Origin of the sequence: Cohnella sp. CFH 77786, from assembly GCF_019400745.1 — a bacterium.
Classification (GTDB): Bacteria; Bacillota; Bacilli; order Paenibacillales; family Paenibacillaceae; genus Cohnella.
On sequence record NZ_WJIB01000005.1, the window covers coordinates 57,143 to 287,828 of the forward strand.

A 230,686-nucleotide genomic window follows, 5' to 3' on the forward strand; every position below is an offset into this window, starting at 1 on the left:
TTTCCTTCGGGATCAGCCCCTTCGGCGTCTGGCGCAACCGGGACGACGATCCGACCGGGTCGGATACGCGGGCCGGCATCACGGCTTATGACGACATGTACGCCGACGTCCGAACGTGGATTCGAGGCAATTGGATTGACTATGTCATGCCGCAGATTTATTGGAGCATCGGATACTCCCCCGCCCGTTACGAAACGCTCGTGGAATGGTGGGCCCGCGAGGTCGACGGCAGCAAGGTGAAGCTGTATATCGGCCATGCGCCTTACAAGCTGGGGACAGAGGAGGCTGGCTGGCAGAGCGCGGACGAGATCGTGGCCCAGCTGAAATACAATGAAGCGTTCCCGCAAGTGAGGGGAGACGTCTTCTTCAGCGCGAAGGACCTACGGCGCAATCCGCTGAATGTCGTGCCTGCGCTCCGCGCGTATTACAAGGAATCTTGAAGCAGAACGGAATTCCGCATTCAGGCCGGGATTCCGTTCTTTTTCCGTCCGAGGCCGAACATGATACAATGGAAAAGCGCGCTTCATGCGGCGAAAGGAGGCCGGGTTGTGACCGAAACTTTGAAACCCGATTTGAATCGGGCCTACATTCTGGAAGTACTGCGAACTCTTCTGGCCATTCCGAGTCCGAGCGGTTATTGCCATGACATCATGAGCCGGGTTTCCGAGGAAGCCGCGAGGCTGGGCTTCTCCCTGGAAACAACGCCGAAGGGCAACGGGATCCTGACGATTCCCGGCACCGGCTCCGCCGGCGATCCGGCGAAAGGAACCATCGGTTTGACCGCTCACGTCGATACGCTGGGCGCGATGGTTCGCGCGGTCAAACCGGACGGCAAGATCCGGTTCACCCCGATCGGCGGCTACGCCATGCAGACAGTGGAAGGGGAGTATTGTCTCATCCATACCCGAGATGGGAGGAAGTACGAGGGGACGGTCCTGTCGACCAAACCTTCCGTTCACGTCTATCCCGATGCCCGCGACTGGAAACGGGAAGAAGCCAACATGGAAATCCGGATCGACGAGCCGGTGAAGTCCAAGGAAGATACCGAGAAGCTCGGCATCGCCGTCGGCGACTTTATTTCCTGGGACCCTAGAACGCGGATGCTGGATAACGGATGGATCAAATCCCGCCATCTCGACGACAAAGCGAGCGTCGCCGCCTTGTTCGGTTTGCTGGAATGGCTGGCGAGAGCGGACAGAACGCCGGTGCGTCCGGTGAAAATCATCTTCTCCACCTACGAAGAAGTGGGTCACGGTAGCTCCCATATTCCCCCGGACATCATGGAGATGATCGCGGTCGATATGGGCGCCATTGGAGACGACCTGTCCGCGACCGAACGGGACGTGTCCATTTGCGCCAAAGACTCTACGGGACCGTACGATTACGAGATGACCTCGAAGCTGATCGAACTGGCCAAGCGGGAAGGTATTCCTTACGCCGTCGATATTTACCCGCATTACGGATCGGACGCGTCCGCCGCGCTCCATGGAGGCAGCAACATCCGGGCCGCTCTGGTCGGTCCCGGCGTTCATGCCTCGCACGGTATGGAGCGAACGCATGCGGACGCGATCGTGGGTACCGCCGCGCTGCTTCTCGCGTACATCTTGGAAAGTTGATCGGCGAGGACGGCGGAAATGGTGTTCGATACTTATGACCGATTAGACGTCCCGCACGGGGAGGAAGCGATGCGGATCTACCGCGCATCGTTCCCGCAGTCAGGCCGGAAACCGGATGCCGTCATTCAAGCCATGTTCGACCGGCGGATGGCGTACCTGCATACGGAGAGCATCGAAGACCGAGTGACGGCAATGGCTATCACCGGCGTCATTCCGCAGGCGAACGTACTGCTGATCGATTACTTGGCGGTGGCGGGGGAGGTTCGCGGCCGCGGAATCGGCAGGCGGCTCGTGCAGCATATCGCCGGTTGGGCACGGGAAGAGAAGCGGCTGGCAGGCATCATTCTGGAAGCGGAAGCGGATCCCGGAGAGGAGAACGAAGAACGCTTCCGTTTCTGGCAGCGCTGCGGCTTCACCTCGACCGAATACGTACACAAGTATATCTGGGTTCCGGAGACGTACCGCGCGCTGTACATGGCCTTCGATCCCGAGTGGCGAGTGTCGGACCGGGGAGAGACGATGTTCCGCTGGATCGGGAATTATCACAGAAAAGCGTTCGCGAGGTGAGAAAAGCATGAAGAAGAATCGAAGGGGACGACCGGAGGCGACAGCTGCGCAGTCCCCGGAGAAGCCGGCGACCTTGCGCGATATGCTGGACGCGGAGACGCTTTCCAAGCTGAAGGCGGCTTCCCAAGCCATGCAAGAGGAAGAAGCCCGCGAGCGGGAACGGAAGCGGGTTGAAGCCGAGAAGGCGCGTCTCGCCGAGCAGAAGCGGCTGGAAAACGATTTCGCCTACCTGCTTGACAACAGCCGCCAGGATTGGAAAAATTTCAAGTAGCCTAAGCGAAATAGATTCTAGGAGGGACTCTCATGGAGATTATTTATCATGGCCATTCCTGCGTCCAAATCGTCACGAACGGCAAATCGCTCCTCATTGATCCGTTTCTGAGAGGCAATCCGATCGCGGTCACGAAACCGGAAGACATCCGAGCCGACTACATCCTGCTCACCCATGCCCATACGGATCATATCCTGGACTGCGAGCCGATCGCGCGCGCGAACGATGCGACCGTCGTGGCCACCTTCGAGCTGGCCATGTACATGTCCGGGAAGAAGCTCAAAACGATCGACATGAACATCGGAGGTACGGTCGATCTCGGTTTCGCCAAAGCGAAAATGATCCAGGCATTCCACAGCTCCGGCATTTTCCTGGAGGAAGGGAAGATCATTTACGGCGGCATGCCGGCGGGCTTCATCATCGAGGCTGAAGGGTTGACCATGCTGCATGCGGGGGATACGGCGCTGTTCTCCGACATGAGAATGATCGGAGACCGGCACCGGATCGACGTCGCCTTTCTTCCGATCGGAGACCATTACACGATGGGACCCGACGATGCCCTTCAGGCCGCGGAATGGTTCGGCGCCAAGCTGGTCATTCCGATCCACTACAACTCGTTCGCGCCGATCCGCCAGGACGCGGAACGCTTCGTCCTCAGGCTCGAAGCCCAAGGCCGTCAAGGCAAGGTGCTGGCGCCGGGAGAATCGCTGCAAATCACGGTCGGGTAACGCCGCTAGGGCGTCCCGGTTTTTTTCTTGCATTCGGGCCTCCCAAACGGGTTGAGATTTTCGCGGGACCGAGCGATACTAGACAAAAAACGCGGAGGGAACGATAGCGAAATGAGAGGAACGGGCGGGATTCCGAAGGAGATTATCAAACACAACAGGCAATACCCGATATACATCGGCGATACGGCAGGCGTAACGTCCAGCTATCAGAAGCTGCATTGGCACGACGTGCTGGAAATCAATCTGATTAAACGGGGGACAGGCTACTATATCATCAACGGCCAGAGGATCGAATTTCGGCAGGGAGACATTCTGCTGATCAATTCCAACGATCTTCATTGCGCTTACGAATCGGAGAATCTGGTCATGCTCGTCATCACCTTCGACAAGGCCTGGCTCCTCGGCAATCTCCGCTACGACCCGGAAATTCTCAGCCCGTTCCACGAGATGGGAGTCCGCTTCGCGAATCTGCTCGACCGTACGCATCCAACCATGCCGGCGCTCCGTTCCATTCTCCTCCAACTGCAGGAGGAACACGCCGGTGAAAGCAGATCCTATGCCTCCATGGTATACGCCCAGCTGCTTCTGTTCCTGGCCCATGTCAATCGCGATTTTCGCATCCAAGAGCGCAAGAAGCCGAGGGAGACGATGAGCTCCGTGCAACTGGATAAAGTGCGGTCCGCGGTACAAGCCATGGAAGAGCGCTATTCGCACCCGTGGACGCTGGAGGAGCTCGCTTCGCTCGTCTTCTTGAGCCCGTCCAGATTCAGCGAAATTTTCCGCCGGGGAGTCGGCATGGCGCCGATGGAGTACCTCATCCGTATCAGGCTGGAGCAGGCCATGTCGCTTCTCGAAACCACGAATCAGAAAATTACGGAGGTCGCGCTGGAATGCGGTTTTCGAAGCTTGTCCAACTTTAATCGGCTGTACAAGCAGCATATCGGAGTCCCTCCGAGAAGGACCAAGGCAAACATTTTCAAACATTAGTAAGATAGCGTAAGTTTTCCGTCGTTTTGGCGGAGAAAACCCCGATTGTTACCGGTAGAATGCAAGAAGAAAGAGGGCATTTTACATGGTGATAACAATTCGGGAGGTCGGACGTATGCCGCAAAAATCCGCTACATCTATTGAACGGCAGCCATCCGGAAAGCCCGGCAACGTCCGGAGATGGCTCCGGCAGTGGGATATTCAGCTCATGGTTCTTCCCGCCATGCTCTTCATTCTCGTCTTCCACTACATCCCCATGTACGGCGTTATGACCGCGTTTCAAGACTACAGCCTCTTCAAAGGGTTTGTGCACAGCCCTTGGGTCGGATTCAAGCACTTCGAGATGTTTTTCGGCGCTCCCGTCTTCGGCACGGTCATGCGCAACACTCTGGTGATCAGCTTGCTGAAATTGATCGTCGGATTCCCCGCCCCGATTGTTCTCGCCCTCTTGCTGAACGAGGTTCGGAACCGCGCCTTCAAGCGGACGATCCAGACCGTCAGCTACTTGCCCCATTTCCTGTCCTGGGTCATCGTGTCCGGATTCGCGGTCTCCATGCTCTCCACGGACAACGGAAGCGTGAACATCCTTCTGGAAAAACTCCGTCTGATCGACGAACCGATCCGTTTCCTGTCGATGCCCGAATATTTCTGGGCGATTCTCGTCACGACGGGCGTGTGGAAAGAGATCGGCTTTGCTTCCATCGTGTATCTGGCCGCCATCGCAGGCGTCGATCCGCATCTGTATGAAGCCGCTTCCATGGACGGAGCCAGCCGATTCAAACAGATGTACAAGATCACGCTTCCCTCCATGATGCCGGTGATCGCCGTTTTCTTCATCCTCGCCGTCGGAAATCTGCTGAACGCGGGCTTCGAGGATATTCTCCTGCTCGGTTCCAATCCGATTCTTCGCGATGTGAGCGACGTGCTGGATACGTACGTGTACCGGATCGGAATCGAGAACTCGCGCTATTCTTACGCGACGGCCGCGGGTCTGTTCAAAGCTGCGCTTAGCGTCGCGCTGCTCGCCGGCGCCAACTATATCGCCCGCAGATCGGGGAACAGCCTGTGGTAACGGAAGAGAGGGGTTCTGCGCATGAAACGGTCGGCTAGCGACAAGACGTTGTCCATTTTCATCTACGCCGTGCTTGGCATTCTCGGGTTTGCGGCTTTCTATCCGTTCTGGAACGCGGCCGTCATCTCCTTCAATTCCGGCGCGGATACGATGAAAGGCGGAATCACGTTCTGGCCCCGGTCATTCTCGCTGGAGAATTACGAGGTCGTCTTCCGGGACGAACGTCTGGTGAACGGTTTCGTCATCTCCGTGCTGCGGACGGCGGTCGGAACGATCGGCTCCATCCTGGCGACTTCCGTCTTTGCATACGGGATGACCAGGCGGGAATTGATCGGCAAGAAGTTCTATATGATCGCCTGCATCGTCACGATGTATTTCAGCGGCGGTCTCGTTCCGAGCTACCTGCTGATTCGGGAGCTGGGACTGATGGATACGTTCTGGGTAATGGTCATACCCGGGATGGTCAGCGTTTGGAACATGATCGTGTTCCGCGCGTTTTTCCAAGGCATGCCTTCCGGCCTAGAGGAGTCCGCGAAGATCGACGGCAGCTCGAATTGGGGCGTGCTGTTCCGGATCATTCTCCCCTTGTCCGGTCCCGTCATCGCCACGCTGTCGCTTTTCACCGCCGTCTACCACTGGAACGATTGGTTCGCGCCGAGCATCTATATCTCGAATGTCGATTTATTGCCCATCCAGACGAAGCTTCAGCAGATCTTAAGCTCGAACATCATGAACGAACAGATGGCCCGGATGGATTCGTCGGCGAGCAGCCATCTGAACCGGATGAGGTCGGTGACGACCCAGTCACTGTCGATGGCGACCATGATGGTGGCGACCGTTCCGATTCTGTGCGTGTATCCGTTCGTCCAGAAATACTTCGTCAAAGGCGTATTGGTCGGCTCGTTGAAGGAATAAGCGTTTCTGCCTGCGGGTTTAAGCGAGAGCTAAACCATAGATGAACATGGGGAAGGGAGTCAGAGCGATGAAATCGGGAAAGAAGAGCGTTCCATGGGTGTTGACGGCGTTGTTGGCCGCGGTGGTCGTATTGACCGCCTGTTCGAAAAACGAAAATTCGTCCGCCGCTTCGGACAGTCCGGCCGGCCAATCGGCAGGCGGCGAACCGGCGTCCTCCGGCACGGCTTACGAGCTGGGGAAGGAGCCGCTGGAATTTTCCTTCTACGGCCATTACGACTGGTACACGATGCCGAATTGGGGAGAAGACTTAGCGACGAAGTGGATCAAGGAGAACAAGAAGGCGAACGTCGTACCGGTCAGCTCCGGAGGCAACGCCAAGCAGAAGCTGAGCACGATGATCGTGTCCGGCGAGCTGCCCGACGTGATCTGGATGGAGCGCGGTCCCGACGTGGAGAAGCTGCGGTCGGAGGGCCAGCTCGCCGCGTTCGACGATTACCTGGATAAATACCCGAATTTGAAAAAATGGGCGGGCGAATCGACGCTGGACATGCTTCGTTCTCCCGACGGCAAGCTGTACCAATTCCCGAACTGGTACACCACTCAACCGAACGGGAATGCGGGTTATCTGGTCAACAAGAAAATCTATGAGGAACTCGGCTCTCCGAGTCTTGCGACGACGGACGATTTGTATGCCTACCTCAAGCAAGTGAAAGAGAAATATCCCGGCGTCATTCCGCTCGAGTCCGGTCAAGGCGCGGAGGCCGTCGATATTCTGACCTCCGCCTTCGCGGAGAACCGTCCGCCTCTTTTCAGTTCGGCGAGTATGATGGCCGTACCTTCGGGCGACAAACTGACGTCTGTGTTCACCGATCCCGCCTTCCGCGAAGCGCTGCAGTACGCCAATAAGCTTTACCGGGAGAAGCTTTTGACGCAGGATGCATTCAGCCAGAAGCTCGAACAGGTCGAACAGAAAATCGTGACGGGCAAAATCGCGGTCTATGCGGCTTCCAGCCCGACGGAATTCGGCTCCAAAGGCAATGCGGCGATGAAGGCGAACGATCCGAACGCGGGATACATCATGGTGTGGCCGGTTCATAAGCCCGGACTCGACAAGAACAAGATCTTCCCGGGCGATTACAAGCAGCTCGGCTGGAACGTCAGCGTCATTACCAAGTCGGCCAAAAATCCCGAAGCGATTTTCGCTTTCCTGGACTGGTTGACCGGGCCGGAAGGACAGCGGATCATCATGTGGGGACCTGAAGGGCTGTATTGGGAAGGCACCGACGGCGACGGCGCTCCGCTCTTTACCGACAAGTTCGTCAGCGATGCGAACGGACGGGACGAATTGATGAACGCGACCGTCAACTTCCAATGGAACGGCAATACCGTCTATGTGGACAATTCGAAGACCAAGTTCGAATCGAAGCTTCCTCCCGAGAAGCGCAACTGGGAGACTCGGTGGCAGCAAGAGATCACCTGGAAGACGCAATTCAACGCGACGGAATTCGTCAATCTGGATCCGGCCGGAGACTCCGAGGAAGGCATTATCGCCCAAGAGGTGAGAGAGCTGTACGAAAAGGCGAAGGCGCAGGCGGTGATCGGGGCAAAGTCGGAAGACGAGGTGCTTGCGATTCTCGATCAGGCCGAGAAGGACGCGCAGAAAGCCGGCTATGATCGGCTTCTCCAATTCAAGACGGCGAAATGGCAGGAAAACCGCGGCAAATTGAAATAATCCATTTGCGGCATACAAGCTGGGAGCGAATGAACTTGAATTATTATTTGGGCGTTGACGGAGGAGGCAGCAAGACGTTGGCCATCGTGTCGGATTCGGCCGGGCGTGTGCTCGGCCGCGGCATCAGCGGATGCGGCAATCATCAACTGGGCGCCGAAGCCGCGAGACGGAATATCCGGGAAGCGGTGGATGAGGCTTTGGCTCGGGCGAAACTTGGGAGAACGGAGATCGCGCATGCGGTGTTCGGCTTGGCCGGGGCGGACCGGGAGGCGGACTTTCGGGTGTTGCGTCCGATGATCGCGGACATCGGCTTCGGCTCCTGCGGTATCGTTTGCGACACGGTGATCGGCTTGAGGGCCGGAACGCGGCAACCGGACGGAGTCGTGGTCATTTGCGGCAGCGGAACGAATTGCTACGGCGTCAACAAACGCGGCGAGCATTATCAATGCGGCGGCTTCGGGTACGCGTTCGGGGATTTCGGCGGCGGCTCCGATCTTGCCGTGGAAGTATTCCGGTCGGTTATCCGTTCGTGGGAAGGAAGAGGAAGAGAGACGCTGCTGACGGAAGCGACGCTTCGGGCACTCGGCTATCCGGACGTGCGGCGGATGTTCGACGACTTCCTGGACGAAGGGAAAAGAATTCCGCCGGGGCTTGTCAAGCTTCTGTTCGAGGTCGCGGGCGAAGACGAGGTCGCCAGAGAGATCTTGCGGCGCCAAGGGACCGAACTCGGACTCGCGGCGAGCGCGGTCATCCGCAAACTCGGCATGGAAGCCGACCAGTTCGATCTCGTCATGGTGGGAAGCGTGCTGACAAGGGGCAACAGCGAATACGTGGCTCCTTACATCGAGCAGGAGGTCGCCCGCAGGGCCCCGGGGTGCTCTCTGCGCTTGCTCACGATGGAGCCTGCGGCGGGAGCGCTGCTGCTGGCGATGGAACAAGCCGGCGCGAGCGTGGGACCGACTCTATACGAGAACCTGGAATTCCATCTCTCGGTGAAGGAGACCAAACCGGCATGAGCCCACGATTGAAAATCGCCGTCATCGGCGGAGGATCTTCCTATACGCCGGAGCTGATCGAAGGCTTCATCCGCCATTACGGGACGCTGCCCGTGACGGAGATCGTGCTGGCGGATATCGAGGAAGGCTTCCGCAAGCTGTCCATCGTCGGGGAATTGGCCCGCCGGATGGTCGCCAAGTCCGGATTGCCGATCGAGGTCAAACTGACATTGGATCGCCGAGCCGCACTGGAAGGGGCGGATTACGTCTCGACGCAGATGCGGGTCGGCCTGCTCGAAGCTCGCGGCTGGGACGAGACGATCCCCCTGAAATACGGCATGATCGGGCAGGAGACAACGGGACCCGGCGGGATGATGAAGGGGCTGCGCACGATCCCCGTTCTGCTTGAGATTTGCCGGGAGATGGAGGAGCTTTGTCCGGAAGCGTGGCTGCTGAACTTTACGAACCCCGCAGGGATGGTTACGGAGGCCATTCACAAGCATTCCCGCATCCGATCGATCGGGTTGTGCAACTCGCCGATCGCGGCATACAAGTGGCTGTCCGCCTTGTATTCCGTACCGGTCGAGCGGATCGAATGCGAATTCGTGGGCCTGAACCATCTGCATTGGATCAGCCGCGTTACCGTGGACGGGGAACCTAAGCTGGCCGAGCTGCTCGGCGGCGGGGACGGCTATTCCGCGAACAACGTTCCGCAGTACGAATGGAACGCTGGTCTGATCCGGGGGCTCGGTGCCATTCCCTCCTACTATTTGAAATATTACTATCTGCATCGCGAGATTCTCGAAGAGCAGTTGGCTGCAGCCGCCCGGGGCGAGACGCGTGCGGAGACGGTCAAACGGCTGGAGGACGAACTGTTCGAAATTTACCGCGATCCCGATCTGTCGGAAAAGCCGAAGCAGCTGGAACAACGAGGGGGGGCCTATTATTCGGAGGCGGCCGTTCGGCTTATGAACTCCCTCTATAACGATACCGGCGACATCCAGACGCTGAATGCGGCCAATCAGGGCATTCTCGATTTCCTCCCGGACGATGCCTGCATCGAGGTGAACTGCAGGGTCACCCGGCAAGGTCCGATCCCTCTGCCTGTCGCGACGGTGCCGCCGTCCGTGAAGGGACTCATCCATGCGGTCAAAATCTACGAACAGCTGACGATCGAAGCGGCCGTAAACGGGGATAAAGAGCGGGCATTGCTGGCGCTGGCGCATCATCCGCTCGTTACGTCCATCAACGACGCGGAGAAAATGCTGGATGAAATGCTGGAGCGCAACCGGCGCTATTTGCCGCGGTTCTTCGCCTGAACGGAGCCTGGCGGTCGGTGAAGAGACGACGGCCCAAATCGATACCGGTCCGAATGATAAAGCCTGAAGGCACCCGATCGAACATCCGGGTGTCTTCAGGCTTTTGACTAACGTTCAAGCGTCTGGCCGTCGGTATAGGATGCCGCGGGCGTCACGCCAGCAGCCCCGGGCTTCAAATAAAGCAGCAGGCCGATGATCACCAGAATGCCTCCGGCGATTTGGAAGCCGGTGACCATTTCGCGGAACAGCACCATGGCCAGAAGGCTGGCGCCGACGGGTTCGGCGAACACGCTCATGGAGATCGTGGTGGCGCTGACGTAGGTCAGCAGCCAGTTGAACACCATGTGTCCGAACACCGTCGGCACGATCGCGAGCAAGAGGAATATGAGCCATTCCTTGCCGGGGTATCCGGCGACCCGGACGCCGGCGGACAGATTGTACACCGCGAAAAACAGAAACGTGACCGCGAACACGATCAGGCTGTACAAGTAGGACGACACGCGGGTTAAAATCCGTTTGGCGAGCAGCATGTTACCGGCGATGGCCAGCGTGGAGAAGAAGGAGAGGGCGTCTCCAACGAACGCGGAACGCGAGATGCCGAGATCGCCCGAGCCGACGAAGACGACGCCCGCGATCGCAACTACGAGACCGAGCACGGCGGCTTTGGCCGGCTTATCACGGAAAAAAGCGAAGGCTCCGATCATGACCAGCACGGGCTCCAGCGACAAGATAATCGTCGAGCTCGCGATCGACGTATAGTCGATGGATTCCATCCAGAGCAGGAAATGCAGCCCCAGAAAGATGCCCGCGAAACCAAGAAGCATCCAGTCCTTACCGGAAATCCTCAGAATGCCGGGGAACTGCTTCGTTCCGAACGGAAGCATGAGGAGCAGCGTAAACAGCATGCGGTACATGCCCTGAACGGACGCCGGCGCCTCCGAGTACCGGACGAGAATCGGCGCGAAAGAAATGGCGATCATGCCGACGAGAAGCGGAATGATGGGTGCGATGGGCGGCGATGGCGGGAAAGGGTTGCCGGTTGATCGTTTCTTTGTCGTCATTTTTCCGGAGCCAGACCTCTCATGATGTAGTCGATCGTCGCCTGACGCTCCCGCTCGTCGTCCCATACGGCGCCTTCTTCCATGCCGTAGAAGGTCCGAATCATGATGTAGCCCGCGATCGAGGATACCGCCAATCGAATGACGGTCGATGTCGGGAGATCGATGATCTGTCCTTTTTCCTTGAAGCGGTCGACGACTTTCTCTACGCGTTCTTTGACTTGCGAGAAGATGATCTTCCGGAACTGTTCCCGTAGATCGGGGTGGAACGGGAGCTCCTGGAGCAAGATTTTCATGAGGCTTTTGTTTTTATCCAGAAAATCGAGCCGGTTTTCGATCATCGCGGCGATGAATTGGTCGAACGATTCGTATTCCGTCTTCAGGACGTCCTTGAATTCACGCAGCACGAACGGAGCGATCAATCTGAGCATGGCTGGGGCCACGATGGACAGCAGCAGGTCCTTCTTCGTCTTGTAATGGCGGAAAATCGTCCCTTCGGCAACGCCAGCCCGCGACGCGATTTCGCTCGTCGAAGTGGCGGAATACCCTTTTTCGGCGAAGATTTCGATCGCCGCTTCGAAGATCCGGCTTTGCTTTTCCGTCATGCTGTTCCCGGAAGCGCCGTTCAGCAGTTCTTCCATCCAAGGTTCCAAAGGTTCGTTCATTCGTCACACTCCTACAAACTTTCCGCCGGTCAGATCGCGCGTTGTTTTCTGAGCGCAACGACGTTCAGCAACGCAAACGCGACGGAGAAACCGAGCAGCACGTATACATCCGTTTCAATATCGTCGAATCCTTCGCCGCGCAGCATGATGCCTCGCATGGCGTCGGCACCGTAATACAGCGGCATGATATAGCTCAACTTCTGCAGCCAAGGATCCATGGCTTCCAGATTGAACAATCCCGAGAAAAAGACTTGCGGGACGATAACAAGGGGAATGAACTGAATAATCTGGAATTCGCTCCCCGCGAAGGACGACAGCAGCGTGCCCAAGGTGAGCGCCGTAAGCGTAAGCAGAAGGTTCATCAACAGGACAAGCCAAATGGAGCCATCCATATAGAGGCCGAGCACGTCGATGGAGAACCACGCGATCAGCGAAGCTTGCAGCAAGGTGAACAGCCCAAATCCGAGCAGATAGCCCGCGACAACCTCCGAGCGGCGGATCGGCGTGGCCAGCAGCCTTTCCAGCGTTCCCGTCGTCCGCTCGCGCAGGAACGCGACGCCGGCAAGCAGGAACACGAAGAAGAAAGAGAAGAAGCCGATAAGCACCGGGCCGAACGAATCGAAAGAGGACAAATCCTCGTTACCGTGCAGATACGAAACGGCAGGCTGTATCGTCAGCATATCGGCCTGGATCGATTTTTGCAAGACCAGCATGACCGCCTTGTTCATCGAAGGGTCGCTGCCTTCGAGCAGAATGGAAGGTTTTCCGCCTTCCAAGGAGAATACGGCGTCCAGCTTGCCGTCCCGCAAAGCTTGTTCCGCTTCTTCTCTGTTCGCGTATGAAGTCACGTGCGCGCCGTCCGGATCGATTCGATCCGTCATCGGAGCGGGAATGCCTACAGTGCCGATATCCGGCTTCACCTGCTGGCCGTTAAACACGAAATGCATGAGCGTCAGGACGAGCAGGGGGGCGAGGAACAGCAGTGCCAGCGTTCTCTTGTCGCGGACGAACTGGCTGATGATGCGGGTCGCGAGAGCTCGGGTTCTCAAGCGCGGACACCTCCCCCGAGGACGATAAACGCTTCTTCGATCGAATCGGCACCGCTTCGGTCCTTGAGCCCTTGCGGCGAGTCGACCGCGTGCAGTCTTCCGTCTCTGATGAGGCCGATCCGGTCGCATTTGTCCGCTTCGTCCATGACGTGGGTCGTCAAGATGATCGTTGTCCCCCGGTCGCGAAGGGCCGTAAGCTCTTTCCAGATCGACTGCCGCAGGACGGGATCGATGCCGACCGTCGGCTCGTCGAGGATGAGCAGCTCCGGCTCGTGCAGCAGCGAGATCGCCAGCGAGAGTCGGCGCTTCATTCCGCCGGAGTAGGCGGCAACGGGTTTGTTCAGATGGTCGAGCAAGTCGACGACCGACATGGCCGCCTGAATCCGCTCCTTGCGGCGTGCGCCCGAGAGTCCGAACAGGGAGGCGAAGAAAAGAAGATTTTCTTTGGCGGTGAGCTCCTGATACAGCGCGTCGGATTGCGCCATGTAGCCAAACCGTTGAAGCATCGACAGCTTCGGCATTTTCTCTCCCAGCATGACCACTTCGCCCTCATCGGCTTTGTCGATGCCCGTGATTAGTTTGATTAACGTCGTTTTGCCCGAACCCGAAGGGCCGAGCAACCCGAATATTTCCCCGCGTCCAACGCGGAGCGCGATGCCGTCCAGCACCGTCCGCTTGCCGAACCGGCGCGTTATGCCTTGCAAATCGACAACCGGCTCAGGTGCGGACTTGATGTTCGTATGGGTCTGAACCACAGATTCCAACCTCCCATGAATGTGAGTAATCACTCATTTTGGATGACAATGCCATCTTAACATGACGAGGTCGATTTGTGAAGTGAGTAATCACTCATTTAGGCGAACGAGTTGACAGCAATCCTCCCTCAAGGTCTTTTTTCTTTCCCCACCCAGGCCAAGAACAAGAGCTGAACAACGGCCGCCGGCGTATATCGGCAGCCGTTGTTCAGCTATCGGGCAGGATAATGGAAATGATCTGTAGAAAAAACCAATAAATAAAAAGCGACAAAAGTAGGGTATGGCGGGTGGATTCCAGATCTCGCAGATGCTGTGGGGTCATCTGGCTACCTACCCTCTTTGGCGATGTTCAATCAGGGCGATTCAACCCGCGGTTGAATGAACGCGTGTGACAAATTCAACCAACTCTTGATAGGATGACGGTTGCGGAAATGCTATGCTGATTTCGACAGTGCGCACTGTACACTTTGTTAAATCGGAGGTGTAGGATGCTCGACTTACGCAAAGTTGGAGCTTATATTTCGAAGCTTCGCAAAGACCAGGATCTGACCCAATTGGAACTTGCCAATCTACTGAATGTAAGTCATCAAGCGGTTTCGAAATGGGAACGGGGCGACTCGCTGCCGGATATCGGAACGCTTCCGCAGTTAGCGAGGTTATTTGGCAAAACGGTAGACGACATTTTAAATGCAGGGGAAAGCGCAGAAAATCGGGAGCACCGGCACCTAGGAAGGATCGTTGAGGAGATCGCAGAGAACAGGACGGAACAAATTGCAGGGATGATCAATACCGGAGAGGTGGAGGTGGAAGAGCTTTTAGAAGTGGCGCCGTTTGTAAAGGAAAGCGCTCTGCATAAGGTTACTGAACGATTAGACAGCAGCGTCCTTAAGTTAGACGTGATCATGAGGTTGGCGCCGTTCCTCGGAACAGATACATTGGATGAACTGGTTCGTCAGGCAGAAGATGGCGAAATTGTGTGGAGTGCGATTACCGGACTCGCTCCGTTCGTCAGCAGTGACACATTAATCCGACTGGTAGATAAATCGATTGACGGTTCCTTGGAAGTGAACCTTCTTGTTGGAATTGCCCCGTTTCTTGGAAGAGAACATGTGGATCGGTTGGTACAACAAGCCGAAGAGGGTAGCTTAAGCTGGAATGTCGTTAATGGACTGGCACCTTTTATTAGCAGGGAGACATTAAGCCGTCTGGTAGACCGGGTTGCAGACGGCACTATCGATGCAAACCGGATCGTAAGCCTCGCACCTTTCCTGGGGAGGGAGCAGGTGGATCGGTTGGTACGAGAAGCCGAGGAAGGCAGCTTGATATGGAATGCCGTGAATGGACTGGCCCCCTTTATTAGCCGAGAGACGTTAAGCCATTTGGTAGACCGGGTTGCAGATGGTACCATCTCTGCGAACCGGATCGTAAGCCTCGCACCATTTTTGGACAGGGAACATCTCGAGAAATTGATTGGTAGAGTCGAAGCCGAACATCTAAGCCCGGATCTGCTGGCAAGTCTTGCTCCTTTCGTCGATCAAGGGACATTGAGCAGAATGGTGACAAACTTATTAAATAAAGCAAAGTAAACACGTATATCGGAAATCGGCGATGCATAGACAGTCGGCGATCCCCAAAGCTACCGGCTTGAAATTCGGTAGCTTTTTGTTTGGAATTTCGGATGATTGTGAACCAGCAATACACAGAAACCTAAACCTTCCAAAGTTTTATAATTGTCACGACACCTAGACGGATGAATACATAGGTCATTTTCTGACAGCTTAACTCCGCGTTGGGTGCAGATTTGAAGAAAATATTCTCGCTAAACGAGATCCTGCAGAGACGGTTTGACGCTTCCCTAATAACGAGGGTTCGGAACCCAGTGAAAAAACTAATTGAACACAAATAAGCGCAATGATATAATCATAAGCGCAATTGAAAAATTATGATTTTGCTTCAACCGAAATCATCTCTTCTTTAATTATACTCCCGGAACTTTGATTTGTCAATGCGCTTTTTATCCCCCCAAAACCCTAATAAGGAGCGTGTTCAGGGAGAAATGGAACCGAAGGATTGGCGCCAAGAACGGGAGCGGCTGGAATGGGTCAGGAACAAGCTGCGGGCGAGAATCGCCGAACTGGAGCCGGAGGTTGCCGGACTGCGCGATCAGGCTGCGGACATCCGCAAGCGGTTTTGGGAAGAAGTTACGATCAATACAAGCACGGACGAAGAGTTCGAAGAAACCTTCTACACGATTAAGCAGCAATCCGCGGTGTTAGCCGAACGGGAACGCGGCCATAAGCTGTTGACTCAGCAATGGAAGATCATGAACCGTTTGCTCCCGTCTCCTTATTTCGGACGTATCGATTTTCACGAGGATGGCCTGGACTTCAGCGAGCAAATCTATATCGGCGTATCTTCCTTCGTCGACGAAGACGGATTGAGCTTTCTGATCTATGACTGGCGTACGCCGATCGCGAGCCTGTACTACGATTATTCCACTGGCCCGGCATCTTATGTCACGCCGGCCGGACGAATCGAAGGGACGATGGAGCTCAAACGGCAGTTTCAGATTCAGAACGGGGAAATCCGGGGCATGTTCGACGCGAGCGAAACGATCGGTGATGAATTGCTGCAGCAAGTGCTCGGCAAAGGCGCGGACTCGCAAATGAAGAGCATCGTGGCCACCATCCAGAAGGAACAAAACGCCATCATCCGCGATGACGGCAGCCGAATGCTTATCGTACAGGGGGCGGCCGGCAGCGGCAAGACTTCCGCGGCATTGCAGCGGGTGGCGTATTTGCTGTACAAACACCGCCAGACGATCAGGGCCGATCAGATCGTTCTATTCTCGCCGAATCCGATGTTTGCCGGTTACATCTCCACCGTGCTCCCGGAGCTCGGTGAAGAGAATATGCAGCAGACGACTTTTCAAGAATATGTCGACTATTGGCTAGGTTCCTCGTTACGGCCGGAGGATCCCTTTGAACAGATCGAATTTGTACTGACCGCACATGGAGCGCCGGGGTATGAGGCTCGTCTTCAGGGGATCGAGTATAAAACTTCCGAGGCTTTCCTGCAAGCCCTGCAGAACTATGGAATGTGGCTGGGACGGGAAGGCATGCGATTCAACGGGATTCGGTTTCGGGACCGCGATTTGATTACCGGGGAGCAAATGAGAGCGAAATTTTACGGTTTTGACCGTTCCCTGCCTTTGTTCAATCGTGTCGTTCTGTTGCAGGAATGGCTGTTGAAGGAACTGGCTTCGCTGGAACGCAGGGAACGGGAAGCGCCTTGGGTGCAGGATGAGTTGAGTTTTCTCGACATCGAGCAGTACGCGGAAGTCTTCGGATTGCTGCATAAAGAGAAGGAACTATTCGACCTCGCGGAACATTACGCCGCAGTTCGCGAGAAATTAAGCAACAAGCCCCGGGAAGACGAGGGCGACTTTGACTTCGCCCGGAAGGAGGAAGATCTGCTCCGCCGAAGGATCGTGAAAGAATATTATAAACCGCTCCGGAAAAGCGTGAAGAAATTCTCGTTCGTGGATGTCAAAGGCATCTATGGCCAATTGTTTGAGTGCGGAGCCGCTTATCGGCAGAGAACGAATGGGGCCGTCGTTCCCCCGCTGTGGCCTGAAATATGCAGGCAAACCCAGGAAGCGCTTCTCCGGAACGAGTTGTTCCACGAGGATGCGACCCCGTATTTGTATGTGAAAGAACTGATCGAAGGCGTCCGGACGAACACGGAAATCCGGTATGTCTTCGTGGATGAGGGCCAGGATTATTCGCCGTTTCAATTTGAATATCTCAAAAAGCTGTTTCCCCGGGCCCGGATGACCGTGCTCGGCGATTTCGGGCAAGCGATCTTCATGCAGGCTACCTCTTTGGACGCGCCTGATTCTCCGCTGGTCCGCCTATACGGCGAAGCCGAAACAAGCCTTGTCCGTCTTGTGCGCAGCTATCGTTCCACCAGGGAAATTGTCGAATTTACGAAATCGATGCTTCCTGGCGGGGAAGAAATCGTACCGTTCGAAAGGAGGGGGCCAAAGCCCCTTCTGATAAGACTGGATAGCGGGGAGAAGCGTGAGGCGCGAATGCTGGCAGACGTCGCGGCGCTTAAGGTCGAGGGTTTCGATTCCATCGCCGTTATTACGAAGACCGCAGCCGAAAGCCGGGAGGCCCATGAAAACTTACGGATTCATGGAGGCGAAGCACCGCGGCTCATCACGAAGGAGACGCTGGGTTTTGAAAAAGGAGTGATGGTCATTCCCGTTTATCTCGCCAAAGGTGTCGAGTTCGATGCCGTCTTGGTCTACGATGCCTCATCCGAAGCTTACGGCCGGGAGAGCGAACGCAAGCTTCTTTATACCGCGTGTACGCGGGCTATGCACCGGCTTCATCTTTACGCGACGGGCGATTGGTCGCCGTTCGTGCAGGCATTGCCTGCGCATTTGTACGAGAAGTCGCCAAATTGACGGATATTTGAATCAAACTCATGCCAGGATGAAAAAAGTTGAACTCCTTCGGGCAGTTAATACGTATACCTATTGCCGGCAAGTAAATAATTACTGCATTGGACTCAGCTGGCTATAACTCATGACTAGCGCTGTCGAAAGGAGAATTCATGTTGGAGTCATTGTGGTTGGAATATGCGTGGGCTTTACTGATTCTGATCGGTTTGGAAGGATTGCTGTCGGCTGACAATGCGCTCGTGCTTGCGGTCATCGCCAAACATTTACCGGACGACCAGAAGAAACGGGCGATCAATTATGGTATCATAATGGCCTTTGCCTTTCGTTTTGCAGCTCTATTTGCGATTTCCTTTATCGCGAATGTCTGGCAGGTGCAGGCGATCGGCGCAGCCTATCTTCTATACCTGGGTATAAAGCACATCATCCAAGCGCGGTTCGGGAAGAAGAATGAACATACCCACAAGGACCAAAAGCAAGAAGCGGCAGGGAAAGGCTTCTGGCCTACGGTGGGAAAGATTGCGCTGGCTGACCTCGCCTTTGCCATAGATTCCATTCTTGCCGCGGTAGCGCTTGCGCTCGGACTGCCGGATTCGCCGCTTGGCGAGTTCGGCGGCATGGACGGCGGACAATTTATCGTCGTGGTGCTTGGCGGGATTGCCGGCTTGGTTCTGATCAAATATGCAGCTTCCTGGTTTGTAAAGCTGCTTGGCCAACGCCCGGCGCTTGAGACAACGGCTTATGCAATCGTTGCCTGGGTTGGGGTAAAGCTTGCGGTCATTACGCTTGCCCATGAGGATATCGGGGTTTTGGATCCGCATTTTCCCCACAGCACGGTCTGGACTTCCGTCTTCTATGTTGTCCTGGTCGCGATAGCCCTTCTTGGATGGTTTGCGCCCGGCAACAAACCGTCCAGGGCCGAAGATCAACAATAGCCATGCTTCAATAGTACACCGAGAAAAAAGAGGGATCTCATCCCCTGGGAGAGAAACCTCTTTTTTTCGCGTTTGGACGATTTACCGCGAAAAATCCGTTGAAGCTGAGGATTGCCTTTATGTAAACGCTATTTTCGTCATTGGCTTTGAATATTCCGGGATTAAGCCTCTCATATCCCAATTGGCAAATCTGTCATGGGGGAGTATGATCATCCGGTAAGACCATTCACTCGCTGAATTTCCACATCGGAAAACGGGGGAACCAACGGCGGCGATGTCCGCCCGGGGTGAATCGGAGGCGCTTCGTACAGCGTCACCGTAGGGCGACTCTATACGCCCGAATCCGTCAGCTAACCTCGCAAGCGTGTTAGAGAGGAGAGACTGCACCGATTCATGCGGCCGCAGGGGATAACCTCTGCGGTTTTGTTGTGGTAAAAATCGGATTCGAGGAAAAACTACTTCAGCGGGCAGTAAGACGAAACAATTTCGGATGGTGAAAACGTGGTAACTCAAATCAAACGCTTTTTGCTTGGACGTCCCCTTAAATCCACGGAATTAGGGGAACAGAAACTTCGAAAAACCAAGGCTCTGGCCATCCTTTCTTCCGATGCTTTATCATCGGTTGCCTACGGTCCCGAACAGATTCTGATCGTGCTCATGACCGTCGGCGCTGCCGCATTCTGGTATTCGATCCCGATCGGGGTCGGCGTGCTGATCTTACTGGTGGCGCTCATCCTGTCGTATCGCCAAATCATCTTTGCTTATCCGCATGGAGGAGGCGCATATGTCGTCTCCAAAGAAAACCTGGGGCTGTACCCGGGGCTGATCGCCGGCGGCTCGCTTTTGGTGGATTATATTCTTACGGTCGCGGTAAGCGTGTCGGCGGGAACCGATGCGATCACTTCCGCTTTCCCGAGCCTGCATGAGCATAATGTGAGCATTGCCGTTACCTTTGTCATTTTGCTTACCATTTTGAATTTGCGGGGCGTGACGGAGTCCGCTTCCATATTGGCTTATCCGGTGTATTTATTCGTTTTGGCCCTATTCATCCTGATCGGGGTTGGCATTTACCGTACCATGACGGGGGCGGTGCCCCCGGATTTGCACACGCCTGTGGGAACGCCGATCGCGGGGATTACGTTGTTTCTACTGCTGCGGGCATTTGCCTCAGGAAGCTCGGCGCTGACGGGCGTGGAGGCGATTTCCAATGCGATCCCGAATTTCAAAGAGCCTTCGCCCCATAATGCCGCGAAGACGTTGATGGCGATGGGTTTCTTGCTGGCGCTCTTGTTTTCCGGCATCGTGTATCTGGCCTACGATTACGGTATCACGCCTCGCGCCGAAGTGACCGTCGTCTCGCAAATCGCGGAAACGACATTCGGCCGGCACTTCATGTACTTCTTCATTCAAGGCACGACCGCGATGATCCTGATCCTGGCGGCGAACACGGGATATTCGGCATTTCCGTTGCTTGCGGTGAATCTTGCCAAAGATAAATTCATTCCCAGAATGTTTACGGTAAGAGGCGACAGGCTCGGATATTCCAATGGCATTATCATGCTCGGCATCTTGTCGATCGTCCTCATTATCGCTTTCGGGGGTCAAACCGAGCATTTGATTCCGCTGTACGCCGTCGGCGTCTTTATCCCTTTCACGCTGTCGCAGACGGGGATGATCTTCAAGTGGGTCCGGCAGAAGCCGCCGGGTTGGCTGCCCAAACTGCTCATTAACGCCGCCGGCGCCTTGATTTGCTTCATCATTACGATCATGTTCTTTATCACGAAGTTCGAGCAGGTTTGGCCCGTCTTGATCTTCTTGCCGGCGATCATTATCCTGTTCCATCGCATTCGGAAACATTACGAAGCGGTCGGGGAACAGTTGAGACTGGCGACCTGCGAGCCTGCGATGCCGATCGAAGGCAATGTGATCATCCTTCCGGTCTCCGGAATCACGCACGTCGTCGAGCATTCGATCAACTACGCCAAGTCGCTTGCGGCGGATCAAATCATCGCGGTGTACGTTCCGTTCGAGAGAGAAGACGAAGCGCGGTTCGAAGAAAAGTGGAACAAGTGGATGCCGGACGTCCGGCTGGTGACCTTGCATTCACCTTATAGGAGCATTATTCAGCCGTTAAGCCGGTTCATCGATTCCGTGCAGCGCAAAGCCGTCGAATCGCATTATCAGGTGACGGTGATCATCCCGCAATTCATTCCGAAGAAGGGATGGCACAACTTCCTGCATAACCAGACCAGCTTCATGATCCACACCCATCTGTTGTTCCGGAAAGATGTCATCGTGACAACCGTACCGTATCATTTGAAGAAATAGCCTGACAACCGGACAAAAAAGCAACTTCCGTCTATCGGAAAGTTGCTTTTTTATATTTTTTTTACGCCTTTGCCGCCTTATTTTTACCCCGTTTTTACGGCGACTCGTATTAGAATCTGTTCTGTAGCAACGATCTCCTATCCGAACTTTAGGAGGCGCAATCCATGAAGGAGGCTGTTCCATGCTGGATCTTGGCATGATTCTGATGTTGGCGGGTCTGTTCGCTCTGCTGTACGGCTTTGCGGCCTGGTGCGATCGGGTCTCGAGCGAAACGGGGGGAGAGGGCAAATGATCGTCGTAACCGTCTTCGCGGTTCTCATTTTCGTTTATTTGATCTACGCCCTGGTGAATCCGGAAAAATTCTGATCCGGATCGGCTTGTTGGAATCGAGGAGGAAAATCGATGGGCATCCTGCAAATCCTGATTGTCCTGGCCGTTGTCGTGCTGCTCGTGAAACCGCTGGGCACCTACGTGTACCATGTGTTTTCGAACGAACCGAATCGGACGGACCGCATTTTCGGAGCGTTTGAACGGTTCATCTATAGGCTGATCGGGCTCAAAGACCGCTCCGGCATGACATGGAGAAAGTACGCGCTCACCTTACTACTGACCAACATCGTTCTTGTCGCCTTCGGATACGCGATTCTGAGGTTGCAGAAATTTATGCCGCTGAATCCGAACGGCATGGACAACATGGAACAGACACTTACTTTCAACACCATAATCAGCTTTATCACCAATACGAATCTGCAGGATTACAGCGGTGAAACGGGTCTCTCGTATTTTTCGCAGATGGCGGTCATCATGATGATGATGTTCACCTCTGCCGCGACCGGGTTTTCCGTGGCGATTGCGTTCGTGCGGGGCATTACCGGCAAAGGCCAAACGATCGGAAACTTCTTCGAAGATTTCGTCAAAGCGCATACGCGCATCTTTATTCCGTCGGCCGTACTGGTTACCTTGCTGCTGGTGGCGCTTCAAGTGCCGCAAACGCTGCATCCGACATTGACGGTGACAACTTTGGAGGGAACCACACAGCATATCGCGATCGGACCGGTGGCCGCATTGGAATCGATCAAGCACCTCGGGACGAACGGCGGCGGATTCTTCGGGGCCAACTCGGCGCATCCGTTCGAAAATCCGAGTCCGCTGACCAATGTCATCGAAATCTTGTCCATGTGGCTCTTGCCGGCTTCGTTGCCTTACACGTACGGCTTGTTCGCGAAAAACAGGAAACAAGGCTGGGTTGTTTTCAGCGCCATGATGACCTTGTTCCTCGTGTTCTTGACGACTGTATACTGGGCGGAGCTTCGCGGCAACCCGGCTCTTAGCGCGATGGGGATCGACGCTTCTCAAGGCAGCATGGAGGGCAAAGAAGTCCGCTTCGGCATCCCGCAATCCGCGCTGTTCACGGCCGTGACGACTGCGGCGACGACGGGGTCCGTCAACAACATGCACGATACGCTGACGCCGCTCGGAGGCTTGGTCCCGCTTGCGGAGATGATGCTGAACGTCGTATTCGGCGGCAAAGGCGTAGGGCTCGTCAATATGCTGATGTATGCCATCCTGGGCGTGTTCCTGTGCGGCTTGATGGTCGGCCGAACGCCCGAGTTCCTGGGACGCAAAATCGAGCCGCGCGAAATGAAGCTCGTGGCGGTGGCGATTTTGATTCATCCGCTCATCATTCTGGCTCCGACCGCCATCGCTTTCCTGACGGATCTCGGTCAAGGCTCCATTACGAATCCGGGACCTCACGGCATTTCCCAGGTCCTGTACCAATACACCTCATCCGCGGCAAACAACGGTTCGGGGTTTGAAGGCCTGGCGGATAACACGCCGTACTGGAACATCACGACGGGGATCGTGATGCTGCTGGGCCGGTATATCTCGATGATCGCCATGCTGGCCGTTGCCGGATCGCTCGTCCGCAAGCAGCTGGTTGCGGAGACGATCGGCACGTTCCGGACGGATAACACGCTGTTTTACGCCATCCTGATCGGTACGGTTCTGATCATCGGGGCGCTTACGTTCTTGCCGGCCATCGTTCTTGGACCGATCGCCGAACAACTCAAGCTGGGCTAATGACGAGGTGAACCGTATATGAGTAACCAACGCAAATCGATGCTGACATCCGCGATCGTCAACCGTGCGATTCGGGACAGCTTGATCAAACTCAATCCGATTGGCATGATGAAAAATCCCGTTATGTTCGTGACCTACGCCGGTACATTCGTCGTCCTGCTCATGATCCTCTTCCCGGGATACTTTAAGGCAACTGACGATTTCGGATTTAATATGACCGTATTCTTCATTCTCTTGTTCACCCTTCTGTTCGCCAACTTCGCGGAGGCGCTGGCGGAAGGCCGCGGGAAAGCGCAGGCGGATACGCTGAAAAAAACGAAGAAGGAAACGACGGCGAACAAAATGGTCGGAGGGGCCATCAAAGTCGTTCCATCGACAGAGCTGCGGAAAGGCGATACCGTCGTCGTCTCGCAAGGCGAAATGATTCCCGGTGACGGAGAAGTCATCGAGGGTCTGGCTTCCGTCGACGAATCGGCGATTACGGGCGAATCGGCGCCGGTCATCAAGGAGGCGGGCGGCGATTTCAGCTCCGTTACCGGCGGAACCCGCGTCGTGAGCGACCGGATCGTGGTTCGGATTTCCACCGACCCCGGAGAGTCGTTTCTCGACCGGATGATCTCGCTCGTGGAAGGCGCCAAACGCCAGAAGACGCCGAACGAGCTGGCGCTGAACACGCTGCTGACCAGCCTGACCCTCATCTTCCTGATCGTTGTCGTCACGCTCGGACCGATTGCCGGATATCTGAATGTCGAACTGAAGGTCCCGGTGTTGATTGCTCTTCTGGTCTGTCTCATTCCGACGACGATCGGCGGCCTCTTGTCCGCCATCGGGATTGCCGGGATGGACCGCGTCACGCAATTCAACGTGCTCGCCGTGTCCGGTAAAGCAGTCGAGGCGGCCGGCGACATCAATACGATGATTCTCGATAAAACCGGTACGATTACGTACGGGAACCGGATGGCGAGCGAGTTCATTCCGACAGGCGGCGTGAGCCTGGAGACGGTTGCCGAGTGGGCCGCGGTCAGCTCGGTTCATGACGAAACGCCCGAGGGCCGCTCGGTGATCGAGCTCATGAAAAAGCAATCCCTGAGATATGACGAATCGATTGCGGATGGCGCCGAATTCATCGAGTTTAAGGCGGAAACCCGGATGAGCGGCGTCGATTTGAAAGACGGGCGCAAGGTTCGCAAAGGCGCGGTCGATGCTGTAAAGAAATGGGTGGCCGCGCAAGGCGGAACGATCCCGGCCGATCTGGATGCCCGAAGCGATTCGATCGCCCGCGAAGGCGGGACGCCCCTCGCCGTCGCCGTCGGCAATCGCATTTTCGGCCTGATCTATCTGAAGGATACGGTAAAACCCGGCATGCGCGAACGGTTCGACCAACTGCGGCAGATGGGCATCAAAACGATCATGTGCACCGGAGACAATCCGCTGACCGCGGCTACGATCGCAAGGGAAGCCGGGGTCGACGATTTCATCGCCGAGAGCAAGCCGGAAGACAAAATCGCGGTGATCCGCCGCGAGCAGGCGGAAGGCAAGCTCGTCGCCATGACCGGGGACGGCACGAACGACGCTCCCGCGCTCGCGCAAGCGGATGTAGGGCTCGCGATGAACAGCGGAACGGTCGCCGCCAAGGAAGCGGCCAACATGGTCGATCTGGATTCCGACCCTTCCAAAATCATAGAGGTCGTATCCATCGGCAAGCAGCTGCTGATGACCCGCGGCGCGCTGACGACATTCAGCATCGCGAACGACATCGCCAAGTATTTCGCGATCATTCCGGCCATGTTCATCCTCGCAATCCCGGAGATGAAGGTGCTCAACGTAATGGGATTGGGATCGCCGGAATCGGCCATCCTGTCGGCTTTGATTTTCAACGCGATCATCATCCCGCTTCTCATTCCGATTGCGATGAAAGGCGTGGCTTACAAACCGATGAGCGCATCCCGGCTGCTCAGACGCAATCTCGTCATATACGGGCTGGGCGGCGTTATCGTTCCGTTCATCGGGATCAAGCTGATCGATCTGATCGTTCATCTCTGGATATAATCGGCCAAGGAGAGAGGAAGAAAGCCCATGAATAAAACCGCCAGCCTGCCTGAAGCCGTCGGCGGCGCCTCCTATGCGGGAATCGCCATCCGGGCGAGCGTCGTGTTCATCCTATTGTGCGGCATCGTGTACCCGCTTGTCTGCACAGGCCTTGCCCAGCTGCTCATGCCGGACCAAGCAAACGGCAGCTTGATCCGTAACGCATCCGGTCAAGTCGTGGGATCGGAGCTCATCGGACAGAAGTTCTCGGATCCGAAGTATTTCCAAGGACGCGTGTCCAGCATCGACTACAAGGCCGAGGCCTCCGGTTCGAACAACTACGGGCCGTCCAATCCGATACTGCTGGCACGGGTTCAAGCATCAATCGAAGCCTGGAAGAAAGACAATCCGGACGTTCCGATATCCGAGCTGCCCATCGCTCTCCTTACGAATTCCGGCTCCGGCCTTGATCCGCACATTACGCCGGAGTCCGCGGCCGTGCAAATTCCCCGAATCAGCCGTTTGACGGGGATCTCTGCGGATGAGCTGAGGAAGCTGGTCGACATGCACACGGAAGGACGTGACCTCGGCCTGTTCGGAGAACCGCGGGTCAACGTGCTGAAGTTGAATCTCGATGTGCAGACTTTGTTAAAATAAAGAGACTGTGCCCTGCGGATCCCCATGGAGCCGCAGGGTGTTCATGTGTCAAGGGGAGAGCTCGGCATGGGAGGGTTCAGACGGAAGACGCCCGAAGAATTGTTGTATTCAATCTATAAAATCCAGCGCGGCAGACTCAAAGTATACATTGGGGCCGTGAGCGGAACCGGCAAAACCTATCATATGCTGCGTGAAGGACAATCGCTGAAAGAGCAGGGCATCGACGTCGTCCTATGCGCCGTATCCACGATGCGGCGGCCGGAAACGGTGGAACAGACGGCCGGATTGGACCGGGTTCCAAGCATCCATTGGATGAAGGGAAGCGAGGAGAAAAAGGACCTGGACTTGGATGCGCTGCTCATGCGGAATCCGGAAGTCGTGCTGGTGGACGGACTCGCGCACCGGAATCGGCAAGGAGCCAAGCATCCGACGCGTTGGGATGACATCCAAGCCCTGCTTGGCCATGGGATCAGCGTCATCACGACGGTTAACGTCTATGAGTTGGAAGAAATGTCGGAGCTCGCCTATAAGCTGACCGGCATCAAACCGGAAGCGACGATTCCGGCCGATACGCTGGAGCTGGCGGACGAGGTCCGGCTGATCGACGTCAGTCCGGAGAAGATTCTCAAACGGCTCGAGGAGGGGAATCTCGGAGGCATCAAGGATCCGGGATTGTTCAAGCGCGGCAATGTCGGGAAGCTGCGCGAGCTTGCGCTGCGGCTCATGGCGGAAGACGTGAACGAATCGCTGGAGAAACACCGGGAAGAAGAGGGATTGCTCGGACCTTCGGGAGCGGCCGAACGCATCCTCGTCTCCGCCCAATACGTCTGGAACGGTTCGATTTACATCCGGCGCGGGCAGCAGATCGCCAAGCGGCTTGGCGGAGATATGAGGGTCGTCACGTTCGTTCGTCCAGGCAAGCCTCTGTCTGCCGATTCCGCGGCATTCAAGCGGTCGATCGTCAAACTGGCGGAGAAAGTCGGAGCGGAATTCGAAGAGCTGCCGGTTGCTTCCAGACGCCAAGTCCCGGCGATCCTCGTTCGATACGCGATGGAGAACAACGTGACCCGAATCATCCTGGGACATTCCAAGATGACTCCGCTTCAGGAATTCTGGAAGGGCTCCATCGTGAACGGCATCTTGAAGCGCATCAAGAACGTGGACGTGTTTTTCGTCGCGGACCGCGCCGACCATGAGGGGGAACGGGTGCTTCCGGCGATCATGAAGCAGCGTTCGGACGGATCCGCTTCATACCGCCGGTTAAGCGAGCAGGAAGTGGAGCAGAAAATCGGACGGATCAAGCGGGGAAGATTCAAGGTTTATATCGGCGCCTCGCCGGGTGTCGGGAAGACGTACATGATGCTGAGGGAAGGCAATGACCTGCTCGGAAAAAACATCGACGTTTGCATCGGTCTTCTCGAAACGCACGGAAGGAAAGAAACGATCGCGCAGGTGGGGGAACTTCAGACGGTCCCGCGCGCAGTCATCGATTATCGGGGCGTCATGCTCGAAGACATGGACGTTCCGGCGATCATCGCCCGGAGACCCGAGGTCGTGCTGATCGACGAATTGGCGCATACCAACGTTCCCGGCAGCAAGAACAAGAAGCGCTACGAAGACGTTCTGGAAATACTGGAAGCCGGCATTTCGGTGATTTCCACCTTGAACGTTCAGCATCTGGAGAGCCTCAACGACGCGGTGGAGCAAATCACGGGCGTCCGTGTCCGCGAAACGGTTCCCGACAGCATCCTCCATATGGCGGATGAAGTCGAGCTGATTGACGTAGCCCCTAAGACCCTTCAAGATAGAATGAGAGAAGGGAAGATCTATGCGCCGAACAAAGTGGACCAGGCGCTAGGCAACTTCTTCAAAACGGGTAATCTCATTGCTTTGCGCGAGCTTGCGCTGCGCGAAATCGCGGACGACGTGGACGAACGGTTGGAATCGTGGGAACGAAACGGTTCCCTGCGCGGTCCGTGGCGCAAGCGCGAGGTCATTTTCGTAGGCGTGACCGCAAGTCCCAATTCCGAGAGACTGATCCGGAGGGGCTTTCGGATCGCGCACCGTCTCAAGGCGGATTGGCATGTCTTATACGTTCATGCGGGAGAAACCCGCGGCAGCGATCTGGAGAATCGGCTAGCGGCTCTTCACGATTTGACCTTCCGCCTCGGGGGGAATTTCGCGGTCGAACGGGTCGCTTCGCGAAACCGCATTCCGGATGTCCTTCTGTCCAAAGCCAATGAATATCGAAGCACGCAGATGATCGTAGGCCAATCCAACAGAGGCTGGTGGAGCTCTCTGTTCCGGAAATCGGTCGTGCGGGCGGTGCTGCGACGCGGCCGGCATATGGATGTTCTTGTCGTCGCGGATTATGATCCGAATATGAAAAAAGCCGAAGACTGAAGAGGTGAATGGAGTGGTGCCGGGACGCGGGAGGAAGGGGAGGTTGACCCTGTTTCTCGGGGCTGCCGCAGGCGTCGGAAAAACGGTTGCGATGTTGAAGGCGGCGGCGGAGAAGAGGAAGGAAGGCGTTGACGTTTTGGTCGGATGCCTGGAAACGGAACTTTATCCGGAGACCGAGCGGCTGCGCGAGGAACTGAATTTGCCGGAATGGCCGAAAAAGGGCGCCGATATGGACTTCCAGGGGATCCTCAGGAGGCATCCCCAGCTCGTGATCGTCGATCGTCTCGAACAGGTGAATTCCCCTGCGGCCATGAAGCCGAAGCGTTACTTGGATGTGGAAGCCATCCTCTCCATGGGAATCGATGTCTACACCTCGATGAATATCCAGCATGTGGAGAGCTTGAACGACCTTGTCGCGCAAATCGTAGGCTGGCATGTGAAGGAGACGGTTCCCGACACCTTTCTGGAGCAAGCCGACCGCATTCAATTGATCGACCTTCCGACGGACGAGGTCATACGCCGGTACCATCACCGAATCCACGAAGAAGGCGAAGACGAAAAGAAGCGCAAATGGTTCCGTCCCGGCAACATCGATGCCTTGCGGGAAATGGCGTTCCGGTACGCCGCCCAGCGGCTCGACAGTCAGCTCGTGCAATATATGCAGGCCCAGAAAATCGCGGGTCCATGGCCGGTCGCCGAGAAAGTGATGGTGTGCGTAAGCAGCAGCCCCTTCTCCAGGCGGTTGATCCGGCTGGGCCGGCAAATGGCAGCAGGCTTGAAAGCCGATTGGATTGCCGTATACGTGGACTCCTCTCCATGGACGGCAGGCCGCAGGCAGGACGAGCTGGCCCGAAACCTGCAGCTCGCGGAAGAGCTCGGCGCCGAGGTGGTCTCCGTCACGGGCACGAATATCGCCGAAGAACTGCTGTCGATTGCAAGCAGCCGCAACGTGAAGCAAATCATTATCGGCAAACCGAACCGGTCCCGAATAAGCGAATGGTTTGGCGGCTCCGTCGTCGAGAAAGTGATCCGAAACAGCCGCGGCATCAGCGTCCATGTCATCCCGGGCAAGCCGAAATCGATTCCCGTCAAAAGCGCGGCATCCCGCCCGCTGAAGCCGATCTCATGGATGCCTTACATGGGGATCACTTTACTGGTCGCTTTATTAACGGTCCTGCTGCATGCCTTCGAGCTCGCGTTCGACTTGGTGAACATTGCCCTGATCTACTTATTGCCCGTATTGTTCAGCGCCATGTACGGGGGAATCAGACCGGCAGTCTATGCAGCGGTCATTGGCGTGCTTGCGTTCGATTTCTTCTTCGTTCCGCCGGTGTTGAGCTTTACCGTGGCTGACTTGCGGTATTTGGTCTCTTTCGCCGTTTACCTTGCCGTAGCCGCACTAACCGCAAGTCTTGCCGCCCGACTGAAGCAGCAATTGATCCATGCCAAGCTGAGGGAGGCCCACACCGCTTCGCTCTATGCTTTAAGCCGCCAAATGGGCGCCATCACGGACATCCGTTCCGTGCTGGAGAACGTGTCCCGCCAAGTATCGCAAACAATGGGAACCGAGGTCGTCATCTATTTGCCCAACGATAAGAAGGAATTGGAGCTGGCGATCCGCTCCTCGCCGAATTCCGACTGGGGCCGGGGACAATCGGAACGGGCCGTTGCGGGCTTGGTTTACGAGCATGGAGAAACAGCCGGGAAAGGCACTAGCACCTTGCGCGAGTCTCCCGGGTTTTACGTTCCGCTACGCACGGAGGATCGGGTCTATGGCGTTTTGGCGGTCAATCTGGATGGGGTGAATATGGTGCCTTCGCCGGAGAATCAACGACTGCTGGAAGCGCTGGGCGGCTTGGCGGCGAGCGCGATCTCCCGCGTGCAATTGGCCGAGGAAGCGAAGATCGCGCATCTGACCGCGGAATCGGAGAGGCTGCGTACCGCACTCCTGGATTCCGTCTCCCACGAGTTGCGAACTCCGCTTGCTACGATCATCGGTTCCGTGACCGGCCTCATCGACGCCGAAGGACTTTTTACCAAGGAAGAGCGGATGGATTTGCTGTCGACGATCCGAGACGGCGCTTTGCGCATGAATCGCCTGGTTACGAATTTGCTCGGAATGGTACAATTGGAAAGCGGCATGCTTCGTCTCCGCAAGGCATGGTGCGACGCGGGGGAGATCGTCGGGGCGGCTTTATCGCAGATGAAGGAATTTCAGCAGCATCGAATGATCAAGGTCTCTCTTCCGCCCGAGTTGCCGTTGATTCCCGGAGATGAGGCTTTGCTTGAGCAGGTTGTGGCGAACGTGATCAGCAATGCCATCAAGTACTCGCCGGATTTCAGCGAAATCCGGATTTCGGCAGAAGTCGCGGACAGCAGGATGGTCATCTCCGTTGCCGATCAAGGTGTCGGGCTGACGCCGGACGACCATGAACGCATTTTCCATAAATTTTATCGATCGCAAGCCACGAAACACGTGCCCGGAACGGGGTTGGGACTTGCGATCTGCAAGGGAATCGCCGAACTGCACGGAGGAACGATTACCGCGGAGCCGAATGAAGGCAGAGGTACGATTATTCGGCTCGCGCTTCCCCTTGGCGAAGAAAACAATCGGGGTATTCCGTCTCAAGAAGGAGAGTAATGATCGCATGTCAGACCGAGAGAGTGGCGCCCGCATTCTGATCGTCGATGACGAGCCGCAGATCCGGAAATTGTTGAAAGTGACCTTGCATGCGCACCGATACGAAATCCTGGAAGCCGGGTCAGGCGAAGAAGGCGTTTTGCAAGCTTCGACAATGCATCCCGATCTCATCCTGTTGGATTTAGGGCTTCCGGACATTCCCGGAATGGACGTTCTCGGGCGCGTACGGGAGTGGTCGGGCGTGCCGATTATCGTGCTCACGGCGAAAGATCGGGAAGAAGACAAGATCGCGGCGTTGGACGGCGGCGCCGACGATTATGTCACGAAGCCGTTCGGCATGGGGGAGCTGGTCGCCAGGATCCGCGTTGCGCTGCGTCATGTGGCGAAATCCGAAAACGAGCCCGTTCTCCAGTTCGGGGAACTCATGATCGATTTGGCCGGGCGGGCCGTAACATTGAACGGTGAACGGGTGAAACTCACACCAACGGAGTACGATCTCTTGAAGGTGCTCTCGTCGAACGCCGGGAAAGTCGTTACGCAACGGCAATTGCTTCAGCAAGTTTGGGGCGGCCATCACCATGAATCGGACAGCCATTATTTGCGCGTATATATCGGGCACCTGCGCAAGAAGCTTGAAGAGGACCCCGCGCGTCCAAGATTCATCTTGACGGAACCGGGGATCGGGTACAGGTTTCTTGCGGGCGACTGAGCGGTGACTCCGAATCCTCTTCAGGAACGTATAAGAGAGAGGAAGAGCTTTGCGCCGGATCAAAACGCATTCGGCAATATGCTGAAGGAGCCATCAGAGCATGATTCATTTTTTTCATTCCTCGTTCGATGCTTATAACGGAGTGGAAATCGCATTCGATGCCAAAACGTGCACGATCCACCTCTTAGAGAAAAACGATGGGCGGAGACGTCTGGCCGAAGGCATCGAGTTCGTGCAACAACAGATCACGCATCAGAGCCCGTTTTTTTCGAATCCGACATGCCAAGAGATTCGCTGGCTATTCTATCGTCCGGAAGGAATCGTCGAAGAATATCGCCAAGGGGAATGGATCGAACTGAACATGAGCCACAAGGAAATTTATTTGCCGTTTTCCAAGAAGATGATGATGCAAAAGGCTTGCAGCAAGATCAATGGGGGCATGTAGTTTTCCATTTCCTGCAACCTCCGCTGGAATGAAGGGCTCCTCCTTCCGAGAACGATGAATTAATTGACAATGAGAATCATTATCAAATAAAATGAGGGAGGTAGTGGATTTAAACGTAAGGATGTGACCGTATGGTTTCACCATTTCTGTTGGTTTCAGATGAGGCCGATTGTCCGTCTGCCTATATTTCATCCGTGAGTGCGAGCACCGACGGGATGTTCGCCGTTGCATCAGGTCAAGTGATTTTCCGTAAACGCGGTGACGGCAAATGGTCGAGAGAAGATCACGGGCTTCCGGAAGGAACCATGGTGAACAGGATGCAAATGTTCGAAGGAACGCTGTACGTATGCACGAACATGGGGTTATTTTACCATGATTCAAATCGGTGGCATCCGACGGATATTCGGATTCCATGTTATCAGGTCAAGAAACAAGGCGATTTTGTCGCCGCTGCGACGGAGTACGGTTTGTGGTGCAAAAACGGCAACCGTTGGGAGTGCGTCGCATACCCGAATACGATCGTCTATGAACTGCTCCTAACGCCTCAATATTACATCCTCGGCTTTCCTGACGGGATCTCTCTCTATGACCGTCTGACGGGCTCATGGGCGGAATTTCCACTCCAAAGCGCCGTTACCGTTCTGGAGGCGTATCGCGGTTTTCTTCTTGGCGTGACGCTGGAAGGAAAATTGGTGCAAGGGAATAAGAAGGGCGAAATCCACGAATTCGGTTTCGAAGGCCTGTCCATCTATTCGCTTAAGTTAACCGAAACCGGCGTATTCGTTTGTTCAAGCCGAGGATTGTACCGCTTGGAGACGATCGGGTCAACCTTGTTTTTGCGATCCATGCTCACCGGATATCCGGTGAGCGATCTGCATTGCAGCGGGGACTGCATGTATCTCGCAACCCTGTTTCAGGGATTGAAAAAGGTTGAGTTATTGTAAGGTGCACGGAGAACCGCCTGCAGGAACGGAGACCGGACAACACGGTCGCCTGCAGGCGGTTTCTGTTCATCAAGATATTAGAGTTACATGTGGATAGGAAATATTACAGCAAAGCCCACGAACCGGGTTATCCTATCAGAAGCGGTAAGACGAGAACCTCATGGCGTTGCGCAGGCTGACCCAGACGTCGGGACTTTCGCCGCCCATATACCAGTAAGCATAGCCGGCGATCGCCCGCTCTTCGCCCATCGCGGCTTTGGCGGAGAGCGACCGGCCGTCTTCCAGCCACAGCGAGTGCAGCTTGCCGAGATCCGTATACTCCGCGGTATATTGTCCGATTTGTCCGTTCCAGACTGTGTTGACGTTTCGGGTCATGATTTCGTCGTTCTGGCGGACCAGACTCCACTCCTCGGCGGTCACGGACGAAGAATCGCCTGCCGCCGCCCAGTCCCGCGTGTAGAACGGCATCGCCAAGATCGCCTTGGCGGCGGGAACTTGAGACAGCAAAGCATCCAGTCCCTTCGTAACCCAAGGCAACGAAGAGACGGAGCCGGCCGGGCCTCCGTTCCAATGCTCGTCGTAACCCATGAGGACGATATAGTCCGCGTTTTTCCCCAAAGCCGCGTAATCGTAGGCGTCCGTCCAGTCGGAATGCGTGTCCGGGGAGAGACTCACCGAGAGCGAAGCTGGAACGGCGTCGAGCGCCTTGGCCAGATCGGCGATAAATTGCGCAAACGTGCTGCGGTCCTGCGGATCTACGTTCTCGAAATCGATATTGAGCCCGTCGATTCCTTTATTTTTCACCTCGTTCGCTAGATAGGTCACGACCGCGTTCCGTTTGGCGGCATCCGACAGCATGTCATGCGTCGTTTGCCGGTTGGAACGGTTGCCGACCATCGCCCACACCTTCTTCCCGTGCTGATGGGCCCACGTCAGGAGAGAAGCGTCGACAGACGTATTCGACATCCCCGCCTTCCCGAGAAAATACCACCGGGGAGACAGCGTGTTTACGTTGGAAGAGAGAACCTCATTCTGAAACTGCTCGGTCGTCTGGCCGTACTGCCAGCCCAGCTGGATTTTCATGTCCGTCTTGGACCGGATTTGACTTGTCCAGCCGCTCCGCTGCAGGATATTGTCCATCATGACGGCGGCTTCCTGCCGGGTGACCGAAGCGGTTGGGCGGAACTTCGCGCCGTCTCCTCGCATCACGCCAAGCTCCTTCATCCGCAGCACCGCGGTGACCGCATACGATGCGATTTGGTCCTGGTCACCGTATCCCGTTTGCGAAGACCCGGATACAGGCAACTTTTGTTTGAGCGCCCGGCTTATCATGACCGAAGCGTCCTGGCGCGAAACGAGGCTTGCCGGCCCGAACTTGTCTTCGGCAGTGCCGGTCACGATTCCAAGCTGGGTCGCCGCTTGCACCCAAGGGTAATACCACTCGCCGACCGGTACGTCCGCGAATGCGGAAATCGCGGCGGGAACCGGTTCAAGCGCGAACAGTCGGTCCAGCATCGTCACCAGCTCCGCGCGGGTAATCGCTTTGGCGGGCTCGAACAATCCGTCTCCGGTTCCTTCGATCAAGTCCATATCGTATAAACGCACGATCGCGTCTTTCGCATAGCTCATGGAAATATCGGGAAAAGGAAGCTTCGTCGTCGCCGCAGTCGATCCGGAAGCCGCGAGAGACGGGGAAACGATAGAGAAATAGAGAGATAGGCAGGCCAGGAATGACGTAAAATTCCTCACCCGCGTTCGTCCGCGCGACATCCGCCTCACCTGCGCTTCCTCTTAGAGTCGTAGAACAACCCTATTCTACTGATGGAAGCGCTTCGATTCCTATGCCTAAAATGTTGGCAAGAGGAGGGGACGTCAGTTCACGGCCGGACAATGGCGAAGACGCTGCCGTAAGGTCCCGTGAACACGGGCTCTCCGAATTCCCGCACCCAATCGCGGTACAGTTTGCCGGACACCCCCGCGCGCGTGATGACGTATTCCGGTTTATCATCGCGGACGATTTCCGGCAAATATTCCCCGTACCCGTACATGGACCGCTGAAACGCGTTCCAACCGAGCGCCCCTTTCGATTCGTCGGTGACGAAAGGGTCCTGGCGCCCGTCGCACAAGACGTTCCCGCCCCGGAACATGACGTAGCCGGAAGCTCCGTACGGGGCCATCACTTTGGGGCGGTGTCCGGTTGCCGTCTGCTGCAGAAGATAATCCATTTCCTTCACAGGATACTGGGTCTCGTTCACGCGGGGCGGAAAAGCGCAGAAGTTGATCGCGATGTTGACCGACAACCCGATCGCCAGGCAGAGAAGCAGCGTCCGGTTGTCAAACCGAGCGCGCAGGTTGCGCAAATAAGCAATTTCCTCCGGCAAAGTGGCGGCGAAATAAGGGATGAACAGCCACATGAACAGATTCTGCTTGAAGCTGGACACGCCCAAATAGAGGATGCCTAGCATGAACAGATAACGGAACGGTTTGCGGTGCAGCGTGAAAGGGAGGATGGCCGCGAAAAACAGGAGAAGCAGCAAAATCGGAAAATGGACCGGCTTGGCGAACGGAATCGGTTGCCACTCGTTAATGAGCATGTTGAAATCGCCTTTGGTGACGGTAAGGATGTACAGGATGCTCTTCGGTCCGCCCGGATTCGCGAGACCCGCGAGCAGTACCGCCCCGAAAGCCGCCGCATGCCGTTTCGTCCATCGTTTCTCCCACAAGGTCTCCAGGATGGCCATCCCCGTGAAAGCCGCGATCACGAGCCAGACGCCCGCGTGAAAGTTGGCGACGGCCAGCGACAGGACGATCATCCCGATCGTTTGGAAGGTACGGGGTTTCATCTGGAAACCGCGCAAAAACACGACGAACCAGACGATCATCCACGCGGATACCATCTGGGGGCGCGTCGCGAAATAGTTGTAGTAAATCCAGCAAGCCGCCAGAAGGACGAGCGGCAGCAGAGCCGGATGGCGTTCGTGCAGGCCGATTTCCATGCGGGATACGCTTGTCAGCCGATCCATCCCCAAGATCAGAAGCAGCAGGCAGACGGCGGTCAGCAAGTAGGCGCCAGGCCATCCGAACGCCGAGTACAGCAGCGCGAGTACGATTTGAAAAGCGTATTCGTGCGGTACATAAGGCAGCTTGTCTCCGTAGAACGTATGGATCGCATGGTGAAGCACCGTCCGGTGGTCGACCATATAGCGGCCCAGCTCCAGGTGCCAAAACGTATCCGGATCGTTATAAGAGTAGCGGGGAAACATGAGAACGACGGCCAGGACGACCAGCATCCCTAATACGGCGGACAGCTTCGCGCTTTTCATCCGAAACCCCTTTTTCCCGAATCATCCTCGCTTTGACGTTACGGCTTAGGCTTTCCAAATGTCCAGCGCCTTTGCTTTCCGGCTCTCCCCGAGAGCGGGCAAACCGTAAAGATCCTCGATCGTCCGCAATACGCTAAAATGGTTGGATTTCTGCGCATACGTTCCTTGTTTCACCATCGGACCTACGAAAATGGTAGGGATTTTGTTCTTCGAGCCGTAATCGTCCTCATCCCAAGTCAAGAGGAACAATCCGTTATGCTTCTCTGCCCATTCCACGTAGGGGGACAGATTCTTCTTGAGCCAGTCGTCGGCTTGCTTGACGGTTCCGTCGTGAATGTCGTGGTCCAGGTTCGGCACCACGATGGAAACGGTCGGGAGCCGGGCGAAGTCTTGGGGAAAGCTGTCGAACGGCATATTCGCCGCGGACGGGACGTTGGTGAAGTTGACCCACGGATTGTGCTTCCGGGCATATTTGAAGGCAGAGTCGTACGATCCGTCGAAGCCGGTTTTCGGCAAGCTTTCCGAATATCCGCCGAACGTGTATCCCCGCTTGATCAATTCGGAGGCCAGATTGGGCGCGCCCGATTTTTTCTTCGGCCTTTTGTCGTCCTTGATCCCCTGGTTGGAGCCGGAAAACAAATCGTAATAATTGGGTTGGCTGGGATGTTCGACGGCATAATGATTAACTAAGTTGGCGCCTTTTTTCATCAATTCGTTCATGTAAGGCGCATCGGGATTGTGGTAAATTTGCTTAAACGAATGGTTTTCTTCGATCACGATCACGACTTTATCCGGCTTGGGCGTTGTTTTCGCGGAAACGGGAGCCGGAGCGGCTTGCGGAGCGTCAGGTGCCGTCAAGGCTTCTCCCCCTGCGGACGTGCAGGAAGCGAGGACGGACACCGTGATGGCCACCATGGAAACGATGCGTATGTAGATCTTCATATGCGGAACTTGCTCCTCGGGATCCGACGTGTGATGTTGCGCCCCATTATAGAACAAGCCTTGCGGCATGGCAATGGCGGGGAATCGTTTACACGGTTTTAAGCTTTCTTTCATCGCGGCTTAATGATTGTGGATTAGAATGCAAGGGGATGTCGAAGATTCAGGAACCTCCGGAACGACGTTCTCTGGGATCGAAACTTGGAAAGAAGGGGCCAGATGAAAAACAACCCACGCATTCTGATCGTTTACTCCACGTTCGGGGCTGGGCATCTCCAAGCGGCCGAGTCCATCCGGCAAGCCCTGTTCGCGCAAGGCGTGGTCCAAGTCGACATGATCGATCTGCTCGAAGAAGCCCATCCGTACTGGAACGCCTTTTCCCGGTACGCTTATTTGCGCAGCTCCGCCTATTTTCCCCGGATTTACGGCTGGAGTTACGATTTGACCAACCAGGCTCGTCCCGACCCGAATGTCAGCCGGTTGTTCCATTCCCTCGGCATGAAGAAGCTGAAGGAGATCGTGGAGCGGCTCAAACCGGATGCCGTCATTCATACGTTTCCTTATTTGGCCATGTCGGAATGGAGCGGCAAAGGCGGTTCGGGCATTCCGACGTTTACCGTTTTGACCGACTACGTGCTGCACAGCCGGTGGGTCCATCCGGATACGGACCGATACTTCGTGGCAACCGAACGGTTGAAACAATCGTTGATCGCGGCCGGGATTGAAGAGAACCGGATCTCCGTCACCGGCATCCCGATCCGCCGGGCGTTCGAACAACGGTTCGACCCCGAGGCATTGCGCGCCAAGCACGGGCTTGATTCCCGCAAGAAATACGCGCTGATCTCGGCCGGCGCTTTCGGCGTTCAGTCGCATGTGCGTAAGATGGTCCAAAGCGTATTGGATCATACAGAATGCGATATCATTCTCGTCTGCGGTAAAAACCGGAAGCTGCTGCGCCGCATGGAAGCGGCGTACGGCCTGGAAACGCGGGTTCGCATCATGGGATTCGCGGAGAGGATGGAGGAGTGGATGGCCGTCTCCTCGTGCATGCTTACGAAAGCGGGAGCGATCACGCTCACGGAAGCGCTGGCGCTGTCGCTGCCCGTCATCGTATATCGGCCGCTGCCGGGTCAGGAGAAAGGAAACGCCGGGGTATTGTCCGAGTTGGGCGCTCTCTATGCGGCCGACAACGCGGGGGAATTGGCGGGATGCCTGGCTAGGCTGGAAGAAGATCCGGCGAGAAGAAGAATGGTGAGGGCGATGCAAGCCTTGTACCGGAGAGGCGCCGCGGACCGGATTGCGGCGGAAGTCAGGGAAACCCTGGGCGCCGTCAGGATTCCCCGGGAGAGTCCGGCGATTCGTACAGCCGGATCAGACGAATGGCAGTGGCGGACCAATTGAAGCGGTTCAGGCAGTCTTGGCGGGCTTGAAGCTTCAGGACGCGCAGGAAAGCGGAATCGTTCGCGACGCGGACGATCGCCTCGGCGAACGATCGGGGATTGCGGTAGTCGCGGATCAGAATTCCGTTCCGGTTATGGATCACGATTTCGCCGATCCCTCCGATATCGGAAGCGATGACGGGCAACCCGGAAGATAAGGCTTCGACGTTCACGAGACCGAATGCTTCGTGTTCCTGGGAAGGGCAGACGAAGACGTCCGCTTTGCGGAAAACCCGGTGAATGCGGCTATGCGGAACGGTACCGAGGAAGTCCGCGGAAACGCCCTTTTGACGGGCCAAAGTCCGCATGCGAAGAACGTATCCGCCGTTTCGGGAGCCGCCTGCCACGATGACTTTGAGCGGTTTGCTTACGCGGTCCTGAGCGTGCTTGACGGCTTGGAGCAGCACCGGCAGTCCTTTGCGCGGGATCAACCGCCCGGCAAAAAGCAAGGTGAACGAACGGCCCGATTTTCCTTCGTCCGCGGGGGAGAAACGGGCCGTATCCACGCCCAGCCATACTTTGCGGATCTTATGGGCGACGCCGGGAAACCGAATGCCCAGCCGGCTCTTGAGGGAGGAACTGTTGGCGATAATGATATCGGCTGCCCGCAGTCCGGCTTCCGCGGCGGCGCGGTCGGCATAAGGAGGGCTGACGAAGGTCAGGGAATGCAGGAACAGGGAAACGAGAGCCGTCGGAAACATCTGCTTGATCGCGCGGACGAACCGCGGCCGGTTGTCGATCTGGATCACGTCGAATTCCTTGCCGGCCAGAAATCGGCGAACGCGTGCCAAATAGTTCGACGGGCTCCCCGCCTGCACGCGGTGAATGTGCACCCCTGAGACGACGGAATGATTGGGGTAGCGGGGATGGGAACGGCTGATGACCGTGACCGAGTGGCGCAGCTCCGCGAGCTTGGCGGCGACCGCCAGGATGGTGATTTCGACGGAACCGCCCAGGATCGGGGGAACGGGAATCTGTTCGGGCGCGACAATGGCGATGCGCATGAATCGTCACCTGCTTCAATTGTGGGAGATCACCACAATGTATGTCCGAGCGGGATTCGCAGTGAACCCAGTTTGCGCGCCGATAGCCTCTTCCGCTCATCCGATCGGCAAGAGGCATGCTTAAATTGAATCAGGGAGGCGTCGTCATCCGCGGCCTATGGCCGGCGAGCGGTCAAATACGAGGCGAAACCCGCCGTCAAATCCGTGACGCGCCGAAGCATATCCGAAGTGAGCAGATCCCGGCCGGGCACCGTATTGAAGTCCAGCAAATAGATGCCGCGCCTGCGGTCGACTGCTACGTCGATGCCGAGATGGCTGAGGGTCGGTCTGAACAGCGTCAAGTACCGGGCCGCTTCCAGTGCCGGCTTCACCAGCTCTTCCGCGGACGGAAGGGGCACCCCGCTGCGGCTCGCCCACCGGCTGAGCTCCAGCCAAGTGGTCTTGGACCCGCCCGCATGGCTGTTGGTCACGATGGAGCCCGGCTTGCCGAGCTTGGGCCGGATGCCCGCCGTATGCCAGTTGCCGTCGGAGCCCCGGTGCACGACGACGCGGAAATCGATTTTGCGGCCGTCCCGGCGGATCAAATCGAGTCCTTGCTGCGCAAGATAGTTCCGTTTTTTCAACAGCCGTCCGGCTATCCCCGTCAATTTCTCCAGCGTAACCTTCCCTTCGATTTTCGGAATCTCTCCGTGTTTCGACGAACGCACCTCGTACCGGCCGGGACCGGATTGCCGGATTTCGAGAATGCCCTTTCCCTGATAACCGAGAACGGGTTTCAAATAGACATTGCCCCAGCGGCCCAGCAGCCGGACGAGATCCGACGCCCGGTCGGCCGGTTCGCTTTCCGGTACGTAACGCGCAATGCGGGGGTGAAGGCTCAGCAGGCCGTGCAATTCGGCTTTGTCGAAAAACCGGGGGTTAAACGCAGGGATGCCAAGCTCTTCGAACTTGCGTTTGACCGCCTTGGCTCCAAGCCCGAGACCCCGGATTCCGACCGGATAGTTCTCGTACAAGACGTCCGGCAGGGGATGCCATTCCCTGCGCCAGCCGGACTGGCCGTCCTGCGAGCGGGAGGACCAGGCATGGACCCTGCGCCGCTTGAAATCCACGTCCTCCGAGCGGAAGAACAAGACCTGAAGGCCGTAACGTTTGCCCGCCGAATGAAACAGCCGCCAAGTAACCGCAGGACGGAAGGTAGGGGAAGGTCGTCCGGAACCCCGGGCGGGAAAAGACTTCTGCAGTATGCCGAACCGTTTCGTCATCCCATCACGCTCCCTTCTCCCACGATATGTTCCGGGCGGGCGATCGGATGGCCCAAATGTGCCGGGCTCGGGCCGATGTCGTTCCCTCATCTGTCCCTTTACATAAAGTTAATAAAAGGGTTCTGCAAAGGAGAACTGACGTTGACAGACCGCACGATCGAACGGCTGGCCAGATCGTTTCACGTACGCGTGGCGAGCTCCCGGAAGATCAAATCCGGGGTGCGGATGCTCGTTGCCCCGAATGGAAAGGCGTACGCGCTGAAACGGATGCGCTGTCCCGCCTCCAGGCTGCGTTGGATGGACCGGGCATTGCGAATGACGAGGCGCGGATTTCCCGCCATCGCCTGGCGCGACCCGAACGGGCGCGACGGACGTCTTCTCTCCGCACGGTTCGGCGGCCGGGGTGCCGCATACGTTCTTACTCCCTGGATCCGCGGCCGGGAGCCTTCGCCCCGCTCGGAACAAGATTTGCGGGCGTGCGCCGCGGCGCTCGCGCGATTTCATGCCGCGGGAAGCGAGGCGGCATTGTCGGAATCGGGCGGTTACAGCTTGCTGGGGAAATGGCCTTCCCTGCTGAAGGGCCGCAGCGCGCTTATCGCCAAATGGGTGCGGAGAGCGAAACGAGGGGAGCTTCGGGGCACGCTTGGAGACTGGCTTCGCCGGCATGGGGACGATTTGCTCCGGAGAGCGGAAGAGGCGCTCGCGCTCCTGAAACGCAGCCCCTACCGGGAGCTGTGCGAATCTTCTTCGGGAAGCCGTGCGCTCTGCCATGGGGACAGCGGGCCCAAAAATTTCGTGCTGACCCGCGAAGGTCCGTATCTGATCGATTTCGAAACGCTGCGGCTCGACCTGCGGGCTTACGATCTCTACCGCCTGATCCGGCTTGCATGCAAAAGCGGAGGATGGCGCTACGAAACGGCCAAAACCGTGCTTGACGGTTATCAAAGGGTCTCCAGGCTGAAGAGCTCCGAATTCGACATGATCAAGGTATGGCTTCTGTTTCCGAATAAGGCTTACAAAATCTTGTCGCGCCTTGACGGACCGAAGGTCCGGAATCCGCGCCGTTTTGCGGGAACGTTGCAAGCGGCCGCATCCTCCGAACGCGGGCTGACGTCTTTTCTCCAGGACTGGGACCGCGATACGACGAAGGGTTGAAAGCCATGAGAATTTGGGTTTTGACGAACGAATATGCGGGGGACGTCATCGGCGGTCTCGGCGTCGTGGCGACGAATCTGTCCAAGGCGCTGGCGCGCAGGGACGGCGTGCACGTCACGGTCATTTGCAAGGGGCCAAAGCGTTCCGTCACCGTGACGGAACGTCCTTCCCTTACGGTGATCCGGTTTCCCCGGGGGTCCCGATACCATTCGTACGCCAATCAAACCTTCCTCGCGGAACCTATTGCCGGATGGTTGAAACGTCGGGGCATTCCGAAACCGGACGTCATCCAAATCCACAGCCTGCAATGCGATAAGCTCGCCGAGTATTTCAAGTGGAGATACGGAACGCCCGTCATCTACACGTGCCATTCTACCGTGGCGGGGGATCATGGGCTGCGCGGCTGGGAGAAAATGGCTGCCCGCCAAGAGAGAGTGTTCCGGATCGCGGATGCCGTGACCGTTCCCAGCGAGTGGCAGAAATCGGTCATTCGGAGATTATATCCCGATTACTACCGTGAAATCCAGGTCATTCGCAACGGCGTTTCCGGAAGCTTCCGAAAGCGGAGGCGGCGGGTAAGCCGGTACCGTTTGCTCTACGTCGGGCGTTTGACGCGGAACAAAGGCATCGCGGAGCTGCTGCGCGCCGTAGCCTTGTTGAGGAGGAATCATCGCCGGGTAAGGCTGCATCTCGTCGGAGGAGGGTCCCGCTACTACTCCTTACGGTTCAAAAAGTTGGCCCGCCAATTGAGATTGACCCGGAGGGTTCGCTGGCTGGGCAAACGCCATCCGCTGTCGGTGCAAAGAACGTACCGCAACTACGGCGCGGTCGTGGTGCCGAGCAAGCACGAATCCTTCGGCTTGGTCGCGCTGGAGGCGATGGCCAGCGGCGTACCCCTTGTCGCCACCCGCAACGGGGGACTCGCGAGTTTCGTCCATGATGGCAACGCGCAGGTGATCGCCGGGGTTACGCCTTCCCTGATCGCGTCGGCCATTCGGCGGATGTGGAGCGATCCGGCGTTGACCGCCGGCAGGGCGGAACAGGCTGAGGCGACGGCACGGGCTTACCAATGGGCGGACATCTCCGGGCAGTATCACGAACTCTTTTACCGGTACCGAAGAGGGTGAGCGAATGTCGACGCATAGATGGACGTTGGAGCGGGATTGGAAGTCGAAACGGCAAGGACAGGTGTGGATCGTTCGGGATTCCTCGGGGAACCGCGGCTATTTCAAATTCGCCCGCAAGGACCAATGGTATTATTCGGGTCCGCTCGTCGCGAACGAATATATCGCCGCGGCCCTAGCCAAACAGCTGGGTTTTCCCGTGGCCGACCTGGAATGGGCGGAGGTTGACGGTCCCGAGCGCCGGTCCGAGCGAGGCGTCGTGTCGCGCGCGGCAGGCGCCTGGGAAGTGATCACCTGGAGAGAGGCGGACAGCCGGGTTCGCCAGGATCCCGCGAAGTACGTGAACCGGTTTGGACAACTCCGGCAGCTGATCGTGTTCGACGCCTGGATCGCGAATCTGGACCGCGCATCGGGGAAAAACCTCATTCTGTACCGAAACGGACCGCACGAGAAGTACGATTGGTATTTGATCGATCACGGGAATTCGCTTTACGGCTCGCCAAGAAAATGGAAGCGGGGCTCATGGAAATCCGCCTACTGGAGGAAGATTTGGCGTTACTATCATACGCCGAAGGGACTCCTTCGCGTTCAGTCGTCTTGGGCCGCGCTGAAACCGATGGTCCGCCGGATCGAAGGTCTGTCGTCCTCGCAGATCGAAGCGGCGTTGCGAAGCGTGCCGGCAGGATGTTTGCGCGGCCGCGACAGGCGCTTTACGAAACGATTTCTGCTAACCAGAAGAAATCAGCTGCGCGGCATGATCAAACGGTGGCTGGCTTACCCCGGGGTGAAGGAATCCCGGCTGTAACCGGTTTGCGGTGTCTGCCTCCCGGCCGACGGGGAATCGGCCGAGGAGGCTATTTTTATGCCATGGGCGCGTGAACCAGTAACAAGAGCGGAGCCGGATTCATAAATTATTTTGTCGATAGGCGCTTTCGTTAAGCGACGCAGCAATCGCCCGGCATCAATTATGAAAATGGAGGGTTAAACCCATGGATGAGTTTCAACAGGGACTTCAGAATCTGGACGTGTCCGCGTACCAGGCCGGTCCGGTCGTCCCTTCGGACGCGCAGGGCCAAGCGGTCGCGGGAGACCGGCTTTGCATCGGTTTGTGCATCGGTTTTGGCGTAGGCTTCTGCGCCGGTTTCTGCGGCTTCCGATGCGCGCCTTGCGCTCCGTGTGCGCCGTGTGCTCCCTGTGCGCCTTGTGCGGGATGCGCGGGATGCGCGGCGTGTGCGGGGTGTGCGGGGTGCGCCCGTTGCTTCCGCTGCGGCGGCTGCTTCCGCTGCCACCGCTGCTTCTGATCCGGAACCCGACACCATCCGTTCGTTTTCAGCGAGTTAAGCCCTGCGGCGCCGCGGCCCGCCAGGGCTTTTCTCTTTTCCGTCCGACATTCTCCGAACGGGAGTCGGACGAAGTCGGTTTTTCTTGGCATGATAGACAAATTCCTGCACATACCCATAGAAGGGAGGGAAAGGAGGAATGGCGCTTGAAGCCGTCCATGCGCCCTAAGGTGAAGGGAGACACGTTTTTTCTTCCCGACCCGGAAGGGATCGTGTATTTTCGCAACAATCAAGGCTCGTTCCGAATGGAGGGCAGCATGATCGACCGCTGGATCGAGCAGCTGATCCCGATGTTCGACGGCCAGCATACGCTGGAGGCGTTGACCGACGGCTTGCCGGAGGCCCACCGGAACAGGGTGTACGAAATCGCCGCCACTCTGATCCAGAACGGATTCGCGAGGGACGCCAGCGAAGACTTGCCGCACGGGTTGCCGGACGGCGTACTGGAGAGGTTCGCTTCGCAGATTGACTTCCTCGATGCCTTCGGAGGTTCCGGGGCGAACCGCTTCCAGCGGTACCGCGAGTCGGAGGTGCTCGCAGCCGGCAGCGGTCCGATGCTCGTGTCGCTCGTCTCGTCCTTGCTGGAGTCGGGTTTGTCCCGTTTCCGCATCGTGGCATGCGGCAGTACGCCGACGGACAGGCGTCGGATCGGAGAGCTTGCGGCATATGCCCGGTTGACCGATCCGGAAGTACGCATCGAGGAATGGGCTTATGGAGGGAACGTACCGTGGAGCGAAGTCGTCGGCCCGTTCGACCGGATTCTCTACGTTTCGTCCGAAGGCGGCATTCCCGAGCTTCAGGCGTTGCACCGGGTTTGCGTCGAACGCAAGAAGACGCTGCTTCCCGCCGTGTTCTTCGCGCAAGTCGGCATGGCGGGTCCGCTCGTGTCCCCGGAATCGGACGGGGACTGGGAGTCCGCCCGGCGACGCCTCCATCGTCACGAGATCGTGAAGGATCCGCTCGAGCATGCGCCGTCATCCGTTGCCGAGGCGATGCTGGCGAACCTGCTCGCGTTCGAGCTCTTCAAATCTCTGACCGGAACCGGCGTGCAGGAGCTTCGGGACCAGATCTTCCTGCTTAATCTTGAAACGTTGGAAGGAAGCCGTCACGCGATTGTTCCTCATCCCGCCCTGAAAGCCCGTTACATCGAACCGCTTCGGGAACGGCCATTAACCTTACCGATGGACAGGGAATCAGGAACCGTGGAGGCTGCCAAGTTGTTCTCCGGTTTCACCCGGCTCACCTCCCCGGTCGCGGGCGTTCTCCACTGTTGGGATGAGGGGGATTATCGCCAGCTTCCGCTCTCCGTGTGCAGGGTGCAAGCCGCGGATCCGTTGTCGGACGGTCCGGCAGAGCTGCTGCCGGAGATCGTATGCGGCGGCCTTACGCATGAACAGGCGAGGAGGGAGGCGGGGCTCGCGGGGATCGAAGCCTATGCGACGCGTTTATTTGAGCGGCAGCCGGTACGGATGGGCGTCGGCGCGGGGGCGTCCGTCGCGGAAGGAATCGCGAGGGGACTGCACCGGTGTTTGCAGGAGCGGCTGGGAGATCGGGTAAGGGCGCTTCCCCCGGAGGGGTTGACTGCCGAAGCAATCGGGGTGGAGGATGGGGACCTGGCTTATTATTTAAGATCGTTGACGATCTTGCGGGGGCAACCGGAGATACGCGCCGGACAAGAGATTCTAGGTTTCCCCGTCCGTTGGGTGCGAAGCGGACCGGTCTGGTACGGCGCGGCGGGCTTGAACCGCACGGAGGCGCTGCGGAGCGCGGCTGCTCTGGCGTTATTGTCCGCCCAAACCGGTTCCGACGGGCCAGCTTCGGCGATTCTGCAGCCGGTGATCCGAGAAGCGGAGGCGGAGCAGCTGTCCGCCGCCGAACACGCATTGAGGCGCCGCGGCATTCGGCTCGCCGTATACGACTTGGCGATTGAACCCTTTATGAATGATATTCTGGCCGGCGTATTCGGGGTCGTTTTGCGAGAGGAGGGGGTCCGGTGACGGCGACGGTTTCGATCATCGGGGAAGGTCGTTTGGCGGACCGGGTGAGCGACCGGCTGGGGACCGCGTACAAGCTCATCCGCCAGATCGACTTCCGGGACGGAGCACCCCAAGAAGCGGATTTGGCGCTCGTGCTCAGCGACGGTTGGGCCCCGGGGCTTCATGCGATAGCGGAGGAAACGTTCCGCCGCATGGATACGCCTTGGATTCGCGGGTTCGTATCGTTCGGCGAAGGCATCGCCGGTCCGCTCGTCCGTCCGGACGTACCCGGTTGTTCGCTGTGCGCGGACAGCCGCAAGGCGATGGCGGGGAGAGACCGCCGGGAAACGTGGCTCTTGAGGGAGCGGTTCACGGAACGGCAAACCTCGCCCCGGGACGTATGGGCTTCGAATCCGGGAATCCTCCAGCTTGCGCTGATCCTTGCGGAAGAGTCCGAGCGGCTGCTGAGGGGAGATCCCGTTCGGCTGGAGAACCGGATGTATTTATTGAATTTAACGACGTTAACCCTGACGCGACATTTCATTCTTCCCGACCCGCTGTGCCCGGTTTGCGGAAGATTGCCGGACGATTCCCCTGCAGACGCCCGGATCGCGCTGAGGGAAAGCCGCAAAACCGGAGCCGGAAGCTACCGGACCCGGCCGATGGAGCAATTGGAGAAAACGCTCGAGTCCGATTACCTGGATTACCGGACCGGGCTCTTGAACGTCAAAATGTACGATCTGCAATCTCCTTACGCCGACGCCAGCGTGAATTTGCCGCTTCCCCAGGGCGACGAAGGCACCGCGGGACGGACCCACCGGTATTCGGACAGCGTACTGACCGCGATCCTGGAAGGATTGGAACGGCATTGCGGCTTGCAGCCGCGGGGCAAACGGACTTCGGTCCGCGGCACTTATCGCCAGTTGGAGGAATTCGCCTTGTTTCCCGCCCGTGTCGGCTTGCATGCTGCCGAGCAATACGCGAGGCCGGACTTTCCGTTTCAAGCGTTCGATCCGGAGAGGAACATGAACTGGGTATGGGGCTATTCGTTTCTCGAAGAGCGGCCGATTCTCTTGCCGGAGCCTCTCGTTTATTACGGCACGGGCTGCGGACAAGGGTTCGTCTACGAGACGTCGAACGGCTGCGCGCTCGGCGGAAGCTTGGAAGAAGCGATTTTCTACGGCATCCTGGAGGTCGCGGAACGGGATTCGTTCCTTCTCGCTTGGTACGCGCGTTTGCCCTTGACGCCGCTGGATCCTCATTCGTCGGGAGACGCGGAGCTGTCGCTCATGGTCGACCGGTTGCGGGAGACGGCAGGTTTCGAGGTGCTGCTGTTCGACTCCACGATGGAGCACGGCATCCCATGCATTTGGTCCATGGCCAAGAACACGGGAAGCCGGGGCGTGAATCTGATCTGCGCGGCCGGGGCGCATCCCGATCCGGTTCGCGCAGCCAAGAGCTCGATTCATGAGCTGGCGGGCATGGTCCTGTCCCAGAACGAACGGTTCGAGGCGAATCGCGAAACGTATGCGCTCATGCTGGAAGATCCGTACCGGGTCAGGCAGATGGAGGATCATTCCATGCTGTACGCCTTGCCGGAAGCGGAAAGACGGTTCGATTTCCTGCTGAAATCCGGCAGGCGGACGCAGACCTTCGGGGAAACGTTCGCGCGCCCGGTCTGGCATCCCGATATGACCGAAGACCTGAAGGCGCTGATCTCCGTTTTCCGCCGGCTCGGGCTGGACGTCATCGCGGTCGACCAGACGTCGCCTGAAACGCTGCGGAACGGGTTGCATTGCGTCAAGGTGCTGATCCCGGGCATGCTCCCCATGACGTTCGGCTACCATTTGACACGTCTTCAAGGCTTGGATCGGGTCCTCCGGGTGCCGGCTGCGCTCGGTTTCGTCCCGGAGCCTTTGACGCTCGAAGAGCTCAATCCGCATCCGCATCCGTTTCCGTAAACTTGCGCCGGGGGCTGAGCCGATGGACATCGCCCGTTTTCTGCACGAGCTGCACTTCGAGACCGATAAAGCGAAACCGATCGACTGGGAGCCCGATTGGGAGGATGCTCCGCTTCCGTTCAAGCTTTACCGCCGTTTGCCGTATTATCCGCTGTCGCTGGACGTTCCGCTGACCTTCGCCGCGCTTCGCGGAATCGGCAAGCCCGGCGTGCGGGAGCTCGGCCATTTACTCTGGTATGCGTACGGCACGGCGACCGCAAGCCGGGCCGCTGTGATTCCGGGTCAACCGCCGAATCCGTACGGCTTGTCGGAATGGTACCGGCGGGTCGTTCCTTCGGGCGGAGGTTTGTATCCGAACGAGCTCTACGCTTACCTGAAGCTTCCGGAGCTTCCGGACGGCGTCTACCATTATGATGCCGCCCGCCACCGGCTTGTGCTGCTGAGGGAAGGGAACTACGATTCGTATGTGGAACGGGCGGTCGGCGGGCGTTTGGATGCGTCCGGCCATTTCGGCGTTCTCTTCGTCACGGCCTTCTTCTGGAAAAACTTCTTCAAATACCATGACTTCTCGTACCGTTTGCAAGGACTGGATGCCGGCGTCCTGATCGGTCAACTGCTGGAGGCGGGCAAAGGGTTCGGCTTCGGGGCTTCGGTCCACTATCAGTTCCTGGACCGGGCAGCCGGCCACCTGCTCGGGCTTCGGGAGAACGAGGAGAGCGTGTATGCGGTGATCCCGATGGCTTCAGAGCCGGAGCGGCAATCGGGCAGACGTACGGGTGCCGGCTCGTCGGTTCTCTTGGGCACATCCGAAGAGCTCATCCGGGAAATACCGCCCCTCTTCCATGAGCATTATGTCCGGTCGAAGCGCGTAAAAGCTTATCCTCGGCTGATCCGGATGAACGAAGCTTCCATGCAGCATTCGACCGCCGATTTTCGGATTTTCCGCCACCGGCGGGCGATCCCGAAAGGATTTCGCCGTATCCCTCTGCCCCGAGTCGAGGTCCCGGCGGCCGATGCGGCCGCGTTATCCCGCAAGCGCTATTCGCCGGAAACGGATTTCGTGCTGCGCCGGGTCGGGGGGCATGTGCTGGCGGGCATTTTGAGACAAACCGCGACGTCCTTCCGCTACGTAAGCGATTTGGACGAGGGAGAGGACGAAGCGCCGCCGCGGGTCTTCCTGTGCGGCTGTTTCCATGGTGTCGAAGGCGTCCGGGACGGTGCTTACCTGTACGACCACGCCGCTCACGCGCTCGCGGAAGCGCGGCCGGGAGACCAACGGGCGTGGCTGCAGTACGGATTGACTTTTCCTAACGTAAACCTGTACCAGGTTCCGATGGTGTTCCATGCGGCAGGGGACCGGTTGCACGCTTGGAGGGAATGGGGAGCGAGAGGCTACCGGATTCAGCAGATGGAGGCGGGCATACTCGTCCAGAAGTTACTGCTCGCGATTGCACGGACCGGCATGGCCGGCAGGCCGCTGCTCGGCTATGACGCGTACATGGCCGACGCGTTATTCCGGCTGTCCGAGCTCGGTCAGACGGCTCTCATCCAAATTCCGGCGGGTCCGTACCGGTACAGGCACCGTTACGAAGGAAGCTTGCACGGTTAGCGGAGGGCGGACGGGAGCGTCCGCGGCGATTTCGAACCGCGCGCCGGGAGCCGCGCGGTTCATCGCGGCGAGGGGGCTGTTAACCAGCTCGAGGGCAGCGATAAGCTTGCGGGACGAGCTTAACGTGTGGGCGCGGGGGCTCGAGGGCAGCGATAAGCTTGCGGGACGAACTTAACGTGTGGGCGCGGGGGCTCGAGGGCAGCGATAAGCTTGCGGGACGAGCTTAACGTGTGGGCGCCCCGCACTCTCGTCGGGCGCCACGGCGGTTTTCGCGCGTCATCCGGTTGGAGTATACTGGGAAGTGACTCGAATCGAATCGCTAGCGAAAGAGAGGCGGATCCGTATGGAACGAAGGTTGTACGGCAAGACCGGCATGTCGGTCAGCGTGCTCGGTTTCGGCGGAGCGGAAATCGGGTTTCAAGGCGCCAGCCCTGCGCAAGTGGACAAGCTGCTCGGCAGCGCTCTGGACGCCGGCCTGAACGTCATCGATACGGCAGAATGCTACCGGGACAGCGAGGAGCTGATCGGCCGGACGGCGGCTCACCGCTGAAGCGACTATTACCTGTTTACCAAATGCGGCCACGCATCCGGACTGGGCGGTACGGACTGGGATCCCGCCACGCTGGAAGCGAGCATCGACCGCAGTCTCAAGCGGCTCAAGACGGAGTACATCGACGTTATCCATTTGCACAGCTGCTCCGAGGAAATCCTTCGCCGCGGCGAGGTCATCGAGACGCTTCAGCGCGCCCGCGACAAAGGGAAAACACGCTTTATCGGCTACAGCGGGGATCATGACGCGGCCAAGTTTGCCGTGCGGACGGGGCTGTTCGACTCGCTGATGATCTCTTTGAATATCGCGGACCAGGAATCTCTGAATGAGATCGTTCCGGAGGCGGACCGGCGGGGAATGGGCGTCGTCGTCAAACGTCCGGTGGCGAACGTGGCTTGGCGACACCGGGAGCAGCCGGACCCGAACGCATATGAATATACGTATTGGAATCGGTTGCGCAAACTCGACTACGGCTTCCTGCAGATCGGGGGGCAGGAAGCGGTCGGACAAGCCCTGCGGTTCGCCTTAACGGCTCCGGGCGTGCATACCGCCATCGTCGGAACGGCGAATCCCGGCCGCTGGGCGGAGAATGCCAAGCTGCTGGAAGCGGGCCCGCTTCAGGAGGAGACGTATCACGCCATCCGCGATAGGTGGAAGAAGACGGCGGAGCCGGACTGGATCGGCCAAGAATAAGATCAGCTAAGCCACGATCATCGAGATAAGGGATGAGCGTAAGGTTTCTGGGCCTGCTCAATTTTTATTTCATGGCGTTAATCGTTATGAGTTTCGCGTCACCAAGAAGGAACAGGCATAGCAATATGTCGATCGGCAAGGTGCAAACGGGAGAGAACTTCATATCCGATGTGCGGCAAGAAGCCGTTTCCGGGCCATTCCCCGGAACGGCTTCTTGCCGTTCCCCCGCTTCGCGCATAACGCCCTCCGGCGGAGAGAAAATAGTTCCGTTGCTGACAAACGGAGGTGAGCCGGTTGGATCCGACGTTGCGGATGGCCGCGCACGAGACGATGGAAGTCCATGAAATGCTCAATTTCAAAACGCTGTGCTTAGCCCAGTCCAAGCTCATGCAAGGCCTCGTCTTCGACCGGGACTTGAAGCGGTTGATGCAGAAAGACGTGGAGATGACGATGAAGCACATCGGGCAGCTTCAAGGCTTGTACGCCAAAATCCGATTGCAATGACCAGGGGGTATAAGCGACATGAACGACGACTACTTGGATCCGATCAACTCGGTCGGCATGGCCGACATGGCGGACAGTTCTTTCTGCCTCGAATTTGCGATGCGCGCCAAGAACGGCGTACGCAACCTCGCGGCCGCCCTTACGGAGACGGCATCTCCGGACGTACGGCTTGTTTTGCGGGAGCAGCTGGCGGACGCGCTGGCCTTGCACGAGGAAATATCCAAGCTGATGGTCGAGAAGCATTGGCTTCACCCTTACGAGGTGGGCGAACAATTCCAGATGGATCTGAAGTCAGCGGAGACGACCGTTCGGATCGCCCGGATGAAGCTGTTCCCGGACGATACGGCAAGGCTCGGCATGTTCGCGACGCCGGATCAATGAAAGCGGGGACACGCCCATGAAAGCCGTAACGTATCAAGGGATCAAGAACGTGCAGGTGAAAGAGGTTGCGGATCCGAAAATCGAGAAGAAGGACGATATCATCGTCAGACTTACCGCTACGGCGATCTGCGGCTCGGATCTGCACTTGATTCACGGCATGATTCCGAACATGCCTCAGGATTTCATCATCGGTCACGAACCGGTCGGGGTCGTGGAAGAGGCCGGACCCGAAGTGACGAAGCTGAAGAAGGGCGACCGGGTCATCATTCCCTTCAACGTGGCCTGCGGCCGGTGCTGGTACTGCACCAACCACCTGGAGAGCCAATGCGACCATTCCAACCCTCATGGGGAAGCAGGCGGGTTTTTCGGGTATTCCGAATCGACGGGAGGTTACCCCGGCGGACAAGCGGAATACATGCGCGTTCCGTATGCGAACTTCACCCCGTTCAAAGTCCCGGAAAGCAACGAAGCGGAGGACGAGAAGCTGGCAGTCATCTCGGACGCGATGACCACCGCTTACTGGTCGGTCGACAATGCCGGCGTGAAGCCGGGAGACACCGTCATCGTGCTGGGATGCGGTCCCGTAGGCTTGTTCGCGCAGAAGTTCTGCTGGATGAAGGGGGCGAAACGGGTCATCGCCGTCGATTACGTGGAATACCGCCTGGAACGCGCGAGGAAGAGAAACCGCGTCGAAACGGTCAATTTCGAAAAAGAAGAGAACATCGGCAACCATTTGAAGGAGATCACCCAAGGGGGAGCGGACGTCGTCATCGATGCGGTCGGAATGGACGGAAAAATGACGCCCCTGGAATTCCTCGCCTCCGGACTTAAGCTTCACGGCGGGGCGATGGGTGCGATCGTGATCGCGACGCAAGCGGTGCGAAAAGGCGGAACGATCCAAATCACGGGCGTCTACGGAGGGAGATACAACGGTTTCCCCTTGGGCGACATTTTTCAAAGAAACGTGAACGTTAGGACCGGACAGGCGCCCGTGATTCACTATATGCCGCATATGTACGAGTTGGTGGCCTCCGGAAAAATCGATCCGATGGACATCGTCACGCATGTTATCCCGCTGTCCGATGCCAAACGGGGCTACGAAATTTTCGACGACAAATTGGACGATTGCGTAAAGGTGGTGCTGAAGCCATGACCGGAGGCGAAAAGGACGGCAGCATCATTCGCAGCCGGTTCGGCGTGCACGAAACGATGGAGCTGCATGAGGTTACGACGTTCAAAACCGTCAGCCTGACGAAATCGAAAACGATGCAGGTGCTGGTTACCGATCCGGAGCTGAAGGAGCTGATGCGGGAGGAAGCCGAGCTGTGCTCCAGGCAGCTTCGGGAACTGGACGGTTTGCTCAGCCAGGCGCTGCTGAGGAAGGAGGATCATACATGAATTCGATGATCGAGAAATTATTCGGGGTCCATACGCTCACCGATCAGGTTATCGCGACGGACCTGCTCCAGTCGGCGAAAAGCGGCGTCCTGTTGTACGCGGTCGCAGCGACGGAAGCGGTGACGCCGGAAGTAAAGGCAACGTTCGTACGCCAGCTGTTCGAAGCCGTCGACAGCCACGAGAAGATCGCGAATTACATGATGCGCAAAGGGTATTACCAGCCTTACGCGATTCGAGAGCAGATTTGGCTGGACCGGTCAAACGCCAGGACGGCGCTCGAAATCCCTTCGTAACCGGCGGCTAATCGCGGATTTTGTTCCGCCTTGGTCGGCTGACCCTCGCCTCCGCTCGGACAACCACGTATTGTGTGGTATGCGGGAGGTGCCGTTCGGATGAAGGTCATCGTACACACACTGTCGAAAGGTTCGAAATTCGAAACTCCCTATTATATCGCCATTGGCGATCAGCCCGGGAACGCCGTCATCGTGACGGCCGGCGTTCATGGCAATGAGCCCGCAAGCGTGCTCGCCGCTGGCAACGCCGTCGCGGATTTGCGCGGAGGCGTTCTGCAGATCGCCAGGGGAACGCTCATCATCGTCCCGCTCGTCAACCGGGAAGCATACCGGCGTAAGACGAGGGGCTACCCCGGCGTTCCCGATTTGAACCGGACCTTCCCCCGGCGCCCGGGAGATCCCGCAAGGCATCCGTTGTCGGATGCCTTGTTCCGTCTGGCCCGGGAGTACCGCGCCGCCTGGTATTTCGACCTGCACGAAGCCAACGGGCTGTCCCGGCTGAACCCCAAGGTGTTGGGCCAGACGCTGATCGCCAATCCGGGAAACTCGTCCATCCCCGCGGTTGAAAGAACGATCGCGAAAATCAACAGGTCGATCTCCCTGCCGAACCGGCACTATACGATGCGGCTCAGAGGACTGCCAGGCTCGGGCCGGCACGCGGCCCATCACCTGCTTCAGATCCGTGCCGTTACCGTCGAAACCTGCTGGAGCCTGCCGCTGGCACATCGAATTTCGTATCACGCCAACATTTTGCGGTTATTGCTGGGGGAGGCGGGGATATTGGAAGCTTCCGCTGCCGTTAAGCCATGACGGGATCGTGACGAATCGGCGCCCCATCTCCTTCATGGCGCGAACGAGCCGATGAAGGGGGGAATCGTCGTCGTAGGACGACGTCCCGTCTTGCCGTGTTTGAATATATGGGAACTCCAGAAACGGATGGAAGAAGAAGGAAGCCAAATCCGCGTCTCCGTAACGCTCAGCCTCCCGGATGATCCGGCCGACGTCCTGCTCCACGGCGGCTCCGCCAACATACCCTAGCGGCGTGGGGATATAGTACGTTTTTCCGACCCAAGATTTCGACACTCGCTCCGTTACCCTCCGGCTGCCCGGGGCGGCCGGATTGTCCTCATAGAGGATGCAGCTGCACGCCTCCAGAATTCTGCGTTGGGTGTCGGAGGCCGCATAATGCGGCGTTTCGAACCAGTCCGGGCGCAAGCCGGAGGACAGGAAGGCATGGAACGCCGCCCGGAATCTCCCATAGGCATAGGACCGCTGCCACGAATCGATATCGTTCAGGGACGCGGGAACATCGTCGGGAGGACAATGCTCCCGGCAACCCGGATAGGCGAATTCGTATCCTTCACCGCTAACGGAAGCGCCATATTGATGCGTGTAACCGTGCATGCCCAGGGACGCTCCCCTGGCGGACCAACCATGAAGGATTCGCACGAAGCGGGACGTTGCCGGATCGAAGGGCCGCTCGATCGTCCGGTCGATTCCGCGCGCGGGATCCATGAAGCGGGAGATGACGGCGACATGGAACGGCACGCGTTCGGCGAATAAATAGTCGGCGACGATCCTCAGTTTGAATTGATCTTCCCCGGTTTCGTACCGTCCCCCCGGCCCGACGTCCTCCAGACGGATCAAGGCTGCCCGCATCGAATTCTCCTTTCCCGGCCGAAGCGCCTTTTTTTCCATCTTATGACCGGATCCGTCCTCCCCATCACGCTTATTCGCACGTTCTCCTCAACGAATCCGCTTTTCGGAATACGATAGTGGAACAGGATTCGGGAGGAAATGCATGATGAACACGGTGAGATTGAGGGAAATCGCGAAGCCTTACGGCCTGCGGATTGCTCGCATCAGGTCCTGCGCATCCCTATACAAATCCCGCGCTGCATACCGGCTGTCCACCGATCAAGGCGCATGGGTGTTAAAGCCGTTTCAGGCGCGAAGGGGGATCGGCGGGTCCGCCATCCGTCAAATCCGGAGGGTCGAAACGTGCATCCGCCGGATCACCGAACAGGGGTATCCCCATTTGTCAAAATGGAGGACGACCGATTCCGGACGTTATTGGGTCATCGCGAAAGGGAGACCGTACTATGTGGCCGAGTGGGTCGAGGGCAGGCCCCTTGCGCCAACCCCGTCCGACTTCGCGGCGCTGGGCAAAGCGCTGGCCGGGCTTCATTCCCTGGAAACGGGAAGCGGCACCGGTGCGCGTCTCGATTCGACGTACCGGCAGATTCGCGGGTTTCAAGCGACGGATCGGTTGTTTCGCGGCTATGTGGCCCGAATCCGTGCCAAACGCGCATCGGAACGGCAGTGGTTCGACGCGCACGGCCGGGCAACGGCCGCTTTGTCCCGCCGCGCCTGGGAAATGCTGAAAGCGCCTGCCGTCCGTCAATTGTTGTCCGAAGAGAAGCCTCGCTTCATCCACGGTGACGTGACGATTCCCAACGTCATCGTCGCGCAGGACGGCGTCAAGCTGATCGACTGGGATTTCGCGAGATGCGGATCCGCTTCCTATGAACTGGCGAAAACGATGGCGAACACCGCCGATTTCGACCTTGTTCGTCTAGGCGCCCTTCTGCGGGGATATGAGGAGATTCGGCCGCTCAAGCCGGCAGAACGCCAACTGGTTGCCGCGTTGTTCCGAATGCCGAGGGAAATCTGGCAGGCGGCGAGGAATGCGGCTCTCGGGAAGAGGAATCCGATCTTTCCGATCGTGAAGCGGACTTGGACGAAACGGCTGGCAGCCGTGAAGTGGATGGACGAATGGGCGGGGCAGGATAACGGCGGCTCGTGATCGAATCGTTGAAGAAGAGCATTTCTGTTATCGTTTGAATCAACGAATCGGGTGGGATTTGAACCCTATGGGAGAAATCGACAAGCGGAACAAATTCGAGGAAGAGGTATTCACGTACCGAGAGACGAAGGAAGGCAAAGTATTCATCGACTGGCAAGGCAGAACGGTCACGACGCTCTCCGGCACACAAGCGGCCAAGTTCATCGCGAAAATCGGAAGAGCCGGCTTCAAGGAAGCGCAATTGCTCATGGCCAAGGCAACCGGGCATTTCAAACACGGAAATGAGAGATTGCGAAGAGAGGAGGAACGTATGATACCATGAGCCGGACCCGATTCGACGCGAAATCCTGTCCTTTGTGCGGCCAAGACAACGGGTGCGGCAATGAGGCGGGCAAACCGGAGGGCGATTGCTGGTGCACGCAAGCGACTTTCCCGAAGGAAATGCTGCAGCTCGTACCGGATGATCTGCGTGGCAAAGCATGCATTTGCCAGTCGTGCCTCCGCCGGTTTTCGGCCTCATCCTCCTAACCTCGGAGCCGGTCCGGAAAGGCGAAAAAGGGATTCTCCCGGTTGTCTCGACAGCCGAAGAATCCCTTTTTCCCCTTCCGATTTAGAGCACGAATACCCCGACGATGCCGCCCGCGATGCCGGCCAGGATGACCGACCCGAGCACGAGGGCCAGAATACGGCGAGGGAACGCCTTGGCGACCATGAGCAGCGAAGGCAGGCTGACCGCCGGAAGCGTAAGCAGCAGAGCCGCGACCGGACCGGCGCCGATGCCGGCCGACAGGAACGATTGCGCGATCGGGATTTCCGCGGCGGTCGGGATGACGAAGAGAGCGCCGCAGACGGCGAACAGGATGAGAATCGCGAGACCGGATCCTTCCGTCACCGGGAACATCCAGACCTTCATCGCTCCCAGCAGCAGAACGGCCGCCAAATACGCGGGCACCACCTGCAGCACCATGATGCCCAGGCTTTTCAACCACCGGATCCCGAAGGAGCCGGAATCGCCCTTCGACGGCTTCGGCTGCATGCCCTCCGGCGCGTTCACTTCCTTGCCTCTCATCAACCGATTGGCGAGGTAACCGATCCCGAACGTCATCAGGATGCCGAATCCGATCCGCAGCAGGGTGAATTTCCAGGACAGCACGAACGTCATGAAAATCAACGTCGCCGGATTCAGCAGCGGATTGCCGAGCCAGAAGGCGATCGCGGCGCCGGCCGATACGTTCCTGCGCCGAAGGCCCGCGGCAATGGGAGCGGCGCAGCACGAGCACATCATGCCGGGCAGGGAGACGATTCCTCCGATGAAGGTGCTTTTGAAGCGGTTGCTTCCCATCACGCGCTGCAGCCAGCGCACGGGGATCAGCACTTGTACGAGCGATCCCAAGAGAATGCCCAAAATCGCCGCTTTCCATACGGATTTGAAATACTTCGCCGCGTATTCCACGGCGTCGCTCCAAGTCGGAGATCCGGCATCGCCGGCCGGATCGCCCAGGATCGACGAGCCGATCGAATGGGTCGCGGCCGAAGACAGCGCCTTGTTGTAGTAAGGCCACCATTTGACATACATCAATCCCGCGGCCGCGATCAGGATGAAGACCAGGACCATCGCAACGGTTTTCGCGTTATATTTGGTTTCAGGCTGCAAGCTGAGCCCGCTCATTTGCGACATGATTTCGTTCCCTCCGATTCCCCTGATGGTTGTAACGTATAGCATTATAACATAGCCTATCCCGTGCGGGGACGGGAAAGTTTGCGCGTTTTCCCGAGAATCGTGTACGATTTAGAAAACGATCAGAGAAGGGAATGTCGAAGACATGGAAACCGCGGAAAACGTGAGCGGCAGGGAAAACGTCAAATTGACCTCGTTATCCAGCAAAGGAGGATGCGGCTGCAAAATCGGTCCGGCGGACCTGATGCAGGTCATCCGCAGCCTGCCTCCGGCCACGCCGGATCCGAACCTGCTCGTCGGACTCGAGACGAGCGACGACGCCGGCGTGTACAAGCTGACGGACGAGCTGGCGATCGTGCAAACCGTCGATTTTTTCACGCCGATCGTGGACGATGCCTATTCGTTCGGACAAATCGCGGCGGCGAACGCCATCAGCGACATTTACGCCATGGGCGCCAAGCCTTTAACGGTATTAAATATCGTTGCGTTTCCGATTTCGTCGTTGGACAAGCGCATTCTGGCCGAAATCCTGCGAGGCGCTTCGGATAAAGTGCAAGAAGCGGGGGCGACTTTGGTCGGCGGGCATTCCATCGACGACAAGGAGCCGAAGTTCGGCCTTGCGGTAACGGGGATCGTCCACCCGGACAAAGCCCGGACGAACGCGGGGGCGAAGCCGGGCGACAAGCTGATCCTCACGAAGCCGATCGGCGTCGGGATTCTGACGACTTCGATCAAGAAGAATCAGCTGACGGAAGAGGAGATCGCAAGGGTCACGCAAGTGATGGCTGCACTGAATAGAAAAGCCGCGGAAACGATGGAGCCGTTTGACGTGCATGCCTGCACCGACGTCACGGGTTTCGGGCTGATCGGCCACAGCCTGGAGATGGCCAAAGGAAGCGGCGCGGGAATCCGCATCCATCGCGGAAGCGTTCCGGTATTGCCGCGCGTGCGGGAGCTCGCCGAGCAAGGCTTCGTGCCGGGAGGTACGAAGAACAATTTCAACCACGTGCAAGATCACGTGACGTTTCCGGAAACGATGGATCAAACGGACCGCTACATTCTGTGCGACGCCGTCACTTCCGGCGGTCTGCTGATCTCCGTCTCGGGAGAACATGCCGATCGGCTGCTTTCCGAACTGCGGAATGCGGGCGTTGATGCCCATATCATCGGCGAAGTGACGGAAGACCACCCCGGCCGCATCGTCGTGGACTAAAGAGATCTAGAATCCACCTTAGAGGGAGACGGACATGTTTCAAGACGTATTGCCGGAAGATTTGCGAGAGATGCGCGCAAGCCGCGGACTCGTCCTCGTGGACGTTCGTTCTCCGTCCGAATTCGAGGAAGCCACCATTCCGGGCAGCCTGAACATTCCCTTGTTCGACGACGCGGAACGGGCGGAAATCGGCACCATATACAAGCAGGAGAGCCCGGATGCCGCCAAACAGAGAGGGCTGGAAATCGTCTCCGCCAAACTTCCCGCCTTCATCCGCAGCTTCGCGGATTTGCCCGGCAAGAAAGCCGTCTTCTGCTGGCGGGGCGGCATGCGGAGCAAGACGACCGCAACCGTGCTGTCGTTGATGGGCATACACGCCTACCGGATCGCCGGGGGATACCGCGCGTACCGCAGATGGGTCGTGGAAACCCTCGAAACGTACGAAATCCGGGTTCCGGTCTACGTTCTGCACGGGAATACCGGTACCGGCAAAACCTCGATTCTCCGTGCTTTGAAGCAGCAAGGGTATCCCGTGCTGGATCTCGAAGGGCTTGCAGCGCACAGGGGGTCGATTTTCGGGCAGATCGGACTCCGCGGCCATAACCAGAAAACGTTCGATTCCTTGCTGTTGGAGGAACTGATCCGTTACGAGGGGGCCTCGTACCTGATCATCGAGGCGGAAAGCCGGCGGATCGGCAAGGTGGTTCTGCCGGATTTCCTTATCCGCAAGAAAGAAGAGGGACCCCACATTTGGCTGGAGATCCCCATGGGAGAACGGGTGCGGTACATCCTGGAGGATTACCGCCCCTGGAAGCACCGCGAGGCCTGCATGGCCGCCTTTTCCCATATCAAGTCCCGCATTCATACGCCCATCGCCCGCGAAATCGAAGACTGCTTGAAGACGGAGCGTTATGAGATAGCCGTGGAAATGCTTCTGAAGCACTATTACGATCCTAGGTACGCCTACTCCTCGGAAGGGTATGAGTCAGAGCCGGGTACCGTCCTTCGGGCGCAAACGGTCGAGGAAGCCGTCCAAAACATGAAACGGCTGCTGCCCGACCCCAAGCGATGAAAAAATGGATGGCGCTGCTCGTCTACGTTCTGTTGGCGATCGCCTTGTGGATTTACCAAGAGCAATTGTACGCATGGCTTCGGCGGGATGCAGGCTCATGGAGCGGAGAGCTGCCCGTGATCGGCGCCGCTTTCCTGGTCGCGCTTATCCCGGCCATACCGTATGGAGCCGCGGCGGTCATGCTGGGGGCGAAATACGGAGCCGCGGCCGGAAGCTTGCTCAACGTCGGCGTGTCGGTGTCGGCGGCGGCCGTCTTGTTCCTGGTCGTGCGAAACGTGCTGACGGCCGAGCAGCGGCGGAAGGCCTCGGGAATGAAAGGCGTCCGGCGCTTGACGGATTGGTTCGAGAAGTCGCCGTTCTTTGCGGTGCTGTTGGCCCGCATGATACCGGTTGTGCCTGCGCAGGCCGTCAACATCTATGCCGCGCTAACGCGCATGAACGTGCTGCCCTATTTGGCGGCGACGCTGTTGGGCAAGCTGCCGTTCCTGCTGGCCGCCACCCTGCTGGGAGATCAACTGACGGCAGCTTCCGGTTGGCGGAACGCGATCGTCACGGCAGGGGCATATGCGGTTTTCCTCGCGCTTGCGGCAATGATCTACCGAGTGAAGCGAATAAGGAACGGGAAACGTGCCGCAATCCCAGACGGACAGGAGCGCGATTATGGATAGGACACCCGCATCGTTATCCGGTATAATTGTTTAAATACTTGAATCAAGCGGGGAGTGCCTCATGTTCGGAATCGATCATTACGGTTTGTTTTTGCTGTCCGGGGTTCTTCTCAATCTCACGCCCGGAACCGATACGTTGTATATTCTGAGCCGCACGGTCGCCCAAGGGAAAAAAGCGGGCATTCTGTCCGTTCTGGGGATTAGCTTCGGGGCGTTGTTTCATACGCTGTTTGCCGCATTCGGTCTTTCCGTCGTCCTCATGCAATCGGCGCTGGTTTTCAACGTCGTCAAATGGATCGGGGCAGCTTATCTCATCTGCCTCGGTATCCAAAGCATCCGCGCCAAAACCGGCCCGCTGGAACTTCAGCGCGTGGAGCCGATCATCGGACGGAAAATCTTCCTGCAGGGACTGCTGACGAACGTGCTGAATCCGAAAGTCGCGCTGTTCTTCTTGGCTTTTCTGCCGCAGTTCATCGATCCTGCGAATTCGGCGGGCATGCTGCCGTTTGTCCTGCTGGGACTGACCTTCTTCGCGACGGGAACGGCCTGGTGCCTGGTGCTGGTATGGGCATCGGAACTGATGTCGAGAAAATTAAGAAGGAGCAGCTTTTCCCGCTATCTGAGCAAAATGACGGGGTTCATTTTCATCGGCTTGGGCATTAGACTTCTGAGCGTGTCCCGAAATTAACGCGGCCGAGACGGTTTCGCGCCAGCCCGCTTCCAGAGCGGGCTTTTTTTTGTTATCATTCGAATTCCATCTTTTTCTTGACGTTCGGCGCACGCCCGTGATATTCTCTTCTCCTTCCGATTTTAAGCCGATGGGGAGGAAAGCCGATTGATTCAGTTGGAAGGGATCCGCAAAACGTTCAAGGTGGCCAAGCGGTCCGCCGGTTTGCGCCAAGCGCTGAAAGCGCTTTTCGTGCGCGAGTACAGCCAGGTGAATGCCCTGGAAGGCATCTCGTTCTCCATCAGGGAAGGAGAAATCGTCGGTTATATCGGCCCCAACGGCGCCGGGAAATCGACGACGATCAAGATCATGAGCGGCATTCTGCTGCCGGACGGGGGCACCTGTTCCATCTTGGGCTACACGCCATGGGAGGAGAGAGTGGCCTACGTCCGCAACATCGGGGTCGTGTTCGGTCAACGCACCCAGCTATGGTGGGACGTGCCGGTCCTCGATTCCTTCGAACTCCTCAAGGACATCTACCTCATCCCTCCGGGCGAATACCGGTCGAATCTGGCTTTGCTGACGGAGACGCTGGGGATCGGCGATCTCCTCCAGACGCCCGTCCGCCAGCTCAGCCTGGGACAGCGGATGCGGTGCGAAATCGCCGCTTCTCTGCTCCACGGCCCGCGCATCCTGTTTCTCGACGAGCCGACGATCGGGCTGGACGCCGTCAGCAAGCTCGCCGTCCGTCAATTCGTCAAAACGATCAACCGCGAGAAGGGCGTGACCGTCATTCTTACGACGCACGACATGAGCGACATCGAGGCGCTGGCGGATCGGATCCTGCTTATCGGCAAAGGACGTCTGCTCTACGACGGCAAGTTGGAGGAGCTGCGCGGACGTTTCGAATCGCTGCCGATGGACGATATCATCGTGCGACTCTATCGGGAGTTTCGCCTATGAGAGCCTATTGGTCTGCGGGCAAGCTCCGGTTCGTGGGCGGGCTGCAATACCGGTCCGCGGCGTTCGCGGGCATGGCCACGCAATTTTTCTGGGGCTTCATGTACATCATGATTTTCGTTGCTTTCTACAGCCATTCTTCCCGCGCAGGGACCCCTTCCATGACTTTGGGCGAGCTCATCTCCTATATATGGCTGCAACAAGCTTTTCTGGCCTTCATCGCGTTATGGTTCCGGGACAATGAAATCTTCCAACTCATCACAAGCGGCAATATCGCCTACGAACTTTGCAGGCCGTGCGGGCTCTACGAATATTGGTACGTCAAGCTGCTGGCGACGCGCCTGTCGAGCGCTCTGCTCCGATGCTTCCCGATCGTTCTGGTTGCCGCCTTCCTGCCCGAGCCGTACCGGATCGGTCCTCCGCCGTCCGCGGCCTCATTATTCCTCTTCATGGCCTCTTTGTTCATCGGACTGCTGGTTCTCGTCGCCATTTCGATGTTTATTTACATTTCCGTTTTCTGGACGATGTCGCCGGTCGGATCGCTGCTCATTTTCGGGGTATTGGGGGAATTCATGGCTGGCTTGGTCATCCCGATTCCGTTCATGCCCGGCTGGCTGCAGAATATCGTTTACGCGCTGCCGTTCCGCTGGACGGCGGATTTTCCGTTCCGCGTCTATTCCGGGCATATTCCGGCGGGCGAAGCGCTGCGCGGGCTCGGCATTCAAGCGGCGTGGCTGTTCGCCCTCGTCCTTATCGGCAAACGGATCATGACCAAAGCGCTGCGAAACGTCGTCATCCAAGGAGGCTGAGCCGTGAATCTCTATTTCCGGTACCTGACGATTCTGTTCAAGTCCCAGCTGCAGTACAGAACTTCGTTCTGGCTGCTGGCGGCCGGCCAGTTCTTCATTCCGTTCTTCGTTTTCGCGGGCGTATACTTCCTGTTCCAGCGATTCGGCGAGATCCGGGGTTGGACCTTCTACGAGGTGGCGCTCTGTTTCGGCGTCATTCACATGGCGTTCTCGCTTAGCGAATGTGTGGCGCGCGGGTTCGATTCGTTCTCCGCGCTCGTCGTCTCGGGCGACTTCGACCGGCTGCTTGTCCGTCCGCGCGGCACGGTCGTGCAGGTTCTCGGCTCCAAATTCGAGTTTTCCCGCGTGGGGCGTCTGGTTCAGAGCCTATTCGTGCTGATCTGGGCGGTTACGCAGGTTCAGGTCGAATGGAGCGCGGCGAAGGCGGTGACGCTGCTGCTTATGGTCGTTTGCGGCGTGATGATTTTTACGGGGATCTTCATTCTGGCGGCGACGATGTGTTTCTGGACGATTCAAGGGCTGGAGGCGGCGAACATCTTCACGGACGGGGGAAGGGAGATGGCCCAATATCCGCTGACGATCTACGAGAAGGGGATTCGGATCTTCTTCACGTTCGTCATTCCGTTCGGATGCGTGAACTATCTGCCGCTTCTTTACGTTCTGGATAAGCAAGAGGGGAGCGGCTTCCTCTACATGCTGATTCCCTTGGCGGGCGCGCTGTTCCTCCTGCCGTGCCTCTGGATTTGGAGAATCGGCGTCCGGCGCTACCGTTCGACAGGTTCCTAGCTTTTATTCATAAAATAGATTCATATATGCCGCCGAGGAATGGTAAAGTTCAAGTAGAGGGACTTTCCCGTGAATGCGGTCATCACGGCGGCGACCGCGGACCAGCTGGCGGCCATCATCCGCAAAGCCCGCAAGGCCGGGCAATCCTCCGCTACCGCTCGCTGGACGGGCGGAGCCGGCAAGCTGAGCTTGAAAACGCTGCTGAAGCTGCTGCCGGAATTGAAATCGGTGTCCATGACTTCGACGGCATTTCCGCTGGGGAATCGGGGCGATACGCACTTAAAGGTAACGTTTGAATAAAACTAACAGCATACCGGAGACGGAAGGCACCCATTCTCGATGGGTGTTTTCTTTTTTATCAACGATACATATTGTATTGATTCAGCCCAGCAAAAACTTTACAATGGATACAAATAGTATCTAAATATTGCCAAAAACGGAGGTTGTATCGTGAAACGCAGACGTGTTTGGCGGCGGATCGCACGAAAATGGTCGGTGGTCTTCGCCATTGTCCCAATGCTTCTCAGCTCTCTTCCGGCGGCGGCAAAAGCGCAGGATCTGGAACCGCGGATGAAAGAGCTGTCCGGACTGGAACGGCTTGTACTGAGCTTGCTGGGAAACAACGCAACTTACAGCAATATCACGTTCAAAGGCGAAGACGAGCAGGCCTTTTTTTTCAATAACGCCGCTGACGTTATCGGTATCGGGCAAGGCGTCATACTCAGTACCGGATACAATGAACACCTGTTTGGAATGAACCAGTATACCGATCAGGGAGTAGGCTATGGCGGAGCGGGAGATCCCGATCTTGACGCGGTAGCGGGAGTCCCAACGGAGGACGCGGCCGTCTTGGAGTTCGACTTCGTACCGTCGGTGGACGTGTTGAAGTTCCGCTACGTGTTCGCTTCCGACGAGTACAACGAAGACGTAAACAACGGGTTCAACGATGCTTTCGGGATATTTCTGAACGGTGCGAACGTTGCGCTCTTGGACGATGGAACGACTCCGGTTACGATCGACAACGTGAACAGAAACAAACACAGCCATCTCTACGTGGATAACGAGTATTACGAGAGCGAGGCTAAGTTTTCAACGGAAATGGACGGCTTTACCAAAGTGTTGACGATCGAAGCCAAAGTCAATAAAGGCGTAACGAACCATTTGAAACTGGCCATCGCCGATGCTGGCGACGACGTCGTGGACTCCAATGTTTTCATCGAGACCGAGTCGCTCCCTGCCGATCCGCCCGTCATCATTCAATTCAGCCAAGCGGAATACGCGGTGGAGGAGAGCGGGGAAGCGTTGATTACGGTAACTCGTTCTAAAGACGGCGGATTTCAAGACGTCAATTTTGCCACGTCCGACGGCACTGCCACGGCAGGTCAAGATTATAAATCCGTTAAGGGGTTCCTGGAGTTTGAGCCGGGCGAAACTTCCCAGACGTTCGCGATTCCGATTACCGACGATGCGTTGCCGGAAGGCGACGAGACCATACAGTTGACATTGAGCGATCCTTCAGCCGGCGCCGAACTCGGGACGTTGTACACGGCGACCTTGACGATTCATAACGATTTGCAATATCCGGCCGAATTGCAATTCAGCAAGGCGGAATACATGGAACCCGAGAACAACACGCAAATGGCGATTACGGTAACGCGTTCCAAGGGCACGCATGGCACGGTTAGCGTCGATTACGCCACGTCCGACGGTTCGGCAACGGCCGGTCAAGACTACGTTTCCTCATCGGGAACTTTAGTTTTCGCGCCTGGTGAAATCTACAAAATCTTCACGGTTCCGATTAAAGACGACATCCTACCGGAAGGCGACGAAACCGTGCTGCTGAAGCTAAGCAACCCGACCGGCGGCGCGGTCTTAGGGACGCAGCAGACGGCCAAGTTGACGATTAAGTACGATAGCGAAGAAGAACCTAATCCTACGTCTGACTATTACCCCATAGCGGTCGAGTTCGCCAATGATCATTACGTCGTGGACGAGGGAAGCGGCACCGTGACGTTGTCCGTCGTCCGTGAAGACGGCTCGTTTTGGGAATCCTATGTGGAATACTGCTTTTGCAACCAAACGGCCGTAAATGGGAAGGATTACTACGGCATCTCCGGTACCTTGAAATTCGATATTTACGAAAGGAGAAAGACGATTACGGTCAAAATCGTAGACGACGAAATTCCGGAATCGCTGGAAACGTTCGGCGTTTTCCTAAGAAAACCGGGCGGAGGTTGGACCATACTCGGCCCGAAAAGCAAGACCTGGATCAGCATCGTGGATAATGATTCCTCGCCATAATCCGTTTGCGATCCAAACCGAAGCCCGCTGGTAAGGCATCGGCTTCACTATGAACCGGCAGGTGATCCTTCTTGGAAAGAATTGTCTTCTTATTGCTCCTCATTTTCGCGATCGCGATTCCCTTGCCTGCGTTCGCCCAAGAGGAAGCAGCCGGTGGCAAACTAATCCGCGACCCGAAGCTGGAGGACGAAATCAGGCAAGCGCTGTCCATCCGCAACCGATCGGTCACGAAGGACGATTTGCTGAAGCTCAGGAAGCTGGCTTTGCCGAATGAGAGAATCCACAGTTTGGAAGGATTGGAATTCGCGGCTGGGCTGGAGGAGATCGATCTCAGCGGCAACCGGATCCGCGACGTCGCGCCGTTACGGTCTTTACAAAGGCTTCGCATTCTGGATTTGAGCGATAACCGTATCTCGGACATTCGTCCTTTAAGCGGACTCTCTTCCCTCATTCATTTGAATATGAGCTTGAACTCGGTGAAAGATCTGGCACCGCTCTCCGGATTGGCTAACTTGGTATACCTGCAAGCGAATTACAATCGAATTCGGGACCTTTCCCCGATCGGAGAGATGAAAAAACTCGAAAGCCTGTTTCTGTTCGGCAATCGTATCTCCGACCTGAAACCGCTGGGCAAGCGGATGAAAGCCAAGCAGAACAGGTTGCTTCGTCTGGACGTCCGGGGCAATCCGCTCGCGCAGACTATGCAACTTTGGATCGACTCCGCGAAGAAGGAGAAGCCGATCGATCTTTTTTTCGATCCGCCGCGGGCGCCGGCCATCGATTTTGATATCCCCATTCTGATCGACGGCGAGCTTCAACCGTTCAGCGGACAAGCCGTTATTCTCCAAAACCGGGCTTTCGTGCCCATGCGTGCCTTATTCGAAAAGCTTGGCTTCGATATCAAGTGGGAGAAAGGAGGAATCCTTGCAAGCAAAGCGGACACGGTCATCCGGCTGGAAGTCGGTTCTCCCAAGGCTTATGTCAATGGCAGCGAAAAGGAACTGGAAGCGGCCCCCGTTCAGCAAAACGGAACGGTGCTCGTTCCTCTTCGGTTCGTAGCCGAGAACGCGGGATCGCACCTAGTCTGGGAGCGAACCGCGCAGGCCGTCATCCTGACTACCGATCCGACGGCAACTCGGTTTCGCCACGGATTCGAGCTGGTGCGCGATTCCGGGGAGGACGATGCCGCACCTTTCAAGTTCGTATCCGCGTCCGGAGATCAACTCCTGCCGGACCGTTACATATCGGCGGAGCCGTTCCGGGACGGTTTGGCCGTCGTCAGAAGACGAGACGGCAACTGGGCGCTCGTCAACTTCAAGGGCGAATACGTGCTCTATTCTCCTTACAAGCTCACCGGGCTGTCGGAAGGCCTTGTTCTGTTCCGCGGCAAGGACGGCTGGGGGTATCTCGATACGTCCGGCGAAGTCGCGATCGAGGCGGATTATGAGCAAGCGAACCCGTTCCGGGAAGGGAAAGCCGATGTCATCTTCGATGGAACGTCCATGACGCTGACAAGATAAGCTGAAATACAGGAAGCGCCCTCGCTCGCGAGGGCGCTTTGTCGCAGCGGCGGCATATGCTTGTTCAATAACCCGCCAGCCTTAGCCGGTTGATCGCGTCCGCCAGGACGTCGATCGTACGATTCGACTCGGCAAGCGTATTGTAGACGCCGCCGATCTCGATCAGCGCGCTTGTCGGGGACAGGTTCTGGTTGTACCAGCCGTTCCCCGCGCTTCGGTCTTTGTAATAGATTCCCCTGGACATGCCCGGGTATTTGGCTTCGATCAGGCCTTGTAATTTCTTCGCGAAGGCATCGTTCTTCTTCCAGTCCGGATTTTCAAGCCCGATGACGAAATAGAGCCGGGCGTAGCTTACTCCCCCGATATTTACGGTTGTGGAAGCGCGGGAACTAGTATCCCGGTGAAGATCGAACACGTATTTGATTTGCGGATGGGCGGCCATTTCCCGTTTGACCGTTTGCTCCGAGTAAACGTACGATTTCCCATAGCTGAAGGCGCTGCCGTAGATCGATGGGTAATCGTCCGTCGTGTGGTAGACTTCCGCGCCTTGGCTGCGCAGGTTTTGCGCGAGGCGTTCCCCTAAGAGCTGGACATTCCGCGTGGCGTCAAACGCTTTGTCCGGATCCGTAACGCCCGGCAGCAACGAGAGGAACGATTCCCGGTTGTGGGAATGGTAAATCAGGACGCCGGACCCCTGGGCCGCCTGGCTCTGCGGGGCGGACATGTGCACGATCAGGCTGTTCCGGTCGCCGCTGTTCACGACTTGGTAAGCTGCCGGCTGTTTCAGGTCGGCAACGATTCGGATGGTGGAAGTAGCGCTGTCATATAAGGAGTATCTGACCGCGGACACCAAAGCATCGGTTGCGGGGACGTCCGGGAGCGTTCCCTCGGCGCCATCGTCGGCATCCGGAAACGCTTTCCCGAACGTTAGCCCGGGAATGTCGACGACGAGCCTGTCGGGATTCGATAGCATCGTAACGCTTGGCGTCACGGGACCTCCCGTTTTGACGACCAATTGGTTGTTCACGTAGAAGATTGCCCGCAGAATCGGATATTCCCCGCCCGGAATGGGCGGAACGGAAGGTTCCGTCGCCGGATCGCTGCCGGAGACCTGGATGTCGGAAGACCAGAGATTGATGGACCGCGTCGGCTTGTCCCAACGAACCAGAATGCCGAGCTGTTCGGCGATGAAGCGGAGAGGCAGCAGCATGGTGCTGCCTGCGATCATGGGGGGCTGCTCCAAGGAGACGGTGTTGCCGCTCACGAGGGCACGCGGCTGATTGACGGTTAAGGACAGCACGGTCTGTCCTCGGGTTATGGTGGCGGTACGGCTCTTGCGGTCCCAACCGACTTCGGCGCCGAGCGCCTCGGAGATGATCCGGGCCGGGACCATCGTTGTCTGTTTCACGATGCGGGGCGGCTCGGAGGGCTGCAGCTTACGGCCGTCCAGGAACAGTTGCAGCTGCTGCGATTGGGCGGCCTGGGCCGCCGGAAGCAATACGGAAAGGATCAAGAGTACGAACATCAGGAAAGAAACCGGTCTTTTCATTCTGCACCTCAATCTAGTTGTTATAGATTGAGACACGAAAGAGGGTCAAAAGTTTCTAAAGCTAGAGGATTTGTTCATCCAAATGAGAGAAATATCATGATGGGCCGGAATGCCAATTGAGGGACTTCCTGATGACCTCTTTCCCGAAGATTTTTTGCGATTGGCTTGGGAAGGAAAAATGTGGATGAAAAAGAAATAGATATAGAAGGGATTCCCGCAGGAGTGGAAGGAGAGGACGAAACGAAGATGAAATTCAACGTGTTCCCTTATGAACGGCCGGACGTGAAGAAGCTGGAACAGCTTTTCAAGGATCGGATCGCTTCCTTCGAGGCGGCTCAGAGCTACGAAGAGCAAAGCCGGGTCATGGCGTCGATCAACGAGTTGCGCAATGCTTTCGATACGAAAACCACGATCGTATCGGTTCGGCATTCCATCGACACCACCGACGAATTCTACAAAGCCGAGCAGGACTTCATGGATGAGGTGAAACCCGTCGTCCAAGAGTACGTGACGAATTTTTACCGGGTGCTGGCCCAGTCCCGTTTCCGGGCGGAATTGGAGCAGGAGTGGGGGAGCCAGCTGTTCCGGCTTGCCGAGCTGTCGCTCAAGACGTTCCGTCCGGAAATCATCGAGGACTTGCAGCAAGAGAACAAGCTGACGACGGAATACGCGATGCTCATCGCATCCGCCAAAATTCCGTTCGAAGGCGAAGAGCGGACGCTCGCCCAATTGACCCCGTTCGAGCAGTCGACGGATCGGGACGTGCGCAGAAGGGCCGCGGAAGCGCGATACAGGTTTATGGCCGACCATGAAGCGGATTTCGACCGGATTTACGACGAGCTCGTCAAGGTCCGGACGAATATCGCGAAGAAGCTGGGCTACGACAACTTCATTCAGCTCGGTTACGATCGAATGAGCCGCACGGATTACAATGAAGGGATGGTCCGGAATTTCCGCCGCCAGGTGCTGGAGCACATCGTCCCGGAGGCGACCAAGCTGAAAGAACGGCAGCGCAGCCGGATTTCGGTCGAGCGGCTCCGCTATTATGACGAAGGATTCAGCTTCCCATCGGGCAACGCGAAGCCCAAGGGAGGTCCCGAATGGATTATGAACAATGGGGCCAAGATGTACGAAGAGCTGTCGCCGGAAACGCACGAGTTCTACTCGTTCATGGTCGAGAACGGCTTGATGGACCTCGTCAGCAAGAAAGGCAAACAAAGCGGAGGCTACTGCACGTATTTCAGCGAATACGGGGCCCCGTTCATTTTCTCCAATTTCAACGGTACCTCGGGCGATATCGACGTGCTGACGCACGAAGTCGGCCATGCGTTCCAAGTGTACCAGAGCAGGGGCTTCAAGGTGCCGGAATACAGCTTTCCGACCTACGAAGCGTGCGAGATCCATTCGATGAGCATGGAGTTTTTCGCTTGGCCATGGATGGAGCTGTTCTTCCAAGACGAGGCGGAGAAATACCGGTTCGACCATCTCGCCCAGTCGCTGCTGATCATTCCCTACCTGGTCACGGTTGACGAGTTCCAGCATTACGTGTACGACAATCCGGACGCGACGCCGGAGGAGCGCAAGCAGGCCTGGCGGACCATCGAGCGCAAATATTTGCCCCACCGGGATTACGACGGCAACGATTACCTGGAGGGCGGCGGCTACTGGCATAGGCAGGGCCATATCTTCCACACGCCGTTCTATTACATCGATTATGCGTTGGCCCAGCTTTGCGCCTTTCAATTCTGGAAACGAATGAACGAGGACTGGAAGTCGTCATGGGCGGACTACCTTAAGCTGTGTCAAGCCGGCGGCAGCCGATCGTTCGTCGAGCTGGTGGAATACGCAGGCCTCCAATCCCCGTTCGCGGACGGATGCATCGAGTCGGTCGTGGGCGTGATCGAAACCTGGCTGGGCAAGGTAGACGACACTCGGCTCTAGCATAAGGCACTCCGTCGGCATCGCCGGAGGTATCGGAAGATTGCCGTATAAGTCCCGTATCGCAGCCATGGCGATCACGGGACTTCTGTATTGTTCCCGCCGCCTTCGGGGGAAAATGGGGATATAGGCGGTGAATACGCATGACGAAGACGGCGGTTCCCCCGGAATGGGACGTTTATTTGCTCGCGGGTGTCGGTTCATCGAGAAGCCTGTTCGCCGAATGCAAAGAAGAACTGAGACTGCGGTTCCGCGAAGCGGGAAGGGAGCCGGTCATCCGCGAACTGTTTCCCTATGGCGACCATACGATCCGGCTGTGGCGCCAAGTGGCGGAGGTGGGCGCCGATTTGGCGCGGCTTCGCGGCTTCTTGCGTTCGGGCGGCCGGGAAGCCGCCGCCGAAGTGCGGAAATGGTCATCCGGACGACCCGTTCTGTTCATCGGGCACAGCGGAGGCTGCGTAGCCTCGTATCATGCGGCGGCCCGCTTGATGGACGAGAGGGCGATCCCGGATTTCCGGATCGTGCAGGTCGGATCCCCGAAAGTGCCGATTCGTCCCGCTTACCGGGACAAAGTCAGCTATTTGGTCGCGGTGGACGAGAGAGGAACGTGCAGAGATCCGATTACGTGGTTGGGCAGCTGGAGCGGTTGGAGCCGGAACCGCCATGGCGTCTGGTATTGGAACCGGAAGAAGTACGCTCCGGGCCATATCGGCCAAATCATGATGATCGGCGGACACGAGCATTATTTTCGAAGCGACGGGAGTTACGTGCATCCGGAGCGGGGATCCAATTTGAAGCTGACGGTGAATTCGATCTGGGACAGGGTAGCGGAACAATCGGTCGAAGTCACGTGAGGGCCGGATACTTTCAAGCCTGTATGCTATGGAGGGAGGAAGAGCGGGCGGCTTACGTTTCGAAGAGGATCTCTCCCGTTCGTGTCAGGTCGTACCCTGCTATGGTGCCGAGCTCCTTGCGGAAGTTATCGGACCGCAGGATCTCAAGCAAAGCAGGAAGCCAAGGCTGAGTGTTCCGGTTTTTCAGCACGACGAGATCGTAGCGTTCCCGAATCAAGGGAATGAAGTCGAGTTGACCGACGATGAGGGCTGCTTTCTCGATCCCGACGCCGACGTCGGCTTCTCCTGAAGCCACTTTGGAAGCGACGCCCAGATGGTTCGTTTGCTCGAAGGCATACCCGTCAAGCTGCTCGGGCTTGATTCCGTGCAGCCGAAGCTGTTCGTCCAGCAGCACGCGGGCTCCGGAGCCCTTCTCGCGGTTGACGAGGCGCAGTCCCGGATTGCCTAAGTCCTCCCATGTGCGGATCCCCAGCGGATTGCCTTGGCGGACATACAAGCCCGCGTTCCGGGACAAGAGATTGACGACCAGGAAGGAGAAACCGACGAATAGCTTGCGAACGTAAGGCAGGTTGTATTCTCCGGTATCGCCGTCCAGCAGATGCGTGCTCACGATGTCGGATTCGCCGCGGTACATCGAGATCAAGCTGTCCATGCTGCCGACGTACGACCGCAGCGGGCGAAAGCCCGTGATCCGTTTCTCCATATGCTTAGTCAAAATATCGAGGCTGATGTCTTGTCCGGTAATGACGATGGGACGGATCCCGCCGACAGGCGTCTGAGGGAGAGCAGGAGCCGCGGGCAGATCGGACGGCGAGGAGTCGATCCGCACTTCGGTCCGCGGCGTTCCCCGGGTACGGCGTTTGTACGCCTCCAGGTCTTCCGCGTCCACGCGCAGCTGCTTGCCGACCCGGTAGGAGGGCAGTTCGCCGCGTTTGATCAGATCGTAAACGGTGAGCTTGGATATTTTGAGCAGCTTGGCGATTTCCTCCGCCGTGTAAGAGACCTCGCTCGACATGGACACCCTCCCGATGGTTGCGGCCGGCTTTTCTGTCCCCCATTGTATCACAAACGGTTGCGGTGAGCGTATAAGCATTGGTATAAAGCCCTTCCCGCCAGCAGTGTGACCGGTTGGAAGGGCTTAAGGCGATCAGCGGGGGCCTCTGGAGGACTCGAAACGAATTAACCCTCGAGAGGTTGGTTACTTTATTGGGGCTCATTTTCACGTCTGCTTCGTAAGTCTGTTGGAGAGGAGCAGCATCAGGAACGACAAGAGCAGCATCGAGCCGGACCAGGCCCAAGCCATTCGCATGCTCCCGCCGTCCGCAGCCACGTAGATGGCGGTCGGAATCGTCTGCGTTTTCCCAGGAATGTTGCCGGCCACCATAAGCGTCGCACCGAATTCGCCCAACCCGCGGCAGAAACCTAAGATATAGGCGGACGTAAGCGAACGGAAGGCGAGAGGCAGCGATACATACCGGAAAACCTGCCACTCGTTCGCCCCGATGGCCCTGGCGGCATCCTCGAGATCGCAGTCGACGCTTTCGAAGCCGGTTTTCATGGCACGGTAGGCGAGGGGGAATGCGACTACCGTCGCAGCGATCGCCGCGGCCCCCCACGTGAACAGAATCGGTCCGCCGAACAACGCTTCGTACGTTTCGCCGATCCAACTGCGCCGCCCGAGCAGAACGAGCAGAAGGAGGCCGACGACCGTAGGAGGGAGCACTAACGGCAGCAGCAGGAGCGTTTCGACGACGCTTTTTCCGAAAAAGCGCGCTCGGGCCATTTTCCAGGCGATGAACAGCGACAACAGGAATACCAGAACGCTTGCGGCCAGCGAGATCTCGACGGAAAGCGCGATCGGTTCGAAAAAAAGGTTCCAATCCATGCGGGTTATTCGGACAGCTTGAAGCCGTATTTCGTGAAGACGGCGCCGGCTTCCTTGGATTGGAGATAGACGAAGAAGGCTTTCGCTTCGGCAGGGTGCTTCGATTCCTTCACGATGCCGGCCGGGTAGACGATCGGCGAATGCACGCCAGGGATGATTTTCAGGGCGATTCTCGCTTTCTTGGTCGTCAGCGCGTCGGTCTTGTAGACGAATCCGGCGTCGGCGTTTCCGGTTTCGACGTACGTCAATACCTGGCGGACGTCCTTCGCGTACACGAGTTTGTCCTGCAGCACGTCCCAGACTTTGCGGGCGGTCAAAGTTTCTTTGGCATATTGTCCGGCGGGGACAGATTCCGGCTGTCCGATCGCGACGGTTTTGACCGCTTCGTCGGTGAGCTGCTTCACGGTCGTGAAGGTTAACTTGGAGTCGGCAGGAACGACCAACACCAATTCATTGAGCAGGATGGTCTTGTTCTCGCCGATGAGATCTTGTTTCGCAAGCGCGTCCACTTGCTTCTTGCCGGCGGAGAAGAAGAGATCGGCAGGGGCGCCTTGCTCGATCTGCTTCTGGAGCGTGCCGGACGAACCGTAATTGAACGTAACCTCGATGTCCGGATGTTGTTTTTCGTACAGTTTTCCGATTTCACCGAGGCTGTCTTTGAGGCTCGCGGCTGCGGAAACGAGAAGCTCCGTCTTCTTCTTGGCGGCCAGAGCAGGATGAATCGACGAGGACAGGACGATTAGCAGCAAAGCGAGGGAAAGCATCGATATCCAGCGTATGGTGTTCAACCGGAATGCCTCCTTATCATGATAGCTATAGGCTATGTAAGCTATCATAACATAGGAACGTATTGTTTAGTAGTGATTTGTTATATTTCGTTATAATTGATATGGGGTAGTTGTCTTGATTGTGCTGTTGAGAGGAGTGGGGTGTGAAGCGCGGGGGCTGTAACCGGGTTTTTGTGGGCTACAGCGAGTTGGCGGCAGTTTTGCGGCGCTGTAACCGGGTTTATCCGGGCTACAGGGTAGAAACGGGTGTTTTGCGACGCTGTAACCGGGTTTATCCGGGCTACGGCGTAGAGACGGGTGTTTTGCGACGATGTAACCGGGGTTTTCCGGGCTACGGCGTGGTTGCGATTGTTTTACGGCGTTCCAGCCGCATTTTATTCGCCTAAGCGAGCGCGCGAGAAATCACCGCCCGCGGCCGAAGGCGCGCCTGAGCAGACGGTATGCCCCATACAGGATCACGGCCCAGAACAGCAGGCCAACAATCGAGACCCCTCCGAAGCCGCCGTAACCGAACGGGTGGAACAGGCTGCCGAGCAAGCTCCCAGCCAGGAATCCCCCGAACAGTCCGCCGAAGAATCCTCCGGTTCGGCCCGACGGCGCGGCCGGCGCACGGTTAACCGGCTGGTTCACGGCCGGATTGCGGGCGCGGTTGCCGCCCGTGTATCCCATCCGCGGCGAACGGAAGCTCCCCCGTCCGGCCCGCAACGCCTCCGTTTTGGCGCCGGGATCTTCGTCGGGGATGACCGGGGCGATGACGGCAGCTGCCGCGTGGTGTGCCGGAATTGCGGGCGCAGTTAGCGCCAGAAGGCAAATCGCGAGTAACGTTCTCAAGGGTATGTGCATGGCATGGACCTCCGATTGGGGAAATGATATCGTAGGTAGTATTGGCGGCATCCCCGGGTTCGTATCCGGAGCAGGCCGAAACGGCGATTGAGGTGGATGGATTGGATAAGAAGAAGAGAGCGGGAGAGAAAGCGTCGGAGTTCGTCCAGGACGGAATGGTCGTCGGACTGGGCACCGGATCGACGGCTTATTGGGCGACTTTAAAAATCGGAGAAAGAGTAAAAAACGGCTTGAATATCCGTGCGATTCCCACCTCCGTGTCCACGGCGAAATTGGCGGCGGAGCTTGGAATTCCCCTCATCGGGTTCGGGGAAGCCGAGACGATCGATCTGACGATCGACGGAGCGGACGAAATCGATCCTGGCCTCAATCTCATCAAAGGAGGAGGAGGGGCGCTGCTTCGGGAGAAAATCGTGGCGCAGGCTTCCCGAGAAGTAATCATCGTCGCGGAGGATACGAAAAGGGTGGAAGTTCTTGGGGCATTCCAAGTGCCCGTCGAAATCGTGCCGTTCGGCTGGGAGGTCACGCTCCGGCGGGTGAACCGGCTAGGCGGGACCGCCGTGCTTCGGTCCGCTGGCGGACAACCGTTCGAGACCGATAACGGGAATTGGATCCTGGATTGCGATTTCGGCCGGATCCCGGATCCAGCCACTCTGCATCAGGCGTTGAAAATGACGACGGGTGCCGTGGAGACAGGGATATTCCCTAGGGGTGCGGACAGAGTGGTTATCGCGACGGAAGCGGGCGTGGAGCTGCTCCGCCGAGAAGGATAGCCCGGGCAAGAAGGGGGGGCAAAGTCGGCTTTCCATGGCATCCGTTAACGAACATCGTTCGTTTTCTATCGATAGACGTTGTTGTAAGTTCAACCCCAAGCAAAACCTCCACCCCCGGCTAGCGCCGCTTATGGGTGGAGGTTGCAAGACGCCTCGATGTTCAGATCACCTTAAATTCCTTTTCCAGCAAAATATTCTTCCAACTCGTATAACGGTCCCAAGCTTCTCCGGAATCCAGCAGCGCTTTCGCGGTGTACAGGCCTTGCTCAATCGATTCCGTCTTTTCGGCCAGCTTCAGTCGAACGGCCGCGTTCAGCAGCACCTGATGGACGAAGGCCAAGTTTCCTTGTCCGCGCAGGACCTCCTCCGTGACGCGAACCTGTTCCTCCTTGGTCCATTCCATTTCGGGAACCGGCGTCTCCAAGCCATAGACGTCGGGATCGATGACCTGCAGCTGCGCTTCTCCTCTCTCCACGAGATAGGTCCGCGTCGGGCGGTCGATGAACAGGTCCTCTGAGCCTTCCGCCCCCTGAACGATCATCGACCTCCGGTACTCGAGATTCGTGAGCAGCCGGCTCAACCGGTCGAAAACGGTGTTGTGGTACACGCCGAAAGCCAAGTAAGGGGAATGCGAATAATCGATCAGCTTCTCCGCCGTGTTCAGTACGGTTCTCATCCCGAGCTCTTCCCGGATCGGGCGAAGCTTGCGCAGAGGAGGGCACCATTCCTCGGCCTGGACGTACAGAATTCCGGTCCGTTCCGCCGCCCGCAGAGCGAGATCCCTGGACAGTCGATCAAGCGGAATGCCGGACGCCTGAATGACGTCCTCCAGCGTAACTCCCCACTTGGGCGGCAAGGAGGAGGTGCCGTGCAGCGTTACCGGGAGACCCGCGGAGGCCAGGACAAAGGCGACGGCGAAGGTGGCCATAAACGTTTTTTTCCGTCCGTCGTAGGGGCCTGCGCAATCGATCCCCCGCTGCACGGGGGTTCGGGATGCATATTTCCGGCAGACGACGGTGAACGCCTCCAATTCCTCGACGCTTTCCATCTTGATCCGTTCGGCGATGAAAAAAGCGCCGATCTGAGCCGGCGTCGCTTCCATCGTGAGAATTTGTTCCGCCGCTCGAAGCGATTCTTCGTATGTCAAATCCCGGGCGCCCCGTTTGCCCCGTCCGACTTCTTTGAGCAATTGGATCATCGGCGTTTCGTTCCTTTCTGTTTGGAATCCTGCAGAAGCTCGTATACCTTTACGATGGAAGTCGCGACATCCACCATGCGCTTGCGTTCGTTCATGGCCTGTTTGCGGAGCATTTCGTAAGCTTCCGCTTCCGAAATGTTCTTGATCTCGCACAAGATGCCTTTGGCCATATCGATCCATTTTCTCTCTTCGACCCTGGCTAAGAGCTGTTTGCGTTCCTCCAGCCATTGTTCCCTCTGATAAAATTGACGCGAGCCGAAATGAAGCGCCCAATGAACTTCGCGTTCGTTCATGGCGGGCGTCAGGATGCCGTCGATGACTACGTCGTCCTCGCAGGCGTCGAGCGACTGGGAGGCGGACGACGCGCCGCACCACCAGATCAGCGGCAATCGTTTCCATTGATGCAACGTGTTCGTCCATGTTTTGATTCGAGAGACGGGAAGATGAAGGATGGCCGCGTCGGCTGTCTCGACCCCCCGGAATGCTTGCTCTTCGTTGATGGCCATCGTCACTTGAAAGCCGATGGAGCGGAGGGTCGACTTGGGCATGGATTCGCCTGGCTCCGGCGCCGCCGCTTCTTGATGAATTACCAACAAAGAACGCATGATTGGCCGCTCCTTTCCGGTCGTCATGTTAAAATATATAACATAAAACACAGGGGTGTGTCGATAAATCCATGAAACAATTTTTAGTGTAATTTATATTGACATGAATCGTTTCGGGAAGGTATAGTAACCTTAAATAACTCTTTCTATATATCTATGGATACAAAGGCGTATCCTGACAAATGGCAAAGAAGCCTGCCTTCACAACGGCGATGCGCGTTCATCGGCCCGAGCGAAGCAGGCTTTTTGTGTTTTCTTCCCTCAATCCGAATGAGGAACCAGAAACAACGGGAGAGATGATGACATGAAAATGCCCAAAAAACTGGTCATGGTCGGCAACGGAATGGCAGGCGTCAGAACGATCGAGCATCTGATCAAATTGGCTCCGGGTGCTTACGACATCACGATCTTCGGTTCGGAACCCCATCCCAACTACAATCGGATCATGCTTTCTTCCGTATTGGCGGGCGGGGCGAATCTGCAGGACATCGTCATCAACGACTGGAGCTGGTATGAAGAAAACAACATCCGTCTGCTGGCGGGCCATACGGTCGAGAAGATCGATACGAAGAACCGTATCGTCTATTCCCAGAAGGGAATCGCCGCGGAATACGACGTACTCATTCTGGCCACCGGCTCGAATCCGTTCATGCTTCCTCTTCCGGGAGCGGACAAAGAGGGCGTCATCGCGTTCCGGGATATCAAGGACTGCGAAATCATGATGGAAACCTCCAAGAAATATAAGAAGGCCGTGGTGATCGGAGGCGGATTGCTGGGCCTGGAAGCCGCGCGGGGGCTTCTGCACCTGGGGATGGACGTATCCGTCGTCCATATCTTTCCGAATTTGATGGAACGGCAATTGGACGAAGCTGCGGCCAAAATGCTGCAAAAAGAGCTGGAAAACCAAGGGATGAAATTTCTGCTCCAGAAAAATTCGGAATCCATTTACGGCCGGGGCCGGGTGAAGGGGCTGAAATTTACGGACGGATCGGAAGTAGAGGCCGATCTGATCGTCATGGCGGTGGGTATCCGTCCGAACACCGATTTGGCCAAGGCGTCCGGCATCGAAGTGAACCGCGGGATCGTGGTGAACGACTTCATGGAAACGAGCGTGCCGAACGTTTACGCGGTCGGGGAATGCGCGGAACACCGCGGAATCGCCTACGGACTCGTCGCACCGCTGTACGAACAGGGAGCCGTGCTGGCCAAACATTTGGCGGGAGCGGAAACGGAGGGCTACGCCGGGTCCGTCACGTCGACCAAGCTGAAGGTGTCGGGCGTCGACGTTTTCTCTGCGGGCCGATTCGACGAGCCGCCGGGCACCCGCGCCATGCGCTATCAAGACGAGCTCGACGGGGTGTACAAGAAGATCGTCATCCAGGGCGACAAACTCGTCGGAGCCGTTTTGTTCGGCGATACAAGCGACGGTGCCGGCCTGTTCTCTTTGATCAAGAAAGGCGAATCGATCAAAGGCAGGGAAAAAGAGCTTCTGCTCGGCTTCGCCCCGGGCGGATCCGGCGGCTCGTCCGCGGAAAGCCGTTTGGCCCAGATGGCGGGCGACGAGATCATCTGCGGATGCAACGGCGTTTCCAAGGAAACGATCCAGGACGCCATCCAAAACAAGAACTGCACCACGGTTGGCGCAATCAAAGCCTGCACGAAAGCGTCGGCTTCCTGCGGCGGCTGCAAGCCGCTCGTCGAAGGTCTTCTGCAGATCTATGCGGGCGAAGCGGCGGGAGAGCCGGTGAAGGAAGGCATCTGCGGTTGCACGAGCCTGGACCGCGACGAAATCGTCGCCGAAATCAAGCGGATGCAGCTCAAGTCGGTTAAGGAAGTCATGCATGTCCTGAACTGGACGAATCCCGAAGGCTGCTCCAAATGCCGGCCGTCCCTCAACTATTACCTGGGCATGCTGTGGCCGGAGGAATATGAGGACGAGAGAGAGTCCCGCTTTACGAACGAGCGGTACCACGCGAATATCCAGAAGGACGGCACCTATTCCGTCGTGCCGAGGATTTACGGCGGCGTAACGTCCCCGTCGGAGCTCAAGAAAATCGCCGAGGTGGCGGAGAAGTTCGAAGTTCCTCTGGTCAAGATCACAGGCGGGCAAAGGATTGACTTGCTCGGGGTGAAGAAGGAAGACCTTCCGAAGATGTGGGAGGAGCTCGACATGCCTTCCGGCTATGCCTACGGGAAAGCGCTGCGGACGGTGAAAACGTGCGTAGGGGAAACGTTCTGCCGTTTCGGCACGCAGGATTCGATCGCGATGGGCATCCGGCTGGAGAAGGAGTTCGAGCGGCTGAACACCCCTGCCAAGGTGAAGCTGGCGGTGTCCGGTTGTCCCCGCAACTGCGCGGAAGCGACGATCAAGGACTTCGGCGTGGTCGCCATCGACGGCGGCTGGGAGCTTCATGTCGGAGGCAACGGCGGCGTTCACGTCCGGGCGACGGACCTGCTCTGCGTCGTCAAAACGCAGGAGGAAGTGGTGGAATGGGCCGGCGCCTTCCTCCAATACTACCGCGAGAACGCGCAATGGAACGAAAGAACGTCGGTATGGATCGAACGGGTCGGACTGGACACCGTGAAGAAGGCGTTGGAGAAGAAAGAAGACCGCGAAGCCCTGTTCGCCAGAATCAAGGCCGCGCTCAGCCGCTCGGTCGACCCGTGGAAGCAAATCGCCCGGGAAAAAGAACTGCGCAAAAATTTCGAACCTTTGACGGAACCGGCATCGGTGCAGAGCTAGGAGGAACCCGGCATGGCCAAACATTTGATCGCGAATTTATCCGACATCGATCCGAAGGGATCGAGGACCGTCCGTTTAGGGGATACCGAAATCGCCTTGTTCCGGCTTACGGGCGACGAGGTACTGGCCGTGGAAAACCATTGCCCGCACAAGGGCGGCAAACTGTCCGAAGGCATGGTATGCGGCAGCACGGTGCATTGTCCGCTGCACGATTGGAAAATCGATCTCAAGTCCGGCAAAGTCCAGGAACCGGACGACGGCTGCGTCACCACGTATGAATTGGAAATCGACCGGGTCAGCGGATCCATCTATCTCACGGTCTAAAACGCGCAATCGCTGCCACCCCTCAGAGAAGGAATCGAACGATCGTCATTGGGCATCCTATCCCACGCACGCGGCAAGTTGGCCACAAAGCGGGGGAGATGGATGCTTTTTTTATTTACCCATAACGATCTGGACGGCGTAAGCTGCGGCCTTCTCGCCAGACTCGCATTCGGCGATCAGGCGGAAGTCCGCTACAACTCCGTCGACGGGCTTAACCGGGAGGTTGAGAGGTTCCTGAACCGCAAGGACCATGGTAGGTCCCCTAAGAACGACATCCTCATGATTACGGATCTGTCGGTGAACGAAGCGAATGCCGAAAGGTTGAACGCATATGCCGAATCCGGAGGAAGAGTCCGATTGATCGACCATCACCGGTCCGCATTGGAACTGAGCCGGTACCCTTGGGCTGACGTTACGGTGGCGTACGAAGACGGCCGTCTGGCGTCCGCCGCTTCCTTGTTGTACGATTATTTGCTCCGGGAGGGATGGATCGAGCGGACGGCTGCCGCGGACACGTTCGTGGAATGGGTTCGCCAATACGATACCTGGGAATGGGAAGCGTTAGGCAACCTGAAGGCCAAACAGCTCAACGATCTGTTCTTCCTGTGGTCGATCGAAGACTTCGAGGAGGCGATGATGGAGCGGCTGCGGTCCGAAGCCGAGTTCGCCTTCACCGAGTTCGAGGAGAAGCTGCTTGGGCTGGAACAGGACAAAATCGACCGCTACGTCCGTAGGAAGAAGAGAGAGCTTGTCCAAACGTTCATCGCGGACCGGTGCGTCGGGATCGTGCACGCGGAATCGTACCATTCCGAGCTGTCGAGCGAGCTGGGAAAGGAACATTCCCATTTGGACTACATCGCCATCCTGAACATGGGCGGCCGCAAAATGAGCCTGCGAACGATCCACGACGAAGTGGACGTTTCGGAGATCGCCGGGAAATACGGAGGCGGCGGACACGCCAAAGCGTCCGGATGCCCGCTGACGGAGGAAGCATACGCGAGCTTCGTCGATTCGGCGTTCGGAATCGATCCGGTACGTCCCGACGCTTCGCGTAACCGGTTTAACGTGAAGGGTTCGGATTACGGCAACCTGTACGACAACCGGGAGGCGGAACAGTTTTACGTTTTCACGACGGGGAGCGACTGGCGGATCGACAGGAACGGGGAGACGATGGACCGTTCGTTCCCGACGTTCGAGGCCGCAGAGCATTACATCAAGCGCCATCACCAAGCGTCGCTCGTGAGGGACGAGCTGTTCGTCAAGTATTTGATGGAACATATGCTGTTTACGAAGAAAGAACTGGAGGCAGCCGCGCAAATTCTCGAGACCCAATAAGCGCCGTTTACGGCGTTTACAGCCCTCGAAGGAGGACAATCGGCAAGGGGCACAGAATATAGGGAGGGATGGGTAGAAGAGGACGACTCAAAACGGAATCGGAACGGAGCGGGAGAAACCTTGGAGACGAATGTCGCGATCGGCGGCCGCGCGGGATTAGTGCTTGAAGGAGGAGGGATGCGCGGGTTGTATACGGCCGGGGTGTTGGAATACTTCGCGGAACGGGATCTGTACTTTCCATATCAAATCGGCGTATCGGCAGGCGCGTGCATGGCCGTCAGCTACCTGGCGCGGCAGCGGGGGCGGAACAAAGCCGTCAACATCGGCTTTGCCGGCGATCTCCGGTATTTGTCATGGAAGAAGTTCCTGCGGCATCGGCGCGAGCTGTTCGGAATGGATTTCATCTTCGACGAAATCCCGCGCTCGCTGGTACCGTTCGACTTCAAGAGGTTCGAGGAAGCGGGGGAAGCGTTCGTCGTGGGCACGACCGACGTGGAGACCGGCCTTCCCGCGTATTATGGGAAAGGCGAGGAGGGGTTTGATCTGCTGACGCTTCTGCGGGCGTCCAGCTCCCTGCCTTTCTTGGCTCCGATCGTGGAATACAAGGGCCGGAAGCTGATGGACGGCGGCATCACGGATCCGATTCCGATCCGGCGGGCGGAGAGCGAAGGTTGTGACCGCACCGTCCTCATCCTGACCCGCCACAAGGGCTACGCCAAAAGCCGGAACCGTCTCGGCTGGCTGCTCAGGAAGAAATTCGGAGCGTATCCGAAATTCGTAGAAGCCATGCTTCGCCGGCACGAAACCTACAACGGCACCCTCTCCTACATCGAAGAACGCGAACGGGCGGGCGCCGCATTCGTCATCCGTCCCGCGTTGCCGCTTAAGGTCGGGCGGGTGGAGCAGGACAAAGCCAAGCTGGAGAGTCTCTATGCGCAAGGTTACCAAGATGCCAAGCGGGCGTACCCAAGATTGACGGAATGGCTGAATGGAGCATGCAAAGCCGGTTCCGGATAGGCAAGCTGCCTGAATCGACAATGCGCGCGAATGCGGACCGCCCCGACCCGAGGCGGTCTTTAGCGTTGCGACAAATTCTCTTCGAATAATCGGAGACCGTTTGACAAGCTTTTCGGCGTCATCACCGTACAATCAATGTAGCCTGTACGACAATGATGCGCGAAGGAGTGGTTCCATGCTTGCCAAACGCGATCTGACCTTTACCATTTTCGTACTCAGCGCGATTCTGCTTCTGTCCTTGCTTCTGCATTTCGCCGTCTCCAGAAACCAATACGCGGAAGCGGCTCCCTTAACGGCGAAGGCTGTTGCCGAGCTCGATCCCCGCCTGCAAATCGCCGCGCTCGTCAAAGTTCCTCCGCGGACGGCCGCAGAGAAGTCCCTTCAAACACCCGCGAAGCCGGTTGCCGTCGCGGCGGCCGCCGCAGCTCCCTCCTCAAGCGAAGTAACCCTGCCCTACATAACGACTGCCTATTATTTGAACGTGCGCGAGAAACCGAGCAATAAGGCGCGGATTCTGCGCGTCGTGGAGAAAGGAACGACCTTGAGCGTCCTGAAAGGCACGGAAAACGGATGGCTTCAGTTGGACGATGGAGGCTTCGTGCACGGAGGTTATGCCGAGCCTGCCAAAGCCGGGGTTGCGGCTGCCGCGATCGAAGCCGTTCTGAAGCCGAAGGTTCCCGCTTCCGAACCGTCCAAACCGACGTCGGTCGTTTATTCCGATTCCGGACTCACGCAGGCGCATATCGAAGAGATTTTGGAGGGCACCGCTTTGGCGGATCAACAGTTGGAAGAGGCCATATTGGAAATCGAGGACAAGTACGGCATCAACGCCTATTTCACGATCGCCGTCATGAAGCTGGAAAGCGGAAACGGCAAGAGCCGGCTCGCCAAGACGAAAAACAACCTGTTCGGCCTAAACGCCACCGGCAATGGCAACCATAAAGCATTTTCCTTCGAAACGAAGGCGGACAGCGTCCGCAAATTCGGCCAGCTCATTTCCAAAAGCTACGTGGGCAAAGGGTACACGACCGTGGAGAAAGTCGCCAGAAAATATTGCCCCGCGAACTCGAAATGGCCGAAGCTCGTGAAGAGCATCATGTATAGCGACCACAATAAGATTTAAGTCTTCAGCAACGCCCGCAAGGCGAACAGAACGGCCAAATGCGCCGGATAGAAGGCCCGGTAGAGCCATCGGCCGCGCCGTACGGCTCGTTCCGGCAGCGGGAGAAGGATGAGCAGGCTGCCCAGGAGGCTGAACATCTGGATCGCGTAGCTCGGCCCGTACAGGAGCCAGAAAGCGGCGTTGAGTATCGCGTGAGTCACGAGTACCGCCTTCCTGTCGCAATAACGGTATAGGAATACGAGCAGGACGCCGTACAGTCCGTAATCCATCGGGACGATCGCGGCGGCCGCGAAGGCGGCTGCCGTCAGAACGGGGAACCGTTTCTCCGAAGGGATGCGTTCCCATGCGTACATGGCGGCCATCGACAAGAGCAGCGTGAAAATGACGTTGAGCTTCGGAAGCTGCAGCGCAAGCGCAAAAGGAATCTGGGACAGGCAGGCGAGCCAGAGAAGCCTCCGCATGTATTTCCCATGATCCCGGGTGTGGCGGAATCCTTGCACGAGAAACCAACAGTACAAGGGGAACGCGATTCTGCCTACGATGCGGTACGCTTCGTCGCCGGGAAAGAAGATGAATCCGATATGGTCGATCAGCATGGACGCCATGGCGATAACTAGCAGCATGGATCAGCCTCCTTTGGGGACGACGGCCTCCAGCATGCCGAGCCTTCCGGCGAAGCGGGGATCGAACAGGCGGATGCGGTCGCCCAAGTCCTGCGCGGCGACGAACGGGGCGAACAGCAGGATCGCGCGCGCCCGACTGTCCTGCATCAATGCGTCCACATCGACCGGGTCGGTGCGATAGGACTGGACGATGCGGTTCCGCTCTCCGCCAAGCTCGCTGCGGCCCTCGACGACGGTATCGTCCCTCTTGGCGTAGTAGGATATGCCGCCCGGCCAGCGGTCGGCCCGGATAGCTACGCGGTCATAGCCTTGCGATTTCAGGTCGGAAATGACATAGACGGAATGCCCGATCTGGAACAGCACGTAGACGGCCGACAAAACCCAGAAGGACCGGATCGCCCGAAGCCGGCCTTCATGCCCGCGGAAAAAAGGCAGCAGAAGCGCGGCGAACGCGGCGAAACACCAAAATACGTAACCTTTGTTCGGAATGAAGCCGCCGGCGTATTTGCGGGACGTGAACGGCTCGAACAGCCCGGTCCCCCAAGCGTTCGTCCAATCGCTCACGATATGCAGGAGGACGCCGATCAGGCCGGTATAGAAAATGCGCTTGTCCTTGACGCGGAGAAGGAGGACAGCCAGGCCGAAGAAAAGCGCCGCCCATACGGGAGCCATCAGGAACGAATGGGTAATCCCCCTATGGTTGATCAAGTAGGAGCCGTCCGCGCGGCTTGCCCATTGAATGTCGATGTCCGGAATCACGCTTGAGCCGATGGAAGTCGCCAGCAGGGCGATCTTCATTTTGAGGTCCATCCGCTTCCGGTCTTGGGCGCCGTAGATGGCGACGCCGAACAGATTATGGGTGATGTAGTCCAACGAAATTCCTCCCGGGAGGTATCGGTTAACCTTATTGTAGTAGTTGGGGGAAATGGAAACAACTGAGCAGAACCGGCTGCGGCCGGGGGCGCGCGAGTGTCGGCTTGTTCCTTACGGGGACGGGCCTTTTTATCGTTGAATGGCAATGTGTTCGCCGATCAGGATTCGAGAAAAGAAAATGAACTTCATATGGTTTGTCAATTAACATTACATGAAATCGGTTACAAACAAGGTCCATTCATTGTCAGTGTATGAAAATTCGTTAGATATTTTAGTGAAAATCACTAAATAACGAATGATGTATCCGCTTTAAAATTATAATGTTCGTCTTTGCAAAGATTTTTTTCTTCGCGATTTCAAAAAAATATGAAATTGTTGTTGAAAAACATGTCTTTACAAGGTACATTATTAATAAATCTTCACATGTCACATTAACTTACGTAATTAAAAAAAGGAGAAGCAGTCTTTCGATTTACGTTGGTTTATAACTAACACAACATGTAACATTACATCTGGTGGGGAGAGTGGGTCGCCATGAAAAAGAAACTTGTTTTAATCGGAAACGGGATGGCCGGAGTCAGCTGTATCGAGCAGCTGCTGAAGCTTGCGCCGAACCGCTACGACATTACCGTCTTTGGCAAAGAACCTCATCCGAATTATAACCGCATCCTGCTTTCGTCGGTTTTGGCCGGCGATGCCGATATGAAGGACATTGTCATTAACGACTGGTCGTGGTACGAAGAAAATCACATTACCTTGCATACGGGCCAAACCGTGACCAAGATCGATACGAAACGCAAACTCGTCACGAGCGACGGCGGTATCACCGCTCCGTACGACGAACTGATCATCGCGACGGGCTCGCTGCCTTTCATGCTGCCGCTGCCCGGCGCGGACAAAGAAGGCGTCATCGCTTTCCGGGACATCAAGGATTGCGAAACGATGATGGAAGCCGCCAAGCAATACAAGAAAGCGATCGTCATCGGAGGCGGCCTTCTCGGGCTGGAAGCGGCCCGGGGTTTGTTGAACCTTCACATGGAAGTCACGGTCGTCCACATCAACGAATACTTAATGAATCTTCAGTTGGATCGTACGGCCTCTCTCTTGCTGCAGCAAGAATTGGAACGCCAAGGCATGAAGTTCCTGCTGAAGAAAAACAGCGAAACGATTCTCGGCAAGAAACGCGTAACCGGCCTTCGGTTCTCCGACGGATCGGAGGAGAAAGCCGACCTGATCGTCATGGCCGTCGGCATCCGGCCGAACGTCGCGCTCGCGAAAAGCTGCGGCATCGAGATCAATCGGGGAATCGTGGTGAACGACTTCCTGGAAACGAACGTGCCTAACGTCTACGCGGTCGGCGAATGCGTGGAACATCGCGGGATCGCTTACGGCTTGGTCGCGCCGTTGTACGAACAAGGAGCCGTTCTGGCCAAACGGCTTGCCGGCGTGGAAACGGCGGGCTATCAAGGAACCGTCGTCTCGACCAAGCTGAAGGTGTCGGGCGTGAACGTCTTCTCGGCAGGCGAATACAAGGATGAGCCGGGAACCCGCACCGTCCGCGTGCAGGACGATTTCGAAGGAGTATACAAGAAGGCCGTCATTCGGGACGGAAAAGTCATCGGCGCCGTTTTGTTCGGCGATACCAGCGACAGTTCCCGGCTGTTCGCGATGATCCGCAGCGGCGAAGACGTATCCGGCAAGGAAAAGACGGTTCTTCTCGGCGAAGGCGGAGCAAAGCCCAAGTCGGGCGCGGATTTGGTCGCCGCGATGAGCGACGACGAGATCGTCTGCGGATGCAACGGGGTATCCAAAGGAGCGATCGTGAAGGCGATCCAGGAAAAGGGCTGCTCCAGCGTGAACGACATCAAGGCGTGCACCAAAGCGTCCGGTTCCTGCGGCGGCTGCAAACCGCTCGTCGCCGACGTGCTCACCTACGTGCTCGGGGCGGACGGCGTGAAAACGGTCAAAGAAGGCATCTGCGGCTGTACGACGCTCGGCCGCGATGAAGTGGTGGAAGCGATCCGCAGCATGAGGCTCACGACTTCGAAGGAAGTCATGAACGTGCTCGAGTGGTCGAATCCGGAAGGCTGCTCCAAATGCCGCCCTGCGCTCAACTACTACCTCGGCATGGTATGGCCGGAGGAGCATGAGGACGAGAGGGAGTCCCGCTTCGTCAACGAACGCAATCATGCGAACATTCAGAAAGACGGAACGTACTCGGTCGTGCCGAGAATGTACGGAGGCGTAACGACGCCGAAGGATCTGAAGAAAATCGCGGAGATCGCCGAGAAGTACGAGGTGCCGCTCGTGAAAGTGACGGGCGGACAGCGCATCGATTTGCTCGGCGTGAAGAAGGAAGACTTGCCCGCCATGTGGGCCGATCTCGATATGCCTTCGGGCTATGCTTACGGCAAAGCGCTCAGAACCGTCAAAACGTGCGTAGGCTCGACGTTCTGCCGCTTCGGCACGCAGGATTCGATCGGCATGGGCATTACGCTGGAGAAGAAGTTCGAGCGTCTGAATACGCCGGCGAAAGTGAAGATGGCCGTCTCGGGCTGCCCCCGCAACTGCGCGGAAGCGACGATCAAGGATTTCGGCGTCGTCGCGATCGACGGAGGCTGGGAGCTTCATGTGGGCGGCAACGGAGGCACCAAGCTTCGCGGATCGGATCTGCTCTGCAAGGTGAAAACCGAAGATGAAGTCGTCGAATGGGCCGGCGCGTACTTGCAGTACTACCGTGAAACCGGGAAATACAATGAACGGACGTCCGAATGGTTGGAGCGGGTCGGCCTGGATACGATCAAGGCGGCTCTGGAGCGCAAGGAAGATCGCGAAGCGCTCGTGGAACGCATCGACAAGACGCTGTCCCTGACGAAGGATCCGTGGAAAGAAATCATCGAGCAACAGGAGCAGCGCAAAACGTTCGTCCCGATGGATGAGCAGCCTGCCGAATCGATTCTGAAATAAAGGGGATGACGCGCATGAAGCGGGTACACATTGGCAACATTTCGGAAATCGCGGAAAAAAGGTCGAGGGTCGTCCGGCTCGGAGCCCTCGAGATCGCGGTATTCAAGCTGACGGGCGGCGCGCTCAAAGCGATCGAGAATCGCTGCCCGCATAAGGCGGGGAAGCTTTCCGAGGGAATCGTGTGCGATCATCACGTTTTCTGCCCCCTTCACGATTGGAAAATCGACCTGAACGACGGACTGGTGCAAGCTCCGGACGAAGGCTGCGTGACTTCCTTCCAGGTGGAAGTGGATGAACAAAGCGGAGAGATGTATCTGCACATTCCGGAAGAAAGCATTCTGGCATCTTAGTCTAAGGGAGTATATCGCGATGCGGCAACAAGGATCCGCCCTTGCGCTGGGGCTGTCGACAATGGCGATGACGGCATCGTTCGTCATCTGGAGCGTGTTTTCCCCGATTGCCGGGCAAATTCAGGAGCTGTTTCAGCTTAGCGCGATCGAGAAAAGCGTGCTGATCGCCACCCCGGTTCTGCTGGGATCGATTCTGCGTATCCCGATGGGGATCTATACGGACCGCTTTGGCGGCAAGAGGGTTTTCGCGGGGACCATGCTGTTTCTGATCATTCCGCTGCTGCTGGCCAGTTTCGCGCAAACGTATTGGCTGCTTCTGCTCTGCGCGTTGTTTATCGGGATGGCGGGGACGACGTTCGCCATTTCCCTTACGTATGTTTCGAGATGGTTTCCTCCCGAAAGGCAAGGTTTCGTGCTCGGATTGGCCGGTCTCGGCAATTTGGGAGGAGCCGCGGCGAGCTTTACGCTGCCGATCGTGTTTAACCGATACGGATTGCCCTGGGTGTTCTGGGGCCTGGCGGTCATGATTGCGGTCGTAACCGCCGTTTTCTGGGCAGGGACGAAGGATTTGCCCCTGCCCGCGAAAGCGAAGACCTTCCGGCAGTCGATGGAAGTGTTGAAGGAACGGCCGACCTGGTATTTATCCGTCTTCTATTTTCTCACGTTCGGCGGTTTCGTCGCTTTCGGAGCGTACTTGCCGACCTTTCTCAAGGACCTGTTCCATCTGTCCGCGACGGAGGCGGGGGCCAGAACGGCCGGCTTCGTCGTCATCGCCACGCTCATACGCCCGCTGGGCGGTTATTTGGCGGATCGCATCGGTTCGCGCAAGGTGCTCCAGGTCGTCTTCGGCGGGATGATCCTCGTTTCGCTTACCATGTCCGTCACGCTGCACCAGTTCGCCGGATTCAGCGTTTGCTGCCTGGCAGCGGCCGCACTCCTCGGCGTGGGGAACGGAGCGGTGTTCAAGATGGTGCCGGAAGTGTCCTTCGGCAACACGGGCGCGGTGACGGGGATCGTCGGCGCCGCGGGCGGCGTGGGCGGTTTCTTCCCGCCGATCGTGCTCGGCGTGATCAAAGAAATGACAGGCGCGTATACGATCGGTTTCGTCATGCTGACGTGCTTTGCTTTCGTTTGTCTGTGGATGAACCGCCAGACCAAACGCATGGCGATGGCCAAACGGGAAGCCGCGGCGTAAGCCCGGGAAAGGCGGCGGAACGAACGACAGCTAGGGGATGAGGGGGCGAGATGACATGGGGAAATTAAAGCTGGTTTTAATCGGCAACGGGATGGCCGGCGTACGCTGCATAGAAGAAATATTGGCGCTTGCGGAAGGCCGGTTCGAAATCACCATATTCGGCGGTGAGCCGCACCCGAACTATAACCGGATCATGTTGTCCAAAGTGCTGCAGGGCGACACGACGGTGGACGATATCACGATCAACGACTGGCAGTGGTATAAGGACCGCAACATTACGCTATATGCGGGAGATCCGGTCGTCGGCATCGATACCGCCAAACGGCGGGTCATGAGTGCGCAAGGACGCGAAGTGGAATACGACCGGCTCATTCTCGCGACCGGTTCGCTGCCGTTCATGCTTCCGCTCCCCGGAGCGGATAAGCCCGGCGTCACGGCATTCCGGGATATCAACGATTGCAACCGGATCGTGGAAGCGTCCAAATCGTACAAGAAAGCCGTCGTCATCGGCGGCGGTCTTCTCGGTCTGGAGGCGGCGCGCGGCTTGCTCAACCTGGGGATGGAAGTCCATGTGGTGCATCTTTTCCATCATTTGATGGAACGCCAGCTCACTCCGACGTCGGCCGCCATGCTGCGCAATGAGCTGGAGAAGCAGGGCATGCGCTTCCTGCTGAGCAAGCAAACGGAAAAGATCCTCGGAAAAAAACGGGTGCAAGGGCTCCAATTCACGGACGGAAGCAAAGTGGAGGCCGATCTGGTCGTCATCGCGGTCGGCGTGCGTCCGAACGTCAAGCTGGCGGCGGAGAGCGGGATCGAGACGAACCGCGCGATCGTCGTCAACGATTATATGGAAACGAGCGTGCCCGGCGTCTATGCGGTGGGCGAGTGCGCGGAGCATCGCGGGATGGTATACGGTCTCGTAGCGCCTTTATACGAGCAAGGCAAAGTATTGGCGAAGCACATCTGCGGAATCGAAACCGAAGGTTATCCGGGCTCGATTCTGTATTCGCAGCTGAAGGTATCCGGAGTTGAGGTGTTCTCCGCCGGGGAAATCCGCGACGCGGAAATCACGACTTCGATTAAATCGATTGACGGCATCCGCAACACGTACAAGAAAATCGCCATCCGGGACAACAAAATCGTCGGAGCGGTGTTATACGGCGACAGCAGCGAAGGCAACAAGCTGCTCGGCTACATCAAGCAGAAAGCGGACGTATCCGTGCTGCAGCAAGAAACGGCAGGGGGCGGAGCGGATGAAGCGTATGCGGAGTCGCTCTCGCCGAACGCGACCGTTTGTTCCTGCAACGGCGTTACGAAGGGCGCGATTCTGGACGCGGTTCGCGAGAAGGGCTGCGAGACGGTCGAAGACGTCCGCGCATGCACGCGGGCTTCGGGCACCTGCGGCGGCTGCAAGCCGCTCGTGTCGGCGATGGTTCAGCTCGCGCTGCGGAGCAAGGAAGCGCCGGCAGCGCCGAAGGAAACCGTGTGCGGCTGTACGTCGCACAGCCATGACGAGCTGCGCGCGGCGGTGCGCGCAGGCGGCTATGCCACGGCGCGCGAAGCGATGAGCGCGCTTGGGTGGGGCAAGGCGGACGGCTGCGACATCTGCCGTCCGGCCTTGCGGTATTACGTCGGCCAAGCGCGGAGCGCGGCCGGCGCGGCAGCGGCTGCGCCCGGAGCGAGCCTGCTCGCCGACGGCACGTACGCCGTCGCGCCCCGTATGTACGGCGGCGTGACGAGCGCCGAACAGCTTAGGCGGATCGCGGACGCCGTCGACAAGTACGGGATTCCGATGGTGAAGCTGACGGGCGGCGCGCATCTGGACCTGCTCGGCATCGATGCAGCGCATGTGGACGCCTTAGCGGCGGATCTCGGGCTTCCTTCGGCAGCGCAGCAAGCTTCGGCCTATGGCAGATCCGTCGCCTCCGTCGCGACTTGCCAAGGGATCGGTTACGATCCCAGCGCGCTGCGGGATTCCGTAAGGCTGGGCGCCAGCCTCGAACGGGCGTTGGAGGGCCTGCAGATGCCCGCGCCCGTCAGCGTCGCCGTTTCCGCAAGTCCTCTGCACCGGGCGGGAACGCTGGCCAAAGATCTGGGCATTGCCGGTACGCCGGGCGGCTGGGAAATCTACGTGGGCGGGAGCAGCGGGACGAAGCTTCGCCAAGGCGAATTGCTGTGCATGGAACCGTCCGAAGAGAAGGTGCTGGAGATCTCCGCAGCATTCCTGCAGTGGTACCGCGAAGAGGCGAAGTTTGGGGAAACGACGGCGCAATGGGTCGAGCGCATCGGCATTACGCAGCTGCGGGAAGGGCTGTTCCAACATCCGTTCCGTGCGGAAATGATGGAGAGAATGGACAAAGAGCGGCATCGGCCGGAAGGACAGCAACGACATCCGCAGCCGACGGCTGCTTTGACAAGGTGAGCTGATCTTATGAGTCAAATCATAGAGCAAGCCGGGACGGGGTCCCGAAACGTGATGAATACGCAATGCCCCTTCTGCAGCGTGCAGTGCAAAATGCAGATCATCGAAGAGCGGGACGAAACCGGCGGCCGTCCCTCCTATACGGTCGTTCCGACTCCGAACCTCGCGTCGGAAGGACGATTGTGCATCAAGGGCATGAACGCCTACCAGCACGCGCTGACCGGCGAGCGGATCCTCCATCCGATGGCCAAGAGAGACGGCCGTTTTGTCCGGATATCCTGGGACGAAGCTTATCGGATGATCACGGACAAGTTCGGCGAGCTGCGCGCCCAATATGGCCCGCATTCGATCGGACTGTACGGCGGAGGATCGCTCACGAACGAATCCGCGTATTTGCTCGGCAAGTTCGCCCGCGTGGCGCTGCAGACGAAATATATCGATTATAACGGCCGCTTCTGCATGTCGGCCGCGGCTTCCGCGGGGGTCAAAGTGTTCGGCATCGACCGCGGTCTCACGAATCCGCTGTCGGATATCGAATCGGCCGAATGCATCATTCTGGCCGGAACGAACATCGCGGAATGCCAGCCGACGCTCACGCCATATTTTACGAGAGCGAAAGAGAAGGGCGCCTATCTGATCGCGATCGATCCGCGGGAAACCGGCACGACCCGCATCGCGGATCTGCACCTGCGCGTGAAGCCGGGCATGGACGCGACGCTTGCGAACGGGATGCTCAAAGTGCTGCTGGAGGAAAATCTGGTCGACCATGCCTTCGTTGGGCAGCGCACCCAAGGCTTCTCGGAACTCAAAGCCCATCTGGAGTCCCTGGATTTGGAGGAGATCGCCGAACTCACCGGGGTATCCGTTTCCCTGATCCGCCAAGCGGCGCTGGCCTACGGCAAGGCGGCGACAGGGATGGTGTTCACGGCCAGAGGCGTGGAGCAGCAGACCGACGGTCATATGTCCGTCCGCAATTTCCTCAACCTCGTCCTGCTGACGGGCAAAATCGGCAAGCCCGGCTGCGGCTACGGCGCCGTCACCGGCCAAGGGAACGGCCAGGGCGGTAGGGAGCATGGGCAGAAAGCGGACCAGCTACCGGGCTACCGCCTTATCGAGAATCCCGAGGATCGCGCCTATGTAGCGGGCGTGTGGGGAATCGATCCGGGCGAACTGCCGGGCAAAGGCGTGTCGGCGTACGAAATGATGGTGAAGGTCTACGAGCGGGAGATCCGGTCTCTCTTCGTCATGGGCTCCAATCCGATCGTCTCGAACCCGAACGCGGACTTCGTCGAGGAAGGGCTGAAGAAGCTGGATTTTCTCGTCGTCGCCGACTTCCTGATGTCGGAGACGGCGTTGCTCGCCGATCTGATTCTCCCGGTATCGGCTTATCTGGAGAACACGGGGACGCTGACCAATCTCGAAGGCCGCGTCCTGCTCCGGGAAGCCGCCCGTTCTGCGCCGGGAGAAGCGAAGCACGATTGGCAGATCCTGTGCGAATTGGCCGATCGGCTGGGCAGAGGGCGACATTTCGGCTTCGCCAGCGTGGAGGACATTTTCGAAGAGCTCCGCTTGGCAAGCCGAGGCGGCGTGGCGGATTACTACGGCATCACCTATGACCGCTTGCGGAAGGAAGAAGGCGTCTATTGGCCGTGCCCGGAGCCGGGGCATCCCGGTGCCAGCAGGTTGTTCGAATCGTCTTTTCCCTTGGCGGAAGGCAAGGCGCTGCTGACTCCCGTGGAGAATCATCTGCCGAAGGAGCGGGTAAACGAAGAATACCCGCTGTACCTGACCACCGGCCGCGTGCTGACGCACTACCTGACCGGGGTCCAGACGCGGAGAAGCCATTCGCTCGCGGCGCGCGACGTGGAGTCGTTCATGGAGATCCATCCGAAAACCGCGGCGAAGTATCGCTTGGAAGACGGCGTGCTCGTGAAGCTCGAATCCAAGCGAGGCGTGATCTACGTTCGCTGCCGGTTCAGCAGCGAGATTCGCGAAGATACGGTATTCGTGCCGATGCATTGGGGCGACACGCAGAACGTCAACAAGCTTACCCTGGATGAGCTGGATCCGACGTGCCGAATGCCGGGCTTCAAAGTCTGTGCCGTGAAAGTGAGCCCGCTCGTAACGGAATATGCTTAAGGCAAGTATCGATACCTTCGCTCAAAAGACCGGCGATCCGATGAGGATTGCCGGCTTTTTTTTAACACGATAGACTTTATAAGTTTCCGGGGAGCGGCTTTGGGGAAGCGAGTGGGGAGCCGTTTACGTTCTGCGACTACGAACGCTGTAGTGACTTCCGGAGACGTTATTTCTGCGAAACCCCCGACAACGAACGCTGTAGTGACTTCCGGAGACGCTATTTCTGCGACACACCCGACTACGAACGCTGTAGTGACTTCCGGAGACGCTATTTCTGCGACACACCCGACTTCGAACGCTGTAGTGACTTCCGGAGACGCTATTTCCGCGAAATCCCCGACTACGAACGCTGTAGTGACTTCCGGAGACGTTATTTCCGAGAAACCCCCGACAATGAACGCTGCAGTGACTTCCGGAGACGCTATTTCCGCGAAATCCTTCAGTGTGCAGTTGGTATGTTTGAGAAAGCAGGACTGCGCAAAGGTCAACGACGGTGCTGTATCATCCATGGGTTGCCGGCTCGACCGTCGCGCTCGCTTTGGGTGCGGCCGCCGTATCGTTCTTTCGAGCAAACGGATGATCGCGAAGGCTTGAGGGAAAGCGGCCGATGAGCGTTGCGACGGTTAACCCGCGATTGAACCTCCCTCCGCCGAGGCGTATAATTTTTCCTGCGCGAACGGAAGGGGCCTGCTCTTCAGGGCAGCCGAGTTCTCTTCGATTCGGGCAATCATTTGGTTATTTGGTCCGGATGAGGGCTTAAATGGGCTTGATCAAGCGTAAGCGTCAGGATGATCGGTTGCCTCTGACGTTACGTGAAGGTTTATGCTGGTGCCGGACGTCGGACGATCCAGTTCGGGAGGAAATCGGATGAAGGAAATGAGGATCCAGGAGCTGGCGCGGAAATTGAACCTCTCGCAGCGGGCTATCCGCTTTTACGAGGAGAAAGGGATGATCCGTCCGCGGAAGAACCCCGATACGCGCTACCGTTCGTTCGGAGAGGCGGATGCCCGCAGGCTGCAGACGATCATGTCGCTGAGGGAAATCGGCATGCCGGTCGAGGAAATCAAGGCGCTGCTGGACGAGCTGGATCGGGGGAAACGCGACGAAGTTCTGCATGCGTTGGAGCTGCAGCGGTCGATGATGTTCTCCCAGTTCGTCGAATTGAAGCACAACATGCACACGGCCGATCGAATCATCGAACGCATGAAAAAGGAAGAGGAATTCGTTTGGGAGGATATCTACGAGCTGACGAGGGGTCTGCGAAGACTGCGCGAGTTGCGGTCCGCCTGGCGGGACCACTGGGATTTCGACGGACAAGCTCCCCTTCACGACGAGCTGGTGCGCGACGGCGGGCAGCCTTTCAACGCGCATCCCGCTTACGACGCAGCCTTGCGTCTGATTGCCGAATGGACGAATCCCCGCAAAGCGGAGCAGGGACTCGACATCGGCACCGGGACGGGCAATCTTGCCGGTCTGTTCCTGGACCGGGGCATCGAGATGTCGGCGATCGACCAATCGATCGGCATGCTGAAGCAATGCCAGCGGAAATTTCCGTCGCTTGACACGAAGCTGGGCAACTTCCTGGCGATCCCGTATATGGACCACACTTTCGATTTTGCCGTCTCCAGCTACGCGATGCACCATTTGACCGACGATCAGAAGCTGCTGGCGCTCGACGAGATGCGGAGGGTGCTGAAGCCGCACGGACGCGTATGCTTTGCGGATTTGATGTTCGTAAACGAAGAGAAACGGTCTTCGTATTTACGGAAGCTGGAGGCGAAAGGAAAAACGGATATCGTTGCCCGAATCGAGAGCGAATATTATGCCGACCGTTCGCGGATCCTGCAGTGGTTCGACGATTACGATTACGTCACCAAAGTGCGGCAGTTGACGGATTTGCTCCATATCGTCTACGCGGTTCCCAGCAGAATGGCCTATTGACTCTGACGTAACGGAACGGTTTATCCTCCTTCGTATCCCGAGATACAAGGAGGATTTTGGTATGCGCAAAATATTGCTGAAAGACGTGCGGATGTTGACGATGAGGGAGAACGAAGCGGTTTGCCGGGGAGCTCTCCTGATCGAAGGGGACAAGATCGCGGCGCTGGGCCCCGATGTTCAGGCTGAGGCGGACGAGGTCATCCAAGGCCGAGGCATGGCGGCGATGCCCGGTCTCGTGAACGCGCACCAGCACAGTCCGATGAGCTTGCTTCGGGCCTTCTCGCTGGACCTCAAGCTGATGGACTGGCTCTCGCGCAAAATGCTGCCGGCCGAAGCCCGAATGACGCCGGAGGATATTTATTGGGGAAGCATGCTTGCCATGGCCGAGATGATCCGGTCGGGAACGACGGCTTTCGCCGACATGTACATCCACATGAACGAAATCGCGGCGGCGGTCGAACGGTCGGGCATGCGCGCTTCCCTGACCCGGGGGCTTGTGTTTCTCGAGGACGACGGCGGGCGGAGGATGCGGGAAGCCCTGGATCTGGCCGATCGTTGGCACGGCGCCGCGGGAGGCCGGATCACGGCCATGTTCGGCCCGCACGCCCCTTTTACTTGTCCGCCGGAACCGCTGAGGGAAGTGATCCGTTTGGCAGCTGAACGGAATTTGCCTATCCACATCCATTTGGCGGAAACGAAAGAGGAAGCGGCGAAAATCCAAGCAACCTACAATCGAACGCCCGCGGAATATTTATTCGACAACGGCCTTTTCGAGCATTCGCACGTGCTGCTCGCGCACGGCGTGCACCTGAGCGGAGGGGATATCGCGCTGCTGAAGGGGATGCGGGGCGGCGTCGCGCACAACCCGGTTAGCAACTTGCAGCTCGGATGCGGCATCGCGCCCGTGACCGAATTGAAGAGGCAGGGCATCGCCGTCGGGCTGGGTACGGATGGAGCGGGGAGCGCCCCGAACCTGGACCTGTTCCAGGAGATCAAGGTGGCCGCCTGGCTGCAGAAATGGGTATGCGAAGATCCGACCGTCATGCCCGCGGGGGAGGCGCTTCGCATGGCCACGATCGGCAGCGCCCGGCTTCTCCGTCTCGATCAGGAGATCGGAACGCTCGAGGCGGGCAAGCAAGCCGACATCATCCTCATCGACTTGGACAAACCTCACCTGCAACCGATCCACGATCTCGAATCGTTGATCGCTTACGGGGCAACCGGCGCGGACGTCGACACGGTGATCGTCGGGGGCCGGCTTCTCATGAGAAACCGCCGTCTGCTCACGATCGACGAGGAAGAGCTGATGAAGCAGATATCCGCGAGAGCGAAGAGAATCGTGGAAGGAGTTTAGCGCGCGAGCCAGTCGAACATCCGTCCGATGGCCGCATCGTGGACGAGGGACGGAAGGTGATGCCCGTAACCCTCGTACCGGTGAAACTCCGGGGTCGCGCCCGCTTGCCGCAGCTTGTCGTACATGCGGAGCGCGTGGCTGAAGGGCACCTGCGCATCCTCCGTCCCGTGAATGAGAAGAACGGGGGAGCGGATCCGGTCCGCCAGACAGAGCGGCGAGCGTTCCCGGTAAGCCTCCGGCATGGCGGCGGGGGAGCCGCCGATGACGCGTTTGAGCATCCGGCGCAGATCGATCCGCTCCTCGTACGTTTGCGCCAAATCCGACACGCCGCCCCAGAGGACGAGCTTATGCGGCTTCTCCGTACGGATGGCCGCAAGGACCGCGTTGATGGAACCGCGGGAGAAGCCCATGAAGGAGAAGCGTTCCGGGTCCGCGAACGGCAAGCTCTGCAGGAGTCGGTAAGCGGCCAGCACGTCCTCCCGGTCGCGCCCGCCGAATTCGTCGCGGCCTTCTCCGCTCTCGCTTCCCCGGTAAGCCGGCGCGAAAACGATGTGGCCGTGCCCGGAAAACTTCTCGAGCCAATGGGTTTGCACCCGTCCGACATGGCCGATCCCGCCGCGGCAATAGAGCAGGACCGGCCATCGGGAAGTCCGGATGTCCTTGATCGAAGGGGACAAGGGAGAAGCGACGGCGTTCACGGCTAGATCTTCGCGGCCGTGATAGCGGAGCAGCCAATCACCGAGCTCCGCGGAGGGAAGTCCGAAGCCGTAGGGAAACGCGAGGTATCCCTTCACTTTCAGACCGTCCGATAGATAGGTGAGGTGGTACATTCGCCTCACCTCCATTCCTTGTATTCGTCGATAAACATGAGAACGATTTTACATCCAATCGTCAGAAGGTTCATTCGGCTGCATCCCAAGTTTCCGGCAGCATCGCCATGAAGGCGCGAAGAGCGCTTCCGGCGAACGAGTCCTTGCGGGTGACGAATTCGGTCTTCATCCGGTTGATCGAATCGGGCAGCGCATGGGCGCGGATTGTCCCGTCCATCATTTGCTTGGGCGCGACTGCGCGGGGGAGGAGGGTGATGCCCAGTCCGGCCGCTACGCCCCCGATGATCGCTTCGAGCGTGCCGAGCTCCATGACGACCGGTTGCGGATGGCCTCCGGAGACCACCCATTTCTCAAGGACTTCGCGGTAGGAACAACCCATGTTGTAGACGAGGATGGGCTTCGCGACCGCTTCTTCCAGGCTGGTCATGGACGCCGCGGACAGGATCGCCACTTCCTCTTCGAAGACGGCAACGGATTGCAGATCCGGATGCTCGCAGGGAATGCCGACGAAGGCGGCGTCCAGCTCGTAATGCAGCACCTTCTCCATAAGGAGCGGCGAATGGCCCGTCTCGAGCGACAATCGTACGTTCGGGTACTTCGTATGGTAAGCGGTGAGCAGGCCGGGCAGCCGCAAAGCCGCGGCGGTCTGCGTGGAACCGAGCCGAAGCGGGCCGGCCGGCTCCAGGGCGGACGAGAGGGCTAAGGCCGCTTCGTCGAGCAGGCCGACGACTTTGTCCGCGTATTCAAGCAGCGTCCTGCCGCCCGCAGAGAGCGTCATGCCCCGGTTGTGGCGCAAGAACAGCGGCGTGCCCAGTTCGTTCTCCAAGTGCCGGATTCGGGCCGTAACGTTCGATTGCACGTAACCGAGACGGGCGGCGGCTTTGGTCACCGAACCTTCCCGGGCGACCATTTGAAAGACACGCAGATCCGAGCTTTCCATGCGGGTAACCTCCGTTCTTGATCTGATATCGTTAGAGATGATATCCAGAATCGTTAACAATCATTATACAGAAAAGCTCCCCTCCTTTAAAATAGGGACGACAATAGGAAGGGGAGGATGTCCAATGAATCGTTGGAAATATACCGGGCTCATTCTGTTTACGACGTTGCTGATGGGGAGCGCGTTTCCGGTCGGCAAAATGGGGATCGCTTACGCGCCGCCTTTCCTGCTGATGGGGCTGCGCTTCCTTCTGGCCGGAGGAGCGCTCACGTTCATCACCAATGGAAAACTTCGTCCTCGAGGGGGAAAGCAATGGCTCCAGGCGGCTGCGGTCGGCTTGTTCCAATCCGCCGGCGTCATGGGCTGCGCGTATTACAGCATGAGATGGATCACGTCGGGAGAGTCGGCGATCCTCACGTGCACCAATCCGCTGCTGGTCGTCGTTTTCGGCTCGCTGTCCGCCGGAGTCCAATACCGGCCCATTCAATGGTTGGGCGTATTCGCCGGTTTCGCGGGCGTCGCCTTTAGCTTCGGCTTTCATATCGGTATGCAGCCGGGCACGTTCATCGGATTTGCCGGAGCGGTCTGTTTCGCGGCCGCGACCCTGCTAATCAAGCGTTGGGGAGCGGCGTTCGACATGACGGTGCTCGCGGCCTGGCAAATGGTGTTCGGCGGTCTCATACTGCTCGCGTTAAGCGCGCTGACGGAGCAGCCCCATTTCGCGCTGAACGCCGCATCCATTACCATCCTGCTTTGGCTGGCCGCGATGTGCTCAATCGTCCAGTTTACCCTCTGGTTCTACCTCTTGCAGCAAACCGAACCCGGCAAAACGAGCTCGTTCCTGTTCCTCGTACCGATTTTCGGCGTTCTGTGCAGTTGGATCCTCCTCGGGGAGCAAGTCGGCCGGGAAACGTACGCGGGGGGAGCGCTCGTCTGCCTCGGCATCTATCTGGTCAACCGAAGGCAGCGGGATTCGCGTTGATTAAGCCCCCCGCGCGATGGCAATAACTGTAGAACGGAAAGGAGGGACCCCGTCCATGACGACACCCGCATCCGCGCCCGTGTCCGTTCGGCAGTTTACCATCCTCGTCTTCCTGTATACGGTCGGCACGACGATCCTGGTCATACCGGCGGGGCTAGCCGCCGTAGCCAAGCAGGATGCCTGGATCGCTTCCCTCTTGGGCTTGCTGTTCAATTTGGCAGCCGTCTTCTTCTATCTCCGTTTTTCCCGCAGTTTTCCGGATATGACACTCGCGCAATATTACGAACGGGTGTACGGACGGTGGCTCGGCAAGCTTTTCACGCTCTCTTTCGTTTTTTTCTCGTTCATCGGGGCGGCGACCGTTTTGTTTTATTTGGGCAATTTCATCAACACCCAGGTCATGCCGAAAACCCCGATCCAGGCGATTAGTATTCTGTTCATCTTGATCGTCGCGATGGGGCTCCGGCTTGGTTTGGAGGCGATCGCCAAAGCGGGTGAGATCCTGTTTCCGTGGATCGTCCTGCTGTTCTTCATCCTGATCGCCTGCCTGCTGCCCCAAGTCGAAGTTCACAAGCTGCTGCCGATGTTCGAGGCCGACGTTTCCTCCTTGTTGAAGGGCGCCGTTTCCGTGACGGGCACTTCCGCGCTTCCTTTTATCGTTTTTTTAATGTTTTACCCGGCCTTCGTGGCGAATCGGAAAAAAGCAGGCAGAGGGTTCGTGGCGGGCACGATCGCCGGCGGACTTTTCATCGCGGCCATCACGTTTCTGTCGGTGGCCGTGCTGGGCGCGGATATCAGCGAGAGGCAGATGTATCCCAGCTTCTCCCTCGCCAAGAGGATCAATATCGGCAACTTCTTCGCACGGGTCGAAATCCTGATCGCCGCGATCTGGTTCATCACCGTCTATTTCAAGATCCTCTTCTACCTCTACGGGTGCGTCGCGGGGCTCGCCCAGCTGCTGGGTATCGGCGATTACCGCGCTTTGGTTCTGCCCATGGGCATGATTTTGGTCGTTTATTCTCAAGTCGTCTACCCGAACGTCGTCTACGCGGCGGAGTTCGACCGGACGGTATGGATTCCTTATATTCTGACTTACGGGCTTGTCATTCCGATCGCCACTTGGGCCGTCGGGCGGCTGCGTCATCGGATGCGGGGCAAACCAACAGCGACGAGCGGAGATGTGGGCGAATGAAGAGAGGGGTGCTCAAGCTTCTTCTGAAAGCAGGCAAACGCATAAGACGTTCCTCCCATCCGACGTCCGAACCGTCCGTCGCTCCGCGAGCGCAGGAAACCGGTCTCGATCGCCGTTTCGAGCAAATCAGCACCGCCTTGGGAGCCAGCTCCGATCTGGTGCTCAAAGAAATCCGGCTCGGCGGGGCGGCGGGACCGCGGGTGGGCGCGGCGTATTTGGACGGCTTGAGCGATACGAGGCAGCTGTTTCAATCCCTTCACGGGAACGACCGCCCTCTGGAGGAGTGGTTAAACGCTTCTCCGGAAGCGGTATTGGAGGAATTGAGAAGAACGGTTCTCGCAGTGGGCGATATCAAGGTCATCGACGGAATCGAGAACGCGGTACCGGCGGTTCTGGCGGGAGAAACGGCATTGTTCGCGGACGGCTGCGCGCAGGCGCTTACGCTGGGTACGTCCGGCGGGGAGAAGCGCGGAGTCGAAGAGCCGAACACGCAATCCGTCATCCGGGGCCCGCGCGAAGGCTTTACGGAACTGCTGCGGACCAATACGGCTCTGGTCAGAAGGAAGATCCGCGACGCGCGGCTCCGGATCGATGGCAGGCAGATCGGCCGGGTTACCAAAACGGACGTGGCCGTCATGTATTTGAAGGGCTTCGCGAGCGAAGCCGTCGTCGCGGAAGTGCACGACCGACTCGATCGGATCGACACGGACGCCATTCTGGAGAGCGGGTATATCGAAGAATTCATCCAAGACCACGCGTTCTCGCCCTTCCCGACGATCTACAATACCGAACGACCGGATACGGTGGCGGCGGGACTCCTGGAAGGCCGCGTCGCCATCTTCGTGAACGGAACGCCGTTCGTGTTGCTGGTACCCGCGTTGTTCACGCAATATTTCCAGGCGCCGGAGGACTACTACCAGCGCGCCGATTTCAGCAGCCTGCTGCGGATATTGCGCCTGACCAGCTTCTTTGTCGCGCTGCTGGCGCCTTCGCTCTACATCGCCGTCACCACCTTCCACCAGGAGCTGCTGCCGACTCCGCTGCTGATCGGCCTGGCCGGGCAGAGGGAAGGAGTACCTTTTCCGGCGTTCATTGAAGCTCTGATGATGGAAATCACGTTCGAAATCCTGCGGGAAGCCGGGGTCCGGATGCCCAAAGCGATCGGCCAGTCCGTCTCGATCGTCGGAACGCTCGTCATTGGCCAAGCCGCCGTCGAAGCGGGGCTCGTATCGCCGGCGATGGTGATCGTCGTCTCGATCACGGCGATTTCCAATTTCGTCGTGCCCGCCTTCAATATGGCCATCTCTTTGCGCATCCTCCGGTTTCTGTTCATGGGGGTTGCCGCGTCCTTCGGGCTGTTCGGGGTCGTGGTCGGCTTGATTGGCCTCGTGCTCCATCTGTGCAGCCTGAAATCGTTCGGCGTCTCCTACATGGCGCCGTACGCTCCGTTAATACGGGCCGACCAGAAAGACTCGCTTCTCCGTCTGCCGGTTTGGGCGCTTCGCACGAGGCCGCGGTCCATCCCGAACTCAAACCCCGTACGCCAGGCGCCGAAGGGTGGCAACCCGTCATGAGCCGGCGGTTAGAGGGAGGGGGTGCGCTAGCGTCCGCCGTACTTCTGTTCGAACTGCTGCTCGGATTGCTGCTGCTGACCGGCTGTTGGAACCGCAGGGAGCTTAACGAGCTTGCAATCGCTGCCGCCATGGGCATGGATAAAGCGGCAGACGGCTACCGGATCTCGATTCAGATCATCAATCCGGGAGAAATCGCGGCCAAGAAAGGCGGGGGCATGATGTCGCCGGTCGTGACGTACGCGGCTTCCGGCCATACCGTCATGGATGCGCTCCGCAAAATGTCGACGGAGATGCCCAGGGAAATCTATTTGGCCCATCTCCGCATTCTGGTGATCGGTGAGTCGCTGGCCCGGCAAGGGATCGGCAAAGTGCTGGACGTACTGTCGCGATACCACGAAGTCCGGACCGACTTCCATATCGTCGCCGCCAGAGACCGGACGGCCGAAGAAGTCTTGAGCTCGCTTACCGCGCTGGAGAAAATACCGGCAAACCGCCTGTACACTTCCTTGGATTTGTCCGAGAAAATTTGGGCGACCACCGGCAAAACGAATTTGGATACGCTGATCTCCGCCATTGGCAGCGAAGGCCAGGGAGCGGTCATGACCGGCATCGAAATCGTGGGCGACCCGGAAAACGGCCGGACCGTGGAACAGCTTAAGCGGACGACACCGTCTCCGCTCTTGCGGTTTTCGGGTTTAGGCGTCATGCGTCAGGACAAGCTGGAAGGGTGGTTGGGCGAGCGGGAGAGCAAGGGGCTGGGCTATACGAGGGGCAACCTGGCGGGTGCTCCGATCTCGTTCCCTTGTCCCCGCGGCGGTTACATCGGCGTGGAGCTCATCCGCATGAAATCGGACGTCCGTGGAGAAGTGAAGGCGGGGAAACCCGTCGGTTCGGTCCGGATCCGGGCGGAAGGCAATTTGTCGGAGGTCGAGTGCGAAACGGACGTGTTGAAGTTGGGATCCATATCAGAGTTGGAGAAAGAGACGGAGAACGAGATCCGGACATCGGTTCTGGAGGCCGTCCGACGAGTCCAGCGGGAATACCGATCGGACATCTTCGGGTTCGGGGAAGCGCTCCATCGCGCGAAACCCGCCGCTTGGAAGAAGTGGAAGCGGGATTGGCCGCGGATGTTCGCAGGCCTGGAAGTCAAGGTGAACGTGGACGTCAAGATCAGACGGATCGGCACGGTGGGCGATCCCGTCGTCCAAAAACTGGAGGAGTAGCCTGTGGTTTGGTCCATATTCGTGATCATCGGCGCTGCCGCGATCTGCTGGATCGACGTGCCCCGGCTGCGCAGGAACAAAGCGGTTAAAGAACGGTGGGCGTTCGGTGTGCTGCTGACTGTCGCCGCGGGGCTCGGCATCGCGCAAAGCATGCGCGTCCGGCTGCCGAATCCGCTGGATTGGATCTTCTCGGTATTCCGGCCGATCAGCGATTGGATGTCCCTTTAAAGAATAGCCGGTTTCTTGCAGCCGGATATTCGTGTTTCGAAATCGTTCGTATGGATCTCTGCTTGATCGAACAGACGTTCTCGTTTATAATGGAGAAAACGACGATCAAGGAGGCCGTGATCATGTCGTCCGTCCCTATCGAGAAATACATCGGCCGGAGAGCGGAAATCATCTACCAGGACAGCAAGGGGAATTTCACCAAGAGACGCGTATCCGTCTATTCCGTGCGCAACGGCAAGGTCCGGGTATTGGACTGGGGGAAGAAGTCCTTCCGGACGCTGGCGAAGGATCGAATTCTGAGCGCGCTGCCGATCGTCGGCCGCGCCGTGTAAGGCCGCAGGGAGGAGCATGCCGCTTGGGGGTCCGGTATTCCGAAATCGACGCCGTCATCGCCTACATTCACCAACATCTCCATGACCCGCTTCCGCTTTCCCGGCTGGCGGGTTACGTCGCATACAGTCCGTTCCATTTCACTCGCATTTTCAAGGAAAGAACCGGCCTCTCGCCCCAGTATTACGTTTCCTCGCTCCGCCTGCAGAAGGCCAAGGAGCTGCTGCTCCGCACGAACATGAGCATTCGGGACATCGGCTTGGAAATCGGCCAGCAGAGCCTGGGGACGTTCACCACCCGGTTTACGGAGAAGGTGGGCGTGACGCCGTCCGAGTTCCGGAACTCCGCGCCTCAAGCGGAGAACCATTTCCGCGCTCTCCAGCAGCTGAAGATGTGGACGGAGCCGCTGCCCGAGTCCAACCTTTTCTCCAGCGTGGAAGGAACCGTACGGGCGGAAGTTCCTTTCGAGGGCATCATCCTGATCGGCCTGTTCGCCAAGCCGATTCCCGAAGGTATTCCCTTGTACGGCACGCTCCTATCGTCTCTCGGGAACTTTCGTTTCACGGGCGTCCGACCGGGCGTCTATCATTTGATGGCGACATCGGTGTCCTGGAAGATGCAAGCGTCGGACTTCCTGCTTCCGTATGCGACCTTGCGCTCCTGGTCCAAAGAACCGATCCTCACAGCCCCCGGCTTCGCGGTCCCGCACCAAGAGATTTTCCTTCACCCGCCCCGGCTCGACGATCCGCCGATCCTCATCTCCCTGCCTTTGCTGATGAACCAATTCTTGCACCGTATGTTCCAACATAGCCGGTAGACGGAAATCCCATAGACCGCAATCGATAAGAAACCCGGATGATGGAGACATGGTAGGATAAGAGAAAATCAAGCGTGCCATGGGAAAGGAAGAGAGAGAATGCGTCCAGTGGAGAGTCAATCCCGGTCCGCAGGGAACCATGCGGAAATCCGCAAGAGCGTTCCGTGGATCTATTATGTGATCTTCTTCGCCGTCCTGAACGAATCGGTGTTCAACGTGTCGACCCCCAGCATCGCCAAGCAGTTCGCTTTGGACGAATCCGGCGTCAGTTGGGTCGTCACCATCTTTTTTATCGTGATCGGCGTCGGGATGGTCGTGTTCGGGAAACTGTCCGACATGTACAGCATCAAGAAGCTGATTTCGATCGGAATCGTCCTCTATGCCGCGGGATCCGTCCTGGGTTTCGCGCTGCAGATCTGGTACCCCGCCGTCATCTTGGCCCGGGCGATCCAGGGCGCCGGCTGCGCCGCCATTCCGGCCCTCGTCTTCGTAATGGTCGCCAGGTTTTTCTCGGCGGAAGAGCGGGGGAAGATTTTCGGCATCATCACTTCGACCGTTTCGTTCGCGATCGGCATCGGACCGGTTCTGGGGGGATTCATCGCCGGCTCCTTCCATTGGGCTTATCTGTTTCTCGTTCCGCTTCCGATCGTGGCCGCCATCCCTTTCTTCCGGCGCTACTTGCCGAAGGAACCCCGCAGTCCCGGCAAGTTGGACATCGTCGGCGCGTTGCTTCTCAGCCTGTCCGTGTCGATGGTCGTCTTGTTTACGACAGAAGGAAGCTGGCTCTATATGGCCGCGGCTTTAGCCGCACTCCTCTTGTTCGTCGTGCAGATCCGCCGGGCGCAAGACCCGTTCGTCGAACCCGCGTTGTTCGCCAATTCGCTGTACCGCAGCGGGCTGATCATCGGTTTTCTCATCTTCGGCACGGTCATGTCTTCGATGTTCGTCGTTCCCTTGATGCTTAGCAAAATGTACGGCCTGGACACGTCGAACATCGGGCTCATCATGTTCCCGGGCGCTTTCAGCGCGGTCATCTTCGGCAAGGTCGCCGGGAATTTGACCGTCAAACGAGGCAGCCATTTCGTCATCTACTTGGGACTTGTCTTGTTGGCCGTCAGCTTCCTGCTGCAATCGTCCTCGATCGGCTTGTGGGTATGGTATATCGGAGCCGCCCTTGTTATGATGTATATCGGGTTTTCCTTCGTGCAGACGGCGCTTGCGGAAAGCGTGACGCAAATATTGCCGGGCAGCCAGATCGGCGTCGGCATGGGCTTCTTCAATATGATCTCGACGATCTCCGGCGCGGTCGTCACGGCGTTAGTCGCCAAAGCGCTGGAAGTCAAGCTGCTCGCGTTTCCGTTTCATCCGTTCATCGCCGATGCGGACGCCAGCATGTACGGCAACCTGATTCTGATCCTGAGCTTCGTCGTCGCGGGAAGCGCCGTGCTTTATCTGGTCACGTTCGGAAGGAAAGCTTCGCAGGCCATTCAAGATCCGGCTTGACCGGAAGTGAAGGAGATGGGGAATGGAAGGCATCTACAAAACGAAAATCGAGGCATCCGTTCTGAGCGGAATCATTCGCGAGGCATTCGATTGCGCGATGGAATCGTCGGCCGAAATGACGGGAGGGTGGGCGAACAGCGCTTACGCCGTCCGCCTTGAAGACGGAAGACGGGTCGTGCTGAAGGCCGGCCCGCCGAAATCGGCGAAAATGATGCGGTACGAATACCGGATCATGCACACGGAGGTCGAAGCGATGCGCCTGCTGGCGCCCCTCGAAAATTTGCCGATTCCGCGAATCTATCACCACGACGATTCATGCCGCGTACTGCCCGTGGAATTTTTCATCATGGATTACATAGAGGGCGATATTTACAACACGGTGAAGGATTCGTTGCCCGAGGAACAGAGAGCATCCATCGAATTCGAAATCGGACGCATGAACCGATTGATTAACGACGTTCAAGGGTCGCGATTCGGTCTGTTCTCGAAGGCCACGGAATCCACGTGGCGAAACGCGTTCCGGGATTTGATCTTCGGGGTGCTGGAAGACGGAGAAGAGGCGGGCATGAACATGCCGGTCCCGTATGCCGATCTCCGGAAAAAAATCGAATCCCGGCTCGGCGTGATGGACGAGGTGAAGGAACCACGGCTCGTCCACTGGGATCTATGGGACGGCAATATCTTCGTCCGCAACGGTTCCGTTTCCGGGCTGATCGATTTCGAGAGGGCCTTATGGGGAGATCCGCTGATGGAATTCTTTTTCGGCCGTTTCCGGCCATCCCCGTCGTTCAGGAAAGGGTATGGACGCTCCGAGTTGACAGAGAACGAGCAGGCGAGGAGAACGTTGTACGACTTATACCTTGATCTGATCCTCTACGTGGAATGCGCGTATCGGCAATACGAGGACCGGAACCATGTCATTTGGACGCAGGATAACTTGACGGCGAGTTTGACCTCCTTTATGAACGATTAATGCGAAAAAGCGATGATCTCCGGCATAGCGCCAAGGATCATCGCTTTTTTAGCACTGCGATTACAGGATAACACGTCTATTCGAGGAGCGATCGGGAAAAGGAAAACGGGCTTATCCGATTTCCGGATAAGCCCATTTCGGTCACGGGGAGATACGGGCGATCGAACCGCAGTGGAACGAATCCGCGCGATGCCCTTAGAGCTGCAACGGATCGTAATGACGATGAGTCGCCGGTTTGCAACCGCAACCGTACGGCATTTTCATGTGCCCGCCGTAAGGTGAAGTCGGTTGACCGCAGTAAGGATTCTGCATATGCCCGCCGTAAGGCATCGTCGTCTGTCCGCCATAAGGCATCGTCGTCTGCCCGCCGTAAGGCATCGTCGTCTGCCCGCCATATGGCTTGTACCCGCCGGAAGACTTATGCTTGTGTCCTTCGGAGCGTTTCTTCGATGCTCCGTCCGAATGCCCTGCGGACTTTCCGCAGGAACGTCCATGGGATTTCCCGGAAGAACGCCCATGCGAACGTCCGGATGAACATCCGTCGGAACGTCCATGGGACTTCCCGGAACGTCCGGATGAACATCCGTCGGAATGCCCGTGGGACTTCCCGGAAGAACGACCATGCGATCGTCCGGACGAAGATCCGTCGGAGCGGCCGTGGGATTTCCCGGAAGAACGACCATGGGATTTACCCTGCGAACGTCCGTGGGAGCGTCCGTCGGAACACCCGCAGGAACATCCATTACCATGCAGTTCCAGACCCATCCTAGCACCCCCTGTCTTTTAGGGATGTTTTACGATATGACATGTCCGATATCAAAGAAACGGACAAGCGCAGAAGAGGCGAAAAAAAGGCAAGTGCAGCGGACAAGCGATCATGAGGGCTCAACGAAACGAAAGGGGGCAATGGATATTCCCGAACGCCGGATAAACCGCAAGAAGCCGGGGGTGTCCTCTACTGAATCGGCATACCCCGGCTTCCCGGGAAAGTCGATCACTCGCCTAAACTCAACGCGGAAATCGCCTAACCGTCTATCCAGCGGTTTTTTCTATCCTTGGCCAAGCGGGTTGAGAAAGGCTTGATCCATCTCCATCAATAAGGAGGTACGGGCAACCGTCCCGATCCTAACAAAGGCATCTCCCAAGCTGTCCGTTGAACGTTTGGGCGAATGTCATCATATGGTGTAAAGATCAGAGGGGAGGGGAAGCTGTTGGCGACGGTCATCAACATTTTCGTACTCAGAATCAACAGCATTGCCTCGAACGCGTCCGTGAATATCGGAGAATCAGTCATCAACAGTCCAACTTCAAGCAACAAATATACGGGATACAATGCTTCCTACGGAGACGCTGCTCCTCCGTATGCCACGATGAAAAATACCTATGTGGACCCGGACGTTAACGACATGAACGAGATCGGGAGCTACGACACGGCGAAGACGATCCAGGGGTGACCATTACCGAAGCAAGGGGTGAGCAGGGTGCCATTTTTTATCAATATCAGCGTGATGAAAACGAACGGAGTTAACTCAAACGCCAATCTCGACGTCGGCGCAACGGTTCATAACAGCCATACCGCAAACAGCAAGTTCATCGGCGAGAACAGAAGTTTCGGGGATTTCTCGCCTACATTGGCATTAATGAACAATAACGTGCTGGATACCGATATCAGCGATCAGGACCAAATCGCGAACCCGTCCGCTCCTATCACGGCTCAGATCTAACATTCGATAGCATGTGCAGGAGGTTGGCATGAATATCGAAAAGCTGAAGGAATGGATGGAGTTCGCGCAGAGCTATGGGGAAGGGGACTACTGGGAGCAGCTGTTCGACGCAAAATCCGATTCGCTGGGGAAGAAACGAACGGAGAAGGTCGAGTACCCGAAGGTCGACGTCTACCAGTCGAATACTGAAATCACGGTCGTGGCCGAAGTCCCCGGTCTCCGGAAAGAAGAGCTGTCATTGTCCGTGTCCGGCAATATCCTGCGAATAAGAAGCAATCCCGGCAGAGGACCTTACTTCGGAACAACCGTCCAGTCGGAGAGATATAACGGATCGTACGATCGGGAAATTCAACTTCCTTCCTCGGTCGAAGGTCCCGCGATCTCGGCCGGACTGGCGGACGGGTTGCTGACGATCCGGTTCCGCAAAGCCGGCAGGAGGGAAGAGCCGATCTTCTTGGAATGATCGGACGAGCAGAATGACGTTCCGACAGCCATTCGCTTGAGAACCGTTCCAAGCGCTTCAAATCGAGCGGACGTTCTTCCCGGAAGAACAACGACATCATTTCGTCATCGCGGTCGTATGTTCTTCCTCCGGAAAACCGTCCGGCTCGGAGATTCTGGATTTGGGTTGCGGAACGGGAAGGTACGCGGTCGCGCTTCAAGCGATCAGGTTCAAGGTGACGGTTTGGACCTGTCGGAAAAGCCGATTTGCATCCAACTTACCCGATGTTCGGGCTTCAACATTTTCGGGATCTGTTTTCAAGGACGAGGCTGGCTCTTGAAGACGTTTCCGGTGACTATCAGGGCAATCCCTGCGATCCGGACAAGTCTCCCCGGATGAATGATGGGCGGTCGAACAAAACGGAATTGACGAAAGGCCCAGCGGCTGATAAACTGTTAATCGTAAATATTACGAAAAATGCAAGAGGTTATTTTTTTTCATGCGTAATCGTAATATTTACGAATTGATGAGGGGCGGTACATACCCATGGCACGAGATGCGGAGTGGATCATTCGCGTGATATCCGAAAGAGGCATGCGCATTACAGAACAACGCCGCAAATTGGCGGAGTTGTTTGCCGGCTCGCCAACTTTTCTGTCTCCCAAGGAAATCTACCGAATGATGGACGGCTCCCATCCTGGGCTGAGCTTCGATACCGTATACCGCAATTTGAAGGTGCTGCTTACGCTCGGGGTCATCCAGCCTTATTACATCGGAGAGGAAGTGAAGTACGGGATCGGACCGGCATTGCCCGAACACCGTCATCCGTTTATCTGCCTCGAATGCAGCCGAAAGATCGAGCTTCCGTTCTGCCCTGTGGAAGCCATCGAGCTGCCGGCATCGTTCCGAATGATCCGGCACCGCTTCGAGGTATACGGGTATTGCCAAGATTGCAGCGGAAAGGAGGATGCTGCCCTATGCTGATCGCTTCCTTGAAGAATATCCGCTTTGGTTACACAGACGTGCCTTGCTTGGTGGATGCCAATATCGAAATCCGGTCGGGCGAGTTCGTCGCCGTAACAGGACCGAACGGAGCGGCCAAGACGACGCTTCTGAGGTTGGCGTTAGGATTGCTCCAGCCTTGGGAAGGCAGTGTCGAACTCGCTTCACGCAACCCCGATGGCGGCAAGCTGACAGTCGGCTACGTTCCCCAGCAAGTGGCTTCATTTAATGGCGGTTTTCCCAGCACCGTATGGGAGTTCGTCCGTTCCGGCCGTCACGTGCGGGGTTCATGGTTCCGGAAACTGAAGGCTTCCGATCACGAACAAACGGAACAAGCGCTTCGAAACGTCGGGTTATGGGGACTTCGCCATCGCAAAATCGGCGAGTTGTCTGGCGGTCAGAAACAAAGGCTCTGCATTGCCCGAGCGCTTGCGCAGGAACCGGATCTGCTGGTACTAGACGAGCCCGCGACTGGAATGGATCAGGAAAGCCGGCTCGCGTTTTACGAGCTGCTGCATCATCAGGTCAAGGGGCTTGGGCGCACAGTCGTCATGGTGACGCACGAAATGTCCGAATCCGAGAAGTATTTGGACCGGGTCATCATGCTGGAAAGAAAAGAGGACGGAGGCTGGAGATGCTGCACTACGACTTCATGCAGCGGGCATTTTGCGCCGGTGGGCTGATCGCTCTGGTCGCTTCTGTGCTTGGCGTGTATTTAATGCTTCGCAGGCAGGCGCTCATGGCCGACATGCTGTCCCACGTTTCGCTTGCAGGCGTGGCGGCAGGCGTTTATTTCGGCATGAATCCGACGGTGAGCGGCTTCGTCATGGCTGTGCTCGGATCCATCGCCGTGGAATACGTGAGAAGAGTTTATCGCTCGTACAGCGAGATTTCGGTGGCGATCATCATGATCGGCGGCTTATCCAGCGCCGTGATTTTGATGAGCTTGAACAAAAGCGTGAACGTGAATTTCACTTCGTACCTGTTCGGTTCCGTCGTCGCCGTCAATTGGACGGAGCTGACGTTGATGTTTGCGGTCGCCTTGATTGGCGCTTGCTATTTTTGGTTGTTCCGCCGGCCGCTTTACCACTTGACGTTCGATGAAGACACGGCAACAACCGGCGGATTTCCCGTAAGGCGGATTACGTTATCTTTCAGCGTCTTAACGGGCATGATCGTCGCGGCGGCGATGCCGATCGTAGGCGTTCTGCTCGTATCTTCGTTGATCGTGCTGCCGGCGGCACTCGCCATCCGGATCGCTCGCAGCTTCGCATCCGCGTTGTGGCTGGCGATGGCGTTCGGTCTTGCCGGCGTATTCTCGGGACTGACGGCCTCCTATGAGCTCAGTACGCCGCCGGGCGGCACGATCGCGCTCGTGCTTCTTGCCTTTCTGGTTGCCGGGATCGGGATCCGGAAAGCGGTGCTGTGGATTGCGAAAAGCAGGCCGAAGGCAGAGGACCTCGCCGATGAGGCGGCTGTCGGACCGATACCGCGTATTCATGAGGATTCATCCGCCGTTTAACGAAGTTTCACTCTGTCAAACACCCGGAAGCGGTGAGAGTTTAACTCCGTCAAACTCCCGGAAGCGGTGAGAGTTTGACTCCGTCAAACTCCCGGAAGCGGTGAGAGTTTGACTCCGTCAAACTCCCTATTAGAGGAGGAAAACAAATGAAAAGCAGATTTTCGAAAGCACTTATCCTGGCGACCGCTGTCGTCCTGTTGCTGGCAGGTTGCGGCAAGGGGAAAACGGCCTCAGAACCGGCAGCCGCCGATTCGGGCAGCCATTCGGGCAGCAAGTTGAAAGTGGTGGCGACGTTCTATCCGATGGTGGAGTTCTCCCGCCAGGTGGCAGGCGAACATGCCGACGTTGTCGGACTCATTCCCGCGGGAGCGGAACCCCATGATTGGGAACCGAGCGCCAAAGACATGGCGCTGATCAAAGAAGCGGACATTTTCGTCTATAACGGTTTGGTTGAGGGTTGGGCGGATAACGCGCTGACAAGCGCGCCGAATGAAAAGCGGATCGTGGTGGAAGCCATCCATGGCATGACGTTGATGAAAGGGGAAGCCGAAGACCACGAAGAGGAAGGCGCCGAGGGAGATGCCGGCCACGGGAAGGAAGAGGAGCACGGAGAAGTGCTCGATCCCCATATTTGGCAAAGCCCGGTCCTCGCCCAGAAGGTCGTGGCGGCAATCCGGGATGCACTGATCCAGGCGGACCCCGCGAATGCCGACGATTACCGGAAGAATGCCGATGCGTATAACGCTAAGCTTCAGGAGCTTGACAAAGAGTTCCGCGCCGGGCTGGACGGGTTAACGGGCGTCAAACGCAAGGAGTTCGTCACGCAGCATGCCGCCTTCGGTTACCTGGCCAAAGAATACGGTCTGACCCAAGTTCCGATCGCGGGGCTGTCACCCGATCAGGAGCCCTCTCCGGCTCATATGGCGGAAATCGTGAAGTTCGCGAAGGAGCACGACGTGAAAACGATTTTCTTCGAAACGCTCGTAGAGCCGAAAATCGCCGAGACGATCGCATCCGAGATCGGCGCCAAAACCGACGTGCTGAATCCGCTGGAGGGGCTGACCGATGACGAGGTCAAGCAAGGCTTGGATTATATCGGCATCATGAAAAACAATTTGGCTGCGCTGAAGAAGGCGTTAAACGAGTAGAAAAAAGGAGAGATAACCGTCATGAATATCCCGAAAATTCCGGTAACCGTATTGAGCGGATATTTGGGCGCGGGCAAGACGACCGTGCTCAACCATGTCCTGAATAACCGAAACGGACTGAAGGTGGCCGTAATCGTCAACGATCTCAGCGAGGTGAATATCGACGCCGAGCTGGTTAAGGACGGCGGCGGGCTCTCCCGTACCGACGAGAAGCTCGTGGAGATGTCCAACGGCTGTATCTGCTGCACGCTTCGCGAGGATTTGCTCCGCGAGGTGGAGCGGCTCGCCAAGGAGAATCGGTTCGACTACATCCTCATCGAATCGACGGGTGTCGGCGAACCGGTTCCGGTCGCGCAGACATTCACCTACATAGACGAAGAGCACGGCATCGATCTGTCCGCCTTCTGCCGTCTCGACTGCATGGTGACCGTCGTGGATGCCAACCGGTTCTGGCACGACTACTCTTCCGGAGAATCGCTGATCGACCGCAAGCAAGCGATCGGAGAAGACGATACGAGAGATGTGGTCGATCTGCTGATCGATCAAATCGAGTTCTGTGACGTACTGATCCTCAACAAATGCGATCTGGTGAACGAGGAAGAACTTCGGCAGCTGGAGGGAGTACTCCGAAAGCTTCAGCCCCGTGCGCGATTCATCCGCACCGTGCATGGCAAGGTCGATTCCGCGGCGATTCTGAACACCGGCTTGTTCGACTTCGAAGAGGCCAGCGCATCGGCCGGCTGGATCCAGGAGTTAGAGAAGCCGTCCCATACGCCGGAAACCGAGGAATACGGAATCGCATCGTTCGTTTACGAGCGGACGAAACCGTTTCATCCAGTTAGGCTGAAGGAATGGATGGAAGATTGGCCGGTCGAGGTCGTAAGAGCCAAGGGCATCGTTTGGCTGGCCAGCCGCAACGACGTAGGCCAGAGCCTCAGTCAGGCCGGACCGTCGATCCGCTTCGGTCCGTCCGGCTATTGGATCGCCGCGCTGCCCGAGGAAGAACGGCATGCTCTCCTCCGGGAAGAGCCGGAGCTGGCAGAGCAATGGGATCCTCTCTTCGGAGACCGTATCAACAAAATCGTGTGGATCGGGATCGGAATCGACAAGGAATCGCTCGTTTCCGGACTCGACGCTTGCTTGCTGACCGATGAAGAAATGAAAGGGGACTGGCGCTCGTTTCCGGATGAGCTGCCGAACGCGGTTGCCGAACTGCCGGAAGCCGCATTGTCGTAACCCATGAGCAAAAACGCGAATAACAGCAGGCTCCCCCGAGCCAAAGGCATCGACATGGCGACGGTATACACGCCGAAGGAATGCGCCCGGAAGGCGAGAAAAATCGTGCTGCCCCAGGCGAATCGGCAAATCGTCGAGGAATTCATCGCGATACTGGGCATGAAGGAGAAGTTCGAGGAACATGACGTGCCGATCCCGAACAAGGTCGTCATGTACGGCCCTCCGGGTACGGGCAAGACGCTTACGGCGTTCTATATCGCCCAGCGCCTGGAGCTTCCGCTTATTATCGCGAGACTGGATGCCATCATCCACAGCCATTTGGGGGAGACGGGCAGCAACGTGAGGAAAATTTTCGAATTCGCGAAGTCGTCTCCTTGCGTGCTTTTCCTTGACGAGTTCGACGCCGTCGCGAGAACGCGCGACAACAACGACGAAGTGAAGGAGATGGCGAGAGTCGTCAATACGCTGCTGCAATGCCTCGACGAGTTCCAGGGAGACAGCATCTTCATGGCCGCGACCAACCTGGAAAATGAGCTGGACCATGCGGTCTGGCGCCGTTTCGATACGAAAATGACGTTCGGGATGCCGGACGCTGAGCTCAGAAGCGAATATATCCGTTTGCTGATCGGCGATTTCGCGCGGGCAGAAGGCGTGATGCAGCCTGCATGCGAGCTGCTGAACGGGTGCAGCTTCGCCGACATCGAGCAGATCGTGCTGAAGGCCAAACGCAAAGCGATTATCGAAAGCCGCTCGCTAACCTTCGGGCACATTCGCGATGCCTTCGGGGAATACAAGCCTAAGATCGCGATACCGGTTTGAGACGGCATAGGAAGGAGCGAATCCATGTTCTATCGTCGAATTCAATCCCCTATTTTCGCGCTTCTGATCGCAGGAGTATTCGCCATGGCGGCGGGTTGTTCCGCAGGCACGAAACAAGGGGCGGAAAGTGAAACCAAAAAAGTGACGTTAATACTGCCGTTCAAATCGGCCAGCTTGGATCCCAATAATGACTACACGCCGCTTCGCTCGGGCGTAACCGAAACGCTCGTCAAACTGGACGATCAATTGAACCTGCAAGGGTGGCTGGCAACGAAATGGGAAGCGAAAGACGAGAAGACCTGGAGCTTTACGATCCGTGACGGAGTTCATTTTCATGACGGGGCGAAGCTTGATGCGGCTGCCGTGAAGTCTTCTTTCCAGCGAGGTTTGGCCGTCAGCAAAACATTGGCCGGCGCGCTCAAGATCTCTTCCATGGAGGCAGACGGGCAGACGCTTACGATTCGGACAACGGAGCCGCACCCGTCATTACCGTCCGAGCTCGTCAGTCCTTATGCGTCCGTCGTGAACGCAGAGGCGGAGAAGAAGATGGGGAAAGAGGAATTCAACCGTGCGCCTGTCGGCACGGGACCCTTTCAAGTCACAAGCTTTACTCCGAATGCGGAAGTGCGCCTCGTACGGTTCGATGGCTATTGGGGCGGAATTCCGAAACTGAATGAGGCCGCGGTCAAATTCAACGAAGACGGAAACGTGCGCGCGATCGCCCTGCAATCGAAGGAAGCGGATATCGTTTACGGGATACCGGCGGAAAGCATCGAAGCGATCAAGCGGGACGAAGCATTAAAGATCCAATCGATTTCCGGGCTGCGGGTTCATTATATCCTGTATAACCAGCAAAAGCCGTTGCTGCAGGATATCAAGGTTCGAACCGCTCTGAACCGCTTGCTCAATCGGGAAAGCATCGCCCGGGATATCCTGCTCGGCAACGGATCTCCGGCGAACGGCCCCTTCAACGACAAATTGCCGTTCGGCAGCCAGGAACCGGTCCCGATACCTGATGCGCCCAAAGCGAAAGCGCTGCTGAAAGAGGCGGGTTACGTGGAAGGCGCGGACGGCAAAATGATGAAAGACGGCAAGCCATTGGAGTTGGAACTCATTACGTATAAAGCACGTCCGGAACTGCCTCTGATCGCCCAACTGATGCAATCCGATGCGGCCAAGGCCGGCGTGACGATTACGATCAAGTTGGTGGATAATGCCGACGTGTATTTACAAGAGAACAAGGATTGGGATCTGGCGACATACAGCAATCTTACCGCTCCCCGCGGAGACGGCGGCTATTTTCTCAACAGCGCGTTTGTTCCCGAAGGCTCCTTGAATCATGGTCATATCCACATCGCTTCGTTGAACGAAATCGTCAAGCAGTTGAACAAGACGAACGATTCTTCTCAGCGAGTTCAATTGACGAAGGAGGCCGCGGCCGTTATCAACCGGGAAATTCCCCACAGCTATGCGGTTTTCCCGAATTTGGTCGTCGGAGTGAATTCGCGCATTACCGGATGGGTCCCGGGTCGTGAAGAATTTTACATCCTGAATCATACGATGGATGTCCAATAAGATGGTCATTATCCTTGGAAAACGTCTGTTTCAGCTCATTTTCGTGTTGTTTCTGCTTTCCGCGGCGACGTTCACGATGATGAAGCTGGCTCCGGGGGACCCCGTGAGATCGCTTTTGCGGACCGACGAGTTTTTAACCACGCAGGCGGACGAAGCCAAACTCCGGAAGGAGCTTGGCTTTGATCTGCCGATTGTCGTCCAGTACGGGGAATGGATGGCCGGGGTTATGCAGCTTGACCTTGGAAAATCTTATTTGACGGGCAAACCGGTTCTTGATGTGATGGCATCCCGGCTTCCGATCACGGCGCAACTGACAGGAGGCGCTCTCCTCGTGATGCTGCTCATTACCGTTCCTCTCGGAACGGCGGCAGCGCTGATGCCGGGAAGATGGCCGGATCATCTCGGACGGGCGCTCGCGCTGATCGGCGCCTCCGTACCGGGCTTCTGGCTCGGCTTGCTGCTCATTTACGGATTTTCCTACAAGCTTCAGCTATTCCCGTCCATGGGCAAGGGAGGCTTCTTCCACATGGTTCTTCCTTGCTTCACCCTCGGATTTTCCTTGGCCGCCGTCTATGCCCGGCTGCTCCGAAACGGTCTGTTGGAAAGCCTGTCGCAGCATTATATCCGAGCAGCCAGGGCAAGAGGGGTTTCGGAGCGGGTGATCCTTACCCGATATGCGTTCCGGGCGGCACTGCTTCCGGTCGTCACGATGTTCGGCATGAGCATCGGGTACCTGCTCGGAGGGGCCGTCGTGGTGGAAACCCTATTCTCCTGGCCGGGCCTCGGCAATATGGTGATGGACGCCATTTTCGGAAGGGATTATCCGGTCATACAAGGATACGTTCTATTCACCGGCGCGGTCGTCGTGATGATCAACCTGATTGTCGACCTTTCTTACCGGGCGATCGATCCGAGAATCCGGTTCGGGAAAGGGGAGTCCGCATGAACGCTGCGATAAAAAAAGCCGTGCTTAGGCCGGCCCGTAACGGAAGGTACGTTTGGTTGTCCGCGAACCCGCTTCTGTTGATCGGCATCTCGCTGCTGTTCGTGTTTATGCTTCTCGCGCTATCGGGATGGCTGCTTGCCGCGAATGACCCCCTGGCCGTGAATATGGCGGAACGATTGAAATCTCCAAGCTTGGAATACCCTCTCGGTACGGACCACATGGGACGGTGTATTTTTTCACGACTCATCTCAGGAGCGCGAACGACCCTCGGCATTACCGCGATGGTCCTCATGACAGTGATGGTGATCGGCATTCCGATGGGGCTGCTGTGCGGATATGCCGGAGGAAGAATCGACGCCTTATTTATGCGCCTGGTAGACGGACTGCTCGCGCTTCCGGAATTTATTCTCGCCATTGCCGTTGCGGGATTCTTGGGACCGAGCCTCATGAATCTGATGCTGTCCGTCGTGCTCGTGAAGTGGATTGGCTACGCCCGTGTTGTCCGGGGCGTCGTCATGGCCGAACGGGAAAAAGAATATATTCTGGCAGCAAGAGTAGGAGGGGCCCGCACCTTCAAGCTTCTATTCCGTCATCTGCTCCCCCAGGCGGTATCCCCCGTCATGGTGCTTGCCGCATTCGACGTCGGCAAGGTGATCTTGACGATCTCCTCTTTATCCTATCTTGGACTTGGCGCCCAGCCTCCCGCTCCGGAATGGGGAGCGATGCTGAATGACGGAAGGCCTTATTTCCAGACCGCTCCGGAGCTTATGCTTTACCCGGGTGCCGCCATCATGCTCGTCGTTCTTGCTTTTAATTTGATCGGAGACGGGTTGCGCAATGTGTTGGACCTTAAGGAACGATGGAGAGGAAATCCAGGATGATCAAGAATCCGGTATTGCAAATATCCGGATTGTCGGTCGCATTGCGGGCCCATTCCGGTAGTTGGATCAGACATTTGGTTCAAGGCATCAACCTGACGCTGTATCCCGGGGAAATGCACGGCCTCGTCGGAGAAAGCGGGAGCGGCAAAAGCATCACGGCATCGGCCGTACTCGGTTTGCTCCCGGGATCGCTTGGGATCACGGAGGGTGAAATTCTGCTGAACGGAAAAGCCATTCACCGGTTGCCGGAAAAAGCCAAACGAAGGCTTCGCGGACGCGAAATGGCCTGCATCTTCCAAAACGATCAAGGAAGCTTCGCGCCGTTTCGCAAAATCGGGAAACAATTGACGGAGGCTCTGCAAGCCCATGAAAAAATGTCATCCCGTGAAGCGAGAGAAATATCGTGCGAGTGGCTTGAGCGGGTCAAGCTGCCGGCTCAACGGGTATTCGACAGTTACCCCTTCCAACTGAGCGGAGGGCAGCTGCAGCGGACATCCCTTGCAGCTTCGCTCATGATGAAGCCGTCTCTAATCATTGCGGATGAACCTACGACGGCGCTTGATGTGCTTACGGCAGAACAAATTCTCGATTTGCTGTCCGGCTTGCAAAAGAAAACCGAATGCGCGGTTCTGCTCATCTCCCATGATTTGACCAGCGTGCTGAAACGGACGGACCGAATGTCCGTCATGTATGGAGGTCATCTGATGGAGAGCGGCCCGACCGCCAGCGTCCGCCGCAATCCGCTTCATCCCTATACGAAAATGCTGTTGAAGGCCAGGCCCCCATTAGACGGGTTCATGCCGGACCGACTTGCAGCGATTCCGGGAGAGCCGGGAGCGGTCGCCGATCAGGGTTGTCCTTTCGCTCCGAGATGCCCCTATCGAAAGGAAGCATGCGTGCATATGCCCGCATCGGGGGTTCGAGCAGACGATCATTCGTCGGCTTGCCTCTTCGCTGATCCGGAAGGAGGAGATTCGATTGCCGCCGTTGCTCGAAGTGATCAAGATCGGGAAGTCGTATGGCGATAGCGTAAAAGTGCTTAGAGAGGTGTCTTTTCAAATAGGCGCAGGCGAGTGTCTCGGTTTGGTTGGGGAAAGCGGCAGCGGGAAAAGCACGATTACCCGGCTTATTCTTGGTTTGGACAAGCCCGACAGCGGGGAAATCTTCGTGAGCGGGCAAGCCGTGCATCGTTTAAAGGGAAAGGCTTTGCGTCATTCCCGCAAACATGTGCAGGTCGTCTTTCAGGATCCCGCCGCTTCGCTGAATCCGCGCCTGAGAATTTGGAAGTCGGTTGTCGAACCGCTTGAAAATTTTCCGGACGTCGAGCCCAAGTTTTTGACGAACGTGAGCGGAGGCCAAAGAGAACTCGCAGCCGCTCTGCTCGATCGTGTCGGACTCGGCTCCGAACTCCTGGACCGATATCCCGATCAGCTCAGCGGCGGACAGAAACAGAGGGTAGCGATCGCGCGCGGGCTCAGCCTGGAGCCCAAACTTCTCGTATGCGATGAGCCTACTTCAAGCCTTGACGTATCGGTGCAAGCGCAAATTCTGAATTTGCTTAAAGAACTGAAAGAAGAACTCGGAATATCGTATTTGTTCATTTCCCATGACATCGCGGCAGTCCGCTTCATGAGCGACCGCATTGCGGTATTGAAGGACGGACAATTGATCGATCAGTTTGCCGCCGGCGACCTTTTCTCTCCGGAACGCCATCCCTACACTCGGAAATGGACGGAAACGCCAGCCTAATGTGCCGCCGTCTTCGGAGTCTCCTCCGGCGCGGTTTTTTTTGTCCGGTCTGAAGGTTGTCAGGATCCGCGTCCGTTCTCCTTGCCCGCGAGTTTCCGATAATCGCGGGGTGTGAGACGGGCGATCCGCTTGAATACTTTGCCGAAATGGGAGAAGTTGTCGAAGCCGGACCGCAGGGCCACATCCGTCACGGACCAGTCCGTTTCCTTGAGCAGCTTCTGGGCTTGCCGGACGCGGACGGACTGGATGTATTCGGTTAACGAGAAGCCGGTAACGGATTTGAACGTACGGCTCAAGTAATACGGGCTGAAGTGGAACCGCTCGGCCAAGAAGCCGAGGCTCAGATCCTCGGCGTAATGCTGGCGGATGTAGGCTGCGATCTCCGACATTTTCTCGCGGCCCGGCGAACCCGCAGGGACGGACGCCGGTTGTTGAACGCCGGATAGCCTGGCGGAGAGAAGCAGCACCTCGGCAAACAGATGCCGGAGCCGAAATTCGTGGCCTTCCGGACGCTCTCTCATTTCGTCCAACATCTCCGTAAACAGCCTCTCGAACGTTGCCGCATGCGCTTTCGGCTTGAGCACGGGATTCGCTGCCCGGAAGGGACGGAGCAACCATTCGGCAAATTCGCCCCCAATGGCCATCAGGAAATCGTCGGTGAAATTAATAACCATGCGTTCGTGAGCCGGCTCAGACGCCTCTGACGTTCGGTGCAGCTCGTTTTTCGGAATGAAGACGAGATCCCCGGCATGGACGGAATACGTCCGGTCGCGGATGAAATAATTTCTCTCACCGGAGAAGAGATAATAGAGTTCGTATTGCGCATGGAAATGATCTTCCCTCATCGTGAACCGCTCGGTCCTTCGGATGAATTCGACGAAGAAGGACGAGCCGTCGCTTCCGATTAGGACGTGCTCTCGGATTTCGCTCACAGGGCGGTCACCTCATCTCCATCATAGCAAGAAAAGCGGGGTTACGGGATTAAATGACAAAAATAACCGCGAAACTTCTGCGATCTTGCGGTAATCTAGAAGCGATCAGAGAACCGGAGAGGTGGAATCGTCTTGAAGCCAAAACGGTACGTATTGGTAGGCACGGGGGGAAGGGCGGAGTTTTTCTACTCCGCGATCGCGACGCAGTTCAAGGAAACGGCTGTTTTGACGGCGTTTTGCGATATCAACCGGACCCGCATGGAGTATGCGAACAAACGGTTGACGGAGAAGTACGGATACCCGAGCGTGAACCTGTATGCGCCGGACCAGTTTGACCGGATGATCGAGCTGGAGAAACCGGACGCCGTCATCGTGACCAGCGTGGACCGGACTCATCACACGTATATCATTAGAGCGATGGAACTCGGCTGCGACGCGATCACGGAGAAGCCGATGACGGTTGACGAGAAGAAATGCCAGGAAATCCTGGATGCGGTCCGCCGGACGGGACGCCAGGTCCGGGTGACGTTCAATTACCGCTATGCTCCCCACCATACGAAAGCCAGGGAATTGATCATGAACGGCGCGATCGGGCAAGTCCATTCGGTTCATTTCGAATGGCTGCTCAATACGATGCATGGCGCGGATTATTTCCGCAGGTGGCACCGCGACAAGCGGAACAGCGGCGGATTGCTCGTCCACAAATCCACGCACCATTTCGATCTCGTCAACTTCTGGATCGGCTCGCAGCCGGACGAAGTGTTCGCTTACGGAGACTTGCTGTTCTACGGACGGGAAAACGCGGAGAAGCGAGGAGAGACGCGATTCTACGATCGCGCGACGGGCAATCCGGCAGCGCAAGACGATCCCTTCGCCCTGCATCTGGACCGGAACGAGCATTTGAAAGCGATGTACCTCGATGCCGAACACGAGGACGGGTACCGGAGGGACCAGAGCGTCTTCGGAGACGGCATTACGATCGAGGATACGATGGGCGTGCTCGTCCGGTACAAGAACAATGCGATCCTGACTTATTCCTTGAATGCCTACATGCCTTGGGAAGGTTACCGGATCGCCTTCAACGGGAACAAGGGACGGTTGGAGATGACGGTCGTGGAGCAATCGTACGTCAACTCGGGCGGAGATAAATCGCTGGAAGGCGCGCTCAAGGACAAGCGTATCGTCCTGTTCCCGCACTGGAAGCCCCCCTATGAAATCGAAGTCGAGGAAGGACAGGGCGGACACGGCGGCGGTGATCCCGTGCTGCTGAACGATATTTTCGGAACGCCGGCCCCTGACCCTTATCGTCGTGCAGCGAATCACGTCGACGGCGCGCGGTCGATCCTCACCGGCATCGCGGCGAATCGGTCGATCCGAACCGGTATGGCCGTCAAGGTAGACGATTTGGTAAAATTCGATTGATAGGAGGAGGGCTGACGGATGAAACCTTTCATGGACGAAGATTTTCTGCTGTCGAACGGTACGGCGCGAAAGCTCTATCATGATTACGCGAAGACGATGCCGATTATCGATTACCACTGCCACCTGGATCCGAAGGAGATTCGGGAGAACCGGAGGTTCCGCAACCTGACCGAAGCGTGGCTGTACGGCGATCATTACAAATGGCGGGCGATGCGGGCGAACGGAGTCGTGGAGAAGCTCGTCACGGGCGGAGAAGGAGTCGGAGATGAAGACCGGTTCCTCGCCTGGGCCGGGACCGTGCCGATGACGATCGGCAATCCGCTCTACCATTGGTCGCACCTGGAGCTCAGGCGGTTGTTCGGCATCGACGAGCTGGTGAACGAGCGGAACGCGAAATCGATCTGGGAGCAAGCGAACGCCAAGCTGCAGGGAGAAGGGTACGCGGCTTGGGATTTCATCCGCCGGTCGGGAGTCGAGGTCATCTGCACGACGGACGATCCCTCCGACTCGCTGGAGCACCACGAGGCGTTACGGGAAAAGGAGGGCTTGGGTTTCCGGGTGCTGCCTTCGTTCCGGCCGGACAAATATTTGGAGCTGAACCGGGAGACGTTCCTGCCGTTCGTGCGGAAGCTGGAATCCGCGGCGCAAACCCCCATTCGCGATTACGAGGGCCTGCTGGCGGCGTTGGAAGCGAGGGCACGTTTCTTCCACGCGGTCGGCGGACGGGTTTCCGACCACGCGCTGGATTACGTGCCCTATATGGAGACGACCCGGTCGGAAGCGGCGGCGATTTTCGCGAAAGCGCTGCAGGGCCAGCCGGTTAGCTTGGAGGAAGAGCAGAAGTACAAGACGTATACGCTGCTCTGGTTAGGGGAGTTGTACGCGGAGCTGGATTGGGCCATGCAGTACCACATCAACGCCCACCGCAACAACAACCGGAGGATGTACGGACTTCTCGGTCCGGATACCGGCTTCGATTCCATCGGCGACAGTCCGGTCGCCGTTCCGCTCGTGAAGCTGCTGGATGCCATGGACCGCGGCGGCCGGCTGCCCCGCACGATCGTTTATTCGCTGAACGCGAGAGACAACGATCTGCTCGCTTCCATCATCGGCAGTTTCCAAGGGGACGGCATTCCGGGTAAAATCCAGTTGGGCTCCGCGTGGTGGTTCAACGATACGAAAGACGGGATGCTCGCCCAACTGAAGTCGCTTGCGAACATGGGCCTGCTGAGCCGGTTCGTCGGCATGCTGACCGATTCGCGCAGCTTTCTGTCCTATACGAGGCACGAGTATTTCCGGCGGATCCTGTGCAACCTGCTGGGCGAATGGGTGGAAAACGGCGAGGCGCCTGACGATGCCGAAGCGCTTGGCACCCTCGTCCAGGCGATCTGTTACGGCAACGCGAAACGGTATTTCAACTTTTAATCCATCCGAGCCGTACTCCGTGCAAGAGCCGCAGGAGTGCGGCTCTTTTCTTATTGTCGCAACGGAATGTTCAGGAGATTGACTCTTTCGAGTCATGTTTCCTAAGTGAGCGATTGATACACTGAATCATGAAAATGCAGACGGCGTGGTGCACGAAAGGAGGGATCCCGGATGACGCAGCCCGTACGCGTGCTGATCGCGGATGATCATGAGCATGCCCGCCAAGGCATTCGGGAGATCCTGCGGGGAGATCCGCTGTTCGAGACGGTCGCGGAAGCGAGCGGCGGCCGGGAAGCGATCGAATTGGCGGAGCGATGGATGCCTGAATTGGTCTTGATGGACATCGACATGAAAGAAATGAACGGTCTAACGGCGGCCCAAATCATCAAATCGAAGTTCCCTTCCATGAAAATCGTGATGGTGACGGTATCGGACGACATCGCGGATTTGTTCGAAGCGTTGAAGAAAGGGGCGCAAGGTTATCTGCTCAAAAACTTGAATCCGGGCAGCTGGCTGGAATATTTGCGCGCAGTCGCGCTGGACGAATCTCCTATGTCGAGGGAATTGGCCTTCAGGCTTCTGAAAGAATTTTCTTCCGGCGACCGACTCCGGGAATCGAAGATCCCTCTGACCCCCCGGGAGCAGGAGATCCTGTCCTGGGTGTCGAAGGGGGCGCTCAACAAGGAAATCGCGGACAAACTCGGAATATCGGAGCATACGGTCAAAAACCATCTCAAAAACATTTTGAACAAGCTTCACTTGGATAACCGGGTTCAGCTTGCCCGTTATGCTTTCGAACGGGGATACTTCCCGAAGGAGATCCCGGGGGAACCGTCATTTCATCGCGGCTAGCCAGTTCGTCAAGTTGATCAGCTGTTCCTTGGTCAGACGCTTCTCGAACGTGGGCATGCCGCCGCCGCCAACGACGATCTGCCGGTAGATCTGTTCCTTCGTCATCTCGGCTCCGACGCGATCGAGGGCAGGGCCGATTTTGCCTTGGAGGTCCGTTCCGTGGCAAGATAGACAGTTCTCCCGGTAGACGACTTTGGCCGCTTCGGCGTCTGCCGGCGTATCGGGAATCGTGACTTCCACGGGCTTAGGCGCCTCCGTCTGTTTTTCCTTGGGCGGGAGCTCGAACAGAATGCCGATCCCCAAAAGCGCGGCCGCGACGATGAGGCCGCCCATGATCCGCTTGTACATGATCTTCAACCTCCTCTGATCGTGATCATCTTGATCGTACCTGTTTTGCAGCACCGTCACTATAGCTCGTTAGGGCTAGCCCTAACGAGGTCCGCTCATGATCGAGAAAATGTACAAGAAAGGTCCGAATACACGGTCGCGCGGTCAGGTTTTGCCGTCAGTGGCGCTGCTCAACTCGAATAGGACATCTGTCCTTTCGACAACTCCGCGTTTCGATTTTAATGGGGAGAGAACGGAACGGGGGAGATCGGAAGTGAAAGGAATTCTATACGCTTTGTTGGCAGGAGCTTTCATCACGCTGCAAGGTGTGGCGAATGCCCGGATCAGCCGAGACATCGGGACCTGGCAGGCGGCCACGTTGACGCAGTTTACCGGCTTCGCGGCGGCCCTGTTGATCCTGATTTTCGTACGGAACGCGGAGTGGCCGCGTTTGAAGCAAGTCAAGCCCCTCTATTTGTCCGGAGGTGCTTTCGCGGCCGTCATCATTTTCGGCAACGTCACGGCGATCCACCATATCGGAGTGACCCTGTCGGTCGCGGCTCTGCTGATCGCCCAGCTGGGTCTGACATTCCTGATCGACGGCAACGGATGGTTCGGCGCTGCCAAACGCAAGATGGGGCTGCCGCAGTTCCTCGGCATCGGGATCATGATCGCCGGCGTGTTGATTCTCAAAATATGAGGAGGAACAGACAGGCATGATCGTTGGACTATTCATGGCGGTTGTCGCAGGTGCGCTGGTCGGTTTGCAAAATATTTTCAACAGCAAGGTGAACGAACGGGCGGGAACTTGGCCGACGACCGCACTCGTCCTGGGCCTGGGGTTTCTGGCTTCGTTGTCGATCGGTTTTCTCGCGGAAGGGAAGCGGCTGTTTGCGTTGCAGGATATGCAGACGTGGTACTGGTTCAGCGGCTTGATCGGCGTTGGGGTGGTCGTGTGTTTGGTGCAGGGAATCAAACGGCTCGACCCGACGTACGCTGTCTCCATCATGCTGATCTCGCAGATCGGATTCGCGTTGCTGTGGGATTCTCTTGGATGGCTCGGACTGGAAAAAGTCCCTTTTTCGTGGAAGCAGCCGGTCGGCGTCCTGGTGATCGCATTCGGAATCGTCGTTTTCAAGCTTGGCGGCGCCCGCCGCGCCGAGCCCGCGTGAATCGCGGGCTTTATTGCATACGAGAACCGAGCGGAGACATGAAGTACGAAGGAATCATAAGCCAAGTCGGAGACGGCGTATACTGCTAGCGAACGACATGGATCTATCTCTGCAAGTAAAAGCCGCATAGGACGAACCAAAGGCTTCGCTGATCCTCGGTGAAGCCTTTGCCTTTGCGTTAGCCCGATTGCTCGTAATCCACAGGCGGGAGGATGATCGACTTGATGGATTTCGCCTTGACGGAAGAGCAGCGGATGATCCGCTCCATGGTGAGGGAATTCGCCGAACGGGAAATCTCGCCGACCGCGGCCGTCCGCGACGAGGAGGAGCGGTTCGACCGGTCGCTCTTCGATGCGTTGGGGACGCTGGGGCTGACCGGTATTCCTTGGCCGGAAGCGCTCGGCGGATCGGGAGCCGATTTTACGACCTATATTCTCGTGCTGGAGGAAATCTGCCGCGCGGACGCCTCCATTGGCGTGACGCTGTCCGTCCACGTTTCGCTGGCAGGAGGGGCGATCTATCGGTTCGGCACCGAAGAGCAGAAACGGCGATATCTGCGGCCGATGGCGGAAGGGCGTATTCTGGGCGCTTTCGCGCTCACGGAGAGCGGCTCCGGTTCGGATGCCGGCTCCATGCGGATGACGGCGATATCGGAAGGCGATGCCTATGTGCTGAACGGGTCCAAAATGTTCGTGACCAGCGCCGGAGAAGCGGACCTCTACGTCGTATTCGCTTTGACGGATCCGGGGAAAGGCCGCGATGGCTGCAGCGCGTTTGTCGTGGAAAAAGGGGCACCCGGTTTCTCCTTCGGCAAGAAGGAGCGCAAAATGGGCATCCGTTCGTCTCCTACGGGGGAGCTGGTTTTCGCGGACTGCCGCGTTCCCATGGAGAACCGTCTTGGGAGCGAAGGGGAAGGCTTTGCCATCGCGCTGGCTCTCTTGGCCGGCGGACGTATCGGCATCGCGGCGCAAGCCGTCGGCATCGCCCAAGCGGCGCTCGACGCCTCGCTCGCGTACGCGCAGAAGAGGATCCAGTTCGGCAAGCCGATCACGAAGCATCAGGCGATCGCGTTTAAGCTGGCCGATATGGCGACGAGGATCGAAGGGGCCCGGCTGTTAACCTATCAGGCGGCATGGCGGGAAAGCCGGGGGCTCCCGCACGGGAAAGAGTCCGCGATGGCGAAACTGTACGCTTCCGACACGGCCTTGGAGTCGACGGTGGAAGCGGTGCAAATTTTCGGCGGATACGGGTATACGAAGGAGTTCCCGGTCGAGCGTTATATGCGGGATGCCAAGGTTACGCAGATCTATGAGGGGACGAACGAAATCCAGCGCATCGTCATTTCCCGTTGGCTGCTGGCGGACGCGGGAGAGGAAGGCGTCCGATGACGGCGGCGGATAACCGGTATCGGCCTCTGCAACCGGTTCGTTTCGTCACCGCTTCGGCTTTGTTCGACGGACATGACGTATCCATTCAAATGATTCGAAGGCTGCTGCAAGCAAGCGGCGCGGAAGTCATACACCTTGGACACAACCGCTCCGTCGACGAAGTGGTGCGGGCCGCGATCCAAGAAGACGTGCAGGGCATCGCAGTCTCCTCTTATCAAGGCGGCCATATGGAATTTTTCCGCTATTTGATCGATTCCCTTAAAGCACAGGGCGCTTCGGAAATCCGCGTGTTCGGGGGAGGAGGGGGCGTGATACTCCCGTCGGAGATTGCCGCGCTTCACGGGTACGGCGTCGCCAGAATTTTCTCTCCGCACGACGGCAGGGAAATCGGCCTTCAAGGCATGATCGACGTCATGCTCCGGGCATGCGATTATTCGACCGTGGATGGGTTCGATCCCGCTGCCGGTCCGGTCGATCGCTCGCACCCGCGCCGACTGGCCAAAGCGATCACGTTGGCGGAAAACCGGGTCGAATCCGTCGAATCCGTCGAATCCGATCCGGACGGCTCTGCAGCTGCAACGGATCTTGCCGTGAGATGCCCTGTCGTCGGCATTACCGGCACCGGCGGCTCCGGCAAAAGCTCGCTCACCGACGAGCTGGTGCGAAGGTTCCTGCGGCACGAACCGCAACGGACGATTGCGGTGCTGTCGGTCGATCCGACCCGGCATCGAACCGGAGGCGCCCTGCTCGGCGACCGCATCCGGATGAACGCCGTCCATTCCGATCGCGTGTTCATGCGCAGCCTGGCGACTCGAGGGTCCGGCCGTGAGGTGCCGACAACCATTCGGAACGTTATTAATGTCGTTAAACAATCGGGTTGCGACTTGATTTTGCTGGAAACGAGCGGTATCGGACAAGGAGACTATCAGATCCTTCGGATCTCCGACGTGTCGCTTTACGTGATGACGAGCGATTTCGGCGCGCCGTCTCAGCTCGAGAAAATCGAGATGCTCGACCATGCCGACCTGATCGCGGTCAACAAGTCGGACCGGCGCGGCTCGGCAGACGCGTTGCGCGACGTGAAGAAGCAATACCAGAGAAACCGCGGCTTGATGGACCGTGCCTGGGAAACGATGCCCGTTTACGCGACGGCGGCCAGCCGGTTCAACGACGAAGGCGTGGACGCGCTGTTTGCGGCATTGATCGACGTGCTGAATCGGAAGCTTGGCCTGAAGTGGCCGCTGCCTGATTTCAAGGCCGTTTCCCGTACCCGGCGGGAAGTCATCATTCCCGCGGCCAGGTCCCGCTATTTGGGGGAAATCGTGCATACGGTTCGGGAGTATCGGTCTATCACTCATCAACAAGCGCAGCGTGCGAGCGTCCTGTACCGGGTCACGGGCGCCATCGACGCGCTCCGGCAAGAGCAGGGGGATTCCGAACACGTCGAAGCGCTCAATCGGCTCAAGGAAAAATACGAGAACGAGCTGCACGAGACGATGCGGGAAGCGCTTGCGGGCTGGACGGAGCTTAGAAACCGTTACGCCGAACCCCGCACGGCAAGCCTGTCGGGCCTGGAAATCCCGAAAGTCAGCCTTCCGCCGTTCGCGGATTGGGGCGACCTCGTGAACTGGATAAGGCGTGAGAACGTACCGGGTGCGTTTCCGTTCACGGCGGGCGTTTTCCCGTTCAAACGGACGGACGAGGAGCCGAAACGCCAGTTTGCCGGAGAAGGAGCGCCGGAGCGGACGAACGCGAGATTCCGTTACCTGTCGAAGAACGATTCGGCCAAGCGGCTCAGTACCGCTTTCGATTCGGTCACGCTGTACGGCGCGGATCCGGACGAGAGACCGGACATTTTCGGGAAAATCGGAGAGAGCGGCGTCAGCGTCTGCACGCTGGACGACATGAAGAAGCTATACTCCGGCTTCGATCTGTGCGATCCGATGACGTCGGTATCAATGACGATCAACGGACCGGCACCGATCCTACTGGCCATGTATATGAACGTTGCGATCGACGGACAACTGGAGAAGTTCGCCCGGCAACGCGGGAGAGCTCCGACGCGGGAAGAAGCGGCGACGATCCGCGCCGAGACGCAGCGCAAGGTTCGCGGTACCGTGCAAGCCGACATTTTGAAGGAAGACCAAGGGCAGAACACCTGCATCTTCTCCACCGATTTCGCGTTGCGGATGATGGGCGACATCCAGGAATATTTCCGCGACCACGGCATTCGGCACTATTACTCCGTATCCATCTCCGGTTACCATATCGCCGAAGCCGGAGCAAACCCCGTCACGCAGCTGGCCTTCACGCTGGCGAACGCTTTCACCTACGTCGAATATTACTTGTCCCGCGGCATCGCGGTCGACGATTTCGCCCCGAACCTGTCTTTCTTCTTCAGCAACGGGCTCGATCCGGAGTACGCGGTGATCGGCAGAGTCGCGAGAAGAATATGGGCCACGGTCCTAAAGCACCGATACGGCGCGGGAGAACGCAGCCAGAAGCTGAAATACCACGTTCAAACCTCAGGCAGATCGCTGCACGCTCAAGAAATCCAATTTAACGACATCCGGACGACGCTCCAAGCGCTCATGGCCCTGCTGGACAATTGCAATTCGCTGCACACGAACGCCTACGACGAAGCGATCACGACGCCGACCGAGGAGTCGGTCCGGCGGGCGATGGCGATCCAATTGATCCTGACCCGGGAGCTCGGCCTGCTCAAGAACGAGAACCTGCTGCAAGGCTCGTTCTTCGTAGAGGAGTTGACGGATCGGGTGGAGGACGCCGTATTGCAGGAGCTGGAGAGGCTCGACGAGCGCGGCGGCGTGCTTGGCGCGATGGAATTCCAGTACCCGCGGGGTAAAATCCAGGACGAATCCATGCTCTACGAGATGAGAAAACATAGCGGCGAGCTTCCGATCGTCGGCGTGAATACGTTTCTGAATCCGAGCGCGGCAGCAGGGGCGGGAGACCAGATCCCGGTCGCGCGCGCGACCCGGGAGGAGAAGGAGGGACAAATCCGGAACCTGCGGGCGTTTCAAGCCGCCCACCGGGAGGAGAGTCCCGCCGCGTTGGCGAAGCTGCAGATGACGGTGCTGGAAGGGGGAAACAGCTTCGCCGAATTGATGGAAACCGTCAAGGTCGCCAGCTTGGGGCAAATCACGCAAGCTCTTTACGAGGTTGGCGGGAAATACCGGAGAAACACGTAGCTTCGGCTGAGAGGGCGGGTCCATAAGCACAAAAAGATCGCTGACTATCCCGGTTACTATAGCGGATAGCAGGCGATCTTTTTTGTGGCCATTCAGGTGGAGCGGTTGGTTGGACCGGATAACCCGAAGAAAAAAAGCCGAAGCAGTTGATCCATACGAGACGGATCTGCACCCTGATGAAATTCATTCAAATACATATGGAAATATCGTTGCAAGGTTTCATCCGAATAGGCTTGCCAAATCGAATTCTCCGCTTTTCCCAATGCGATCAGCTTCATGTAAAACCGCATGATTTTGTCCGTGCCCCGGTTTCCCATCCATGCATGAACAACGGCTTCCGGCACTGACTTGGCACCATACATGAACTTCAAATTACCGGACTCCGCCATCATGATGGCCTTGAGCTTCTCCTCGAATGGGCGGTCCGAAGCCAGAATGTCCTCATACTGGGTTATTTGTTTGTCCGTCCAATCATCGAGCATTTCCGCGAACAATCGTTCCTTCGTCCCGAAGTAATTGAAGATGGTAGCGGGGGAGACTTTGGCCGCTTCCGCGATTTCATTAACGCTTACTTTGGAGTACCCGTATTTCTGCATCAATTGCCGGGCGGCCTCGAATATTTGCTCGGTCTTCTTCCTTTTCCTTTGCTCAAAGCCATCCATAACGACACCTCTCGCCCAAGTGTACCTAAGGTTTTAGAGTAAATCAAGAGAATAACAACAAAACTATTGCCATCACTCATTCCGCGCGCTAATATTTATGTATTAAATGAATATTATTACTACAAAACTCTAACTAGGAGGGGTTGACTTGAAGCCCATACGGATTCCCGCGTTTCTGCACGAAGTGTTCGGCCAAGAGCAAAGAATGGGGATCATAGGGGTCATTCTCTTATTCGGAGGTTTGATGACAGGCGGTTTGTACTTTCGATTTCCCGAGATGGCGGACGGCATCGCTTTATGGCGAAGCATCTTGGCGTTTCTCCTCATTTTCGACATTTGTTCCGGATGCATCGCCAATTTTACGAGGGCGACAAGCGACTACTATGCCCGTTATCCGCGCAAACGAATCGTGTTTATTGCCATTCACGTTCATCTCGTACTCGTTGCGCTGCTGTTAGGGACGAATGTGTGGCAGTCGCTTCTCGTTTGGGCGTTTACGATAGCGGGAGCTTATTCCGTCAACGCCGTCAGAGGAAGCCATCAACTTTTCGTCGCCGGGGTGCTGCTGTCTGCCGGCATCGGATGGATCCCCATGCTCCCTGACGTAGAGCCATACATGGTCATCATCGGCATCCTTTTTATGCTAAAGGTATTGCTTAGCTTCAGTGTCGATCATTATGGGAAAGCGTACGGAAAATTGCCGAATGAAGCTTATTTCCCATATAATGAGTAAAGCAAGGGAGGTCGGTAGGGATGGCAAATCATTTTGCCGGAAGAAGACGCCACTCATGCAAAGCCTGATTAGGGGCGATACTTTGCATGGGGCGAATCGATAACCGAATTTCATCGCCCGAACAAGCGCATATCGTTTCTAATCATGGTTTTGCGCCTTATTCCTTCTATCCTATCTCGAATAAGGGGCGGATGAGCGATGCTCAAACCATTCATTAGAAACCATCAATATAACCTGATCAAGAAGCAGGCCGGGCTGCAACAGCACGCTTGCGGCTCCGTTTCCGACCCGAAGGTCGTGGAATCGGTCCGGCAAGACGTATGGCTGAGGATTGCCCGAGCTTTCCCGGACGCGGGGGAGCCGGAAACGCGGCTGCTCGGGAACATCACGGCGGCTGGCACCGCGGAACAATTCCATCACTATCTGCAATCGCTGGAACCCTGAAGAACGGAGTTCGCGTCCGAGCCGGTCACGGAGAACCAGATCAAGAAGCTGTACCCTAATATCAAGAAGTTGAAGGTGCCCGATCTCGCTTCCCTCGATGGCCGCCATATCACCTATTTGGGGTGGTTGGACATCGCGGCGGGCAAGCAGTTCATCGTCTATCCGCTGGATGGCCGTCTCGTCGGCATCGAAGGCAGGTTCACGCCGGCAGGCAAGAAGAGCATGTGTTTCGTATGCAACCGGCAGGAAGAGGTCGCTCTGTTCACGGCGATCACCAAAGCGAGGCCGGCAAACGCTTCGCCCGATTACTATAAGGCGATCGGCAACTATATGTGCGTGAGCAGCGAAACATGCAATCGGAACATCACGGATGTCGCCGCCCTGGAGACGTTCCTCCGGAACGTCTTGGGGTAAGCGGTCCGGATCCATTTCGAAGAAGGCAACAAACCAACCTCCGATCGCCGGGGGTTGGTTATTTTATACGTCGATAAGTTTCGAGAGGAGGGGATGCGGTTGACCTTGCAACAACTGAAATACGTGATCGAAATCGTGAACCGCGGGTCCATGAATGAGGCGGCCAAGCGATTGTTCATTTCCCAGCCCAGCTTATCGAATTCGATCGCGGATTTGGAAGTCGAAATGGGCATTACCATTTTCGAACGATCCAATAAAGGGATTACCCTGACCAAAGAAGGCGCCGAATTCATCAGCTACGCGAGACAGGTCGTCGAGCAGGCGGAGTTGCTGCAGAACCGATACCTGAACGCCAAGCCGTCTCCCCAGCACTTTTCGGTCTCAACGCAACACTATGCATTCGCGGTCAATGCCTTCGTCGACCTCGTTCGGGAGTTCGGTCTGGATGAATACGAGATGACGCTGCGCGAAACGAAAACCTACGAAATCATCGAGGACGTCAAAAGCTTGCGGAGCGAGATCGGGATCTTGTACGTGAACGAGTTCAATGAGAAAGTGATTCGGAAGCTGCTGAAATCCGCGAATCTCGAGTTCCATCGTTTGTTTACGGCGAAACCCCATATTTTCATCAGCATCCATAACCCGCTGGCGAAGCAGGCCGTAGTGACCATGGATCAGCTTCAGCCGTATCCGTATCTCTATTTCGAACAAGGGGAGAACAACTCGTTCTATTTCTCCGAAGAGATTCTCAGCACCTTGTCCCATAAGAAAAGCATCCGCGTCAACGACCGGGCGACGCTGTTCAACTTGCTGATCGGGCTCAACGGTTATACCATCTCGACCGGGGTATTAAGCGCGGATTTGAACGGCAATGAAATCATTCCCGTCCCTCTGGAAAGCGAGGAAACGATCAACGTCGGCTGGGTTTCCCACCGCAACGTGGCTTTGTCGAAGCTGGGCTCCGCCTACGTGGTCGCGCTTAAAAAGGCCGTTGCCCGTTAGCGCCTGGATATAGCCTGCGGCTATATCCAGTTATAGCAATTGGGATTTACCTTATAACAGATCGACCGTGCTATTCTTCTTGTAAAGAACCGAATGGGTTCATTTGGCAAGAAGAGGAGCATGCAGGATGGCAAAAAGCAGCGTATTGGGATATCCGCGCATCGGCGCGGAGCGGGAGTGGAAGAAGGCGCTCGAAGCCTTCTGGTCGGGCAAGCTCGAAGAATCGGAGCTTCATGGCCGGCTGCGGGAAATCAGGCTGAATCACCTGATGAAGCAGAAGCAGCGCAACATCGATTGGATCGCCGTTAACGATTTCAGTTATTACGACCACATGCTGGACCATGCCGCCATGTTCGGCTTGATTCCCGATCGATTCGCATACGAGGGCGGGCCCGTGCCGTTATCCGTCTATTACGGGATCGCGCGAGGAACCCGGGATGCGGTCGCCAGCGAAATGACCAAATGGTTTAACACCAACTATCACTACATCGTACCGGAGTTGCAGGGGATCGAACCGGCGCTGACCGAGAACAAACCGTTGCAGGCGTACCGGGAAGCCAAAGAGAAGCTCGGGATCGAGGGCAAGCCGGTGATCGTCGGTCCGCTCACTTTCCTGAAGCTGTCCAAAGGGTATGACCGGTCGGAAACCGACGCCTGGCTGGAACGGCTCATTCCCCTCTATGTGCGGATCCTTCAGGAGCTGGAGCAAGAAGGCGTTCGATGGGTGCAGATCGATGAACCGATCCTGGTCACGAAGGTAAGCGACGTAGACGTGAACAGGCTGAAGGCGATCTACGGAACGTTTGCCGCTTCGGCACCGAAGCTGAACATCATGCTGCAAACCTACTTCGAATCGGTCGAGCGTTACGGCGATATCGTCGCGCTTCCCGTTCAAGGAATCGGGCTCGACTTCGTGCACGGTCTTGGCGGAAATCTGTCAGCGATCAAAGCGCTCGGTTTCCCGCAAGATAAAGTGTTGGGGGCGGGGGTCATCGATGGCCGGGGGATCTGGAAAGCCCCGCTTCGCGATAAAATCGGACTGCTGGAGGAACTCGCGAATCAAGTCTCGGATGACCGGCTTATCGTGCAAACGTCGTGCAGTCTGATTCATGTTCCGGTGACCGCCAGCCGGGAGTCCGATTTACCCGCGGAACTGAGGAACGCGCTGGCGTTCGCCGACGAGAAGCTGGATGAGCTCGCGCTTCTGACAAAGGCCATTTCGCTCGGCGCAGCCGAAGTGGCGGATGAAGTGGTAAAACTCGAAATCGGGCGTCTCGAGTTCGAACGATCCGACGAACGCGCACGCGTCGACGTCCGGCAAGCCGTCGAAGCGCTTCGCGGGTCGCGGCCCGAACGGGGAGCTCCTTTCCCGGAACGCCGGCTCGTCCAGCAGGAGAAATGGCGATTGCCGCTGTTCCCGACGACGACCATCGGCAGTTTCCCGCAAACCGATGAGGTCCGCAAAGCCCGGAGGCTCTGGCGCAACGGAGAATGGGACGATACTCGATATGCGGGATTCATCCGGGGTCAGATCGATACGTGGATCGGGCTGCAAGAGGAGATCGGATTGGACGTTCTCGTACACGGCGAATTCGAGAGAACCGACATGGTCGAATTTTTCGGCGAGAAGCTTGCAGGCTTCGCTTTCACCGGTCACGGGTGGGTTCAATCGTACGGTTCGCGCTGCGTGAAACCGCCGATTATTTACGGGGACGTAGCCTTTCGAGGGCCCATGACGGTCGAAGAAACCGCCTATGCGCAGTCTCGAACGAATCGTCCCGTGAAAGGCATGCTCACCGGTCCGATTACGATCATGAACTGGTCGTTCGTCCGGGACGACCTTCCGCGCGAACAAATCGCGTATCAGTTGGCTTATGCGCTCAGGCAAGAGGTAGAAGCGCTCGAACGGGCGGGCATCGGCATGATCCAGGTCGACGAGCCCGCGGTCCGCGAAGGACTGCCGCTGAAGGAGGAAGCACACGGGGAATATTTGGACTGGGCGGTCAAAGCGTTCCGCATAGCGACCTGCACGGTCCGGGATTCCACGCAAATCCATACCCATATGTGCTATTGCGAGTTTCATGACATGATCGATTCGATCAAAGCGATGGATGCGGACGTGATTTCGATCGAAGCGTCGAGAAGCCACGGCGAACTGATCCATAGCTTCGAGACGAATACGTATCAATTGGGCATCGGCTTAGGCGTATACGATATTCACAGTCCGCGCGTTCCGCGCGCGGAAGAGATGACCGGCATGATCGAACGGGCGCTGCGCGTGCTCGATCCGCAGCTCTTCTGGATCAATCCGGATTGCGGGCTCAAAACCCGGGGGAAGGAAGAGACCGTCGTTTCCTTGCGCAATATGGTGTCTGCGGCCCGGATCGCCCGTTCCCAGTATGGGGCCCAAACCGGAACAAGCACGAAGTGAGTCGGCAACCCGACGAGAAATCGGAAAGAGCAGCGGAGAAGAATCCGTTGCTCTTTCTGTTCGTGGAGCACGATCCGTCATTCCGGGATCGGCGAGCCGGATGCTTCGTAGGCGGCCAGCACCGACTGGAGCAGACCCGGGAAACGTTCCTCGAGGTCTTCCGCCCGAACGGACACGAACCGCTGCGTCCCTTGCGTCCGCACCCGGACGATGCCCGCTTCCCTTAACGTTCGCACATGGTGGGTTACGGTCGATTTCACGACGGGAACCTCGATGAAACCGCAGGTACACTCGCCGGATTTGTAAATCTCGTATAGGATGAATAATCGGATGGGATCGCTCAGGGCATAGAGGACGGAGGACAGCTGGATATCGGCTTTGTCCGGATGGTGCAAAATTTTCATCGGCAAATCCCCTTGGTCTGTATTCGTCGAATGGCAACTAAGAGCCCAAATACCGTTACTCTCCTTCGTATTCCGCTAAATCCGAAAAAGTAAAGGTAATCATACAGTTCGTATTAATGATTTCGCTGAGAATCTTATGTTTTTAGCATAACTAACGGTATGTGCGATGAATGATGAAGCCAAATGGCGGTTCGAGCTCTTGACAGCTGCAACGTACGCGCTCATTGCGAAGCTGGTTGCTGCGATTATTTTGTTGGAACCAATTGCATTTTATCATAACGGGTGCTATATTTCTATTGTTCGATGATAATAAAACAATGAAATTATTGGAACCGTGAAAGGCGGTGTTTCCCTTGTCAACGTCAGCCCCCGCGGCATCCGCGCGCGGCGCCGAGCCTGCTTCGATCCGGGAAGGTCTCGTGACCGTACTGCTGGGATTGTCGATGGTATTGGTGATCATGAATACGATGATGTTCAACTTGGCTTTGCCGAGCGTCGCCCGGGATTTCGGCTTGTCCGCTTCCTCGACGTCCTGGATCGTAACGGGGTATTCCATCGTGTTCGCGATTTCTTCCATCACGTTCAGCCGATTATCCGATTTCGTTCCGATACGCCGCCTGATCGTCATCGCGCTTCTCTCGCTCAGCTTGGCCGCCATTGCCGGGCTGTTCAGCTACAGCTTCCTGCATCTCCTGGTCGTCCGCCTCGTGCAAGCATCGGGAGCAGGGGCCATTCCGGCACTCTCCTTGGTCTTGATTAGCCGTTACATTCCGCTTGAACGCCGCGGCAAAGCGATGGCCATGATCATGTCGGCCGCATCTCTCGGACTCGGGCTTGGCCCGGTAGCGGGGGGAGCGATCGTCGAATATTTGGGCTGGCATCACCTGTTCGAGGTGACCGCGGCAACGCTTCTGCTCGTGCCGGTTTTCGCAGCGCTGCTGCCGGCAGAGAAACCCGCCAAAGGCTCTTTCGATGCGTTGGGGGCGTTCCTGGTCGGCGTCGGGACGACCGGATTGCTGCTGTTCCTGACGAGCCGTTCCGTCATTGCGCTGGCCGCGGGCCTGCTCGGACTCGTCCTGTTCGTCTTCCGCGTCCGGACGGCCCGCGATCCCTTCGTCCAGCCGCGGCTGTTCGGAAACCGTTCCTATCTCTTGCTAAGCGCCGTCGGGATCGCCGCTTACCTATGCAGCTTCGCGACGCTGTTCCTGATGCCGCAAATCCTGGTGAATCTGTACGGCTTAAGCGCGATTTCTTCCGGTCTCGTCATTTTCCCGGGTTCCTTGCTCGCGCTATTCCTGTCGCGCCAAGTCGGCAAAATCATCGACGCTCGAGGCAACGCGGCGATTATTCGCTATATCCCCCTGCTTGTACTGGCATCCGTCGTGCTGTTCGCCTTGTTCGCCGGAACTTCATACATCGCCATCCTGTTGATCTATATGCTTCTGAGCACGGGCTTTACGTTCCTGACGAGCAGCATTTCGAACGAAATGTCCCGCATCCTGCAGCCCTCGCAGATCGGCTCCGGCATGGGTCTGTTCCAGCTGCTGCAATTTTTCAGCGGGGCATTCAGCGTCGCGGCGACGGCGAGCGCGCTGACCTGGCAGAAGGAGCTTTCCCCGCAGGCCGCCTACAGCAACATCTACTGGGCTATGGCCATCGTCGTTCTCGCCTCGATCGCCTGCGCTTACCTGTATGGAAGGCGAGCCCGACAGATTGCCTGACGCCATGACATCTTCATCGCCAAACGGAAACGGGACTTCAACCCTCGGTTGAAGTCCCGTTTTTGTCTTTCGCACGGACCACCGTTTCACTTGCTTCCCGGTGCCGGCATATCCACGCCTTGGACCCGATGCCGATGTCCGTCGTCCGTCGTGGTGTAGAAGTCGTAATAGTGGACGTGCATGCCGTTCCCGACGGGAATCGCCGGACCGGAGTAGGCTTTGTACGCGTGCTTGTGTCCGTCCTCGAACAAGACGTAGCCTTCGGTGTAGTGAATATGGCTGCCGTCCGGCGTCGGGATGGGAGGGGACGTGACGTCCAGACATTGATGGACGTGACCGTCCGCCACGGAAGTGTAGTCGACGGACCCGTGATTGTGTTCGGGGACGAACCCGGAAACGAACGCGTCTTTCGAAACCGACATGATCAGCACCTGCCTAGCGTTTTTTACGTTCAATATATTCCGTCTGCCCATTCCTGGTTACCGGGTTCCGCGACATTGTCAGATAAGTTAAATCGTGACAGTCATGGATGACCGGGGTCACTACCGGATATGACTCCTTAAATGTTTAAAATAAGAAATCCGGTGCAAGCGGAGGTGAGCAGGGTGAAAAAGGTGCAAATCAAAGCGGTGGAAACGATTATCTGGGGCATGCGCGTCGCAAACTGATCATGAAGCTCGCGACTGAGACTTGGGAGGCGGAGAGGGTTGAACGGATCCGGGGTCAGGCCGGTTTTCAAAGGATTGTTCTTTGTGAGAAGCCTGCCAGGCGGTATGCTGCGAATCGGCGAAGCCTCACCGAACCGGGCGGTCGAAATCGCGGACGAGGACGGATGGGTCGAACGTCTGATCCGGCTGATGGACGGAACCCGGACCGTTGAACGATTGTGGCGGGATCTTGCCGCAGCCGCTCCGTCGCTCACGATCGAGGATGTCTCGGAGATCGTCGCGGAGTTGGACCGCCTGGGCTATGTGGACGATCAAGGGTTGCGGGACGAATGCGGGCTTGGACCGGATGAGCTTGAACGTTTCCGCGCGAACGTGAATTACTTTTCCTATTATTCCAGCATGGGTTCCGGACCATGGGGCATGCAGGAACGGCTCCGCGGCGCGGAGGTCACGGTGATCGGAGCGGGAGCGCTTGGCTGCGGCGTGCTGCTCAATCTAGCGGGACTCGGCGTTACCGACCTTCGGATCGTAGATTTCGACGTCGTGGAGTTAAGCAACTTAAACCGTCAAATGCTGTATGCGGAGAAAGACATCGGGCGACGTAAAATCGATGTCGCGTCCGAATTTCTTGCGCGGTTCCATTTTCGTTCCAATCCGGAGCTTGTCGATATGGAGATAACTTCCGCCGCCGACGCGAAGAAGGCGATTTCCGGCAGCGATCTTGTCGTGCTCGCCGCGGATCAACCGTATTGGTTGCTGGAGAGGTGGGTGAACCAAGCCTGCTCCGAGGCCGGCATTCCGTTTATCGCCGGAGGAATGAACCTCTGCGAAGGCCAAGTTTACGCCGTCGTTCCGGGACGTACGGGATGCGCGGCTTGCATCGACCTCCAATACGGCCAGGACCACGCGGAACATGCCGCTTTTCTATCGGATTTCCGGGATTCGGACTTCCGGATGCCCAGCGCCTCGATCGCTCCGAACTATATGGTGCTGGCCGGCATCGTAGGCGGCGAAATCGCCCGTTGGTTCACGGGGACCGCGGAAATGCGCTCGGCAGGCCGAGTGCTGGCCATGAACTTCGACACCTACGCGCTGGAAACGAGAATCGACTTTGCCCGCCGGATTCCAGAATGTCCCGTCTGCAAAGATGTTTATTGATGTTAGATAATGGAACCGTTTCGCGACAGGTGCGAAACGGTTTTTTGTGTTTTTGCAAATCGATTCATGATCCTCGTCTTCTCCATCCAAACACGCGTACATGTACAATCCCTTTGGCCAACCAATGGGCGAGCACGTAAAGAAAAATAAAGAGAATGAGTAAGGGCTTGAATAAAAACCAGGCGACGATCCATGAAATAAATAGCTGCCACGGTTTCATTCTGCGCAAAGCTATCGTTGGCCAAAGAAAGATTCGAAACACTATCTGATTATGCTGCAGCGCTTCCAGGTACTCGTTTTGAAACTGTCTGCTTTCGGGGTTGAGTCGAACCGCGCTTCGCATATACGATTCTTGCAAATCGAAATCTCCGCGTTGACCAGCCGCCCAAGCCAAATATAAAAGGGTGTAGGGGGCTTCGGCGCCGTATCCGATTGCCTGGCGATCCAACCGTCTGGATTCCCCGATATTCCCTAGTAGCGCTTCCGTATAGCTGAGAGCTGCCAAGTACAGCGGAGTTTCCGGTTTCATTTCCAGTGCTTTCAGCAGTTGCTCCTTGGCCTCATGGAATCTCTTTTTCCCGTTCAAACGATTCGCTTTCAGAAAATAATACTGGGTTTCATACGGGTCGATCCGCAAGGCTTCCTGCAGCGCCTCGTTGAATTCTTTTTCCTTATTCGTCTCATAATACACGCCGACCCTTACAAACCATGCCAATTCATGCTCCGGAGAACGCTTAAGCGCCTCGCCCGCCCAATGCAACGCCTTCTCATATTCATCCATTAACGAATGGATACGGGCGATAAGGGCATAAGCATCCGCGTCTTCGGGATCGTTCCTTAAGATCCGATCGGCTGCCTTAAGCGCTTCTTTATACCGCTTCCATTCCATGAGCTGGTGAACCTCGGTATAGACTGGCTTCACCGCTTTCTTTTCCATTGCCGAAGCCCCCTCCGCGCCGGTTTCCGTCTATTTGATGCCATGCTGCTTGGCGTATTCCAGAACGATTTGATAATCCCGGTTCACGTCGCTGAAGGTCGCGTAATTTTTGGCCGTCGAAAACCACTCCAGCGTCGTCGGTTTGCGGGACTTTAACGACTTCTTCAGGTCCTCTTGTGTAATCGGTTGAATGTCCCCCGTCTCAAACGTACGCTCCATCGCGGATTCCACGGCATCTTTCACCACCTGCTCGAGATCCGCCCCGGAGAAGTGCCTCGTTTCTGCAGCAATTCTTGTTAAATTCAGTGAATCCGTCGGTTTGCCGGACAATTTCAATTCGAGAATCTTCTGACGTTCGGCTTCACCAGGAGGCGGAACGAACACCAAATGGTTAAATCGTCCCGGACGGCGAAGAGCCGAGTCCAGATACCACGGCGTATTCGTTGCACCGATCACAAAAACTTGGTTGTTATGGGTTTGCAAGCCGTCCAGCTCCATCAGAAGCTGGTTGACGAGCATCCGGTCATGGTGCTGCCGCATCTGATGACGGCTGCCGCCCATCGCATCGAGTTCGTCGATGAAGATCACGCAAGGCTTGTTTTCCCGCGCCTTCTCGAAAATATCATGAAGATTGTGCTCGCTTTGCCCTACATACATGGAGAGAATCGCTTGTAGCTCTATATGCATGAAGTTCGCTTCGATTTCACCCGCAACCGCCCGAGCTAAAAACGTCTTCCCGCAGCCCGGCGGTCCGTACAGCAGCAAACTGCCTCCAGCCTCCTTGCCGTATGCGGCAAACACCTCCGGCTGTTTAAGGGGAAGTATGAAATTCATTCTGATTTTCTTTTTTACGTCATCCAGTCCGCCTACATCGGCAAACGTTTCCTTCGGTTTATCAGACTCTATCAGCGATTGATCGTCTTTGCTGAATTGAATGAGTTTTAGGTTTTTCCTCCTGCGTTCGGCGAGCTCGTCATGGTCGGACATCGGTTATCTCTCCCCTATGCGTACTAGAACTAGTTTACCATATTCCAAAATGCGGGAGAGGGGGCATTTTTTATAATTGGAAAAGAATGGGGAGGAAAATGGCGATAGATGTCGAATTACGCAATGTGAAATTTCGATACCGGGGTAGGGAGTGTCGTTTCTGTGAAAAAATTACTAAGCCTCTGGCTCGCGATTTGCTTGATGGCGGGAGGCTTCGGAGGGTCATCCGCATCGGCAGCCGACGAGGGCGGCGAGTTGCGAATCGTAGAGCCGATCGGCGAAAAAGCCCTGCTTATGAGCGACGGGTCGATGTGGACATGGGACGCCACGAACATGATCCGCACGCCGGGAAACTTCGCCGCCGCGGCCGGGGAAGATTATCGGGGCGGATACGCGTTGACATCGGACGGGCGAGCGGCCGCCTGGTCGTTCGGACGGCCGAAGATTTTGCCGAATCTGACCGGAGTTCGCCAGGTGACCCACGGGTATTTCCTCAAGTCCGACGGGACCGTGTGGACCGAGTCCGGACAGGAGAAGGATTATGCGGATATCGCCTTGATTGACGCGAATTCCCGTTTCTTCGCGGCGCTCTCCCGCAAGGGCGATGTCATTTACGACGGATCTTACGGCATCAAGAAATTGGGCAACGTCGCAGACGCGGCTTCCGTGGTTACCCTTGCCGTAGCGGACAACATGGTCGCTTTATTGTACAACAGCGGGAAAGTGACGATCTACGATACCGCCATCTTCGACGATCATGGCCGCATTGTTCCCGTCACGTCTGCGGAGGATGCCGTACATATCGCCTATGCGGCGAAAACGGAGAAGCCTCTTGGCGAATCCGACAAGCTGATCATCACGCGCAAAGACGGATCCGTGTGGATTACGGGAAAATACGAGAAGAGATTCACTCCGACGACGAAAATCGAGGGACTTGCGGACATCGTAAGAACGGCCCCGCTCACCAACGAGAAACGTTTTTACAAGCAAGGCCGCAACGGCGACTGGGTGCTGTACGATAACGGAGCGATCAAGCCGCTTAAGGTTCCCGCCGTCCAATCGTTGGCCGTCTCCCTCTCGAATCCGCAACCGAACGTAGGGGAGAGCGTCGAGGTCGACATTTCGGAAACCTATACGAACGGCGCGAAAATCAAAGTGGCGCCGTCAGAAGCCGAAATCGCGGTCGAGAAGCCGCATTTGCTGAAGCTGCAGGCAGACGGAACGTTGAAGGTGCTCGGAGTCGGCGAATCGAAGGTCGCCGTTACCTCGGGCGGACAGACCGCTTCCGTTACCCTCTCATCCGCGCTTAGACATAGCCTGAAATACGCGAAACAAGTGAAGGGTATCGCTTATGTGCCGATAAAACCGGTCATCCAGGCGATCGGAGGAACGGTAACGAAGTCCTCGGAGGCCGGCGGGTTGGATATCAAGGTCGGAGAGACTGCACTGAAGCTGAAAACCGGCGATTTGAACGCGACCCTAAACGGTCGGCCCTATCGGATGAAAGCGGCCATGATCGCGGAGGGAGGGGAGAGCTATATCCCCGCCTCCTTATTGTCCGATTCATGCGGCGCGTCGGTGAAGTGGAACGACAAATGGAAGCAGGTCGAGATCTCGTTCGGCAAATCCGTCTTGACCGTCGTATCCGCGGAAACGGCCGCCCTCGTCAAGAAGGCGGCGCAGGGAAGTCTCGCCCGGTACATCGGGAAATCCTATTGGGTCAATCATTTCCAGGATTACGAACGTTTCACGAAGGTGACGATCGTCGACATCTTGCCGGACGATACCGGAGACTTTGCCATCGTCTTCAAGACCCCGTCAGGCAAGAAGCTGACCACATATCCGATGAGGGCTTCTTACATCCCCGATCTGCTTGGCGCCAGCGATACCTTCCTGACTTACGACCCTTATAAGAAATACAAATGGTCGTCTTCCGTGTGGAAGCATGTCAAGGCGGGGGAAGTCGTGCTCGGCATGACCAAGGACCAGGTCGCGCTGGCTTGGGGAGCTCCGGCGAGCAAAACGGTAACGACCGCGAACGGCAAAAAGATCGAAGTCTGGGTGTACGGCAATTTCAACTCCGTCGGTTTCGTGAACGGCAGCGTTGTTTTGATCTATTCCTAATGATTCGTTGACAGGCTGGCGCCGCATCTCTTGGCGCCAGCTTTTTGCTTGCAGGAAGTCGTTTGATTTATCTTCATCAAACTTTTTCATCCCTATCATCGAAAAACCTCATTTCCGCGCTGGATTGCCATGCTTATAATCGAGATAATGATCTTGATGAGGAGGCAGCGGTTATGAATGGATTCCAAGAGCCGCCATTGAAGGCCTATTACGCCGTCATCTTTACGAGTCAACGGACACCCGGGGATAATGGCTACGGGGAAACGGACCGGAGAATGGATGAACTTGTATCGGAGCAGCTCGGATTCCTCGGAGCCGAAAGCGTCAGGAACGAATCTGGATTCGGCATTACGATCTCTTATTGGTCGAGCCTGGAAGCGATCCGGAACTGGAAGAAGAACGAAGCGCACCGAGCCGCGCAAGAGAAGGGCAGGGAAGCCTGGTACGAGAAATACACGGTCCGGGTGTGCAAAGTCGAGCGGGAGTATTCCTTTCAAGCGGAATAAGACGTCACGGCCCGATCGCTCAGCCATCGGCTGCCTCGGTAACGAGGCATTTTTTATTGACGGCGGACCATTTAACAAACAACGATCAGTCGCGGAGTTGCTCGAAAACCGGTTCCATCAGCACGGCATCCGTACGAAACGAGAAGTGCAAAGGGGGCTGGACCGCGGCTCCTGGGCCGCGTTGAAGCACATGTACCCGAATGCCGATATTCCCGTCATCCAATTGTCGGTACATCCTTTTCTGCCGCCAAGGAACAATATAACATCGCTGTGTTTCGATATTGAACCAAGCCAAACGGACGACCAGAGGAGACGGAACATGCCCGCCACGAAACCTTTCGATTCCAAAGCCATCTCACTGCTGAAGGACAAAGTTCGCCTGATCCGATCGGGCAACAAAGCCATATATCTCGTAGGTCCAATCCGATTGCCGGTAAACCTGGACGGGCAGACGATCGAATTCAATTGGTACTGCTGGTTGAATTGCAATGAGGTCACGGAGGATATCGAACGAATCGTCGAGAAGCTGTCCTCCGTCAATCTGGCCGAGTTTCAACAGTCCAGCGTGCTGGTCCACGGGGATTTCCGACATGCCGAACATGCGCTTATCCGATTCCATTCCATCTGCCACACCGGGGACATTTTCGGCAGCAAGCGATGCGATTGCGGTTACCAGTTGAAGCAGTCGATGAAGCACATCGCCGAGAGCGGTCATGGCGCGCTGTTTTATCTGGCGAACCACGAAGGCAGGGGAATCGGGCTCTTCAGCAAAGCCCTTGCCTATATTCTGCAAGAAAACGGATACGATACGGTGGATGCGAACCATATGCTCGGCTTCGCGGACGATACGCGCAGCTACGGCGACGCGATCGAGGTACTGAAGGCGCTCCGGACGAAGCCGGTCACGCTGATCACGAACAATCCCCGCAAGCTTGAAGCCTTAAAGGCGGCGGGCTTGTCCGTCGAGGATCGGGTGCAGCTATGGGGCGACGTGTCCGAATACAACGAGAAGTACTTACGGACGAAAATCGAACGCTCCGGGCATCTGAACGAAGAAGAAGGATGCTGCGATAACGACTAAAACCCGCGCTCGGCGCGGGTTTTACGTTAGCATCATTTCCATCCGGCAAACCGGGCTAGCGAGTCAGTATCTTGTGTTGCCAATCATCTATAATGCCGATTCCACGGTTTCGGTGCCTGCCGAGAGCGTTCCTTGCTGCGGACTTTGACCGGGAGATTTGGCGTCCTTAACCTCCGCTTTGACATCGTGCTTCACTTTCGCCAGGCGAGCCCGTTTCGCGGACAAATGACGTTTCAAAAACGCGACGGTCCGTTCCAATTTCAGGAGGTGCGTTCCTTTCACGAGAACGGCCGTGTTCGGGCCAATCGTCTTGGCCAAAGCCCGATGCAGCGCCGGCCTGGTCTGATAGCTGTGTATGCGGGCCGCAGGGAAACCGGCTTCCTTCGCTCCTTGAGCGATATGAAGGGCTAGCTTGCCGATCGTGAACAAATGGGACAAACCTTTGCTTGCGGCATACCGGCCTACATCTTTATGTCCTTTCACCGCATATTTCCCCAAATCCTTCATGTAGCCGATGACCGCAATGCGGTTTTTCCGGCCGATGGTCGACAACACGTCCAACGCCGCCTTGGTCGCGTTCGGATTGGAGCTGAAGGTGTCGTCGATGATGGTAATCCGGTTCGGCCGTTCCGTCCGGACGAGTCTCCTGTAGGGGATCGGGTACCGGGCGAGACCTCTTCTTATGTGGCCGGTCGAGAAACCAAGCCGATGACTCACGGCAATGGCATTCAACGCGTTATAGACATTGTGCGCCCCTAAGCACGGGATGCGGAATCCCGTGTCTTTGCCGTTTAACCGCACGCGAAAAGAAACCCCTTGCCTGGTGGTTTTCACTTGGCGCGCCCTGTAATCCGCCCGTTTTCGAACGCCTACCGTTACCCGGGTACCTTTAAAGCCTTTGGTCCACAGCAGCTTGGAGTTGGCGTCGTCGGCATTGAGCACGAGCAATCCCGTCGGCTTCATGTATCGGATCATTTCGGATTTGGCCTTCGCGATGCCTTGGACCCTGTTCCCAAGCTTACCGATGTGTGCCGTTCCCACGTTGGTAATGATCCCGACCGTCGGTTGCATGGCTTTGCAGTGCGCCCGGATGATACCGAAGCCCATCATGCCGTACTCCATGACTGCGGCGCGGTGGTGGGAGCGAATCTGTTTGGCGTAACGGCGGGTGGCCGAGACGGAGTTGTGGTTGGAGTAGGTTTTCAATATTTTCCAACGCGTGCGCAAGATGGAGGCGATCATTTCCTTGGTCGTCGTTTTCCCCGCGCTGCCGGTGACGGCGATGACGTGGAGTTTGCGTTTCGCGATGCGAATCCCTCGCTTTCCAATGTCCTTGCCATACCTTATGCCGGGTAAAAATGGTCGGATTAGACGATTGCCGTCTAAAATTTGGGTGTATGGCAGGTGGCGGGAGGGGAGGGTAGACTCGTATAGTGTAGGGGCTCTCGACGAGCGGGAAGCCAATACCTGGAGGAAACGGGGGATCTCGCGAATGCGGTTGCCCAATTTGACGCGTTACGAGTCGATCGGCATCAACCGGACGTTTAATCTGGCAGACGGTCATGCGCATCAGCCGCAATCCGTCTCGCAGCGGCAGATCGTCGGCCGTCTGCCCGAGTTGTTCGACGAGGCGGAATACGCGCGTCAATCCGACTTGGAGGAAGAATTCCGCGGTCTCTTCTACGGCCTGGCTGGACAGCGAACCGCCGCAACGCTTCCCAGAGCGTTATGCTGTTATTCCGCGTCCCTGTCCACCGATTTGATCGCCACTTACGCGGCTTCCAGAGGGCTGCGGGTGGCCCTGCTTCATCCGTGCTTCGACAACCTGGCGACCATAATGAAAAGAAGAGAGGTTCCCTTGGTTCCCTTGAGCGAGCAACAATTGTCGCCGGAACGTTTGGACGACACCTTCGCGAATCTTGCCGCAGACGCCGTATTCCTGACGCTGCCGAACAATCCGACCGGCTTCGAAATGTCCCGCGAAGCTTGGGAACGGCTGGTCTCGCTCTGCGGAAGATTCGATAAGCTGCTCATCCTGGATTTCACGTTCCGATTCTTCTCCCGGCAGCCGTTCTGGGACCAATACGAATTGCTGGAACAATCGGGCATCCGTTATCTCGCCGTAGAGGATACGGGGAAAACCTGGCCCACTCAAGACTTGAAATGCAGCATCTTGGCCATGAGCCCGGATTTGCACGCGGACATTCTCGAGCTGCACAATGACATTTTGCTGAACGTGTCGCCGTTCATTCTGAGGCTGCTCAACGAGTATTTGAAAGATACCGAGCGGGAAGGTCTTCCATCGGCGATATGGGCGACGATCGACCGCAACCGGCAGATGGTGAGGGAAGCGATCGACTCTACATTCCTGTTTCCGGAGAATCCCGATTCGACGATCAGCGTGGAATGGCTCCGCATCCGGAATCCCAGCATCCGCAGCGTGGATCTGGTAGACCGGCTGCATGGGCATGGACTTGGCATCCTCCCGGGCGATCACTTCTATTGGGCGGACTTAAGCGAAGGAGAGCGCTTCGTCCGATTCGCCCTGGCCAGAAGTCCGGAGATGGTCGAGCGGGCTTGCTCCATTCTGCGGGAAGGTATCGGACTTCGATGAAAATCGTCTACTTGGATAAGCCGACCTACATGCCGGATTCGTTCGTCCGCGAGATGGGGAAGCTTGGCGCGTTTGAAATCTACGAAGACCGGCCGGATGAAGAGACGGCCGTTCGCAGGCTGACGGAGGCGGACATCGCCATCGTGGAATGGACCCGGTTGACGGCAGATATGTTCGCGCGGATCCGCAGGCTGCAATATCTGAGCCTCGTCATGACCTCTTGCGATTTGATCGACCTTCCGGCCGCCGGAGCTGCCGGTATCGAGGTTTCCAACTGCCCGACCTATTCCGCGCGGTCGGTCGCAGAGCACGTATTTGCCTTGCTGATGGCGGTAAACCGCCGCATCCTCCATGCGGACCGGACGGTGCGGCAAGGCGGCAGCCATGTTTACGGACCTTTTCTGGGCAAGGAGTTGTTCGGAGCCACGTTCGGCGTCATCGGAACCGGCCGAATCGGACAGGAGGCTGCGCGCATTGCGCGCGGCTTCGGCATGCGGGTGATCGGCTCGAACCTTTCGGGCAGGGAAGTTCCGGGTATCGAGAGGAAAGAGCTGGAGGAACTGATGCGCGAAAGCGATGTCGTTTCGGTACATGCGCCGCACAATGATACGACGAGAGGCATGCTGTCCGCCGAGCTGCTCGCCTCGATGAAACCGTCCGCGATACTCATCAATACTTGCCGGGCCGCCTTGGTCGATGAGGAGGCGCTGTTCTCGCTGCTGCGGGACGGGAGAATCGCCGGCGCGGGGCTGGACGACGTGGCGAAGGTGAGGGACAATCCGTTGTACGCGCTCGGCAACGTCGTGTTCAGCCCGGGATCCGCATGGTACACCCGCGAAGCACGGGACGCGAACATGGTAGAGCTGCTCGAAAATATCCGGAGCTACGTAAACGGAACGCCGAAGAATATCGTGAACGGGAAGTATTTGTCGGGTCGCAGACTCTAATCCGGTGCGCGAAAGCCCCGTTCCTGTGCGGAACGGGGTTTTGGTTTACTTCCACATCGATACGGCAAACACGAATAGCGTCGGCATAACCGGCAGAACGAGCTGCGCAGCGGTTAGCCCGGTCCGTCCGAGATCCGCTTCGCCGGCGAATAAATTGACTCTGTTCGCTTGCCTTCCCTTCTCCCGGTGTACCAAGGGAGCGGACCAAGCCGATTTCTCCCCCGCGACGGGTTCGGAACTCCACCAATCCGCGAATCCGAGCGGGATGGGCTCATTCGAGCCGTCCGCGTACACGACGGTGAAAGTGTCCATACAGCTGCCGTACTGGCCGCTTGCCAAGATGGCAATGCCGCGGTACCGGCCCGCGGGAAGCGGAATCGATTGGCCGGCGCACGCGATATTGTCGCAGCCGCCGGCCGGGGTTGCCGGGAAAATGAACGTCATATCCCCGACCCGAAGCAGCCCGTCTTCGGGCAGTCCTTCCCGTGCATAGCAGTACCCGTCGTTGTCGAAATCCGCCGTGCCCAGGTCGTTCTCGATGCCGATTCCATCGCAGAAGCCGCTCACGTCGACCGGAATGATGAGACGGGCCCTTGCCGCGGAAGACGGGGTTGCCGGTTCCCGGCCGTTCGGCAAAGAGGCGGTCCGCGCGGCGGCGACCGGTGAAGCGAATGCGCTCAGCGCGCGCTCTGCCGCGAGGATCTCGGCTTCCGCCGCGCTAAGGATTTTGGCGCAGACGCTCTCCGTCATTTTCGCGTCCATGCGTTCCGGGGGCAGGTAATTCAGCTTGACGATCATGGCCCGTACGGTGCTCCATTTGTTGGAGATTTGGCGCATTTCCCCGGAAGAGACCGCGAGCATCGGCATCTCGAACCGTTCCGCTACATCATTCAGCATGCTTGCGTAGTTCACTCGAGCCGTGACCAGCGAGTTCAGCTTTAAGAACAGCCATCCGGCCATGAAAAGGGAACGGTTCTCCGCTTCGTCCTCGAACCGGATGGAGGGAAACGCCTCCGCGAAACGGCGGAAACCGTCGGGAGACGAATCGAGGTGCTCCCGGAGCAGCATCCGGATTCGGTCCGTAACGAAATCGCGATCCGCGCCTGGGCCGTCGACGGGTTCGATCGTCATGAAGCCCAGAAGTCCGTCCGTGTATAAATGCCCTGCGAGAAGGGTATTTCTCTTCTGAAAGAACGGGTCGACGACCGTCAAGTCTCCCGACTCAGGATCGAGGCCCGTGACGAGCATGACATGCGTAGGGAAGTGAAGGGTCATATAATTGGGGTCCCACGGACTGTAGTAGGTATCGAGGTTCAAGACGACGGGATTCCCTTTGGCCAGCTGCTCGCGGATCAATGCCAATCCTTCATCGGGATCGGGGTTCCGGTAGATTCGGATCGAATATCCGTGGAGCAGCTCGAGCATCTCGAGCGAGTCGCCGACACCGATCCGCATGCGGCTGCCGAACGTGGAACCCGGGGCGTAAGGAGCGAAATCGAATTTCAGCGCATTCGCGTACATCAGCTTATAACCTTTGCGGAACCAGCCGTCCAGCGTCACGATCACGTCATCGAAACAGTCTCCGCCCGCGCTTTTGAGCGGTTCCACTTCCAGCGCTTTCATCCGGGCGTCCTCCTCTCTATGGGAAAACGGCAGGCCAAGCCGAGAATTCAAGGATAATATTAGACTAGATTAAGCGCCATGTAAACAATTGGTTGATATGAATGCTTTTAGCATTCCTATCTTGACGCGAATAAAATCCGCCAGTATCATAGAAGCAAAGTTCGTAATTAACGCGCGTTTACAGCGAATGACCGCATACTCCCATCCATCTCGCCTCAGCGTCCTCACAAGCTATCTTTTCCTTCAAGATCTATTTCTTCAGCCAGAAGCTTTATCCTCTATCGAAACAACTGGAAATACCGCAAGCAAGCGACTCCTTACTCGCAAATGCAGCCCAGGTATCGATGCGATGGACCAGAAAACGTTTTCGGTTTTTTGGTGACTGGTGATCTCGATCGTAAGGGGGAGGTTTTGCCGATGGGCGTTGGATATCATACCCTGACACATGCGCAAAAACGAGTTTGGTATACGGAGCGCATCTATCCGGGGACCTCACTGCACAACATCACCGGATCCGTCCGAATCCGCGGGCCGCTCGATTTCCGGCTGCTGGAGCGGGCGATCCTGGAACAGGTGCGTTTGCATGACGCGCTTCGGTTAAGGGTGGACGATCTGGACGGTTCCCCGGTTCAGTACACGGCGCCGATCGATCACGCTGCCACCGGGTTCTATGACTTCACAGCCAGCACCGATCCGGAAGCCGATTACTCCCGTTGGGTGGAGAAGACGGCATCCTTGCCGTTCCGACTGGATAACGCGCCGCTCATCGGGTTCCCGATGTTCCGGCTCGCGGAAGGGGACGGAGGGTTTCTCGTGAAATTTCACCATCTCGTCTCGGACGGTTGGTCGAGCAGCATGCTGATCGAGCGGATCCGGGACTCGTACGAACGGCTGTTGAAAGGTGAGCCGGGAGAGGACGGTTCCGCGCCATCCTACCTCGATTACGTCAAGCGGGAAGCCGAATACGTTCGCTCCGCGAGATTCCATCGCGACGGACGGTTCTGGAGGGACAGGCTGGCGGGATGGCCGCCGGAGCAGCCGCCGGAGCCAACCGTTTCGCTGGCGGGCCGGAGAAAAACCTTCCGGATCGACCCGCAACGATCCGCCGCCGTTAAAACGTTCGCCGCGGAAGCCGGCGGTTCACTCACGGGGTTCTTTATCTTTCTGTATCTGCTGTACGCTTACAAGTCAAGCGGCCGACCCGAGACCGTGATCGGAACGCCCGTGTTTAACCGGTCGGGACCGAAGGAGAAAGCGACGGCCGGCATGTTCACGAGTACGATGCCGTTCCGATTCGCGTTCGACGACAACGCCTCCTCCGTCGATACGCTGTCGCGCATCGGCCGTGAACTGGCGCATTGCTACCATCACCAGAAATATCCGTACGATCTTCTGGCGCAAGACTTGCAGCTCAAAAAACGCGGCATCGACCGGTTGTTCGACGTGAGCGTCAATACGTACAACACCCGGGTGATCCGCGAGTGGGCCGGCTGGCCTGCCGAAGTCACGGAGCATCACGGAGGAAACCAGCTATTCTCGCTGCAGCTCGTGGTCAAGGATTGGTCGGGAGACGGCTTGACGGTCGAGATCGATTACAAGACCGCGGAGCGTACCGAGGAGCAAGTCGATGTTCTGTTCAAGCGGTTGATCGCGCTGATGGATAACGTGCTTTCGGCACCGGGGGAGCCGGTCGGACGGCTTACGCTGCTGAACGAGGCCGATAAGCGGCAGTTTGCCGCTTATAACGCGACCGGAGCCGATTATCCGCGGAACAAAACCATCCATCGGCTGGTCGAGGAACAGGCCGAGCGAACGCCGGACGCCACGGCCGTCACGTTCGGGCCGGCACGGCTGACGTACCGGCAATTGAACGAGAAAGCCGATCGGCTTGCCGCATGGCTCGCATCGAGGGGCGTCGGCAGGCAAACGGCGGTAGGCTTGCTCGTCCGGCATGCCACGGAGACGGTGGTCGCCATTCTGGCGGCGCTGAAGGCGGGCGCGGCCTATGTGCCTGTCGATCCCGATTACCCGGCGGAACGGATCGGGTATATGCTCGCGGACTCGGGTTGCGTGCTGCTGCTGGCGAACGTCGCGATCCCGGAGGGGACTGGCTTCGCGGGACCGGTCGGCCGGCTGGACGATCCTGCCCTATATGCAGAGACACCCGTCCGGCTCCCTGAAGCGACGCCTGAGGATTTGGCGTACATCATTTATACGTCGGGCTCGACCGGCCGGCCCAAAGGCGTCATGATCGATCACAGGGGCCTGGTCAATTACATCTGGTGGGCATGCAGGCAATACGTGAAGGACGAATGCGAAGTGTTTCCGCTGTACTCCTCGCTCGCATTCGACTTGACCGTTACTTCCGTATTCACGCCGTTGGTTTCGGGAGGAAGCATCGCTGTATACCGGGACGACGAAGACGAGTACGTGCTTCATCGGATCATGAAGGACAAACGGTCCACGGTCGTCAAACTGACGCCGTCCCATCTGAGTTTGCTGCAAGACTTGGACAACCGGGGCAGCTCGGTCAAACGATTCATCGTAGGGGGGGAAGATTTAAGAACCGATCTCGCCAAGCGCATTCACGACAGCTTCGGCGGACGAATCGAAATTTGCAACGAATACGGGCCGACGGAGACGGTCGTCGGCTGCATGATACACAAGTACGACCCAAGGCGCGACATCCGGGCTTCGGTGCCGATCGGGGTACCGGCGGACAATGTCGGCATCCACGTGCTGGATGCCCAGTTGAATCCCGTACCGGAACAGGTGCTGGGCGAACTCTATATTACCGGCGACGGATTGGCTCGCGGTTACCGGAATCGGCCGGACCTGACCGCGGAGCGATTCGTTCCTTGCCCGTTTCTCCCGGGGAGGCTGATGTACCGCACGGGCGATCTTGCCCGCCGGCTGGAGGACGGCAAGATCGAGTATGCCGGACGCGTCGACCGGCAAGTGAAAATTCGGGGCCATCGGATCGAATTGGGCGAAATCGAACGGGCGCTGACTTCGCACGCGTCGGTGCGGGAGGCCGTCGTTATCGACCATGAGGCGGAGGACGGGGGCAAATGCCTCTGCGCCTATGTAGTCCGTTCATCCGGCGAAGCCGCGGATCTGCTCTCGTACTTGCACGGTATGCTGCCTTCCTACATGATTCCGGCCTCTATCGCGGAGCTGGAGCGAATTCCGCTTAATTCGAACGGGAAGGTCGACCGGGGGCGCCTTCCGGAGCCTTCTTTCGGCCGCGCGGCGGCGCGGCGGGTCCCGGACAACCGGACACAAGGGCAGGAAACCTCCGTACTGATCGTCGCGGCAAGGGACGTTCTGCAGACGGATGATCTAAGTTCGGATGATCATTTCTATCAGGCCGGCGGCGATTCGATCAAGGCGATTCAGCTCGCTTCGAAGCTCCGGAGCGCCGGTTTCTCCATCAAAGTCGCGGACATCCTGGCCTATCCGGTCTTCGGCGAGATGGCGGAGCGGATGACGGCAATCGGTTCGGACGCCCGCGCCGAGGAGCCGGCCGAGGGCGAGGTTCCTTCCACTCCGATATACGAATGGTTTGTCTCGCAGCCGTTTGCCGAAAGGCATCATTACGTCCAATCGGTGCTGTTGCGGTTGAAACGGAGCATGACGGCCCAAGAGGCGGAAACGATCGTGCGCGGTCTGATTGCGCAGCACGATTCGCTTCGTCTCGGCGCCGCTCCGTCGACCCGAGGTCTCCGCTACAACGGGGAGGCGCGGATCGAACCGGTGGAGACATTCGATTTGACCGGTCTCGCGTACGAAGAGCAGCTTCGGCGGATGTCCGAGATCGGGGAGCGGCTCAAGGCCGGTTTCCGCTTGGACCGCGACGCCTTGCTGAAAGCGTGCTTGTTCGAATTGGGAGGCGAGGAGCGCCGGCTGCTGCTGGTCGCTCACCATATCGCGGTCGACGCGGTATCCTGGACGATTCTGCTGGAGGATTTCGTCCGCCTTCACCGGAATCTGACGCTGCCGGAGCCTCTCCCGCTGCCGGCCAAAACGGTTTCCTACCGGCGGTGGGCCGAACATTTGCGAAGCCGGGCGGAGGAAGCGGAGAAAGAGCTCCTTTATTGGCGGCAAGTGCTGGAGAAAGGGAATGCCGAGGCGGATCGCCGGTTCATGCCCCGAGCTCGGTCGAGCCGGGAAGGGACGGCGGGGTCGGCGACGGTCATGGAGCGGCTATCGGCCGAGGATACGGAGCGATTGCTCAAGGAGTCCCATGCCGCCTACGGGACGAATACGCAGGACTTGCTCGTCGCGGCACTCGCTGCAGCCGTTTCGGAGACGTTCGGTTTGACCCGTCCCGTTATCGAATTGGAGGGACATGGACGGGAGCCCGGGGATCCGTCCGTCGATCTGTCCCGAACGGTCGGCTGGTTCACTTGCCTGTATCCGGTTCGGCTTCCGCAAGTGGAGGGCATTGCATGGGCGGAACGCATCAAAGCCGTCAAGGAGACACTGCGGCAAGTGCCGTCCAAAGGCATCGGGTTCGGGATATTGACGCGGCTGTCGCGCAGATTGGACGATCCCGGTGCGGGCGCGCGAATCCGTCTGAATTATGTCGGCGAACTGGATGCTTCGCTGGGCGGAGGCGATCTGTTCGCTCTGTCGGACGAGCCTTCGGGATTGGACAGCGGAGCGGGCAACCCTCCGACCGCCCCCTTCGATATCGCGGCAATGGTGATCGGAGGCCGCATGCGCCTCGTCGTCGCGTACGACCGCGCAGCGTTCGATCCCGAGACCGCGACCGGATTCGCCGGGTGTTTCGCCGGCCGGATCGAAGAGCTGATCCGACATTGCTGCGGCGTACGGGAAAGGGTGTACACGCCGTCCGATTTCGCCACCGTCGCCCTGTCCCAGAAGGCGCTGGACAGCTTGTTTCAGTGAAAGTCCCAAGGCCAACTAACCGGGAGAGTGGGGATGAAGAACATGACCAAATCCATGACGACCGCGGCTGATCATCTGTCCATTTTCCAGTACCGAAGAGGACGGGAATACGAGGGCAACCGGTTCGACTTGAGTCCGAGGCCCGAGCGGTTCAAGAAGTACAACGGGCCATGCCTTCGGCTCAAAACTTCGGTTTACAAGGACGAAGGGCTTCGTTCGGTAGGCGGGCTCACCGGCCGGGAAATGCTGGAGCGGATTTTGCTCCCCTCGTTCGGCGTGACCTCCGTCAAGTTTCACGGGCATCAGTCGGAAATGCTGTGGTCGTTTCCTTCGGCAGGGGGCTGCTATCCCGTGGAAATCTACGTGGCCGTCCGGCGTCTTGGAGAGGTGGAGCCGGGACTCTACTACTACTGCGCGCTGGAAACCTCGCTCTACAAGCTGGCGAACGGGCAGGCGGCGGGCGGATTGGCGCCCTCCCTGCGTGAAGCCGACCGGGACGCCGACGTTTACTTCATCCTGTCGGTCGTTCCTTGGCGGACCTGCTGGAAATATTCGCACAAGGGCTACCGGTTCGGTCTGCTCGACGCCGGCCACGTCGCAGCCAATTTTCAGCTCGTCCTGCGGGCGCTCGGTTTTCGCTTCTCCGCTTATACGAGCTTGCATTCGGCGGAGGTTGGAGAGCTTCTTCAACTGGACGAATATGAAATGCCGATCGCCATCATCGCATCGCGTCTCTACGATCCGAAAGCGGACGATCCGGCAAAGCCGTCCGCAACGGACGCGCCGCCCCTCGAATCGCCGATCTCCCGCAAATGCCGGCATTCGGAAGACCCGGACATCCGGTTGTTCGACTGGGAGCCGATTCTGGATTTTCAACGGAAAGTGGAGCTTTCGGTTCGGGAGCCTTCGGACCGCTGGCTGACGCAGCTCTCTCTGCCGTCGGAATGGACGGATTACGGACGGCTTCTCCAACTGATCATCGAGCGAAGGTCGAGTTCCGCTTATACCCGTTGCGAACTTGCGGCCGCGGAATTCCGGGCCATGCTGACCATGATATTCAGGCTCGGCCTTCATTCTTCCTTCCACGCGATCGTACATGGAGTCGAAGGTGTAAGGCCCGGCGTCTACCGATACGAGTACGGCCGGCCGGTCTGTTTGTCGGAAGGAAATTACCGCGAAACGTCGTCGGACATTTGCCTGGGACAAGCGTTCATCCGAGATTGCTCGGTGCTGTTCGTCTTTTCCGTCGACGCTTCGCATATCCCGGAGGACGAATTTTCCCGGTACCAGCAATGCTCCATCGACGGAGGCATGTTGGGACAGATGATGTATTTGAAATCCCAGGAGATGGGACTCGGGTTCTCCATCATCGGCGGTTATTACGACGAGGAGCTTCGGGAACTGCTTCAGCTGCCGCCTACGCACCAAATCGTATGCGCGGGCGCCTGGGGACGCAATGTCCCGGATGCCGCCTCGGTCCGCAAGAACGATCGCTACCAATTGAACAGGCCGCAACGGTAGGAGGGAGCTTATGTCGAGGGTCGTCTTTTTCGGCATCGATCTGCACGGACACGTCAATCCTACGCTAGGCTTGGTCCGCGCGTTGGTCGAACGCGGGGAGGAAGTCGTGTACTATTCGGGAGAAGCTTTCCGGGAACGGATCGAAGCCGCGGGGGCCGTATTCGTGCCTTATGAAGAACCGCTGGGCTTCGGAACGCATGACGGCGGGGGCATCGAGACGTTCCTGATTACGGCCGATTTCATTCTGCGCAGAAGCCGCGCGATCGTGGAGGCCGTCGAGGAAGAGCTGCGCCGCCTGCGTCCCGGCTATATCATCCATGACGCTTTCTGCCATTGGGGCAAGGAATTGGCGCGCCGCCTCGGCATCCCGGGTGTCTCCCTCTTCGCGAACTTCGCTTTCATCGACGAAATGGCGGACCTGGATCCCGATTTCTTCATGGAGAACGTGCTCCGTGCCGGCAACGATCCGCTGTACGTCAAGAACAAAGGGCAGGCCGACGTCTACCGCAAGCTGGCGGCCAAGTTGTCCAAAGTCGTTTCTCTGAAGTACGGCGTGCAGACGGACAGCGTGATCAACGACATCTTCTGCAGCAAGGAGAAGCTGAACCTCGTGCCGACTTCGCGGGAATTCCAGATTTACGAGCAGGCGTTCGACGATAGCTACCGGTTTATCGGATATGCGGTCGAACCGAGGGCGGACGGCGCGGATTTTCCTTTTGAGCGTTTGGACGAACGGCCTCTGGTATACATCGCGCTCGGCACGATTTTCAACGATGCCGCCGAGTTTTACTCGAAATGCCTGAAGGCGTTCGAAGACGGCGGCGTGCAGGTCGCCATGTCCGTGGGAGAGAGCGTTCGGCCGGAGAGCTTGGGGCAGATCCCGGACCATTTCATCGTCCGTCCGTACGTGCCCCAGCTCGAGCTGTTGAAGCGGTCGTCCGCGTTCGTCACGCACGGCGGCTCCAACAGCATCCACGAGAGTCTCTGCTTGGAGGTGCCGACGGTGGTCGTGCCCCAGAGCTTCGACCAGTTCATGGGTGCGATCGCGGTCGAACGGGCGGGGACCGGCATTTACTTGCGGGATCCCGGCATCCGACCCGAAGAACTGGCTTCCGCCGTACGGGCCGTCCGCACGGTGCCGGATTACCGGTCAGCCTGCGCACGGATCAGGCGGACGCTGGAGGCCCCAGGAGGACCGGCGTCTGCCGCGGACGCCGTGATCGCCTTTGCCGAGTCCGAAAACCGGGAGGTGCATCGTCTATGAGGCGGGCGTGGACGCGGGCGATGGCGCTGCTGCTTGCTGCGGCGATCGGGGGAATGCCGCTGTCGTCCGCCGCGGCGGCGCCAAGCGATTCCCGCGTACCGGCAGAGGACCGGCTGCAGGAGATCGACGCTTATGTCCGAGGTCTCATGGCGAAATCCGGCATTCCCGGATTGGCTGTCGCCATCGTGGAAGGGAAGGACAACGTCCTCGTCCGGGGATACGGCTGGGCGGATCGCGCGGCCGAACGTCCCGTTACCGAGCGCACGCTGTTCGAGCTGGGCTCGACGAGCAAGGCGTTCACGGCTTTGGCGGTCATGCAGCTCGAGGCGGAGGGGCTGCTCGATTTGGACGCGCACGTCGACCGGTATTTGCCTTGGCTGCACTTCCGCTTCCGAGGCACCCAGGCACAGGTGACGCTGCGCCAGTTGCTTCACCATACGAGCGGAGTTCCATTCCGTACGATCGGCGACATTCCGGCCGCCGATGACGAAGGCGCGCTGGAACGAACCGTCCGCATGCTGGACGGACTGGAGCTGGCGTTCGAGCCCGGAGAGAAATATTCGTACGCTACGATCAACTATGACGTCCTCGGTCTTATCGTTCAGGAGATCAGCGGGATTCCATTCGAGCGCTACATGAGGGAGCGGATTCTGGCGCCGCTTGGCTTGAACGGCACTTACTTGTACAGAGCGCCGGAAGGCGCCGATATGGCGCAAGGCTACAAGTTCGGCCTGATGAGGCCTAACGCTTACGATGCTCCCGCCTACCGGGGCAATACGCCTGCCGGTTACGTGGTTTCGAGCGCGGCGGATATGGCTTCATGGCTCAAGGTCCAGCTTGGCGTTTCCGACACGGGCTCCATCGATCCCTCGCTCGTTCGGCGGACCCAACTGCCGGATAGGACGGTCGCACCAGGCGCGGACGGCGCTTCATACGCCGCCGGCTGGGCGGTTTTCCAGCGCGGGTCGGGAGAGCTGTTGCACGACGGCAGCAATCCAAACTTCTCCTCTTACGTAGTTATCCGGCCCCATGACGGCATTGGCGTAGCGGTGCTGGCGAATCTGAGCAGCGCCTATACGCAGACGATCGGCCAAGGCGTCATGAACCTGATCATTGGCAAAAAGCTGCCGGACCCGGCCGGCGACCTGTACCGAAGCATGGACGGAACGGCTTCCGCCGTGTTGTTCCTGTCGGTGCCGCTGATCGTTCTCACTTTGTGGCGGCTCGGGGTTTCCTTGCTGCAGGCCGCGCGGGGAGAACGCCGCTGGAGAGGCGGTCCCGCCAGGACGACCCTCTCGGTTGCCGTGCTTGCGGCGGTGCTCGGCGGGTTCGGTTACTGTCTGTTGCGGATGCCGGATGTGCTTTACGACGGGTTGAACTGGCGCTTTATGGCCGTATGGGCGCCGTTTACGCTGTCCGCCGCCGCCGCCGCCGTTTTCGCCGCCGCTTTTCTGTTCGGCCTTTACTATACTTTCACGCTGCTATGTCCGAAGACGGACGAGCGAATCTGGTTTCCGCTCATCGTCTTAAGCCTGGTTAGCGGCTTCGGCAACGCCTTGATCATTTTCGTCGTGAACCAAGCCTTGAACCGGGGGGAGGACGCCCCGTTTCCGGGCGGCTTGCTGATGTATCTCATCGCGGGCATCGCCGTATACGTCGTGGGTCAGAAGCTCGTGCGCACCCGGCTGATCCGGATGTCGAACGATATGGTTTACCGCAAGCGGACCGAGCTGACGAGCCGCATCCTGAACGCCTCCTATCGCCGCGTGGAGCAGGTCGAGTACGGAAAGATCCAGGCGGCGCTCAACAACGACACCGAGACGCTCAGCGACTTCTCGAACATCGTCGTCACGGGGGCCACCAGTTTCGTCACGCTGATGTGCTGCTTCGTGTATATGGGGACGATCAGCGTCTACGGGCTGCTCGTTTCGCTGTTGGTCATCGTCGGGGCTGCCGGCCTCCATTTCCTGTTCGGCCGGCAAGCCCAGCGCATATGGGAGCAGACGCGGGACATCCAAAATGCGTTTTTCGCTTTTATTCACCACATGACATCGGGCTTCAAGGAACTGAGCCTTCACGAAGGCAAAAGGGCCGGCTTCCGCGACGACATGATCGCCAGCTCCCGGCTATATCGCGACACGCGGATCCGGGGCGAGATGAAATTCGCGAACGTCAACGTGATCGGCGAGCTGTTGTTCTCCCTGGTTGTCGGCGTCATCGCGTTTCTGTTTCCGGTGCTTTTTCCGGCCATGCAGCAGGCATCGATCCGGTCGTACGTCTTCGTGCTTCTATATATGACCGGCCCCATTCACGGCATTCTCGGCACGATTCCGAATCTGATCCGGCTGCGGATCAGCTGGAAGCGAATCCAAGCGTTGGCCGAGGAGCTGGACTCCGTCCGGGAGAAGAGAACGGCGGGGACGGAAGAGGAGACGCCGGCCGCGTTTCAATCGCTGGAGCTCGACCGGGTCGTATACCGCCATCCTTCGCCGGAGGAAGGACAGCCGTTTGCGGTCGGACCGGTCAGCCTCTCGTTCCGGGCGGGCGAAATCACGTTCATCACGGGAGGGAACGGAAGCGGGAAATCGACGTTGGCCCGCTTAGCCACCGGTCTCTACGCGCCGGACGAAGGTACGGTGCGGGTGAACGGCATCCCGATGGAGCCGGATCGCCTGGGGCGCCATTACTCGGCCGTCTTCAGCGATTTCCACTTGTTCGAAAAGCTGTACGGCCTCGATGCAGCCGCTCTGAGAGGGAAGATCGACGAATATTTGTTCCTGCTCCGTCTGCACGACAAGGTGCAAATTCGGGAAGGGACGCTCGGCACGCCGGGACTTTCGACCGGTCAGCGCAAGCGGTTGGCGCTGCTGATCAGCTACTTGGAGGACCGGCCCGTCTACTTGTTCGATGAATGGGCGGCCGATCAGGATCCCGAATTCCGGCGTTTCTTCTACGAAACGCTGTTGCCCGAACTGAGGGAACGGAACAAATGCGTCATTGCCATTACGCATGACGACCGGTACTTCGGCATGGCCGACCGGATCGTCAAGCTGGAGCTGGGCAAAGTGACCGCGATCGAATCCGCCGGCAGACTCGCGGACGAAGCGCGCGCCGAAGCGGCGGGATGACCGAAAGGAAGGGGGGTGTCCGTGTCATGAACGGCGCCGCGAAACTGGACCGCACGAATATCGAGGACATTACAGCCTTGACTCCGACGCAGGAAGGGCTTCTCTACCACTACCTTAGCGGCAAGGAAGACGGGCGCTATGACCAGCAGCTTAGCCTCCGCTTTTCCGGGGAACTGTGCATGGAGACGCTGCGCGCCGCTTGGCGGCACGTCGCCCGAACCAATGAAATGCTCCGGACGGTGTTCCGATGGGAGAAGCTGGAGCATCCCGTGCAGATCGTACTGCGAGAGCATGAGATTCCGGTCGAGGAGCGGGATTTGTCCGCCTTTCCCGCCCCCGAGCGGGAAAGGCGCCTGGAAGAGGCGCGGGAGGCCGACCGTCGGGAAAGGCCCGACCTCACGGTCAAACCGTTCCGCGTTCTCGTATGCAAACTGGACGACCGCGGCTTCGAAATGATCGTCAGTTGGCACCATATTTTGTTCGACGGATGGAGCAACGCCATTGTATTGAAAGAGTTCATGCAAGCGTACGACGCCTTCCTGGCGGGTGCGAAGCCGCATCTGCCCCGAAAAACGAAGTTCAAGGCGTTCGTCGCCTGGCACCAGCAAGCTCAAGCGGAACGGGAAAGCAGGCGGAGTTATTGGGAGGGGGCATTCGCCGGTCTTGCGGACCGCGCGCTGCTTCCGTTCGAGGGAGACGACGGGGAAGAGGGGGAACCGGGACGGCACGTGGCGGCGTTCGAACCTCGCATCATTACGCGTTTGGGCGAATTCGCCAAGCAGCGGAATGTTACGGCGGCGTCCGTGCTGTACGCGGTATGGGCGTTGCTGCTGCATAAGTACGGCGGAGGAGCCCGCGACGTCGTGTTCGGCACGACGGTTTCCGGCCGAACGCCTGAGATCGACCGGGTGGAAGAGATGGTCGGGCTGTTCATCAACACGGTTCCGCTTCGCGTTACCGTGGACGAATCGGCCTCTGCGGAACAGGCAGTGCGGACCGTGGATGGCTTGCTTAGGGAACGGGAGCCCTACGAGAATACGCCGCTGACCGACATCGTACGCTGGAGCGGATCGGAAAGCGCGGACGAACTGTTCGAGACGGTCGTCGTGCTCGACAATTATCCGTTGGACGTTGCCGCCTTTCGGTCCGGCAATCTGGCCGTCACCGGACATCGGATGCGGGAGGCGACTCATTACCGGCTCGCGCTCGGCATTCATGCTTACGGGGAGTGGAAGGCGGAGTTCGAATTCGACCCGTCGAGCCTTTCCGGCGGAGACGTCGGGAGAATGGCGGATCATTACATGCATTTGTTGCTCCAGGTGCTGAGCGATCCGCAGTCCCCCGTCGGCGAACTCGAACTGGCGACCGGGCCGGAGCGGGAGCGGATCTTGACGGTCTTCAACCGCCCCGTTGGGGAGCGCGGAACGGAATTGGCGCACCGCGCGTTCGAAGCTCAGGTTCGGGCGACGCCCGATCATCCGGCGGTCATTAGCGACGGACGCAAATTTACGTACCGGGAAATCGACGAAAGCGCCGATCGGCTTGCCCGTCGGCTCGTTCGCGCAGGCGTCGCGCCGGACAGGCTGGTCGCGCTTGCGTTGGAACGGTCGGCCGATTTCGTGGTCGCCATGCTGGCCGTGCTCAAAGCCGGCGGCGGCTATATCCCGATCGACGTTTCTTTTGCCCCTGCTCGAATCGATTACATCTTGAAAGACAGCGCCGCGGATATCCTGATCGTGCGGGACGGGGCGCCGAACGTTCCGGCTTTCGAAGGGAAAGTGATCTCGATAGGCGGGGAGGACGTTTCCGCGGAGCCGGCCGATGCCGGAGAACCGGAAAGCGGCTATGCGAATTCGCAGCCTCCGCACCGGCCGGATCAACTCGCGTACGTCATCTACACGTCCGGCTCGACCGGCAGGCCGAAGGGCGTCATGACCGAGCACCGACATCTGCTCGCATACGTGAGGGCGTTTCAGCGCGAATTCCGTCTCGGGCCCGGCGACGTCGTGCTCCAGCAAGCCTCGTGCTCGTTCGACCATTTCGTCGAGGAGGTTTACCCCGCCTTGCTCAGCGGAGGGGCTGTTCTCATCGCAAGGCGCGAAGACGCGCTCGATCCCGGCCGCCTTACGCGGCTGATCGAAGACAACGGCGTAACGGTCGTCACCGTGCAGCCGCTTATGCTGGCCGAGCTCGATAAAAGGGACGGAGCGGCTGGCGTGCATACGTACATCAGCGGCGGGGACGTTCTCAAATACGAGCATGTCTCCCGACTAGTCCGCCGGGCGAGAGTTTACAATTCCTACGGACCGACGGAGGCGACGGTATGCGCCACGTATTGGCGCTGCGGCGCTCGCCCGCTCAAGAGCATCCCGATCGGGATCCCTATCGAGGGTTACAACGTGTATGTCGTCGATCGGCGCGGCCGCCTGCAGCCCGTCGGGATTCCGGGCGAAATCTGCATTTCCGGCAACGGCGTCGCGCGGGGGTATTTGGGCAATCGGGAACTGACCGCCGGCAAATTCGTCCCCGACCCTTACAGGCCCGGAGAAACGATGTACAAAACCGGGGATATCGGCGTTTGGCGTTCCGACGGGAGTCTTCGGTTCATCGGCCGCAACGACGAACAGGTGAAAATCAGGGGGTATCGGATCGACCCGCGCGAAATCGAGCTGGCGCTGCTCGAGCATCCGGCCGTCTCCGAAGCCGTCGTGCTGGCTGTGGATGACGCGGCGCGGGCGAAGGCCATCGCCGCCTACGTTGCGGCGGCCGGCGGGACGACGGCCCGCGAGCTTCGGGAGCATGTCGGCACGCTTCTGCCTCCGTATATGATCCCGTCCTTCTACTACCGGATAACGTCCGTGCCGAGAACCGGCAACGATAAGGCCGACAAGCAGGCATTGCTCCGATGCTCCGACCTGCTTCCGTCCGGTCACGACGACGGCGGGGAGCGGAGCGATACGGAACGGGCCGTTGCCGGCTTATGGCGAGAGGTGCTGAAGCTGGAGTCGTTCGGCGTGCACGATCACTTCTTCGACATCGGCGGCAATTCCCTGCTTCTCATGCAGCTCCAGGCGAGATTGGAACAAAGGTTCGATGCCGGAATCTCCGTTTCGGACCTGTTCTCGCTTCCGTCGGTCTCGAAGCAAGCCGCGCGGCTCGATGAGATAAGGAATACCGCGGAAACCGTTGCGATAGCCGATTACCAGACGCTCCCGGCCGAGTTCTTCGGCGTTCGGCTATCAGGCCGTTGGCGCGAAGGCCTCGTCCGGTCCCGGATCGAGCCCGCGCTGGCCGCGTCGCTAACGCGCATCGCGTCCGAGTTTTCGGTGGAGCGGTACGACGTGCTCGTGTCCATGTGGGGCTATTTGTTCGCCGAAGCGGCCGGCAGCCGCACCGCGACGTTTCATCTCGGCATGCCGGATGGCCGGTACGCGGTTCCGTTCCGGCTCGATCTGGACCGGCTGCGCGATTTTCCGGAATTATTCGTCACCGTCCGATCGCGAAGGAAGGGGGCGGAGCCGCCGGAGACGTACCGGCTGGACCGGGTCGGCCGGTTCGTGCCGGAGCGGAACGCCTCCGAGGTGCTGCCCATCGTCTTGCGCGAAGAAGCTTGGGCGGAGGAACGGTCCGATCTGTTCGACCTGATTCTCGGCTTGGGGGATGAGGAAGAGGACGGTGGCATGCGCTTGTCGCTGCGGTTTAACGCAGGCCGCCTGTTGCAAGAAAGGGCGGAGTGGCTGGCGGAATCCTATCTCCATTTGCTGAGGCAGTTGTCAGGCATCGGCGCAAAGGCATGAAGGTCGGAGAACGACGAAGGAAGCCGAGGAGGGAGATCGGGATAGACGAGGAAGCCATGAAAGTCGAGGAAGCCGGGAATGGGGAAGAAGGCATCCAGCCTGGAACGGGTGAACCGGTTGAGCGGGGAGTACGCGGCTTCGGCCGCCACGGAAAGGAGCGGTAAGGGAACGCATGGCGAAGTGGGCTCATCTATATCCCGGACAGGGATCCCAATACGTCGGAATGGGCAAAAAGCTGCGGGACGATTCAGAGACGGCTCGCCGCGTGTTCGAGGAAGCGGACGATCTACTCGGCTTTCGTCTGAGCAGCGTCATTTTCGAAGGCGATCCGGAGCGCCTGACCCGGACCGATATGACGCAGCCGGCGCTGCTCACGGTCAGCGTCGCGGCTTTCCGCGTGCTGACGGAGCGGACCGGCGCAGAGCCCGATTACGCGGCGGGTCACAGCCTCGGCGAATGGTCGGCCCTTGCCTGCGCGGGGGCAATCGGCTTCTCGGACGCGATCAGGCTCGTTTCGCTGCGGGGGCGGCTGATGCAAGAAGCGGCGGAGGAAGGCGGGGGAGCGATGTGCGCCGTCCTCGGCATCGACCGGGAAGCGGTGGAGGAAACATGCCGCGGTCTCTCCGCTCCCGGAGCGGAAGTGGTCGTCAGCAATATCAACTCGCCCGGACAAACGGTGATTTCCGGCCGGGCGGATGCCGTTCGGCAGGCGTCGGAGAGACTGGAGCGCCTTGGAGCGAGAACCGCCTACTTGAACGTGGGAGCGCCTTTCCATAGCCCGCTCATGGCGCCGGCGGCCGAACGGCTGAGAGCGGAGCTTAAGCCGCAAGCCTTCACGCTTCCCCGGTGGCCGGTCGTCTCCAACGTGACGGCGGTCCCTTACTCGTCGCCGGAAGAGATCGTACGCCTGCTCGCAGAGCAGATCGTTGCGCCGGTTCGGTGGGAGGAGACGATGCGGTTTTTGCGCGGGGCGGGCGTGACGGCCGTCGTCGAGATCGGCCCGATGACGGTGCTGACGCGGCTGGCGAAGGCAATCGAGAAGGAAATGTCCGCTTTCTCTTTCGAAAAACCCGAGCAATGGACCGAGCTGCGCGAAGGCATGAAGCCGTTCCTGGAACGGTCATCCCCGGCCGCGCGCCGCTTCGTGGCCCGATGCCTGACCGCCGCAGCCGGAACGCGCAACCGCAACTGGGACGAACGGGCCTACCGCGAAGGCGTGATCGAACCGTACCAGGCGATCGAAGCGATCCAAGCGAGGCTGGACGCGGAGGATCGCGGACCCGATATCGGGGAGATGGCCGAGGCGCTCTCGCTGCTCGTCCGGATTTTCGAAACGAAAGGCGTGCCGTCGGCGGAACGCGTAGAGAGGCTGTTCGAAATCGTCGAGCGCACAGGAACGGGTGACCGGTTCCCGCAATACGCATTGCGCGTTCCGGAGCCGGCAACGGCACCCGCAACGGATTCGGCTCATCCGGGAGGTGCGGCGAATGGACTTCGGATCGGTTAAGCTTCGCGGCCCGGAACCCAAGGAGGCCGCGCCGTGGCCGGAAGAGCCGTCCGAAGCGGATATCGCGATCATCGGCATCGGACTGAAGCTTCCCTTCGCGGAGACGGAAGCCGAGCTATTGGAGCTTCTGCGCGCCGGCAAGGACGCCGTGCGGCCGTTGCCGGCGCGCCGCAAAGCCGACGCGGACGGCTATTACCGGTCAGTCGGAGAAGATCCGGCCGGCGTGCGGTACGGGGAAGCCGCCTACTTGGACGAGATCGACCGTTTCGACTACGCCTTCTTCAAACTATCCCCCAAGGAAGCCGGCCTGCTCGACCCGAACCAGCGGCTGTTCCTGGAGACCGCTTGGCATGCGCTCGAGGATGCCGGTCTCGGAGGCCGTTCCCTGGAAGGGAGCCACACGGGCGTTTATGTCGGATACGGTTCGGACGCGGATTACAAGCGGATGATCGACCGGGTGGAGCCGGAATCCGCTTCGATGGCGATGCCCGGCAACGTGCGGCCGATCATCGCGAGCCGGCTCTCGTATCTTCTCGACTTGAGAGGTCCGAGCCTCATCGTGGATACTACCTGCTCTTCGTCGCTGGTGGCGGTTCATATGGCTTGCCAGGCGCTTCGCGCCGGAGAGTGCGAGCTTGCGATCGCCGGCGGCATCCAGTTGCACCTGCTGCCGGTCCGGGAATTCGAGGTCGGCATCGAATCGTCGACCGGCCGGACACGCACGTTCGACGACGCGGCGGACGGCACCGGCACCGGCGAGGGGGCCGCGGCGGTCGTGCTCAAGCCGCTGCGGCGGGCGACGCGGGATCGAGACCCGATCTACGCGGTGATCAAATCGAGCGCCGTCAACCAGGACGGAAACTCGGTCGGCATCACGGCGCCGAATGCCGACGCCCAGGCGGACGTTATCTCGGAAGCGTGGCGGCTGGCCGGCATCCGGCCGGAGACGGTCGGTTTCATCGAAGCGCACGGCACCGGCACCAAGCTTGGCGATCCGGTCGAACTGGAGGGAATCCGAAGGGCGTTCGCCAGGTTCACCGACCGGAAGCAATTCTGCGCGGTCGGCTCCGTCAAGAGCAATTTCGGCCATCTCGATAACGCGGCCGGCATCGCCGGCTTGCTCAAGGCCGTACTGTCGTTGAAGCACCGGCTGCTGTTCCCGACGCTGCACGTCGAGCGGCCGAACCGGAACATTCCTTTCGTCGAGTCGCCGGCATACATCAACACCCGCCTGACGGAATGGGAAGAGGGAGAGGAACCGCTGCGCTGCGGCGTCAGCTCGTTCGGGATCAGCGGCACGAATTGTCACGTGGTGCTCGAGCAGGCTCCGAAGCGGCCGGCAGCAACAAGGATCGCCCCATCCGGCTCGCACTCCGAAGCCGAAGGTGAACCGGCGGGGCACGAATTGCTGCTGCTCTCGGCCCGTTCGGAAGCCGCGCTGCTCGAATTGGCGCGCCGGTGCGCGGACTTCCTGGATGCAAACGGCCAAGTCCCGTTAGCGGATGTATGCTATACCGCCGCCGCCGGTCGCGGACATTATCCCTATCGGCTGGCCGTCGTCGCCGGTTGCCATCGGGACTCGGCCCTCGCACTCCGCTCGGCGGTTCCCGATCACGTCCGCGGACCGTGCGCCGCGGATGGGGCCGCCTCCCAGGCCTTGAAAGAGGCGATTCGCCGCTTTGTCCGGGAAGGCAGACGCGATCCCGAGCGTCTCACACAGCTGGGAAGGCTATACATGGACGGGGCGGATGCGGATTGGAGACGCCTGTACGAAGGCCGGGAGGTCGCCAAGGTCAACCTCCCCGCCTATCCGTTCGAGCGGAAGAGATGCTGGCTGCGGTTGCCCGCGGAGGCGGATGCCGAGAATTCCCATGAAGCGTTCGCGGGAGGGAAAACCTCGGCTTCCAGCCTATATCATCGGCTGGAATGGCGGCAGAAGCCGCTCGTTTCTCGGAAACCTGCTCCCGGCGTTCTGCCTCCCATTTGCCTGGTAAGCTCCGGCGAACCTTTGGCTGCGTTGCTCGCTGCGCGCCTTAGAACCGAAACGGGTGCCGAAGTGACGGAAGCTTCGGTCGGCACGCAAGGGAAGCAGGGCGCCATGCCGATTTCGCGGTACGCCGAAGCGTTTCGGCATCTCTTCGAATCCACTTCGTCTTCCGGACCGCGGCGAATCGTTTTGCTCGATGGCGGGGAGGCTGCGGAGCCGGGGGAAGTTCCCGGCATGGGAGCGGACGTCCATCGGCTGCTTGGCCTCCTGAGGACGCTTGCTGAGGAACCGTCCGGCCGCTCGGCCGAGCTTTTCCTCGTGTCCAACCGCGCCCTCCCGGACGTCGGGACGCACGCGCAAGGAAACCCGGACCGAGCCGCCCTGTTCGCGATGGCCAAGGCGGTTCACTGGGAGATGCCGCATGTTCGCGTGCGATGCATCGATTATGGAGACGAAGCGGAAGATTTGGCCGGCTTGGTCGCGGAACTGTCGGTTCCTCCGCATGAAGGCGGCGAGTACAAAACGGCTTACCGCCTGGGCGCGCGTTACGTGGAAAGGGTGTGCGAATGGGAACTTCCGTCGGAACCCAAGGATCCGGTAGGTTGGCGAACGGAAGGCGTCTACGTCATCACGGGCGGATTGGGAGGCATCGGCTTGCTCGCCGCCGCCCGGATCGCTGCCCAGGGGCCGGTGCGGATTGCCCTGCTCAACCGTTCCGCGTTCCCGCCGCGCGAAGAATGGGAGACCCTCGCATGCGGTTCCCCGGACTCGGAGACAACGCACCGGATCAGGGCGATCCGGGATATGGAGCGGTCAGGCGCTCGGGTGGAGTGCATTCGCGCCGACGTGTCGGACGAGCACTCCCTTCGGGAAGCGTTGGACGGGCTGCGGAAGCGGCATGGCCGGATCAACGCGGTCGTGCATGCGGCGGGAATCGGCGATGGGGATTATCTGGCCAGGTTGACGGAGGATGGCTGCGAGAAGGCGGCGGCCGCGAAAACGAGGGGCGCCTGGCTGCTGGATCAGCTTACGAGCCGGGACGAGCCGGATTTCTTCGTCATGTTCTCCTCGGCGATTACGCTGGTCGGGGGCATCGGATCGGGACCGTATGCGGCGGCGAATGCCTGGTTGGATGCGTATGCCGCGAACCGCCGCGCGGAAGGCTGCCGGATGCTCTCGATCGGCTGGCCCGCCTGGGACCGGACAGGGTTGTCCGCTGCCGACGCGCCGGACGAACGCAAGGAGCTGTTCCGGTTGCTGCCCGCAGACCGCGGCGTCGACGCTTTCGAGGAGCTGCTCGGCGTTCGGATCGCCCACGCGCTGGTAGGGGAATGGAACCGCGACGGCTTGCTCTTCGAGCTGGAGGAGAGACTGCCTTTCCGCTTGGAAGAAGAGGCGGCCGCGTCTTGGCATCGCAAGGCCTCCGAAGCCTCGGGAGCCGCTTCCCGGCATGCCGCTCCGATCCGTCAGGTGAAGCTGAAAGGCAAGACCGGCGGGGGCGGCTGCACGGAGATCGAAACGAAGGTCGCCAGCGCTTGGATGCAGGTGCTGGGCTACGAGGAGCTCGGCGTCGACGATAACTTTTTCGAGCTGGGCGGCGATTCGATTCTGATCACCAGGCTGCACGCCCATATCCGGGAGTCGTTCCCGGGAAGGACGACAATCGCCGATCTGTTCGCGTTTCCGACGATCGCCAAGCTGTCGGCTTTCCTGCAAGCATCGGAAGAGGCGGAAACGGGCCGGAACGGGGCCGCGCAGGAGGAACCGGCCGCTTCGGCGGCCGTTCGCGGCGGAAACGGAACAGACCGCGAACCCGGCCGCGGCGACTCGCGCATGCCTGCCGCCTCGGACATCGCGGTGATCGGATTGACGGTGCGGCTGCCCGATGCGCCGGATCTGGATGCTTTGTGGGCCAATCTCGAGACCGGCCGGGAGTCGATCGGACCGTACCCCGCGGCCAGGCAAGGCGACGCCAGCCGATTCATTCTGAACTTCACGGACGTGAAGGAGGACGACATCCGATTTAGCCACGGGGGGTATTTGGACAGCGTCGACGGGTTCGACAGCGGCTTCTTTCAATTGTCTCCCCGGGAAGCTTCGCTCATGGATCCGAACCAGCGGTTGTTCCTGGAAGCTTGCTGGGAGGCGATCGAGGACGCCGGATACGGCGGCAGGCGGCTGAAGGGCACGCGAACGGGCGTCTATTTGGGTTACGCGGATTGGCCGGTTTACGGGCAGTACATCACGAAGAAGTTTCCGCCGCTCATCCATGCCGCGGGCGCCGGCAACACCCCGTCGCTGATCGCCAGCCGCATCTCGTATTTGCTGGATTTGCAAGGCCCTGCCATACTCGTCGACACCGCCTGTTCCTCTTCGCTCGTCGCCGTTCACATGGCTTGCCGGGCGATCCGAAGCGGGGAGTGCGACATGGCGATCGCCGGAGGCGTGAAGGTGTGCCTGATGCCGGTGGAGGGCGTATTCGAGATCGGCATCGAATCGTCCCGCCGGCAAACCCGCGCATTCGACGACGACTCGGACGGCACCGTGTGGGGCGAAGGGACGGTTGCCCTGCTGCTCAAACCGCTGGAACGGGCCTTGGCGGATCGAGACCGCGTATACGCGGTCATCAAGGGAACCGCGATCAACCAAGACGGCTCTTCCGCCGGCATCACCGCGCCGAACGCGCAAGCGCAGGAGAAGGTGCTGGTGCAAGCCTGGGAGGACGCGGGAATCGATCCCGAAACGATTGCCTATATCGAAACGCACGGAACCGGGACCAAGCTCGGAGATCCGATCGAGATCGACGGCATTCAGCGGGCTTTCGGCCGCTATACGGACAAGAAGCAATTTTGCGCGATCGGCTCGGTCAAGTCGAACATCGGGCATCTCGACAGCGCCTCCGGCGTCGCCGGGCTGGCGAAAGCGATCGCGTCGCTTACGCGCCGGCAGCTTGCGCCGACGCTGCACTTCGAACGGCCGAACCGGAACATCGCGTTCGAGCGGTCGCCCGTATACGTGGCGGACCGTCCGTCCGCCTGGGAGACGGACGGAGTTCCGAGACGATGCGGAGTGAGCTCGTTCGGCTTCAGCGGGACGAACTGCCATGTCATTCTTGAGGAAGCTCCTCCGGACCGCCAAGAGCAGCCGACCAGCTCCGAGCCGGAGCAGTGGCGGATTCTCGCGCTGTCCGGGAAGAACGCGGAAGCGCTGCGGCAGACGGCGGTACGCTATCGGGAGTTCCTGGCCGGGAGCCGGGATCGCCTCGACGATATTTGCGCGACGGCGAACGCGGGAAGAGGGCATTACTCCCACCGCCTTGCCTTCGTTTTCCGCAACCGAAACGAATTGAGGCATTTGCTGGACAAGGCAGTGGAGGACTTGCCGGAGGGCGGGTTTCCGGCAGGGGTTTACCGAGGCGAGCACCGCTTGGTGGCCGCGGACCGCGAGAAGCCCGCTCCCGGACAGCTGACGCCCGCCGTCCGGATTCAATGGAACTCGGAAGCGGCGGAAGCGGTGGAAAGCCTGCGATCCGGAGCGGACGTTGAATCTTGGCGCGAACTGGCCCGGTTGTACGCGGCCGGAGCGGATGTCGATTGGGAGCGGCTGTATGAGGGAACGGACGTCCGTAAAGTCCGCGTGCCGATCTATCCGTTCCAGCGTGCCCGCTGCTGGATCGAGCCGGAGCCGGCAGCGAATGCGGCTGCGGAATCCATGCGGCCATCCATAACGGTCAAAGGCCGCGAAAACGGACGATACGAACCGCTGGAGCTGCTGCTGGCCGAACTGTGGGGGCGATTGCTCGGCGTCGGAGAAATCGACGTTCACGACGATTTCTTCGAGCTGGGCGGCCATTCGCTGCTGACGATCGAAATGGAAACGGAGCTCGAGCGCAAGGGCATCAAAGTCGATGCCGACGATCTGTACCGGTACCGGTCGGTGGGCCGTCTGGCCGAATACATCGCGGGCATGAACGGACCTTCCGCGATGAGAGGGATCGCGGAACCGCCCGCAGAGCCCGTAACCGAACCGGTGCGCATGCCGGAACGTTCGCCCGTTCAGGCCGCAACCGAAGACGAGGAAGGGCTTTACGAGTCCGCCCCGGAACGGCACTACCCGCTTCTCCTCCCGCTGGCCGCGCAGGCGGCGGAGACGCTTGTGCTGCCGGGAATGGAGCCTTTTAACGACATTTTTTACCGCAACTGCTTCTTCAACTCGACGTTCCCGGTCGTCCGGAGCTTCGGCCGCAGCATCGCCCCTTTCTTGGCGAACGATCTCATCGTATATGAAGGGATGGACGGAACATTCTCCGCCGGCTACGTGTCCGTCCGGCCGATCGGGGAGGTGTTCGGCATGGCCGGTCTTGCGGCCGATATAAGGTACGGCAGCGACAACATCGTGGTCGAACTGCTTGAACACTTGTCGGCGGGCAAGCCGACGGTCGTCTGGGTGGATTGCTATTACGAGTCGATCCGCCCCGACGCCTATCGAAAGCAGCATATCGACCATACGCTGCTCGTATTCGGTTTCGACAGGAGAGAACGGCTGTTCCATATCGTCGAACACGATCGCAGGGAAAATTTGTCCTACCGTCGGCGCACGCTGCCATTCGATGAGATGGCCCGCGCGTTCGAAGGGTTCGACCGTCATTACGTCCAAACGGGGCTTCATGCGGCGACGCATTACGTGTTCTCCCCGTCGGGCGGCGCCGATACCGACCCTGTGGGCATGCTTGCCCGGAACTTGGAGACCGGACGGCGCGCCTTGGAGGAAAGCCTGAATGCGCTCGACCGGTTCATCGCGGAATACGCCCGTCATACCGAATCCGCAGCGCGCTTGAAGACGAGTGCGGAGCAGTGGGTCGCCTTCATGAACGAAGCGGTGGCGGCCAAGCAGACGGAACGTTACCGGCTGGAGCTGATGCTGCCCGGAGCGGAGCGCGAGCGCATGCTGATCGATGAGGCCCTTGCCGGATGGGATTATGTCCGTAAGGGGGTCGCGCGTTTCATGTACGGCGGCGAGTTTCGCGCGCAAACGTTCGCGGCGGGGCTGGAGCGGCTATACCGGCTGGCTGAAGCCGAGGGCGAGCTGATGCGGTCGCTGCCGGCAAGCCTGGAAACGCATGCGAAGCGGATTCTATGATCGATTACCGAGGAGGAGAAGGACATGGCGCAGGAGATTCGGGACAAAGTGCTGGTCATGCTCAAAGAGGTGCTGGCGGAAGAGGGCGAACGGCTGGAGGAACTGGGTCCGGACGACGACTTGTCCGGATTCGGCGTCAATTCGATGACGTTCATCCGCCTAGTCCTCGCTCTGGAAATGGAGTTCGGGGTCTCTTGGGACGACGACGACTTGCAATTCCAGAACTTTACCACCGTGAACAGCATCGTCCGTTACGTGGAACGATCTCTCGCGGAGTCGGCTTGATTCGGTCATCCGCGAAATCCCAGTCATACCGATCCATGATCCATTAAGGAAAGCGGGTGAAGATCATGTGGACGAACGCAGGAACACTGAGGGACGAGAAGCTGGTCGAGCACGTGCGGAATCTCGCCCCGCAAATCAGGCAACTGACCATTTTTCCATCCGAAATCTGCAATTACAGGTGCTCCTTCTGCCATATTTGGGGGGATACCGGCTGGGCGCTCAAGGAGCCGCAGAGGGTCATCCGGGAGCAGCTCGATATCGAGGTACTGAAGCGGTTCATCGACCAGGCGGGGGCGGCGGGCGGCAAAATCGGCGTCATTCTGACCGGCGGCGAAATCATGCTCTACCGGCACTTCGAGGAGCTGGTTGCCCACTTGCGCAGCAAAAAGATGAACGTCTACGTGAACACCAACGGTTCGCTGATCAAAAACCGCATTCCTTTTCTGATCGAGAACACGGTGGTCGTCAACGTTTCCATCGACGGACCGGAGGAATACCACGACGCGATCCGGGGCAAGAACAGTTTCCAAACGATTTGCGAGAATATCGAGGCGCTCGTCGCGGAGAAAAAGCGGCGAAAAAAGATGTTTCCGTTCATTAGCATTAATATGGTGCTGTCCACATCGAATTACAGAAGCGCCAAGCATTTTATCCCGGCGCTGCGCGAGCGCTTCCGGGATGCGATGGTGGTGCTGCACGACACGAAGAACCCGTGGCAGAAGCGCCGGGACATTTCCGTCAATTTCTCCCCGCTTTTATATACGACGCCGGAAAGAGGAAGCTCGTACGCGAAGCAGATGAAGGAGCATCTGGACTGCGACGTTTCCCCGGCATGGCAAGGGTTCGTGGAGGAGTCGATCCCGATCGATACGGAGCTTCTGAAGCGTGACCTGCAGGAAATCTGGGCAGCCGAAGGCGTCGACTATTCCGATTACGTCGACATTCATGATTACTATACGGATATCAACAACGTGTTCGGCCGCTCCAAATGCGTCGCCCCCTGGCATGAGCTCATCATTCGCCGAACGGGGGACGCATATCCTTGCGTCGATCTTCCCGATTACAAACTCGGCAATATCTATGAAAACACGTTCGAGGAAATTTGGGAGGGAGAGAGAGCCGTAAAGTTCCGGGACTATTTGCGCCGCGACAACCTGATGATGTGCAACCGCTGTACGCGCCTCTTCGCGGATCCGGAGACGTTCTGACCGCGAAGGGCAACTCCGTGAATCGACTCTTGGGTACAAGAATTCTTAAGAGGGGAAACGCGGTCATTGCCATGTTGGCGGTGGCTGCGTTTCCCCGCGTTGCTTTTTGTCGCTCTCATCCCGAATCAGAGCCTCATTTTATGGTGAAAATATCCATGAAATGGAGGCGATACCCGTGAAAATGAAAGCGATAGTCACGATGGCGCTATTGGGGTCCATGGTGTTACCGGCGGGGTTACAGGCTGCTCCGCAGCCGGCGAAATATCCTTGCAGCCTTGTCCTCGGTGCGAAACCGAACATGCCCGTTAACGCCAAAGGGGTTGCGCTTGCTTATACGATCAAACGGGAATTCGGCGGCGATCGAAGCAGTCTCAGCATCCACGCGCAGTATTTGCCTTCGCCTGCATCATTGGGCGCGTACGATCAATATGAAGGTTTCGCGCAGGTCCCAGGGGAAATCAGTTGGAGATTCCTATTATTGCGGGTGACTCCCCCCAACACGGATGTCCCGATATGGACGGGGAGGATCGATGATATCTCAGGTCCGTTGGAACGTGCCGACGTACAAGTGCGGTTGTCCCATTCCGGAACGGATCGATTAGGCCCCGTTGTGTTGGAAAAAAACATGAGCGATTGCCGTCCCGGTTGACGGTCGAGGATTTTCGGGGTGTTATTTTCTCAGGCTGAGGGTGCCGTTCATGGGAGGCGGGTGTTGGGATGAAGTTAGATGGTTTGCGGAAGCGCGGCGATATGATCAGCCGTTCGAATGGCCAGCGCGACTGTGGTTAACGTTGGATTTCCAGACCCGAGGAATGGCAAAATACTGTTGTCGGCCACATACAAACCTGAAATTCCGTGAACTTTACCGTTCGGATCCGTGACGGAAGTGGAAGGATCATCCCCCATTCGGCACGTACCCGAAGTGTGGTGCAAATCTCCGGTAGGTACAAGGCAGATTTCACCTAAGGTGACGTCGAGGACGGAAGAAATTCGTTTCACGGACTCCATCATTTTTTGAATTTCAGCCAATTCTGCTCCACTAAATGAAAAGTGTACTTCGATTTCGGGTACGCCGTATTCATCTATTCGGTGAGGGTTCAATACAACCCTGTTTTCATACCGAGGAGCAATCTTGCCGAAGCATTGGAGAAGAATGCCGAGCTCCGGCAAAAACGGTTTTTCTTGAGAGGATGGGTACCAATCGAATTCGTTCGGTCCCACCAGTCGGATCTGATAAGGTTTATCCGCCGTTCCGGTAATTAAGATCCCGAGAGTTCCCGGAATATCCGTGAAATCTTTGCGGCTCACTTTACCCGGCGCCAACATAAAAACTTGATTGGTCATATAATGCCCGACTGCTCCTCCCCGGATGCCCGAATGAAGCAGCAAACGAGGAGTCTCATACGTACTCGCCGACAATACGATCGTTTTTGCTTTTAGTGTATAAGAATTTTTGTCCGGAGCCATGACTCTGATGCCGGCGGCTTTCTCTTGATCGAACAGCACTTGAACGGCACGGGCGTTAATCGCCAAATCGAAAGTTCGAAGAAAGGAAGCCTTGGCAAGGAGAGAAAAAGAACTGAAGAAAACATCAGCATGTACTTCCCCGAACTTGGTCGGATGAACGTCAGCCGCTATCGGCAAATACCTCGATTCGGGAAATCCGCCTTGCTGCAAACGATCCAGCAGCTTCTCCGTTAAGGTAGACCCTCTGCAATATTCGTCGGTCACATTCATGAGACGTTCGGCAATGTCATAGTAGGTTTCCATTTCACGAATCGGGATCGGCCAAGCCGGAATCAGAGACATATTCAATCGTGAAGCGACTAAATCCCAGAATACGGTCCTTCCTCCCAGGCAAATCACTTCTCTTGCCCCGATAAACTCCGGATAGGAGCCTTGCAAAGGTTTTGAAATAAAACGGTAATATTGTCCAAGACGCTTGCCATTCATCATGGGAAGGTTTCGACCATGCGAAGGCATGACAATATCGCCTCTTTCAATCATACCAATCCGCTTCCCGTTCTCTCGCCAGTGTTCGCACAGTCGCCAAAGCATGGTTCCTCCTCCGGCACCCGAACCTACGATCAGAACATCGTATTCGTTTTCAGCCATGGACTCCAATGACGTTAAAGGGATCCAATTGGATATGTATTCCGTCGGTATGTGACAAGTCGGTGGAATATCCGCATGCCTGATGTTCTCTTCGGTGGAGAAAGGAAGATTCACCGGTTGACCGGCGATATTCTGATCGGGGCTTTTGATGGATGGATTTAGTGTTAAGAGATCATCAATCGATATAAGCTTTTGACAAGCGATGACTCGGAGTGTGTCGTTATGGCGAGCCATCCATATCTTCAATGCCATGACTCCTATGTCACTCCTTATTTCGAATCCTAGACTTAAATAAGTTTATGTAAGGGATCATGGGAATTAACCCAATAAAGGTAATTACCGTTTCAGGAACAACAAAATCGGAGCCGCAAGGGTGCGGACTCCGTTCTCTAATTTTATCTGGAAAATCAGACTTATCGAATCAGCTCGACAAACCGGCTTGCCGCCATCGAAAGCGGCATGTTGCGCATGATCATGATCCCGACGTGGGAGGGAGGAAGCTCGACTTCCAAACGGATCTCGAAGAGGGAACCTTCCTCGAGCTCCTTCGCGACGAATTCCCGGGTCACGTAGGAGATCCCGAGTCCTTTGCGGGCAAACTCGATGAGAAGATCGACGCTGCCGACCTCGATTTCGGGCTTGAGCGGATAGCCGTAGCTTTGGAACAATTCCGTAATGGCCATCCGTGCCCGGCTGTTTCGCGAGAAGAGGATCACCGGGTATTGAAGCAGCTTGCTCAGCGATAGCACCGTGTCCTTCAGTTCGGCGTAGCGCGCCCCCGCGACGAAGCAATCCTGCAGCTGGATGCTCTCGGTCACTTCAAGCTGGGGATCGACGATCGGCATGCGCACGACGCCGAGATCGATTTTGCCTTCTTTGAGAAACGTAATGATTTCCGGCGTCGTGCCATGATTCAGATGCAGCTTGATGCCGGGATGCTTCTCATGGAAATCTTCCAAATAAGGAAGCAAATAATGCTTGAACAGCGAGTCGCTGCCGCCGATCCGCAGCTCGCCGCTGTCCAGGTTCTTCAGCGCGGCCATCTTTTCCTCCGCGAGCGAGATCAGGATCTGTGAACGCTCGATGTAGGAATACAGGATCGCGCCTTCCTGCGTCAAAGCGACGCCTTTGGGATTCCGGTAAAACAGGGTAATGCCGAAGCTGTCTTCCAGCTGTTTGATCGCGTGGCTGACGCTCGGCTGGGTCAGGTACAGGACCTTGGCGGCTTGCGTCAAGCTGCCCGTCTTCGCGGCCCAATAGAAGACCTTGTACAAATCGTAGTTTATGTTCATAGATGTGGTCTATGGCTCCTGTGAAATCTATTTATTACTTGTATGGTTGGTAACTGTATTATAGTGGAACTACGCAAGAGAAACCAGAGCTTGACAGGAAGGAGCAGAGAAGATGGAGCCGAACACGTTTGTGTTGTTTGGAGCGACAGGGGATTTGGCCAAAAGGAAAATCTACCCTGCGTTGTATAACTTATTCGTCGACCGGAAGCTTCCGGAGGCATTCTCCTTGATCGGACTTGGCAGAAGAGAATTGACGGACGAGACGTTCCAGGCGAACGTCGAACAGTCGATTCGCACCTTCTCCAGGCGCAAAGCGAACGACCCCGTTTTGATGCGGCAATTCTTAAGCTATTTCCGATACTGCGTCCTTGACATAGGCCGCAAGGAAGATTACGAAAAGCTGCTGCAGCTTGTCGAAAAGCGTGAAGAAGAGCTTCGCATGGCGCCGAACCGGCTGTTTTATTTGTCCGTGGGTCCCGAATTTTTCGAACCGATCGCGGCGAACATCCAGGCAAGCGGTCTTGGCTCCGCGAACGGCTGGAAACGCCTCGTGATCGAGAAGCCATTCGGACACGATCTTGAGTCCGCTCGGGATTTGAACCGGAAGCTGAGCGAGTCCTTCACGGAGCATGAAATTTTCCGGATCGACCATTACCTCGGCAAGCCGATGGTGCAGAAGCTCGAAATTCTGCAGCAAGCGAATCCGGTGCTTCACGCTTTATGGACCAACCGCTACATCGCCAACGTGCAAATTACCGCGAACGAAACGGTGGGTGTCGAAGAACGCGCCGGTTATTATGATCGCGCAGGCGCGGTCCGCGACATGTTCCAGAACCACATGCTGCAGCTCTTGATGATGCTGGCGATCCATCTGCCGCATAACAGCGGTTCGGACATGGTGCGGCTGAAGAAGAAAAAGGTGATGGAAGCCCTCGAGCCGCTGTCCAAACAAGAGGTCGGCGCGAGCGTGGTGCGCGGGCAGTACAAAGCCGGCTCCATCCAAGGCAAGCCGGTCGCCGCCTATACGTCCGAACCCGGGATTCCGGAAGGCTCCATGAACGATACGTTTATCGCGGCCAAATTGCGCATCGACGATTTCTTCTGGCGGGGAGTGCCTTTCTATATCCGCACGGGCAAGCGAATGAAGGAGAAGTCGACCCGCATCGTGATCGAGTTCAAGGAGCCGGTCAAGCAATCCCCGCCGGCTTCTGACGATACCAAAACGCCGAATCTGCTCGTATTCGAGATCGCTCCGAATGAAAGCATCACGCTGCAGCTTAATACGAGAGATCCGAAGCACAAGGGGGAGATCAAGCCCATTCAGATCGACTTCCAGGAAAATCGGGACGACGTGCCCGAGGCTTACGAGAATCTGATTTACGATGCTTTGCAAGGAGACCCCACGTTCTTCGCGCATTGGGACGAAGTCGAGCTGTCCTGGCAATGGGTTCAGCCCGTTCTGGATGCCTTCGAAGAGAATTCCGTACCGCTGCACCTGTACGAAGCGGGATCGTACGGACCTGCCGAATCCGACGCGTTGCTGGCGGAGGACGGCTTCCACTGGTGGTTTGACGACAAGTCTGAAAAAGAAACCGAAGTCACGGAAGGAGAACAATATGCCTATCACGCGAACCATTGAACAATTGGCGATCGATACGATCCGCACCCTGTCCATCGATGCGATCAACGCCGCCAACTCCGGTCATCCCGGCCTGCCCATGGGGGCGGCGCCGATGGCTTACACCCTGTGGACCCAATTCATGAATCATAATCCCGGCCATTCCAAGTGGTTCAACCGAGACCGCTTCGTTCTATCCGCGGGTCACGGCTCGGCTTTGCTGTACAGCCTGCTGCATCTGTCCGGATACCAAGTATCGCTGGAGGATTTGAAACAATTCCGCAAGCTGAACAGCAGAACGCCCGGCCATCCCGAATATGGCCACACGGATGGGGTAGAAGCGACGACGGGACCGCTGGGCCAAGGGATCGCGACGGCGGTCGGCATGGCGATGGCAGAAGCGCATCTCGCCTCGAAGTTCAATCAAGACGGATTCCCGGTCGTCGACCACTACACGTACGCGCTCGTCGGCGACGGCTGCTTGATGGAAGGGATCTCCTACGAGGCGATGTCCATGGCCGGACATATGAAGCTCGGCAAGCTGATCGTCCTGTACGATTCCAACGATATTTCGCTGGACGGGGCGCTGAACCTCTCCTTCGGGGAAAACGCCCAAAAAAGAGCGGAATCGGCGAATTGGCAGTACCTGCGCGTTGAGGACGGCAATGATATCGCGCAAATCGCCAAGGCGATCGCGGCGGCCAAGCAGAACGTTTCGCAGCCGACGCTGATCGAAATCCGCACGATTATCGGCTACGGCAGCAAGGTCGCGGGAACGAACAAAGCCCACGGCGCTCCGCTCGGCAAAGAAGAAGCCAAATCGACCAAGCAAGCTTACGGCTGGCAATACGAAGAAGAGTTCACCGTACCGGAGGAAGTCAAAGCCCATTTCGAGCAGCTGAAGCAGCAGGGCAAGGCCAAAGAGGAAGCGTGGAACCGATTGTTCGCGTCCTATCAAGCCCAATATCCTGCCCTCGGCAAGGAGCTCGGGCAAGCGATCGAAGGCTCCGTATCGCTTGCTGTCTCGGATATCCTGACGTTCGACCCTTCCAAATCCGTATCCACCCGCGTCGCAAGCGGAGAAGCGATCAATCATTACGTGAAAACCGTGCCTTCGATCTTCGGCGGCAGCGCGGATTTGTCGCACTCGACGATGACGGACATCAAGGGCGAGCAAAAATTTGCCGTCGAATCCTACGCAGGCCGGAACGTCTACTTCGGCGTCCGCGAGCATGCGATGGGAGCGGCCGGCAATGGCATGGCGCTCCATGGCGGCGTCAAACCGTTCGTCAGCACCTTCTTCGTCTTCTGCGATTACTTGCGTCCTTCGATCCGGCTGGCCGCGTTGCAGAAACTGCCCGTGATTTACGTGTTCACCCACGATTCCATCGCCGTCGGGGAAGACGGACCTACGCATGAGCCCGTCGAACATCTGGCTGCGCTGCGCACGATTCCGGGACTCACGGTGATCCGGCCGACGGATGCCAACGAGACGGCAAACGCATGGGCATATGCCTTGCAGCAGAAGGAAGGTCCGGTGGCCCTCGTGCTGAGCAGACAGAATCTCCCTGTCTACGAAGCGACCAAAGCCAATCTGGACGGAGTCGCCAAAGGCGCTTATGTGCTGACGGAAACCAACGATCGGCCGGACGTCATCCTGATTGCAACCGGCTCCGAGGTTTCCCTCGCCGTCGGCGCGAAAGCGGAGCTGGAGCGCGAGAATCTCTCCGTACGCGTGGTCGCGATGCCGAGCCGGGAGCTGTTCGATTGCCAGCCGGAAGCCTACAAGCAGTCCGTTCTTCCCGACTCCGTCACGAAGCGCGTAGCCATGGAAGCCGGCATCTCGTTGGGCTGGGAACGCTACGCGGGACCGGGCGGCAAGGTGCTGTCGATCGATACGTTCGGCGCTTCGGGTCCGGGTGGCGAAGTGATGGAATACTTCGGATTTTCCGTTAACAATGTTGTTCGACTGGCGAAAGAATTGCTGAAATAATCCAATTACATTTCTATAAACGGAGGGAATTATCCATGAAATTTTTCATCGATACCGCCAACCTGGCAGACATCAAAAAAGCTTATAAAATCGGCGTCCTGTCCGGCGTCACGACGAATCCGTCGCTGGTCGCCAAAGAAGGCGTGAAGTTCGAAGACCGCATCGCCGAGATTCTGCGCGAAGTGCCCGAGGTGGAATCCGTATCCGCCGAAGTCACGCCGGACGCGGTAACGGCCGAAGACATGATCGCCCAAGCGAACGAACTGATCAAGATCAATAACGGGGACCCGAACATCACGATCAAGCTCCCGATGACGCTCGCAGGCTTGGAGGCTTGCCGTTACCTGAGCAAAAAAGGCGTGAAAACGAACGTCACGTTGATCTTCACCGTCAACCAAGCGCTGTTGGCCGCTCGTGCGGGCGCCACCTACGTTTCTCCGTTCCTCGGCCGCCTGGACGACATTTCGGAAGACGGCGTCCTCCTCGTGACGAAAGTCGCCGAACTGTTCCGGACGCACAACCTGGATACGCAAATCATCGCCGCGTCCGTTCGGCATCCGGACCACGTGACCCGCGTCGCGATGGCGGGCGCGCATATCGCCACGGTTCCGTTTGCCGTCATCGAACAAATCTCCAAGCATCCGCTTACGGATCAAGGGATCGAGAAATTCGCCGCCGACTGGAGCAAAGCGGTTCGCTAATCGCAAGGAGGGATTACTGTGGGGAAACAGCAAATCGGCGTCGTCGGCTTGGCCGTCATGGGGAAAAACCTGGCCTTGAACATCGAGAGCAAAGGATTCTCGGTATCCGTATTCAACCGTTCGCCGGATAAAACGAAAGAGCTAGTCGCGGAATCGCAAGGCAAGAATCTGATCGGCACCTACAGCGTGGAGGAATTCGTCGAGTCGCTGGAGTCGCCGCGCAAAATCCTGATCATGGTCAAAGCCGGGCAGCCGACGGACGATACGATCAATCAGCTCGTGCCGCACCTGAGCCCGGGGGATATTCTGATCGACGGCGGCAACGCCTTCTTCCCGGACACGCAGAGAAGAAACAAAGAGCTGCAAGCCCTGGGATTCCGTTTCATCGGCGCGGGCGTTTCCGGCGGGGAAGAGGGCGCGCTGAAAGGGCCGGCCATCATGCCAGGCGGGCAGAAAGACGCCTATGAAGCAGTGGAGCCGATCTTGACCGCGATCTCGGCGAAAGTGAACGGCGATCCTTGCTCGACCTACATCGGACCGGACGGCGCCGGCCATTATGTCAAAATGGTGCATAACGGCATCGAATACGGAGACATGCAGCTGATTTGCGAAGCGTACCAGTTGCTGAAAGACGTGTTGAACGTCAACGCCAGCCAGCTGCACGAGATTTTCTCCGAATGGAACAAGGGCGAGCTCGACAGCTATCTGATCGAAATCACGGCCGATATCTTCTCGAAGACAGATCCTCAAACGGGCAAGCCGATGGTCGATGTCATCCTCGATTCGGCAGGACAGAAAGGAACCGGCAAATGGACCAGCCAAAGCGCGCTTGATCTGGGCGTTCCGTTGTCCATCATTACCGAATCCGTCTTCGCCCGGTTCCTCTCCGCCATGAAAGAGGAACGCACGGTGGCGAGCAAACGGCTCAAAGGACCGGCCGCTTCCGGTTATGACGGCGATCCGAGAGAATTCATCGAGGCTGTCCGCAAAGCTTTGTACGCCAGCAAGATCGCTTCTTACGCCCAAGGCTTCGCCCAAATGAGAGCCGCTTCCGACGCCTACGGATGGAACTTGAACTACGGCTCCATCGCGATGATCTTCCGCGGGGGATGCATTATCCGCGCAAGGTTCCTGCAGAATATCAAAGACGCGTACGATCGGGACCCTGCGCTCAAGAACCTCTTCCTGGACGAATATTTCGGCGGCATCGTCGACCAATATCAGGAAGCTTGGAGAAAAGTCATCTCGATCGCCGTAAGCCGCGGAATTCCGGTTCCCTCTTTCTCCTCCGCTTTGGCTTATTACGACAGCTATCGCACGGAGAGACTGCCGGCGAATTTGCTGCAAGCGCAGAGGGATTATTTCGGGGCGCATACGTTCGAACGGATCGACCAGCAAGGAAGCTTTCATTTCCAATGGACGGACAGCGAATAATAAATATAGAAAACAAACAGACCTGGCCTCGGAAGAGGACCAGGTCTGTTTGTCGTTGTGCATTCCCCGTCGCTTCAGCAAAGATTCGTACGTGCCGTTGGTTATCCATCCACTCTCCGCAAATACGGACAGAATATAAGTATTCCATACGGTTGCAACCATAAGGAGAGTGATGGGCCCTTTGAATGGTCGGAAACAAAGGCGAGTCGCTCCGCGTAAACGAAATCGGAAAATCGGCAAGCGGGAGCGAAAACAAGCATGTCCGAAGAAACGAACGAAAACGGGAAGTATGCTTCAAACTTTCCGAAGAAAAAGACGGTCGGCATGTCGGTTGAAACGATGGTTTCTTGTCACGGGTACGGTCGGACCGAAAGGTTATCGTGGAGATCCCGGACCGGTTGGCGCTCCGGGGATGCCGGGACTGCAAGGCGTCCAAGGGTTATCTGGACCTCAAGGACCGGAAGGTCCGCCGGGGCCGCAAGGATTGCCGGGGAGCGCCATCGTCCCTGAAGTCGTGATTACGCCGACGGTATTTCGATATTTCTATTCCCCCGAAACCGATCTCGATTTATCGGTACCTTCAACGATACCCGCGAGCCAATTCGCGGACGATACGCAAAGCGTCACCTCCGAATTCGAAGGAATCGGCCCGAACGGTTACTACAACCTTTATATTAATGGCATGATCCAGCCCCTCTACTCGTATGCCGTCAGTCCGACCGAATTGTCTTTAGCGGGGCAGATCGGTACGATCTATGCCGGTACGCCAATCATGCTTGAATTCGTACAACTCACGGCACTGGTTGTATCCAAGATAGGCTGAAGGAAGATCATCTCCGCCAACTACATGCGAGAACAGCCTTTTTTGCCTTCGAAGGATGGCTTGGCCCTCACGCCTTAAGCAACGAACGCATTAATGGGAAGTGAAAGAGAGGTGAGAAACAATGCCAATCGTAACTCCCTATCAAAATAGCAGAAGATTTACTTCTACGATCGGAGCGGGAACGGGGACGGGCGCTGCATACGCAATCGCGGCTACCGCGTTTACCAACGATGCCGGCGCCGCCGCGACGGCGTTTCCGGCATCGTACAACTACTACAATCTCTATTTGAACGGAATCTTGCAAACGGCCGATACCTCTTCGGTAACGACGGCTTCGATCAGCATTCCGGGCGGCGATGTATTGGATCCCGGAACTCCGGTAATCGTTCAGTTCGTCGTCTCTTAAGGAGGCCATGCTTTTTATCTTTATCAGGCAGAAGCGGATACGCTGTTGCCCGGCTCCCATGAATGTGGGGCTGTTTTTTTTGTCAATTCCGGGCGGCAGGCAGCCGGATTTCGACGGTGGTGCCCTGACCCGGTTTACTGTCGAACGATATCGATCCTCTGTGGTTGGCGATAATCCGCTTCGAGACCATGAGTCCGAGACCGGTTCCGTTCTCTTTGCTCGTGAAGAAAGGATCCCCAAGGCGGTTCAGCGCTTCTTGGGGGATTCCGAATCCATGATCGGCGACACGAACGACGACACGGCCGGTCGTCTCGCCAAGCAGCCCGATCGTCACGGTGCCGCCTCCGGGCATCGCTTCGATCGCGTTTTTGATCACGTTGATGAACACCTGCTTCAGCTGGTTGATCTCGCCGTGAACGGGCGGCACTTCCGGAGCGAACGCCATGTTGAACGTTACATTGTGCAAGATGGCTTGTGGCTGCAAAAACGCTCCGATATCCTCCAAGATCGACTTGAGATCCGCCGCTTGAAAATGACCCGCCTGCGGTTTGGACAAGACGAGAAACTCGCTGACGATGAGGTTGATCCGGTCCAGTTCGGAGAGCATCAGCTCCAAAGAGTCTTCCCGCACCGTGACGCCATTCATCTGAAGTTGAACGAATCCCTTGAGCGTCGTCAGCGGATTGCGGATTTCGTGAGCGACGCCGGCAGCCAATTGGCCGATGACGGACAGCTTTTCCGATTGCCGCAATGCTTCTTCGGCTTGTTTGCGCGCGGTGATGTTCCGGCTAATCGAAGCGATGGCGACGACGGCGTCCTTGTGGTCCCGGATCGGGGAGATCGTGATGCTGACGTCGATCAACTGCCCGTTCTTCGTGTTACGGATCGTCTCGTAATCCGTCACGGATTCTTTGCGGCAGATGGTCGTCAAGATTTCCTCGTATTCCCGCTCCAGCCATCCGGGTACGTTCATCAACGGCTTGCCTAACGTTTCCTCCGCGCTCCAGCCGTACATCGTTTCGAAAGCGCGGTTCATTTGCAGCACGTTGCCTTGCAAGTCCATGACATGGATGGCGTCGGACGTATGGTTCACGAAGGACTCCAAATATTTGCGGGTGCTGCGGAGTTCCTCCGAAGCATCCTTGAGCTTGACCCGATAACTGCCGAGCTGGCGAAAAACGATCAGCATGATGGACGCCGCGAATCCCCCCATGACGGCGCTCAGCTGATTCTGTTGCAGGAGCAAGATCGCCAGCAGAATCAGAATCGTCGCATAGGGGAGGGCCAGTCGCAGCGCTCCATCGTAAGTTTTGCGCCGCGCTTCGTTTTTCCCTTCCGAGATTCGGCTGACGAAACCTCCATAGGCGATCAGGAGCAAAGCGAACGTATAAAACGGATCGATGATCGCGTAGATCCATTCGTTCTCGGTTGCGAAAGGAGAATAATAAACGGAATCCGCGGCGATTTGCAGGATCATGCCGATAATGAAATAAAGCATCGCTTTCTTGTCCCGGACCTTATCCAGCACCCAATACAGACAGAGCGCGCCGAAGAGCAGGGCCAGATCGCTTGCATTATAGGCGAGGGAGACGAGCGCTGCGGACCTGACGCCGCCGGTCTGCAGGAAGATCGGCTTGATGATGAACTCCCAGCTAAGGCTGACGGCCACGGTCATGATGATGGCGATGTCGAACAGCGGGGTGGAACTGAGCCGGTTGTCGCGCGGGACGATTTTCAGAATAAACGCGAAGACGAAAAACGATGCGGACAGCAAGTAAAAAAAGTCCGGCGAACCCGGGTATGGGACTTCCATATCGCACAGCGCTTCTTGCACGAACCATATCGCATCTCCGATAAAATAAAGCGAGGCCCCGTACGTCACGTATCGCCAGAAACGTTTTTCCGACGGCTCGCAGGCTCGGCTGCACCGAGTCAACCAGACCGCGGCAGCGAGGGAGCCGAGCGCGGCGAATGTGTCGTCGCCGACCTCCCAAAGGCGGGATTCTACGGGAAAAGAGAGATTCCAAGCGTAAAAGGCGATCATATAAAGCACGATTGCAGCGAAGATTGTCCGAAAGTCCCGTTTGATGCGCAACCGCATAAGAGGCCTTCTTTCGATAAAAAGTTGACAAGATTATACCATAATCAACTTTTTTCGTAATCTAAAGGCGATATACATGCGCAGCATCAGAGAGAAGATATACCCACGTCATCGCAAACTTCCCGGCCGAGCCCCCAAAACTTTAGAACCATTTCCAATGAAAATATAGACTTATGATTACGGCTGGTTTATATTCATATTAGGAAAGACGAAAATACCTCGTATCAATTGAAATGCTCCATAGAACGAACAAATCTTCCCGAATGATCAAGACGCTTCCATCGGAAGCGTCTTTTTGATGCAAACGGGCTTCATTCGATCGGTTATCTGGGGATGAGTTTGATGGATTTCTTGATGAGCGGATAGAAACATTTGACGCCTTGGGGGGTCAGGGAGTCCGCGAGAAGATGGGAAGCGTACCCTGCAATCGCGGTGGCCATAATGCCATCGATCTTAAGCTGGTATTGCAGCTCCCAACCGATTTGCCCCCATAGGACAAGCGCCCAGACCGTATGCGTCATCCCCCGGTGCTTGAGCCAAGGAACCCAGGCGACGAAAGCGCCGAGCTCCAGAAGCCAAGTTTGGTGCGTTTGCCAACCGGCGTAAAGAAGGCCGATCCCGATCAGACTGACGAGCGCGTTTCTGATCGTGCCCTGCGAGGTGACGAGGCCCAGCAACAGGATCGTGACGGAGATCGCGGCGAATGACGGGTAAAACCGGTCCTCGGTTACATACAAATACGAATTTGCGAAGACAAGGAGCAATCCGATCCAGAGACCCGAGCCGCGAAGCCAACGGGATACTTGCCCCAGCTTGCCGTTTAACAGGCTGGTACCGTCCAAATCGGCAGCCAAGGCCGAGAAAGTCGAGACGGATAGATAGAGAGCTGCGTGTTCCGGTTGAAACGGGAAGAACAACGCTGCGGCAGTCCCGATGGCCGCGCCAATGGCAAGATGCGTAGAACCTTTCATAATTCCCTCCATGACTGACGAAGAAGTTCGGCATTAGGCAAACATATGTTTGCACGTTGCTTAGTCAGTATACACGGACTTAGGTGGAGGAAACAACCTCGGATTCGAACAGCTGGGTAATTAACCATATAAAATATTACAATGACTTGTCAAATTACAAGGGGGGTAACCATGCAATCCGGAAAGCGGAATGGAGAAGATTTCACGACGGGCCAGCTCGCCAAACAGACCGGTCTGACCCTAAGAACGTTAAGATACTACGATCAAATCGGGTTATTGAAGCCTTCCGGTTACGGCCCATCGTCCCAGCGGTTGTATAATCGGACGGATGTGATCAAATTGCAGAAAATCCAAACCTTGAAGCATATCGGCTTATCGCTTAACGACATTAAGAAAATCGTAGAGGATAGCCGAATCCAGGAACAGGATCTGCGCAGTTCGTTAAGCATGCAAAGGGAGATCCTGTTGCAGAAGGCGGCTGATCTGCAGTTCGTACTCAAAGCGATCCATGAAGCGATGGTGAAATTAATGCCTGCCAGGGAAGAAGACGTAGATTGGAAGGCATTGACAGAGCTCATTCATGCGGTACATATCGAGAAGGATTGGGTGGAACAGTACCGTACGGCAAACCGGCTGCAAACGAGGATCGAACTCTACGATCAATGCGGCGTGAACGAACAAGGGTGGCATCGATGGTTTTTCGAACAATTAGAAAGCAGCCCGAATCTCAAGGTTCTGGAACTCGGTTGCGGTGACGGGACTTTGTGGGCGAAAAATGCGAACCGAATCCCCGAATCGTGGAAAATCACGCTCTCCGATCTATCGCCCGGCATGCTTGAGGAAGCTCGAACCCATCTCCGCGATGCGACAGGGTGCATCCGGTTCATGATCGCCGACGTTCAGTCGATTCCGTTTCACGACGAAGAATTCGACATGGTGATCGCCAATCATATGTTGTATCATGTGCCGGATATTCCAAGGGCGCTCTCCGAAATCTACCGCGTGATGAAACCAAATGCCTATTTCTATGCATCCGCCATGAGCAGGGCTCACTTGCGGGAAATCGAAGAAATCGCGCAAGCCTTCGATCCCGAGATCAAGGTGCTGGATCCGATCATGGAACGATTCGAGCTTGACCACGGCCATGAATTGCTGGCCAAGGAATTCACGGATGTGAAAACCGTCAGATATGAAGATCACTTGATCGTAAACGACGTCCGTCTGCTGATCAATTATATGACCTCCACGCCCATGAATGCGAGAAGCAAACTGTCCGGAGCCAAGCTGAAGTCTTTCGTCTCATTTCTTCAAAACAAGCTGAACCTCGAAGGAAGCATCCGGATCACCTCGGACTCCGGTTTTTTCCGTGCTCGAAAATCCGTGCTTGCAGGTAACGTAACGTAACCCCGTATACTGAAATCCATGACGAAGGAGGGAGAACCAGTTTGAATCCGAAGATTCGAATCGTGAACGAGGAAATTCTATCCGACAACTGGTATGTGCTGAAGAAAATCACTTACATGAGCGAAGCGAAGGACGGCTCTTGGGTAAGCCAGTCCAGGGAATCATACGACCGCGGGAACGGGGCGACGATCCTTCTCTATAATCGGGAAAGGCAAACCGTCATTTTGACGCGGCAGTTCCGGATTCCCACGTATCTGAACGGGAACGAGTCGGGAATGTTGATTGAAGCTTGTGCCGGCTTGTTGGACAAGGAGAGCGCGGAAGACAGCATCCGCCGGGAAGCGGAAGAGGAGACGGGGTACAGGGTCGACAACGTGCGGAAAATCGGCGAAGCGTATATGTCGCCAGGCTCCGTAACGGAGATTCTGCATTTTTTCGTGGCGGAGTACACGCCAGCCATGAAGGTGGGAGAAGGCGGCGGGGTCGAGGACGAGCAGGAACATATCGAAGTGCTGGAATACCCCTTGCAACAGGCCTTGAAGATGATCGAAAACGGGGAAATCAAAGACGCGAAAACGATCATGCTGCTCCAATACGCTCTTCTGAGCCGCCTGCTTGATCCTGTTTGCGAACAACAGCAAATCCTCATTGCCGGACCTTATCGATCGGGGACCGGGGACGATCCGGAACGGATACGTCGAAACATGGATTTCATGAACGAAATTGCGTTTCAGGTATACGAGGCAGGTCACTTGCCGGTGCTTGGCGAATGGTACGCCCTTCCTCTGATCGAGAAAGCAGGATCGAAGAAGATCGGAGACGAGATCTTTAACCGCATTTTCCATCCCTCCTCCCTTCGGCTCTTGAAGCATTGCGATGCGGTTCTTCGCGTGGGAGGCCCGTCTCAAGGCGCGGATGAAATGGTGAGGGTTGCGACGGAAATGGGCAAAATCGTTTATCGGGATCTTCAGGATATTCCTCGATACATTTCATAAACAACCGTATCTAGAGGGAAGCCGAGCGTCAGCGGCTTCCCTTTCCCGTTTGACAACAAGAAAAAATTATGGTAATATATGGATCTTGTGATACTTCCTGAGGAGGGATTTCTTGAAGATCACGAAGATCGATAAAGGCGGAGGGACGATTGCCGTGGTGAGCGGCAGCGAAATCGTCATCGGAGACGTGCAGTCCGCATTGGATCTGATAGCAACCGCAAGCTATGAGACAGGCTGCGATCGGATCGTCATTCCCAAATCCCTGATCAGCGAGAATTTTTTCGATTTGAAAACGGGCTTAGCAGGCGAAATCTTGCAGAAGTTCATCAATTATCGTGTGAAGATTGCCATTGTAGGGGATTTATCCGCCCACCCGAGTCAAAGCCTTCGGGATTTCATCTATGAAAGCAACAACGGAAAAGATATCTATTTCTTGCCGACGGAACAACAAGCAATAGATAAGTTGAGTGAGTTCTAATGATTGCCAGGAAGCGGGAGGAAGACGCCAGGGGCTGCGGAGCGACTTGCCGCCCCCTTGCAGCCACCCGACTTTTGGAAATCGACGATCTAGGCTTTCGTCATGCCAGGTCTTCTTACGATTGAACGTGCTCTTTCGCTTTTTTCAAGGAAATGCCCGTATGCCGCACCAAATCGATTAAAGAAGCCCCCGGGTTGTTGACGAGAAAAGCTTTGACCCTGCGGCTGTCCGCCAGATGCTGCTGAAAGCAATCGGGGCAGAGCGCTTCCGCGTTGCGCAATTGCAGCTTTCCGCAGCCTCTGCAATTGGATAAGTTCATCGATGATCGCCCCTTTTACTTGACTATGGATCGCGGTGATCGGCTCGTCTTGCTCTCGATGGGTATTTCCATACTCATTCGAAACCGATCAAGCTTTTCGGGGGGTGCAGCGTCAACTTTTCGCTTCAGAGCGCTTGTTGTTTCATCTGTTCGACGATATAGTCGGCGGTACGCGCGGCAAGCGCCATCACCGTATTCGTCGGATTGCCGCCGCCGGAGGTGACGAAGAGACTGGCGCCGCCGATGAACAGGTTCGGAATGTCGTGGGTTTGGCCGAAGCTGTTCGTCACGGACGTGTCCGGATTGTTGCCCATGCGGCATCCGCCCATCAAATGGGCCGTATCGTCGGTGACGAACGCCGGCGTGCCGCCGGCCGCTTCGATAATCTCGTTCATCTTGGCCACGGCATGGGCGATCAATCGTTTATCATTACTGCCGTAGCTAAATGAGACGTGGGCCAAGGGCATGCCGTATTCGTCCTTCTCCTCCGCAAGCTTGACGCAGTTGGCCGGATCGGGCAGCACTTCGCCGACCAGCGTCACCCTGCCATAGAAGTTGTAGTCCACCATGGCTTGGCGCAATTCGGAACCCCACAGCTTCGCATTCTTGGAGATCCCCTTGGCCATTTCTACCGGACGCGATCCATGAGCATGCAGCGTGTAGCCGCGCGCAAACCCTCGATTCAGATTGGTTTCGTAGAAATCCTGCGTGGTGGCCAAGACCGGCGTGCCTTTGTACAGACGGATTTCTTCCGGAAATTTGCCGTACACGTCGTTGCTGCTGTGCGGCATGATCGCCTTGCCTACCCAACCGCTGGAATTGGCCAATCCGTCAGGGAAGCGGGCATTGGCCGAATGCAGCAGCAATCGGGGCGTTTCCACGACATAACTCGCCAGAATGACGATGCGCGCTTTCTGTTCGTACGCGTGCCCCTCGTGCACGAATGTCACGCCGGTCACCCGGCCATCCTCGTTCGTCAGAATTTGCGTTACCATGCTGTCGGAGATCACTTCGGCGCCCAGCTGGATCGCCTTCGGGATATGGTGGATCAAGGTGCTGAACTTCGCGTTCGGCATACATCCTTGATTGCAGAACCCCCGGTTGATGCAAGGGGGGCGTCCGTCGAACGGCGCGGAATTGATGGCGAGGGGAGCAACTACGCTGCGTATGCCGAGCTTCTCGCAGCCGACGCGAAACATTTCGGCGTTGGCGCTGAGGGGCTCGCGTTCCGGATACGGATAGGGTCCGCGATAGGAACCCCACGGAAAATGCTTCGGACCGGATACGGCGATGTCTTTTTCGATTTTGTCGTAATAAGGCGCCAGATCCTGATAGGCGATCGGCCAATCCTCCCCGACGCCGTCCTCCGTTTGCGTTCGAAAATCGCTTTCATGAAAACGCAGGAACACGCCCGTAAAATGGGTCGTTCCCCCGCCGACGCCTCTGCCGGAATTGTTGTGGCCGAGCTGCAGCGGGTCGTTTCCGCTGACGATCCGCGTGTCTTGCCAGCCCAGATGGGTCATCGACAGCTCGTCGCTGGCGAAATCCGTTTGCGGATTCCAGAACGGGCCGGCTTCGATGACCACCACCTTCAATCCCGCCTTGCTGAGCTCGTAAGCCAGCACGCCTCCTGCCGCTCCGGCTCCCACGATACAGACATCCGCCTCTTTTTGATACTTTCTATGGTTCAGATTCCCGCTTCGATGATCACGGTAATGATCCGCATGATGCGTAACCTTATCTTTGCTATTGGCCATTTCGCCTTGCCTCCCACGGATCGGTTAACCCCATCTCCGAACGAACGTACCCGCGCGGATAGGCGGGACCGGCGTAGCCGATTTCCGACCAGACAGCCGGATGCGAATAATAAGCCGCCACGGCCTGCTCCAAGATCTTGTCGATCCACTCCTTAACCGGGATAATTTGGTTCCCCGATTGCATAAAGACGTTGTCCTGCATGAGCTGGCCAAACGCCAGTTGTTGATCCGTTTCCTTCAAGTTTAGGAACTCCCCGCCGTACCGCTCGCCACAGAATCGATCGAACCAGGCCAAGCCGTCCCGGAGGAGAACGGTCATCCTCGGCACACCGATTTTGCGCTGGGACTCGCCTATTCCGGCCTGCAAGACGGAATCGAAATGATGAACGACATAGGAAATGACGGGATGGCGATCATCGCCAAGGAGGAACGAGCACAACCGAAATAACGTCTCTCCCTCCTGCTGGGTAAGAAAGCGATAAGGAAGGAACAATTCCGTCTTTACGCGTTTCGTGACGATTTCCCGGGTATGCGGATCCCAATGCTCCTCTTGCCGCAGAACGTCGAAATCAGGATAATGCGTCTGATATTCCGGCATGAGCGTTACCTCCAATATAATGCGATTAGCCCGAGCAGACTGATGGCGGAAATCAGGGCGGGCAGCGTAAGCGGGGGGCCGATCATGAAATTGCGCAGCTCGAATCCGCCGACTCGTTCCCCGACTCCTTGAACATGCATATAGGAACCGTAAGCGCCGGCCGCGATTCCGACGGAGAGCAGCACGGTCAGCGCGCTTACCAGCCATGCTGCGTGATAGAAAGCAAAAAGAATCAAACCGAGACCGAACACCGGCGTCGCGATCACGGGGATCCACATGGACCAATGCCGGAAATTCTGACGGTAATGAAATAACGTCACTTGGACGAAAATGACCAGAAACAGCAAGCCCAACGCGAATATCATCACCCGGTCGAGTGTCCAACCGTTCCAACCCAATGCGCTCACCATCCGCTTATCCTGATTTGGTTGCCATACGGATCAGTATTCCTGGGAATGGATATCCATATGCAAGAATAGTCCATAACCGGAAAAGCCACCCTAGATCAAAATGGATCGGAGGGAGCCCAGCAGATGCCGACCGTCTCCGAAGCCATCCTGGAACAGCTCCGTTTATGGGGAGTCAAACGAATATACGGGGTCGTCGGAGACGCGATATTCGGATGGATGGATGCCATCGCCAAGCAGAACGAGATTCGGTTTATTTCGGTCAAACACGAGTCGGTTGCCGCCATGATGGCATCGGCAGAAGCCAAATGCACGGGAAAACTCGGCGTCTGCGCCGCGCAGATGGGGCCGGGCCTCGCGAATTTGTTGAACGGTTTGGGCGACGCTTATCTGGACGGTTGTCCTGTTCTTGCGATTACTGGACAAGCCCCTCTAAGCCAAATCGGCACGAGTTACAAGCAATTCATCAACCAGCAGGAGCTTGTCCGCGCATTGACGGGATATACGCAATTGGTCGTTCATCCCGAAGCGGTTATGCCTGCGTTGTCGACGGCGATTCAAACTTCGATGGCGATGGAGACAGTATCGCATCTGACCCTTCCGGCAGATCTCTTCACGATGCCGATTCGGAGCCGGCCATACGAACCGATCGTCCCATCGGGCGGCGTGCCGTGCCGGGAACGGGTTCAACAAGCGCTTGGCATCATGCGGCAGGCTAAACGTCCCATGATGTTGATTGGCAACCAAGCAAGACCCGCGGCGGCGGAGATGATGCGATTGGCCGAAATTTGGGGGTGCGGGATTGCCTTCGCGTACGGGGCCAAGGGAGTCGTCCCCGATGATTTTCCGTTCGGATTGGGAGGGCTCGGCGAAGGCGGAAACCCGTATCTTCCGGGGCGCTTCAGGGAAGCGGATGCCGTGCTGGCGATCGGAACCTCCTGGTGGCCGGAAAGCGACACCCCGTCGGAGGCGCGAGTAATCCGCATTGTCCGGCATGAGCAGGAGCTAGGGATCGGCATACCCGCGGAATGCGGCCTCGTCGGGGACATCCGGAAGATCCTGGACCAGCTCGCGATACCGATGCAGCGCGAACGTTCGGACCCCGCGTGGGTCCTTCAAATCGAACAATGCAAGCGGACTTGGGAAGATCAAAACGAAGCGGAAGGGAAGGTTCCGGGGTTCCCGCTTCATCCTTCCCGAATCGTTCGAGCGATCGAGAAACGGGTTTCGCCCGATGCGATCATCGCTTTGGACGAAGGCGACTCCACGTTGTGGTTTCTCCGCAACTTCCGCGCCAAGCATCAGCACGTCCTTCTGTCCGGCCGCTGGAGAACGATGGGATTCGGTCTTCCCGCAGCCATGGCTTCAAAATTCTGTTATCCGGACCGGCAGGTGCTCTGTCTGACGGGGGACGGCGGCTTGGGCATGGTGATGGCCGATCTGTTGACGGCCGCGCGGTATCGGCTGCCGATCGCGGTGATCGTCTTCCGTAACGATACCTTGCAAATGGAACGCAACAAGATGGAGAAGAAGGGACTGCGTCCGGAAGGAACGGATATCGTCAACCCGGATTATGTAAAGCTAGCGGAATCCTGCGGATGGGACGGCCTCCGGGTGCAATCCCCGGAGAAACTGGAAGAGGCGCTGCAGACGTCTTTGACGAGCGTTCGCCCCGTGCTGCTGGATGTCCCTGCGGCTCAGGCGGTGTACCCCGGCTACCCGAAAACGAATTAAGGAGAAGATCAAGGTGATGTCAACTTTATCGCAAACCGCGCCAATGCCGCCTTTTCCCCCTCAGCATCAAGATCAACAGCCCGGAATCGAGTCGCGGATGACGCCAAGGCCGGAGTTCGATGATTCCCGCTACTCCGGGAGCGGGAAACTGCAGGACAAGGTCGCGATCATTACCGGGGGAGACAGCGGGCAAGGACGCGCGATCGCGGTGGCTTTCGCCAAGGAAGGCGCAGACGTCTCCATCGTCTATTTGAATGAGCACTCGGATGCGGAAGAGACGAAACAAGCCGTGGAACGGAAGGGGAGGCGTTGTCTGTGCATCGCGGGAGACGTTGGTGAGGAGGATTTCTGCAGGCACGCCGTAGAACAGACCGTAATGGAATACGGCAGATTGGACATCCTCGTGAACAATGCGGCGGAGCAGCATGTGCAGAATCGGCTGGAAGATATCACGGCCGAGCAAATGGAAAAAACGTTCCGAACCAATTTCTACTCCGTTTTCTACTTCACCCAAGCCGCACTGCCGCACCTCAGACCCGGGAGCACGATCATCAATGCCGCATCTCTGACCGCCTATGAGGGGAACGAGCAGCTGATGGATTATTCCGCCACCAAGGGGGCCATCGTCGCCTTTACGCGATCCCTCTCCAAATCGTTGCTCCCCCGTGGAATTCGAGTAAACGGAGTTTGCCCCGGGAACATCTGGACACCCCTGATTCCCGCTTCGTTTCCCGCGGAACAGGTCGCCCAATGGGGGGCCAGAACCCCCATGCAACGGGCGGGTCAACCCCGCGAGATCGCACCGGCCTATGTGTTTCTCGCCTCGGAGGACTCGTCATATATGTCCGGGCATTTCCTGCACCTGAACGGAGGAATCGTGATAAACGGATAACAGCCGCTTGCAAATGTGAGCTATACTGGAGTCAGATCACTTTGATGAGGTGCAAGATGAGCGACTCCCGTACGTTTGACAAGTTGCAAAGAAAGGCGCGCGAAATCAAACGGAATCTTTTCGTCCTGTTCCTGGCCTATCAAGATCCGAGAGTATCCTGGTTCGCCAAATGTATTGCGGTATGCGTCGTAGCCTATGCGTTCAGCCCCATTGACTTGATCCCCGATTTCATCCCCGTCTTGGGATACTTGGACGATCTGATCTTGGTTCCCCTGGGCATCGCTCTGGCTTTAAGAATGATACCGCCTGCCGTTATTGAAGAATGCCGAGCCAAAGCCGAAGAAATCCGTTCGGGCGGAAAACCGAAAAACTGGATCGCGGGCGCACTCATCGTTGCCGTCTGGCTTCTGTTAGGATTCTGGCTCGGAACCGAGCTTTACGAGGCTTTCAGATAGGCGGAAATCCTTCACAGCGGAATCGAAGGATAAAACACGAAGAGTCGGCTGAAGCGGCCGACTCTTCTCTTTGTTACTTTTTGAGAATGATCCGAGGACGAACGATCTTGGTCGTCAAGACATCCAAAGCATCCCTTGCTTCCCGGGCAAAAGTTAACGGACGCTCTTTTTTTTCGAAATGAATGTACCAAATATTCGGATTCGTGAACAGCCAATGGTTGTGCAGAGCCGTCACCAGAATGCCATGCTCACGCAGTTTCGTAATAAAACGGTTGATCTCGCCGGTCAGAATCACGGTTTCTCCCAGACATAAAGCTTTCCCGTCCCGACCTATGCTTTCGAAGGAGAATGCTTGAGGAATGGCCAGAAACGACTTGGAAGGCTTGCCTAAAATCGTCGGCTTGATGTTGTTTCTGACTCTTGAAGCCGTGCATACCCCGTTGATCACCATAGGTTGAGCTCCAAGAATGGCGGCGAATTTCCGGCAAAGCGGGCTTACTCCCATGCTTCATCCTCCCTGTGATGATAATCCATCCAACTTATGTGGAAAGCATAGCAAGAGACAGAGACATCTGACCGCTTCAGAGGCACTTTGGGCATTCACCTGTCCGGTATTCGTGAGATCACGCTTTATTTGGTGAGTGCATACGATACTCCAGATTTGCTTACGAAAGGATCTAACATGAGAAAAAGGAAATCCAAACGGTTCAAAAACCGCCGGCAGATTTATTACGTCCATAATCCAAATGTATCGGAGCTTCATTGGCTGGATGAATTCCACAAAACCGATCAGCAACAGGCGGGGAGTATCGAAGCTGAGCAAGCTCCGCTCCTTGATCGGGCAGCTGCAGAAGGCATTGACGGTCAGGGTTCCACGGCGGATCCGGAAACGGTCGAGCCGGCATCCATGCTGCAGGACCCTGACCATGCCGCGACGATCGTTAAAATAGCCACGGTGCGGTTAGATGAAAAGCAGGAAGCGGATGAGGGCTTATCCAAAGATGTTTTGGATCCCGAACTTCAGAACGAATCTGACAGAAGAGACGACCTGTGAATGAGGCCGTCTCTTTCTTGTCGCGGCGCGGGGTGAAATCCGTTCCGGACGATCGTTCGCTGCACTTTTCCGGAACGCAACATCCGCTTGCGAAATTCCGTTGCGTATGAAAATAATAGGTACATAACGGCGAATTCGAGACTGAAGGAGGTAGTCGCATGCGAAAGAGCATCGAAAATTTCAAGGAACTGCTGGTCAAAGAAAATAAGCTTGCGGGACATGAAGACGTGTTGCTTGCTTTCGATCACTTGCTGGATCTGGTGGACGAGCACGAGGAGCAGCACCGGATCGAGGTCGGTGTTCGCAGCCTGAACAAGGAAAAAACAAAAGGCGAAGTAGAAGCGGCGATTCGCGAGGAGGACCTGTTTTTCCGCAAAGCCATTTATACGGTCATTGAGCGCACGATCGCGGACTTGGTTAACAGAGGCAACAAGGAATGGCATCGATTCTATGACCGCGTGGAATGAATATTTAAGCGGCGGCATCTTCCCGATCCTAACGCGGGGGATGCCGTTTTTTGTTAGGTTCACTCCGCTGGGTTCGGATATTCATGAAACGTGGTTTGGTTGCGCGGAGTATAACTAAGTAAGGGGGTTGATGCTGTCCATGAAAATGAAACTTGCGCTCATTCTAGTGGTAACGGCGATCATGACGGGATGCTCGGCGGTCGAGCAAATCGACAGATCGGTGAACTATGCCGGCGAAGCTGCAACGTATGTAGAGGAGGCAGGCGAGTTTGCACGGAGACTGCCCGACATGGCACAGGAGGCGATGACAGATCCTGAGCTGAAGGAGAAGCTGGTCTCGGAACTTGAGGCCATGAAGACGAGGGCGGCCGACTTCAATGCGCTGGAAGCGCCTGAAATTGCAGCGAAAGTCCATACGAAGCTTCAGGAATACAACGCGGCCTTACAAAAGGAGATTGATCAGGTTCTGAGCGGATTGCTGGAGGATATCCCGGCGGTACAGGCGGTTCGGGAGTCCGGGATGGTGCAAACGCTGACCGGCCTGACGGAGATGATGGAGCAGATCAGTCGTTTAGGCGGTTCTTAAGCTGCCGTACGATCATGAAAAATCCGCGCGCTGCGCGGATTTTTCATTTTATGTTGCTGTCGAGAACATGGCAGGTAACGTGCAACTACAAGTACTTGCGTTATTCGACACGTTTGGGCATCATGGAATGAAAGCCATTCTTATCATTTATCTACGCAATAGAAAAGGGAGTTTAGACGAAATGGAGCACAACCACGAACGCTTTTTGCTGCAGGATGAGGAGCATTACCAAAATACGATGTTCGGTGCGCTCGGCATGAGAATGATCGAAGTCACGCCCGATTGCGTGGTGGCGACCATGCCGGTGAATGCGGCAACACGTCAATATTTCGGCGTACTCCACGGCGGCGCCTCGGTTGCGTTGGCTGAAACCGTTGCGAGCGTAGGCACTTACCATCAGATCGACAAAGAGACACAGGTTGCCGTAGGGATGGAAATTAACGCGAATCACCTTCGAAGCAAGAAGGACGGAATCGTGACGGCGACCGCAACGCCATTCCATAAAGGTCGCACAACCATGGTTTGGGATATCCGGATCACCGATGAAGATAACCGGCTGATTTGCATCTCACGCTGTACCGTAGCCATCGTCCCGAGACAAAACGGGAAATAATCGATTGTGAATCACGATTAAGGACAATGCGAGAATCGTGAGAAGGATCCCCAGCCATCGGAAACCTCCGAAGCTGAAATCCCCCCCCATTACGAGGCCCGTCAACAACGAAGAGAGAATAGCTCCCAGGTTTCTTGACGTACTGAATAATCCGGATGCTACGCCGATGATTTCTTTGGGTGTGCTTTTGAACAAGGCCGCTTGCATTCCGACATTGTTCAAACCGTTGGCAATACCAAATGCAACTAAAGCTAAACAAACGCTGATAACCGGGGAAGATGGATTCCATGTCGCGATCCATGCAGACCCCAATGTCATCAGAATTGCGGACAAGAGCAACGCCGGCTTGGGGCCTGATTTGTCGATCCATCGTCCTGCCAGCGGAGAAGCAACGAGCGAGCACAAGCCTAAGCTTAGCATCAGTATCCCCGTGTGAATCCCGCTGACATGACGTACCGTTTGCAAGTAGAACGGAAGCCCGAAAAAAAGCGAGTAAAAAAGCACGTTTGCGAGCATGAATCCGACATTGACCCAAGTCATCTCAGGATGTTTCGCGAATGTGCGCAAAGGTATGAACGGCGATGTCGTTCTTAACTCATGTCGTACGAAAGCCGCAAGCAGCACGAGGCCGATCAACCCGACGATCATATGCCGCCACGAAAAATACCCGGACGATTTTGCCGAGAGGAATCCAGTTAGCAAGGCAGTCAGACCCGCTGCGAATAGCAGGATCCCTGACGCATCCATCCATTCCCGCCATTTGCGCAAGGAAGCTCGGCGTACAACGGATGCTGGCGTTTCTTCCTTAGGAATCATTCTCCAGGAGAAGATAAAGCTCGCCGCCACGAACGGAATATTGACGAAAAAAATAGCGGGCCAGTCCCACCAGTGAATCAATACGCCGCCAATAAAGGGTCCCATCGCTGCCGCTCCGGATTGGAAAATGGACAAAACGGACAGCGCGGTCGCTTGCTTCTCGGTAATATGAACTCGAACGATGGCCATTCCAACCGCAATCATCATGCCGGTTCCGATGGATTGCACGATACGGAACACGATAAGCCACGTAAAGTTGGGAGAAAACGGAGCCCATAAAGAGGCAACGAACGCGACGACAAGCCCCGTGAGGAATATCTTCCTGCGGCCGAATATGTCGCTGGCCTTTCCCATGACGGGTTGAGCGATCGAACTTGCCATGTAGAAGCTGAAAACGATCCAGGAAACAACGGTAAAGTCGAGTCGGAACGCATTTTGCAGCCTGGGAAGAGCAACAGCGATCATCGAAGAATTCAATGGGTTTAATAGAATCCCCAGTCCAACGGAAATCATCAACCACCTGCTGCGAACACCCATTTTCAAGTCCCCCCGCATCGTCGTTGAGGTCATCATACTTGAAATTGGATATTTACTCCAACGCATTTTGTGCTATGATTTCATTGACTTGAGGGAATGAGGAGCGTGCAAAATGGAACTGTTGCAACTGCAATATTTTCTCGAGGTAGCTCGGCTGGAGCACGTAACCGAAGCGGCGCGAAGTCTGCACGTGACTCAATCTTCGCTAAGCAAGACGATTCAGCGCTTGGAGGAGGATTTGGGTGTGCCTCTATTCGACCGGGTAGGGAGGAAGCTGCGATTAAACGCGTTCGGAAACAGCTTCCTTCGCCGAGCGGAAAGGGCTTTGTTTGAACTGGAGCAGGGGAAGCAAGAGATTCGCGATCTGTCCAGTCCGGAGCATGGTACGCTCAAATTGGCCGTTAATACCGCCGGCACGCTGCCCCATATCCTTCGAGAGTTTCGAAAAAAGCGGCCTCATATCCAATTTCTCGTGCAAATGTTGACCACGGAGGAAATGGTTTCGCTTCTCCACAGGGGGGAGGTCGATTTCTGCTTGTCCTCGCCTCCTATAGAGGAGGATGACATCGAATGTCAAATCGTGTTCCTCGACCCCATCCTCGTAGCCGTTCCGATGGGGCATCGGCTGGCAGGCCGAAGCAGCGTATCCTTGACCGAACTCAAGGATGAATGGTTTGTCGGTGTCAAGAAAGGCCACGGAACGCGCGATTTAGTGGACTCCGTATGCCAATCGGTTGGATTGTTTCCTAAATATGTGTATGAAGGAAATGAACCGGCAAGGCTAAGCTATCTTTTGGAAGCCGGAATCGGCATTGCCTTCATGCCAAGCACGGCGAGGAATTCGCGCGACTCCATCCATTATCTCGAAGTAGAGGGACAGGAATTGGTAAGAAAAATTGCATTATTGCGGCACGGAAGCCGGTACCTTTCACGGGCTGCTCTGGAATTCCGCGAGGTGGTTATCGAATACTTTGTAAATAATCGGTAGATAGCTGGGGGATTAACCATTTAGAAGAATGAAAACGCTTTTATTAGAAATGAGCTTACGGGCAAGGTTGACTTACTCCTATATCGCATTGATCATTCTATCGCTTACGATCATGGGCGTCGGTTATGTCGCGAAAAGTTCGGACGTCATCCTCGAGAACGCAAGCGAAACTTCGCTCGGACTTGTCAAGATGAGCAATCAATCCATTGACGCCATATTGGCCCGGGTGGAACAAAGCGCCATTAATATGCATCTGGACGAAGACCTCTATGATTTTTTTAATACAACAAATCTGGCGGAAAAATTCCATAACAACGAGAATGACCGTAAGATTACCCGTATCCTGCAAAAATACTTTCCCTCCTCGGAGGATATGTTTTCGGTCAATCTGGTTACGAAAAAATACACCTTCGGACAGAATCCGAACTTCTGGATCCCCAAAACGGATTACTCGGATTCGAATATCTTTTGGATATTATGGAAACGATCCGGATCAGCCGATCCAGGAATATGGAGGAGCTTTCGCTGGAAACGGTAGCCGCCCGCTTCTTCTTCAGTCCCAATTATTTGAGCATGCTGTTCAAAAATCACCTCGGTGTGACGTTTACGAAATATTTGTCCGAGGTCAGACTCAAGAAGTCTGCGGAGCTTCTCGAGCACCGCGACCTGAAAGTGTATGAGATCGCTGCAAAAACCGGGTTCAAGGATGAGAAATATTTCCACCGCGTATTCAAGAGCAGATTCGGTCTCACCCCGGACGAGTACAGAAAGTATCAGCACCGAGGCTAAGGTTCCGCTTTCACGCGATATCTTTGCGCTGAAATCGGGCGCATCCCCAAGCTACCAGCGCAACCAAATAAACGGCCGCATAGACGACGAAAGCGGCGCTGGGCAGGTTGCTTAGCGAGAAGGGACCCATCGACGAAAACGGCCCCATCATCTTATCCGTTTCCGGCGTCAGAGGCAAAGCGCTTCCCCCCAGCAACTCGTAAATCATGCGCCGGAAAATCGCGTCGGACGGCATGAGCAACGAGACATAGAAGGCGAAGTTGGAAATGCCGGCGTGTGCCTTGGAGGAGTCGAATACGTTTTCGAGCAGCCCGCTGAACATGCTGAGTCCGAGCAACATGGCGCAGGCGACCCCGTTGCCGATGGCCGGCAAAGCCGTTGAACCGAGCAAGGAGAGCGCGAGCAGCAGAAGAGGGAGGCACTCGAACAGCCCGAATCCCTTCCAGACAGCGTCAGGCAGTAATGGGGCATTCAGGAAAACTCGAACCAGAATCACGATGCTCCAGAATAGCAAAGCATGATAAAGCAGACACCAGAAGGCGAATCCGAGCCATTTGCCCAAATACATTTTCCAGCGGGGAATCGGACGGGCAAGCATGGCGAGCATCAGGCCGCTTTCGATTTCTCCGGAAATGGTGCCCATCGTCGAAAACAGCACGAAAAATGCGCTAAGCAGCTGGGCGAAGTACAGCCCGAGCACCATCGCCGTTCCGGCCTGGAAAAATAGCGACATGTCTTCCGTGTCCCCCGCGCCGGCCACCCGGTGCAGAACGAAGCCGATCAAGCCGAGGAACAGCGCGGTCAGCGCGAGAGTGACCGGCAAAATTCTGCGGCGAAGCAACTCGTTGCCCGCATAACCGATCCAAATCAGCACGGCGTGTCCTCCTTACCGTCGGCCAGCGACAGAAACCATTGCTCCAGGTTTTCCGTGACCGGACGCACCTCATAGAGAGTCAACTCCAATTCCGACAGCAGCCGGTTGATCCAACCGACTTGCTCGCGCTCCCGGACAACCGCCGTCAATACCGCCGAACCGTCGGGCCGCTCTTCCCGCACGTGCAGCTCCGTTCCCGGAATCAGCGCCCCCCGGATTTCCTCCAGCAGCCCCGGCAGCCACCCTCCGACGGAGATTTCCCAACGTCCGGTCGAGCCGATGATATCTCTGAGCGGACCGACGGCTTTCAATTTGCCATGATAGACGAAAGCGACTTCGTCGCACAGCGCCTCGACGTCTTCCAGCAAGTGGGTGTTCAGAAAGATGGTTTTTCCCTGACGGCGCAGCTCCTGGAGCAGCGAACGAACTTCGAATCGGCCGATAGGGTCCAGTGCGGAAGCGGGTTCATCCAAAATGATGAGCTCTGGATCCGTCAGCAGGGCGCAGGCGATGCCGAGTCGCTGCTGCATTCCTTTGGAAAAATGCCGGACCCGGTCGTCGCCGCGGCCGTCCAAGCCGACGAGGCTCAGCACTTCGCGGATTCTCCGCTGCTGCCCGGGGGAGCGGTTTGCCGCAGCCGACAGCCCGGCGAGCCGGCCATGAAACGCCAGAACCTCGCGGGCCGTGAGCCAATCCTGGAAACGGAACAACTCGGGCAAATAGCCGATGTGCCGCCGCGCTTCGGTTCGTCCGATCGGATTTCCCATTACCGCGCCGGAGCCCGATGTCGGCTTGAGCAAGCCGACGATCATTTTCACGAACGTGCTTTTTCCCGCGCCGTTCGGGCCGAGCAGCCCGAACGCGGTTCCTTGCTTCACTCGCACGGAAATGTCCCGGCACCCGACGCCGGAAGGGTACACCTTGGACAAGCCGCTCGTTTCCAGAATCATGAACCGATCAACCCTTTCGCATCGGAGATGATCGATTCATCGTCCGGGTATACGGATGAGGAGCCGATCAATCGGTACAACCAGCCGTCCTGCAGCCAAACGATCGCGCGGCCGGATTCGAGACGGGACAGGACCGCGTCCAATCCGTTCAGTTGAAGGGCCTTGATGCTTCCGCCACCGGACGGTATGGGAAGCGTGTGTTGCCAGTCCGAAATCGCGGCCAGCTTGGTCCTCAGATCATCGGGCAGTTGCGGCAACGCCAGCAGCGCTTGACGGATTTGTTCGACATCGAGATCCTTCGGGACGTCGAGGCTCGGAACCGGCAACTGAAACAGTACCTTGCGGACGGAGCCGTCGGAGGAAACGGCCGCTTCCGTTCGAAACGTTCCCGGGATCCGCAGCGTAACCGGTTTACCGTCCGCCGAAGCCGGGATGAGTTCCTTGCCCCCGAGGATGACCGCGAGCCGATTGATTTCTTTGGCGTGCAACCGGAACACGAGCTGCTGCTCCGGTTCGTAAACGATTGCGGAGCGATCCGTTCCAGCTGCCGGCCATGTTTTGAAATGTCCGTCGCTAAGTTCAACCGCATCATCCCGGGTCACGTTCCGTTCCTTCCCGCTGCCTTGCTGTTCCAGCTCTCCATAGCGGCTTAAATCGAACCGGGCGGTGCCGTCGATCCCTTGGGACAGAGCGTCGCGCAGCCTTATCAAATCGGAATCGTTCAAATCGACGACTTCCAGCTTCTGAACCCGGAACGTATGCAGCATTTCCGCCATCACCCCGCGTCCCCAGGGGCTGAACAGAAGCAGTCCCGACAGCAGCGCTGCCGTGGCGAGCATGCCTGCCCGCCGGATCAGGAGGCGCCTTCGGACGCGGAACACCAAACGTTCATCTGCCAAGGAGGACGCCGCGGGCTCCGGCATCGGCGCCGTACGCTCCATCGGTTGAAGGGGCAAACCGGCCGCGGGGCGGGCGGTTGCCGCTTCCGACCGTTCGGCGGAATCCCCAGCTGTCTCTGCCGCCAGCCACACCGCGGGGACCGTCTCAGTTGCAACGGTGCGCCGGAACCTTTCCCATGCCCGTTCGATATCGATTTCGTTATCATTCATGACTCTGCCTCCTCCTCCGGCGACCATTGGCGCCGGAAACGTTCCGCGGCACGCACGAGCAAGGTGCCGACGATTTTCGGATTCACTCCAAGCGCTTGCGCGATTTCCGCGTGCGAATAGCCTTCTTCCTTCAACAACAGCGCCTGTCGGTCGCGTTCCGACAATTTGGCGAGCACGCGTTTGACGACTTGACGCTCCCAGTTGGCGATGGCGATCTGTTCGTTCGACGGATAGGATCGGGCTGCCGTCAGCGCGCGTCGTTCTACCTTTTCCTGCAGTTGTTCGCGTCTGCCCGCATTCCGCAAATAGTCGAAGGCGATCCGAGTGGACACGACATGCAGCCAAGGTCCGATCCGGTGCAAGTCGTCCGGCGGGTTCCGATACAGCCGGAGAAACGCTTCCTGGGCCAAGTCTTCGGCGGCAGCCCGGTCCGGCACCAATGCGGCGATTTTACGGAATACCGACGGGTAATGCTCCCGAAAGAGCGCATGGAACCGGTCGGGAATTCGCTCGTCCATTGCGTTTCCTCCCTTCACCTATAAGACGAAGGAAATCTTCGTTTTACATCAGCTACCTAATTAACGTGGCCCCAAAACCTTATGTTGTCAAGTACGAGAGGGGGAGTATTCGCATTCGCATATGACCGGCGTCGTTCGCAGTAAGGAAGGTCGGATCAACGACGAAGTGAATACGAGAATCTATTTTCGCATTTCCGCATCAAATGAACTAGTAATATTTGACTAAACGGAACAAATTGCTATACTAAATAACGTGCAAAACTTACAAAATGCGACATTATTTCGGCACCACTATTCGGACCTTGGATGGTTGTTTTTCTTTTTGCCGATTCAGCTAACTTCTAAAGAGTTGAGGTTGAGTTTGCGAAAATCAAATTGAATATAAGCGATTGATTCGGAGGCCAGAACAATGATGTCAAAAGGAACGAAAACGATGAAGTCTCGAGCAAGCCTATTATTTGCTCCCGGAATTGCCTTTATGAACCGCCTGAAATATGCACAGAAGTTTGCATTGATCGGTGTGCTGCTGATTACCCCTATCATCATTCTGTTATATATGAAGTATGAGTCCGCAACGGAAGACATCTCTCTTATCCGACAGAAGGAGTCAGGTCTTGATTATATTCAGGAGTTAAACCATTTTGTCATTGATGTGGACACTCACCGTACGTTGATCAGCAGAATGATTCAACAGGATGAGGAAGCCAAAGCCGAGTTGACCGAAAATGAAAAATCGCTTGATGAGCGGGTTGCTGCGCTGGATAAGCTGGCCAATCAACAAGGCACCGACCTGAAAACCGTGTCGAAATGGACGGAGCTGAAAAAAGAATGGGAGGATCTCAAGGCCCGGCGCGCCAACTTGAGCGCAGATGACAATATCAGTTTACATAACTCCGTATTGACCGATACCCGAGCCATCGTTACACAGATTTTGAACACCGCCCATCTGGTGCTGGATTCGGATTTGGACAGTTATTATACGATGGATACTGCTTTCAAACAGTTGCCGCAATTAATCGACCGGATCGGCCGTGCCCGTGCGCTGGCCGCTACATACGCGGGAATAAAAACGCCGGACGAAGCCGATAAGAATGCGGTGACTACGTTGCTGGGTCAGATCGATACGAACCTGGATACAGCTAAAACCAATATCGACAACGTGGCTATCGCAAATTCCGATTTGAGCAATAGCCAGCAAGAGCAATGGCAGAAGCAAAAAACTTCCGTGGATCAATTGGTTGAATATTTAAACAAAAACATCCTTAATCAGGCCCAGATTACGAAAAGCGTCAAGTCCGTTTCCGAGGATTTGCTGCCTTACGTCGAACTGGCCCGCCAAAATTATGAGCAACTGACAACCGCTTACTCGGATCTGCTTCAAACGAAAGCGGACGCATTGAGGCAGCAGCAAGTGAATCAGCTGATTTTTATGCTGATTTCAGTTCTGGTCGTCATTTATTTGTTCATCAGCTTTTATTCATCCGTCAAACGGGCTGTCGCAGAGCTGGAAGAGACCGCTGCGCTGGTTGCGATGGGCGATCTTACTTCCCGTGCCAATCTGAAAACCCGCGATGAGCTTTCCGCCGTGGCAGCATCCTTCAACAGGATGACCGATGCGTACCGGGAAGCGATTCTGACCAGCAGGCAGACGTCCGAACGGGTGGTGCAGTCAGCCGTAACGTTGGCGCAAAACGCCTCTTCTTCCACGGAATCGTCAAACCGTATCACCGGCGCGATTCAAGAGGTCGCCGCAGGCGCTCAATCGCAGCTAAAGGGTGCGGAAGAGACATCGAAATCGATGGATGAAATGGCGATCGGCATTCAACGGATTGCCGAGACGTCTTCCTCCGTCTCCGAGGCTGCCGCCGCGGCGGAGGAGTTTGCCCGCTCCGGTAACGACGTCGTACGGCAGACGATCGGCCAAATGAACCAGATTCACGAGAAAACCCAGGAATCGGCCCAAATTATGGTTGAACTCGGGGCACAGTCTCAAGAAATCGGCAGCATCATCAGTGTAATTTCCGAAATCGCGGCTCAAACGAACTTGCTGTCGCTTAACGCATCGATTGAAGCAGCCAGAGCGGGAGAGCATGGGGCCGGCTTCATGGTCGTCGCTTCCGAGGTCAAAAAGCTGGCCGAGCAAACGAAATCGGCCGCATCTCAAATTAGCGAGATCGTAACAGTCGTTCAAAACCAAACGTCAATCGCCATGTCCGCGATTAACAGCGGCGTGACGGAGGTCGGGCGCGGGATGGAAATGATGGAGCAGACAGGCTCCATCTTCGACCAGATTATGACCTCGGTTCGCAATGTCGCCGAACAGATCCAGGAAGTTTCCTCTGCTGCCGAGGAGATGTCTGCCGGCACGGAGCAAGTGACAGCCTCCATGGAAGAAATCGTGGGAATCTCCCGCACTTCGGCCCACAATGCCGAGCAAATGGCGACGGAATCGCAGCAGCAGCTGGATGTAATCAGAAGCATCAGCGAGTCCGCCGGGACGCTCAACGATGCCGCGCAAGAGCTTAAAGATGTCATTCATCGTTATAAATTGTAATGTTCAAAGAGCCGACGGCATTGGTTATGCCATCGGCTCTTCCCGTTTACGGCTGTGATCAGGGTTACCCAGCCGAGGACAATACTCCTTCGATGCTTCGAAAGGGAGTGGATGATAGAGTGATCTGACGGAAGGGTCGAGAGAAAGCGCACGTTGTCATTGCGACTTGCGAGGCAACGCCCGCCTAGTGGTGTTGATCCGCAATCATGAACCCTGGGGTCATAAGCCGGTGAAAAACAATAGATCATTCACACGGCATGGACTTCCGCCGGCAATAAAGTATAATATTTTGGATAAGGCAGAATGTTCAACTTTTTGGCGAAAATAAAGCAGGAGGAAACATGGTCATACTTGCGTTCGTTATTTTTCTGATTACCCTTACGTTAGTCATATGGCAGCCCAAAGGACTAAACGTCGGTTGGACCGCGAGCGGGGGAGCAGCTTTCGCCTTCATTTGCGGAGTCGTATCCGTACATGACGTTGGCATTGTAACTGGCATCGTGTGGAACGCGACCATTACGTTAGTGGCGATCATTTTGATTTCGCTGATCTTGGATGAGATAGGCTTTTTTGAATGGGCCGCTTTGCATATGGCACGCCTTGCCAAAGGCAATGGCAAACTCATGTTTGTTTACGTCGTGCTTCTAGGTGCCGCAGTCGCTGCGTTTTTCACCAACGATGGGGGTGCTTTGATCTTGACGCCGATCGTTCTCGCAATGGTTCGAGCGCTCAAGCTTGACCGAAGAATGGTTCTGCCTTTTATCATGGCAAGCGGCTTTATTGCAGATACGACGTCCTTGCCGCTTGTGGTGAGTAACCTCGTAAACATTGTTTCTGCCGACTACTTTGGCATCGGATTTGTACAGTATGCGAAGCGTATGTTCGTGCCGAATCTGTTTTCCCTTGCCGCAAGTCTTTTGGTGCTGTATTTGTTCTATAGAAAGAGCATCCCTGGCCACTACGATGTAGCACTTCTTAAGGAGCCCAAAGAAGCCATTCGCGATAAAGGACTTTTTAAGCTTTCCTGGTTGATTTTAGCCGTTCTTCTGGTTGCGTACATGGTTAGCCAATTCATTCATGTTCCCGTTTCGGTTATTGCGAGCATCGTCGCGATTGCCTTTATCGCGGCCGCAAGACGCAGCCCGGCGATTCACACCGGCCGAGTGATCAAGGAAGCCCCATGGGCGATTGTGATATTCTCCATCGGCATGTACGTCGTCGTTTATGGTCTGCGTAACGTAGGACTTACAGATATGCTGGGTGTGGTCATTCAGAAAATCGCCGATCAGGGACTTTACATCTCGACCGTTGGCACCGGATTTCTGGCAGCGATATTATCCTCGATTATGAACAATTTACCTACCGTGATGATTGGCGCACTTGCCATTGACGGCACACACACCGAAAACGCAATTCGCGAATCTTTAATTTATGCGAACATCATCGGCAGCGACTTGGGACCCAAAATCACGCCGATCGGTTCACTAGCCACTTTGTTGTGGCTGCATGTTTTGGTTAGAAAAGACGTTAAAATCACGTGGGGTCAGTATTTCAAGACGGGTATTGTCCTCACGGTGCCTACGCTTTTGATTACACTCACCGGGCTTTATCTTTCTCTCTATTTCATTCATATGGGAGATTGGACTGTCTGGTCGCTGGTCGCAGGCATTGCAATCGTCTTATTGCTGGTCGTGCTGATTCTCATAACGCTTTATAGCAGGTCGCAGGTAAAACCAGTCAAAATAACCGGCAAACACGAAGACCCCCCCATTCCATAATGAAGTTTTTCAAAATCAGGATTCGTGAAGAATCCTGATTTTTTTTGACCCAATGTGAAGCAGCGTCTTTCGAACCGGACAGTGCATAAAACGTTGTAAAAAAAGGGATGTTATGGTTCACGTGCAACCCTACTATCCGCGAAAGGCGTGATCAAGTTGAAATTCGCCGCTATCTTCATCTACGCCATCACTGCACTGCTTACATGGCCCTGCCATTCGTTTGCGGATTCCGGCAGCATTACGAAGGAACGGTTCGGCCAGACCGCCGACGGGCAACCGTTGTATCTGTATACCTTGAAGAATGCGCATGGAATGCGGGCCGCAATCATGAATTACGGCGGGATCATGTACTCGCTTCATGTGCCCGACCGACGGGGAGTCCTGGAGGATGTCTTGCTTGGTTATGCCAACCCGATGGATTATCTTACGACCGGCAACAAACCGTATTTTGGCGCCTTGATCGGGCGGTATGCGAATCGCATTGCCGACGGCCGGCTTACCTTGAACGGCACCTTATACCGGCTGTCCGTTAATGAGGGACGGAACACGCTGCATGGCGGCATAAGGGGCTTTGACAAGAGAATCTGGGATACCGAGCCTGTCGTTGGGAAGGGCCAAGTCGGCTTGCTTCTTCGTTACGTAAGCAACGATGGGGAAGAGGGGTTCCCGGGTAAGGTTACGGCGACCGTTGTATACACCTTAACCGATGCCAACGAGCTGAGAATCGATTATTCGGCCGTGACCGACAAAGAGACGGTCGTCAATCTGTCTCAACACAACTACTACAACCTGAAAGGCGCGGGTAACGGAGACATCCTGGATCATCGGCTGACCCTCCGCGCGGACCGGTTTACCCCGGTACGTACGGATTATATACCGACGGGAGAAATCCGAAGCGTAACGGGTACGGATATGGATTTTCGCAGGCCAACCGTCATCGGTTCCAGGATCCGTTCCAACGATCCGCAAATCCGTCTTGCAGAAGGATTTGACCATAATTATGTACTGAATCCTTCGGGCTCACGAATGAAGCATGCCGCAACCGTATTCGAGCCGGTGTCGGGCCGGAGGTTGGATGCATATACCACACAGCCGGGCGTTCACTTGTATACGGGGAACCATCTCACGCAAGGCGGCGCTATCATCGGAAAGGGAGGCAAATCTTATGGCAATTACTACGGCTTCTGCCTCGAAACGCAGCATTTTCCCGATTCGCCTCATCATCCGAACTTTCCGTCAACGGTTCTTAAACCGGGTCAAGTCTACAAACAGACGGCGATCTTCAAATTTTCCGTCGTGAAATAGTCGAGGTGGAGAAGCATGCCGTTCGAAATGAACTACGGAAACGATTACCGCTACTTGCCCGTTACCTCCGTTCGGAATGGGAATGCGGAAGAAGTGCTGCCGGATTTGTCGTACTTGACCGTTCAAATCGTCAATGTATGCTTTGTCGGTTTTCCGGAGAAGGGCGAGTGGGTCTTGGTCGATACGGGGATGCCGGGCTCGGCAGACCTCATCATTAAGGAAGCGGAAAATCGATTCGGTTCCCATACCAGGCCGAAAGGGATCGTGCTTACGCATGGCCATTTCGATCATGTAGGGGCGGTCATCGAAATCATCGAGCACTGGAACGTCCCGGTTTACGCGCACGAGATGGAAATGCCGTTTCTAACGGGAAGACAGGGTTACCCCCCGCCTGACCCCTCTGTGGAAGGCGGGCTCGTCGCGAAAATGTCGTTCGTGTTCCCCAATCAACCGATCCAACTGGGGGCTGCCGTAAAAGCGCTACCCCCGGACGGAACGATTCCCGTCTTGCCGGAGTGGAGATGGATCCTAACGGACGGTCATACCCCTGGGCATATATCCTTGTTCCGGGACAAAGACCGTACACTCTTGGCAGGCGATGCTTTCGTTACGGTAAGGCAGGATTCCCTTTATCAAGTATTCGCGCAGGAACGGGAGATCAGCGGTCCCCCGAGATACTTCACGACGGACTGGCCAGCCGCGAGGCGTTCGGTCGAAGCTTTGGCCGACTTGAAACCCGCCGTCGCCATAACCGGACATGGGTTGCCGATGTCAGGGAAAGAGCTGACGGATCATCTACGGACATTAGTGGAACAATTCGACCGCATCGCCATACCGGATCATGGAAAATACGTGCAATAAGCTTCAAGGAGGCCAACTCTCGGTATATCGGGGGTTGGTCTTAATTTGCAACTCTTCGAGAAGAGGGACGGACAAGAGGAGGGGCGAACCGGAAAGGAATTATGATCGAACTATTTCTTCTGTGCTTCACATCAAGTCAAACAATTGAATAGGCTAACTTACTTAGGTTGGAGGTATGGTGAATGAACCAAGACAGCAATCCATTTCATCATTTTGATTTTGAGAATTTATTTAACCGAACCATAATCCCCGCTGATCCATCAGAGAATCCGGATTGGGTCCAAAATTTTATCCAGGATGTCTTGAAAAATGCGATGATGCAACTTGAAAACACGGCTGAAGAAGGATTTCAAACCGAGATTTCCGAAACGCAGCACTATGTCATCGTAAAGATCAGGAGTCCGAAAACATTAGACCCCAAGCGCTTGAGAGTTCTCGCAAGAATGAGTGATATTAAACTGATAGGTTTGGCTGGAAACAAGGAACATATCATCCAATTGCCAACGCTTGTTCATTCCACAAGTGGAAGAGCGATGATAACAAAGCGGCTTATGGAGATTAAATTTCGAAAACAAAATGCCGATGATCGGTACCAAGAAGTGTTCATTCGGAAAAATTGAAAATAGCCCCCCAAAAAATCACGCTCAATCACCTAGTCCGTTGCTGCTTGTGTCAGAGACCGGTGCATTTGCGGAATCGTCGACCGATCTGTGCGTTCGTACTGACCTCTCATTCGCCCTTGCCATATGTTAGGGGTGTGATGATGAATCACAATCCTTCTAAGGCGGTGATCTCATGGGCTACGGAGTTGGAGGCTACGGATGCGGCGTCGGATTCGGTGGATACGGCGCTGCGACATTCGCCCTCGTGCTTTTTGTTTTGCTGGTTATCATCCTTCGCGCGGGAGTATTCATCTGATTTTCATCATCGTGCATCAGCATTGGCGCCGGTATGGACCGGCGTCTTTTTTCGTGCTCAAGGCGTCAAGGCGGGAAGACAAATTCGTTCGGTCCGGTTATCAACCTATACAATTTGTCCTAAAGATACATACCCTAGTTTAGTGTTCATCCATGATTTCCTTCAAAGGGGGGAAAGTGAGCTTGCGGCCTAACCGTTCACAACAAACGGCAGTTATGAAGCAGTCTTTTTTCTCTCAGGGTGCAGAGCCGGGAATCGTGCCTGATACTCCAATGATTCCGTCATTTTCCGATCCGTTCTATTTTCAGCAAGGCGAACAAGGGACTTATAGACCGGAGGCATCTGTGCATAACCCCTCATCGAACATTTTCACGGCATTTGGCGGACTTGACGGAATCTTGTCCACCATGGGGAAAATACAGAAGATGTTCGTTTTTTTTAAGCAGCTTCAACCGTTGTTCAACTTTATCGGGAATATTGCAGGATTAAAAGCAACAACTCGTAGCCTTCCCTCCAGAAGTGCAAGGAACAAGTCAAGAAGTTCCGAAAGGCGAAGCAAGATCAAAAACGGAGTAAGTAAAGATAATTTGTCAATAAGGAACAAACGTACAAACCGTCCATCTGCCCCCCTCATAACATGCAGAGTGATCTGACATCACACACTCCAAGAGGGGGGAGGTTGAAAATCCATGAGCGCTGGAGTTGGTTATGGTGGCGGTGCGGCGTTTGTTCTCGTGCTTTTTATTCTTCTGGTGATTATTCTTGCAGGAAGCGTATTCATCTAACTTCACCTGAAGCAATGCGCTTGGAAAGTCACTGCATACTAGGTCTAACTGCGAACAATCTTCAATGCAATTGAATACAAGGAAGGACTGGTAAGTCAACCTCAACGGATGACGATGCCAGTCCATTTTTTTGAATCAACATCAGATAGCAAAAGTTGCAACAATCACAGCGGGGCTCGTCCAACTTCTCTCATCGGCTTTCCTCACTTGTCACCAAACGCAGCACTGCACAAGTTCGGAGAATAATAGGGGCTAAACAAATAACGATGTAAATTCATTGTGCACGAGACGGTGTGTGGCTAGGATGGTCTGATTAGAGGTTTTACCCCAATGGGAAACCAGGGTTGTACTAAGATTAGTCGTAATGATGACCTCATAACTCCCCGCGAATCCCACCTGCACAATCCTTAATGTGGAGGAATTGGGAGGGAGCACAAATTGCTGGAGAACATAGGTCTGATCTCCGCCAAAAAACAATTGTTTTACCTCGAGCCGAATGACATCGAACGTGCTGGGACTGTTATTAAGAAATTTAATAAATGCAGTCTCGGCATTTTGGCCAAAAAGCAAATTCGCAATCGGTCCTGAAGTATACAAAGGCATGGATCATTCACCTCTTTTCGATGGATAATATATGTCGCCAAGCACAGCATTCAAATTGGTGATTACGGTACGATTGGTAAGATAGCCATTTCCTGCAGGACTAAGCGATGTTGAGGAATGAAGACATTATTAGCGTTTACTCCCGCTACTGAAACAAAAGTGAATCCCGAATTGGTGAGAACTTGTACCTCAAACTCGGCCGTGGCAGCTACAAAGTATTGTCGCGTGAGCGTAGTTTCGGGCGGTACGTTAAATTGCTCTTGGGCGATAACGGTTTTCGTGCCGTTCAGACGGAATACCTGTACGAATACGGTGTCAAAAGAGCCTGCCGAGTTTTCAAAAAAAACAATAATACTGCTCGATCGGCTTTCGGGAGTTCCTGCATTTTCGATAGGACCGGTTGAATAGAGAGGCATTGTTCCCCCTCCTTTCTTCTATGTTAGAATCAATCTATGCAAAATAAGAGAAATTGCTTGGAGTATCGTGTATGGATTAAGAAATTCCATCATTATCATGTGAATAATAATTTGGAAGTTCTATGATAAATCTGCCCCAATCAATAGGACCTCGATGCTTCTGAGGGCAACGCGGCGCGGACGCAGAAGTGCGGAGGCGCGCGGATGGCGCACATGTATTCCAGACCAAGCTGGAAGCAATACAGGCTTTTGGTGGCTTTGGCTAAGGCAAATGCTTATCTCGATTTTGTGCCCGGCGATAAATCGGACTCCTATAACGGTGTCAACACGATCCGCCAGAAAACAAGGCTCGCATTGAATAAAGGCGGCGGCATCATGTTTTTCGACATACAGGAAGACACCCGAGATGAATTTTGTGGTGGACAATCGCGAGTTGCTTTACACACCGGAAGAAAAATTGGGAATGCCTTATAAGGACGGTCAAAATCGCCTTCAGATCCCGGTCAGGAAAGCGCTGGAAACGATTGGAGCAAACATCGATTACGATCCTGCCACTCGTACGGTCACGGCGATTCGTGAAGATACAACGGTTATGATCCATATCGGTAGTGAAGTATTAGAAGTAAAGCACTAATAAAGGCCCATGAGCTTGAGAAAATACAACAATGGTCGGGGTGTGTCATAGATCCTGAAATGTCGATGAGATTCGGGAAAGAAATAAGCAACATTCGATTATGAATTCAGTATTTACGGACTTTATTACTAAGTATAATGTCCCCGTTAATAAAGAAGGTTATTTATATATTGATTTTACGATAGGTATTAATGGAGCCCTTGCACATTGGTGCATGGGTCTTTTTTTTGACTAGAGGGAGGAGAAACGAATTCGGTCTGCTCACTCAACTCGTACAAGCTTTACGGGGGGATTCGCTTTCCGCATCTCTTCCGGCATCCTTCGGTCGCCTTGAAAAAGGACACCGTTTTATACGAAATGAACCGTTTTCACGGCAATTTGCCGTTCTTATAATTAAACCTAGAAAACGCTTACCAAAGGCGGTGGCATCCTTGAACGAAGACCTATCCGGAAGCAGACTGCGCAAACAACTTCCTTTTCATGTTTTTGTCGGCCTAGGCATACTGTTTCTGATTCTGTTCAGCTATATCCCCATGTTCGGCATCATCATCGCTTTCAAGGACTATCGGATTTCGACGGGTATTGAGGGGATCTTCACAAGTTCTTGGGCGGGACTCGGGCATTTCAGGGAGCTTGTCGACGATTACAATTTCCCGAATCTTGTCCGCAACACGCTCATTCTCAGTGTTCTGAAGATTGTCTTCTCCTATCCGGTTCCCATTCTGTTCGCGATTCTGCTGAGCGAGGTTCGGCACGTCGCGCTCAAGCGGTTCGTACAGACCGTCAGTTATCTCCCTCACTTCATTTCTTGGGTCGTCGTCACCGGTATTGCATACGCTTTCTTCTCTACCGGCTACGGCATCTTCAATGACATGCTGCTATCGACGGGCATCATCAAGAAGCCCATCGAAGTGCTGACCAATCCCGATTCCTTCTACGGCTTGGCCGTATCGACCGCGATCTGGAAGGAAGCGGGCTGGTGGACGATCATCTTCCTCGCCGCTCTGGCCGGTATTGATCCATCCCTGTATGAGGCGGCGGAAATGGACGGAGCGGGACGGCTGAAGCGAATCCTATACATCACGATTCCGGGATTGAAAAGCGCATGCATCGTCGTCCTGATTCTCACCATCGGCAGCATGCTGGGCGGAGGTCTCGTCGGTTCTAACTTCGAGCAGGCGATGTTGCTGGGGAACCCGCTCAATAGCGAGAAGTCGCAGATTATTCAGACCTACGCCTTTAACGTCGGTCTTGCTCAAGGCAGATTCTCGTTCGCCACAGCGATCGATCTGGCGCAGTCGGTCATCTCCGTCTTTCTAATCTTCACGAGCAATGCCATCGCGAAGCGAGTATCGGGCACCAGTTTGTTCTAAACTATGTAACCGGGGAGTGGCGGCCATGCGCAGAAGGCGAACGTTCGAGGATTGGAGTCTCGACTCCTTCATTATGCTGATTCTGATTGTTATCGTCATCGTTACGCTGTATCCGTTCTATTACATCCTCATCATCACCTTCAACGCTGGAGCGGACACGACGAACGGCGGCATGTACTTCTGGCCAAGAGTTTTTACGCTGGAAAATTACCGGTATTTCCTGGAGAATCCGAAGTGGATTCAGGCGTTGGGCATGTCGCTGCTTCGTACGGTTGTCGGCACGGCCCTGGGCGTACTGTTTACCGCGATGGTCGCTTATGGGTTGGCGAAGCGAGACTTGTTTTTTCGGCGAGGATATTTTCTCATTATCGTGATTGCCATGAATTTCTCCGGTGGATTGATCGCCTTCTATGTCGTGCTGAAGAGCCTGGGTCTGATCAACACTTTCGGCGTATATGTGATTCCCGGCATGCTGAATCTGTTCTTCCTGCTCATTGCCATATCGTTTTTTCAGGAAATTCCTGAAGAGCTTGGAGAATCGGCGAGGATGGACGGCGCCTCCGAGTTCCGAATATTCGTCCGTATCGTACTTCCCGTTTCGATGCCGTTGATCGCTACGATGTGCCTGTTTATCGGCTCGGGACACTGGAACTCCTGGCTGGATTCCGCTTATTTCGTCCAAGACGAGCGGCTCCGCACGCTAACTTACCGGATGATGCAGGTGATCAACCAATCGATGGTATCGTCGGCGAACGAAGCAGCGGCTTCCGCCGCATCCCGAACCAAAGTTACGCCGTTCTCCGTTCAAGCCACCGCTATGGTGGTGTCGATCGTACCGATCCTGGGCGTCTACCCGTTCTTGCAGAAACATTTCGTTTCGGGGATGATGCTGGGTTCCGTGAAAGGTTGACCGAAATCGGATTTTACTGCATGCTTGTTAACGCGCGAACAGGCTGCATTAAAATAAAACAATCGCAATAGGGGGATCCACCAATGGCGAAACGCTTGAAAGGGTTGATGACCGCCATGGTCGTGCTGCTGCTTGCCTGCAGCGTGCTTGCCGCTTGCAGCAAAAACGACGCAAATGATTCGAACGCGACAGCCAGTTCGGATAACGCCGCATCAAACACGGAAACCGCCTCTAATACGAGCGGCAATACGGAGGCCGGCGACCAGGCGGCTTGCGATAAACCGGTCGAGTTGTCCATGTTCGTTGACGCGACTTGGTATCCGTTTCAAGAATGGGCGGGCGATATTCCGGAAGCGATAACGAAAGCAACCTGCGTGAAGCCGGTCGTCACGGTCGCGACCGACGACAAGCAGCTGGCGCTCATGGTAGCGTCCGGCAATCTGCCTGACCTGGTCGTTTCGTTCAATTTTAAATTGATGTCGGATGCGAAGCTGAGCCTGCCCTACAATGAAATTTTCCCGAAATATGCGCCTGATGTGAAGTTCGATCCCGTGAAGGAATTCGTCAACACGGTGAGCGACGGCAACTATTACGCTATCCGAAACGATTTCTCCACGGAAGCGGAGTGGAAGGCAAACCCCTATGCGCACATGATGACGGCGGGACTTGCGATGCGCAAGGATATTCTGGATGAACTCGGCAATCCGCAGATCAAATCTCTGGATGACCTCAATAAAGTGTTCACGGAGGTAAAAGCCAAACATCCGGATATGACCCCGCTGATTCTGAACCCGAACTGGCAGCGTCCCTATTTCGACGCTCAATTCGGCGCCCAAGGCGGATTCGTCGATAAGGATGGCAAGCTCATGTACTACCTGAGAACGCCCGAAGTCGAGAAATCGATGCTGTATATGAACAGTCTTTACCGCAACGGCTTCATCACTTCGGAGAACTATGCCTACAAGAATGAATCCGAGACGGAGCAAATGATGCTGAACGGTAAGGGATTCGCCTACACGTGGACCTATTCCGGCGCAGACCGGATGAATGCGGACGCGAAGGGCAAGTATAAGTTTGTTCAGCTGGCGGAGCCGCTCAGTCCGGAAGCCTCGATTGTCAGCACGGGAACGGGCGGCTTGGGCGTCTATGTGACGAAGAACAACAAGGACGTTGAAGCTTCCGTCCGGCTGCTCAAGTATATGTTTACCGACGCGGGCTGGAAGCTCGGCGAGTGGGGATTCGAAGGTAAAGATTGGACCTGGAACGACGCCGGTTATCCGGAATTCAATTACGACCCGAATGATCTGGAATACATCAAGAAGCGCGGCATTTACTGGTGGGGCGTTCCGTGGGAAACCGGCGTCGGCATGGCGCTCGGTACTTACAAGAAGGGTTCGGAAACGACGCGCCAGGGCGAGCAGTATGACAAGATCATCACCTTCAATCCGGCGATCGGCATGGTGAACCCGGACACCGATTCGCCCGAATCGATCATCAGAACGAACATCGACAACATGGTGAGGACGGAAGTTACCAAGGTATATCTGGCCAAATCGGAGGAAGAGGCCAAGAAAGCTTATGACGAAATGGTGAAGAAGGCCGAGAAGATCGGCATCGACAAGCTGGACGCCTGGGCAACCTCGCAGTATGGACCGTACAAGGAGAAATACGACAGCTTGACGAAATAATCCGTATTCCGACCGAGCAGCACCGATTACGGGGTGAAGCCTGAGCACCGGCTTCATTCCGTATTCGCTTTCTTACGGAATTCCATACGGATTGGAGACGGATCGCATCATGCGCATTAGCACGAAGATGATTGTAGGGTATGTCCTTCTGGTTGTTCTGCCTTTTCTGTTGTTCGCGGTGTTCGTCTACCACCAGCTCTACGACAAGCTTCTGACCCAATATCAACTGGCGAACCAACAGAATCTCGAGCAGTTGGGGGGAAGTCTGGATTCCAGTCTGGCCAAGATCGAATCCCTGCAGTCCATCTATCAGAATAATGCGGCTTTGATCGATTATCTCCGCGGGGAATATACCAACGACCGGGATTTGATCTACTCCTACTTGAAGGAGATCAGCCCGGCCCTTTCCTTCGCCCCCCTTGCGGAACCGTCGGTTACGCGGCTCACCATTTACCCGAAGATGCAGGAACGCATGACGGCCGTACCCGGTTTTCAGCCTTATGGGAAGCTGAGTGAAAGCTTGTCAAGTCAACAGTTTTCCGCGCTGAAACCAGCCAAGGGATTATGGAAACGAGAGCTGAGCAATGGGGGGCTGGCTCTGTCCTATTATCACAAACTATACAATGATACGTACACGACCGAGCTGGGCATGGTCGAAATAGATGTGAGTCCCCGATTGTTCGGGGATTTCCTGTCCCATCTCAATAAGATTCACCCTGATCACAGCGTTCTAATAGTAGATGCGGAGGGCAAGCCGATCGAAGGCTTTGCAAACGGGAGCTTCACGCATTCCCAGCTAACCGGCATTCTTGCTACCCTGCGCAAGGATGCAGCCCGTTCCTTTTTGATCGACCGCAGTCAGCTGCTCGTAAATACCGTGGCCATATCCCGGCTTGATCTGACCGTCATTGAAATCAACAAGCGGAACGAGCTCTTCACTTTCCTGCGCACAAAAACGTGGTGGGCGGCCGGCGGGCTGCTCCTCCTGCTATTGCTGTCGGCACTCTACTATTTGATCGTATCCCTGCTCACAAAGCGCGTCGTATTGCTTACCCGGCATATGCGCAAGGTAGGATTTGACTCGCTGGGGAATCTCTATACGGGGCGAACCGGTACCGACGAAATCGGCTTTCTTATCACAACGTACAACGCAATGATCAATCGGATCGACGAGCTGGTCAACCGCGTACAGAAAGTGGAACTGCTCAAGAAGGAAGCGGACTTCAAGATGCTGCAGGCCCAAATACAGCCCCATTTCCTGTATAACACGCTCGAAACGATGCGAATGCTGGCAAGAGCAAACAAGGATCATCAAGTGGCCGAGATGGCTTTGTCGCTTGGTAATCTGCTGCGTTACAGCCTGTCTAACAGCCGCGATACCACATTGCGCGAGGAACTGGATCATGTCCGGGCTTACATCGCCATTCACCAGATACGAATTCCCAATCTGATATTCGAGCTGGAGGCGGAAGAAAACGTCTTGACGCTGCATTGCCCGAGATTTATTCTGCAGCCGCTAGTCGAGAACAGCATGATTCATGGTTTTGGCCGAAAGCGCGGCGACAAACGGATTGAGGTTCGAATTCGAAGGGAATCGGAGAGTGCGGTCAGACTGACGGTTTCTGACAACGGCACCGGAATCTCCTCCGATAAGCTGCAGGCGCTGAAGCGCTATGTGGCCGGTCATGCGACGGAAGGAGCTGTCGAAACACGCGGCATGGGCATAGGGCTCGGCAACGTGGCGGAGCGAGTGAAGGCTTACTTCGGCCCCGAGTCCGGGTTGGAGATTGACAGCCGGCCGGGCGAGGGCACCCACTGCTCGCTGCTGATTCGCGTCAAGGGGGACGACCATGCTTAAGCTTATGATCGTGGATGACGAACCGATTATTTTGGCAGGCATCAAGGATATGGTTGAAAAAGGAAATACGGCGTTTACCATGATCAAGACGGCGGGCGACGGCGAAGAAGCACTTGACATGATGGACTATTTCCAGCCCGATCTTGTAATTACGGACATTCAAATGCCGGAAATGGACGGGCTTGAGTTTATTCGCAAGGCCAAGACGAAGAATGTGGAACGGTTCATCATTCTTTCGGGATACGACATCTTCGAATACGCCCAACGGGCCATCCGGCTGCAAGTCGCGGAGTATTTGCTTAAGCCGATCAATGAGACGCAGCTCGTCGAGCTGCTGAAGCGGATGGCCATCGATATTCTGGATCAACGCCGTTTGGAGGGGGCGACTGCGTCCAAGACAACCGGGGAGGGAACGCTTAGTGAACATGTGAAGCTTCTGAAGGACTACCTCCACACCTTCTATATGAAGGATATCTCTCTCAGCGATGCAGCGGAATATCTGGGTCTGCATCCGGCCTATATCGGACAGCTGTTCAAGCGCGAGACCGGCGATACGTTCGTGCATTACATCAACGGCCTTCGAATGGGCAAGGCCAAGGAGCTGCTGCTCAGCGGCGAATCGCTCCCGCTCGACAAAATCGCCGGCCTCGTCGGCTTCGAGAACCCGAGGACATTCTATAAAGTGTTCCGTAAATATACCGGTCAGACACCCGGCGAATACCGGGAAAGCCATTTTGAGAAGGGAGAACGGCTATGACAACAGGATCGGAAGCATCGAGGATGTACGAGAAAGGAAACTTCGCCTAAACGTACACGGAAGTCCCGCCCACGAATCCGGGACGATTTGCATGGCGGGACGGTATGGTGAGCGGGAATGGGGAGAACGGCTATATTACGTCCGGCTTTCCGTATTCGGACACCTTTATTTATCAGTACCTGTGATACAATTTCCCTTCAAAAGATCCGCGGGCGATTCCCGAGGAATTGACGGAGCAGCTTGCTGACGCTAGACGTAACGTATTTCACCGAAACGATCAATGAAAGATCACGTTTCCCGACGGTTCCACAAGGATCAGAACCTTTTTCTACAGTTACCATCCCGGACATCAACTCAGACTCGATACCACGAACAAAGGAACGATATCCGAATACGAAAGATGGACGAATTATGAGACGGCGGAGACTGGAGTGCGGTATTCCGATGTTGCGGCATGGCCTGCTTACGATACGCAGAATCGGTTGTCCATCGCCGAAGCGGCGAAAATGGCTCTGGAGAATCGGAATACGTTCAATACGGGCGATTCGACAGCCGGGCACGGGTGGATGCACAAGGCATTGGTTTACGCAAGGTTGAAAAACGGGGACGGCGTGCTTGACGCCCTTCTGCCTATGTGACGGATTCTGGATATTACGCCTCTTTGATGACGGATCATGATACGAATCGCAGATGTAACACCTATTGCTCTGACACCTTATTTGGCGCTTTCGGAGCCGTTCATGAATCACTGTTATTCTCGAACAACGGGGAAATCGAGGTTCTTCCTGCACTGCCTTCCGATTGGAAATCAGGGTCCATCAAAGGGCTCATGGCAAGAACTCGAGTGGAGGTTAAGGAGCTCAACTGGAATATAGAATCCCGGATCGTCAAAGTTAAGCTGGTGTCTATTGCCGATAGGAATGAAATTCGGTTAAGCGCCGGAATGCCCTGGGAAAAAGCGATTGCCGATGGCTGTGAGTTGAAATTTCTTCATGACGAAAAGGGGGACTATCTTTCTCTGTTGATGGACGCCGGTCGTGAAGTGGAAGTTGTGTTCACATTGCCCGAGATGAACGGAAAGAAGCGGTAATTGAAGGCCGAGACTTATCGGGGGACATTTTTGCCAGAGTCACACATACGTTTCGACTACAATATGATGAGCAATAACTCTAAAGAGGAGAGCCAATGGCAGTCGTAAAAGCCAGGAAGCAGGATATTGATATGTTGGCAAGGTTGCTTCGAGCTGAAGCTGAAGCCGAAGGCGTAAAGGGGATGCTCCTTGTCGGAAATGTCGGCATTAACCGAATAAGAGCGAACTGCTCCGATTTTAAAGGAATCCGGACCATTCCCCAAATGATCTATCAGCCGCATGCGTTCGAAGCGTTGCGACATGGTATGTTCTATCAAAGCGCGAGAGAGAAGGTACGCCGTTTGGCGCAACGGGCTGTGAATGGGGAGCGGAATTGGCCGGCCAAATTCTACATCAATGAAAAGCTTTATGGAGATCCGCGCTGTGAGCGGATTTTTCGTTTTATGGTTGAAAGTTCTTCAGGGAAAACGCGCTGACACAGTATCGATTTACCCTAGTAAACAATAGCTTTGGCATATAAAGAGGAAACGGCAATTCCCCTATAATGAATCTAAATCTACGCTTACATATAAAACGCGAGTCAGGGGGAAGGGGAGGCTTTCATGGAAACTTCAACTGCAATGGAACATCTGGACCGTATGGTACGAAGAACGTTATCGCTGAGTCAAAAATACGGCAATGACGAGCACGATGATATCGGTTGGCGATGGGCGCGATGGGATTGGAGTATCGGAGTCGCCTTCTACGGCATAGCTCAAGCGTATGATATTATCCGACATTCCGGCTGGTATGAAGAGATGCAGCAATGGATCGACGCCAAGATTGACAGCGGGATGAACAATGTCAGCGTCAATTCGACGATGCTGCTGCACACGGTCCTATCGCTTCGCGAACGAAAGAATGACCCCAAATACGAAAGCATCTGCGACCGATATGACCATTACCTCTTGGAACAAAAGAGAACGCCTTCCGGCGCGATCCCGCATTACGAAGAAGCGCAAATATGGGCGGACACCTTATTCGTGAGCGTGATTTATCTGGCCAGGCGAGGAGCCGAGCTTGGCGAAAAAAGCTACATACGCGAAGCGGTGAAGCAGCTGATCCTCCACATGACCAAATTAAAGGATGAATCGAGCGAGCTGTATTATCATGGATGGGACGATGCGGCGTCCAAGTCCCTCGGGTTCCTCTGGGGCAGAGGCAACGCCTGGATCACGTCCGGCGCGGTGGATATTTTGCAGTACGAGTCGGATGACACGCCAGAGAAGAGATTGGCCGTCGGGATGTTGAACGAGCAGCTGGAAGCTCTCGCGCGCCTGCAGGATGAATCGGGCATGTGGCGCACCGTTCTGGATCAGCCGGACAGTTATTTGGAAACCTCTGTCACGGCAGGCGTCGCCTACGGCATATTGAAAGGAATCCGTCTTCGTCTCGTGGATGAGAAATTCAAACCGATGGCGGAACGAGCAATAGCGGCCGTCATGGCGAAGATCGACGCGGAAGGGAATGTCCAAGGCGGGTCTACGGGGACCGCGGTCCAAGAGGATCTAAAAGGATATCAGACGGTTCCGCTCGAAGTAACCCCGTTCACGCAAGGGTTAGGGTTGCTGGCCGTCAGTGAATGGATACGTTCTGAAGTTGAAGCAATAAACTGAAAAGAAGCCGAAATAGCCAAACGGGACGAAACAGAGGAATTTCCTGCTTCGTCCCGTTTCCGTTTTGGGTCTATTCGGGTTCACGATTTGCTTCGGCTTATCTCGAAAACGTTCCGTAGATTTTGGATGAAAATGTCCAAGTATAAGACAATTTATCCTAATGGCGATTCACATGGAACTATGTCACGCTAAAAAGGGGAAGCGTTTTCACGGCGGAAGGAGGAAAGGAGGTCGACGTGCGCTTCCGGCAGCCAATCAATCGGTAGAAAGGCGGAAGAAATAACGAATCTTCACACGGAGTAAGAGGAGCACGCTCTATTGCAATTGGAAATACCATCCAATGGAAGGGAGTGCAAGGATGCATACGGTTGTCAAAAAATCAGGGGTGTCGCTGCTTATTGTCAGCTTATTGTCCGCCTCGTTCCTGTTTCCGTCCGACTCCAAAGTCTATGCGGATCCGACGGAGACGAACGTCGCGCTCGGCCAGGCGACCGTG

Annotated in this window: 201 protein-coding genes, 1 pseudogene and 1 riboswitch (2 of these 203 cut by a window edge); of the genes and pseudogenes, 154 read left to right on the forward strand and 48 right to left on the reverse strand. The window is 56.8% G+C overall.

Features of this window, described 5'->3' with window-relative positions:
• The 11 genes from GE107_RS09435 to GE107_RS09485 form a co-directional block, all read left to right on the forward strand.
• Positions 1 to 440, forward strand: partial view of a family 10 glycosylhydrolase gene (locus GE107_RS09435; RefSeq protein WP_219639446.1) — the final stretch only. It extends 1,108 nt beyond the left edge of the window; 440 of the gene's 1,548 nt are visible here — the last part of the coding sequence; its start codon lies beyond the left edge, outside the window; it ends in the stop codon at positions 438 to 440.
• Between the two features lie 108 nt (positions 441 to 548).
• Complete coding sequence (locus GE107_RS09440) at positions 549 to 1,616, forward strand: M42 family metallopeptidase (protein WP_370636331.1); 1,068 nt, start codon at positions 549 to 551, stop codon at positions 1,614 to 1,616.
• An 18-nt stretch (positions 1,617 to 1,634) separates the two neighbouring features.
• The gene (locus GE107_RS09445; protein ID WP_219639448.1) at positions 1,635 to 2,183 is read left to right on the forward strand and encodes a GNAT family N-acetyltransferase; all 549 of its coding nucleotides are present in this window, start codon (positions 1,635 to 1,637) and stop codon (positions 2,181 to 2,183) included.
• 7 nt (positions 2,184 to 2,190) lie between these two features.
• Positions 2,191 to 2,454, forward strand: a complete 264-nt coding sequence (locus GE107_RS09450) for a YqkE family protein (RefSeq protein WP_219639449.1) — start codon at positions 2,191 to 2,193, stop codon at positions 2,452 to 2,454.
• A 32-nt stretch (positions 2,455 to 2,486) separates the two neighbouring features.
• A complete protein-coding gene (locus tag GE107_RS09455) occupies positions 2,487 to 3,182 on the forward strand; it encodes a metal-dependent hydrolase (protein ID WP_219639450.1) in 696 nt (231 codons plus the stop codon).
• Positions 3,183 to 3,293: 111 nt separating this feature from the next.
• A complete protein-coding gene (locus tag GE107_RS09460) occupies positions 3,294 to 4,169 on the forward strand; it encodes an AraC family transcriptional regulator (protein ID WP_219639451.1) in 876 nt (291 codons plus the stop codon).
• A 115-nt stretch (positions 4,170 to 4,284) separates the two neighbouring features.
• Complete coding sequence (locus GE107_RS09465; RefSeq protein ID WP_219639452.1) at positions 4,285 to 5,241, forward strand: ABC transporter permease; 957 nt, start codon at positions 4,285 to 4,287, stop codon at positions 5,239 to 5,241.
• A 21-nt stretch (positions 5,242 to 5,262) separates the two neighbouring features.
• Positions 5,263 to 6,156, forward strand: a complete 894-nt coding sequence (locus GE107_RS09470) for a carbohydrate ABC transporter permease (protein ID WP_219639453.1) — start codon at positions 5,263 to 5,265, stop codon at positions 6,154 to 6,156.
• Positions 6,157 to 6,223: 67 nt separating this feature from the next.
• Positions 6,224 to 7,888, forward strand: a complete 1,665-nt coding sequence (locus tag GE107_RS09475; protein ID WP_219639454.1) for an extracellular solute-binding protein — start codon at positions 6,224 to 6,226, stop codon at positions 7,886 to 7,888.
• 35 nt (positions 7,889 to 7,923) lie between these two features.
• Positions 7,924 to 8,904 (forward strand): N-acetylglucosamine kinase, encoded by a 981-nt coding sequence (locus GE107_RS09480; protein WP_219639455.1) that lies wholly within the window; start codon positions 7,924 to 7,926, stop codon positions 8,902 to 8,904.
• On the forward strand, positions 8,901 to 10,202 hold the full coding sequence (locus tag GE107_RS09485) for a 6-phospho-beta-glucosidase (RefSeq protein WP_219639456.1): 1,302 nt from the start codon (positions 8,901 to 8,903) through the stop codon (positions 10,200 to 10,202). The genes GE107_RS09480 and GE107_RS09485 overlap by 4 nt, the downstream gene beginning before the upstream one ends.
• A gap of 107 nt (positions 10,203 to 10,309) precedes the next feature.
• Here GE107_RS09485 and GE107_RS09490 read toward each other — a convergent pair whose 3' ends face one another.
• The 4 genes from GE107_RS09490 to GE107_RS09505 are packed head-to-tail and all read right to left on the reverse strand — an operon-like array spanning position 10,310 to position 13,729.
• Positions 10,310 to 11,263 (reverse strand): DMT family transporter, encoded by a 954-nt coding sequence (locus tag GE107_RS09490; RefSeq protein WP_219639457.1) that lies wholly within the window; start codon positions 11,261 to 11,263, stop codon positions 10,310 to 10,312.
• A complete protein-coding gene (locus GE107_RS09495; RefSeq protein ID WP_219639458.1) occupies positions 11,260 to 11,925 on the reverse strand; it encodes a TetR/AcrR family transcriptional regulator in 666 nt (221 codons plus the stop codon). The genes GE107_RS09490 and GE107_RS09495 overlap by 4 nt, the downstream gene beginning before the upstream one ends.
• A 29-nt stretch (positions 11,926 to 11,954) precedes the next feature.
• The gene (locus tag GE107_RS09500) at positions 11,955 to 12,974 is read right to left on the reverse strand and encodes an ABC transporter permease (protein ID WP_219639459.1); all 1,020 of its coding nucleotides are present in this window, start codon (positions 12,972 to 12,974) and stop codon (positions 11,955 to 11,957) included.
• Positions 12,971 to 13,729 (reverse strand): ABC transporter ATP-binding protein, encoded by a 759-nt coding sequence (locus GE107_RS09505; RefSeq protein ID WP_370636332.1) that lies wholly within the window; start codon positions 13,727 to 13,729, stop codon positions 12,971 to 12,973. Before GE107_RS09505 ends, GE107_RS09500 begins: the two co-directional genes overlap by 4 nt.
• Before the next feature lie 488 nt (positions 13,730 to 14,217).
• On the opposite strand from GE107_RS09505, the gene GE107_RS09510 reads away from it, so the two are divergent.
• From GE107_RS09510 to GE107_RS09570, 13 genes are all read left to right on the forward strand, one after another.
• A complete protein-coding gene (locus GE107_RS09510; protein ID WP_219639460.1) occupies positions 14,218 to 15,315 on the forward strand; it encodes a helix-turn-helix domain-containing protein in 1,098 nt (365 codons plus the stop codon).
• Positions 15,316 to 15,785: 470 nt separating this feature from the next.
• Complete coding sequence (gene helD, locus GE107_RS09515) at positions 15,786 to 18,203, forward strand: RNA polymerase recycling motor HelD (RefSeq protein ID WP_219639461.1); 2,418 nt, start codon at positions 15,786 to 15,788, stop codon at positions 18,201 to 18,203.
• 152 nt (positions 18,204 to 18,355) lie between these two features.
• The gene (locus tag GE107_RS09520) at positions 18,356 to 19,132 is read left to right on the forward strand and encodes a TerC family protein (protein ID WP_219639792.1); all 777 of its coding nucleotides are present in this window, start codon (positions 18,356 to 18,358) and stop codon (positions 19,130 to 19,132) included.
• Positions 19,133 to 19,353: 221 nt separating this feature from the next.
• Positions 19,354 to 19,512: riboswitch (cyclic di-AMP (ydaO/yuaA leader) on the forward strand.
• A 121-nt stretch (positions 19,513 to 19,633) separates the two neighbouring features.
• Positions 19,634 to 21,460 (forward strand): APC family permease, encoded by a 1,827-nt coding sequence (locus GE107_RS09525; RefSeq protein WP_219639462.1) that lies wholly within the window; start codon positions 19,634 to 19,636, stop codon positions 21,458 to 21,460.
• 288 nt (positions 21,461 to 21,748) lie between these two features.
• Positions 21,749 to 21,826 carry a K(+)-transporting ATPase subunit F gene (gene kdpF, locus GE107_RS27105; protein WP_370636346.1) on the forward strand — a complete coding sequence of 26 codons (78 nt, stop codon included), beginning with the start codon at positions 21,749 to 21,751 and terminating at the stop codon, positions 21,824 to 21,826.
• Between the two features lie 36 nt (positions 21,827 to 21,862).
• Entirely contained in the window at positions 21,863 to 23,542 is a 1,680-nt protein-coding gene (gene kdpA, locus GE107_RS09535) for a potassium-transporting ATPase subunit KdpA (RefSeq protein ID WP_219639464.1), read from the forward strand.
• An 18-nt stretch (positions 23,543 to 23,560) separates the two neighbouring features.
• Positions 23,561 to 25,591 carry a potassium-transporting ATPase subunit KdpB gene (gene kdpB / locus GE107_RS09540; RefSeq protein WP_219639465.1) on the forward strand — a complete coding sequence of 677 codons (2,031 nt, stop codon included), beginning with the start codon at positions 23,561 to 23,563 and terminating at the stop codon, positions 25,589 to 25,591.
• A 27-nt stretch (positions 25,592 to 25,618) separates the two neighbouring features.
• On the forward strand, positions 25,619 to 26,227 hold the full coding sequence (gene kdpC / locus GE107_RS09545; RefSeq protein WP_219639466.1) for a potassium-transporting ATPase subunit KdpC: 609 nt from the start codon (positions 25,619 to 25,621) through the stop codon (positions 26,225 to 26,227).
• 66 nt (positions 26,228 to 26,293) lie between these two features.
• On the forward strand, positions 26,294 to 28,630 hold the full coding sequence (locus GE107_RS09550; protein WP_219639467.1) for a universal stress protein: 2,337 nt from the start codon (positions 26,294 to 26,296) through the stop codon (positions 28,628 to 28,630).
• Positions 28,631 to 28,673: 43 nt separating this feature from the next.
• Positions 28,674 to 31,271 carry a sensor histidine kinase gene (locus tag GE107_RS09555; protein WP_219639468.1) on the forward strand — a complete coding sequence of 866 codons (2,598 nt, stop codon included), beginning with the start codon at positions 28,674 to 28,676 and terminating at the stop codon, positions 31,269 to 31,271.
• Between the two features lie 7 nt (positions 31,272 to 31,278).
• Positions 31,279 to 31,980, forward strand: a complete 702-nt coding sequence (locus GE107_RS09560) for a response regulator (RefSeq protein WP_219639469.1) — start codon at positions 31,279 to 31,281, stop codon at positions 31,978 to 31,980.
• Between the two features lie 100 nt (positions 31,981 to 32,080).
• Positions 32,081 to 32,425, forward strand: a complete 345-nt coding sequence (locus GE107_RS09565) for a hypothetical protein (RefSeq protein ID WP_219639470.1) — start codon at positions 32,081 to 32,083, stop codon at positions 32,423 to 32,425.
• A gap of 305 nt (positions 32,426 to 32,730) precedes the next feature.
• Positions 32,731 to 33,369: a hypothetical protein gene (locus GE107_RS09570; protein ID WP_219639471.1), complete on the forward strand. Its 639-nt coding sequence runs from the start codon at positions 32,731 to 32,733 to the stop codon at positions 33,367 to 33,369.
• A gap of 135 nt (positions 33,370 to 33,504) precedes the next feature.
• Here GE107_RS09570 and GE107_RS09575 read toward each other — a convergent pair whose 3' ends face one another.
• The 3 genes from GE107_RS09575 to GE107_RS09585 form a co-directional block, all read right to left on the reverse strand.
• On the reverse strand, positions 33,505 to 35,118 hold the full coding sequence (locus tag GE107_RS09575; protein ID WP_219639472.1) for a glycosyl hydrolase family 18 protein: 1,614 nt from the start codon (positions 35,116 to 35,118) through the stop codon (positions 33,505 to 33,507).
• 128 nt (positions 35,119 to 35,246) lie between these two features.
• Positions 35,247 to 36,692 (reverse strand): hypothetical protein, encoded by a 1,446-nt coding sequence (locus GE107_RS09580; RefSeq protein ID WP_219639473.1) that lies wholly within the window; start codon positions 36,690 to 36,692, stop codon positions 35,247 to 35,249.
• A gap of 45 nt (positions 36,693 to 36,737) precedes the next feature.
• Positions 36,738 to 37,634 (reverse strand): alkaline phosphatase family protein, encoded by an 897-nt coding sequence (locus tag GE107_RS09585; protein ID WP_255570359.1) that lies wholly within the window; start codon positions 37,632 to 37,634, stop codon positions 36,738 to 36,740.
• Positions 37,635 to 37,850: 216 nt separating this feature from the next.
• Here GE107_RS09585 and GE107_RS09590 point away from each other — a divergent pair, with 216 nt between their 5' ends.
• The gene (locus GE107_RS09590) at positions 37,851 to 39,032 is read left to right on the forward strand and encodes an MGDG synthase family glycosyltransferase (protein ID WP_219639474.1); all 1,182 of its coding nucleotides are present in this window, start codon (positions 37,851 to 37,853) and stop codon (positions 39,030 to 39,032) included.
• Here the strand turns inward: GE107_RS09590 and GE107_RS09595 are convergent.
• Entirely contained in the window at positions 38,962 to 40,074 is a 1,113-nt protein-coding gene (locus GE107_RS09595; RefSeq protein ID WP_219639475.1) for a glycosyltransferase family 4 protein, read from the reverse strand. The genes GE107_RS09590 and GE107_RS09595 overlap by 71 nt on opposite strands.
• Positions 40,075 to 40,229: 155 nt before the next feature.
• Positions 40,230 to 41,336, reverse strand: coding sequence for a YheC/YheD family endospore coat-associated protein (locus GE107_RS09600; RefSeq protein ID WP_219639476.1), 1,107 nt, complete (start codon positions 41,334 to 41,336; stop codon positions 40,230 to 40,232).
• A gap of 141 nt (positions 41,337 to 41,477) precedes the next feature.
• Between GE107_RS09600 and GE107_RS09605 the strand changes: the two genes are divergently transcribed.
• Genes GE107_RS09605 through GE107_RS09615 form a run of 3 tightly spaced genes read left to right on the forward strand, consistent with a single transcriptional unit; the run spans position 41,478 to position 44,420 of the window.
• Positions 41,478 to 42,491, forward strand: coding sequence for a phosphotransferase (locus GE107_RS09605; protein WP_219639477.1), 1,014 nt, complete (start codon positions 41,478 to 41,480; stop codon positions 42,489 to 42,491).
• Positions 42,492 to 42,496: 5 nt separating this feature from the next.
• Positions 42,497 to 43,618 carry a glycosyltransferase family 4 protein gene (locus GE107_RS09610; RefSeq protein WP_219639478.1) on the forward strand — a complete coding sequence of 374 codons (1,122 nt, stop codon included), beginning with the start codon at positions 42,497 to 42,499 and terminating at the stop codon, positions 43,616 to 43,618.
• A 4-nt stretch (positions 43,619 to 43,622) separates the two neighbouring features.
• Complete coding sequence (locus tag GE107_RS09615) at positions 43,623 to 44,420, forward strand: HipA family kinase (RefSeq protein ID WP_219639479.1); 798 nt, start codon at positions 43,623 to 43,625, stop codon at positions 44,418 to 44,420.
• Positions 44,421 to 44,627: 207 nt separating this feature from the next.
• On the opposite strand, the gene GE107_RS09620 is transcribed toward GE107_RS09615, so the two are convergent.
• Positions 44,628 to 45,047 carry a hypothetical protein gene (locus GE107_RS09620; RefSeq protein WP_219639480.1) on the reverse strand — a complete coding sequence of 140 codons (420 nt, stop codon included), beginning with the start codon at positions 45,045 to 45,047 and terminating at the stop codon, positions 44,628 to 44,630.
• Between the two features lie 54 nt (positions 45,048 to 45,101).
• Here GE107_RS09620 and GE107_RS09625 point away from each other — a divergent pair, with 54 nt between their 5' ends.
• From GE107_RS09625 to GE107_RS09670, 10 genes and pseudogenes are all read left to right on the forward strand, one after another.
• The gene (locus tag GE107_RS09625; protein ID WP_370636334.1) at positions 45,102 to 46,952 is read left to right on the forward strand and encodes a putative thiazole-containing bacteriocin maturation protein; all 1,851 of its coding nucleotides are present in this window, start codon (positions 45,102 to 45,104) and stop codon (positions 46,950 to 46,952) included.
• Complete coding sequence (locus tag GE107_RS09630; protein WP_219639481.1) at positions 46,949 to 48,892, forward strand: TOMM precursor leader peptide-binding protein; 1,944 nt, start codon at positions 46,949 to 46,951, stop codon at positions 48,890 to 48,892. Before GE107_RS09625 ends, GE107_RS09630 begins: the two co-directional genes overlap by 4 nt.
• 22 nt (positions 48,893 to 48,914) lie before the next feature.
• Positions 48,915 to 50,501 carry a SagB family peptide dehydrogenase gene (locus tag GE107_RS09635; protein WP_219639482.1) on the forward strand — a complete coding sequence of 529 codons (1,587 nt, stop codon included), beginning with the start codon at positions 48,915 to 48,917 and terminating at the stop codon, positions 50,499 to 50,501.
• Positions 50,502 to 50,844: 343 nt separating this feature from the next.
• Positions 50,845 to 51,744, forward strand: a pseudogene (locus GE107_RS09640) (aldo/keto reductase).
• A gap of 312 nt (positions 51,745 to 52,056) precedes the next feature.
• Positions 52,057 to 52,248 (forward strand): spore coat protein, encoded by a 192-nt coding sequence (locus tag GE107_RS09645; protein WP_219639797.1) that lies wholly within the window; start codon positions 52,057 to 52,059, stop codon positions 52,246 to 52,248.
• Positions 52,249 to 52,266: 18 nt separating this feature from the next.
• Positions 52,267 to 52,629, forward strand: coding sequence for a spore coat protein (locus GE107_RS09650; protein WP_219639483.1), 363 nt, complete (start codon positions 52,267 to 52,269; stop codon positions 52,627 to 52,629).
• Between the two features lie 16 nt (positions 52,630 to 52,645).
• Positions 52,646 to 53,782, forward strand: a complete 1,137-nt coding sequence (locus GE107_RS09655) for a zinc-dependent alcohol dehydrogenase (RefSeq protein ID WP_219639484.1) — start codon at positions 52,646 to 52,648, stop codon at positions 53,780 to 53,782.
• A complete protein-coding gene (locus tag GE107_RS09660) occupies positions 53,779 to 54,027 on the forward strand; it encodes a hypothetical protein (protein WP_219639485.1) in 249 nt (82 codons plus the stop codon). Before GE107_RS09655 ends, GE107_RS09660 begins: the two co-directional genes overlap by 4 nt.
• Positions 54,024 to 54,320, forward strand: a complete 297-nt coding sequence (locus GE107_RS09665) for a spore coat protein (RefSeq protein ID WP_219639486.1) — start codon at positions 54,024 to 54,026, stop codon at positions 54,318 to 54,320. The genes GE107_RS09660 and GE107_RS09665 overlap by 4 nt, the downstream gene beginning before the upstream one ends.
• 99 nt (positions 54,321 to 54,419) lie before the next feature.
• Positions 54,420 to 55,130 carry a M14 family metallopeptidase gene (locus GE107_RS09670; protein WP_219639487.1) on the forward strand — a complete coding sequence of 237 codons (711 nt, stop codon included), beginning with the start codon at positions 54,420 to 54,422 and terminating at the stop codon, positions 55,128 to 55,130.
• On the opposite strand, the gene GE107_RS09675 is transcribed toward GE107_RS09670, so the two are convergent.
• On the reverse strand, positions 55,077 to 55,979 hold the full coding sequence (locus GE107_RS09675) for a DUF2334 domain-containing protein (protein ID WP_219639488.1): 903 nt from the start codon (positions 55,977 to 55,979) through the stop codon (positions 55,077 to 55,079). The genes GE107_RS09670 and GE107_RS09675 overlap by 54 nt on opposite strands.
• A 142-nt stretch (positions 55,980 to 56,121) precedes the next feature.
• On the opposite strand from GE107_RS09675, the gene GE107_RS09680 reads away from it, so the two are divergent.
• From GE107_RS09680 to GE107_RS09690, 3 genes are all read left to right on the forward strand, one after another.
• On the forward strand, positions 56,122 to 57,126 hold the full coding sequence (locus GE107_RS09680) for a phosphotransferase (RefSeq protein WP_219639489.1): 1,005 nt from the start codon (positions 56,122 to 56,124) through the stop codon (positions 57,124 to 57,126).
• A 67-nt stretch (positions 57,127 to 57,193) separates the two neighbouring features.
• Positions 57,194 to 57,448 carry a hypothetical protein gene (locus GE107_RS09685; protein WP_219639490.1) on the forward strand — a complete coding sequence of 85 codons (255 nt, stop codon included), beginning with the start codon at positions 57,194 to 57,196 and terminating at the stop codon, positions 57,446 to 57,448.
• Positions 57,445 to 57,654: a cysteine-rich CWC family protein gene (locus GE107_RS09690; RefSeq protein ID WP_219639491.1), complete on the forward strand. Its 210-nt coding sequence runs from the start codon at positions 57,445 to 57,447 to the stop codon at positions 57,652 to 57,654. The genes GE107_RS09685 and GE107_RS09690 overlap by 4 nt, the downstream gene beginning before the upstream one ends.
• An 82-nt stretch (positions 57,655 to 57,736) precedes the next feature.
• On the opposite strand, the gene GE107_RS09695 is transcribed toward GE107_RS09690, so the two are convergent.
• Positions 57,737 to 58,804 (reverse strand): permease, encoded by a 1,068-nt coding sequence (locus GE107_RS09695; protein ID WP_219639492.1) that lies wholly within the window; start codon positions 58,802 to 58,804, stop codon positions 57,737 to 57,739.
• 145 nt (positions 58,805 to 58,949) lie between these two features.
• Here GE107_RS09695 and selD point away from each other — a divergent pair, with 145 nt between their 5' ends.
• From selD to GE107_RS09745, 10 genes are all read left to right on the forward strand, one after another.
• Positions 58,950 to 60,017 (forward strand): selenide, water dikinase SelD, encoded by a 1,068-nt coding sequence (gene selD, locus GE107_RS09700; RefSeq protein WP_255570360.1) that lies wholly within the window; start codon positions 58,950 to 58,952, stop codon positions 60,015 to 60,017.
• A gap of 34 nt (positions 60,018 to 60,051) precedes the next feature.
• Positions 60,052 to 61,089, forward strand: a complete 1,038-nt coding sequence (gene mnmH, locus GE107_RS09705; RefSeq protein ID WP_219639493.1) for a tRNA 2-selenouridine(34) synthase MnmH — start codon at positions 60,052 to 60,054, stop codon at positions 61,087 to 61,089.
• Entirely contained in the window at positions 61,086 to 61,757 is a 672-nt protein-coding gene (locus GE107_RS09710; protein WP_219639494.1) for a TVP38/TMEM64 family protein, read from the forward strand. Before mnmH ends, GE107_RS09710 begins: the two co-directional genes overlap by 4 nt.
• Positions 61,758 to 61,818: 61 nt before the next feature.
• Complete coding sequence (locus GE107_RS09715) at positions 61,819 to 62,445, forward strand: LysE family translocator (protein WP_219639495.1); 627 nt, start codon at positions 61,819 to 61,821, stop codon at positions 62,443 to 62,445.
• 147 nt (positions 62,446 to 62,592) lie between these two features.
• Positions 62,593 to 63,387: an ABC transporter ATP-binding protein gene (locus tag GE107_RS09720; RefSeq protein WP_219639496.1), complete on the forward strand. Its 795-nt coding sequence runs from the start codon at positions 62,593 to 62,595 to the stop codon at positions 63,385 to 63,387.
• Complete coding sequence (locus GE107_RS09725) at positions 63,384 to 64,193, forward strand: ABC transporter permease (RefSeq protein ID WP_219639497.1); 810 nt, start codon at positions 63,384 to 63,386, stop codon at positions 64,191 to 64,193. Before GE107_RS09720 ends, GE107_RS09725 begins: the two co-directional genes overlap by 4 nt.
• Positions 64,194 to 64,196: 3 nt before the next feature.
• Positions 64,197 to 64,979 carry an ABC transporter permease gene (locus GE107_RS09730; RefSeq protein WP_219639498.1) on the forward strand — a complete coding sequence of 261 codons (783 nt, stop codon included), beginning with the start codon at positions 64,197 to 64,199 and terminating at the stop codon, positions 64,977 to 64,979.
• 69 nt (positions 64,980 to 65,048) lie between these two features.
• A complete protein-coding gene (locus tag GE107_RS09735) occupies positions 65,049 to 65,279 on the forward strand; it encodes a hypothetical protein (protein WP_219639499.1) in 231 nt (76 codons plus the stop codon).
• 150 nt (positions 65,280 to 65,429) lie between these two features.
• Complete coding sequence (locus tag GE107_RS09740) at positions 65,430 to 67,280, forward strand: Calx-beta domain-containing protein (protein WP_219639500.1); 1,851 nt, start codon at positions 65,430 to 65,432, stop codon at positions 67,278 to 67,280.
• Positions 67,281 to 67,351: 71 nt separating this feature from the next.
• Entirely contained in the window at positions 67,352 to 68,800 is a 1,449-nt protein-coding gene (locus GE107_RS09745) for a leucine-rich repeat domain-containing protein (RefSeq protein WP_219639501.1), read from the forward strand.
• A 64-nt stretch (positions 68,801 to 68,864) separates the two neighbouring features.
• On the opposite strand, the gene spoIIP is transcribed toward GE107_RS09745, so the two are convergent.
• Positions 68,865 to 70,349: a stage II sporulation protein P gene (gene spoIIP, locus GE107_RS09750; protein WP_219639502.1), complete on the reverse strand. Its 1,485-nt coding sequence runs from the start codon at positions 70,347 to 70,349 to the stop codon at positions 68,865 to 68,867.
• 246 nt (positions 70,350 to 70,595) lie between these two features.
• On the opposite strand from spoIIP, the gene GE107_RS09755 reads away from it, so the two are divergent.
• Complete coding sequence (locus GE107_RS09755; protein WP_219639800.1) at positions 70,596 to 72,290, forward strand: M3 family oligoendopeptidase; 1,695 nt, start codon at positions 70,596 to 70,598, stop codon at positions 72,288 to 72,290.
• Positions 72,291 to 72,430: 140 nt separating this feature from the next.
• Positions 72,431 to 73,141, forward strand: a complete 711-nt coding sequence (locus tag GE107_RS09760) for a hypothetical protein (RefSeq protein WP_219639503.1) — start codon at positions 72,431 to 72,433, stop codon at positions 73,139 to 73,141.
• A gap of 52 nt (positions 73,142 to 73,193) precedes the next feature.
• Here the strand turns inward: GE107_RS09760 and GE107_RS09765 are convergent, their stop codons facing one another.
• The 4 genes from GE107_RS09765 to GE107_RS09780 all read right to left on the reverse strand — a co-directional run bounded on the left by GE107_RS09765 (position 73,194) and on the right by GE107_RS09780 (position 76,657).
• Positions 73,194 to 74,156, reverse strand: a complete 963-nt coding sequence (locus GE107_RS09765) for a helix-turn-helix transcriptional regulator (RefSeq protein ID WP_219639504.1) — start codon at positions 74,154 to 74,156, stop codon at positions 73,194 to 73,196.
• A gap of 204 nt (positions 74,157 to 74,360) precedes the next feature.
• On the reverse strand, positions 74,361 to 75,026 hold the full coding sequence (modB, locus tag GE107_RS09770; protein WP_219639505.1) for a molybdate ABC transporter permease subunit: 666 nt from the start codon (positions 75,024 to 75,026) through the stop codon (positions 74,361 to 74,363).
• Positions 75,027 to 75,031: 5 nt separating this feature from the next.
• Positions 75,032 to 75,790, reverse strand: coding sequence for a molybdate ABC transporter substrate-binding protein (modA, locus tag GE107_RS09775; protein ID WP_370636347.1), 759 nt, complete (start codon positions 75,788 to 75,790; stop codon positions 75,032 to 75,034).
• Positions 75,791 to 76,216: 426 nt separating this feature from the next.
• Complete coding sequence (locus GE107_RS09780; protein ID WP_219639507.1) at positions 76,217 to 76,657, reverse strand: hypothetical protein; 441 nt, start codon at positions 76,655 to 76,657, stop codon at positions 76,217 to 76,219.
• Between the two features lie 101 nt (positions 76,658 to 76,758).
• On the opposite strand from GE107_RS09780, the gene rpiA reads away from it, so the two are divergent.
• Positions 76,759 to 77,430 carry a ribose-5-phosphate isomerase RpiA gene (gene rpiA, locus GE107_RS09785; RefSeq protein WP_219639508.1) on the forward strand — a complete coding sequence of 224 codons (672 nt, stop codon included), beginning with the start codon at positions 76,759 to 76,761 and terminating at the stop codon, positions 77,428 to 77,430.
• A gap of 160 nt (positions 77,431 to 77,590) precedes the next feature.
• Here the strand turns inward: rpiA and GE107_RS09790 are convergent, their stop codons facing one another.
• Both GE107_RS09790 and GE107_RS09795 read right to left on the reverse strand, forming a co-directional pair.
• Complete coding sequence (locus GE107_RS09790; protein WP_219639509.1) at positions 77,591 to 78,628, reverse strand: anthranilate phosphoribosyltransferase; 1,038 nt, start codon at positions 78,626 to 78,628, stop codon at positions 77,591 to 77,593.
• Positions 78,625 to 79,233: an ANTAR domain-containing response regulator gene (locus GE107_RS09795; protein WP_219639510.1), complete on the reverse strand. Its 609-nt coding sequence runs from the start codon at positions 79,231 to 79,233 to the stop codon at positions 78,625 to 78,627. Before GE107_RS09795 ends, GE107_RS09790 begins: the two co-directional genes overlap by 4 nt.
• 304 nt (positions 79,234 to 79,537) lie before the next feature.
• Here GE107_RS09795 and nirB (GE107_RS09800) point away from each other — a divergent pair, with 304 nt between their 5' ends.
• From nirB (GE107_RS09800) to GE107_RS09820, 5 genes are all read left to right on the forward strand, one after another.
• Positions 79,538 to 81,976, forward strand: coding sequence for a nitrite reductase large subunit NirB (gene nirB / locus GE107_RS09800; RefSeq protein ID WP_304516861.1), 2,439 nt, complete (start codon positions 79,538 to 79,540; stop codon positions 81,974 to 81,976).
• Between the two features lie 12 nt (positions 81,977 to 81,988).
• A complete protein-coding gene (gene nirD / locus GE107_RS09805) occupies positions 81,989 to 82,300 on the forward strand; it encodes a nitrite reductase small subunit NirD (RefSeq protein WP_219639511.1) in 312 nt (103 codons plus the stop codon).
• Positions 82,301 to 82,402: 102 nt separating this feature from the next.
• Positions 82,403 to 83,635 carry a DHH family phosphoesterase gene (locus GE107_RS09810; RefSeq protein ID WP_219639512.1) on the forward strand — a complete coding sequence of 411 codons (1,233 nt, stop codon included), beginning with the start codon at positions 82,403 to 82,405 and terminating at the stop codon, positions 83,633 to 83,635.
• A 138-nt stretch (positions 83,636 to 83,773) separates the two neighbouring features.
• On the forward strand, positions 83,774 to 84,652 hold the full coding sequence (locus tag GE107_RS09815) for a patatin-like phospholipase family protein (protein ID WP_370636348.1): 879 nt from the start codon (positions 83,774 to 83,776) through the stop codon (positions 84,650 to 84,652).
• A gap of 175 nt (positions 84,653 to 84,827) precedes the next feature.
• Entirely contained in the window at positions 84,828 to 85,775 is a 948-nt protein-coding gene (locus GE107_RS09820; RefSeq protein WP_219639513.1) for a glucosaminidase domain-containing protein, read from the forward strand.
• Here GE107_RS09820 and GE107_RS09825 read toward each other — a convergent pair.
• Both GE107_RS09825 and GE107_RS09830 read right to left on the reverse strand, forming a co-directional pair.
• Positions 85,772 to 86,398, reverse strand: coding sequence for a TraX family protein (locus GE107_RS09825; RefSeq protein WP_219639514.1), 627 nt, complete (start codon positions 86,396 to 86,398; stop codon positions 85,772 to 85,774). The genes GE107_RS09820 and GE107_RS09825 overlap by 4 nt on opposite strands.
• Before the next feature lie 3 nt (positions 86,399 to 86,401).
• Entirely contained in the window at positions 86,402 to 87,271 is an 870-nt protein-coding gene (locus GE107_RS09830; protein WP_219639515.1) for a metal-dependent hydrolase, read from the reverse strand.
• Between the two features lie 534 nt (positions 87,272 to 87,805).
• Between GE107_RS09830 and nirB (GE107_RS09835) the strand changes: the two genes are divergently transcribed.
• From nirB (GE107_RS09835) to GE107_RS09865, 7 genes are all read left to right on the forward strand, one after another.
• Entirely contained in the window at positions 87,806 to 90,238 is a 2,433-nt protein-coding gene (gene nirB / locus GE107_RS09835) for a nitrite reductase large subunit NirB (protein ID WP_219639516.1), read from the forward strand.
• 14 nt (positions 90,239 to 90,252) lie between these two features.
• Positions 90,253 to 90,588 (forward strand): nitrite reductase small subunit NirD, encoded by a 336-nt coding sequence (gene nirD / locus GE107_RS09840; protein ID WP_219639517.1) that lies wholly within the window; start codon positions 90,253 to 90,255, stop codon positions 90,586 to 90,588.
• A 19-nt stretch (positions 90,589 to 90,607) separates the two neighbouring features.
• Positions 90,608 to 91,783, forward strand: a complete 1,176-nt coding sequence (locus tag GE107_RS09845; protein ID WP_219639518.1) for an MFS transporter — start codon at positions 90,608 to 90,610, stop codon at positions 91,781 to 91,783.
• A 55-nt stretch (positions 91,784 to 91,838) separates the two neighbouring features.
• Complete coding sequence (nirB, locus tag GE107_RS09850; RefSeq protein ID WP_255570362.1) at positions 91,839 to 94,205, forward strand: nitrite reductase large subunit NirB; 2,367 nt, start codon at positions 91,839 to 91,841, stop codon at positions 94,203 to 94,205.
• Positions 94,206 to 94,214: 9 nt separating this feature from the next.
• Entirely contained in the window at positions 94,215 to 96,344 is a 2,130-nt protein-coding gene (nasC, locus tag GE107_RS09855; protein ID WP_255570363.1) for an assimilatory nitrate reductase catalytic subunit NasC, read from the forward strand.
• An 867-nt stretch (positions 96,345 to 97,211) separates the two neighbouring features.
• On the forward strand, positions 97,212 to 98,285 hold the full coding sequence (locus tag GE107_RS09860; protein WP_370636336.1) for a MerR family transcriptional regulator: 1,074 nt from the start codon (positions 97,212 to 97,214) through the stop codon (positions 98,283 to 98,285).
• A gap of 61 nt (positions 98,286 to 98,346) precedes the next feature.
• Entirely contained in the window at positions 98,347 to 99,639 is a 1,293-nt protein-coding gene (locus tag GE107_RS09865; protein ID WP_219639520.1) for an amidohydrolase, read from the forward strand.
• On the opposite strand, the gene GE107_RS09870 is transcribed toward GE107_RS09865, so the two are convergent.
• Together GE107_RS09870 and GE107_RS09875 are read right to left on the reverse strand one after the other, a co-directional pair.
• A complete protein-coding gene (locus tag GE107_RS09870; protein WP_219639521.1) occupies positions 99,636 to 100,469 on the reverse strand; it encodes an alpha/beta hydrolase family protein in 834 nt (277 codons plus the stop codon). The genes GE107_RS09865 and GE107_RS09870 overlap by 4 nt on opposite strands.
• A gap of 70 nt (positions 100,470 to 100,539) precedes the next feature.
• Positions 100,540 to 101,409: a LysR family transcriptional regulator gene (locus tag GE107_RS09875; RefSeq protein WP_219639522.1), complete on the reverse strand. Its 870-nt coding sequence runs from the start codon at positions 101,407 to 101,409 to the stop codon at positions 100,540 to 100,542.
• A 124-nt stretch (positions 101,410 to 101,533) separates the two neighbouring features.
• Here GE107_RS09875 and GE107_RS09880 point away from each other — a divergent pair, with 124 nt between their 5' ends.
• From GE107_RS09880 to GE107_RS09920, 9 genes are all read left to right on the forward strand, one after another.
• A complete protein-coding gene (locus tag GE107_RS09880) occupies positions 101,534 to 102,391 on the forward strand; it encodes a DMT family transporter (protein ID WP_219639523.1) in 858 nt (285 codons plus the stop codon).
• A gap of 55 nt (positions 102,392 to 102,446) precedes the next feature.
• Complete coding sequence (locus GE107_RS09885) at positions 102,447 to 103,583, forward strand: GerAB/ArcD/ProY family transporter (RefSeq protein WP_219639524.1); 1,137 nt, start codon at positions 102,447 to 102,449, stop codon at positions 103,581 to 103,583.
• Positions 103,580 to 105,157 (forward strand): spore germination protein, encoded by a 1,578-nt coding sequence (locus tag GE107_RS09890; protein ID WP_219639525.1) that lies wholly within the window; start codon positions 103,580 to 103,582, stop codon positions 105,155 to 105,157. The genes GE107_RS09885 and GE107_RS09890 overlap by 4 nt, the downstream gene beginning before the upstream one ends.
• Positions 105,154 to 106,380, forward strand: coding sequence for a Ger(x)C family spore germination protein (locus GE107_RS09895; RefSeq protein WP_219639526.1), 1,227 nt, complete (start codon positions 105,154 to 105,156; stop codon positions 106,378 to 106,380). The genes GE107_RS09890 and GE107_RS09895 overlap by 4 nt, the downstream gene beginning before the upstream one ends.
• Before the next feature lie 3 nt (positions 106,381 to 106,383).
• A complete protein-coding gene (locus tag GE107_RS09900; RefSeq protein WP_219639527.1) occupies positions 106,384 to 106,608 on the forward strand; it encodes a hypothetical protein in 225 nt (74 codons plus the stop codon).
• 122 nt (positions 106,609 to 106,730) lie between these two features.
• Positions 106,731 to 106,940 (forward strand): hypothetical protein, encoded by a 210-nt coding sequence (locus GE107_RS09905; protein WP_219639528.1) that lies wholly within the window; start codon positions 106,731 to 106,733, stop codon positions 106,938 to 106,940.
• Between the two features lie 23 nt (positions 106,941 to 106,963).
• Complete coding sequence (locus GE107_RS09910; protein WP_219639529.1) at positions 106,964 to 107,755, forward strand: helix-turn-helix domain-containing protein; 792 nt, start codon at positions 106,964 to 106,966, stop codon at positions 107,753 to 107,755.
• Positions 107,756 to 107,854: 99 nt separating this feature from the next.
• Complete coding sequence (locus GE107_RS09915; protein WP_219639530.1) at positions 107,855 to 109,258, forward strand: MFS transporter; 1,404 nt, start codon at positions 107,855 to 107,857, stop codon at positions 109,256 to 109,258.
• Positions 109,259 to 109,280: 22 nt separating this feature from the next.
• Positions 109,281 to 110,231: a phosphotransferase family protein gene (locus GE107_RS09920; protein WP_219639531.1), complete on the forward strand. Its 951-nt coding sequence runs from the start codon at positions 109,281 to 109,283 to the stop codon at positions 110,229 to 110,231.
• Between the two features lie 195 nt (positions 110,232 to 110,426).
• Here the strand turns inward: GE107_RS09920 and GE107_RS09925 are convergent, their stop codons facing one another.
• The gene (locus GE107_RS09925) at positions 110,427 to 110,609 is read right to left on the reverse strand and encodes a hypothetical protein (protein ID WP_219639532.1); all 183 of its coding nucleotides are present in this window, start codon (positions 110,607 to 110,609) and stop codon (positions 110,427 to 110,429) included.
• Positions 110,610 to 111,442: 833 nt separating this feature from the next.
• On the opposite strand from GE107_RS09925, the gene GE107_RS09930 reads away from it, so the two are divergent.
• The 14 genes from GE107_RS09930 to GE107_RS09995 all read left to right on the forward strand — a co-directional run bounded on the left by GE107_RS09930 (position 111,443) and on the right by GE107_RS09995 (position 123,275).
• On the forward strand, positions 111,443 to 111,685 hold the full coding sequence (locus tag GE107_RS09930; protein WP_370636337.1) for a spore germination protein: 243 nt from the start codon (positions 111,443 to 111,445) through the stop codon (positions 111,683 to 111,685).
• 27 nt (positions 111,686 to 111,712) lie between these two features.
• The gene (locus GE107_RS09935) at positions 111,713 to 111,955 is read left to right on the forward strand and encodes a spore germination protein (protein ID WP_219639533.1); all 243 of its coding nucleotides are present in this window, start codon (positions 111,713 to 111,715) and stop codon (positions 111,953 to 111,955) included.
• Positions 111,956 to 111,983: 28 nt separating this feature from the next.
• Complete coding sequence (locus GE107_RS09940; protein WP_219639534.1) at positions 111,984 to 112,418, forward strand: Hsp20/alpha crystallin family protein; 435 nt, start codon at positions 111,984 to 111,986, stop codon at positions 112,416 to 112,418.
• 525 nt (positions 112,419 to 112,943) lie between these two features.
• The gene (locus GE107_RS09945; RefSeq protein ID WP_219639535.1) at positions 112,944 to 113,381 is read left to right on the forward strand and encodes a Fur family transcriptional regulator; all 438 of its coding nucleotides are present in this window, start codon (positions 112,944 to 112,946) and stop codon (positions 113,379 to 113,381) included.
• The gene (locus tag GE107_RS09950) at positions 113,375 to 114,082 is read left to right on the forward strand and encodes a metal ABC transporter ATP-binding protein (RefSeq protein ID WP_219639536.1); all 708 of its coding nucleotides are present in this window, start codon (positions 113,375 to 113,377) and stop codon (positions 114,080 to 114,082) included. The genes GE107_RS09945 and GE107_RS09950 overlap by 7 nt, the downstream gene beginning before the upstream one ends.
• Complete coding sequence (locus tag GE107_RS09955) at positions 114,028 to 114,921, forward strand: metal ABC transporter permease (protein ID WP_219639813.1); 894 nt, start codon at positions 114,028 to 114,030, stop codon at positions 114,919 to 114,921. Before GE107_RS09950 ends, GE107_RS09955 begins: the two co-directional genes overlap by 55 nt.
• A gap of 146 nt (positions 114,922 to 115,067) precedes the next feature.
• Entirely contained in the window at positions 115,068 to 116,069 is a 1,002-nt protein-coding gene (locus GE107_RS09960; RefSeq protein ID WP_219639537.1) for a metal ABC transporter substrate-binding protein, read from the forward strand.
• Positions 116,070 to 116,090: 21 nt separating this feature from the next.
• A complete protein-coding gene (locus GE107_RS09965) occupies positions 116,091 to 117,305 on the forward strand; it encodes a GTP-binding protein (RefSeq protein WP_255570365.1) in 1,215 nt (404 codons plus the stop codon).
• A gap of 3 nt (positions 117,306 to 117,308) precedes the next feature.
• On the forward strand, positions 117,309 to 118,124 hold the full coding sequence (locus GE107_RS09970; protein ID WP_219639538.1) for an AAA family ATPase: 816 nt from the start codon (positions 117,309 to 117,311) through the stop codon (positions 118,122 to 118,124).
• 24 nt (positions 118,125 to 118,148) lie between these two features.
• Positions 118,149 to 119,699 carry a nickel ABC transporter substrate-binding protein gene (gene nikA, locus GE107_RS09975; protein ID WP_219639539.1) on the forward strand — a complete coding sequence of 517 codons (1,551 nt, stop codon included), beginning with the start codon at positions 118,149 to 118,151 and terminating at the stop codon, positions 119,697 to 119,699.
• 1 nt (position 119,700) lies between these two features.
• The gene (gene nikB / locus GE107_RS09980) at positions 119,701 to 120,645 is read left to right on the forward strand and encodes a nickel ABC transporter permease (protein ID WP_219639540.1); all 945 of its coding nucleotides are present in this window, start codon (positions 119,701 to 119,703) and stop codon (positions 120,643 to 120,645) included.
• On the forward strand, positions 120,642 to 121,526 hold the full coding sequence (gene nikC, locus GE107_RS09985) for a nickel transporter permease (protein WP_219639541.1): 885 nt from the start codon (positions 120,642 to 120,644) through the stop codon (positions 121,524 to 121,526). Before nikB ends, nikC begins: the two co-directional genes overlap by 4 nt.
• On the forward strand, positions 121,523 to 122,554 hold the full coding sequence (locus tag GE107_RS09990; protein WP_219639542.1) for an ABC transporter ATP-binding protein: 1,032 nt from the start codon (positions 121,523 to 121,525) through the stop codon (positions 122,552 to 122,554). Before nikC ends, GE107_RS09990 begins: the two co-directional genes overlap by 4 nt.
• Entirely contained in the window at positions 122,505 to 123,275 is a 771-nt protein-coding gene (locus tag GE107_RS09995) for an ABC transporter ATP-binding protein (RefSeq protein WP_255570366.1), read from the forward strand. The genes GE107_RS09990 and GE107_RS09995 overlap by 50 nt, the downstream gene beginning before the upstream one ends.
• Before the next feature lie 59 nt (positions 123,276 to 123,334).
• Here the strand turns inward: GE107_RS09995 and GE107_RS10000 are convergent, their stop codons facing one another.
• Complete coding sequence (locus tag GE107_RS10000) at positions 123,335 to 124,207, reverse strand: AraC family transcriptional regulator (protein WP_219639543.1); 873 nt, start codon at positions 124,205 to 124,207, stop codon at positions 123,335 to 123,337.
• 132 nt (positions 124,208 to 124,339) lie between these two features.
• On the opposite strand from GE107_RS10000, the gene GE107_RS10005 reads away from it, so the two are divergent.
• From GE107_RS10005 to GE107_RS10015, 3 genes are all read left to right on the forward strand, one after another.
• The gene (locus GE107_RS10005; protein ID WP_219639544.1) at positions 124,340 to 125,629 is read left to right on the forward strand and encodes a Gfo/Idh/MocA family protein; all 1,290 of its coding nucleotides are present in this window, start codon (positions 124,340 to 124,342) and stop codon (positions 125,627 to 125,629) included.
• Between the two features lie 18 nt (positions 125,630 to 125,647).
• Positions 125,648 to 127,054, forward strand: coding sequence for a glucuronate isomerase (gene uxaC, locus GE107_RS10010; protein ID WP_219639545.1), 1,407 nt, complete (start codon positions 125,648 to 125,650; stop codon positions 127,052 to 127,054).
• A gap of 171 nt (positions 127,055 to 127,225) precedes the next feature.
• A complete protein-coding gene (locus GE107_RS10015; protein WP_219639546.1) occupies positions 127,226 to 127,906 on the forward strand; it encodes a response regulator in 681 nt (226 codons plus the stop codon).
• Here GE107_RS10015 and GE107_RS10020 read toward each other — a convergent pair.
• Positions 127,889 to 128,254 carry a c-type cytochrome gene (locus GE107_RS10020; RefSeq protein ID WP_219639547.1) on the reverse strand — a complete coding sequence of 122 codons (366 nt, stop codon included), beginning with the start codon at positions 128,252 to 128,254 and terminating at the stop codon, positions 127,889 to 127,891. The two genes, GE107_RS10015 and GE107_RS10020, sit on opposite strands and share 18 nt — an antisense overlap.
• Before the next feature lie 253 nt (positions 128,255 to 128,507).
• Between GE107_RS10020 and GE107_RS10025 the strand changes: the two genes are divergently transcribed.
• The 4 genes from GE107_RS10025 to icmF all read left to right on the forward strand — a co-directional run bounded on the left by GE107_RS10025 (position 128,508) and on the right by icmF (position 134,005).
• Positions 128,508 to 128,933, forward strand: coding sequence for a DMT family transporter (locus GE107_RS10025; RefSeq protein ID WP_219639548.1), 426 nt, complete (start codon positions 128,508 to 128,510; stop codon positions 128,931 to 128,933).
• Between the two features lie 16 nt (positions 128,934 to 128,949).
• Entirely contained in the window at positions 128,950 to 129,405 is a 456-nt protein-coding gene (locus GE107_RS10030) for a DMT family transporter (RefSeq protein WP_219639549.1), read from the forward strand.
• A 224-nt stretch (positions 129,406 to 129,629) separates the two neighbouring features.
• Positions 129,630 to 130,793: an acyl-CoA dehydrogenase gene (locus tag GE107_RS10035; protein ID WP_219639819.1), complete on the forward strand. Its 1,164-nt coding sequence runs from the start codon at positions 129,630 to 129,632 to the stop codon at positions 130,791 to 130,793.
• Complete coding sequence (icmF, locus tag GE107_RS10040; RefSeq protein WP_219639550.1) at positions 130,790 to 134,005, forward strand: fused isobutyryl-CoA mutase/GTPase IcmF; 3,216 nt, start codon at positions 130,790 to 130,792, stop codon at positions 134,003 to 134,005. The genes GE107_RS10035 and icmF overlap by 4 nt, the downstream gene beginning before the upstream one ends.
• Before the next feature lie 92 nt (positions 134,006 to 134,097).
• On the opposite strand, the gene GE107_RS10045 is transcribed toward icmF, so the two are convergent.
• Positions 134,098 to 134,667 carry a TetR/AcrR family transcriptional regulator gene (locus GE107_RS10045; protein ID WP_219639551.1) on the reverse strand — a complete coding sequence of 190 codons (570 nt, stop codon included), beginning with the start codon at positions 134,665 to 134,667 and terminating at the stop codon, positions 134,098 to 134,100.
• Between the two features lie 148 nt (positions 134,668 to 134,815).
• On the opposite strand from GE107_RS10045, the gene GE107_RS10050 reads away from it, so the two are divergent.
• From GE107_RS10050 to metE, 5 genes are all read left to right on the forward strand, one after another.
• On the forward strand, positions 134,816 to 135,400 hold the full coding sequence (locus GE107_RS10050; protein WP_219639552.1) for a hypothetical protein: 585 nt from the start codon (positions 134,816 to 134,818) through the stop codon (positions 135,398 to 135,400).
• Positions 135,401 to 135,598: 198 nt separating this feature from the next.
• Positions 135,599 to 135,844 carry a hypothetical protein gene (locus GE107_RS27110; protein ID WP_370636338.1) on the forward strand — a complete coding sequence of 82 codons (246 nt, stop codon included), beginning with the start codon at positions 135,599 to 135,601 and terminating at the stop codon, positions 135,842 to 135,844.
• A 69-nt stretch (positions 135,845 to 135,913) separates the two neighbouring features.
• A complete protein-coding gene (locus GE107_RS27115; RefSeq protein ID WP_370636339.1) occupies positions 135,914 to 136,258 on the forward strand; it encodes a FusB/FusC family EF-G-binding protein in 345 nt (114 codons plus the stop codon).
• Positions 136,259 to 136,357: 99 nt separating this feature from the next.
• Complete coding sequence (locus tag GE107_RS10060) at positions 136,358 to 137,260, forward strand: LysR family transcriptional regulator (RefSeq protein ID WP_219639553.1); 903 nt, start codon at positions 136,358 to 136,360, stop codon at positions 137,258 to 137,260.
• 127 nt (positions 137,261 to 137,387) lie between these two features.
• Positions 137,388 to 139,691 (forward strand): 5-methyltetrahydropteroyltriglutamate--homocysteine S-methyltransferase, encoded by a 2,304-nt coding sequence (gene metE, locus GE107_RS10065; protein ID WP_219639554.1) that lies wholly within the window; start codon positions 137,388 to 137,390, stop codon positions 139,689 to 139,691.
• A 77-nt stretch (positions 139,692 to 139,768) separates the two neighbouring features.
• Here metE and GE107_RS10070 read toward each other — a convergent pair whose 3' ends face one another.
• The gene (locus GE107_RS10070) at positions 139,769 to 140,095 is read right to left on the reverse strand and encodes an ArsR/SmtB family transcription factor (protein ID WP_219639555.1); all 327 of its coding nucleotides are present in this window, start codon (positions 140,093 to 140,095) and stop codon (positions 139,769 to 139,771) included.
• Between the two features lie 353 nt (positions 140,096 to 140,448).
• On the opposite strand from GE107_RS10070, the gene GE107_RS10075 reads away from it, so the two are divergent.
• Positions 140,449 to 141,816 (forward strand): MFS transporter, encoded by a 1,368-nt coding sequence (locus GE107_RS10075; RefSeq protein ID WP_255570368.1) that lies wholly within the window; start codon positions 140,449 to 140,451, stop codon positions 141,814 to 141,816.
• Between the two features lie 86 nt (positions 141,817 to 141,902).
• Here GE107_RS10075 and GE107_RS10080 read toward each other — a convergent pair whose 3' ends face one another.
• The gene (locus GE107_RS10080) at positions 141,903 to 142,241 is read right to left on the reverse strand and encodes a YmaF family protein (protein ID WP_219639823.1); all 339 of its coding nucleotides are present in this window, start codon (positions 142,239 to 142,241) and stop codon (positions 141,903 to 141,905) included.
• Positions 142,242 to 142,523: 282 nt separating this feature from the next.
• On the opposite strand from GE107_RS10080, the gene GE107_RS10085 reads away from it, so the two are divergent.
• Entirely contained in the window at positions 142,524 to 143,642 is a 1,119-nt protein-coding gene (locus GE107_RS10085; RefSeq protein ID WP_219639556.1) for a HesA/MoeB/ThiF family protein, read from the forward strand.
• 64 nt (positions 143,643 to 143,706) lie between these two features.
• Here the strand turns inward: GE107_RS10085 and GE107_RS10090 are convergent, their stop codons facing one another.
• Positions 143,707 to 144,579, reverse strand: coding sequence for a tetratricopeptide repeat protein (locus GE107_RS10090; protein ID WP_219639557.1), 873 nt, complete (start codon positions 144,577 to 144,579; stop codon positions 143,707 to 143,709).
• 30 nt (positions 144,580 to 144,609) lie between these two features.
• Positions 144,610 to 145,566, reverse strand: coding sequence for an ATP-binding protein (locus GE107_RS10095; RefSeq protein WP_219639558.1), 957 nt, complete (start codon positions 145,564 to 145,566; stop codon positions 144,610 to 144,612).
• A 162-nt stretch (positions 145,567 to 145,728) separates the two neighbouring features.
• On the opposite strand from GE107_RS10095, the gene GE107_RS10100 reads away from it, so the two are divergent.
• The 3 genes from GE107_RS10100 (at position 145,729) to GE107_RS10110 (ending at position 149,277) form a co-directional block, all read left to right on the forward strand.
• Complete coding sequence (locus GE107_RS10100; RefSeq protein ID WP_219639559.1) at positions 145,729 to 147,690, forward strand: stalk domain-containing protein; 1,962 nt, start codon at positions 145,729 to 145,731, stop codon at positions 147,688 to 147,690.
• 173 nt (positions 147,691 to 147,863) lie between these two features.
• Positions 147,864 to 148,196, forward strand: a complete 333-nt coding sequence (locus GE107_RS10105; protein ID WP_219639560.1) for an antibiotic biosynthesis monooxygenase family protein — start codon at positions 147,864 to 147,866, stop codon at positions 148,194 to 148,196.
• Between the two features lie 319 nt (positions 148,197 to 148,515).
• Positions 148,516 to 149,277, forward strand: coding sequence for a GTP cyclohydrolase II (locus tag GE107_RS10110; protein ID WP_219639561.1), 762 nt, complete (start codon positions 148,516 to 148,518; stop codon positions 149,275 to 149,277).
• Between the two features lie 87 nt (positions 149,278 to 149,364).
• Here GE107_RS10110 and GE107_RS10115 read toward each other — a convergent pair whose 3' ends face one another.
• Entirely contained in the window at positions 149,365 to 150,645 is a 1,281-nt protein-coding gene (locus GE107_RS10115) for a UDP-N-acetylmuramoyl-tripeptide--D-alanyl-D-alanine ligase (protein WP_370636349.1), read from the reverse strand.
• Positions 150,646 to 150,769: 124 nt separating this feature from the next.
• Between GE107_RS10115 and GE107_RS10120 the strand changes: the two genes are divergently transcribed.
• Positions 150,770 to 151,891, forward strand: coding sequence for a pyridoxal phosphate-dependent aminotransferase (locus GE107_RS10120; protein ID WP_219639562.1), 1,122 nt, complete (start codon positions 150,770 to 150,772; stop codon positions 151,889 to 151,891).
• The gene (locus GE107_RS10125; RefSeq protein ID WP_219639563.1) at positions 151,888 to 152,838 is read left to right on the forward strand and encodes a 2-hydroxyacid dehydrogenase; all 951 of its coding nucleotides are present in this window, start codon (positions 151,888 to 151,890) and stop codon (positions 152,836 to 152,838) included. Before GE107_RS10120 ends, GE107_RS10125 begins: the two co-directional genes overlap by 4 nt.
• A 45-nt stretch (positions 152,839 to 152,883) precedes the next feature.
• On the opposite strand, the gene GE107_RS10130 is transcribed toward GE107_RS10125, so the two are convergent.
• The gene (locus GE107_RS10130; protein ID WP_219639564.1) at positions 152,884 to 154,461 is read right to left on the reverse strand and encodes a BtrH N-terminal domain-containing protein; all 1,578 of its coding nucleotides are present in this window, start codon (positions 154,459 to 154,461) and stop codon (positions 152,884 to 152,886) included.
• 417 nt (positions 154,462 to 154,878) lie between these two features.
• Between GE107_RS10130 and GE107_RS10135 the strand changes: the two genes are divergently transcribed.
• The 10 genes from GE107_RS10135 (at position 154,879) to GE107_RS27400 (ending at position 179,860) form a co-directional block, all read left to right on the forward strand.
• Positions 154,879 to 159,375: a non-ribosomal peptide synthetase gene (locus GE107_RS10135; protein WP_219639565.1), complete on the forward strand. Its 4,497-nt coding sequence runs from the start codon at positions 154,879 to 154,881 to the stop codon at positions 159,373 to 159,375.
• Positions 159,376 to 159,408: 33 nt separating this feature from the next.
• Positions 159,409 to 160,896: a SagB family peptide dehydrogenase gene (locus GE107_RS10140; protein ID WP_219639566.1), complete on the forward strand. Its 1,488-nt coding sequence runs from the start codon at positions 159,409 to 159,411 to the stop codon at positions 160,894 to 160,896.
• A 10-nt stretch (positions 160,897 to 160,906) separates the two neighbouring features.
• Positions 160,907 to 162,160, forward strand: coding sequence for a macrolide family glycosyltransferase (locus tag GE107_RS10145; protein WP_219639567.1), 1,254 nt, complete (start codon positions 160,907 to 160,909; stop codon positions 162,158 to 162,160).
• Positions 162,157 to 165,288: a cyclic peptide export ABC transporter gene (locus tag GE107_RS10150; protein WP_219639568.1), complete on the forward strand. Its 3,132-nt coding sequence runs from the start codon at positions 162,157 to 162,159 to the stop codon at positions 165,286 to 165,288. The genes GE107_RS10145 and GE107_RS10150 overlap by 4 nt, the downstream gene beginning before the upstream one ends.
• A 26-nt stretch (positions 165,289 to 165,314) precedes the next feature.
• Positions 165,315 to 169,085 (forward strand): non-ribosomal peptide synthetase, encoded by a 3,771-nt coding sequence (locus GE107_RS10155; RefSeq protein WP_219639569.1) that lies wholly within the window; start codon positions 165,315 to 165,317, stop codon positions 169,083 to 169,085.
• A gap of 172 nt (positions 169,086 to 169,257) precedes the next feature.
• Complete coding sequence (gene fabD, locus GE107_RS10160) at positions 169,258 to 170,592, forward strand: ACP S-malonyltransferase (RefSeq protein WP_219639570.1); 1,335 nt, start codon at positions 169,258 to 169,260, stop codon at positions 170,590 to 170,592.
• The gene (locus GE107_RS10165; RefSeq protein ID WP_219639571.1) at positions 170,573 to 177,718 is read left to right on the forward strand and encodes an SDR family NAD(P)-dependent oxidoreductase; all 7,146 of its coding nucleotides are present in this window, start codon (positions 170,573 to 170,575) and stop codon (positions 177,716 to 177,718) included. Before fabD ends, GE107_RS10165 begins: the two co-directional genes overlap by 20 nt.
• Before the next feature lie 24 nt (positions 177,719 to 177,742).
• Positions 177,743 to 178,003 carry an acyl carrier protein gene (locus tag GE107_RS10170; protein WP_219639572.1) on the forward strand — a complete coding sequence of 87 codons (261 nt, stop codon included), beginning with the start codon at positions 177,743 to 177,745 and terminating at the stop codon, positions 178,001 to 178,003.
• 65 nt (positions 178,004 to 178,068) lie between these two features.
• A complete protein-coding gene (locus tag GE107_RS10175; protein ID WP_219639573.1) occupies positions 178,069 to 179,211 on the forward strand; it encodes a radical SAM/SPASM domain-containing protein in 1,143 nt (380 codons plus the stop codon).
• A gap of 217 nt (positions 179,212 to 179,428) precedes the next feature.
• Positions 179,429 to 179,860, forward strand: a complete 432-nt coding sequence (locus GE107_RS27400) for a YoqH family protein (protein ID WP_483298236.1) — start codon at positions 179,429 to 179,431, stop codon at positions 179,858 to 179,860.
• 74 nt (positions 179,861 to 179,934) lie between these two features.
• Here the strand turns inward: GE107_RS27400 and GE107_RS10180 are convergent, their stop codons facing one another.
• Both GE107_RS10180 and GE107_RS10185 read right to left on the reverse strand, forming a co-directional pair.
• Complete coding sequence (locus GE107_RS10180) at positions 179,935 to 181,578, reverse strand: GMC oxidoreductase (RefSeq protein WP_219639574.1); 1,644 nt, start codon at positions 181,576 to 181,578, stop codon at positions 179,935 to 179,937.
• A gap of 161 nt (positions 181,579 to 181,739) precedes the next feature.
• Positions 181,740 to 182,618, reverse strand: coding sequence for a LysR family transcriptional regulator (locus tag GE107_RS10185; protein WP_219639575.1), 879 nt, complete (start codon positions 182,616 to 182,618; stop codon positions 181,740 to 181,742).
• Between the two features lie 112 nt (positions 182,619 to 182,730).
• On the opposite strand from GE107_RS10185, the gene zwf reads away from it, so the two are divergent.
• From zwf to GE107_RS10215, 6 genes are all read left to right on the forward strand, one after another.
• Entirely contained in the window at positions 182,731 to 184,257 is a 1,527-nt protein-coding gene (zwf, locus tag GE107_RS10190; RefSeq protein ID WP_219639576.1) for a glucose-6-phosphate dehydrogenase, read from the forward strand.
• Entirely contained in the window at positions 184,241 to 186,229 is a 1,989-nt protein-coding gene (gene tkt / locus GE107_RS10195; protein ID WP_219639827.1) for a transketolase, read from the forward strand. Before zwf ends, tkt begins: the two co-directional genes overlap by 17 nt.
• Before the next feature lie 35 nt (positions 186,230 to 186,264).
• The gene (gene fsa, locus GE107_RS10200) at positions 186,265 to 186,930 is read left to right on the forward strand and encodes a fructose-6-phosphate aldolase (protein ID WP_219639577.1); all 666 of its coding nucleotides are present in this window, start codon (positions 186,265 to 186,267) and stop codon (positions 186,928 to 186,930) included.
• An 18-nt stretch (positions 186,931 to 186,948) separates the two neighbouring features.
• On the forward strand, positions 186,949 to 188,364 hold the full coding sequence (gene gndA / locus GE107_RS10205) for an NADP-dependent phosphogluconate dehydrogenase (protein ID WP_219639579.1): 1,416 nt from the start codon (positions 186,949 to 186,951) through the stop codon (positions 188,362 to 188,364).
• A 331-nt stretch (positions 188,365 to 188,695) separates the two neighbouring features.
• Positions 188,696 to 189,187 (forward strand): DUF4183 domain-containing protein, encoded by a 492-nt coding sequence (locus tag GE107_RS10210; protein WP_219639581.1) that lies wholly within the window; start codon positions 188,696 to 188,698, stop codon positions 189,185 to 189,187.
• A gap of 121 nt (positions 189,188 to 189,308) precedes the next feature.
• Complete coding sequence (locus GE107_RS10215) at positions 189,309 to 189,593, forward strand: DUF4183 domain-containing protein (protein WP_219639582.1); 285 nt, start codon at positions 189,309 to 189,311, stop codon at positions 189,591 to 189,593.
• A gap of 82 nt (positions 189,594 to 189,675) precedes the next feature.
• Here the strand turns inward: GE107_RS10215 and GE107_RS10220 are convergent, their stop codons facing one another.
• Positions 189,676 to 191,694 (reverse strand): ATP-binding protein, encoded by a 2,019-nt coding sequence (locus tag GE107_RS10220; RefSeq protein ID WP_219639584.1) that lies wholly within the window; start codon positions 191,692 to 191,694, stop codon positions 189,676 to 189,678.
• A gap of 323 nt (positions 191,695 to 192,017) precedes the next feature.
• The gene (locus tag GE107_RS10225) at positions 192,018 to 192,665 is read right to left on the reverse strand and encodes a metal-dependent hydrolase (RefSeq protein ID WP_219639586.1); all 648 of its coding nucleotides are present in this window, start codon (positions 192,663 to 192,665) and stop codon (positions 192,018 to 192,020) included.
• Positions 192,666 to 192,836: 171 nt separating this feature from the next.
• Here GE107_RS10225 and GE107_RS10230 point away from each other — a divergent pair, with 171 nt between their 5' ends.
• The 3 genes from GE107_RS10230 to GE107_RS10240 all read left to right on the forward strand — a co-directional run bounded on the left by GE107_RS10230 (position 192,837) and on the right by GE107_RS10240 (position 195,542).
• Entirely contained in the window at positions 192,837 to 194,069 is a 1,233-nt protein-coding gene (locus GE107_RS10230; protein WP_219639588.1) for a MerR family transcriptional regulator, read from the forward strand.
• A 41-nt stretch (positions 194,070 to 194,110) separates the two neighbouring features.
• Positions 194,111 to 195,064, forward strand: a complete 954-nt coding sequence (gene nudK, locus GE107_RS10235) for a GDP-mannose pyrophosphatase NudK (protein WP_219639590.1) — start codon at positions 194,111 to 194,113, stop codon at positions 195,062 to 195,064.
• Between the two features lie 112 nt (positions 195,065 to 195,176).
• Complete coding sequence (locus GE107_RS10240) at positions 195,177 to 195,542, forward strand: DUF4180 domain-containing protein (RefSeq protein ID WP_219639591.1); 366 nt, start codon at positions 195,177 to 195,179, stop codon at positions 195,540 to 195,542.
• A 115-nt stretch (positions 195,543 to 195,657) separates the two neighbouring features.
• Here the strand turns inward: GE107_RS10240 and GE107_RS10245 are convergent, their stop codons facing one another.
• From GE107_RS10245 to GE107_RS10260, 4 genes are all read right to left on the reverse strand, one after another.
• Entirely contained in the window at positions 195,658 to 195,861 is a 204-nt protein-coding gene (locus GE107_RS10245; RefSeq protein WP_219639592.1) for a hypothetical protein, read from the reverse strand.
• A 125-nt stretch (positions 195,862 to 195,986) separates the two neighbouring features.
• Positions 195,987 to 197,618, reverse strand: coding sequence for a GMC family oxidoreductase (locus GE107_RS10250; protein WP_219639593.1), 1,632 nt, complete (start codon positions 197,616 to 197,618; stop codon positions 195,987 to 195,989).
• Entirely contained in the window at positions 197,608 to 198,216 is a 609-nt protein-coding gene (locus GE107_RS10255) for a gluconate 2-dehydrogenase subunit 3 family protein (protein ID WP_219639595.1), read from the reverse strand. Before GE107_RS10255 ends, GE107_RS10250 begins: the two co-directional genes overlap by 11 nt.
• A 5-nt stretch (positions 198,217 to 198,221) precedes the next feature.
• Entirely contained in the window at positions 198,222 to 198,626 is a 405-nt protein-coding gene (locus GE107_RS10260) for a hypothetical protein (RefSeq protein WP_219639596.1), read from the reverse strand.
• Between the two features lie 123 nt (positions 198,627 to 198,749).
• Here GE107_RS10260 and GE107_RS10265 point away from each other — a divergent pair, with 123 nt between their 5' ends.
• The 3 genes from GE107_RS10265 to GE107_RS10275 are packed head-to-tail and all read left to right on the forward strand — an operon-like array spanning position 198,750 to position 201,704.
• A complete protein-coding gene (locus GE107_RS10265; protein ID WP_219639597.1) occupies positions 198,750 to 200,357 on the forward strand; it encodes a thiamine pyrophosphate-binding protein in 1,608 nt (535 codons plus the stop codon).
• Between the two features lie 16 nt (positions 200,358 to 200,373).
• The gene (locus GE107_RS10270; protein ID WP_219639598.1) at positions 200,374 to 201,249 is read left to right on the forward strand and encodes an SDR family oxidoreductase; all 876 of its coding nucleotides are present in this window, start codon (positions 200,374 to 200,376) and stop codon (positions 201,247 to 201,249) included.
• Between the two features lie 56 nt (positions 201,250 to 201,305).
• Positions 201,306 to 201,704, forward strand: a complete 399-nt coding sequence (locus GE107_RS10275; protein ID WP_219639599.1) for a YkvA family protein — start codon at positions 201,306 to 201,308, stop codon at positions 201,702 to 201,704.
• Between the two features lie 73 nt (positions 201,705 to 201,777).
• On the opposite strand, the gene GE107_RS10280 is transcribed toward GE107_RS10275, so the two are convergent.
• On the reverse strand, positions 201,778 to 202,209 hold the full coding sequence (locus GE107_RS10280; RefSeq protein WP_219639600.1) for a DUF1259 domain-containing protein: 432 nt from the start codon (positions 202,207 to 202,209) through the stop codon (positions 201,778 to 201,780).
• Between the two features lie 177 nt (positions 202,210 to 202,386).
• On the opposite strand from GE107_RS10280, the gene GE107_RS10285 reads away from it, so the two are divergent.
• The 4 genes from GE107_RS10285 (at position 202,387) to GE107_RS10300 (ending at position 204,424) form a co-directional block, all read left to right on the forward strand.
• Positions 202,387 to 202,758, forward strand: coding sequence for a hypothetical protein (locus tag GE107_RS10285; RefSeq protein ID WP_219639601.1), 372 nt, complete (start codon positions 202,387 to 202,389; stop codon positions 202,756 to 202,758).
• Between the two features lie 158 nt (positions 202,759 to 202,916).
• Positions 202,917 to 203,225: a hypothetical protein gene (locus GE107_RS10290; protein ID WP_219639604.1), complete on the forward strand. Its 309-nt coding sequence runs from the start codon at positions 202,917 to 202,919 to the stop codon at positions 203,223 to 203,225.
• Positions 203,226 to 203,364: 139 nt separating this feature from the next.
• Complete coding sequence (locus tag GE107_RS10295) at positions 203,365 to 203,811, forward strand: DUF6376 family protein (protein ID WP_219639606.1); 447 nt, start codon at positions 203,365 to 203,367, stop codon at positions 203,809 to 203,811.
• A gap of 181 nt (positions 203,812 to 203,992) precedes the next feature.
• On the forward strand, positions 203,993 to 204,424 hold the full coding sequence (locus tag GE107_RS10300) for a hotdog fold thioesterase (RefSeq protein WP_219639607.1): 432 nt from the start codon (positions 203,993 to 203,995) through the stop codon (positions 204,422 to 204,424).
• Here the strand turns inward: GE107_RS10300 and GE107_RS10305 are convergent.
• Positions 204,380 to 205,777 (reverse strand): MFS transporter, encoded by a 1,398-nt coding sequence (locus GE107_RS10305; RefSeq protein ID WP_219639609.1) that lies wholly within the window; start codon positions 205,775 to 205,777, stop codon positions 204,380 to 204,382. The two genes, GE107_RS10300 and GE107_RS10305, sit on opposite strands and share 45 nt — an antisense overlap.
• Before the next feature lie 112 nt (positions 205,778 to 205,889).
• Between GE107_RS10305 and GE107_RS10310 the strand changes: the two genes are divergently transcribed.
• Positions 205,890 to 206,765, forward strand: a complete 876-nt coding sequence (locus GE107_RS10310; RefSeq protein ID WP_219639611.1) for a LysR family transcriptional regulator — start codon at positions 205,890 to 205,892, stop codon at positions 206,763 to 206,765.
• Between the two features lie 477 nt (positions 206,766 to 207,242).
• A complete protein-coding gene (locus tag GE107_RS10315; RefSeq protein ID WP_255570391.1) occupies positions 207,243 to 207,554 on the forward strand; it encodes a helix-turn-helix transcriptional regulator in 312 nt (103 codons plus the stop codon).
• 10 nt (positions 207,555 to 207,564) lie between these two features.
• Here the strand turns inward: GE107_RS10315 and GE107_RS10320 are convergent, their stop codons facing one another.
• The 4 genes from GE107_RS10320 to GE107_RS10335 are packed head-to-tail and all read right to left on the reverse strand — an operon-like array spanning position 207,565 to position 211,005.
• Positions 207,565 to 208,428: an ABC transporter permease gene (locus tag GE107_RS10320; protein ID WP_219639614.1), complete on the reverse strand. Its 864-nt coding sequence runs from the start codon at positions 208,426 to 208,428 to the stop codon at positions 207,565 to 207,567.
• Positions 208,422 to 209,378 (reverse strand): ABC transporter ATP-binding protein, encoded by a 957-nt coding sequence (locus GE107_RS10325; RefSeq protein ID WP_219639616.1) that lies wholly within the window; start codon positions 209,376 to 209,378, stop codon positions 208,422 to 208,424. Before GE107_RS10325 ends, GE107_RS10320 begins: the two co-directional genes overlap by 7 nt.
• Positions 209,375 to 210,487: a hypothetical protein gene (locus GE107_RS10330; protein WP_219639618.1), complete on the reverse strand. Its 1,113-nt coding sequence runs from the start codon at positions 210,485 to 210,487 to the stop codon at positions 209,375 to 209,377. The genes GE107_RS10325 and GE107_RS10330 overlap by 4 nt, the downstream gene beginning before the upstream one ends.
• Positions 210,484 to 211,005, reverse strand: coding sequence for a sigma-70 family RNA polymerase sigma factor (locus GE107_RS10335; RefSeq protein ID WP_219639620.1), 522 nt, complete (start codon positions 211,003 to 211,005; stop codon positions 210,484 to 210,486). The genes GE107_RS10330 and GE107_RS10335 overlap by 4 nt, the downstream gene beginning before the upstream one ends.
• A gap of 409 nt (positions 211,006 to 211,414) precedes the next feature.
• Here GE107_RS10335 and GE107_RS10340 point away from each other — a divergent pair, with 409 nt between their 5' ends.
• From GE107_RS10340 to yjcZ, 7 genes are all read left to right on the forward strand, one after another.
• Complete coding sequence (locus tag GE107_RS10340; protein ID WP_219639621.1) at positions 211,415 to 213,559, forward strand: methyl-accepting chemotaxis protein; 2,145 nt, start codon at positions 211,415 to 211,417, stop codon at positions 213,557 to 213,559.
• Positions 213,560 to 213,900: 341 nt separating this feature from the next.
• Positions 213,901 to 215,337 carry an arsenic transporter gene (locus GE107_RS10345; RefSeq protein ID WP_219639623.1) on the forward strand — a complete coding sequence of 479 codons (1,437 nt, stop codon included), beginning with the start codon at positions 213,901 to 213,903 and terminating at the stop codon, positions 215,335 to 215,337.
• Between the two features lie 156 nt (positions 215,338 to 215,493).
• Positions 215,494 to 216,642: an aldose epimerase family protein gene (locus GE107_RS10350; RefSeq protein WP_219639625.1), complete on the forward strand. Its 1,149-nt coding sequence runs from the start codon at positions 215,494 to 215,496 to the stop codon at positions 216,640 to 216,642.
• A gap of 15 nt (positions 216,643 to 216,657) precedes the next feature.
• The gene (locus GE107_RS10355; protein ID WP_219639626.1) at positions 216,658 to 217,503 is read left to right on the forward strand and encodes an MBL fold metallo-hydrolase; all 846 of its coding nucleotides are present in this window, start codon (positions 216,658 to 216,660) and stop codon (positions 217,501 to 217,503) included.
• A gap of 182 nt (positions 217,504 to 217,685) precedes the next feature.
• Positions 217,686 to 218,123, forward strand: coding sequence for a hypothetical protein (locus tag GE107_RS10360; protein WP_219639628.1), 438 nt, complete (start codon positions 217,686 to 217,688; stop codon positions 218,121 to 218,123).
• Positions 218,124 to 218,298: 175 nt separating this feature from the next.
• Positions 218,299 to 218,421, forward strand: coding sequence for a sporulation protein YjcZ (locus GE107_RS10365; protein WP_219639630.1), 123 nt, complete (start codon positions 218,299 to 218,301; stop codon positions 218,419 to 218,421).
• A 689-nt stretch (positions 218,422 to 219,110) separates the two neighbouring features.
• Complete coding sequence (gene yjcZ / locus GE107_RS10370) at positions 219,111 to 219,206, forward strand: sporulation protein YjcZ (protein WP_219639632.1); 96 nt, start codon at positions 219,111 to 219,113, stop codon at positions 219,204 to 219,206.
• A 665-nt stretch (positions 219,207 to 219,871) separates the two neighbouring features.
• Here yjcZ and GE107_RS10375 read toward each other — a convergent pair.
• Positions 219,872 to 220,225 (reverse strand): hypothetical protein, encoded by a 354-nt coding sequence (locus GE107_RS10375; protein ID WP_219639634.1) that lies wholly within the window; start codon positions 220,223 to 220,225, stop codon positions 219,872 to 219,874.
• A 406-nt stretch (positions 220,226 to 220,631) separates the two neighbouring features.
• On the opposite strand from GE107_RS10375, the gene GE107_RS10380 reads away from it, so the two are divergent.
• The 11 genes from GE107_RS10380 to GE107_RS10430 all read left to right on the forward strand — a co-directional run.
• Positions 220,632 to 220,859, forward strand: coding sequence for a stalk domain-containing protein (locus GE107_RS10380; RefSeq protein WP_219639636.1), 228 nt, complete (start codon positions 220,632 to 220,634; stop codon positions 220,857 to 220,859).
• Positions 220,860 to 221,290: 431 nt separating this feature from the next.
• Positions 221,291 to 222,232 carry an ABC transporter permease gene (locus GE107_RS10385; RefSeq protein WP_255570372.1) on the forward strand — a complete coding sequence of 314 codons (942 nt, stop codon included), beginning with the start codon at positions 221,291 to 221,293 and terminating at the stop codon, positions 222,230 to 222,232.
• A gap of 25 nt (positions 222,233 to 222,257) precedes the next feature.
• Positions 222,258 to 223,142, forward strand: a complete 885-nt coding sequence (locus GE107_RS10390) for a carbohydrate ABC transporter permease (RefSeq protein ID WP_219639637.1) — start codon at positions 222,258 to 222,260, stop codon at positions 223,140 to 223,142.
• A gap of 83 nt (positions 223,143 to 223,225) precedes the next feature.
• A complete protein-coding gene (locus tag GE107_RS10395; protein WP_219639639.1) occupies positions 223,226 to 224,830 on the forward strand; it encodes a type 2 periplasmic-binding domain-containing protein in 1,605 nt (534 codons plus the stop codon).
• 109 nt (positions 224,831 to 224,939) lie between these two features.
• Positions 224,940 to 226,688 carry a sensor histidine kinase gene (locus GE107_RS10400; RefSeq protein WP_219639641.1) on the forward strand — a complete coding sequence of 583 codons (1,749 nt, stop codon included), beginning with the start codon at positions 224,940 to 224,942 and terminating at the stop codon, positions 226,686 to 226,688.
• A complete protein-coding gene (locus GE107_RS10405; protein ID WP_219639643.1) occupies positions 226,681 to 227,445 on the forward strand; it encodes a response regulator in 765 nt (254 codons plus the stop codon). The genes GE107_RS10400 and GE107_RS10405 overlap by 8 nt, the downstream gene beginning before the upstream one ends.
• A 431-nt stretch (positions 227,446 to 227,876) precedes the next feature.
• Positions 227,877 to 228,083, forward strand: coding sequence for a hypothetical protein (locus GE107_RS10410; RefSeq protein ID WP_219639645.1), 207 nt, complete (start codon positions 227,877 to 227,879; stop codon positions 228,081 to 228,083).
• Between the two features lie 26 nt (positions 228,084 to 228,109).
• The gene (locus GE107_RS10415; RefSeq protein WP_219639647.1) at positions 228,110 to 228,535 is read left to right on the forward strand and encodes a glycoside hydrolase family 95-like protein; all 426 of its coding nucleotides are present in this window, start codon (positions 228,110 to 228,112) and stop codon (positions 228,533 to 228,535) included.
• A gap of 95 nt (positions 228,536 to 228,630) precedes the next feature.
• Positions 228,631 to 229,011 carry a cell wall hydrolase gene (locus GE107_RS10420; RefSeq protein ID WP_219639649.1) on the forward strand — a complete coding sequence of 127 codons (381 nt, stop codon included), beginning with the start codon at positions 228,631 to 228,633 and terminating at the stop codon, positions 229,009 to 229,011.
• A 126-nt stretch (positions 229,012 to 229,137) separates the two neighbouring features.
• Entirely contained in the window at positions 229,138 to 230,190 is a 1,053-nt protein-coding gene (locus GE107_RS10425; protein ID WP_219639651.1) for a glycoside hydrolase family 88/105 protein, read from the forward strand.
• A 358-nt stretch (positions 230,191 to 230,548) separates the two neighbouring features.
• Positions 230,549 to 230,686 carry the 5' end (the start) of a fibronectin type III domain-containing protein gene (locus GE107_RS10430; RefSeq protein ID WP_219639653.1) on the forward strand. 7,533 nt of this gene lie beyond the right edge of the window, so only the first 138 of its 7,671 coding nucleotides appear in the window; its start codon is at positions 230,549 to 230,551; its stop codon lies off the right edge, out of view.

What these genes read in the sequence shown, in the direction of transcription:
- GE107_RS09945 (WP_219639535.1), top strand. Translation starts at nt 112,944, where the DNA reads ATGGCACGAGATGCGGAGTGGATCATTCGCGTGATATCCGAAAGAGGC.
- GE107_RS09600 (WP_219639476.1), bottom strand. Translation starts at nt 41,336, where the DNA reads ATGACGAAACGGTTCGGCATACTGCAGAAGTCTTTTCCCGCCCGGGGT.
- GE107_RS10255 (WP_219639595.1), bottom strand. Translation starts at nt 198,216, where the DNA reads ATGCCGGAATATCAGACGCATTATCCTGATTTCGACGTTCTGCGGCAA.
- GE107_RS10280 (WP_219639600.1), bottom strand. Translation starts at nt 202,209, where the DNA reads ATGGGAGTAAGCCCGCTTTGCCGGAAATTCGCCGCCATTCTTGGAGCT.
- GE107_RS10400 (WP_219639641.1), top strand. Translation starts at nt 224,940, where the DNA reads ATGCGCATTAGCACGAAGATGATTGTAGGGTATGTCCTTCTGGTTGTT.
- GE107_RS10420 (WP_219639649.1), top strand. Translation starts at nt 228,631, where the DNA reads ATGGCAGTCGTAAAAGCCAGGAAGCAGGATATTGATATGTTGGCAAGG.
- nasC (WP_255570363.1), top strand. Translation starts at nt 94,215, where the DNA reads ATGAGTCAAATCATAGAGCAAGCCGGGACGGGGTCCCGAAACGTGATG.
- GE107_RS10130 (WP_219639564.1), bottom strand. Translation starts at nt 154,461, where the DNA reads ATGAAAGCGCTGGAAGTGGAACCGCTCAAAAGCGCGGGCGGAGACTGT.
- GE107_RS09875 (WP_219639522.1), bottom strand. Translation starts at nt 101,409, where the DNA reads ATGGAAAGCTCGGATCTGCGTGTCTTTCAAATGGTCGCCCGGGAAGGT.
- kdpF (WP_370636346.1), top strand. Translation starts at nt 21,749, where the DNA reads ATGATCGTCGTAACCGTCTTCGCGGTTCTCATTTTCGTTTATTTGATC.
- GE107_RS10380 (WP_219639636.1), top strand. Translation starts at nt 220,632, where the DNA reads ATGAATTTTGTGGTGGACAATCGCGAGTTGCTTTACACACCGGAAGAA.
- GE107_RS09565 (WP_219639470.1), top strand. Translation starts at nt 32,081, where the DNA reads ATGATTCATTTTTTTCATTCCTCGTTCGATGCTTATAACGGAGTGGAA.
- GE107_RS09585 (WP_255570359.1), bottom strand. Translation starts at nt 37,634, where the DNA reads ATGAAGATCTACATACGCATCGTTTCCATGGTGGCCATCACGGTGTCC.
- GE107_RS10110 (WP_219639561.1), top strand. Translation starts at nt 148,516, where the DNA reads ATGCCCGCCACGAAACCTTTCGATTCCAAAGCCATCTCACTGCTGAAG.
- GE107_RS10425 (WP_219639651.1), top strand. Translation starts at nt 229,138, where the DNA reads ATGGAAACTTCAACTGCAATGGAACATCTGGACCGTATGGTACGAAGA.
- GE107_RS10135 (WP_219639565.1), top strand. Translation starts at nt 154,879, where the DNA reads ATGGGCGTTGGATATCATACCCTGACACATGCGCAAAAACGAGTTTGG.
- zwf (WP_219639576.1), top strand. Translation starts at nt 182,731, where the DNA reads ATGGAGCCGAACACGTTTGTGTTGTTTGGAGCGACAGGGGATTTGGCC.
- spoIIP (WP_219639502.1), bottom strand. Translation starts at nt 70,349, where the DNA reads ATGAAAAGACCGGTTTCTTTCCTGATGTTCGTACTCTTGATCCTTTCC.
- GE107_RS10105 (WP_219639560.1), top strand. Translation starts at nt 147,864, where the DNA reads ATGAATGGATTCCAAGAGCCGCCATTGAAGGCCTATTACGCCGTCATC.
- GE107_RS27110 (WP_370636338.1), top strand. Translation starts at nt 135,599, where the DNA reads ATGCTCAAACCATTCATTAGAAACCATCAATATAACCTGATCAAGAAG.
- GE107_RS09470 (WP_219639453.1), top strand. Translation starts at nt 5,263, where the DNA reads ATGAAACGGTCGGCTAGCGACAAGACGTTGTCCATTTTCATCTACGCC.
- GE107_RS09695 (WP_219639492.1), bottom strand. Translation starts at nt 58,804, where the DNA reads ATGTCGCAAATGAGCGGGCTCAGCTTGCAGCCTGAAACCAAATATAAC.
- GE107_RS10120 (WP_219639562.1), top strand. Translation starts at nt 150,770, where the DNA reads ATGCGGTTGCCCAATTTGACGCGTTACGAGTCGATCGGCATCAACCGG.
- GE107_RS09755 (WP_219639800.1), top strand. Translation starts at nt 70,596, where the DNA reads ATGAAATTCAACGTGTTCCCTTATGAACGGCCGGACGTGAAGAAGCTG.
- GE107_RS09610 (WP_219639478.1), top strand. Translation starts at nt 42,497, where the DNA reads ATGAGAATTTGGGTTTTGACGAACGAATATGCGGGGGACGTCATCGGC.
- GE107_RS10215 (WP_219639582.1), top strand. Translation starts at nt 189,309, where the DNA reads ATGCCAATCGTAACTCCCTATCAAAATAGCAGAAGATTTACTTCTACG.
- GE107_RS10015 (WP_219639546.1), top strand. Translation starts at nt 127,226, where the DNA reads ATGACGCAGCCCGTACGCGTGCTGATCGCGGATGATCATGAGCATGCC.
- GE107_RS10355 (WP_219639626.1), top strand. Translation starts at nt 216,658, where the DNA reads ATGCCGTTCGAAATGAACTACGGAAACGATTACCGCTACTTGCCCGTT.
- GE107_RS09560 (WP_219639469.1), top strand. Translation starts at nt 31,279, where the DNA reads ATGTCAGACCGAGAGAGTGGCGCCCGCATTCTGATCGTCGATGACGAG.
- GE107_RS10265 (WP_219639597.1), top strand. Translation starts at nt 198,750, where the DNA reads ATGCCGACCGTCTCCGAAGCCATCCTGGAACAGCTCCGTTTATGGGGA.
- GE107_RS09510 (WP_219639460.1), top strand. Translation starts at nt 14,218, where the DNA reads ATGCTCGACTTACGCAAAGTTGGAGCTTATATTTCGAAGCTTCGCAAA.
- GE107_RS09445 (WP_219639448.1), top strand. Translation starts at nt 1,635, where the DNA reads ATGGTGTTCGATACTTATGACCGATTAGACGTCCCGCACGGGGAGGAA.
- nikC (WP_219639541.1), top strand. Translation starts at nt 120,642, where the DNA reads ATGAACGCTGCGATAAAAAAAGCCGTGCTTAGGCCGGCCCGTAACGGA.
- GE107_RS09865 (WP_219639520.1), top strand. Translation starts at nt 98,347, where the DNA reads ATGCGCAAAATATTGCTGAAAGACGTGCGGATGTTGACGATGAGGGAG.
- GE107_RS10250 (WP_219639593.1), bottom strand. Translation starts at nt 197,618, where the DNA reads ATGGCCAATAGCAAAGATAAGGTTACGCATCATGCGGATCATTACCGT.
- GE107_RS09635 (WP_219639482.1), top strand. Translation starts at nt 48,915, where the DNA reads ATGGACATCGCCCGTTTTCTGCACGAGCTGCACTTCGAGACCGATAAA.
- GE107_RS10360 (WP_219639628.1), top strand. Translation starts at nt 217,686, where the DNA reads ATGAACCAAGACAGCAATCCATTTCATCATTTTGATTTTGAGAATTTA.
- yjcZ (WP_219639632.1), top strand. Translation starts at nt 219,111, where the DNA reads ATGAGCGCTGGAGTTGGTTATGGTGGCGGTGCGGCGTTTGTTCTCGTG.
- GE107_RS10165 (WP_219639571.1), top strand. Translation starts at nt 170,573, where the DNA reads ATGGACTTCGGATCGGTTAAGCTTCGCGGCCCGGAACCCAAGGAGGCC.
- GE107_RS10270 (WP_219639598.1), top strand. Translation starts at nt 200,374, where the DNA reads ATGTCAACTTTATCGCAAACCGCGCCAATGCCGCCTTTTCCCCCTCAG.
- GE107_RS10245 (WP_219639592.1), bottom strand. Translation starts at nt 195,861, where the DNA reads ATGAACTTATCCAATTGCAGAGGCTGCGGAAAGCTGCAATTGCGCAAC.
- GE107_RS10090 (WP_219639557.1), bottom strand. Translation starts at nt 144,579, where the DNA reads ATGGAAAAGAAAGCGGTGAAGCCAGTCTATACCGAGGTTCACCAGCTC.
- GE107_RS09890 (WP_219639525.1), top strand. Translation starts at nt 103,580, where the DNA reads ATGAAGAGAGGGGTGCTCAAGCTTCTTCTGAAAGCAGGCAAACGCATA.
- GE107_RS09595 (WP_219639475.1), bottom strand. Translation starts at nt 40,074, where the DNA reads ATGCGCATCGCCATTGTCGCGCCCGAACAGATTCCCGTTCCCCCGATC.
- GE107_RS09550 (WP_219639467.1), top strand. Translation starts at nt 26,294, where the DNA reads ATGGGAGGGTTCAGACGGAAGACGCCCGAAGAATTGTTGTATTCAATC.
- GE107_RS10070 (WP_219639555.1), bottom strand. Translation starts at nt 140,095, where the DNA reads ATGAAAATTTTGCACCATCCGGACAAAGCCGATATCCAGCTGTCCTCC.
- GE107_RS09675 (WP_219639488.1), bottom strand. Translation starts at nt 55,979, where the DNA reads ATGCGGGCAGCCTTGATCCGTCTGGAGGACGTCGGGCCGGGGGGACGG.
- GE107_RS10150 (WP_219639568.1), top strand. Translation starts at nt 162,157, where the DNA reads ATGAGGCGGGCGTGGACGCGGGCGATGGCGCTGCTGCTTGCTGCGGCG.
- GE107_RS09715 (WP_219639495.1), top strand. Translation starts at nt 61,819, where the DNA reads ATGTTCGGAATCGATCATTACGGTTTGTTTTTGCTGTCCGGGGTTCTT.
- GE107_RS09825 (WP_219639514.1), bottom strand. Translation starts at nt 86,398, where the DNA reads ATGCTGCTAGTTATCGCCATGGCGTCCATGCTGATCGACCATATCGGA.
- GE107_RS10220 (WP_219639584.1), bottom strand. Translation starts at nt 191,694, where the DNA reads ATGCGGTTGCGCATCAAACGGGACTTTCGGACAATCTTCGCTGCAATC.
- GE107_RS10285 (WP_219639601.1), top strand. Translation starts at nt 202,387, where the DNA reads ATGAGAAAAAGGAAATCCAAACGGTTCAAAAACCGCCGGCAGATTTAT.
- GE107_RS09940 (WP_219639534.1), top strand. Translation starts at nt 111,984, where the DNA reads ATGAATATCGAAAAGCTGAAGGAATGGATGGAGTTCGCGCAGAGCTAT.
- GE107_RS10365 (WP_219639630.1), top strand. Translation starts at nt 218,299, where the DNA reads ATGGGCTACGGAGTTGGAGGCTACGGATGCGGCGTCGGATTCGGTGGA.
- GE107_RS09950 (WP_219639536.1), top strand. Translation starts at nt 113,375, where the DNA reads ATGCTGATCGCTTCCTTGAAGAATATCCGCTTTGGTTACACAGACGTG.
- GE107_RS10335 (WP_219639620.1), bottom strand. Translation starts at nt 211,005, where the DNA reads ATGGACGAGCGAATTCCCGACCGGTTCCATGCGCTCTTTCGGGAGCAT.
- GE107_RS09845 (WP_219639518.1), top strand. Translation starts at nt 90,608, where the DNA reads ATGCGGCAACAAGGATCCGCCCTTGCGCTGGGGCTGTCGACAATGGCG.
- GE107_RS10035 (WP_219639819.1), top strand. Translation starts at nt 129,630, where the DNA reads ATGGATTTCGCCTTGACGGAAGAGCAGCGGATGATCCGCTCCATGGTG.
- GE107_RS09690 (WP_219639491.1), top strand. Translation starts at nt 57,445, where the DNA reads ATGAGCCGGACCCGATTCGACGCGAAATCCTGTCCTTTGTGCGGCCAA.
- fabD (WP_219639570.1), top strand. Translation starts at nt 169,258, where the DNA reads ATGGCGAAGTGGGCTCATCTATATCCCGGACAGGGATCCCAATACGTC.
- GE107_RS10230 (WP_219639588.1), top strand. Translation starts at nt 192,837, where the DNA reads ATGCAATCCGGAAAGCGGAATGGAGAAGATTTCACGACGGGCCAGCTC.
- modA (WP_370636347.1), bottom strand. Translation starts at nt 75,790, where the DNA reads ATGCTTTCCCTCGCTTTGCTGCTAATCGTCCTGTCCTCGTCGATTCAT.
- GE107_RS09615 (WP_219639479.1), top strand. Translation starts at nt 43,623, where the DNA reads ATGTCGACGCATAGATGGACGTTGGAGCGGGATTGGAAGTCGAAACGG.
- GE107_RS09925 (WP_219639532.1), bottom strand. Translation starts at nt 110,609, where the DNA reads ATGCCTTACGGCGGGCAGACGACGATGCCTTATGGCGGACAGACGACG.
- GE107_RS09760 (WP_219639503.1), top strand. Translation starts at nt 72,431, where the DNA reads ATGACGAAGACGGCGGTTCCCCCGGAATGGGACGTTTATTTGCTCGCG.
- GE107_RS10185 (WP_219639575.1), bottom strand. Translation starts at nt 182,618, where the DNA reads ATGAACATAAACTACGATTTGTACAAGGTCTTCTATTGGGCCGCGAAG.
- GE107_RS10325 (WP_219639616.1), bottom strand. Translation starts at nt 209,378, where the DNA reads ATGATTCTGGAAACGAGCGGCTTGTCCAAGGTGTACCCTTCCGGCGTC.
- nirB (WP_304516861.1), top strand. Translation starts at nt 79,538, where the DNA reads ATGAAAATGCCCAAAAAACTGGTCATGGTCGGCAACGGAATGGCAGGC.
- metE (WP_219639554.1), top strand. Translation starts at nt 137,388, where the DNA reads ATGGCAAAAAGCAGCGTATTGGGATATCCGCGCATCGGCGCGGAGCGG.
- GE107_RS27400 (WP_483298236.1), top strand. Translation starts at nt 179,429, where the DNA reads ATGGTGTTACCGGCGGGGTTACAGGCTGCTCCGCAGCCGGCGAAATAT.
- GE107_RS09970 (WP_219639538.1), top strand. Translation starts at nt 117,309, where the DNA reads ATGAGCAAAAACGCGAATAACAGCAGGCTCCCCCGAGCCAAAGGCATC.
- GE107_RS09725 (WP_219639497.1), top strand. Translation starts at nt 63,384, where the DNA reads ATGAGAGCCTATTGGTCTGCGGGCAAGCTCCGGTTCGTGGGCGGGCTG.
- GE107_RS09650 (WP_219639483.1), top strand. Translation starts at nt 52,267, where the DNA reads ATGAACGACGACTACTTGGATCCGATCAACTCGGTCGGCATGGCCGAC.
- GE107_RS09670 (WP_219639487.1), top strand. Translation starts at nt 54,420, where the DNA reads ATGAAGGTCATCGTACACACACTGTCGAAAGGTTCGAAATTCGAAACT.
- fsa (WP_219639577.1), top strand. Translation starts at nt 186,265, where the DNA reads ATGAAATTTTTCATCGATACCGCCAACCTGGCAGACATCAAAAAAGCT.
- icmF (WP_219639550.1), top strand. Translation starts at nt 130,790, where the DNA reads ATGACGGCGGCGGATAACCGGTATCGGCCTCTGCAACCGGTTCGTTTC.
- GE107_RS09685 (WP_219639490.1), top strand. Translation starts at nt 57,194, where the DNA reads ATGGGAGAAATCGACAAGCGGAACAAATTCGAGGAAGAGGTATTCACG.
- GE107_RS09620 (WP_219639480.1), bottom strand. Translation starts at nt 45,047, where the DNA reads ATGCCAAGAAAAACCGACTTCGTCCGACTCCCGTTCGGAGAATGTCGG.
- GE107_RS09920 (WP_219639531.1), top strand. Translation starts at nt 109,281, where the DNA reads ATGGAAGGCATCTACAAAACGAAAATCGAGGCATCCGTTCTGAGCGGA.
- GE107_RS10315 (WP_255570391.1), top strand. Translation starts at nt 207,243, where the DNA reads ATGGAAACGATCCGGATCAGCCGATCCAGGAATATGGAGGAGCTTTCG.
- GE107_RS10095 (WP_219639558.1), bottom strand. Translation starts at nt 145,566, where the DNA reads ATGTCCGACCATGACGAGCTCGCCGAACGCAGGAGGAAAAACCTAAAA.
- GE107_RS10125 (WP_219639563.1), top strand. Translation starts at nt 151,888, where the DNA reads ATGAAAATCGTCTACTTGGATAAGCCGACCTACATGCCGGATTCGTTC.
- GE107_RS09465 (WP_219639452.1), top strand. Translation starts at nt 4,285, where the DNA reads ATGCCGCAAAAATCCGCTACATCTATTGAACGGCAGCCATCCGGAAAG.
- GE107_RS09490 (WP_219639457.1), bottom strand. Translation starts at nt 11,263, where the DNA reads ATGACGACAAAGAAACGATCAACCGGCAACCCTTTCCCGCCATCGCCG.
- GE107_RS10310 (WP_219639611.1), top strand. Translation starts at nt 205,890, where the DNA reads ATGGAACTGTTGCAACTGCAATATTTTCTCGAGGTAGCTCGGCTGGAG.
- GE107_RS09780 (WP_219639507.1), bottom strand. Translation starts at nt 76,657, where the DNA reads ATGCACATACCCTTGAGAACGTTACTCGCGATTTGCCTTCTGGCGCTA.
- GE107_RS10225 (WP_219639586.1), bottom strand. Translation starts at nt 192,665, where the DNA reads ATGAAAGGTTCTACGCATCTTGCCATTGGCGCGGCCATCGGGACTGCC.
- nikA (WP_219639539.1), top strand. Translation starts at nt 118,149, where the DNA reads ATGTTCTATCGTCGAATTCAATCCCCTATTTTCGCGCTTCTGATCGCA.
- GE107_RS10290 (WP_219639604.1), top strand. Translation starts at nt 202,917, where the DNA reads ATGCGAAAGAGCATCGAAAATTTCAAGGAACTGCTGGTCAAAGAAAAT.
- GE107_RS09860 (WP_370636336.1), top strand. Translation starts at nt 97,212, where the DNA reads ATGAAGGAAATGAGGATCCAGGAGCTGGCGCGGAAATTGAACCTCTCG.
- GE107_RS09990 (WP_219639542.1), top strand. Translation starts at nt 121,523, where the DNA reads ATGATCAAGAATCCGGTATTGCAAATATCCGGATTGTCGGTCGCATTG.
- GE107_RS10330 (WP_219639618.1), bottom strand. Translation starts at nt 210,487, where the DNA reads ATGAATGATAACGAAATCGATATCGAACGGGCATGGGAAAGGTTCCGG.
- GE107_RS09580 (WP_219639473.1), bottom strand. Translation starts at nt 36,692, where the DNA reads ATGAAAAGCGCGAAGCTGTCCGCCGTATTAGGGATGCTGGTCGTCCTG.
- GE107_RS09915 (WP_219639530.1), top strand. Translation starts at nt 107,855, where the DNA reads ATGCGTCCAGTGGAGAGTCAATCCCGGTCCGCAGGGAACCATGCGGAA.
- helD (WP_219639461.1), top strand. Translation starts at nt 15,786, where the DNA reads ATGGAACCGAAGGATTGGCGCCAAGAACGGGAGCGGCTGGAATGGGTC.
- GE107_RS09820 (WP_219639513.1), top strand. Translation starts at nt 84,828, where the DNA reads ATGCTTGCCAAACGCGATCTGACCTTTACCATTTTCGTACTCAGCGCG.
- GE107_RS10170 (WP_219639572.1), top strand. Translation starts at nt 177,743, where the DNA reads ATGGCGCAGGAGATTCGGGACAAAGTGCTGGTCATGCTCAAAGAGGTG.
- GE107_RS10045 (WP_219639551.1), bottom strand. Translation starts at nt 134,667, where the DNA reads ATGGATGGCTTTGAGCAAAGGAAAAGGAAGAAGACCGAGCAAATATTC.
- nirB (WP_255570362.1), top strand. Translation starts at nt 91,839, where the DNA reads ATGGGGAAATTAAAGCTGGTTTTAATCGGCAACGGGATGGCCGGCGTA.
- mnmH (WP_219639493.1), top strand. Translation starts at nt 60,052, where the DNA reads ATGTTTCAAGACGTATTGCCGGAAGATTTGCGAGAGATGCGCGCAAGC.
- GE107_RS09960 (WP_219639537.1), top strand. Translation starts at nt 115,068, where the DNA reads ATGAAAAGCAGATTTTCGAAAGCACTTATCCTGGCGACCGCTGTCGTC.
- GE107_RS09460 (WP_219639451.1), top strand. Translation starts at nt 3,294, where the DNA reads ATGAGAGGAACGGGCGGGATTCCGAAGGAGATTATCAAACACAACAGG.
- uxaC (WP_219639545.1), top strand. Translation starts at nt 125,648, where the DNA reads ATGAAACCTTTCATGGACGAAGATTTTCTGCTGTCGAACGGTACGGCG.
- GE107_RS09455 (WP_219639450.1), top strand. Translation starts at nt 2,487, where the DNA reads ATGGAGATTATTTATCATGGCCATTCCTGCGTCCAAATCGTCACGAAC.
- kdpB (WP_219639465.1), top strand. Translation starts at nt 23,561, where the DNA reads ATGAGTAACCAACGCAAATCGATGCTGACATCCGCGATCGTCAACCGT.
- GE107_RS10300 (WP_219639607.1), top strand. Translation starts at nt 203,993, where the DNA reads ATGGAGCACAACCACGAACGCTTTTTGCTGCAGGATGAGGAGCATTAC.
- GE107_RS09870 (WP_219639521.1), bottom strand. Translation starts at nt 100,469, where the DNA reads ATGTACCACCTCACCTATCTATCGGACGGTCTGAAAGTGAAGGGATAC.
- kdpA (WP_219639464.1), top strand. Translation starts at nt 21,863, where the DNA reads ATGGGCATCCTGCAAATCCTGATTGTCCTGGCCGTTGTCGTGCTGCTC.
- GE107_RS09965 (WP_255570365.1), top strand. Translation starts at nt 116,091, where the DNA reads ATGAATATCCCGAAAATTCCGGTAACCGTATTGAGCGGATATTTGGGC.
- kdpC (WP_219639466.1), top strand. Translation starts at nt 25,619, where the DNA reads ATGAATAAAACCGCCAGCCTGCCTGAAGCCGTCGGCGGCGCCTCCTAT.
- GE107_RS09495 (WP_219639458.1), bottom strand. Translation starts at nt 11,925, where the DNA reads ATGAACGAACCTTTGGAACCTTGGATGGAAGAACTGCTGAACGGCGCT.
- GE107_RS09885 (WP_219639524.1), top strand. Translation starts at nt 102,447, where the DNA reads ATGACGACACCCGCATCCGCGCCCGTGTCCGTTCGGCAGTTTACCATC.
- GE107_RS10180 (WP_219639574.1), bottom strand. Translation starts at nt 181,578, where the DNA reads ATGGCATTGAAGATATGGATGGCTCGCCATAACGACACACTCCGAGTC.
- GE107_RS10345 (WP_219639623.1), top strand. Translation starts at nt 213,901, where the DNA reads ATGGTCATACTTGCGTTCGTTATTTTTCTGATTACCCTTACGTTAGTC.
- GE107_RS10030 (WP_219639549.1), top strand. Translation starts at nt 128,950, where the DNA reads ATGATCGTTGGACTATTCATGGCGGTTGTCGCAGGTGCGCTGGTCGGT.
- nikB (WP_219639540.1), top strand. Translation starts at nt 119,701, where the DNA reads ATGGTCATTATCCTTGGAAAACGTCTGTTTCAGCTCATTTTCGTGTTG.
- GE107_RS09450 (WP_219639449.1), top strand. Translation starts at nt 2,191, where the DNA reads ATGAAGAAGAATCGAAGGGGACGACCGGAGGCGACAGCTGCGCAGTCC.
- GE107_RS09880 (WP_219639523.1), top strand. Translation starts at nt 101,534, where the DNA reads ATGAATCGTTGGAAATATACCGGGCTCATTCTGTTTACGACGTTGCTG.
- GE107_RS10275 (WP_219639599.1), top strand. Translation starts at nt 201,306, where the DNA reads ATGAGCGACTCCCGTACGTTTGACAAGTTGCAAAGAAAGGCGCGCGAA.
- GE107_RS10390 (WP_219639637.1), top strand. Translation starts at nt 222,258, where the DNA reads ATGCGCAGAAGGCGAACGTTCGAGGATTGGAGTCTCGACTCCTTCATT.
- GE107_RS10155 (WP_219639569.1), top strand. Translation starts at nt 165,315, where the DNA reads ATGAACGGCGCCGCGAAACTGGACCGCACGAATATCGAGGACATTACA.
- GE107_RS09765 (WP_219639504.1), bottom strand. Translation starts at nt 74,156, where the DNA reads ATGTCGAGCGAGGTCTCTTACACGGCGGAGGAAATCGCCAAGCTGCTC.
- nirD (WP_219639517.1), top strand. Translation starts at nt 90,253, where the DNA reads ATGAAGCGGGTACACATTGGCAACATTTCGGAAATCGCGGAAAAAAGG.
- GE107_RS09590 (WP_219639474.1), top strand. Translation starts at nt 37,851, where the DNA reads ATGAAAAACAACCCACGCATTCTGATCGTTTACTCCACGTTCGGGGCT.
- GE107_RS09790 (WP_219639509.1), bottom strand. Translation starts at nt 78,628, where the DNA reads ATGATCCAATTGCTCAAAGAAGTCGGACGGGGCAAACGGGGCGCCCGG.
- GE107_RS09710 (WP_219639494.1), top strand. Translation starts at nt 61,086, where the DNA reads ATGAAAAAATGGATGGCGCTGCTCGTCTACGTTCTGTTGGCGATCGCC.
- GE107_RS10405 (WP_219639643.1), top strand. Translation starts at nt 226,681, where the DNA reads ATGCTTAAGCTTATGATCGTGGATGACGAACCGATTATTTTGGCAGGC.
- GE107_RS10295 (WP_219639606.1), top strand. Translation starts at nt 203,365, where the DNA reads ATGAAAATGAAACTTGCGCTCATTCTAGTGGTAACGGCGATCATGACG.
- GE107_RS10395 (WP_219639639.1), top strand. Translation starts at nt 223,226, where the DNA reads ATGGCGAAACGCTTGAAAGGGTTGATGACCGCCATGGTCGTGCTGCTG.
- GE107_RS10140 (WP_219639566.1), top strand. Translation starts at nt 159,409, where the DNA reads ATGAAGAACATGACCAAATCCATGACGACCGCGGCTGATCATCTGTCC.
- GE107_RS09795 (WP_219639510.1), bottom strand. Translation starts at nt 79,233, where the DNA reads ATGCGTTCTTTGTTGGTAATTCATCAAGAAGCGGCGGCGCCGGAGCCA.
- nirD (WP_219639511.1), top strand. Translation starts at nt 81,989, where the DNA reads ATGGCCAAACATTTGATCGCGAATTTATCCGACATCGATCCGAAGGGA.
- GE107_RS09810 (WP_219639512.1), top strand. Translation starts at nt 82,403, where the DNA reads ATGCTTTTTTTATTTACCCATAACGATCTGGACGGCGTAAGCTGCGGC.
- GE107_RS10175 (WP_219639573.1), top strand. Translation starts at nt 178,069, where the DNA reads ATGTGGACGAACGCAGGAACACTGAGGGACGAGAAGCTGGTCGAGCAC.
- GE107_RS09660 (WP_219639485.1), top strand. Translation starts at nt 53,779, where the DNA reads ATGACCGGAGGCGAAAAGGACGGCAGCATCATTCGCAGCCGGTTCGGC.
- selD (WP_255570360.1), top strand. Translation starts at nt 58,950, where the DNA reads ATGGAAACCGCGGAAAACGTGAGCGGCAGGGAAAACGTCAAATTGACC.
- GE107_RS09645 (WP_219639797.1), top strand. Translation starts at nt 52,057, where the DNA reads ATGGCCGCGCACGAGACGATGGAAGTCCATGAAATGCTCAATTTCAAA.
- GE107_RS10260 (WP_219639596.1), bottom strand. Translation starts at nt 198,626, where the DNA reads ATGGTGAGCGCATTGGGTTGGAACGGTTGGACACTCGACCGGGTGATG.
- nirB (WP_219639516.1), top strand. Translation starts at nt 87,806, where the DNA reads ATGAAAAAGAAACTTGTTTTAATCGGAAACGGGATGGCCGGAGTCAGC.
- GE107_RS09485 (WP_219639456.1), top strand. Translation starts at nt 8,901, where the DNA reads ATGAGCCCACGATTGAAAATCGCCGTCATCGGCGGAGGATCTTCCTAT.
- GE107_RS09665 (WP_219639486.1), top strand. Translation starts at nt 54,024, where the DNA reads ATGAATTCGATGATCGAGAAATTATTCGGGGTCCATACGCTCACCGAT.
- GE107_RS10305 (WP_219639609.1), bottom strand. Translation starts at nt 205,777, where the DNA reads ATGGGTGTTCGCAGCAGGTGGTTGATGATTTCCGTTGGACTGGGGATT.
- GE107_RS09475 (WP_219639454.1), top strand. Translation starts at nt 6,224, where the DNA reads ATGAAATCGGGAAAGAAGAGCGTTCCATGGGTGTTGACGGCGTTGTTG.
- GE107_RS09895 (WP_219639526.1), top strand. Translation starts at nt 105,154, where the DNA reads ATGAGCCGGCGGTTAGAGGGAGGGGGTGCGCTAGCGTCCGCCGTACTT.
- GE107_RS10375 (WP_219639634.1), bottom strand. Translation starts at nt 220,225, where the DNA reads ATGCCTCTCTATTCAACCGGTCCTATCGAAAATGCAGGAACTCCCGAA.
- GE107_RS09680 (WP_219639489.1), top strand. Translation starts at nt 56,122, where the DNA reads ATGATGAACACGGTGAGATTGAGGGAAATCGCGAAGCCTTACGGCCTG.
- GE107_RS10020 (WP_219639547.1), bottom strand. Translation starts at nt 128,254, where the DNA reads ATGTACAAGCGGATCATGGGCGGCCTCATCGTCGCGGCCGCGCTTTTG.
- modB (WP_219639505.1), bottom strand. Translation starts at nt 75,026, where the DNA reads ATGGATTGGAACCTTTTTTTCGAACCGATCGCGCTTTCCGTCGAGATC.
- GE107_RS09905 (WP_219639528.1), top strand. Translation starts at nt 106,731, where the DNA reads ATGTCGTCCGTCCCTATCGAGAAATACATCGGCCGGAGAGCGGAAATC.
- GE107_RS10145 (WP_219639567.1), top strand. Translation starts at nt 160,907, where the DNA reads ATGTCGAGGGTCGTCTTTTTCGGCATCGATCTGCACGGACACGTCAAT.
- GE107_RS09655 (WP_219639484.1), top strand. Translation starts at nt 52,646, where the DNA reads ATGAAAGCCGTAACGTATCAAGGGATCAAGAACGTGCAGGTGAAAGAG.
- GE107_RS09570 (WP_219639471.1), top strand. Translation starts at nt 32,731, where the DNA reads ATGGTGAACAGGATGCAAATGTTCGAAGGAACGCTGTACGTATGCACG.
- GE107_RS10415 (WP_219639647.1), top strand. Translation starts at nt 228,110, where the DNA reads ATGACGGATCATGATACGAATCGCAGATGTAACACCTATTGCTCTGAC.
- GE107_RS10340 (WP_219639621.1), top strand. Translation starts at nt 211,415, where the DNA reads ATGATGTCAAAAGGAACGAAAACGATGAAGTCTCGAGCAAGCCTATTA.